The organism is Hyphomicrobium sulfonivorans (genome assembly GCF_013306565.1).
GTDB classification, from domain to species: Bacteria; Pseudomonadota; Alphaproteobacteria; order Rhizobiales; family Hyphomicrobiaceae; genus Hyphomicrobium_A; species Hyphomicrobium_A sulfonivorans.
In genome coordinates, this window is record NZ_PZPO01000002.1 from 352,608 (window position 1) to 576,686 (window position 224,079).

Annotated in this window: 212 protein-coding genes, 1 tRNA gene and 2 other RNA genes (2 of these 215 running past the window's edge); 118 read left to right on the forward strand and 97 right to left on the reverse strand. The window is 61.1% G+C overall.

The window, feature by feature from the left end:
• The 3 genes from C6Y62_RS06725 to C6Y62_RS06735 form a co-directional block, all read right to left on the reverse strand.
• A protein-coding gene (locus tag C6Y62_RS06725; RefSeq protein ID WP_173953290.1) for a TonB-dependent receptor crosses the window boundary here: on the reverse strand, window positions 1-864 show its beginning. It extends 1,866 nt beyond the left edge of the window; the window shows 864 of its 2,730 coding nt (coding positions 1-864); its start codon is at window positions 862-864; its stop codon lies off the left edge, out of view.
• Between the two features lie 122 nt (window positions 865-986).
• Window positions 987-2,009 (reverse strand): FecR family protein, encoded by a 1,023-nt coding sequence (locus C6Y62_RS06730; RefSeq protein ID WP_246274436.1) that lies wholly within the window; start codon window positions 2,007-2,009, stop codon window positions 987-989.
• 86 nt (window positions 2,010-2,095) lie between these two features.
• Window positions 2,096-2,614: an RNA polymerase sigma factor gene (locus C6Y62_RS06735; RefSeq protein ID WP_173953291.1), complete on the reverse strand. Its 519-nt coding sequence runs from the start codon at window positions 2,612-2,614 to the stop codon at window positions 2,096-2,098.
• A 261-nt stretch (window positions 2,615-2,875) separates the two neighbouring features.
• Here C6Y62_RS06735 and C6Y62_RS06740 point away from each other — a divergent pair, with 261 nt between their 5' ends.
• Window positions 2,876-4,042 carry a THUMP domain-containing class I SAM-dependent RNA methyltransferase gene (locus tag C6Y62_RS06740; protein ID WP_246274438.1) on the forward strand — a complete coding sequence of 389 codons (1,167 nt, stop codon included), beginning with the start codon at window positions 2,876-2,878 and terminating at the stop codon, window positions 4,040-4,042.
• A 49-nt stretch (window positions 4,043-4,091) separates the two neighbouring features.
• Here C6Y62_RS06740 and C6Y62_RS06745 read toward each other — a convergent pair whose 3' ends face one another.
• The 3 genes from C6Y62_RS06745 to wecB form a co-directional block, all read right to left on the reverse strand.
• Window positions 4,092-5,042 (reverse strand): NAD-dependent epimerase/dehydratase family protein, encoded by a 951-nt coding sequence (locus tag C6Y62_RS06745; protein WP_173953292.1) that lies wholly within the window; start codon window positions 5,040-5,042, stop codon window positions 4,092-4,094.
• Complete coding sequence (locus tag C6Y62_RS06750; RefSeq protein ID WP_173953293.1) at window positions 5,039-6,253, reverse strand: glycosyltransferase family 4 protein; 1,215 nt, start codon at window positions 6,251-6,253, stop codon at window positions 5,039-5,041. The genes C6Y62_RS06745 and C6Y62_RS06750 overlap by 4 nt, the downstream gene beginning before the upstream one ends.
• A gap of 148 nt (window positions 6,254-6,401) precedes the next feature.
• A complete protein-coding gene (wecB, locus tag C6Y62_RS06755; protein ID WP_210258010.1) occupies window positions 6,402-7,499 on the reverse strand; it encodes a non-hydrolyzing UDP-N-acetylglucosamine 2-epimerase in 1,098 nt (365 codons plus the stop codon).
• Window positions 7,500-7,704: 205 nt separating this feature from the next.
• Here wecB and C6Y62_RS06760 point away from each other — a divergent pair, with 205 nt between their 5' ends.
• Window positions 7,705-9,063, forward strand: a complete 1,359-nt coding sequence (locus tag C6Y62_RS06760; RefSeq protein ID WP_173953294.1) for a DUF2793 domain-containing protein — start codon at window positions 7,705-7,707, stop codon at window positions 9,061-9,063.
• Here the strand turns inward: C6Y62_RS06760 and C6Y62_RS06765 are convergent.
• Genes C6Y62_RS06765 through C6Y62_RS06780 form a run of 4 tightly spaced genes read right to left on the reverse strand, consistent with a single transcriptional unit; the run spans window position 8,990 to window position 13,840 of the window.
• Entirely contained in the window at window positions 8,990-10,195 is a 1,206-nt protein-coding gene (locus tag C6Y62_RS06765) for a glycosyltransferase family 4 protein (RefSeq protein ID WP_173953295.1), read from the reverse strand. The two genes, C6Y62_RS06760 and C6Y62_RS06765, sit on opposite strands and share 74 nt — an antisense overlap.
• Complete coding sequence (locus C6Y62_RS06770; protein ID WP_173953296.1) at window positions 10,192-11,424, reverse strand: polysaccharide biosynthesis protein; 1,233 nt, start codon at window positions 11,422-11,424, stop codon at window positions 10,192-10,194. The genes C6Y62_RS06765 and C6Y62_RS06770 overlap by 4 nt, the downstream gene beginning before the upstream one ends.
• Window positions 11,421-12,470 (reverse strand): glycosyltransferase family 4 protein, encoded by a 1,050-nt coding sequence (locus C6Y62_RS06775; RefSeq protein ID WP_173953297.1) that lies wholly within the window; start codon window positions 12,468-12,470, stop codon window positions 11,421-11,423. Before C6Y62_RS06775 ends, C6Y62_RS06770 begins: the two co-directional genes overlap by 4 nt.
• Complete coding sequence (locus C6Y62_RS06780) at window positions 12,467-13,840, reverse strand: hypothetical protein (protein ID WP_173953298.1); 1,374 nt, start codon at window positions 13,838-13,840, stop codon at window positions 12,467-12,469. Before C6Y62_RS06780 ends, C6Y62_RS06775 begins: the two co-directional genes overlap by 4 nt.
• A gap of 5 nt (window positions 13,841-13,845) precedes the next feature.
• Here C6Y62_RS06780 and C6Y62_RS06785 point away from each other — a divergent pair, with 5 nt between their 5' ends.
• The 4 genes from C6Y62_RS06785 to C6Y62_RS06800 all read left to right on the forward strand — a co-directional run bounded on the left by C6Y62_RS06785 (window position 13,846) and on the right by C6Y62_RS06800 (window position 19,497).
• Complete coding sequence (locus C6Y62_RS06785) at window positions 13,846-14,151, forward strand: hypothetical protein (protein WP_173953299.1); 306 nt, start codon at window positions 13,846-13,848, stop codon at window positions 14,149-14,151.
• 573 nt (window positions 14,152-14,724) lie between these two features.
• Entirely contained in the window at window positions 14,725-17,013 is a 2,289-nt protein-coding gene (locus tag C6Y62_RS06790; RefSeq protein WP_173953300.1) for a GumC family protein, read from the forward strand.
• Window positions 17,014-17,074: 61 nt separating this feature from the next.
• Window positions 17,075-18,415, forward strand: a complete 1,341-nt coding sequence (locus tag C6Y62_RS06795) for a tetratricopeptide repeat protein (RefSeq protein WP_173953301.1) — start codon at window positions 17,075-17,077, stop codon at window positions 18,413-18,415.
• Between the two features lie 344 nt (window positions 18,416-18,759).
• On the forward strand, window positions 18,760-19,497 hold the full coding sequence (locus C6Y62_RS06800; protein ID WP_246274439.1) for a polysaccharide biosynthesis/export family protein: 738 nt from the start codon (window positions 18,760-18,762) through the stop codon (window positions 19,495-19,497).
• A gap of 327 nt (window positions 19,498-19,824) precedes the next feature.
• Here the strand turns inward: C6Y62_RS06800 and C6Y62_RS06805 are convergent, their stop codons facing one another.
• Complete coding sequence (locus C6Y62_RS06805; RefSeq protein ID WP_173953303.1) at window positions 19,825-21,528, reverse strand: O-antigen ligase family protein; 1,704 nt, start codon at window positions 21,526-21,528, stop codon at window positions 19,825-19,827.
• A 405-nt stretch (window positions 21,529-21,933) separates the two neighbouring features.
• Between C6Y62_RS06805 and C6Y62_RS06810 the strand changes: the two genes are divergently transcribed.
• Complete coding sequence (locus tag C6Y62_RS06810; RefSeq protein WP_173953304.1) at window positions 21,934-23,028, forward strand: acyltransferase family protein; 1,095 nt, start codon at window positions 21,934-21,936, stop codon at window positions 23,026-23,028.
• Between the two features lie 146 nt (window positions 23,029-23,174).
• Here C6Y62_RS06810 and C6Y62_RS06815 read toward each other — a convergent pair whose 3' ends face one another.
• On the reverse strand, window positions 23,175-25,280 hold the full coding sequence (locus C6Y62_RS06815) for an alpha/beta hydrolase (RefSeq protein WP_173953305.1): 2,106 nt from the start codon (window positions 25,278-25,280) through the stop codon (window positions 23,175-23,177).
• A gap of 252 nt (window positions 25,281-25,532) precedes the next feature.
• Here C6Y62_RS06815 and ffs point away from each other — a divergent pair.
• From ffs to C6Y62_RS06845, 6 genes are all read left to right on the forward strand, one after another.
• Window positions 25,533-25,628: signal recognition particle sRNA small type (gene ffs / locus C6Y62_RS06820), an RNA gene on the forward strand.
• 159 nt (window positions 25,629-25,787) lie between these two features.
• Window positions 25,788-27,704 carry a DNA polymerase III subunit gamma/tau gene (locus tag C6Y62_RS06825; protein ID WP_173953306.1) on the forward strand — a complete coding sequence of 639 codons (1,917 nt, stop codon included), beginning with the start codon at window positions 25,788-25,790 and terminating at the stop codon, window positions 27,702-27,704.
• A gap of 27 nt (window positions 27,705-27,731) precedes the next feature.
• A complete protein-coding gene (locus C6Y62_RS06830; RefSeq protein ID WP_173953307.1) occupies window positions 27,732-28,052 on the forward strand; it encodes a YbaB/EbfC family nucleoid-associated protein in 321 nt (106 codons plus the stop codon).
• A gap of 51 nt (window positions 28,053-28,103) precedes the next feature.
• Window positions 28,104-28,574: a YbhB/YbcL family Raf kinase inhibitor-like protein gene (locus tag C6Y62_RS06835; protein ID WP_173953308.1), complete on the forward strand. Its 471-nt coding sequence runs from the start codon at window positions 28,104-28,106 to the stop codon at window positions 28,572-28,574.
• Window positions 28,574-29,368 (forward strand): M15 family metallopeptidase, encoded by a 795-nt coding sequence (locus C6Y62_RS06840; protein WP_173953309.1) that lies wholly within the window; start codon window positions 28,574-28,576, stop codon window positions 29,366-29,368. Before C6Y62_RS06835 ends, C6Y62_RS06840 begins: the two co-directional genes overlap by 1 nt.
• A gap of 64 nt (window positions 29,369-29,432) precedes the next feature.
• Window positions 29,433-29,639, forward strand: coding sequence for a hypothetical protein (locus C6Y62_RS06845; RefSeq protein WP_068463449.1), 207 nt, complete (start codon window positions 29,433-29,435; stop codon window positions 29,637-29,639).
• A gap of 133 nt (window positions 29,640-29,772) precedes the next feature.
• On the opposite strand, the gene C6Y62_RS06850 is transcribed toward C6Y62_RS06845, so the two are convergent.
• The 3 genes from C6Y62_RS06850 to C6Y62_RS06860 form a co-directional block, all read right to left on the reverse strand.
• Entirely contained in the window at window positions 29,773-30,864 is a 1,092-nt protein-coding gene (locus tag C6Y62_RS06850; RefSeq protein ID WP_173953310.1) for a glycosyltransferase family 4 protein, read from the reverse strand.
• Entirely contained in the window at window positions 30,864-31,655 is a 792-nt protein-coding gene (locus tag C6Y62_RS06855) for a UDP-2,3-diacylglucosamine diphosphatase (RefSeq protein ID WP_173953311.1), read from the reverse strand. Before C6Y62_RS06855 ends, C6Y62_RS06850 begins: the two co-directional genes overlap by 1 nt.
• Window positions 31,656-31,892: 237 nt before the next feature.
• The gene (locus C6Y62_RS06860; RefSeq protein ID WP_246274440.1) at window positions 31,893-32,771 is read right to left on the reverse strand and encodes a transporter substrate-binding domain-containing protein; all 879 of its coding nucleotides are present in this window, start codon (window positions 32,769-32,771) and stop codon (window positions 31,893-31,895) included.
• A 91-nt stretch (window positions 32,772-32,862) separates the two neighbouring features.
• On the opposite strand from C6Y62_RS06860, the gene C6Y62_RS06865 reads away from it, so the two are divergent.
• The gene (locus C6Y62_RS06865; RefSeq protein ID WP_173953312.1) at window positions 32,863-34,539 is read left to right on the forward strand and encodes a glycosyltransferase; all 1,677 of its coding nucleotides are present in this window, start codon (window positions 32,863-32,865) and stop codon (window positions 34,537-34,539) included.
• Here C6Y62_RS06865 and ligD read toward each other — a convergent pair.
• Entirely contained in the window at window positions 34,510-36,603 is a 2,094-nt protein-coding gene (ligD, locus tag C6Y62_RS06870) for a DNA ligase D (protein ID WP_173953313.1), read from the reverse strand. The genes C6Y62_RS06865 and ligD overlap by 30 nt on opposite strands.
• Window positions 36,604-36,789: 186 nt before the next feature.
• Here ligD and C6Y62_RS06875 point away from each other — a divergent pair, with 186 nt between their 5' ends.
• Entirely contained in the window at window positions 36,790-38,136 is a 1,347-nt protein-coding gene (locus C6Y62_RS06875; protein ID WP_173953314.1) for a histidine kinase, read from the forward strand.
• Window positions 38,133-38,795: a response regulator gene (locus C6Y62_RS06880; RefSeq protein WP_068463417.1), complete on the forward strand. Its 663-nt coding sequence runs from the start codon at window positions 38,133-38,135 to the stop codon at window positions 38,793-38,795. Before C6Y62_RS06875 ends, C6Y62_RS06880 begins: the two co-directional genes overlap by 4 nt.
• 182 nt (window positions 38,796-38,977) lie before the next feature.
• Here C6Y62_RS06880 and rnk read toward each other — a convergent pair whose 3' ends face one another.
• Both rnk and C6Y62_RS06890 read right to left on the reverse strand, forming a co-directional pair.
• Window positions 38,978-39,397 (reverse strand): nucleoside diphosphate kinase regulator, encoded by a 420-nt coding sequence (gene rnk, locus C6Y62_RS06885; RefSeq protein ID WP_173953315.1) that lies wholly within the window; start codon window positions 39,395-39,397, stop codon window positions 38,978-38,980.
• Window positions 39,398-40,095: 698 nt separating this feature from the next.
• Window positions 40,096-40,518, reverse strand: a complete 423-nt coding sequence (locus tag C6Y62_RS06890; RefSeq protein ID WP_068463412.1) for a MarR family winged helix-turn-helix transcriptional regulator — start codon at window positions 40,516-40,518, stop codon at window positions 40,096-40,098.
• A gap of 230 nt (window positions 40,519-40,748) precedes the next feature.
• Here C6Y62_RS06890 and C6Y62_RS16615 point away from each other — a divergent pair, with 230 nt between their 5' ends.
• Window positions 40,749-40,874, forward strand: a complete 126-nt coding sequence (locus tag C6Y62_RS16615; RefSeq protein WP_276509967.1) for a hypothetical protein — start codon at window positions 40,749-40,751, stop codon at window positions 40,872-40,874.
• Window position 40,875: 1 nt separating this feature from the next.
• On the opposite strand, the gene C6Y62_RS06895 is transcribed toward C6Y62_RS16615, so the two are convergent.
• Complete coding sequence (locus C6Y62_RS06895; RefSeq protein WP_173953316.1) at window positions 40,876-41,289, reverse strand: DUF488 domain-containing protein; 414 nt, start codon at window positions 41,287-41,289, stop codon at window positions 40,876-40,878.
• Window positions 41,290-41,567: 278 nt separating this feature from the next.
• Between C6Y62_RS06895 and C6Y62_RS06900 the strand changes: the two genes are divergently transcribed.
• Window positions 41,568-42,032, forward strand: a complete 465-nt coding sequence (locus C6Y62_RS06900) for a group III truncated hemoglobin (RefSeq protein ID WP_173953317.1) — start codon at window positions 41,568-41,570, stop codon at window positions 42,030-42,032.
• A gap of 42 nt (window positions 42,033-42,074) precedes the next feature.
• A complete protein-coding gene (gene fdxA / locus C6Y62_RS06905) occupies window positions 42,075-42,419 on the forward strand; it encodes a ferredoxin FdxA (protein ID WP_068463407.1) in 345 nt (114 codons plus the stop codon).
• A 128-nt stretch (window positions 42,420-42,547) separates the two neighbouring features.
• Here the strand turns inward: fdxA and C6Y62_RS06910 are convergent, their stop codons facing one another.
• On the reverse strand, window positions 42,548-43,024 hold the full coding sequence (locus tag C6Y62_RS06910) for a cupin domain-containing protein (RefSeq protein WP_173953318.1): 477 nt from the start codon (window positions 43,022-43,024) through the stop codon (window positions 42,548-42,550).
• A gap of 25 nt (window positions 43,025-43,049) precedes the next feature.
• Window positions 43,050-43,322, reverse strand: coding sequence for a hypothetical protein (locus tag C6Y62_RS06915; protein WP_173953319.1), 273 nt, complete (start codon window positions 43,320-43,322; stop codon window positions 43,050-43,052).
• Between the two features lie 218 nt (window positions 43,323-43,540).
• On the opposite strand from C6Y62_RS06915, the gene C6Y62_RS06920 reads away from it, so the two are divergent.
• Together C6Y62_RS06920 and C6Y62_RS06925 are read left to right on the forward strand one after the other, a co-directional pair.
• Window positions 43,541-44,950: a sensor histidine kinase gene (locus tag C6Y62_RS06920; RefSeq protein WP_173953320.1), complete on the forward strand. Its 1,410-nt coding sequence runs from the start codon at window positions 43,541-43,543 to the stop codon at window positions 44,948-44,950.
• Entirely contained in the window at window positions 44,950-45,606 is a 657-nt protein-coding gene (locus C6Y62_RS06925; RefSeq protein ID WP_068463398.1) for a response regulator, read from the forward strand. Before C6Y62_RS06920 ends, C6Y62_RS06925 begins: the two co-directional genes overlap by 1 nt.
• 55 nt (window positions 45,607-45,661) lie before the next feature.
• On the opposite strand, the gene C6Y62_RS06930 is transcribed toward C6Y62_RS06925, so the two are convergent.
• The 14 genes from C6Y62_RS06930 to C6Y62_RS06990 form a co-directional block, all read right to left on the reverse strand.
• Complete coding sequence (locus C6Y62_RS06930) at window positions 45,662-46,666, reverse strand: zinc-dependent alcohol dehydrogenase family protein (protein WP_173953321.1); 1,005 nt, start codon at window positions 46,664-46,666, stop codon at window positions 45,662-45,664.
• Between the two features lie 563 nt (window positions 46,667-47,229).
• Window positions 47,230-47,616: an STN domain-containing protein gene (locus C6Y62_RS16805; RefSeq protein ID WP_420844147.1), complete on the reverse strand. Its 387-nt coding sequence runs from the start codon at window positions 47,614-47,616 to the stop codon at window positions 47,230-47,232.
• Window positions 47,617-47,976: 360 nt separating this feature from the next.
• Window positions 47,977-49,530, reverse strand: coding sequence for a threonine ammonia-lyase, biosynthetic (ilvA, locus tag C6Y62_RS06935; protein WP_173953322.1), 1,554 nt, complete (start codon window positions 49,528-49,530; stop codon window positions 47,977-47,979).
• A gap of 356 nt (window positions 49,531-49,886) precedes the next feature.
• Complete coding sequence (locus C6Y62_RS06940; RefSeq protein WP_173953323.1) at window positions 49,887-50,669, reverse strand: TorF family putative porin; 783 nt, start codon at window positions 50,667-50,669, stop codon at window positions 49,887-49,889.
• A 163-nt stretch (window positions 50,670-50,832) separates the two neighbouring features.
• On the reverse strand, window positions 50,833-51,129 hold the full coding sequence (locus C6Y62_RS06945) for a hypothetical protein (protein WP_068463393.1): 297 nt from the start codon (window positions 51,127-51,129) through the stop codon (window positions 50,833-50,835).
• 12 nt (window positions 51,130-51,141) lie between these two features.
• Complete coding sequence (locus tag C6Y62_RS06950; protein WP_173953324.1) at window positions 51,142-51,834, reverse strand: tetratricopeptide repeat protein; 693 nt, start codon at window positions 51,832-51,834, stop codon at window positions 51,142-51,144.
• A gap of 5 nt (window positions 51,835-51,839) precedes the next feature.
• A complete protein-coding gene (locus C6Y62_RS06955; protein WP_173953325.1) occupies window positions 51,840-52,964 on the reverse strand; it encodes a Rieske (2Fe-2S) protein in 1,125 nt (374 codons plus the stop codon).
• An 86-nt stretch (window positions 52,965-53,050) separates the two neighbouring features.
• Window positions 53,051-55,495, reverse strand: coding sequence for a N,N-dimethylformamidase beta subunit family domain-containing protein (locus tag C6Y62_RS06960; protein WP_246274441.1), 2,445 nt, complete (start codon window positions 55,493-55,495; stop codon window positions 53,051-53,053).
• A 90-nt stretch (window positions 55,496-55,585) separates the two neighbouring features.
• Window positions 55,586-56,026 (reverse strand): N,N-dimethylformamidase alpha subunit family protein, encoded by a 441-nt coding sequence (locus C6Y62_RS06965; RefSeq protein WP_173953327.1) that lies wholly within the window; start codon window positions 56,024-56,026, stop codon window positions 55,586-55,588.
• Between the two features lie 70 nt (window positions 56,027-56,096).
• Complete coding sequence (gene urtE / locus C6Y62_RS06970; protein ID WP_068463382.1) at window positions 56,097-56,795, reverse strand: urea ABC transporter ATP-binding subunit UrtE; 699 nt, start codon at window positions 56,793-56,795, stop codon at window positions 56,097-56,099.
• Window positions 56,795-57,541 (reverse strand): urea ABC transporter ATP-binding protein UrtD, encoded by a 747-nt coding sequence (gene urtD / locus C6Y62_RS06975; RefSeq protein WP_173953328.1) that lies wholly within the window; start codon window positions 57,539-57,541, stop codon window positions 56,795-56,797. Before urtD ends, urtE begins: the two co-directional genes overlap by 1 nt.
• A gap of 3 nt (window positions 57,542-57,544) precedes the next feature.
• Window positions 57,545-58,699 carry an urea ABC transporter permease subunit UrtC gene (urtC, locus tag C6Y62_RS06980; RefSeq protein WP_246274442.1) on the reverse strand — a complete coding sequence of 385 codons (1,155 nt, stop codon included), beginning with the start codon at window positions 58,697-58,699 and terminating at the stop codon, window positions 57,545-57,547.
• Window positions 58,696-59,571, reverse strand: a complete 876-nt coding sequence (urtB, locus tag C6Y62_RS06985; RefSeq protein WP_173953329.1) for an urea ABC transporter permease subunit UrtB — start codon at window positions 59,569-59,571, stop codon at window positions 58,696-58,698. Before urtB ends, urtC begins: the two co-directional genes overlap by 4 nt.
• Before the next feature lie 92 nt (window positions 59,572-59,663).
• Window positions 59,664-60,971 (reverse strand): transporter substrate-binding domain-containing protein, encoded by a 1,308-nt coding sequence (locus C6Y62_RS06990; protein WP_173953330.1) that lies wholly within the window; start codon window positions 60,969-60,971, stop codon window positions 59,664-59,666.
• A 379-nt stretch (window positions 60,972-61,350) separates the two neighbouring features.
• On the opposite strand from C6Y62_RS06990, the gene C6Y62_RS06995 reads away from it, so the two are divergent.
• The 3 genes from C6Y62_RS06995 to C6Y62_RS07005 are packed head-to-tail and all read left to right on the forward strand — an operon-like array spanning window position 61,351 to window position 64,826.
• On the forward strand, window positions 61,351-62,004 hold the full coding sequence (locus tag C6Y62_RS06995; protein ID WP_173953331.1) for a LuxR C-terminal-related transcriptional regulator: 654 nt from the start codon (window positions 61,351-61,353) through the stop codon (window positions 62,002-62,004).
• Window positions 62,005-62,007: 3 nt separating this feature from the next.
• Window positions 62,008-63,564, forward strand: a complete 1,557-nt coding sequence (locus tag C6Y62_RS07000) for a hybrid sensor histidine kinase/response regulator (RefSeq protein WP_173953332.1) — start codon at window positions 62,008-62,010, stop codon at window positions 63,562-63,564.
• A 26-nt stretch (window positions 63,565-63,590) separates the two neighbouring features.
• The gene (locus tag C6Y62_RS07005) at window positions 63,591-64,826 is read left to right on the forward strand and encodes an ABC transporter substrate-binding protein (protein ID WP_173953333.1); all 1,236 of its coding nucleotides are present in this window, start codon (window positions 63,591-63,593) and stop codon (window positions 64,824-64,826) included.
• Window positions 64,827-64,891: 65 nt separating this feature from the next.
• On the opposite strand, the gene glnT is transcribed toward C6Y62_RS07005, so the two are convergent.
• The 4 genes from glnT to C6Y62_RS07025 form a co-directional block, all read right to left on the reverse strand.
• On the reverse strand, window positions 64,892-66,199 hold the full coding sequence (gene glnT, locus C6Y62_RS07010) for a type III glutamate--ammonia ligase (protein WP_068463373.1): 1,308 nt from the start codon (window positions 66,197-66,199) through the stop codon (window positions 64,892-64,894).
• Window positions 66,200-66,270: 71 nt separating this feature from the next.
• The gene (locus tag C6Y62_RS07015; protein WP_068463371.1) at window positions 66,271-67,596 is read right to left on the reverse strand and encodes an FMN-binding glutamate synthase family protein; all 1,326 of its coding nucleotides are present in this window, start codon (window positions 67,594-67,596) and stop codon (window positions 66,271-66,273) included.
• Window positions 67,596-68,282 (reverse strand): GltB/FmdC/FwdC-like GXGXG domain-containing protein, encoded by a 687-nt coding sequence (locus tag C6Y62_RS07020; protein ID WP_173953334.1) that lies wholly within the window; start codon window positions 68,280-68,282, stop codon window positions 67,596-67,598. Before C6Y62_RS07020 ends, C6Y62_RS07015 begins: the two co-directional genes overlap by 1 nt.
• A gap of 1 nt (window position 68,283) precedes the next feature.
• Complete coding sequence (locus C6Y62_RS07025) at window positions 68,284-69,180, reverse strand: class II glutamine amidotransferase (protein ID WP_173953335.1); 897 nt, start codon at window positions 69,178-69,180, stop codon at window positions 68,284-68,286.
• Window positions 69,181-69,427: 247 nt separating this feature from the next.
• On the opposite strand from C6Y62_RS07025, the gene C6Y62_RS07030 reads away from it, so the two are divergent.
• Genes C6Y62_RS07030 through C6Y62_RS07050 form a run of 5 tightly spaced genes read left to right on the forward strand, consistent with a single transcriptional unit; the run spans window position 69,428 to window position 75,366 of the window.
• Complete coding sequence (locus tag C6Y62_RS07030; protein ID WP_068463365.1) at window positions 69,428-70,681, forward strand: FAD-dependent oxidoreductase; 1,254 nt, start codon at window positions 69,428-69,430, stop codon at window positions 70,679-70,681.
• 14 nt (window positions 70,682-70,695) lie between these two features.
• A complete protein-coding gene (locus tag C6Y62_RS07035; RefSeq protein ID WP_173953336.1) occupies window positions 70,696-70,977 on the forward strand; it encodes a sarcosine oxidase subunit delta in 282 nt (93 codons plus the stop codon).
• Entirely contained in the window at window positions 70,974-73,904 is a 2,931-nt protein-coding gene (locus tag C6Y62_RS07040; RefSeq protein ID WP_173953337.1) for a glycine cleavage T C-terminal barrel domain-containing protein, read from the forward strand. The genes C6Y62_RS07035 and C6Y62_RS07040 overlap by 4 nt, the downstream gene beginning before the upstream one ends.
• 2 nt (window positions 73,905-73,906) lie before the next feature.
• Complete coding sequence (locus C6Y62_RS07045; protein ID WP_173953338.1) at window positions 73,907-74,599, forward strand: sarcosine oxidase; 693 nt, start codon at window positions 73,907-73,909, stop codon at window positions 74,597-74,599.
• The gene (locus tag C6Y62_RS07050; protein WP_173953339.1) at window positions 74,596-75,366 is read left to right on the forward strand and encodes a helix-turn-helix domain-containing protein; all 771 of its coding nucleotides are present in this window, start codon (window positions 74,596-74,598) and stop codon (window positions 75,364-75,366) included. Before C6Y62_RS07045 ends, C6Y62_RS07050 begins: the two co-directional genes overlap by 4 nt.
• Window positions 75,367-75,516: 150 nt before the next feature.
• Here C6Y62_RS07050 and C6Y62_RS07055 read toward each other — a convergent pair.
• Window positions 75,517-75,591: transfer RNA gene (locus tag C6Y62_RS07055), tRNA-Gly, on the reverse strand.
• Between the two features lie 215 nt (window positions 75,592-75,806).
• A complete protein-coding gene (gene mscL / locus C6Y62_RS07060) occupies window positions 75,807-76,199 on the reverse strand; it encodes a large conductance mechanosensitive channel protein MscL (protein WP_338074336.1) in 393 nt (130 codons plus the stop codon).
• Window positions 76,200-76,396: 197 nt separating this feature from the next.
• Between mscL and C6Y62_RS07065 the strand changes: the two genes are divergently transcribed.
• Window positions 76,397-76,657: a DUF4212 domain-containing protein gene (locus C6Y62_RS07065; protein ID WP_068463356.1), complete on the forward strand. Its 261-nt coding sequence runs from the start codon at window positions 76,397-76,399 to the stop codon at window positions 76,655-76,657.
• A gap of 19 nt (window positions 76,658-76,676) precedes the next feature.
• On the forward strand, window positions 76,677-78,506 hold the full coding sequence (locus C6Y62_RS07070) for a solute symporter family protein (RefSeq protein WP_173953340.1): 1,830 nt from the start codon (window positions 76,677-76,679) through the stop codon (window positions 78,504-78,506).
• Window positions 78,507-78,589: 83 nt separating this feature from the next.
• Here C6Y62_RS07070 and C6Y62_RS07075 read toward each other — a convergent pair whose 3' ends face one another.
• A complete protein-coding gene (locus tag C6Y62_RS07075; RefSeq protein WP_173953341.1) occupies window positions 78,590-79,015 on the reverse strand; it encodes a secondary thiamine-phosphate synthase enzyme YjbQ in 426 nt (141 codons plus the stop codon).
• Window positions 79,016-79,281: 266 nt separating this feature from the next.
• On the opposite strand from C6Y62_RS07075, the gene C6Y62_RS07080 reads away from it, so the two are divergent.
• The 3 genes from C6Y62_RS07080 to C6Y62_RS07090 all read left to right on the forward strand — a co-directional run bounded on the left by C6Y62_RS07080 (window position 79,282) and on the right by C6Y62_RS07090 (window position 84,710).
• On the forward strand, window positions 79,282-82,623 hold the full coding sequence (locus C6Y62_RS07080; RefSeq protein WP_173953342.1) for a tetratricopeptide repeat protein: 3,342 nt from the start codon (window positions 79,282-79,284) through the stop codon (window positions 82,621-82,623).
• A gap of 294 nt (window positions 82,624-82,917) precedes the next feature.
• Complete coding sequence (locus C6Y62_RS07085; RefSeq protein ID WP_068463348.1) at window positions 82,918-83,847, forward strand: sulfite exporter TauE/SafE family protein; 930 nt, start codon at window positions 82,918-82,920, stop codon at window positions 83,845-83,847.
• Complete coding sequence (locus tag C6Y62_RS07090; RefSeq protein WP_246274444.1) at window positions 83,844-84,710, forward strand: TIGR02186 family protein; 867 nt, start codon at window positions 83,844-83,846, stop codon at window positions 84,708-84,710. The genes C6Y62_RS07085 and C6Y62_RS07090 overlap by 4 nt, the downstream gene beginning before the upstream one ends.
• A gap of 53 nt (window positions 84,711-84,763) precedes the next feature.
• On the opposite strand, the gene pdeM is transcribed toward C6Y62_RS07090, so the two are convergent.
• Window positions 84,764-85,486: a ligase-associated DNA damage response endonuclease PdeM gene (pdeM, locus tag C6Y62_RS07095; RefSeq protein ID WP_173953343.1), complete on the reverse strand. Its 723-nt coding sequence runs from the start codon at window positions 85,484-85,486 to the stop codon at window positions 84,764-84,766.
• 57 nt (window positions 85,487-85,543) lie between these two features.
• Window positions 85,544-88,183 carry a ligase-associated DNA damage response DEXH box helicase gene (locus C6Y62_RS07100; RefSeq protein WP_173953344.1) on the reverse strand — a complete coding sequence of 880 codons (2,640 nt, stop codon included), beginning with the start codon at window positions 88,181-88,183 and terminating at the stop codon, window positions 85,544-85,546.
• Between the two features lie 317 nt (window positions 88,184-88,500).
• Here C6Y62_RS07100 and C6Y62_RS07105 point away from each other — a divergent pair, with 317 nt between their 5' ends.
• Window positions 88,501-88,797, forward strand: coding sequence for a DUF6460 domain-containing protein (locus C6Y62_RS07105; RefSeq protein WP_068463344.1), 297 nt, complete (start codon window positions 88,501-88,503; stop codon window positions 88,795-88,797).
• 203 nt (window positions 88,798-89,000) lie between these two features.
• Here the strand turns inward: C6Y62_RS07105 and C6Y62_RS07110 are convergent, their stop codons facing one another.
• The gene (locus C6Y62_RS07110; RefSeq protein WP_173953345.1) at window positions 89,001-90,092 is read right to left on the reverse strand and encodes a quinone-dependent dihydroorotate dehydrogenase; all 1,092 of its coding nucleotides are present in this window, start codon (window positions 90,090-90,092) and stop codon (window positions 89,001-89,003) included.
• Window positions 90,092-90,445 (reverse strand): DUF952 domain-containing protein, encoded by a 354-nt coding sequence (locus C6Y62_RS07115; protein WP_173953346.1) that lies wholly within the window; start codon window positions 90,443-90,445, stop codon window positions 90,092-90,094. The genes C6Y62_RS07110 and C6Y62_RS07115 overlap by 1 nt, the downstream gene beginning before the upstream one ends.
• Before the next feature lie 301 nt (window positions 90,446-90,746).
• Between C6Y62_RS07115 and C6Y62_RS07120 the strand changes: the two genes are divergently transcribed.
• Window positions 90,747-92,504 carry a DUF262 domain-containing protein gene (locus C6Y62_RS07120; protein ID WP_246274445.1) on the forward strand — a complete coding sequence of 586 codons (1,758 nt, stop codon included), beginning with the start codon at window positions 90,747-90,749 and terminating at the stop codon, window positions 92,502-92,504.
• Window positions 92,505-92,623: 119 nt separating this feature from the next.
• On the opposite strand, the gene C6Y62_RS07125 is transcribed toward C6Y62_RS07120, so the two are convergent.
• Complete coding sequence (locus C6Y62_RS07125; RefSeq protein WP_173953348.1) at window positions 92,624-94,270, reverse strand: lysine--tRNA ligase; 1,647 nt, start codon at window positions 94,268-94,270, stop codon at window positions 92,624-92,626.
• A 145-nt stretch (window positions 94,271-94,415) separates the two neighbouring features.
• On the opposite strand from C6Y62_RS07125, the gene C6Y62_RS07130 reads away from it, so the two are divergent.
• Entirely contained in the window at window positions 94,416-94,856 is a 441-nt protein-coding gene (locus C6Y62_RS07130) for a tellurite resistance TerB family protein (protein WP_173953349.1), read from the forward strand.
• Here the strand turns inward: C6Y62_RS07130 and C6Y62_RS07135 are convergent.
• Window positions 94,853-95,275 carry a hypothetical protein gene (locus C6Y62_RS07135; protein ID WP_173953350.1) on the reverse strand — a complete coding sequence of 141 codons (423 nt, stop codon included), beginning with the start codon at window positions 95,273-95,275 and terminating at the stop codon, window positions 94,853-94,855. The genes C6Y62_RS07130 and C6Y62_RS07135 overlap by 4 nt on opposite strands.
• A 48-nt stretch (window positions 95,276-95,323) precedes the next feature.
• On the opposite strand from C6Y62_RS07135, the gene C6Y62_RS07140 reads away from it, so the two are divergent.
• Together C6Y62_RS07140 and C6Y62_RS07145 are read left to right on the forward strand one after the other, a co-directional pair.
• On the forward strand, window positions 95,324-97,216 hold the full coding sequence (locus tag C6Y62_RS07140) for a putative bifunctional diguanylate cyclase/phosphodiesterase (RefSeq protein ID WP_173953351.1): 1,893 nt from the start codon (window positions 95,324-95,326) through the stop codon (window positions 97,214-97,216).
• A 73-nt stretch (window positions 97,217-97,289) separates the two neighbouring features.
• Complete coding sequence (locus tag C6Y62_RS07145; RefSeq protein WP_246274447.1) at window positions 97,290-97,814, forward strand: SRPBCC family protein; 525 nt, start codon at window positions 97,290-97,292, stop codon at window positions 97,812-97,814.
• 165 nt (window positions 97,815-97,979) lie between these two features.
• On the opposite strand, the gene C6Y62_RS07150 is transcribed toward C6Y62_RS07145, so the two are convergent.
• Entirely contained in the window at window positions 97,980-98,651 is a 672-nt protein-coding gene (locus C6Y62_RS07150) for an alpha/beta family hydrolase (RefSeq protein ID WP_246274448.1), read from the reverse strand.
• A gap of 120 nt (window positions 98,652-98,771) precedes the next feature.
• On the opposite strand from C6Y62_RS07150, the gene mepA reads away from it, so the two are divergent.
• On the forward strand, window positions 98,772-99,860 hold the full coding sequence (mepA, locus tag C6Y62_RS07155) for a penicillin-insensitive murein endopeptidase (RefSeq protein WP_173953353.1): 1,089 nt from the start codon (window positions 98,772-98,774) through the stop codon (window positions 99,858-99,860).
• A gap of 154 nt (window positions 99,861-100,014) precedes the next feature.
• On the opposite strand, the gene msrA is transcribed toward mepA, so the two are convergent.
• Complete coding sequence (gene msrA / locus C6Y62_RS07160; RefSeq protein ID WP_173953354.1) at window positions 100,015-100,677, reverse strand: peptide-methionine (S)-S-oxide reductase MsrA; 663 nt, start codon at window positions 100,675-100,677, stop codon at window positions 100,015-100,017.
• A 158-nt stretch (window positions 100,678-100,835) separates the two neighbouring features.
• Here msrA and C6Y62_RS07165 point away from each other — a divergent pair, with 158 nt between their 5' ends.
• Window positions 100,836-101,675, forward strand: a complete 840-nt coding sequence (locus tag C6Y62_RS07165) for a hypothetical protein (protein WP_173953355.1) — start codon at window positions 100,836-100,838, stop codon at window positions 101,673-101,675.
• Window positions 101,676-101,752: 77 nt separating this feature from the next.
• On the opposite strand, the gene C6Y62_RS07170 is transcribed toward C6Y62_RS07165, so the two are convergent.
• Together C6Y62_RS07170 and C6Y62_RS07175 are read right to left on the reverse strand one after the other, a co-directional pair.
• Window positions 101,753-102,067 (reverse strand): hypothetical protein, encoded by a 315-nt coding sequence (locus C6Y62_RS07170; protein WP_068460520.1) that lies wholly within the window; start codon window positions 102,065-102,067, stop codon window positions 101,753-101,755.
• 82 nt (window positions 102,068-102,149) lie between these two features.
• Window positions 102,150-104,045, reverse strand: coding sequence for a methylmalonyl-CoA mutase family protein (locus C6Y62_RS07175; RefSeq protein WP_173953356.1), 1,896 nt, complete (start codon window positions 104,043-104,045; stop codon window positions 102,150-102,152).
• A 283-nt stretch (window positions 104,046-104,328) separates the two neighbouring features.
• Between C6Y62_RS07175 and C6Y62_RS07180 the strand changes: the two genes are divergently transcribed.
• Window positions 104,329-105,825, forward strand: coding sequence for a helicase HerA-like domain-containing protein (locus C6Y62_RS07180; RefSeq protein ID WP_173953357.1), 1,497 nt, complete (start codon window positions 104,329-104,331; stop codon window positions 105,823-105,825).
• A gap of 50 nt (window positions 105,826-105,875) precedes the next feature.
• The gene (locus C6Y62_RS07185) at window positions 105,876-106,304 is read left to right on the forward strand and encodes a c-type cytochrome (RefSeq protein WP_246274449.1); all 429 of its coding nucleotides are present in this window, start codon (window positions 105,876-105,878) and stop codon (window positions 106,302-106,304) included.
• A 124-nt stretch (window positions 106,305-106,428) separates the two neighbouring features.
• Here C6Y62_RS07185 and C6Y62_RS07190 read toward each other — a convergent pair whose 3' ends face one another.
• Both C6Y62_RS07190 and C6Y62_RS16180 read right to left on the reverse strand, forming a co-directional pair.
• Complete coding sequence (locus C6Y62_RS07190; RefSeq protein WP_068460524.1) at window positions 106,429-107,028, reverse strand: superoxide dismutase; 600 nt, start codon at window positions 107,026-107,028, stop codon at window positions 106,429-106,431.
• 233 nt (window positions 107,029-107,261) lie between these two features.
• The gene (locus tag C6Y62_RS16180) at window positions 107,262-107,540 is read right to left on the reverse strand and encodes a hypothetical protein (protein WP_198491337.1); all 279 of its coding nucleotides are present in this window, start codon (window positions 107,538-107,540) and stop codon (window positions 107,262-107,264) included.
• 142 nt (window positions 107,541-107,682) lie between these two features.
• On the opposite strand from C6Y62_RS16180, the gene C6Y62_RS07195 reads away from it, so the two are divergent.
• The 5 genes from C6Y62_RS07195 to C6Y62_RS07215 all read left to right on the forward strand — a co-directional run bounded on the left by C6Y62_RS07195 (window position 107,683) and on the right by C6Y62_RS07215 (window position 114,026).
• Window positions 107,683-107,994, forward strand: a complete 312-nt coding sequence (locus C6Y62_RS07195) for an H-NS histone family protein (protein WP_068460526.1) — start codon at window positions 107,683-107,685, stop codon at window positions 107,992-107,994.
• Window positions 107,995-108,143: 149 nt separating this feature from the next.
• Window positions 108,144-108,701 (forward strand): type 1 glutamine amidotransferase domain-containing protein, encoded by a 558-nt coding sequence (locus tag C6Y62_RS07200; protein ID WP_173953358.1) that lies wholly within the window; start codon window positions 108,144-108,146, stop codon window positions 108,699-108,701.
• A 430-nt stretch (window positions 108,702-109,131) separates the two neighbouring features.
• Window positions 109,132-109,446: a co-chaperone GroES gene (gene groES / locus C6Y62_RS07205; protein WP_068460530.1), complete on the forward strand. Its 315-nt coding sequence runs from the start codon at window positions 109,132-109,134 to the stop codon at window positions 109,444-109,446.
• Between the two features lie 75 nt (window positions 109,447-109,521).
• A complete protein-coding gene (gene groL / locus C6Y62_RS07210; protein WP_173953359.1) occupies window positions 109,522-111,165 on the forward strand; it encodes a chaperonin GroEL in 1,644 nt (547 codons plus the stop codon).
• A gap of 332 nt (window positions 111,166-111,497) precedes the next feature.
• Window positions 111,498-114,026: a L,D-transpeptidase family protein gene (locus tag C6Y62_RS07215; RefSeq protein ID WP_173953360.1), complete on the forward strand. Its 2,529-nt coding sequence runs from the start codon at window positions 111,498-111,500 to the stop codon at window positions 114,024-114,026.
• 90 nt (window positions 114,027-114,116) lie between these two features.
• Here the strand turns inward: C6Y62_RS07215 and C6Y62_RS07220 are convergent, their stop codons facing one another.
• The 3 genes from C6Y62_RS07220 to C6Y62_RS07230 are packed head-to-tail and all read right to left on the reverse strand — an operon-like array spanning window position 114,117 to window position 116,368.
• Window positions 114,117-115,403: a CCA tRNA nucleotidyltransferase gene (locus tag C6Y62_RS07220; RefSeq protein ID WP_173953361.1), complete on the reverse strand. Its 1,287-nt coding sequence runs from the start codon at window positions 115,401-115,403 to the stop codon at window positions 114,117-114,119.
• Between the two features lie 39 nt (window positions 115,404-115,442).
• Window positions 115,443-115,709: a DUF6111 family protein gene (locus C6Y62_RS07225; RefSeq protein ID WP_068460273.1), complete on the reverse strand. Its 267-nt coding sequence runs from the start codon at window positions 115,707-115,709 to the stop codon at window positions 115,443-115,445.
• Window positions 115,706-116,368: a CoA pyrophosphatase gene (locus C6Y62_RS07230; protein ID WP_246274450.1), complete on the reverse strand. Its 663-nt coding sequence runs from the start codon at window positions 116,366-116,368 to the stop codon at window positions 115,706-115,708. The genes C6Y62_RS07225 and C6Y62_RS07230 overlap by 4 nt, the downstream gene beginning before the upstream one ends.
• A 248-nt stretch (window positions 116,369-116,616) precedes the next feature.
• Between C6Y62_RS07230 and C6Y62_RS07235 the strand changes: the two genes are divergently transcribed.
• Together C6Y62_RS07235 and C6Y62_RS07240 are read left to right on the forward strand one after the other, a co-directional pair.
• Window positions 116,617-117,753, forward strand: coding sequence for a hypothetical protein (locus C6Y62_RS07235; RefSeq protein ID WP_173953362.1), 1,137 nt, complete (start codon window positions 116,617-116,619; stop codon window positions 117,751-117,753).
• A 166-nt stretch (window positions 117,754-117,919) separates the two neighbouring features.
• The gene (locus tag C6Y62_RS07240; protein ID WP_173953363.1) at window positions 117,920-118,618 is read left to right on the forward strand and encodes an outer membrane protein; all 699 of its coding nucleotides are present in this window, start codon (window positions 117,920-117,922) and stop codon (window positions 118,616-118,618) included.
• Between the two features lie 552 nt (window positions 118,619-119,170).
• Here the strand turns inward: C6Y62_RS07240 and hemF are convergent.
• The gene (gene hemF / locus C6Y62_RS07245; RefSeq protein ID WP_068460280.1) at window positions 119,171-120,112 is read right to left on the reverse strand and encodes an oxygen-dependent coproporphyrinogen oxidase; all 942 of its coding nucleotides are present in this window, start codon (window positions 120,110-120,112) and stop codon (window positions 119,171-119,173) included.
• A gap of 191 nt (window positions 120,113-120,303) precedes the next feature.
• Here hemF and C6Y62_RS07250 point away from each other — a divergent pair, with 191 nt between their 5' ends.
• From C6Y62_RS07250 to C6Y62_RS07285, 8 genes are all read left to right on the forward strand, one after another.
• Window positions 120,304-122,169, forward strand: coding sequence for an ABC transporter ATP-binding protein (locus C6Y62_RS07250; RefSeq protein WP_173953364.1), 1,866 nt, complete (start codon window positions 120,304-120,306; stop codon window positions 122,167-122,169).
• Between the two features lie 281 nt (window positions 122,170-122,450).
• Complete coding sequence (gene petA / locus C6Y62_RS07255; RefSeq protein ID WP_173953365.1) at window positions 122,451-123,023, forward strand: ubiquinol-cytochrome c reductase iron-sulfur subunit; 573 nt, start codon at window positions 122,451-122,453, stop codon at window positions 123,021-123,023.
• Between the two features lie 16 nt (window positions 123,024-123,039).
• A complete protein-coding gene (locus C6Y62_RS07260; RefSeq protein WP_068460284.1) occupies window positions 123,040-124,317 on the forward strand; it encodes a cytochrome b in 1,278 nt (425 codons plus the stop codon).
• 29 nt (window positions 124,318-124,346) lie between these two features.
• Entirely contained in the window at window positions 124,347-125,237 is an 891-nt protein-coding gene (locus tag C6Y62_RS07265; protein WP_173953366.1) for a cytochrome c1, read from the forward strand.
• A 317-nt stretch (window positions 125,238-125,554) separates the two neighbouring features.
• Window positions 125,555-126,433 (forward strand): S-methyl-5'-thioadenosine phosphorylase, encoded by an 879-nt coding sequence (locus C6Y62_RS07270; RefSeq protein WP_173953367.1) that lies wholly within the window; start codon window positions 125,555-125,557, stop codon window positions 126,431-126,433.
• 140 nt (window positions 126,434-126,573) lie between these two features.
• On the forward strand, window positions 126,574-128,031 hold the full coding sequence (locus C6Y62_RS07275; protein WP_173953368.1) for an OprD family outer membrane porin: 1,458 nt from the start codon (window positions 126,574-126,576) through the stop codon (window positions 128,029-128,031).
• A gap of 20 nt (window positions 128,032-128,051) precedes the next feature.
• Window positions 128,052-129,008 carry a prolyl aminopeptidase gene (pip, locus tag C6Y62_RS07280; RefSeq protein WP_173953369.1) on the forward strand — a complete coding sequence of 319 codons (957 nt, stop codon included), beginning with the start codon at window positions 128,052-128,054 and terminating at the stop codon, window positions 129,006-129,008.
• Window positions 129,009-129,076: 68 nt separating this feature from the next.
• Complete coding sequence (locus tag C6Y62_RS07285) at window positions 129,077-129,904, forward strand: c-type cytochrome (protein ID WP_173953370.1); 828 nt, start codon at window positions 129,077-129,079, stop codon at window positions 129,902-129,904.
• Between the two features lie 4 nt (window positions 129,905-129,908).
• Here C6Y62_RS07285 and C6Y62_RS07290 read toward each other — a convergent pair whose 3' ends face one another.
• Window positions 129,909-130,559, reverse strand: a complete 651-nt coding sequence (locus C6Y62_RS07290) for a hypothetical protein (protein WP_246274451.1) — start codon at window positions 130,557-130,559, stop codon at window positions 129,909-129,911.
• Window positions 130,560-130,622: 63 nt separating this feature from the next.
• Here C6Y62_RS07290 and C6Y62_RS07295 point away from each other — a divergent pair, with 63 nt between their 5' ends.
• The 4 genes from C6Y62_RS07295 to C6Y62_RS07310 all read left to right on the forward strand — a co-directional run bounded on the left by C6Y62_RS07295 (window position 130,623) and on the right by C6Y62_RS07310 (window position 133,305).
• Window positions 130,623-131,153, forward strand: coding sequence for an adenine phosphoribosyltransferase (locus C6Y62_RS07295; protein WP_173953371.1), 531 nt, complete (start codon window positions 130,623-130,625; stop codon window positions 131,151-131,153).
• A gap of 52 nt (window positions 131,154-131,205) precedes the next feature.
• A complete protein-coding gene (locus C6Y62_RS07300) occupies window positions 131,206-131,400 on the forward strand; it encodes a hypothetical protein (RefSeq protein WP_173953372.1) in 195 nt (64 codons plus the stop codon).
• 12 nt (window positions 131,401-131,412) lie between these two features.
• A complete protein-coding gene (mtnA, locus tag C6Y62_RS07305; RefSeq protein ID WP_173953373.1) occupies window positions 131,413-132,507 on the forward strand; it encodes an S-methyl-5-thioribose-1-phosphate isomerase in 1,095 nt (364 codons plus the stop codon).
• Between the two features lie 126 nt (window positions 132,508-132,633).
• Window positions 132,634-133,305: a class II aldolase/adducin family protein gene (locus C6Y62_RS07310; RefSeq protein ID WP_173953374.1), complete on the forward strand. Its 672-nt coding sequence runs from the start codon at window positions 132,634-132,636 to the stop codon at window positions 133,303-133,305.
• A 163-nt stretch (window positions 133,306-133,468) separates the two neighbouring features.
• Here the strand turns inward: C6Y62_RS07310 and ppk2 are convergent, their stop codons facing one another.
• Window positions 133,469-134,389, reverse strand: coding sequence for a polyphosphate kinase 2 (gene ppk2 / locus C6Y62_RS07315; RefSeq protein WP_338074337.1), 921 nt, complete (start codon window positions 134,387-134,389; stop codon window positions 133,469-133,471).
• Between the two features lie 244 nt (window positions 134,390-134,633).
• Here ppk2 and C6Y62_RS07320 point away from each other — a divergent pair, with 244 nt between their 5' ends.
• On the forward strand, window positions 134,634-135,614 hold the full coding sequence (locus tag C6Y62_RS07320) for an NAD-dependent epimerase/dehydratase family protein (protein WP_173953375.1): 981 nt from the start codon (window positions 134,634-134,636) through the stop codon (window positions 135,612-135,614).
• Window positions 135,615-135,635: 21 nt separating this feature from the next.
• A complete protein-coding gene (locus tag C6Y62_RS07325) occupies window positions 135,636-136,880 on the forward strand; it encodes an aminotransferase class I/II-fold pyridoxal phosphate-dependent enzyme (RefSeq protein WP_173953376.1) in 1,245 nt (414 codons plus the stop codon).
• A gap of 303 nt (window positions 136,881-137,183) precedes the next feature.
• Here the strand turns inward: C6Y62_RS07325 and C6Y62_RS07330 are convergent, their stop codons facing one another.
• Window positions 137,184-137,342, reverse strand: coding sequence for a peptide ABC transporter permease (locus C6Y62_RS07330; RefSeq protein ID WP_173953377.1), 159 nt, complete (start codon window positions 137,340-137,342; stop codon window positions 137,184-137,186).
• 323 nt (window positions 137,343-137,665) lie between these two features.
• Between C6Y62_RS07330 and C6Y62_RS07335 the strand changes: the two genes are divergently transcribed.
• On the forward strand, window positions 137,666-138,700 hold the full coding sequence (locus C6Y62_RS07335; protein WP_173953378.1) for a class I fructose-bisphosphate aldolase: 1,035 nt from the start codon (window positions 137,666-137,668) through the stop codon (window positions 138,698-138,700).
• Window positions 138,701-138,989: 289 nt separating this feature from the next.
• Window positions 138,990-139,424, forward strand: a complete 435-nt coding sequence (locus C6Y62_RS07340) for a GlcG/HbpS family heme-binding protein (protein WP_068460310.1) — start codon at window positions 138,990-138,992, stop codon at window positions 139,422-139,424.
• A gap of 200 nt (window positions 139,425-139,624) precedes the next feature.
• Here C6Y62_RS07340 and C6Y62_RS07345 read toward each other — a convergent pair whose 3' ends face one another.
• Together C6Y62_RS07345 and C6Y62_RS07350 are read right to left on the reverse strand one after the other, a co-directional pair.
• Complete coding sequence (locus C6Y62_RS07345; protein ID WP_245281827.1) at window positions 139,625-139,948, reverse strand: hypothetical protein; 324 nt, start codon at window positions 139,946-139,948, stop codon at window positions 139,625-139,627.
• 51 nt (window positions 139,949-139,999) lie between these two features.
• On the reverse strand, window positions 140,000-140,599 hold the full coding sequence (locus C6Y62_RS07350) for an HdeD family acid-resistance protein (protein WP_083509492.1): 600 nt from the start codon (window positions 140,597-140,599) through the stop codon (window positions 140,000-140,002).
• 373 nt (window positions 140,600-140,972) lie between these two features.
• On the opposite strand from C6Y62_RS07350, the gene C6Y62_RS07355 reads away from it, so the two are divergent.
• The 6 genes from C6Y62_RS07355 (at window position 140,973) to C6Y62_RS07380 (ending at window position 146,983) form a co-directional block, all read left to right on the forward strand.
• The gene (locus tag C6Y62_RS07355; protein WP_173953379.1) at window positions 140,973-141,635 is read left to right on the forward strand and encodes a thiamine phosphate synthase; all 663 of its coding nucleotides are present in this window, start codon (window positions 140,973-140,975) and stop codon (window positions 141,633-141,635) included.
• On the forward strand, window positions 141,632-142,801 hold the full coding sequence (locus C6Y62_RS07360) for a tetratricopeptide repeat protein (protein WP_246274452.1): 1,170 nt from the start codon (window positions 141,632-141,634) through the stop codon (window positions 142,799-142,801). The genes C6Y62_RS07355 and C6Y62_RS07360 overlap by 4 nt, the downstream gene beginning before the upstream one ends.
• 294 nt (window positions 142,802-143,095) lie before the next feature.
• Window positions 143,096-143,887, forward strand: a complete 792-nt coding sequence (locus C6Y62_RS07365) for an inositol monophosphatase family protein (protein ID WP_083509493.1) — start codon at window positions 143,096-143,098, stop codon at window positions 143,885-143,887.
• Window positions 143,888-144,027: 140 nt separating this feature from the next.
• Complete coding sequence (locus C6Y62_RS07370; protein ID WP_173953380.1) at window positions 144,028-145,083, forward strand: flagellar motor protein MotA; 1,056 nt, start codon at window positions 144,028-144,030, stop codon at window positions 145,081-145,083.
• 3 nt (window positions 145,084-145,086) lie between these two features.
• Window positions 145,087-146,115, forward strand: coding sequence for a peptidoglycan -binding protein (locus tag C6Y62_RS07375; RefSeq protein WP_173953381.1), 1,029 nt, complete (start codon window positions 145,087-145,089; stop codon window positions 146,113-146,115).
• Window positions 146,116-146,413: 298 nt separating this feature from the next.
• Window positions 146,414-146,983: an imm11 family protein gene (locus C6Y62_RS07380; protein WP_173953382.1), complete on the forward strand. Its 570-nt coding sequence runs from the start codon at window positions 146,414-146,416 to the stop codon at window positions 146,981-146,983.
• A gap of 238 nt (window positions 146,984-147,221) precedes the next feature.
• Here C6Y62_RS07380 and C6Y62_RS07385 read toward each other — a convergent pair whose 3' ends face one another.
• Window positions 147,222-147,866 (reverse strand): hypothetical protein, encoded by a 645-nt coding sequence (locus C6Y62_RS07385; protein ID WP_173953383.1) that lies wholly within the window; start codon window positions 147,864-147,866, stop codon window positions 147,222-147,224.
• Window positions 147,867-147,971: 105 nt separating this feature from the next.
• Window positions 147,972-149,765: an ABC transporter transmembrane domain-containing protein gene (locus tag C6Y62_RS07390; RefSeq protein ID WP_173953518.1), complete on the reverse strand. Its 1,794-nt coding sequence runs from the start codon at window positions 149,763-149,765 to the stop codon at window positions 147,972-147,974.
• 271 nt (window positions 149,766-150,036) lie between these two features.
• Here C6Y62_RS07390 and rpmE point away from each other — a divergent pair, with 271 nt between their 5' ends.
• Window positions 150,037-150,261: a 50S ribosomal protein L31 gene (gene rpmE, locus C6Y62_RS07395; RefSeq protein ID WP_068460362.1), complete on the forward strand. Its 225-nt coding sequence runs from the start codon at window positions 150,037-150,039 to the stop codon at window positions 150,259-150,261.
• Window positions 150,262-150,408: 147 nt separating this feature from the next.
• On the opposite strand, the gene C6Y62_RS07400 is transcribed toward rpmE, so the two are convergent.
• From C6Y62_RS07400 to C6Y62_RS07410, 3 genes are all read right to left on the reverse strand, one after another.
• Complete coding sequence (locus C6Y62_RS07400) at window positions 150,409-150,867, reverse strand: NUDIX hydrolase (protein WP_173953384.1); 459 nt, start codon at window positions 150,865-150,867, stop codon at window positions 150,409-150,411.
• 271 nt (window positions 150,868-151,138) lie between these two features.
• Entirely contained in the window at window positions 151,139-151,687 is a 549-nt protein-coding gene (locus tag C6Y62_RS07405) for a DUF1465 family protein (protein WP_173953385.1), read from the reverse strand.
• 469 nt (window positions 151,688-152,156) lie between these two features.
• Window positions 152,157-152,351 (reverse strand): DUF1192 domain-containing protein, encoded by a 195-nt coding sequence (locus C6Y62_RS07410; protein ID WP_068460329.1) that lies wholly within the window; start codon window positions 152,349-152,351, stop codon window positions 152,157-152,159.
• Window positions 152,352-152,564: 213 nt separating this feature from the next.
• Here C6Y62_RS07410 and C6Y62_RS07415 point away from each other — a divergent pair, with 213 nt between their 5' ends.
• The 3 genes from C6Y62_RS07415 (at window position 152,565) to C6Y62_RS07425 (ending at window position 156,084) form a co-directional block, all read left to right on the forward strand.
• Window positions 152,565-153,557, forward strand: a complete 993-nt coding sequence (locus C6Y62_RS07415) for an NAD(P)H-quinone oxidoreductase (RefSeq protein ID WP_173953386.1) — start codon at window positions 152,565-152,567, stop codon at window positions 153,555-153,557.
• A 234-nt stretch (window positions 153,558-153,791) separates the two neighbouring features.
• Window positions 153,792-154,775 (forward strand): hypothetical protein, encoded by a 984-nt coding sequence (locus C6Y62_RS07420; protein WP_173953387.1) that lies wholly within the window; start codon window positions 153,792-153,794, stop codon window positions 154,773-154,775.
• A 160-nt stretch (window positions 154,776-154,935) separates the two neighbouring features.
• On the forward strand, window positions 154,936-156,084 hold the full coding sequence (locus C6Y62_RS07425; RefSeq protein WP_173953388.1) for a ceramide glucosyltransferase: 1,149 nt from the start codon (window positions 154,936-154,938) through the stop codon (window positions 156,082-156,084).
• A gap of 40 nt (window positions 156,085-156,124) precedes the next feature.
• Here C6Y62_RS07425 and C6Y62_RS07430 read toward each other — a convergent pair whose 3' ends face one another.
• The 3 genes from C6Y62_RS07430 to C6Y62_RS07440 all read right to left on the reverse strand — a co-directional run bounded on the left by C6Y62_RS07430 (window position 156,125) and on the right by C6Y62_RS07440 (window position 160,030).
• Window positions 156,125-157,606, reverse strand: coding sequence for a glucosaminidase domain-containing protein (locus C6Y62_RS07430; protein ID WP_173953389.1), 1,482 nt, complete (start codon window positions 157,604-157,606; stop codon window positions 156,125-156,127).
• Between the two features lie 95 nt (window positions 157,607-157,701).
• Window positions 157,702-158,859 carry a glucosaminidase domain-containing protein gene (locus tag C6Y62_RS07435; RefSeq protein ID WP_246274453.1) on the reverse strand — a complete coding sequence of 386 codons (1,158 nt, stop codon included), beginning with the start codon at window positions 158,857-158,859 and terminating at the stop codon, window positions 157,702-157,704.
• 436 nt (window positions 158,860-159,295) lie between these two features.
• Complete coding sequence (locus tag C6Y62_RS07440) at window positions 159,296-160,030, reverse strand: SDR family oxidoreductase (RefSeq protein WP_068460340.1); 735 nt, start codon at window positions 160,028-160,030, stop codon at window positions 159,296-159,298.
• Between the two features lie 484 nt (window positions 160,031-160,514).
• On the opposite strand from C6Y62_RS07440, the gene C6Y62_RS07445 reads away from it, so the two are divergent.
• Window positions 160,515-161,222, forward strand: a complete 708-nt coding sequence (locus C6Y62_RS07445) for a TorF family putative porin (protein ID WP_246274454.1) — start codon at window positions 160,515-160,517, stop codon at window positions 161,220-161,222.
• A gap of 449 nt (window positions 161,223-161,671) precedes the next feature.
• Here C6Y62_RS07445 and C6Y62_RS16185 read toward each other — a convergent pair whose 3' ends face one another.
• Window positions 161,672-161,983, reverse strand: coding sequence for a hypothetical protein (locus C6Y62_RS16185; protein WP_198491338.1), 312 nt, complete (start codon window positions 161,981-161,983; stop codon window positions 161,672-161,674).
• Here C6Y62_RS16185 and C6Y62_RS16190 point away from each other — a divergent pair.
• Together C6Y62_RS16190 and C6Y62_RS07460 are read left to right on the forward strand one after the other, a co-directional pair.
• Complete coding sequence (locus C6Y62_RS16190; protein WP_198491339.1) at window positions 161,972-162,712, forward strand: hypothetical protein; 741 nt, start codon at window positions 161,972-161,974, stop codon at window positions 162,710-162,712. The genes C6Y62_RS16185 and C6Y62_RS16190 overlap by 12 nt on opposite strands.
• A 13-nt stretch (window positions 162,713-162,725) precedes the next feature.
• Window positions 162,726-163,310 (forward strand): cytochrome b/b6 domain-containing protein, encoded by a 585-nt coding sequence (locus C6Y62_RS07460; protein ID WP_173953394.1) that lies wholly within the window; start codon window positions 162,726-162,728, stop codon window positions 163,308-163,310.
• A gap of 48 nt (window positions 163,311-163,358) precedes the next feature.
• Here C6Y62_RS07460 and napH read toward each other — a convergent pair whose 3' ends face one another.
• Window positions 163,359-164,324 (reverse strand): quinol dehydrogenase ferredoxin subunit NapH, encoded by a 966-nt coding sequence (napH, locus tag C6Y62_RS07465; RefSeq protein ID WP_246274455.1) that lies wholly within the window; start codon window positions 164,322-164,324, stop codon window positions 163,359-163,361.
• Window positions 164,324-165,136, reverse strand: coding sequence for a ferredoxin-type protein NapG (gene napG, locus C6Y62_RS07470; RefSeq protein ID WP_173953395.1), 813 nt, complete (start codon window positions 165,134-165,136; stop codon window positions 164,324-164,326). The genes napH and napG overlap by 1 nt, the downstream gene beginning before the upstream one ends.
• A gap of 440 nt (window positions 165,137-165,576) precedes the next feature.
• On the opposite strand from napG, the gene C6Y62_RS07475 reads away from it, so the two are divergent.
• The 18 genes from C6Y62_RS07475 to C6Y62_RS07555 all read left to right on the forward strand — a co-directional run bounded on the left by C6Y62_RS07475 (window position 165,577) and on the right by C6Y62_RS07555 (window position 180,567).
• Window positions 165,577-166,251 carry a winged helix-turn-helix domain-containing protein gene (locus C6Y62_RS07475; RefSeq protein ID WP_068464442.1) on the forward strand — a complete coding sequence of 225 codons (675 nt, stop codon included), beginning with the start codon at window positions 165,577-165,579 and terminating at the stop codon, window positions 166,249-166,251.
• The gene (locus C6Y62_RS07480; RefSeq protein WP_173953396.1) at window positions 166,241-167,689 is read left to right on the forward strand and encodes a sensor histidine kinase; all 1,449 of its coding nucleotides are present in this window, start codon (window positions 166,241-166,243) and stop codon (window positions 167,687-167,689) included. Before C6Y62_RS07475 ends, C6Y62_RS07480 begins: the two co-directional genes overlap by 11 nt.
• Window positions 167,690-168,318: 629 nt before the next feature.
• The gene (locus C6Y62_RS07485) at window positions 168,319-169,170 is read left to right on the forward strand and encodes a cytochrome c biogenesis protein CcdA (protein ID WP_276509968.1); all 852 of its coding nucleotides are present in this window, start codon (window positions 168,319-168,321) and stop codon (window positions 169,168-169,170) included.
• A gap of 52 nt (window positions 169,171-169,222) precedes the next feature.
• Window positions 169,223-170,458 carry a methylamine dehydrogenase (amicyanin) large subunit gene (gene mauB / locus C6Y62_RS07490; protein WP_173953397.1) on the forward strand — a complete coding sequence of 412 codons (1,236 nt, stop codon included), beginning with the start codon at window positions 169,223-169,225 and terminating at the stop codon, window positions 170,456-170,458.
• Between the two features lie 11 nt (window positions 170,459-170,469).
• Window positions 170,470-171,021, forward strand: coding sequence for a MauE/DoxX family redox-associated membrane protein (locus C6Y62_RS07495; protein WP_173953398.1), 552 nt, complete (start codon window positions 170,470-170,472; stop codon window positions 171,019-171,021).
• A gap of 15 nt (window positions 171,022-171,036) precedes the next feature.
• Window positions 171,037-171,666, forward strand: coding sequence for a methylamine dehydrogenase accessory protein MauD (gene mauD, locus C6Y62_RS07500; RefSeq protein WP_068464347.1), 630 nt, complete (start codon window positions 171,037-171,039; stop codon window positions 171,664-171,666).
• 39 nt (window positions 171,667-171,705) lie between these two features.
• Window positions 171,706-172,260, forward strand: a complete 555-nt coding sequence (gene mauA, locus C6Y62_RS07505; RefSeq protein WP_068464349.1) for a methylamine dehydrogenase (amicyanin) small subunit — start codon at window positions 171,706-171,708, stop codon at window positions 172,258-172,260.
• Window positions 172,261-172,391: 131 nt separating this feature from the next.
• On the forward strand, window positions 172,392-172,712 hold the full coding sequence (locus C6Y62_RS07510) for a cupredoxin domain-containing protein (protein ID WP_173953399.1): 321 nt from the start codon (window positions 172,392-172,394) through the stop codon (window positions 172,710-172,712).
• Window positions 172,713-172,751: 39 nt separating this feature from the next.
• Window positions 172,752-173,672 carry a methylamine utilization protein MauJ gene (locus C6Y62_RS07515; protein ID WP_173953400.1) on the forward strand — a complete coding sequence of 307 codons (921 nt, stop codon included), beginning with the start codon at window positions 172,752-172,754 and terminating at the stop codon, window positions 173,670-173,672.
• Window positions 173,673-173,680: 8 nt separating this feature from the next.
• A complete protein-coding gene (locus C6Y62_RS16725; RefSeq protein WP_173953401.1) occupies window positions 173,681-173,905 on the forward strand; it encodes a twin-arginine translocase TatA/TatE family subunit in 225 nt (74 codons plus the stop codon).
• Window positions 173,906-174,358: 453 nt separating this feature from the next.
• Complete coding sequence (locus tag C6Y62_RS07525) at window positions 174,359-174,652, forward strand: hypothetical protein (RefSeq protein ID WP_246274456.1); 294 nt, start codon at window positions 174,359-174,361, stop codon at window positions 174,650-174,652.
• An 8-nt stretch (window positions 174,653-174,660) separates the two neighbouring features.
• Window positions 174,661-175,071 (forward strand): hypothetical protein, encoded by a 411-nt coding sequence (locus C6Y62_RS07530; RefSeq protein ID WP_068464358.1) that lies wholly within the window; start codon window positions 174,661-174,663, stop codon window positions 175,069-175,071.
• 16 nt (window positions 175,072-175,087) lie between these two features.
• Window positions 175,088-175,273 carry a hypothetical protein gene (locus C6Y62_RS07535; RefSeq protein WP_068464359.1) on the forward strand — a complete coding sequence of 62 codons (186 nt, stop codon included), beginning with the start codon at window positions 175,088-175,090 and terminating at the stop codon, window positions 175,271-175,273.
• The gene (locus C6Y62_RS07540; protein ID WP_173953402.1) at window positions 175,270-176,658 is read left to right on the forward strand and encodes an amino acid permease; all 1,389 of its coding nucleotides are present in this window, start codon (window positions 175,270-175,272) and stop codon (window positions 176,656-176,658) included. Before C6Y62_RS07535 ends, C6Y62_RS07540 begins: the two co-directional genes overlap by 4 nt.
• A 32-nt stretch (window positions 176,659-176,690) precedes the next feature.
• A complete protein-coding gene (locus C6Y62_RS07545; RefSeq protein WP_173953403.1) occupies window positions 176,691-178,076 on the forward strand; it encodes an amino acid permease in 1,386 nt (461 codons plus the stop codon).
• 93 nt (window positions 178,077-178,169) lie between these two features.
• On the forward strand, window positions 178,170-178,829 hold the full coding sequence (locus tag C6Y62_RS07550) for a hypothetical protein (protein ID WP_210258012.1): 660 nt from the start codon (window positions 178,170-178,172) through the stop codon (window positions 178,827-178,829).
• A gap of 84 nt (window positions 178,830-178,913) precedes the next feature.
• Complete coding sequence (locus C6Y62_RS16370) at window positions 178,914-179,201, forward strand: hypothetical protein (protein ID WP_246274457.1); 288 nt, start codon at window positions 178,914-178,916, stop codon at window positions 179,199-179,201.
• Window positions 179,202-179,727: 526 nt separating this feature from the next.
• Window positions 179,728-180,567 carry a TorF family putative porin gene (locus C6Y62_RS07555; protein WP_173953405.1) on the forward strand — a complete coding sequence of 280 codons (840 nt, stop codon included), beginning with the start codon at window positions 179,728-179,730 and terminating at the stop codon, window positions 180,565-180,567.
• A 598-nt stretch (window positions 180,568-181,165) separates the two neighbouring features.
• Here C6Y62_RS07555 and C6Y62_RS07560 read toward each other — a convergent pair.
• The 3 genes from C6Y62_RS07560 to C6Y62_RS07570 form a co-directional block, all read right to left on the reverse strand.
• Window positions 181,166-181,609 carry a hypothetical protein gene (locus tag C6Y62_RS07560; RefSeq protein ID WP_173953406.1) on the reverse strand — a complete coding sequence of 148 codons (444 nt, stop codon included), beginning with the start codon at window positions 181,607-181,609 and terminating at the stop codon, window positions 181,166-181,168.
• Window positions 181,610-181,950: 341 nt separating this feature from the next.
• The gene (locus C6Y62_RS07565; protein WP_173953407.1) at window positions 181,951-182,820 is read right to left on the reverse strand and encodes a ribonuclease T2 family protein; all 870 of its coding nucleotides are present in this window, start codon (window positions 182,818-182,820) and stop codon (window positions 181,951-181,953) included.
• A gap of 116 nt (window positions 182,821-182,936) precedes the next feature.
• The gene (locus C6Y62_RS07570; protein ID WP_173953408.1) at window positions 182,937-184,364 is read right to left on the reverse strand and encodes a dipeptidase; all 1,428 of its coding nucleotides are present in this window, start codon (window positions 184,362-184,364) and stop codon (window positions 182,937-182,939) included.
• Between the two features lie 198 nt (window positions 184,365-184,562).
• On the opposite strand from C6Y62_RS07570, the gene ppdK reads away from it, so the two are divergent.
• A complete protein-coding gene (ppdK, locus tag C6Y62_RS07575; RefSeq protein ID WP_173953409.1) occupies window positions 184,563-187,286 on the forward strand; it encodes a pyruvate, phosphate dikinase in 2,724 nt (907 codons plus the stop codon).
• 45 nt (window positions 187,287-187,331) lie between these two features.
• Here ppdK and C6Y62_RS07580 read toward each other — a convergent pair whose 3' ends face one another.
• From C6Y62_RS07580 to ygfZ, 8 genes are all read right to left on the reverse strand, one after another.
• A complete protein-coding gene (locus tag C6Y62_RS07580) occupies window positions 187,332-187,553 on the reverse strand; it encodes a hypothetical protein (RefSeq protein ID WP_173953410.1) in 222 nt (73 codons plus the stop codon).
• Between the two features lie 96 nt (window positions 187,554-187,649).
• Complete coding sequence (gene nadC, locus C6Y62_RS07585) at window positions 187,650-188,534, reverse strand: carboxylating nicotinate-nucleotide diphosphorylase (RefSeq protein WP_173953411.1); 885 nt, start codon at window positions 188,532-188,534, stop codon at window positions 187,650-187,652.
• Window positions 188,531-190,210: an L-aspartate oxidase gene (locus tag C6Y62_RS07590; protein ID WP_173953412.1), complete on the reverse strand. Its 1,680-nt coding sequence runs from the start codon at window positions 190,208-190,210 to the stop codon at window positions 188,531-188,533. The genes nadC and C6Y62_RS07590 overlap by 4 nt, the downstream gene beginning before the upstream one ends.
• A 69-nt stretch (window positions 190,211-190,279) precedes the next feature.
• Window positions 190,280-191,335 (reverse strand): quinolinate synthase NadA, encoded by a 1,056-nt coding sequence (gene nadA / locus C6Y62_RS07595; protein ID WP_173953413.1) that lies wholly within the window; start codon window positions 191,333-191,335, stop codon window positions 190,280-190,282.
• A gap of 252 nt (window positions 191,336-191,587) precedes the next feature.
• Window positions 191,588-192,598 (reverse strand): NUDIX hydrolase, encoded by a 1,011-nt coding sequence (locus C6Y62_RS07600; RefSeq protein WP_198491340.1) that lies wholly within the window; start codon window positions 192,596-192,598, stop codon window positions 191,588-191,590.
• 161 nt (window positions 192,599-192,759) lie between these two features.
• The gene (locus C6Y62_RS07605; protein ID WP_173953522.1) at window positions 192,760-193,347 is read right to left on the reverse strand and encodes an HD domain-containing protein; all 588 of its coding nucleotides are present in this window, start codon (window positions 193,345-193,347) and stop codon (window positions 192,760-192,762) included.
• A 98-nt stretch (window positions 193,348-193,445) separates the two neighbouring features.
• Window positions 193,446-194,048 carry a DNA-3-methyladenine glycosylase I gene (locus C6Y62_RS07610; protein ID WP_173953415.1) on the reverse strand — a complete coding sequence of 201 codons (603 nt, stop codon included), beginning with the start codon at window positions 194,046-194,048 and terminating at the stop codon, window positions 193,446-193,448.
• Window positions 194,045-194,950 (reverse strand): CAF17-like 4Fe-4S cluster assembly/insertion protein YgfZ, encoded by a 906-nt coding sequence (ygfZ, locus tag C6Y62_RS07615; RefSeq protein ID WP_173953416.1) that lies wholly within the window; start codon window positions 194,948-194,950, stop codon window positions 194,045-194,047. Before ygfZ ends, C6Y62_RS07610 begins: the two co-directional genes overlap by 4 nt.
• Window positions 194,951-194,988: 38 nt before the next feature.
• Here ygfZ and C6Y62_RS07620 point away from each other — a divergent pair, with 38 nt between their 5' ends.
• Window positions 194,989-196,359, forward strand: a complete 1,371-nt coding sequence (locus C6Y62_RS07620; RefSeq protein ID WP_173953417.1) for a dihydroorotase — start codon at window positions 194,989-194,991, stop codon at window positions 196,357-196,359.
• A gap of 148 nt (window positions 196,360-196,507) precedes the next feature.
• Here C6Y62_RS07620 and C6Y62_RS07625 read toward each other — a convergent pair whose 3' ends face one another.
• Complete coding sequence (locus C6Y62_RS07625) at window positions 196,508-197,536, reverse strand: L,D-transpeptidase (protein WP_198491341.1); 1,029 nt, start codon at window positions 197,534-197,536, stop codon at window positions 196,508-196,510.
• Window positions 197,537-197,692: 156 nt separating this feature from the next.
• Entirely contained in the window at window positions 197,693-198,445 is a 753-nt protein-coding gene (locus C6Y62_RS07630) for a hypothetical protein (protein ID WP_173953418.1), read from the reverse strand.
• On the opposite strand from C6Y62_RS07630, the gene C6Y62_RS07635 reads away from it, so the two are divergent.
• A complete protein-coding gene (locus tag C6Y62_RS07635; protein WP_068464410.1) occupies window positions 198,420-199,088 on the forward strand; it encodes a LysE family translocator in 669 nt (222 codons plus the stop codon). The genes C6Y62_RS07630 and C6Y62_RS07635 overlap by 26 nt on opposite strands.
• A 64-nt stretch (window positions 199,089-199,152) precedes the next feature.
• Here the strand turns inward: C6Y62_RS07635 and C6Y62_RS07640 are convergent, their stop codons facing one another.
• The 3 genes from C6Y62_RS07640 to C6Y62_RS07650 all read right to left on the reverse strand — a co-directional run bounded on the left by C6Y62_RS07640 (window position 199,153) and on the right by C6Y62_RS07650 (window position 200,606).
• Complete coding sequence (locus C6Y62_RS07640; protein WP_068464412.1) at window positions 199,153-199,398, reverse strand: hypothetical protein; 246 nt, start codon at window positions 199,396-199,398, stop codon at window positions 199,153-199,155.
• A 218-nt stretch (window positions 199,399-199,616) separates the two neighbouring features.
• A complete protein-coding gene (locus C6Y62_RS07645) occupies window positions 199,617-200,027 on the reverse strand; it encodes a TIGR02301 family protein (protein ID WP_068464415.1) in 411 nt (136 codons plus the stop codon).
• A 63-nt stretch (window positions 200,028-200,090) separates the two neighbouring features.
• A complete protein-coding gene (locus C6Y62_RS07650; protein ID WP_173953419.1) occupies window positions 200,091-200,606 on the reverse strand; it encodes an NUDIX hydrolase in 516 nt (171 codons plus the stop codon).
• Here C6Y62_RS07650 and C6Y62_RS07655 point away from each other — a divergent pair.
• Together C6Y62_RS07655 and C6Y62_RS07660 are read left to right on the forward strand one after the other, a co-directional pair.
• Window positions 200,605-201,336, forward strand: coding sequence for an SOS response-associated peptidase (locus C6Y62_RS07655; RefSeq protein ID WP_246274459.1), 732 nt, complete (start codon window positions 200,605-200,607; stop codon window positions 201,334-201,336). The two genes, C6Y62_RS07650 and C6Y62_RS07655, sit on opposite strands and share 2 nt — an antisense overlap.
• A gap of 139 nt (window positions 201,337-201,475) precedes the next feature.
• Complete coding sequence (locus tag C6Y62_RS07660) at window positions 201,476-203,485, forward strand: Clp protease N-terminal domain-containing protein (RefSeq protein ID WP_173953420.1); 2,010 nt, start codon at window positions 201,476-201,478, stop codon at window positions 203,483-203,485.
• 157 nt (window positions 203,486-203,642) lie between these two features.
• Here C6Y62_RS07660 and C6Y62_RS07665 read toward each other — a convergent pair whose 3' ends face one another.
• Both C6Y62_RS07665 and C6Y62_RS07670 read right to left on the reverse strand, forming a co-directional pair.
• Window positions 203,643-205,103 carry an FAD-binding oxidoreductase gene (locus C6Y62_RS07665; protein ID WP_338074338.1) on the reverse strand — a complete coding sequence of 487 codons (1,461 nt, stop codon included), beginning with the start codon at window positions 205,101-205,103 and terminating at the stop codon, window positions 203,643-203,645.
• 128 nt (window positions 205,104-205,231) lie between these two features.
• Window positions 205,232-206,212 (reverse strand): L-threonylcarbamoyladenylate synthase, encoded by a 981-nt coding sequence (locus tag C6Y62_RS07670; RefSeq protein ID WP_173953421.1) that lies wholly within the window; start codon window positions 206,210-206,212, stop codon window positions 205,232-205,234.
• 89 nt (window positions 206,213-206,301) lie between these two features.
• Between C6Y62_RS07670 and C6Y62_RS07675 the strand changes: the two genes are divergently transcribed.
• The 5 genes from C6Y62_RS07675 to dxs all read left to right on the forward strand — a co-directional run bounded on the left by C6Y62_RS07675 (window position 206,302) and on the right by dxs (window position 211,858).
• On the forward strand, window positions 206,302-207,921 hold the full coding sequence (locus C6Y62_RS07675) for a hypothetical protein (RefSeq protein ID WP_173953422.1): 1,620 nt from the start codon (window positions 206,302-206,304) through the stop codon (window positions 207,919-207,921).
• 112 nt (window positions 207,922-208,033) lie between these two features.
• Window positions 208,034-208,984, forward strand: coding sequence for a histone deacetylase family protein (locus C6Y62_RS07680; RefSeq protein WP_173953423.1), 951 nt, complete (start codon window positions 208,034-208,036; stop codon window positions 208,982-208,984).
• 29 nt (window positions 208,985-209,013) lie between these two features.
• Window positions 209,014-209,292, forward strand: a complete 279-nt coding sequence (locus tag C6Y62_RS07685) for an exodeoxyribonuclease VII small subunit (RefSeq protein ID WP_068464427.1) — start codon at window positions 209,014-209,016, stop codon at window positions 209,290-209,292.
• Between the two features lie 276 nt (window positions 209,293-209,568).
• Complete coding sequence (locus C6Y62_RS07690) at window positions 209,569-209,775, forward strand: hypothetical protein (RefSeq protein WP_068464430.1); 207 nt, start codon at window positions 209,569-209,571, stop codon at window positions 209,773-209,775.
• Between the two features lie 169 nt (window positions 209,776-209,944).
• Window positions 209,945-211,858 (forward strand): 1-deoxy-D-xylulose-5-phosphate synthase, encoded by a 1,914-nt coding sequence (gene dxs / locus C6Y62_RS07695; RefSeq protein WP_420844150.1) that lies wholly within the window; start codon window positions 209,945-209,947, stop codon window positions 211,856-211,858.
• Window positions 211,859-211,972: 114 nt separating this feature from the next.
• Here dxs and C6Y62_RS07700 read toward each other — a convergent pair whose 3' ends face one another.
• The gene (locus C6Y62_RS07700; protein ID WP_173953425.1) at window positions 211,973-212,467 is read right to left on the reverse strand and encodes a DUF4399 domain-containing protein; all 495 of its coding nucleotides are present in this window, start codon (window positions 212,465-212,467) and stop codon (window positions 211,973-211,975) included.
• 163 nt (window positions 212,468-212,630) lie between these two features.
• On the opposite strand from C6Y62_RS07700, the gene C6Y62_RS07705 reads away from it, so the two are divergent.
• Both C6Y62_RS07705 and C6Y62_RS07710 read left to right on the forward strand, forming a co-directional pair.
• A complete protein-coding gene (locus C6Y62_RS07705; protein WP_210258013.1) occupies window positions 212,631-213,371 on the forward strand; it encodes a TlyA family RNA methyltransferase in 741 nt (246 codons plus the stop codon).
• On the forward strand, window positions 213,361-214,602 hold the full coding sequence (locus C6Y62_RS07710; protein WP_246274460.1) for a class I SAM-dependent RNA methyltransferase: 1,242 nt from the start codon (window positions 213,361-213,363) through the stop codon (window positions 214,600-214,602). Before C6Y62_RS07705 ends, C6Y62_RS07710 begins: the two co-directional genes overlap by 11 nt.
• Window positions 214,603-214,854: 252 nt before the next feature.
• Here C6Y62_RS07710 and gap read toward each other — a convergent pair whose 3' ends face one another.
• Both gap and C6Y62_RS07720 read right to left on the reverse strand, forming a co-directional pair.
• Window positions 214,855-215,865 (reverse strand): type I glyceraldehyde-3-phosphate dehydrogenase, encoded by a 1,011-nt coding sequence (gap, locus tag C6Y62_RS07715; RefSeq protein ID WP_068461447.1) that lies wholly within the window; start codon window positions 215,863-215,865, stop codon window positions 214,855-214,857.
• Window positions 215,866-216,086: 221 nt separating this feature from the next.
• Window positions 216,087-216,521, reverse strand: coding sequence for a hypothetical protein (locus C6Y62_RS07720; protein WP_173953427.1), 435 nt, complete (start codon window positions 216,519-216,521; stop codon window positions 216,087-216,089).
• Between C6Y62_RS07720 and C6Y62_RS07725 the strand changes: the two genes are divergently transcribed.
• From C6Y62_RS07725 to C6Y62_RS07750, 6 genes are all read left to right on the forward strand, one after another.
• Window positions 216,505-216,747, forward strand: coding sequence for a hypothetical protein (locus C6Y62_RS07725; protein ID WP_173953428.1), 243 nt, complete (start codon window positions 216,505-216,507; stop codon window positions 216,745-216,747). The two genes, C6Y62_RS07720 and C6Y62_RS07725, sit on opposite strands and share 17 nt — an antisense overlap.
• Before the next feature lie 35 nt (window positions 216,748-216,782).
• Entirely contained in the window at window positions 216,783-217,073 is a 291-nt protein-coding gene (locus C6Y62_RS07730) for a cell division protein ZapA (protein ID WP_173953429.1), read from the forward strand.
• 182 nt (window positions 217,074-217,255) lie between these two features.
• Window positions 217,256-217,420: non-coding RNA, 6S RNA (ssrS, locus tag C6Y62_RS07735), on the forward strand.
• A 9-nt stretch (window positions 217,421-217,429) separates the two neighbouring features.
• Complete coding sequence (locus C6Y62_RS07740) at window positions 217,430-218,011, forward strand: 5-formyltetrahydrofolate cyclo-ligase (protein ID WP_068461380.1); 582 nt, start codon at window positions 217,430-217,432, stop codon at window positions 218,009-218,011.
• Window positions 218,012-218,836, forward strand: a complete 825-nt coding sequence (locus C6Y62_RS07745) for a TIGR00282 family metallophosphoesterase (RefSeq protein ID WP_068461382.1) — start codon at window positions 218,012-218,014, stop codon at window positions 218,834-218,836.
• Window positions 218,837-219,104: 268 nt separating this feature from the next.
• A complete protein-coding gene (locus tag C6Y62_RS07750) occupies window positions 219,105-219,854 on the forward strand; it encodes a YebC/PmpR family DNA-binding transcriptional regulator (RefSeq protein ID WP_068461384.1) in 750 nt (249 codons plus the stop codon).
• 48 nt (window positions 219,855-219,902) lie between these two features.
• Here C6Y62_RS07750 and C6Y62_RS07755 read toward each other — a convergent pair whose 3' ends face one another.
• Together C6Y62_RS07755 and C6Y62_RS07760 are read right to left on the reverse strand one after the other, a co-directional pair.
• On the reverse strand, window positions 219,903-220,055 hold the full coding sequence (locus C6Y62_RS07755) for a hypothetical protein (protein WP_173953430.1): 153 nt from the start codon (window positions 220,053-220,055) through the stop codon (window positions 219,903-219,905).
• An 898-nt stretch (window positions 220,056-220,953) separates the two neighbouring features.
• A complete protein-coding gene (locus tag C6Y62_RS07760) occupies window positions 220,954-221,934 on the reverse strand; it encodes an alpha/beta fold hydrolase (RefSeq protein ID WP_246274461.1) in 981 nt (326 codons plus the stop codon).
• Between the two features lie 338 nt (window positions 221,935-222,272).
• Here C6Y62_RS07760 and ruvC point away from each other — a divergent pair, with 338 nt between their 5' ends.
• The 3 genes from ruvC to C6Y62_RS07775 form a co-directional block, all read left to right on the forward strand.
• Complete coding sequence (ruvC, locus tag C6Y62_RS07765; protein ID WP_068461390.1) at window positions 222,273-222,794, forward strand: crossover junction endodeoxyribonuclease RuvC; 522 nt, start codon at window positions 222,273-222,275, stop codon at window positions 222,792-222,794.
• A 3-nt stretch (window positions 222,795-222,797) separates the two neighbouring features.
• Window positions 222,798-223,412: a Holliday junction branch migration protein RuvA gene (ruvA, locus tag C6Y62_RS07770; RefSeq protein ID WP_173953431.1), complete on the forward strand. Its 615-nt coding sequence runs from the start codon at window positions 222,798-222,800 to the stop codon at window positions 223,410-223,412.
• Window positions 223,413-223,731: 319 nt separating this feature from the next.
• On the forward strand, window positions 223,732-224,079 hold the 5' portion of the coding sequence (locus C6Y62_RS07775; protein ID WP_173953432.1) for a hypothetical protein. 81 nt of this gene lie beyond the right edge of the window; 348 of the gene's 429 nt are visible here — the first part of the coding sequence; it begins with the start codon at window positions 223,732-223,734; its stop codon lies beyond the right edge, outside the window.

The window sequence follows — 224,079 nt, forward strand, 5'->3', positions numbered from 1 at the left end:
GCCTTTGTCGTTGCCAGGCAGAATGATGTCGTCGGCCGACAACGTTGTCATGTTGACGACGCCGCCGGTTACGCCAGAACCGTACGGTCCCGCGACGGAGCCTTTCTCGACTGAAATACCTGAGACAAAGTCAGGATCGACATACGAGCGATTGTCCGGACCGGCATAGCCGCGATAGCTGTTCACCTGCTGCTGTGTGCCGTCCACCATGACTTTGACGCGGTTCATGCCGCTTTGGCCGCGGATGTTGACGTCGATCGAAGTGCCGTTGTGATTGCCGACAGATATAACGCCGGGTGCCGATTTGAACATATCGCCAGCCGATATCGGCGCGACGCGGTTGATCTGCTCGGCGGAAATGAAGTTGGTCGAGCCGGGTGTTTCATAGGGCAGGTCTGTGGCTGCAGCCGAAGAGCCGCCGCCGCTCACGTCGATCGTGTCGAGCGCAATCGCGCCGTCAACCATTGCGCCATCTGCGCCAGCGCTTTCCTGCACCAGCGTTGCGGTGTTGGCGCCGGTCATGCGGACGGAAATGCCGGTGCCAGACAGCAGCGTGCGCAGTGCCTGCTCCGCCGTCATTGTGCCCGATACGCCTTGCGAGGTGACGCCGCTGGCGATGCTGGAGGAATAGCCCACCTGCCAGCCGCTGGCCGTGATGAAGGCGCTGAGCGCCGAAGATAGCGGCTGCGCTGGAATGGCAAAGCTACGCGCCTGGGCCTGTCCCGCGCCCTGGGCGAAAGCGGGCTGAAATGGCACCGCTACAGGTGTCAGCATCGTCGTGCTGAGCAGCACGAAGGTGAAAACGGATCGCGTGACGCACGTGTCACGGCTGGTGGCGATACGCGCCAACTTACTCAACGCCATTTACTCAATTCCCTCATACGCTGGGGCTGGTTTGCACCGGCCTCAACGTTAAGGACGCAGGACCACCGACGATCTCTTAAAAAAAGTTTCCAGCATCTGTCGCAGCCGTCGCGTCAGCGATGTCAGCGCAGGATGATGACGCCCGGCAGTGTCGTAACTTTCGCGCCTGCCGCTTCCGCCAGTGAGCGGATGGCCAGCGCGGGATCGTCGAGTTTGTAGCTGCCGCTGACAGCGGTGCCTTGCAGCGCGCTGTTCCACACGACGACGCGACCGCCGTAGTAGCGCTGAAGCTGCTCCAGCACTTGGCCGAAAGGCTGCTGGTCGAATGTGATGCGGCCTTCGGTCCATGCGAATGTCGATGCGGTGTCGATGGCGCGCACGGAAGCCATTGCCGCCGGGCCGACGTTTACAGCTTCACCGGGCGTCAGATCGGTGTGATCGGACGGTTGTGCGAGGCTGCTGACGGCAACCTTGCCGCGGGCGAGGGCAACGTCATCAAGGTCGCCTTCAAGGTGGATATCGAACGCGGTGCCGGTGACGCTGACGCGGCTGTAATTGCCATCGACCACAAACGGGCGCGCAGTGTCGCGTGCGACGTCGAAGAATACCTGGCCTTCAAGCACGTGAACGGCGCGGCTGCTGTCGGTGAAGTTGATGGCAACGGCGGAAGCGGTGTTGAGGATCATGCGCGATCCGTCCGGCAGGCTGACGGTGCGCTGTTCGCCCGTCGCGGTCATGTAGTCGGCGCGCGCCCACAGCATGAAATCGGACGCATGGGTCGCGCCCCACAGCAGAAAGATTGCAGTTGCGGCCACTGTAACGTTGCGGCGGCGCTTGCGCGTAGCGTTGGCGGGCCGGGTGGCTCCGGCGACGTTTTCAGCAGCTTTCAGGAATTCCGGCTCGCCCCACATTGCGGCAACTTCAGCGAAGGCTGCTGCGCGGCGCGGGTCGCTTTCGCTCCAGGCGCGGAAATTGCGGCGGACTGCGGGATCGTTGGTGGCGGCCTGCAACCGGACAAACCAGTCCAGCGCCTCGTCCCGGAACCGCGTGTCGTCGCCAGGACTGGCAGCCTGCGCGTGCGCGTTGCTCTGGTCGTCCTGCGTCACCGCTGCCCCCGGATGCGCCGCGACCATCGCCGCGGCCATGCGTGTATCGCCTTATGCGTAACGGCAGGAGGTAGCAGCATTCGCATTGGGTGCAAACCGGGCTGGCACGTTGGCGGGATCGTCGCTCAGCCCCTGTCCAGCCGCGCCATAGCGTCCATGCAGTGGCCCATTGCCATCCGCAGTTCATTATAGACCGTGCTGGTGGAGACGCCGAGGTGATCGGCGATGGCGGCAAAGGTCCAGCCTTCCTTGCGGCTGAGAAGCAGAACCGCGCGCGCCCTTGGAGGCAGCGCCATCAGGGCGGCTTCGAACTTTGCCAGCCGCTCGCGGTCGATAACTTCTTTTTCCGGCGTGGGTGCGTCGGACGCGATGTTCAGGATCGCGCGTTCGTCGGTGATCGGGCATTCAACGCGCGAACGGCTGATGGCGCGGCGGCTCTGATCGATGGCAACGCTCTGTGCGGTCCGATAGAGGTAATGGTTGGGCTGTTCGATCGGCGTTGTTGGCGATGCCGCCAGCAGGCGCAGAAACGTTTCCTGCGTAGCGTCGGCCGCGTCAGCGGCGTTGCGCAGCCTCCGCATGAAGAACGAGCGCAGGCGGCCTTCCTCGCGTCGGTGAAGTTCATAAACTAGCGTGCCGCTCATGCGATCCCCGATTACGCGAACCTGTGGGTTGCCCCTCATCGGGGCGCCGGGCCATTGCCACGGCAGTAACAACGATGGCTGGCGTTTCACTTCAATCCCAATGATTTAGATCGGGTCCAGATAGGTCTGGGGTCGTCATGTGATAGTTTACTTGAGTGGTATAGTTTTATGTTTCTATTCCATGGCTTAAGGGCAGTCGTCACCGGCAGTGAGTAGCATTTAGCTGCGCGCGATTTTGGCGAGGCGTGGCGGCGTTGCAACATGTGGGCTTCTCGCCCATGGCATTTCTACGGAAGGTTTCACCCGCACGGCATGAAGCAGGATCAGCAGTTCGAGATATTTCTGGTTGCGACGCCGGGTCTTGAGGGACCGTTGTGCGCCGAAGCGCGCGCCTGCGGTTTCAAGGCCAAGACTGTGCCGGGTGGCGTTGAGATGAAGGGCGGCTGGCCGGATGTGTGGCGCGCCAATCTTGAGCTGCGCGGCGCAGGCAAGGTCTATGCGCGGATCGACAGCTTCCACGTCAAGAACCTCGGGCAGCTTGAGCGCCGCGCAAAAACGGTGCCGTGGCGGCAGGTGCTGCGCAAGGCGATGCCGTTCCGTGTTGAGGCCACATGCAAAAGCTCGAAGGTGTATCACTCGGGCGCCGCCGAGGAGCGCATCGCGCAGGCGATAACGGAGCAGGTTGACGTTGTCCCGGACGAGAACGCCGATGTTTGCATCAAGGTTCGCATTGAGAACAACATCTGCACGGTGGCGGTCGATACGTCGGGCGAGTTGTTGCACAAGCGCGGACACAAGCAGGCCGTTGCCAAGGCGCCTATGCGTGAAACGATGGCGTCGCTGTTTCTGCGCCAGTGCGGTTTCGACGGCACGCAGACGGTTCTGGACCCGATGTGCGGATCGGGCACTTTCGTGATTGAAGCAGCGGAGACAGCGTCGGCTCTGATGCCGGGGCGTGCGCGCCGGTTCGCGTTTGAGAAGCTGAAGGGCTTCGATGACGTCGCGTGGCGGGCGATGCGCGAAGCACATGTTGCTTCGAAGCCGGCGGTGAGGTTCTACGGCAGCGATATCGATGCCGGCGCCATCCGCATGAGCCGGGAGAATGCCGAGCGCGCCGGCGTTGCGGATATCACGTCATTCCAGGAAATGGACGTCGCCGACATCACGCCGCCGGAAGGCGCGGCGCCCGGCATTGTCATCATTAATCCGCCGTACGGCGATCGCATCGGCAACCGGGCCAATCTGAAGCTGCTTTATCGCACCATGGGCGATGCGCTGCTGAAGCGCTTCAGCGGTTGGCGCGTCGGGCTGGTTACAAATGAGGAGCAGCTGGCTCAGGCAACCGGCCTGCCGTTTTCGCTGACGGCAGAACCGGTGCTGCATGGCGGCATGCGCATTGTGCTCTATCGCACCGGCCCGCTGCCGTGAGTACTGCTAAGCGATTGTGACGCGCTGGCTGGCGCCCGTTTTGTGCCGCCTATGTGAAGTCGTGCTGGACCATACGTTGCAGGCCATCCGCTATCGAGAACCGAGGCTGGAAGCCTGTTTGCACGGCTCTATCGGCTGAGATCTGCGTGTCGGAATTGAACTTGCGAATGCGAATGGCGCTGATGGGAAACCGGCGTCCAGTGATGGCTGCCACCGCATCCAGCAGGTAGCCGGCACCGAGGCCGAGAGGTAACGGAATGCGCATGGTACTTGGCGGCAATCCAAGCTCGCGCTGGACAACCTCTACCAGCTGCGCCGTCGTAAGGTCCGGAGTATCGGCATAGTTAAAAATCTCGTTGCCGGAACCCGTTGCAAGGCGGCTGGCGATGAAGCTGGCAACGTTCTCGACATAGGCCATCGATTTTCGACTGGTACCGCGCCCCACCATCATGAAGCGGCCGCCATGGATCGCGCGAATGAGATTGTAGACGTTGCCGCGATTGCCCTCACCGAACACAACGGAAGGTCTTATCGTTGTGAGGCGCCGTGCCGTATCCGCCGATTGCCATTCAGCAAAGATCTGCTCCGCCTGCCATTTGCTGCGGCCGTAGTCATTGAATGGCGCGATGGCATTGGTCTCGCGCGCCACGCCCGCGTTGAGGCCATAAACCGCCACCGTGCTGGTGAATATGATGTGCGGCACCTGGGCATCATCGCAGACCCGGGCCAGATTTTCAGCGCCGCCGACGTTGACGTCGTAATAAAGAGATACGGGCTGAACATCATCGGCGTGCTCGGCCGCCAGATGAATAACAGCATCCACGCCCCGACATGCGTCGGCGAGGCCGGCAGCATTGCGGACGTCATTCACAATGGTCAGTTCTGGGTACGCAGTCGAACGCACCTTGTCGTAGATAATGACATCGTGCCCCTCGGCCAGAAGTTGGCGCACGAGCACCGTACCGATGAAGCCGCTGCCGCCGGGGATCAAAATTTTCAAGCGCTCCTCCCATCGACCACGCGCTGGAACACCTGCTCAAGCGTCACTACGGATTGCTCGCGCGAGTATCGATCCGTTGCGACCTGTCGATTGGCGATAGAACGGCTTGCGAGGCGTTCCCACGCGACCATGCCATCTAGCAACGCGGCAGCCATCGCAGTCTGATCGGAAGGGGCAAAGACGATGTTGCCGCCGGTCTCGCGCAGTATCGCAGCACCTTCACCGGCGACGCCTGCGATAATCGGGCGGCCCACCAGCATGTAGTCGAAAACTTTTGAAGGGATGGTCTTCTCGAATACGGGATCGGCATCAAGATTGATAAACAGCAGCCCGCCCTGACTCATGTGCCGCATGACATCCTGCTTCAGCATCGGCGGAGTGAAAATAATGCGGTCTGCATGCGCGGTTTCGGACGCAAGTTGTTTGAGCTGGCCTTCGAGCACGCCCGCTCCGACAAATTCCAGCTTCCACCCGGCTGATTCCGGCCGCTGTGCAATTTCGGCGAAGGCGGCAACAAGGGTTTCAAGCCCCTGCGCCCGGCCCAGGTTGCCTGCATATATAATCGTGCGATTGGGGCTGTGATCTTTCGCAGAGTCCGCCGACGGAAGGCTGCCAACCAGGCTGCGACGTACGCCATTGTAGACAACATCAACCGGCGTCGATGTCAGTCCGCGGATGTATTCGGCCATTGGATTGGAAACGCAGGTGATGGCATCGGCGCGGCGGTAAGCCCACTGCTCCAGCCGTTTGCCAATGCGGAACGCAGCGCCGCCGTTTGAAATCTGTTTGGCTGCGACGGCTGATTCCGGCCACACGTCGCGAATGTCTAGCACGAGTGGCGCGCGCGCCAGTTTGGCCAGGGCCACCCCGGCGATGGCGACGAACAGCGGCGGAGACGATACCCAGACAACTTCCGGCCTGAGCTTTCGCACCACAGCGCGCCCGAGCACAATCGCGCCGTAAACAAACGAAAAATAATGCCGCAGATAATTGATGACGCCGCTGCCACGAAGAGCGGCGATGTCCACACGCTCGACTGAATATGTTGCCGACGTCGTATCGGAACCGGCTGCCGTGGCCTTGTGCGGGATGGCGCACACGACTGCAACGTCATGGCCGGAGGCGGCGAGAATGTCGGCGGTGTCGCCAATTCGAAAAGCGGCTGCGGTTATGTCGGGTGGAAAAAATTGTGACACAATAAGTATACGCAAAAATGCCTCCCTGATCGGCGCGCGCTATGCGCCGTTCCAATAAAAAATGACTACGGCGTCGCCGCCAAAAATGTGTGCTTCGCGTCGGTCGAACGTGTCCGTCGGGGCAGCGCTTCTAAATTGCGGAGCAGCTTTTGAGACGAGGGCGTCATGGTGTCAGCAGCCGTGCAAGGGTGCTGACGATGCGTTCGCCGGTGTTTCCGTCCCACAGGTCCGGTGTGCGCCCGCGTTTCCAATCGCCGTCGAACAGGCGATTTAATGCCGGTTCGAGCGCGGCGGGGTCAGTTCCCAGCAGCTCGTTGGTTCCCAGCTCAACCGTTTCCGGGCGCTCGGTGCTGTCACGCAGCGTCATGCACGGCACGCCCATCACCGTGGTTTCTTCGGTGATGCCGCCCGAGTCAGTGATGACGGCCTTTGCATGGCGGGTGAGGTAGTTGAACTCCAGATACGGTTGCGGCTCGACGAAATGGATTGATTGCGGCAGGCCGGGAATGGCTTGCAACGTTTTCGCCGTGCGTGGATGGACAGGGAAAATGACCGGCAGCCCACGTGTTCCGCGTCCGATTGCGCGCAGAAGGTTATCGAATGCGGCGACGCCGTCGACGTTGGAGGGACGATGCAACGTGACAACGAAGTAGCTGCTGGATTGCAGGCCAAGCTCATCCCAGAAAGGCGGCGGCCGTAGCCGGTCGAGATTTGCAAGCAGCGTATCGATCATCGTGTTGCCGACAAAGAAGATGCGATCTTCTGGAATGCCGGAGCGCTTGAGATTGTCGCCAGCCCAGTCGCTGGTGGTGAAAAACCAGTTGGTGATGGCGTCCGTCACCATGCGGTTGATCTCTTCCGGCATGCTCCAGTCGCCCGAACGGATGCCGGCTTCAACATGCGCGACTGGAACGCGCAATTTCTGCGCGGCGATCGCGCATGCCATTGTCGAAGTTACGTCGCCGACGACAAGACAAAGCTGGCTCGGCGCGTCGAGAAGCAGCTGTTCATAGCGCACCATGATCGCTGCGGTTTGCTCTGCCTGCGTACCTGAGCCGGATTCCAGATTGACGTCGGGTTCGGGTATGCCGAGCTGGGTGAAGAAATCGCCCGACATGCGTGCGTCGTAATGCTGGCCGGTATGCACCAGACGGTAGCGGAGATCGCCACCGTCAGCTCTATGCTTTTCAAGCGCCTTTATGATCGGCGCAATCTTCATGAAGTTCGGGCGTGCGCCCGCAATAATATCTACTCGTATCACGATAATGATCTCAACTGACTAAAAATGGATGGTTTGCATATGAATGACGAAAAATGGATCGTGGGCGGGGCAGGTATCGACAACTGAGGAGGCCGGTCAAGTCGCGCTCGCCTAAGGCGCGTCTTGGCAGAACTGATGACTTATTCCCGATGGATTTGCGCGTGGGATAACGGAAGCCCGGTGATGAGTTGTCAGGATCGCAGCAATGGTTACGACTACCAATCTTGGCCTGCCATATATCATGGCGGCGCAGGCGCAAAAGCACGTGACGCATAATGAGGCGCTGCGCGCTCTCGACGCGATCGTCCATCTGGCTGTGCTGGATCGCGATCTGGCTACGCCGCCGTCTATGCCTGCCGAGGGTGAACGTCATATCGTTGCGGCTGGCGCCATCGCGGCATGGAGCGGCCACGAGGGAGAGGTCGCTGCGTTCCAGGATGGAGCCTGGGCTTTTTATGCGCCGCATGACGGCTGGCTGGCCTGGATAACGGCCGAAAGCAAAGCGGTGATCTTCGACAGCGGAAGCTGGGTCGAATTTTCCGGCTCCATGGATGTTAATCCGGCAGCGCTCGTCGGCGTCAACGCAACCGCCGATGCGACCAACAAGTTGGCGGTGAAGTCGGATGCGGTTCTGCTCAGCCACGATGATGTCACGCCCGGCACCGGCAGCGTTCAGCTCAAGCTGAACAAGAATGCGGCGAGCGCTACCGCTTCGGTGCTGTATCAGACCGGTTGGTCGGGGCGCGCGGAATTCGGCACCACCGGCGATGACGATTTTCACGTCAAGGTGAGTTCTAACGGTGCGACATGGCGCGAAGCAATTGTCATCAACAGAGGCACGGGTGTGGTTTCGCTGCCGGGAACACCGCCCGTCGCCTCGCCCTTCAATCTCCTGAAGGATGCGGGTCGCTTTTCGGGAAGCCCTGAGCCGCAGTCGGCAACGTCGCCTTCGTTCACCGCCCCGACCTATTTCAAGACCGTCAACGGATCGTCCTTCGCCCAAGGCCCGAAGTTCATTTTCAACAACTCGACCTACGGCGGCGCTGCCGGTGCACTGGACGCCGACGTCGATGCGCTGATTGTTCGGATGAAAGACGCCAGCAATGCCTCGTGGCGGCGTTACAGCGTCGAGTTTTATTTGTTGGAGGTGACAGCAGGCAACGGCACTGGGACCGCCGTTACCGTGGGCGCCACCACCTATTATCTGTGCATGGAAAATGCCAACGGGCCGGTGCCCACGCAGATGACCATCAACTTCCATCTGCGCGTGAAGTCGGGTGAGGTGGCGCTGATCCATAACAGTGACGAAGGCGCCCTCTTCGTCGACGGCGTTCCGTACACCAGCCATCAGGTGCGGACTGCGGCGGACGGCTGGCAGCAGGTCACGCGTCTGACCAACCGCAACCCGCGGCAGTTCGTTGGCTACAACAACGTCCTGAAGCGTCTCTATGCGACGCCGGGAACGGTGTTCTATATCGCGGCGCCATTCTTTACACCGGGCCATGTGCCGATCTCTCCAAATCTCTTTTATGGCGTGGTGCCAAGCCTTGAGGTGTGGCGATAGGTGCATCTCCGGTCAGCACGGCGCGGTATGCCGCAATGGTTTTCTCCGCGATCAATCCGGGGGCGTAAGTCTGCCAGGCGTCATGCGCGATAGCAGCGCGACGCCAGTCGTGGTCAAGCGCGCGCTGCAGCACCGCGGCCTGCGCGTGCAGGTCTCTCGCGGGCAGGAAGAAGCCGTTTCTGCCCGGCGCGATCATGTATTTGATGCCGAAAGCCTCCGGCGCGACCACAGCGACGCCGCGCGCGTGTGCTTCCGCGATGGTCATCGGCGCGTTTTCCTGCGGAGATGCCATGATCAGGCAGCAGGACTGATCCAATGCACGTGCGAGTTCATTCGAAGCGACGTTGCCTGCAAACGCGATGCGATCGTCCAAGCGTTCCTGGCGGATAAAATCTCGGCATGCCTGGCTATATTCGGCATTCGCGCTGCTGCCATAAATAGACATACGCGCGGATGTATTCGCCTGCATCGCAGCGGCGACGATGCGAAGAATGCCAAGCGTGTTCTTGTGCGGACTTATATGCCCGATGGAAATGATGTGAGGCTCACGCGGCTGCGTTTCATTCCGCAGCGGTTCCATGAACGCGGCGTCAAGTGGATTTGGGATCGCAAAGTGGTGACCGTTGACGATATCGGGAAACGCCTCGTGCACGTAGGGATTGATAACGATCACATTGCCAATCTGGCGGCGTGCCCGCGCTTCAACCGTGCGCATGACATGCGCCATGCCATGCCGTGCCAAAGGCCCCCATCTATCGCCGCGTGAAGTGAGTAGAAGGTCCCGATGCGCAATGCCATGCACGGTCAGGATGCGTGGCAGCGATATCAATCGGCCAAGGCCGGCCAAGCCCTGTAAATGGACAAGATCGGGGCGGATGCTTTCCACAGCGCGGGCAACGCGGCGCGCGTCGAACGTCCAGTAGCGGGCGGCGCCTGGCCCCGGTCCGCGTTTCAGATAGATAGTTCTGACGCCGTGATTGACGGTTTCGGCATCGCGCTGCGCGCCGGGCACGATCAACGTCAGATCCACCTGCCGGCCCAGTTCGGGCAGCAAGGTGTCAATGACGCGCTCGACGCCGCCGCTGACCTGCTTTCCGGGCTCGGGATATGGCCCCACCATAACGATTTTCATGGGCGCGCCTTCCCGCGCAGCAGCAACGCAAGCACAACTTCGAAGCCCACCATGATGGCTGCAACGGCCGATACGATGCCGACAAGGCTGGTCCCGAATAAAATCACTGCGGGGATCAGTGCGATCAGTTTGGCTAGACCTATCGCTGCGGCAAGGCCAGGCACGCCGCGCGTGTGAACGCTGAGGCTATAGAGGCCGATTGCGGCCGTGCCGGAAAAGCCGGCGAAGAAGATCAGGAACACAGTTTCGATTTGCGGGAACCGTGCGCCATAGGCCATGCCGATACCGCACGCAACTGCGACGCCGCCTGCCATCATAACCGCCCAGAAAGCACCAATCAGGGCGAGGCCGCGTTTGCTCCACAGCAAGCTCTCAAACGCAGAGGGTGAGCCCAGCATTTTCGGCAGCAGCACGCTGCGCAGCGAATAGATCAACAGCGAAACCGGACCAACAAACGTCAGGATGAGACCGTAAGTGCCGACGGCCGTCGCATCGAGGCGCGAGGCGATGAAAAATTGCGGCACGTACGGAATGGCGATGAACGTGACCGCGTTGACATATACATATCCGCCATAGCGCAAGGCATCGCGGAGTGGCGGCCAGGGCCATGCGAAGGCCCGCAGTGCAAGGCGCGCCGATGACGACAGCACTGAGGCAACAACCGGAAGCCCATAGATAGCGATCGCGATCAGCAGCGGATCGGCAAACATCAGCAGCGCTATCATTCCTGCGCCTGCGCGCAACACCGCGAATGCGACGCTGGATCGGGTGAAGCTGCTGTAATCCTGCCGCGCCTGGTCGGTGGCGCGCATGCCGTTCCACACATTCAGCAGGGCGCCGAGCAGGATGCCTGTGCCAACGTCTGTTGCGCCCGCGAGGGCCAGGCCAACGCCGGCCACGCCGCCCACGAGGACCATCAGCAACCGCATCGCGAATGCCGCGCGCAGATAGCCTTCGTCGCGCGTGTCGCCATACATCTTGGTGGCAGTGATGTTGAGACCGAATTCGAACAATGCGCTGGCGAGCATCACCGAGGCGACGATCAGACTGAGACGGGCAAATTCCGTTACCGGCAGCGTCAAGGCAGCCAGCGCAAGAATGGCGAACGTGGTCGTCTGAATTGCGAGGGTCGAAAGGAACGTGATGGTCGTATGCGCCGCAATCTCGCGCAGAGACGGCGCAGATGGTTGCGGAGCGGTGGCGCCAGAAGCGGATGCCGGAACTGTCATGTGGCGGCACCGACTGCGCTATAGACACGGATGACATCATCGCTGAAGTCGCGCTGCGTCTCACGCGGGATCGCCGTCGTATCGGCGTTGATAATTCTATCGATAAACTGGCCTGTGTCGCGCGACGGAAACAGTGTCACGCCGTCGGGGCGGACCGCAGCATCGGAAGCGATTGTTGGCACGCCGTACCACAGCGCTTCGCGCAGCGAGATGGCATCGCCATCGCGACGTGATGGCCTGACGAACAGGTGCGAATGCCGCAGCACGCCGGGGAAGTTGGTCTCGCCGCGAACGAACTTGATCCGGTCGGCAGCCGGCCCTTTCGCAGCCTGAGCCTGCAGGCTGGCATAATATTCTTCGTCACTGGGAACATTGCCGACGCATACGATCGCAGCGAAGCGCCTGTTCACGTCATCGCACGCAAAAGCGCTAATGATCATGTCGACGCCGTAAAGATCGACACCGTCCTCTTGCAGGATCTTCGAAGCGTTCAACGCGATGATGCGCCGCCCGTCGGCCGTCTGTTCGGCAAGCCATTGAGTAATGTCATCCGGCAGCGTTTCCTCGTTGGGCAGGGGCGGAATGAAAGCGGGAATGACATGTGCGGCGCGGCCCATTTGCAAGGAGAGCGCTTCGCTGACAGCTATTCTTTCATGGGCGATTGCGCCGGCGAGCCGGAGAAGGAATTTGCCAAATCGGCCGGAGTGATCGGCGTGCAGAGTTTGCACGACCTTGCACCCGAGCATGCGTGCCGCGATTGTGTGGCCCAGGCGTACTAACGGGTTCATGGAATGGACGTGGACGATATCGGAGCGACGTAGCAGGCGCAGATATTGGGCTAGTCCCATGCTGCGCAGATGCCCGATGTCGGGCGATTTCTGCCGGGACTCATCCAGAATGCTGTGCTCGATGGATCGCGCGCTCAGCTGTTGTGACAGTCGATCGATATGGACAGACATGCCGCCCTTCGGCGGCGGAAACGGCCCGACCAGCAGAAGGCGGTACTTGTTCAGACGTGAGTTTTTCGACGTCAATGTCAGGGTCATGGGAACTTCAATATCATCCACATAAAGTGTGCGATTATCATCACGAGAAAAATCATCTTGAGGTAATTGGCTCTCTTACTATCTAGGGCCGCACTGTCGCAAAAAGCCAGCGATGCCACGATTGCCAACGGTACGAACGGACCTATGTGCCTGGATTCGATAGATGTGGCGCCAATCGCCATGAGGAAAATCAGGAAAACGCCAAAGAGAAATAGCACTGAAGCTCTACGGGCTTGAGGATATGACACCAATACGAAAGCGGTGACGGCAAGCCTCGAAACCAGGAAATAGAAAAATACAGCGCCGATGGCTTTAGCCAGCGCATATGTAGCGCCGCTTTCTAAGCTGCTCCCCCAGAGTGGAATTGGCATAAACAGAACGTAGATTGGCCCGATAATCAGGCGAAGGAGAAATGGCTGATTGACGACTAGTGCCATTCCCAAGCTGTCGGCTTGGGCTCCACTACCGGCCATGGCGACATATGCGCCGGTCCCTCGCTCGAATCGTTGCGCTAGATCAGCTCCCACGGTGGCGGCTGCGAAACCAACAGCCGTAAGCCCCAGCACAAGTAACGTGTTGATCCAGAGGCGCTCGCCGCCTCGTCTGACATCTTTCGCAGCTACCAGGGCCGCAAGGCCGACGCCGGCAAAAGCAATTGGTACCGAGTTGAGATCATAGCGCAGATAATGCAGTGCGAACGTGAATAGAGGCGTAGCTGCTATGATCAGCAGCATAGAAAACAGATCCTTCCTCACAAGGAAGGCGCACCAAAGTGCAGCCAGAGCCGCTATTATCAGGCAGATGAACGAGTCCCGCACATGAAGCGTGGCGAATAATATGAAGAGCCCGCATCCTGTAAACAGGGCAAACAAAATAAAGAGCCGGCGTCGGTCATAGCCGTATAAAATGATGGCCATGAAGGCTGAAATGACGCCCGTTGCTGCCATGTTGAAGATGTTGATTGATACGCCAATGTGGGGAAGGTGAGTTCCGCCCATGTTGACGGTCCACTCGTAGAAATAGTTCCACACCAATATGGCCAGTGGGCCTTCGAGAACTTTTCTCAGATCATCGAGGCTGGTCGGTGTGAACTGCAAGTACAGCTGCGTGTAGAATTTCTCTGCATCGATCAAGCTCCCTGGCGTGACTTGGGTTGGCCCGTCGAGCAGCAACGAAATTCCAGCGCACAGCCAGTACCAGCTCACAAGCCAGCTGTAACCCCACCGGATCTCGGGCGCGCGACTTGCGAGGATGGTGAGGAGCAGCCACATAGGTCCGGCGATCAGCAACATTACAAACAGCGGCTGAACGCTGTCGTAAGTGTCGAAGTGCAGAAGAGAGCCGCCGGCAAAAGCAACCGGGGTCAACACGCGGAGTGTCGACCAAGGGCCTATTCTGGCGCCTGATAATTGGTGCTGCTGCAGTCGACGCATTATCTAATTCTGGATCTAGTGCTGGCGGCCAGCTCCATGCGAGCCACGGCTACGACAGCGGCCAGGCGCTCTGGATTGGTTGGCTGGGAAGCCTCAAATGCGGGATCGGCCTGCGGATCAACCTGCGCAACAACATGGAATGCACTCTCAAACTAATTTCGCAGCTTATGAAATACGGCCCCGACTACGGTCGCCAACAAAATAGTTCGCGCCCCAACGACATCGAGACGGTCAACGATATACCGTAGCTGGTGCACGGCGCCAGCCGATTTTGCTACCTCAGGTTAATTGCTGTGCAGACTCAGCGCAGAGAGCGTTGCAGGCCATAGGGTTGCGCCGATCCCAGCTGGCGCGCGCAGTCGCGTACGGAATTTAAAATCTGTCTAAGGTCGGCGCTGTGTTCGTGTCGCGTGCGCAGCGACGCGACAGGCTGATGCTGGCGTTGGTTTTCTGCCGGCGGCCGCGACGAGTGACAACCATACAGCTACGAACCGCTGGATCTCAGGCGGAGGTCTTTTGTAATTGTTGCCAGCGTCAACGGCGTGCTATCGGAAACGGGTATGTGGGCTAGCGACGGTCATCTCCGTCGCTGCATTGTCGATAAGTTTTGGTCCGAGCCTGGTAAATTTAAGTCGTGAACGCCGCCTTATTCCGGTGGCGTTATTGCCATCGGCACCGGTAAGATGACGGAGTTATTTTGGTGTGATTACACCGGCATGCAGGTGGCGTTTGCCACGCAGTTCAAGTTTGCAAAGTAAGGCCGATTTTGTTGAGTGCCGCACTGTTGCTTTTAAAATCGATTTAGTTTTTCAGCCGTCGACATGACACATAACGAGAATGTTCCTGCGGGCGATGATCGTCGTCCGTCCAATATTGCACCGATCCAGCAGACGCAGCGACCGGCGTTCGTCGGGTATGCGGATGCAGGCTATCCGAATTATTCCGACGCGGCGATCCTGCAGGCTGAGCCGGCAACGAACCTGCGCGAATACTGGCGGATTGCCAACAAGCGCAAATGGCTGATCCTGGGCGTCACCGGTGCGTTTTTTGTCATGGGCGTCATCATATCGCTGATGATGACGCCGCTCTATACCGCAACCGTGCGGCTGCAAATCGATCGCAACGTTGCCAAGGTGGTGGACGGCGGAAACGTAACGCCGCTGGAAGGCACCGACATCGAATTTCTGAAGACGCAGTACGAGCTGCTGCAAAGCCGTGGCCTTGCCGAGCGCGTGGTCGTGGCGCTGAAGCTGGGCGATAGCGAAGCCTTCCAGGGCTCCCGCGGACCGTCGTTGCTGGGCAGTCTGCTTGGCATGCTGAGTTCCTCCGGCGATACGCCGACGAAAGGCAATCAAAGGGCTGAGCGCGAGCGCAGGTCGATCGATCTTGTGCTCCAAAGTCGTTCGGTGCGTCCCATCGCCGGTTCGCGTCTGGTAGACGTCAGCTTTACGGATCCAGATCCCGTGATGGCGCAGCGGATCGCAACCGCGTTGGCCAGCGCGTACAGCGACTCCAATCTCGACAAGCGTTTTCAGGCCAACGTCTACGCGAAGACATTCCTTGAAGATCAGGTGAAGCAGCTGAAGCTGCGGCTTGAGGAATCGGAAAAGCAGCTGCTGGACTTCGCGCAGAAGGAACAGATCGTCGCCGTTTCCGAGAAAGCGTCGATTGCGGAGAACAATCTCGCCAGCGCCAACGCCGCACTGGGTGTTCTGGTGTCGGAGCGCATCAAGAGCGAGCAGCTTTGGCGGCAGGTTGAGAACGCGAGCCAAATCAACATGCCGCAGCTTCTCAGCAACAAGGTGATCGAGGGGCTGCGCGATCAGCGTAATCTTCTGGCGACCGAGTATCAGGAGAAGCTGGAGACGTTCAAGCCGGGCTATCCGGCGATGGTGCAGATCCAGAACAAGGTCGACGAGATCGACCGTCAGCTGTCTGTTGAAATTCAGACGATCAAGGATTCTCTGAAGGCCGGTTTCGCCAGCGCGGCGGCTCAGGAAGAAGAGATGAAAAAGCAGATCGAGCAGCTGCGCGTCGAAGCGCTCGATCTGCAAAAGCGCAGCATCCGCTACAACATTCTCAAGCGTGAAGTGGATACCAACCGCGGCCTTTATGAGGGACTCCTGCAGCGCCACAAGGAGGTGGACGTTGCGGGCGGCGTCGGGGCCAACAACATTTTCATCGTTGATCGGGCTGAAGTTCCAATTGCGCCGTCGTCACCAAAGCTGGTGCGTTCCATTCTGCTGTCGCTGCTGCTGGGGCTGGGCGTCGGTGTTGGTGCTGCGGTGCTGCAGGAAATGATGGATGACTCGGTTCGCAATATCGACGATCTGGAACGGGTGACCGGACTGCCGTCGCTGGGTGTTATCCCGAAGGTTTCGCGAGAACCGGTGGAGGCCGAATTCGCCGATCCCCGCTCGCCGGTGATGGAAGCCTATCGGTCGCTTTGCACCTCATTGCAGCTGACCACCGCCAGCGGCCTGCCGAAGTCTTTAGCGGTAACGAGCGCCGGTCCGGCCGAGGGCAAGAGCATCACCGCGATGGCGATTGCCCGGCACTTCGCCAACATGGGCCTCAAGGTGCTGCTGGTGGACGGCGATATGCGCAATCCTTCGCTGCACAAGAAGATGGCTATTCCCAACGGCGCGGGCCTCAGCAGCTATCTGGCCGGTGCGTGTGCGCCGCCGGATACGTTCCAGGCCACCGACATCGCTACGCTTGCATTCATGTCATCGGGTCCGCTGCCGCCGAGCGCTGCTGACCTGCTTGCGGGGCCGCGCCTGCATTCGTTGTTGCGCGTGGGGCTGGAGGTCTTCGACCTCATTGTTATCGACGCGCCGCCCGTCATGGGCATGGCGGATGCCAGCATCCTCGCCAACACAGTGGAAGCAACAGTGTTCGTTGTTGGCGCCGGTCAATCGACGTCAGGCCAGATTGGCGCTGTGCTGAAACGCCTGCGGCTGGGCCATCCCAGTCTGATCGGCGCAGTGTTGACCAAATTTGACGCCGTGGCGGAAGGCTATGGTTATGGCTACGGCTATGACTACAATTACGGAGTAGATCAGAAGCTGAGCGCAGGCGATCATTCTGTTCCGCGCCTGGGCGGCTGACGGTATGGCCCGTGTTTCCGCATCCGCGCCTCAGCCAACCAGACTTTTAACCGGTCGCAGTGTGGCCGACATCCTGCTTGCGGGGTTCGCGTTCTACATCTGGTTTGCGCACCAACTGCCCGCTTATCTGGCGACCGTTGCGCCCGAGACGGCGTTGACGTTCAACGCTTCCGATGCAACGGCGCTGATCGCGCTGTCAGATGAAAAGCTGCGTCGCAGCGATGGCGATGGCGCCGAGCCGGGTCAGGTCGAGAAACCGGAGCTTTTGAAATGGTCCGAGATCGGTCGGCTGGCGATTAGTCCAAAATTGGAGCGCCCTTTAACGGCTGACGATCGCGAGCAGATGACGGCCGACCTGAAGCGTGCGCTGCAAACTAAGCCATTAAGCGCACGTGCCTTTGAAATTATCGGGCGTTTGGCCGAGCTTGATGGCGACAGCAAGCTCGCCGACATTTACATGCGCGCCGCCGTCAATCGGTCAGCCGGATCGACAGACGCGCTCGTCTGGCTGATCCGTGACGCAATGATGCGGGAGGATGCCGACGCGGCGCTGCGGTATACAGACGTTCTGCTGCGCAAACGGCCGCAAACGGGCAATCAGTTGTTTCCGGTGCTGGCATACGTTGCCGAGCGATCATCGGGGGAACCGTTCCCGGCTACTGAAGCGCAGAAACGGCTCATCGAGCTGCTGGCGGGCGAGCCGCGCTGGCGCGCAAATTTTTTCCGTGGTGTCGTCCGGCATATCCATGATGCGCGCACGCCGCTGGTGTTAATGACCGTGCTCAGGGAAACTGAAGCTCCGGCGACGCCGCAGGAGATCAACGGCTATCTGCGTTTTCTCATAGAAAAGCGGCTCTATAGCTTCGCCTACTATGTGTGGCTACAGTTCATCGACAAGGAACAACTTGCCGAGGTTGGGTTTCTGACCAACGGCAGTTTCGATATCGAACCGAGCGGTGCACCGTTTGACTGGACGATTGCAGGCGGGAGCGGGGTCAGCATCGACACGGTCGAGCGTATTGATGCCGACGGCAATCGGGCGCTCTATCTTGAGTTTGGCGCCGGGCGCGCCAAGTTTCCCGGCGTGAGCCAGATCACTGTTCTATCGGGTGGGCGATATAAGCTTTCCGGCCGCCTGCAAGGCGAGCTTTCAGGGCGCAGGGGAATGGTCTGGCGGATGCGGTGTCTGCCAACGAACCAGGTTATCGCGGAAAGCCCGATGTTCCTCGCGCGCGAGCCTGGCTGGGCTCCGTTTGAAGCCGAATTCGAAGTGCCGGCAGAAGGCTGTGCCGCGCAGGAGATCCGGCTCGTGCTGGATGCCCGTTCGGCGTCTGAGGAGCTGATCTCCGGTCACGTTTGGTATGACGCATTGAAGATCCGCCGCCAGGAGGACGAAGACTAATAGCTGAGGCCGGCGTGAGCTGTAACGGCGTGGCCGAGCGTGTGCTGGCTGGCTTTTTTGTTCCGCCTTATGACGGTTAGGGGTGTGATTGTCCGTCCGTGTGGCCGCCGGGCAATCGGGTGTCGACAATACTGCCGGGGCGAGCACCTGCGGAACTTTTCGCCGTTGACGGGTAGTCGTCTTGTGTTGTTTCCTGCCGGATAATTGTTGCCGGGACTCATTTTGTTCCGGTCTGGGAGTATTAGATTATGCCATTTCGTTGGCTCCGCATATTGCCTACCAATTTGTTTTGTCTAATGTTTCTCCTGCTGGCTAGTGTGCTCGCCGCAGGCTGTGGCGCATCTATGGGCGACGGGGCTACGGCAAGCCTTGGCGGGGATGTGTCCCCGCAATCGGTATCGGCCTCATTCGCAGATCCGGCCGGCGCCGCCGCGGCCGGTGGCTCAACGGTGGGCTCCCCCGCGCTGAGCGATTCGCCTGTGCGCGTTGAAGGGGTCGATCGGCTGATGGCCTCGGCAACACCGGGCAGCAGTGGCTACAAGGTTGGCCCGCAGGACGTGCTCGAAATTTCAGTATTCAAGGTTCCTGAGCTGTCGCGCAGCGTGCAGGTGGCCGATGCCGGCAGCATCAACCTGCCGCTGGTCGGTGAGGTGGATGCCGCTGGCAAGACAGCGCGCGATCTTGAGCAGGAACTGACGCGGAAACTGGGTGACAAATATCTGCAATCACCGCAGGTGACGGTGTTCGTGAAGGAATACAACAGCCGTCGCGTTACGATCGAAGGCGCCGTCAAGAAGCCGGGCGTGTATCCGATCCGCGATCGCGCATCGCTGCTGCAGTTCATCTCGATTGCTGAAGGCCTCACCGAGTTGGCGGACACCGAGATCGTTGTGTTCCGGCAGGGCGGCGGTCAGAAGTCGGTGGCGCGCTTCGATCTCGATGACATCCGCGGCGGCAAGACAGCCGACCCCGATATTCGTGATGGCGATCTGATCGTGGTGAACACGTCGAGCACAAAAACCGTATATCAGAATTTGCTGCGCATTCTGCCGAGCACGGCGAGCTTCCTGCTGCTGCTGTAAAGGCTTTTGCGCGGCTGCTTGTTTGCTGGGCCAGCTGGGTGGCTTAGGCGTCGTCGTCGTCCGCCGTGGCAGTGTCGAGATCGACCGCGCCCGGATGGATTGCTCTGGCGAAGCTCCGGAACGGCGGCTGTGCAGCTGACCTTGTCAGGCTGCGTTGCCATTGGCGCGTCGGAGCAGGAAATCCGCATGCGGATGGAGCACCGACGAGGAGCATCGCGCCGATCTGGGGCAGCGACAGCCGCGCGGGCAGATCATCGCCAACTCACCAATTCACTAACTCACCAACCGCCAGCCAGCGGCCATCAAGCACGACCACGGCGCCGCCCGTCAGCTGTCGCGGTCGCGCTTTTTCCACTCGTCCGGCCAGCCTTCCGGCGATTGCCAGGTGCGCGCGCCGGTGCCGCTGGATTTGGTGTCTTTGGGCATCTCGGCGCGCGGTGACAGCGCTTCAGCGGAGACTTTGGCGCGGTGTTCCGGCGCCAACGGGAAAGGCCGCTTTGCAGCCGTCTCGACAGAGCGTTGATGCCGCGTCGCCGGAGCCCGCACATCGGCCGTTCTGGCAGGTACCGCTAGGTCGCCTGACGATCGCGGGGGCGGCATCAGCAGGCCGCAGGCCAACGCGAAAACGGCAGCCATCGCTCCGGTGCGAAGCGGGTAATCGACCAGCGAATGCAGCATGAGCAGGCCGACAATAAGAACCGCCGCGCGCATCAAGGATGTATCGAGAGAATATTCATCTGCAGGCCGCCACACCGCAACCGCGCGCATACCGAGCCAGATGCCGAACGCCGCCAGAATGATCACGGCAAACAGCCCCAGTTCCAGCCAGAATTCGAGCAGATCGTTGTGAGCCCTGTTCGCGAAGGTATTGGGCAGCAGGTTTTCAACCTTCTCGTAAACGCCGTAGAGCGCTTCGAATGAACCCAATCCGGCGCCGAACGGCATGAGTGTGTAGCCCACGTCAGCCGTCGTCTGGGCAAAATGCACGCGCGCATCCTGCAATGGATCGGAGTCGAAACGCTGAATAATGCGATAGAGCGCGAACTGTGCGCCCAGCACGCTGGCGACAGCAAAGACGGTAGCGAGAATTTTGGTGATGGAAACGCGGCTTTGTGCCTGACGCGGGGCCATGAACGCCAACGCCAGCACACCGATCATGGCGACAATTGCGAGCAGCAGCCCCGCGCGGGAGCGGGCCATCGACTGGGCGGCCAGCAGAGCCAGCATGAGCACCAGCGCGCCAGCCAGCATCGCGACATAAAACGGGCGCTTGCGGCCGAAGGCAATGAAGCGCTGGTGCGCTTCGCCCGCCCACACGGCACTCAGCAGAAAAGCGCAGTACAGCAGCGCGGCGTAGTGGTTGCGGTTGGCGAAGAAGCCGGTCGCTTCGTTCTCGTTGCTGAAGGCGTAAAAGCGGATGGCGCCGCCGCTGCCAAATGCGATCTGCGTCAGCCCCAGCACAACGGATACCGCCGCCACGGCAAGCACAATGAGCGTCAATGTCCTGCGCTGCGGCGCATCGAGTTGGCAAACGGCCAGAAAGATCGACGCCGGAACCGCCAGCGACAGCAGGCTGGCATAGGTGTCCGATGGCGCAACACTGAGCGGCCGCCAGGGGAGTTCGACGCCGAGCGTCCGATAGGTCTCGGCGATTGTTTCTCGGCCCGGCAATGCCTGCCATACTTCCGGCGGCAGCGGGATCAGTTGTGCGGCTGTAACAGCGGCCAGCAGTGTCAGCGCAAGCATCGGAACGAAGTTGATCCAGCGCTGCGAATTTACTGCCGGCGCAGGCGACCACTGCCACGGCGCCAACGCCAGCAGGGGAATCGATATCAGCTGCAGGATCAGGTCGGAGGCCAGGCCCGGCCGTGACGCGCCACCAATGAGAAGCGCGGCCAGCAGGACAAAACTGCATCCCCAGAACAGGAGATTTCGGGGCGGAGAAAAAGACAGCACTATTCGATTGCCGTTCTGCTGCCGCGGTGACACGCGGCCAACGTAGGTGTGCCAGTGATGCAGCGGGGGGCGCATGCCTCAACAAGCTGCCGGGCGGAGCGCGACGAGCGGCAGCCGATGCGGGCCTGCCTTGGCAAGGCTGCCAGGAATAGGGGCGCGTTGACGACTGGGTCAAAGCCGAGGGCGACAATAAAAATAGGCATGTATCTCGACGCTAAAAAAATAGATCAGTAAAATTGGCAGCGATAAACAACAACCAAAAGGATATGAGCTTCAAGATCGTCGGAATGCAACCGAAACTAGGCATTGGTTGGGCGCCGCGGCTGGTGTCCGGTCAGGGCTGGGCGCAGCGTCGACGGCAACGCCATACAGGACCATCGAAATCCCGGCGAGCGGCGCGGTTAATTAATCCGCACACTATTTTCATCAGGCGCTTGTGCTGTTGCTAGGCTCCCCGCCCGTAAGATCGGGGGAAGTTACGTGTCTGCCAGCGTTAATGGGTTTGGCGCCTTCCGGCTTGTTCTGGCCGCGTCAGTACTGTGGATGCATTTTGAGAAACTGCGCGTCGAGCAAGCAACGCTCGAAGCTTTCGAAATCGGCACCATTGCCGTGTGCGTGTTCTTCGCGATTTCGGGGTATGTGATCTCAAATGCGATAGATGTGCACTATGCGCGCCGGCCGGGTGCATTCATGCTTAATCGCATCAATCGGATCGCGCCGACATATCTGGCGGTGGTGATCATTGCGCTGCTGATCCTGCCCGTGCTGCTGTCAAGCTACAGCCTCGTCGATCACAATGGCAATCAGGCGTCGTCAGTGGCGGCGCTGTCTCTCGCCAACGCGGCCAAGAATTTTATCGCCGTTGTTCCGCTGACCAACAAAATCGCCCCGCCGGAATTCATCTTTGTGCCGTTTGTGTGGGCGGTTCGTACCGAGGTTATGTTTTACGTTGTCGCCTGCCTGATCTGTCTGCTGGCGATGTTGATTAGGTCCAGCTACGGGCGTGTAGGTTTTGTCTTCGGTGTTCTTGCGCTGGTCGCTGCGTACGTCGAAATCACCACCGGTCTGTTCGGTTTTCCAACGTTTCGTGTTGCACCCTTCTTTGTGCTTGGTGCCGCGCTTTATTACATCGTGAAGACGCCGAACCTGGGCAATGTCGGCCTCGCGATTGCGGCAGTTGTCGGCGTCGTGCTGGAAACCTTGACGCGGTCACCGCAGCATGAAGTTCTCGGTTTCGATCGCAATTTATCCGGGCAGGCGATGCTGCTGATTGCGACGTTGATCGTGTTCTTCCTGTTGGCGAAGCGCCGGCCGATGCGCTCGCGCTGGGACACACTAGGCGGACAGCTTTCGTATCCGGTGTATTTGGCTCACTCCATTCCGCTGTTCGTCTGCCTGACGATGGGCGCAAACGTTGCGCCTTCGATATGGTGGTGGCTTGCGGCGGTGTTCGCAACAGCGGTTCTGTCGTTCACGTTAGTCTGGACAATTGAGCGTCCGTTCGCGCGATTGCGAGCCACAATTCGAAGTTCTTCGAACGGCGACAAAACCATCGTTGGCGCTCCCGCTTTTTGAAGATCTCCATTGCGCTTGCAAAAGTTGTTTGCCGGCGTTTGCCGATACGCACGTCGGCCACTTGAAAATAAAAAGCCCGGGCCGATCGCAGTCGGTCCGGGCTTTTTCAGATCAGTGCATCGCGCCGACTGGCGATGTGTCGTCGATTACGGCACAGTGCCTGTTGCGGTCGGAGCAGCGGCCGGTGTTTCGGCTGCGGGCGCGGGTGGGCGGAAGCGCGGCGGCGGCAGCTTGCGGTCGAAACCTTCCTTCACCTTTTCCTTCGCGTCGGCCAGCAAGCCTTCCGGGTTGGCTTCCCAGTACTTCTTGTTTGAAACGCCGACGTAAGGCTTGGCGGTAAACAGCTTGCCTTCCGGATCGCGCTTGCTCGGATCGCCCGAAGGCTTGCCGGTGATGACGGCCTGGATGTCATTCAGGATGACCTTGTCGTCCACGTAATCGGAGTGGGTGTAGGTGAAGAACTTCCAGAAGTCATACTTCGGCGGTGTCTTGTCGATGACATAGACGTTGCTGGCGTTCACATACAGCGGCTCTCCCCACGGCACGTGGCCACCTGCGCGGTCGTTCAGGCCGCGCAGTAGCGATGACAGCCACAGCACCCAGTCGCCGCCGGATGTGTAGATCGTCACCCGCTCGGCCAGCTTGGCCCAGGTGTTGATCTTGGTGTTGAACACGGACGCTGAGACGTCAGGCGCGGCGAACACAACCTGACCGAGCCGCAGGGTGCCTTCATCCTGACGGCGGCCGTCGAGGATCGAGCGGATCGAGCCCATCACACGCATCAGCTTCTGTGAGCCCATGGAATGGGCGACAATATCGAGCGTGCGGATGTTGTTGTCGCGCAGGATGGCGGCGATGAACGCCTGCAGTGAGCCCTCGGCTTCCTCGGCGTTGTCAGCATCCTGCAGATAGCGCAGCGGGCTGCGGACGCTGGGCCACGAGAACATATAAACGCGGCCCTTGTAGTCGGCGCCGCCCGCGATCTGCGCTGTGGCCTGCAACGCCTCGTAGAACGAGTTATTGTAGCCGTGGATGACCAGCAGCGCGTGCGTTGCATCTTCCGCTGCGGCGGTATCGACCAGACGCACATAATTTTCCGTGCTGCGGTCAATCGGATCGGTCAGCAGTTTGATGCGTGCGTTGGCCGCCCGCGCGCCGCCCTGCCATGCGCCGCGGTAGGTGTTATTGCCGCTCGACAGCGACATGCGCGGGTTCACCTGGATGCAGCCGATGGTGAGCTTGTCGCTCGGCGCGTTGGCAAACATGGTCGTCATGTCGCCCTTGGGGTCGGCGATGGCGCGCGTCGTTGCGAACACCACGCGCACACCACCACGCCGGGCGCGACGCTGCGGGCCGAACACGCACTCTCGCGTCGTCAGCTCCTGCCAGCCGTTCTGATCGTAGAAATCCGACGCGACGATGTTGAACACGGCCCGCGCGATCAGTGACCATGCAACTTCGGTCTCCGTTGGCGCGCGTGCGCCAGCCAGTCCGGCGGTGAACAGTTTGGCGATCTGCTTCTGGATCTTCTCAAGCTTCGCGGCGGCCAGAATTTCCGGCGGCGGCACAAAATTCGCCGGCGGGCGCATGTCGAAGCGGATGTAAATGCCGCGCTGGCCGCCCTGATATTCGAAGTTCATGTTGTGGAAGTAATAGCGGTTGCCCCAGCGGTTGCCGGCGCCCTCCGCAATCACCTCGGAGCCGGAGTTGTGCAGATAGGTCAGCGTCAGCGCGTTGTAGGCCTGGAACCCGCGCGTAAATGAGCTGGTGGAAGATTCGCGGCTGGAGACGCGGAACACATCGATGGCGACGCGGCTTTGGCCGGGGTGATCGTATTCCTGCCAGGTCGCGGTTGAGGGCTTGGGCTCCGGCGGCAGCAGTCCGGCCGGGAATGTCATCTTCAGGTTGTTGACCGGATTGATGACCTGCTTGAAGCCGATGAACTTATAGACCGCATCGTTGTTGTGCTTCAGGCTGGCGCATTCGCCCTCGGTCAGCACCGCGTCTTCGCCGCCGGGCAGCGCGTTGGCGGTGCGGAAATCGACGATGGCCTCGCGCAGCATCTTTTCGTTGGCGCGGCCGATTTCGGCGGCCAGGAAGCCTGACAGAATAAGATGGCGCTGAATCTCCTTGTCGCGGAGCTGGAGGTCCAGGTCGTCGCCATTGGGGCAGGCAGCCATAGCCATGGTCGGAAACGCGGCAGCCGTAATGGCCGCCACTACGCTGGCACAGAGCGACGCAAAGTACTTCATATGCAATTGGTCCCCCAACATAATCGCGTCCGCGAGCCTAATTGGCCTGCGGGCGGAGTCAATTCCGGTTGCCCGATCCGGTCCAGTCGCGCTCAGGCCGGTGTCAGTGGCGATCGCCACCGGTCTTTCTGCCGCAAGCCTAAGCCCGAAAAATGACGGCCCATGGCGGCCCATGGGGTGCGGCGTGGAAGAAGTTGGGGAGAGGAGCCTGAAGGCTTGTAAGCGGAGGCGGCAGCAGCCATAATCAGCGCGGGAGGTTGGCGGCGGGCGCATCCCTCGCCAACCGGGTCAGGTCCGGAAGGAAGCAGCCCTAACGATTAGGACGCGGGTCGTTCGTCAGCCTCCTCTATTATTTCTGCTCACGGGCCGATCGCTTGCCGCTGTGCGACGAGCTGCCCTCCGCGAGGGCGCGACCTGTCATCCGAGCTAGCTCGGCTGCGCCGGGACGGTCGCCTTGCTCCCATGGCTCATTCGCTGCAATGGCCCATGCGGACCAAAGGTAGAGACATGGCCGGCAATAATTCCCAAGGTTCGGATCAGGCGCAGGCGGCGGCGAAGCCCTATGTGGTGCTCGCCCGCAAGTATCGTCCGCAAAGCTTCGAGGATCTGATCGGCCAGGAGGCGATGGTGCGCACGTTGCGCAACGCCTTCGCATCGGGCCGCATCGCCCAGGCCTACATGCTCACCGGCGTGCGCGGCGTCGGCAAGACAACCACCGCGCGCATCGTCGCTCGCGCCCTCAACTATGAAACCGACACCGTCACTGCGCCCACCTTCGACATGCCGGTGCTGGGCAAGCATTGCGCCGAGATCATCGAGAGCCGCCACCCGGACGTGATCGAGATGGACGCCGCCTCCAACACTGGCGTCGACAACATCCGCGAGCTCATCGAAAGCGCGCGCTACAAGCCGATCATCGCCCGCACCAAGGTTTTCATCATCGACGAGGTTCACATGCTGTCGAAGGGCGCGTTCAACGCCCTTCTGAAGACGCTGGAAGAACCGCCCGAGCATGTGAAGTTCATCTTCGCCACCACCGAGATCCGCAAGGTTCCGGTCACGGTGCTGTCGCGCACGCAGCGCTTCGATCTGCGCCGCGTCGACGTGCCGGAGCTGGCCGCGCACTTCACCGGCATCGTCACCAAGGAAGGCGCCACCGCCGAGCCCGACGCGCTGGGGCTGATTTCCCGCGCCGCTGAAGGTTCGGTGCGCGATGGCCTGTCGCTGCTCGATCAGGCGATTGCCATGGGGCAGGGCAACGTCGGCGTTGAAGCCGTGCGCGCCATGCTGGGCTTAGCCGATCGCGGCCGCATCTTCGACCTGCTGGAGCATGTGTTCCGAGGCGACGCCAAAGCCGCGCTGCTGGCGCTGGATAACATGCACCGCGACGGTGCCGATCCGGTGCAGCTTGTCGCCGATCTGGCCGAGGCGGTGCACACCGCAACGCGCATCAAGGCCGTAGGCGCCGATGCCGGCAGCGACGGCCTGAGCGCCGAGGAGCGCCGCCGCGCTGCTGCTCTGGCTGAGCGCCTTTCGACGCCGCTGCTGTCGCGCGCCTGGCAGATGTTGCTGCAGGGCGGCGATGAGGTTGGCCGTGCCGCCAATCCGCGCGCCGCCGCTGAAATGCTGCTGATCCGCCTCGCCTACACCGCCGATCTGCCCTCCCCGGATGAACTCATCCGCATGCTGGGCGGCGAGGGCGCGTTGGCGCGTTCGTCACGGTCCGCAGCGCAAGCCGGTTCTGCGCCATCACGCGATGCGCCGCTCAACAGCGCCGCAATGCCGCCGCGCTCCGAACCGTTCACGCCAACGGCGCGCGAAATTCTGGAGCCGTCATCGGCCTCCAGTGCGCACGTTGATCATGCGCCCGCGCCTGCGCGCGCGCCGCTCTCGCCCGCCGACCGGCCGATCCCGTTCGAGGACGATGGCGGCTTCGGCGACGACGACGGTTTCGATGCCGAATATGACGCTTCGCTCAACGCGCTGATGGACGATCAGAACGCAGCGCCCGTAGCCGTGCCTGCCGCCGATCCGCGCTCGTTCGAGGACGTCATTGCTCTTGTCGGCGAACGCCGCGACATGATGCTGAAGATGAACCTTGAAGATCGCGTCAGTCTGGTGAAGTTCGATGCCAATTCCGGCGCGATTGATTTGTTCCTGTTGCCCGGCGCGCCGCCCCAGATCGCCAACGAACTGCGCGAAAAGCTGAACGCCTGGACGGGCCGCAAATGGGTTGTCGTACTGTCGCGCGAAAAGGGTGCGCGTCCCGTTGGCGAGGTCAATCGCGAGCGTGAGGCAGCCGAGATCGAAGCGCTTAAATCCCATCCGGCCGTGAAGGCGGTGTTTGGGCATTTCCCGGACGCAAAAATATCGAACATCCGGCCGTTGCCGCGCAGCGAGCAGAACAAGTCGCGCACCGGATAACAATTTTTCTCAGCGGAGCTAGGCGAGATGAAAGACCTGATGGGCATGATGAAGCAGGTGGGCCAGATGCAGGCTCGCGTGCAGAAAATGCAGGAAGAGCTGGCGTTGATGGAAATCGAAGGCCAGTCGGGTGGTGGCCTCGTCAAGATCACCTTGTCTGGCAAGGGCGACGTGCGCCGCGTGCAGATCGATCCAAGTCTGGCCAAGCCCGACGAGGTCGAAATCCTTGAAGATCTCATCGTCGCTGCATCGGCCGATGCCAAGGGTAAGCTCGACGCCGCGATGCAGGAGAAGATGCAGGAAGTCACCGGCGGCATTGCGCTGCCCCCCGGCTTGAACCTGTTTTAAGCCGCGCCGCATCGGCAGCGATTGACGTCACGCGCACAAGGGAGAGCGGCCATGGCACTCGGCATCTCAGCTCCGGCGTTTCAGGATGGCGGCGAAATTCCGGCCGCCTTCACCTGCGAGGGCCGCGATCTATCACCTGCGCTGACATTCTCCGGCGTACCCGGCGAGGCGAAGAGCCTGGCGTTGATCGTCGATGATCCCGATGCGCCCGATCCCGCTGCGCCGAAAATGACATACGTGCATTGGGTGCTGTTCGATCTGCCGCCCGATACGCCGGGGCTGCCCGAAGGCGTCACGTCGTTGCCGGCTGGCGCGAAAGATGGCCTCAACGACTGGAAGCGCACCGGGTATGGCGGCCCGTGTCCGCCGATCGGCCGCCACCGTTACTTCTTCAAGCTCTACGCTCTGGATACAACGCTTTCGCATCTCGATCGGCCAACCAAGGCGGAGCTGCTGGCGGCGATGCAGGGACATGTGCTGGCGGAAGCGCAGATCGTCGGCACCTATCAGAAAGCCGGCTGATGATGGCGCGTCAGCACAACGTGCTGGATGCTGCGCGCTGCGCATTGCTGCTGGCAATGTGCGTTGCTGGTCTGGTGTTCAGCACCGATTCCGCCGTTGCTGAATACAAATCGCCGCACAAGTCGTTCGTCGACGCTCAATCGCTCATCCCTGATCTCGTCGTCGAAATGCGTTATGTCACCGCGCAGAATTTTGTCGGCAGGCCGATCCCCGGCTACAACGGCGCGCGCTGTCTGCTTACGCACCGCGCCGCCAAGGCGCTGCAATGCGCGGCGGATGTGCTGCGCCCGCGCGGCTATGCCATCAAGGTCTATGATTGCTATCGTCCGCAGCGGGCGGTGAATGCCTTTGTCAACTGGGGGCGCAATCTGCGCGACCAGAAGATGAAACAGGCGTATTATCCAGAAGTCGATAAGCGCAACCTGTTCCGCGACAGTTTCATTTCATCGCGCTCCGGCCACAGCCGCGGCAGCACCGTCGATCTCTCCATCGTGCCGCTGGCAACGCATGATGTTCCGTTTGAGGCTGGCGACAGCGTCGTGCGCGCCTGCGATTCCAACAGCGGCAAACGCACCGATGACGGCAGCGTCGATATGGGAACGGGCTTCGATTGTTTTTCAACGCTGTCGCATACGCGATCGCAGAAGGTCAGCGACGTACAACGCCAGAACCGCACCATTCTGCGCGACGCCATGTCGGCGTGTGGCTTCCGCAACCTTTATAGCGAGTGGTGGCATTACACGCTGCGCAACGAGCCCTATCCGAACACTTATTTCGACTTCCCGGTGGAATAGTCAGTAACCGTTGCCATCTATGTTCGTGGATACCTGTTGAGGCTTGAACGGCGAGGAACCGTAAATGGCATTTGAAGCGTTGAAGGCGGAAGTCGGTTTGTTGTTCACGCAAATGCAGAACGAGCCGACCGATCGGCACGAGCTTTATCTGCAGCTGACGGAAAAGCTGAACGAGCTGAAGGCTTTCGGTATGCCGTTGCCGCAGGATCTGGTCGAGATGGAAAAGAATCTTGAGGCAGAGTTCGCGGCCGAGAAACGCGAAGCTCAATAGCGCACCGCTAGCTACCCCCCAATCATGCGCCAGCGGCCGGCTCCGCGCAGCGGAGTCGCTGGCGCGAGAAGACAATCATGCGCCAGCGGCCGGCTCCGCGCAGCGGAGTCGCTGGCGCTAAGAAAAGAAAAACTCAATGCGTCGCGCGTGGCTGCTGCCGGATCGGAGCTCGCGATGCCGCCATTGGCGACGGCAGATTGCGCCGTGCGCACGCCCGTGCTTCGCCGGTCAGGCACGCATCTGTGATGTTGGCCAGAAACAGCCGCGCTGCGTTCTCCCAACTGTAATGCGCCGCGCTGGCGCGCACGATATCGCGGTCCAGCCGCAGCGCGGCTAATGCCGCAGCACGCAGGTCTTCCGACAGAATACCGCTCACACCATCGATGACGATGTCGCGCGGTCCGCAAACCGGTAACGCCGCCACCGGCAGACCCGATGCCATCGCTTCCAGCAGAACGATGCCGAACGTGTCGGTACGGCTGGGGAACACGAACACATCCGCTGACGCGTAGCACTGCGCCAGCTCTTCGCCGGTGCGTTTGCCGGTGAATGTCGCGTCGGGATAACGCGCGCGCAGCTCATCAAGCTGCGGTCCCCCGCCCACAACCACCTTGCGGCCGGGCAGGTCGAGATTGAGAAACGCGCCGATGTTCTTCTCTGTCGAGACGCGCCCGACATAGAGAAACACCGGTCCATCGCCGAACAGCCGAATGTCGCGCGGATGAAACAGATCGGTATCGACGCCGCGCGTCCAGGGCATTACGTGCTCAAAGCCGCTGGCCTCAAGCTCGCGCGCTAAAGACGGCGTCGCCACCATCAATCCCGCTCCGGCATTGTGAAACCGACGCAGCAGCGACAGCGTCCAGTTTTCCGGAACGGCAAAGCGTTGACTGAGATACTGCGGAAAACGCGTGTGGAAGCTGGTTGTGAAGCGTATGCCGCGCTTCAGGCAGTAGCGCCGCGCCATCCAGCCGATCGGGCCTTCGGTAGCGATGTGCACCGCGTCGGGCTTCAACGCTTCGAAGCGCTGCGCGAACCGTTTCATGCCCGGCATTGCCAAGCGTATTTCGGGATAGGTAGGGCACGGCAGCGTGCGGAATTCCTCCGGCCCTACGACGGTCATCTCAACGCCGAGCGCGGCGAGCTCGATCGACAAACGCTCGTAGGTGCGCACTACGCCGTTCACCTGGGGGTGCCAAGCGTCCGACGCAGTGAGAATGCGCATCACGCCACCTGCAGGGCTTTGGTCAACTGCTTGGTGATGGATTGATCGCGGGCCTTCACAACGTCGTGCCAGCGGATCAGCTCCATGCGGCCGTCTTCGGTTTCGCCGATCGCCGTGCAGCTCTCAACCCAGTCGCCCGTGTTGAGATAGTGCACGCCGTCCATCTGACGCGAGGCAGCGTGGTGGATATGACCGCAGATCACGCCGTCAACACCGTGCCGCCGCGCTTCATCCGAAAGCGACTTCTCAAACTCGCCGATGAAGTTCACCGCCGTCTTAACGCGCAGCTTCAAATGCGCTGAGAGCGACCAATATCCCAGCCCGAAGCGGCGACGGATAAAGTTCAGCGGATGGTTGAGCCACAGCGCGAACTCGTAACCGCGGTCGCCCAGAAACGCCAGCCAGCGCGCGTAACGCACCACGACGTCGAACTCATCGCCGTGCAGCACCAGATAGCGCTTGCCATCGGCCGTCACGTGCACCGTCTGATGCTCGATCTCGATGCCGCCGAAGTGCTGACCGCAATACGGGCGCAAACCTTCGTCGTGATTGCCGGGAATGAAGATGACGCGCGTGCCCTTGCGCGCCTTGCGCAGCAGCTTCTGCAGCACGTCGTTGTGCGCCTGCGGCCAGATCGGACCGCGCCGGATGCGCCAGAAATCGACGATATCGCCGACCAGATAGATCGTGTCGGCTTCGGTCTCGCGGAGAAAGTCTAGGAGCAAATCCGCCTGAGACGCGCGCGTCCCGAGGTGGACGTCGGAAATGAACAGTGTGCGGTATTGGACCATTGTCCATCCTTTTCAGCAGCAAGGTTGCTTGCGCTTGGATGGCTCCAATGACCGGATTCAGTTTGCAGTATTGTGACAGTCGCGCCGATGCCGCAGGCAATGCGGTTAATCAGGGTTGAAATTAACCGCTGAGGCTCGCCGTTGCTTGGTTGGGGGGCGATCGCGGCACCCGCAGGGGACCGGGCTTGCACTACGCCGGCGCATCCCGCGGCGCCCGCCTGCGAGGCTCTCACGCCCTTAGAAAATCTTCACCGGGAAATAGCGCTCGGTGATCTCTTCCAGCCGTCCGTCGGCTCGCAGTCTGGCCAGTGCCCCGTTCAGCATCGCCTTGATCTGGGAGTCGGTCTTGGGAACCGCAATCGCCATGCCATCGCCGAAAAACTTCGGCTCCAGGTATGGCCCGCCCTTCAGCTCGCAGCAGCGCTTGGATGCGGTGCCGTGCAGCCAGAACACGAGGCTCACGGAGTCATCGAAGATGTAGTCCACCTGACCCTGCAGCAGCGCATCGCGCGCCAGATCGGGGTTTTCAAACGGCCGCACGGCGCTGGACCGGAAGAACGTGCGCACAAACGCTTCGTGCGGAGAATTGCGCGCCACGCCGATGCGCTTGCTCTCCAGCGTTTCCGGGCTGATCTCAGTTTGCTCCGCCGACTTCGGTCCTGCAAAGCGTCCCGGCATCTGGAAATAGCGGTCGCTGAAGTCCACCTCGGTCAGCGCCTGCGGTGTCACCGCATGCGAGGCGATCACCGCGTCGGCATCGCCACGCCGCAGCGCCAGCAGCAGCTCGCCCCACGGACGCACTTTGATATCGCAGGCCGTGTTCAGTTCCGAGCAGATCGCGCGCGCCAGATCCACATTGAAGCCGGCCAGCGACCCATCCTCATCGTAGAAATTGAATGGCGGGAAATCGCCTTCGGTAAGGAAACGCACGACGACACGGCGCGAGGTCCCGTCGCTCTCGCCGGCCACCGGCACATCCTTGGTGGCATCCGGCTCCTCCTGCGCCTGCGCGCCGGCAGGCAGCCACAGCAGCACAGCTATCAAAGCGAAGATGCCAGCCGCCACCGCACGCAGCATCGCTGCCAGATGAAGTGCCGGGGGGTTAACCATGAGCATAGGCCGGGGGCTCCACTTTGAGTCGCGCTCACTATGGTGAAACGCCATACTATGGCAAGATGGCGTCTGGCTCACCGGGGGGAGGGCCGTTGTGCTGAGTAATTCGACCAGAAAAAGCGGTGGATCAACCACCGGCGATAGCGCGCGTGTGGGGACCCGGGCTGAAGCGGATGCTGAAGCTTTGCAGGCGACCCGTCGTCGGCATCTGCGCACGGCCGTCGATGCACTGAAACAGAAAAATCCCGCATACTCGGCCTGTTATGGCCTCTGGCCGTGGCAAAGCTTGGCGCTGCTTGTCATGCTGGTGATCGCCTCGACAGGCGCGATTTTCGCGCCGGAAGCGACGCTTTATGCGCTGCTGGCAATCATGCTGGTGCCGTTTGTGTGCGTGGTCGCCGTCCGTGTCGCCGCGCTGGCGCATGTGTGCCTGCATCGGCCCGTCCAGGCGCTGCCGTTGCCTCCGGCGGATGGTGAGCTTCCGCTCTATACCATTCTGGTGCCGCTGTTCCGCGAGACGGCGGTCATTCCCGGCCTCGTCGCCGCCCTGCGCGCGCTCGACTATCCGGCCGATCGGCTGGAAATAATGCTGATCGCCGAAGAGGTCGATTTAGACACGCAGGTGGCGTTGCGGCGTGCCAAGCTTGATCCGCATATGCAGATCGTTGTCGTGCCGGGCGGTGAACCGCGCACCAAGCCGCGCGCGACGCAGTATGCGCTGCAGTTTGCCAAGGGCGCTTATGTCGTCGTCTACGATGCCGAGGACGAGCCCGAGCCTGATCAGCTGCGCCGCGCGTTGTCAGCGCTCCAGAACGGTGGCGAGCGTCTTGGATGCGTGCAGGCGCGTCTCAACATTCACAATTCAAACCTGAGCTGGTTCTCGCGCCAGTTCACCATCGAATACACCGCGCTGTTCGATGCCATCCTGCCGACGCTCGACCGCCTGCGTCTGCCCGTTCCATTGGGCGGCACGTCCAACCATTTCCCGCGCCATGTGCTCGACGATGTCGGCGGCTGGGATCCATACAACGTAACCGAAGATGCCGATCTCGGCATGCGTCTTGCCCGCCGTGGCTGGGATGTCGGCGTGATACCTTCGACCACCTGGGAGGAAGCACCGACCACGTTCCGCGTCTGGAAAGGGCAGCGCACGCGCTGGCTGAAAGGCTGGATGCAAACCTATGGCGTCCACATGCGCGAGCCTCGCGTGCTGTGGCGTGAGCTGGGTGCCCGTCGCTTCGCAGGCTTTCAGGTGCTGATGGGCGGCATGATCCTCTCCGCGCTGGTGCACCCGTGGTTCTATCTGCTGCTCGCGTTCGAGCTCTGGTCTGGACGCATGCTCACCTTGCCGCAAGGCGCAGTTGGGCAGACATTGCTCGGCGTTGGTTTGCTGAACCTGTGCGTTGGCTATGTCAGCGCCATTGCGCTTGGCACCGTGGCCGCGGCTCGGCGCTCCCGTCTCGATCTTGCAGCCCATGCGCTGATGATGCCGGCCTATTGGCTGCTGATCTCGTTCGCGGCGCATCGCGCGTTGCTGGAGCTGCTATGGGCACCGCACTACTGGGAGAAAACCGAGCACGTCGGCCGTGTTGCTCCGGGACAAAGCCAGCGCGTGCAGTCAGGCGCGGTGATGGTAAAAACTGCAGCGAATGTCACAAGTAGCGAGCGGCTTGCGTCGGGTGATGATCATGCAGCCCAGGCTGAAATTGCCGTGCCGGTTGCAGGCCAGCGTGAAGCGGTATCAGGCAAAGAAACTCAGCGCCTGCTCTGAAATGTGCTGCCGCGTGGTGGTATATTTCGCCCACGGATCGCTGTTCTTTTGCAGCCGCTGCAACATGGTCGGAATGCTGAAGGCATTCGCTGCATCGATTTTCAGCAGCTCGCTCCACGTCACCGGCGCCGCCACGCTGGCGGTGGCACGCGCACGGGGCGAGTAAGGCGCGATGGCGGTGGCACCGCGCTCGTTGCGCAGCCAATCGATGAAAATGCGCCCGCGCCGTTTCGCCTTCGACATCGTCGCCGTGAAGCGCTGCGGTTCGCTGTCGGCCAGTTTGGTCGCAAACCCGCGTGCAAAGCCCTTCACCGTTTCCCAGTCCTGGCTTTGATCCAACGGCGCGATGACGTGAACGCCTTTGCCGCCGGTCAGCAACGCAAAGCTCGTCAGCCCCGCGGTCTGTAACAGTTTGCGGATGTCGATAGCAGCTTCCGCCACAGCGCTGAACGGCACGCTCGGGTCCGGATCGAGATCGAATATCAGGCGTTCGGCGTGCTCAAGATCGTCGGCCGTGGCACCCCATGGATGAATTTCGATGCCGCCGATTTGCGCCACCGCAACCAGACCCGCCGCATCGTCAAGCATCAGATATTGCGCCGTGGTCCCGTCACTCTCCGTAACCGGAACGGATTTTAGCGCGCCGGGCAGGCCCTTTTTCGTGTGCTTCTGGAAGAAGCACTGATCGGCGACGCCTTCGGGGCAGCGTACGATGCTGAGCGGGCGCTCCTGCACAAAGGGCAGCATCCGTCCGCTGGCGGCAAAAAAGTACGCGGCGAGATCCAGCTTGGTGATGCCTTCATCTGGAAACAGCACGCGTTGGGGATGCGTAAGTTTCACACCGGCTATGCTGCCGTCAGTCGATTCCGGCGCGTCTTTCACGCTGGATTTGCGCGGCGCTTTGATGGGCGTGGTTTTCCGGCCCGGCGCCTTCTGCGGGGGTCGCTTCGTTGGCGGATCTTTTTTCGCTGGCGCCTTTGTGGCGGGAGTCTTTTTAACCGCAGCCTGTGTCGCTGATCGAGCCATTGGCGTTTGCACCTCTCTGGCGGGTTTGTCACCGCGCAGGCCAAGAAAAGCCGGATGGCGCAGAATGCCGTCGGCGGTTCTCTCAGTAAACGCAATCTGCGCCACAAGTTCCGGCTTCACCCAGCGAGCATCGCGCAGCACTTCCCGCGGAGCGTCTACGAACGGGCTGGTCTTGCGTTCCAGGCGGTGCAGCTTCGCGCCGAGCTGATCCAGCATCGCCGTGTCGAAGCCGGTGCCGACGCGGCCGCGATAATGCAATTCGCCATCGACAAACTCGCCCAGCAGCAGCGAAGCGAATGGACGGCCCTTCTTGTCGGAGACGCGATAGCCGCCGATCACGAACTCGTCGTTGCCGAGGCATTTTGATTTCAGCCATCCCATGGAGCGCGCCGAGACATAAGGCTTGTCGGCACGTTTGGAGATGATGCCTTCAAGTCCGAGCCGGCAGCATTCGCTCAGTACATCTTGGCCATGGCCGGCTATGTCGGCGCTGTAGCGGATCGCATCGGGTGCGCCCTTGAGCAGTTTGCGCAGAATCTCTTTGCGTTCGCGCAACGGTTCGGCGCGCAGATCCTTGCCGTCGAGTTCGAGCAGATCGAACACATAGTACGTCAGCGGAGCGTGGCTCTGGCGCAGGCCGTTCTGCAGCAGCTGAAAGCGCGAGCGACCCTCGGGGTCCAGCGCAACGATCTCGCCGTCCAGCAGCGCGCTGCTCACACGCAGGCTCAGCAGTGCCGTTGCGATCGACTGGAACTTGTGCGTCCAGTCCTGGCCTGAGCGTGTGTAGATGTGGCACGTCTCACCGCCGATGGCGGCCACGGCGCGATAGCCGTCGTATTTGATTTCGTGCACCCACTCTTCGCCCTCGGGCGGGGCGGTCACCAGCGTCGCCAGTTGCGGGGATATAAATTGCGGCGGTGCAGCGTGATTTTTTTTGACGGCAGTGCTGCGGCTGGGGCGCTCACTGGCCTTCGCGGCTGCATAAGCGGTTGCTACCCCCTTGGGGCCGTTGCCGGGCTGTAAACGTACCGTTGCCATACGCCGTTTACCCTAAAACCGCCCCGTCCTGATGGCGGGCCGCTGAACCAAGGAAATATCGGTTCAGGCTGACATAGGCCCGTAAAACATGTGTTGCGCTCAGGGCAAATTGCCCGCTGAAGCCGCCCTCGACTTCTAATCCAGCAGTGTTCTGTGGCAGCATCGCCCCCCAACTGGGAAAGAAATATGCGCCTTTTAACGCTTCTGTTGATACGTCTCGCGGCCATTGTGCTGCTGTGTCTGGCCTTCACGGTGGCCTGGATCACCCGCGATACCTATCGCGAGATTGAAGCGGATGTCGCCGCCACTTCGGAGCGTATGGGGCAGCATCTGCAGATGCTGCACTGGCAGCACATCATGTCTCGGATGGAGTGGGAGACGCTCTCGACACAAAGCCTGATTTCGCCCGGCGTGTGCGTCACGTATGGTCCGCCGCAGCGTGATGTGCGCACTGTGTGCAGTCAGCTTGAAGCGATTGGACCGCTGCCGCCCGATTGGTTCAGCAGTGTGTACATGGCGGTGTTCGGTGCGCATCAGCCTGTGCAGCAATACCTTTCGATACGCGAGAAAGACGCCGGACTCGTGATCACCTATGCGGATCCGAACGCGTCGTTGCGGCGTGCGTGGCATGAGATCTCAACTGTCGTGCGTGTGTCGGTGCTGATGGCGTCCGGCATCGCGCTGCTTGCGGCGTTTATGATAGGGCATGCATTGTTGCCCGCGAACGCCATCGTCGAAGCGCTTCACAAACTGGAAGATGGACGGCTGCGTCGCCCGATCGGGCGTTTCAAAAGCGCCGAATTCAATCACATCGCCGATGCTGTCAATCGGCTCGCGGACCGCTTGCAGCAGACGAACGCGGAGCGACTTGCGCTGACGGCGCAGCTGTTTCAGGTGCAGGAAGATGAGCGTCGGGCATTGGCCCGCGACCTGCACGATGAATTCGGACAGGCCTTTGCTGCAACTTCGGCGCTGGCGGCGTTGATCGAGACCAACGCTCCCAATGACCGCCCTGACATAGCCGAAGATGCGCGCTCGATCCTACGTACACAGCAGCAGATCATGGATACGCTGCGCACTACACTGGTGCGGTTGCGTTCGCAAAGTATTGAGGAAGTTGGCCTGGAAGCAAGCCTTCGGCAGCTCGTGAGCGACTTTAACCGACAGACGAAAGCCGGCACGGTATATCGTCTTCAGATTGTCAGCGACCTCGCAGCGTTGCCTAAGCGGGCGGCTATCGACGTCTATCGCATCGTGCAGGAATGCCTGACCAATGCATCCAAACACGGCAAGCCATCGGAGGTCACAGTGCGGCTTGAGATTGCCGGCAGTATCGCCTCAGAACTCGCGCTTACGATTGAGGACGATGGCGGTGGTGATGCAAGCCGCGTTCAAACCTCATTCGGCCACGGCATCGTCGGTATCCGCGAGCGCCTTGCTGCATTGGGCGGTGTAATGTCCATAGGTAACGCTCGGCAAGGCATCCGCATCACTGCGACCGTGCCGCTAGCTGCGTCGGAGCTTTGCGCATGAGCGGCATTTCAATTCTGCTCGTCGATGATCATCCGGTTGTGCGCGAAGGTTATCGTCGTCTGCTTGAGCAGCGCGGGCGTTTCAGCGTATCGGCAGAAGCGGAGGATGTTGCGCAGGCCTATCTAGCTTACAAAAAGCACACGCCTGATGTTGTGATCATGGATTTGACGTTGCTGGGTGGTGCCAGCGGTTTGGAGGCGCTGCGCCGCATCCGGGAATGGGACAAGAATGCACGCGTGCTGGTGTTCAGCATGCATCAGGGTGCAGCATATGCGCTGAAGGCATTTGATGCCGGCGCCTGTGGCTATATCACCAAGAGCAGCCCGCCCGACGAACTGATCCGGGCGGTTGAAATCGTGGCTCGCGGCGGCCGCGCGATGAGTGAAGATATTGCGCAAGCGCTAGCTGCTGATCGGCTCGGCGGTAGCAGTTCCGGTATCGGCGATCTTTCAGCGCGTGAGACCGAAATTCTGCGGATGCTAGCAACCGGCCTCAGCAGCGAGACAATCGCTGAGCTGCTCAATCTCAGCCACAAAACAGTTCGCAATCACCACTATGCCATCAAGGCAAAGATCGGCGCGGCGAACGATGCGCATCTCGTCTGGCTGGCAATCAGCGCAGGGATCGTGCCCTCAAGCCAGATCGAGCAGGGGCCGTAATCGCCTCCCACAGCCTCAGGACTACTGTAGGTTTCATGGTGTCACCTATGACATCTACATCTTTGCCATAAGCTGATACGCAAGCTGTTCGGATCGCCAAACACCTTCAAGGCGCACTAATAGAAAAGGCCGCTCCGCGTTGCTGCGGGCGGCCTTGAATTTTTGCTGCACCGGTGTGGATGCTAGCTGGCCAGCAGGGTGCTCGGCTGCTCAACACTGACGACCGTGAGCTCATGGCGCTGGCCGTCGCGCGTTGTCCACGCGATCGACTGGCCGGTCGACAGGCCGATCAGAGCCGATCCGATCGGCGTCATGATGGAAATACGGCCCTGGGCGATGTCAGCCTCAGCTGGATACACCAGGGTCACGCGGCGTTCTTCGCCCGCGTCCGAGCGATAGTTCACCGTCGACTGCATCTGTACAACATTGGCGGGGATGGTCGAGGCAGCGACCACTTCGGCGCGGTCCATTTCGGCCAGCAGCACCTCCGCCACGGCTGGCATGCGCTCCAGCGCGCCCACGGCGAGATCGCTCAATCGCTTATAGTCAACATCGCTGACCATGATGGCAGGCTTGTTCTGCGGATTCGAAACGTCAGCCATAGTCCGTCTGCTCCAGGTGAATGCGCAAATATTCTGGCGCCATGATACGCCAGTCGGCCGATGATTTTTTGAACGCGCCTGTGGGCTAGCTGGCGAAAACGCAAAGCCCGAAAAGCCCCTGGAACTCGGGGCGCACGCGACCGAGCCCCAGGGCTAAAATTCCGCGATCAACACGACCCGGTTTGTGCTCGTTTGCAGTCTTGCCATAGGAGAGAGTCTGTCCGGTTCTGCCGTTTTGTCAATGCCATGTTTCATGGCCAGCGACGCGGGTGCGGGCTTCGGGATGGGGGCCAGGCTGCCGTGGCTAACGCTGCGTGCCAGGATCGCCACATCCGGTCGCCAGATCGATGGCCCGAAGCGTTTTTCAATTCAAAGCATTCTAAATTGTGCTAACTAAGGCGTGCGGGAAGACGACCTGGGGAAATTATCCCGCTTGCGGCGCCCTCACGCCAAAGAGCGCCCCTTTGCGGGCCCGGCGAGCCATCCACGCCGGACCCGCCATAGGGGCTCAGCGGCGCGCCAGGAAAGCGGCAAGGCCGTACGCTGCCGACGCAGGCATCATCGCTTCCCATTTTCCACACGATACTTCGTTTCTGTCGGCGCCCATTTGCTATGGGAGCCGTTTGTTTGCGCGGGCGATCAGGCGCGCAGGTAGGGCTGGCCTTGATGTGGTGGTTTTCCGCCCGGCGTTCGAGACCTCAGTCGAACTGATCGAGCAGTTGGTCGAGAGCCGGCCGAATGCCCTTGAGCTCGCGCAGGTGGGCTGCGGCAAGCTTGTCCATCACACGCTCGGTTTTTGCGGTCAAACGAACCTGAACACGCCGCAGATCAGATTTATCTTTGATGCGAGTGACAAAGCCGTTGCGGACGAGACGATCCACCAGCTCAACAGCGGTGTGATGGCGAATGAGCAGCCGGTCAGCTATTTCCTGGATGCCGATATCGTTGCCCTTCGCCGAGCCCTTGATCGCCAGCAGAGCCTGATATTGCTGGGGGCTTAGTCCTGCGGAATTGGCTTCCTGCTCACTGAACGCGAAGAACTGTCGGAGGGCATGCCGGAAATCGGCGAGGGCTTCGTAGCTTTTCTTGGGAAACGTTTTGCGCGCAGGTGCTTTCGCCATATTGGATCTCTTGTGCGTATCGTTACACGATATAATATGAGAGTTTCGGCAGCCGAATGTCATGGGAGGCTACCTGCTATCATCGTATAGCCCAGAGCGATGTTAGTGCGACTGATTTTTTATAGAAATTTCGTGATCGTGACTATCGTAAGACGATGGCGCGTGAACAAAGTTGGGCAGGCCGCATTGTTTTTAAGCAGCGATGAGCTTTTCTAAGCGGAGCCGGAGCAATGTTTAACAGTAATAGAGAGGATCGCGATCATAAATACGTCGATCCGGGCAGACGGGCAGTTTTCCTTGCAATTCTGATTTTTGGCATCACGCTGATGCACTTCGGCGTCGTGCGTCTCTGGTAATTCAGCGCGCTTGAGCCGGAGAAGTTTGTGGCCGAGGCGCATGCCCGTGCTGCAGGAAATCGAGCAACACTACTGCATTGTTGTGTTCGGTATCGTGCGCAGCGAATAGCAATGTCATCGGTTTAGATTTCGCCAGCTCTCTCAGGTGCTCGACTGCGTCGACGTTTGCAGCCAGCTCCTGCCGGTAGCGGTGTTTGAATTCGTTCCAGCGCTCCGGTTCATGGTGAAACCATTTGCGAAGCTCCGCGCTTGGGGCGGCCTCCTTCATCCAGACGTCCACCTTCGCGGCGTCTTTGCTAAGGCCTCTCGGCCAGAGTCTGTCGACAAGGACGCGCATGCCGTCGTCTGCCGAGGGCGGATCGTAGACGCGCTTGAGGCCGATTGATGCTTGTCGCCGAACTGATCGGGTTGCCATGGGGTTCTGCCGATTGCGAAGCGCTTAAGGAGCCCAAATCCAAAATATTGCAGGCCTAAATCGATAATGCGCAGCGGTGAAGGATTGATCCAACCGGCGGAACGCTCACATGGATTTGATGGCTGGGGCATTTATGCAAATGGACCGTCAACGCCATATGATGCATTAAATATGCATGATATAATACCAACGGCTCCGGCCTTCGGGGCACGGCTCTTCTCTTAGGATAGCTCGTTGGCGCTCCGGATCACGTCGGCGCCGTAAACAAGGACTTGGTGATGGAACGCGCACCGGCCGGTCAAATACGTTGGACAGCTGATCCCCGATCGCCGGGTTTTCCCGTTGGCATCACGGAGGCGACCATACATGCCCTCGTGCACAGCTTTTACGGCCGTGTGCAGCAGGACCCAACGCTGGGGCCAATCTTTGCTGCGCGCGTCGATGACTGGCCTGAGCACCTGGAGAAAATGTGCGCTTTCTGGTCATCCGTGGTCTTGATGTCGGGTCGCTACAAGGGGCGGCCGATGCCGGTGCATGCCCGCATAACGGAGCTGAACGGCGCGCACTTCGAACATTGGCTGGCGTTGTTCCGTGCAACGGCGGCGGAGGTTTGCGAGCTGCCGGCTGCGGCTGTCTTCATCGACAGGGCGGAGCGGATTGCGCAGTCGCTACAGATGGGAATTGCGCTGCATCGGGACGCTGTTGAGAGTATGCGGCAGGTGGAAACAGAGGGCGGCCAGTGAGCGTGACGCCGTCAAACGGCCCGAAATAACTGGGATGCGGCTATGACATATGTCGTCACCGAAAATTGCATCAAATGCAAGTTTACCGACTGCGTGGAAGTGTGCCCGGTCGACTGTTTCTATGAAGGCGAGAACATGCTCGTCATTCATCCGGACGAGTGCATCGACTGCGGAGTGTGCGTGCCGGAGTGTCCGGCCGAGGCGATCTTTTCGGATAGCGAACCGCAGGCCACGGAGCAGTGGCTGGAAATCAATCGCAAATACTCTGAGCTATGGCCGAACATAACCGGCAAGATACCGCCGATGCCGGGAGCTGAAGAAGAAAACGGTCGACCGGGAAAGCTTGCGGAACTGTCGCCTGAGCCGGCGTCAGAAAAGGTTGGCTGACCGCACGCCGCTGCATGCACGCGGTCAGCCACAGTTTGCTTTCGAACAGGCGCGCCGCCAACGGGAGGTGTGCGCACCTCCCGCCGGGATCGGGGAAGCGCCCCCTGACCCGGCGGGATGCTATTTGGCTACTTCTTGATTGCCTTCTTGCGCGGATCGTCATCGGGATTGATGTAAATCAGATCAAACGGTCCGATGGCGGCGACCTGAATGATGGTCTCTTGATCGGTGGTCCAAACGTAGTGCGCATGGTTCGCCGGCAGGGCGAGAATGCCCCCGGCTTCAAGCATCTTGCCCTTGTTCAGATCGGTCTTCTCACCCATTCCGCTGCCCATAGCACCGGACAGGACGGTCACGGTTTCAAAGCCCGGGTGCGTGTGCGGCGGCACGATGTAGTTGGGCGGAAACTTGATGCGCAGAATGAAGAGCCCCGGCTTGTCCGGATCGCCATGGATGAGGGCGGTCTGGCCCCCATTCGGGAACGCGGGATCATCGCGGAAGACGATATCACTCGGGTTCAATTCCTTGGCGCCGTCGGCTGTGCCGTGGGCAAACACGGGGCATGTGATCGCCATGAAGGCGAGCGCAGCAAGCATGGGTTTCATCAGAATCTCCTGAATACGTTTTTTGCTAATGGTTGGCAGTCTGACCGTTAGTCTTGTGATGCGGCGACTGTGTCGAAACCGGTTGCTCAGCTTTTTCGATGCAGAGAGCCGTTTCGAGGCTGGCGAGAAGCGCTTTGAGATTGCTGTCAGAAGAACTCGCCTGCTTCAGTCCAAAACCCAGCAAGGCCAGCAACGCGGCGGTCAGGAGCAGCAACACCAGCGGGAAGGCGCTGCTGAGTTGAGGCTTGCGTCGCCGTAAGCTGCGATCCTCGGCACGGTATGCTTCAGCCTGTTCCATGCGCCCACCTTGCCCAACGCGCATTCTGCGTTGCCGACGGGCTGAACCTTGAAGCGTTCAAGACCCGGTGCGCGTAGGGTGTTATCGCGCCGCGTGAAGGGCAACGGCGATGCCCATGCTGACCGTTGGGCAAATTTCCTGACGTTGGCGCGGAACGCTTCACATGCTGGGAAGCAAGGCATACTTTGCCGGATAGCTGACGCCCGGGATCGCTCTGCATGGACTTGAAATGGCTGCTGATCAGAAGGATCGCATTGGTCGCCATGGCATGTCTGATCGTCGGCGCGCTCCTACTGATCTATCAGAGCGCACTGGCCACAAAGCGGCTGAACCTTGAGCTTGTGGAGGGCGTTGGTCGGCAGATGGATCACCGCCTTTCGATGTACAGCCGCGTCGAGGAAATCCCAGAGCGCTTTCCGGATTGGGATCTGGTGACGACACCGCTGCTGCAGTCCGGCCAGTGTGCTGAACTGCGCGCCAAGACCGGCGAAGTCCAGCATCTGAACTGCGCGGGGCTGGATCGCGCTGCAGTTTCGGCGCCAGCATGGTTTGCCTGGCTTTATCGTCGCGTTGCAGGCGACGGGCTATCGTCATCGGAGGCGCGCCAGATTTTTTATCGGGGCACCGTACACGGCAGCGTTGTCGCCCGTTATGAGCCGATCGCGAGCGCGAGCCTGGCGTGGCACAGCATCGTGCCGTTGCTGGGGTTTGCGGCCGGGCTGGTGGCAGTGCTGTGTCTCATGACATTCCTGGTGATAGATCGCGCGCTGCGGCCATCAAAGCAGATCGTGGATGGGCTTAACCGAATGGCCCGCGGCGACATGACTGTTCGTTTGCCCGCGTTTCGCCTGCTTCAGTTCGATCGCATCAGCGCGGTGTTCAATTTTGTTGCTGCAGAGCTGACAAAGGCAAACGCGGAGCGCGCCGGCTTGGCACGTAGACTGGTTGATGCGCAGGAACGCGAGCGCCGCCACATTGCGCGCGAACTGCACGATGAAATCGCGCAGACGCTAAGTGCGCTAAACGCACAAGCTGCGATATTGCGCACGAAGGCAGAGCGCCAGGAGAGCAGCCTAGCTACAGAAGCGGCAGAGTTGGAAGGCGTGGTTGCGAACCTGATGCAAACTGTGCGGCGTACGTTGACCAATCTGCGGCCGCAGGAGCTTGATGATCTCGGTCTTGTCACGAGCCTTGAGGCGCTCGTGGCGCAATATAATAGGAATGCGGCGGGGGCTACGCGCTTCACGCTGCAAATGGATGGGGCGTTGGACGGATTGAATGCCGAAACGAATGCGCATGTCTATCGCATCGTGCAAGAGGCGCTCACAAACGCCGCCAAGCACGCCAATGCCCGCAGTGTTCAGATCGTGCTGCGCCAGATGGAGAATGGCGTGAACGGATCGGATGCGATCCACCTGCGGATTGTTGATGACGGGATTGGCCGTAGCGAACGCCATGATGCCGGGATGACAGTGACGCCGTCCGTGGGTGGTGGCGCTGGGCTCGTCGGCATACGGGAGCGCGTGGCCGCATTGAGCGGAACATTTTCAGCAGCGCCGGTATCGGGTGGCGGCTTCGCGCTCGAAATCGAATTTCCATGCGCACAGCCGGGAGCATCGGGATCATAATGGTAGCGTCCATTCGCGTGCTTCTCGTCGATGACCACGCCGTGGTGCGTGAGGGCTATCGGCGCTTGATCGAGATGCACAGAGATATCGACGTGGTAGCCGAAGCGGAGGACGCGGCGAGCGGGTACAAGGCGTTCAAGGACGCCAACCCCGATGTCGTCGTGGTGGATATTTCGATGCCCGGGCGTGGCGGCATTGACCTAGTGCGCCAGATCAGGCAACTGAATTCAGAGGCGCGCATCCTGATTTTCACGATGCATGCCAGTGCAACCTATGCACAGCAGGCGTTCAATGCCGGCGCACGCGGGTATGTCACCAAGAGCAGTCCGCCGGACGTTCTGGTTAGCGCAATTCGCAGCGTGTATGCCGGCCGGCCAGCTTTATGTGCAGAAATAAACGAGGTGTTCGCCACCAGCAGGTTGTGCGGTGAAAGCACGGCGCTGGATGATTTATCGCCGCGCGAATTTGAAGTGCTGCGTATGATTTTGGACGCCAAGCCGACAGATGAAATCGCCTCGGCGTTCAATCTCAGTCCAAAAACGATTGCGAACTACCATTACGAGATCAAATCGAAGCTGGGCGTGCGTTCCGATATCGAGCTGGTTTATTTCTGCATGCGGCAGGGTCTGGTGAAGCCGGTTGAGGCCGGCTCCTGATTGCTGATCGACTGCAGCCCAGAGTGCGGGACCATGTGGGCCGTGTTCGATGCAGTTATGTCCGCGTGGGCAGCTCGACAGTCTGCCCCACAACATCGATCGCCACCTTGCCGCGAAGTCCGCGGGCGCTTCCGCCTTCGAGCAATTCGTGTGCGTCGCCGATGCGGGCCAGCGGCAACACCGCGCCGATCACCGGCTTGATCAGGCCGCGTTCGACAAGGTTTGTCAGCGCGTCCAGCTTGCCGCGGTTCTGACGGGTGAACACAAAATGGTAAGCGGCGTTCTTGCCCCAAGCCTCGATCAGGTTCTGTGGCTGCGCGATGTCGACGATGCTGATCACCCGTCCGGCATCTGCAAGTGCGAGCGGGCTTTTGGTCAGGGCATCGCCGCCGATGGTGTCGAACACGACATTCACCCCTTGACCTTTGGTCAGCTCGGCCACGGCTGAGACGTAGTCATCGGAGGTGTGATCGATAGCCTCGTCCGCGCCGAGCGAACGCACAAATTCATGATTGCTGGCGCGCGCCGTTGTGATGACCCGCGCGCCCATCGCCTTGGCAAGCTGGATCGCGATCGTACCAACACCGCCCGCGCCGCCGTGGATCAGAATGGTCTCGTGCACGGCGAGCTGCGCGCGCGTCACAAGAGCTTCCCAGACTGTACCTCCGACCAGCGTGAGGCTGGCGGCCTCAAGGTGGGTGATATTGTGCGGCTTGCGGGCGACCAGTTCGACATCGGCAATGTGCTGCTCCGCGTATGAACCGGGACCGCCGAAGATCTTCGGCGTGTAATAAACCTCGTCGCCGACGTCGACCTCGGTTACGTTCGCGCCCCTCTCCTCCACAACGCCGGAAATGTCGTGACCGGTGATTGCGGGCAGCGGCACGTAGTCGGCGTAGTCACCGCGCCGGATCTGATAGTCCAGAGGATTGATGGCCGTTGCGTGTACGCGCACCCGCACCTGCCGCGGCCCGACCGTTGGCACGGGCACATCCCGCAACTCGAAAGCGTCGTAGCCGCCGAACTTTTCGAGGACGATCGCCTTCATGGTGTCGTTCATGGCTTTACCCTTTCTCAGATCCTAGGTGATGGTAGCCCCCCATTAGCATGCAAATATTTGCGCTGAAACATCAGCGCCCGACATTCCGTAGAATGAAGCGCAACAAATTCTGTTGCACGATTGTCGTCAGACTGATGGGACGGCGATTTGCAGGCGTGGACTGCTGTGGTCCTGAAGCGAGGAAAGCATCGCCGGGGGGTATCGATCTTGTAGCAGGCAGGCATCGCGTGACCAAGTCCGCACGTGTGATCATCGGCGCGCTGATATCTGGAATCTTGACAAAATTATCGATTGGCGGCTTAGAGCAAACCTCCGCTGCTGAGGGCCTGGCAACAAATCATGGACGTTCAAGTTCAGGAAGAAGTCCATCGCATTTGCTCTTCATCGTGAACCGGTCGACACGCACACCGGGGATGAACTCGAAAATTCCAGACGTCAACGTTGCCTGCAGGAACGCACCGCCGACGCTGGAAATGCCATCCGGGTTGGCATCCGCCGTCGTGTTTCCGGAGAAATCGTCGCGATAATATTCCAGGCCGTAGTGCAGCTTCCAGCCCCGCCGCTCACATCAATCGTATCAAGAGATATTGCACCATCGACCGTCGCACCGGCTTCATTGCCCGCGCCCTCGCTGAATGAAATGATAACCGTGTCGTTACCGCTAACCTGAAGCTTGCACCCGTTCCGGAAAGCAGCTGCGAAAGCGCCTGATCAGCGGACAGCGTGCCTGAAACGCCCGGCGATGTACGACCCTTGGCAGTTGCCGAACTGACTGACACCTGCAAGCCCGACTGCTGGCCAAATTTCGTCAGCGCGCTGGCGAGTGGCTGGGCTGAAATTTGATACGTGCGAACCGCCGCCGTTTCCTGGTGCGCTGGTCGAAGCGATTTTCCGAGATGGCCACAGATGCACCGCTGACTACGCGATACGAAACAGCCCCCAGAACCCATTGAGTTGGATGCGGCATGGCTTGCGGTCAGGAAGTTGGAAGGCCACGCGATGTGCCACGATCCTCCCGATAAACCAGCACTTTTATGCTGGCAACAACGCGATGGCGCATCGCTCGCGACCCGTACTGGCGCCCTAGAATATAACTATACAAAAAAAAGTCATTCTTATCGATTGCGGTCAATGCATTGCCGGTCGGGGGCGAATGCCGTCGTGTCCACGTCCGGCATTTCAGTCCGTCCGGCGAAACGCACTTTAGATGCCGCGTGTCGCATTTCGCACAGATCCCTTCAGGCGCGGACGTGGCCATTGGAGAGTGTATGGCCAGTGCATATCGCGCCTCAAAGAAACGCGATCGCGCCTTAAGCCGATTGCGTCTTGGGCAGTCGGCCGTTGCCGTTGCGGTCTGACAGAAACGACGCGTAGGCCGGGTTGTCGCTTTCGTCCCAATAGGGATACGAAAGCTCGTCCAGGCTGCGTTTCAGGTCGGCGCGCTCGTGCGGTGGCACGTCGATGCCAGCCAGCACGCGGCCATAATCGGCGCCGTGATTGCGGTAATGGAACAGCGTGATGTTCCAGCGGTCGGACAGACTGTCGAGGAACTGCAGCAACGCGCCGGGCCGCTCCGGAAACTGGAAGCGGAACACCATCTCGTTGTCGAGCCCTTCGACACGGCCGCCGACCATGTAGCGCACATGCAGCTTGGCCATCTCGTTGTTGCTCATGTCAACGACGCCATAGCCGTTGTCAGCCAGTGTTGCGATGATCTGCTGCTTTTCCGTTTCGCCGTTGGAAAGCCGTACGCCGACAAAGATGTGCGCCGACTTCGGATCGGCAAAGCGATAGTTGAACTCGGTGATGGCGCGTCGGCCGAGAAGCTGGATGAAGCGGCGATAGCTGCCCGGCGTTTCCGGAATGGTCACAGACAGCAATGCTTCGCGGTGTTCGCCGATCTCGGCGCGCTCTGAGATGTGGCGCAGGCGGTCGAAGTCCATGTTGGCGCCGCTGTTGATGGCGACCAGCGTGCGATCCGACACGTCATGAGCTTCGGCGTATTGCTTCAGGCCAGCGAGAGACAGCGCGCCAGCGGGCTCGGGAACCGCGCGCGTATCCTCAAAGATATCCTTGATGGCGGAGCAGACCTCATCGGTGGTGACGGTGATGATGTCATCGAGATATTCGCGACAGATGCGGAATGTCTCTTCGCCGGCAAGGCGCACGGCGGCGCCGTCGGCGAAGAAGCCGACATGGTTCAGCAACACGCGCTCGCCGGCACGCACGGCGGCCTGCATGCACGCGGCATCATCCGGCTCAACGCCGATGATCTTGATCTCGGGGCGCAGGAACTTGGTGTAGATGGCAATACCTGCGGCCAGTCCGCCGCCACCGATCGGCACAAAAATGGCTTCGATCGGATCGGGGTGGTGACGCAGGATTTCCATGCCGATGGTGCCCTGCCCGGCGATCACATCGGGATCGTCGTAGGGATGAATGAAGACCAGCCCCTGCTCGGCTTCCAGCTTGCGCGCGTGGGCAGCGGCTTCGTCGAAATTTTCGCCATGGAGGACGACGTTGCCGCCGCGGCTGCGGACCGCCTGCACCTTGATGCCCGGCGTGGCGCACGGCATCACGATGGTGGCCTTGGTGCCCAACATGCGTGCGGACAGGGCGACACCCTGCGCATGGTTGCCTGCGGACGCGCAGATGACGCCTCGCTCCAGCGCCTCAGGCGACAGGCCGGCCATTTTGTTATACGCGCCGCGCAGCTTGAACGAGAACACCGGCTGCAGGTCCTCGCGCTTCAGAAGCACGCGGTTATGCAGCCGCTTGGAAAGGCGCGGCATGTCGTCGAGCGGGCTGTCGATGGCGACGTCATAGACGCGAGCGCCGAGGACTTTTCTGACGTAATCTTGCACGGTGGGACCTGAGGGTATGAATAATGCGGGATATGCCCCGCAACCGCAGCCGGATGCACGCTTGACTTCTCAGGCGCGGGGCTTGCCGTCAACCCGCCCGACGCAACGGCGTTCATGTTTTCTTGCAATTGGTGCCCATCCCGGGGGATGGGTGCGGCATTTGCGGCAGGAGAGTATGGGGCCAGGGTGCCGATGACGGCCTCCAGGCCTCGGGCGTAGGTACTCTGGCCAGCGGCCTGCCGATGCAACGCGTAAACAGACGCAGGCAAAAAAATGCAAGCGCCACTGGCCGGCTTGGCCAATGGCGCTCGTGTGATCGACGTTGCAGCGTTCGCGTTCGCTACCGCGCTCCGCGCTTACTTGATCTGGTTCAGCGACGTATCGAACGACAGGCTCAACAGGAAGCGGTTGCCGCACGAGTCGGCCTGGCCGATGAAAGCAACGCATTCGCTTTTCGAAAGGTCTGAGCCGGTGTAGCGCAGGTCGAGCGTCATGGCCTTGTGCGTGAAGCCCATGCCCGCATTCCAGAACGTGTAGCCCGGTGCGAAATTGCTGCCCACCCACTGATGGCCGATCTCGCCCGAAACATACGATGAGATATCGTGGGGCAGGCTTAGTTCCGGTAGTGCGCGACGGGCGAAGAACGACGAGTGGGTTCCGTCAACGCCATTGAAGCCGATGAACGAGTTCGACCAGTAAAGGTTGGCGCCGATGGTGAGATCGTCGGTGAGCGCATACTTGGCGATGCCGTAGATCTTCCAGAAATCGAGCTGATTGCCAGGGTTCTCGCCGATGTAGTCGATATAGACGTAACCGACGTCGAGCGAGAGAGCATCGAAGCTGTGGCGGATGCCGCCGTAGTAGTCGAACTCAGCGTACGGATCTGTCGCGTCGAAGTCGACATTCGATGCCCAGAAGCCAGCATAGAGACCGTTGGCGAAATTCAGCTCCATGTATCCTTGCGCGGCCGGACGACCCTGTGTCTGCGACACGCTACGCAAATTGTATTCGTTCGCAATCTTAGTTCCGAAAAGCACGTTGAACGGCAGCTGCGAAGACGAAGAATCTCCGGCAACGGCGGGCGAGACAGCGGCACACATGAGACCCGCAACCAAAAGCGAAGGCTTGTACGACGACATAGTTGGCATTCCCCTGGATCAAGAACTGACACTGAGAAAGTCTAGATGGAGTCTAGAAATAATATCTAGGAGAAATGCTGGAGTTTTTAGGATGTCGCTAGGGTAGTGGCGCGCAAATCGCAATGAGCTGAATATGTGCAGTTTTTCAAGGAAAACAGCCCATTTATGCGTCACGCTGGGGCGTGCGCTTGTAGAGGAATATATTAGCTCCGTCGCCGGGGGATGCCGCGTGGTTTACGCCGAGTTGTTCGGTCAGATAGCGATACACGATACGCGCTGCGGCGGGTGACAGCGCGGGCTTCCAAAGCCAGATGTCGTGTTCGGAATCGACCTTGGCCTGCTCGAACATCGCCTTTGGAGCATCGGGAGCGCAGCCGACATGCCACTCCGCCGGCTGTCCGCCGAATTCCTTTATGTAGCTAAGAAACTCGAACTTGATCTGCTGTGCACTGAAAACCATTGCGCGCGCCTTTCAAAAAAGACGCAGGCGCGCGTGGCGGGAAACATCGGCGGTGCGAGAACGCCAGGCTTCGACGCGAGCTGAGCCCTGACGCTTTTCATCCATCGACATTTGCGGCACGATTGCTTCGAGCGCATTAAGTGCGGTACCGACACCGTGCTGCGCGGCCAGCGTCAGCCACAGGTAGCCCTCGACGCGATCCTTCGTGACGCCGATGCCATTGACATAAAAGTATCCAAGCCGCGCCTGCGACGGATAGTGGCCGGCCTCGGCTGCAGCGCGATACCATTTGGCGGCCCGTTCATTGTCGAGCGGGATGTCCTCACCTTTGGAATACAGGGTTGCCAGATTGAACTGCGCGAACATGTCGTTCTGTTCGGCCGCTTTGGTCAGCCACGCGATGCCTTCGTTGACGTCGCGTTCAACGCCTTGCCCCATCGCCAGCATTGCGCCGAGGTTGGTCTGCGCCTGGACGTTTCCTGCTGCCGCGCTCTCACGATAGAAGCAAACCGCTGTAGGCATGGAGGCTGATACACCTTCGCCGTTGGCATACATCGCGGCAAGCCAGGCTTTGGCGTCGCCATCGCCCTGGACCGCAAGTTCGGTGAACAGCTCAAACGCTTCGGTGAATGCGCCACGCCCGTAGGCTGTCACGCCTTCTGCCAGCTTGTTGTTCTTGTCGACGGTAAGTTTGAGCGAAAGCATGGCTGTTATCCTCTCACTTGCTGAAATATCGGTTGCGCAAACGGTTTTCGCGGCGCGCGCACGGCGCGTTCCGCAAGCATCCGCTGCATCCAGTGACCTTGCTGGCTTGTTTGCAGAGGCATTGCTGCGCCGATCGTTTCCGACCTGAAGCTCGTGCCCCATCGCGACAGCTGCAGATGCTCTTCAACCGCGGCAGCGGCGCGGCGCTCTATCTCGCTGCGCCAGAACGCGGCGGCATCGTCGCGGCTGCTGTTGAAGACGAAGCAGCGACACATCGTTTGACCAAGAGCTGTTGGCTGCAGCACGATCGCGCATGTTTCAGCGCCCGCTTGGATCAGCACGAGGTTGGGGAACAGCCAGGCGAATGTTACCGGTTGCCCGTTGATTGCGCCGTGCACCAGCCGCCAGATGCCTGCATCGCTGTCAGCCTGGCTGTCGCTGCCAACCGTGCTGCTGGTGACTTCGCCGTCTGACAGATGCTTGCCAAGCAGTTTCCAGTTGGCATCGAATTCGCTCAGCCATGACGCGGACAGCGCTTGCTGCGGAGTGGTGAAGAAGCCGCCGGCTTGATCAAGAGCCTGCAATGTGTCGCCAATCGGTGACGGATAGACGTCGAGGTTGACAAGTATCATCGGCCCGAACGTAAACGTCCGCACATTGAGCAGCCGTTCAGGTCGTAGTCCGAGGTATTGTTCCATCTCCGGCGTCGCGTCACCCAGATCGCTGGCAGGAATAACGTCGCGGTCACGGCTGTAACCGCACGACGTAAATGAGCATTTGGTTTTCTTGCCGGTGCGGCATTGCAGAGGAATTGCGCGGCATCCGCCATGCTGGGCTTTGTTGAAGCGCCCGGTCAGTCCGCCGTCCTGGCGCTGCACATGGATGCCGTGATTGCCGACCGTGAATGGCAGCAGGTCGCCGTCGTTTGGAATTTGCTTTTCGCAGCCGATGACAACCCAGTCTCTGGTCCAGATCGTTTCGTCCTCAAGCATACTGAAGCGTAGCGAGCGAACGGAGATCGGCGATAGCACGCGCGCGGTGCCGAACGGAGCGCAGGCGTCGGCGTAGAACGTTGCGCTGGACAGATCGTGTCCTTCGTCGTGGAAGCCGAGGTCGGGGCGAAGCAACATGCGAAACAACCCTCCACGTTGTTATTATTCGATGGCAGAGAACCGGTGCCCGCGGACGGGGGCGCGGGCACCGGGCCGATGTGCCCTTACGTTGCCGGAGTGAGGGCAGGGCTCTCGTAGTCTGCGCGGCCGCGATGCTTCACCGCGTCAGCAGGTGGCGGCGGCAACGGGCCATCCATCATGAAGCGGTTGAGCACGTTGCCTACCAGCGTCGAGACGTTGTTTTTGCCGTTGTTCCACGGCAGCGAGCCGCAGAACGCGATCGACGAAAACGCGAAGCACGCGCCGCCGTTCGGTGTTTCGTGGAAGGCGATGTCGCCGCGCACGCGTGGATGCGTAGTGCCGTCGAGGCCCTGCTGGTTGAAGCCGAAGTCTTCCATGACGAGTAGGTAGGCTTCGGTGTGCCGGCCGGCGGACGTTGCAACCGCGAGCGTGTGTGGCGGTGAACCCAGCGTAACGTCGACGATGTCGAGTTCGAGGCCGGCGCAACCGCCGCCGACGAGGCCGAAGTTGCCGATCGGTTCGTCATAGCTGATGCCTTCGAAGGCCCACGCAACGCGCGGGTCCATGCTGTCCGGCGTGCGGCTGTAGTAGGTCGAGACGTCGAAGCCTTCGTTCGTCATGCCGACGCCGGCGACCGAGTACAGCGAGCGGCCGCGGAAGCGCCACATGCCGCCCAGTTCGCCGGTGCCCTGGTGGTAGTATTCGCCGGGTTCGGCGCGCCAGGTGCGGATGCCGGATTCGCAGCGCCGCATCTCCGTGACGACACCGCGGCCGATGCCTTCGTATGCCGGATGGAACGAATGCACCCAGTACCATGCGTCTGCGCCCATATACATCAGGCGGCCGCCGCGCTGGGTGTAGTTATGCAGCGCGTCGAGCTGCGTGCCGGAGTTGTGCTCCGGATGCGAACCGGTGATGACAACGTTGTAGTTCTCCAGACGCGCGACGCCATCGTAGGTGACATCTTCGTCGGTGATGACGTCGTATTCATATCCCATCGTCTCCAGCCAGTAGATGAGATGGAGGTCAGCGGGATACTGCCACGGCGCCTGTGCAAGGAAGTGATCGTATTTCGGCCGGATGCTGAGAATGGGCCGCAGACGCGAAGACAGGCAGATGCCCGAGCCATCGGTGTGCGTGTCGTAGATCGAACCGCCGTACTCGCGATGCTCGGCCAGGAACATGTTCTGGTGCTGCATGATCGGAACACGATATACAAACAGCTCGGCGCCGCCGGCGTTGCACGCAACGTGCTCGTTGGCATAGGCCATGTAGCTGATGGTCGGCACCATCACGGCGATCTTGGACTGCTCCTTGCCGATCTTCGGCACGACCCAGAATGGGATGTAATCTTCGTCGCCTTCGGCTGTGGTGACCTTCAGCGCATAGAAGCGGCTCTTGATGCCTTCGGCCGGAACATCCCATTCAACATCGACCTGCCAGCGCGCGTTGTCGACGTCATCGTCGTGGAAGTGGATCGCGCCATATTCCTTCTTGGCGTATTTCCAGTCGAAGTTCTGGCCGGACCAGTTGTAACCCGTCAGCGCGCGGGTCGGGCAGTTGACCAGCTTGGCGTCAAAGCGATAGGGGCCATTGTCCTTGGCGACGATGGTGTCGATGCCGTCCCAGAAATCCCAGGCTGCAACGATTGCTTCCGAGAGCGCGCCGGTTGGACCGGAGTTGCGTCGCTCCGTCAGGCCCGGCTGCGCGCCGGCTTTCATCTGTTCGATCTCGAACCGGTTTAGCGCCCTGTTGCAGATCCGCGGGCTGTCGATCTTGCCGTTGTACTTGCCGGAGAACCAAACGCCCGACGGCAACGCTGACTTCGCCAGCGGATCATCGTCGATGCGATCAACATAGGCGCCTAAGGCAACCGGCGCCGGGGTGTGAATGATCTTGGTCTTGATGTTCGCCTTCACCGGCTCAATAGCCGGATCGAGCGCATAGACAACCTGCGGCTCGTGATAGAGCACCACTTCGCCGGTTGCTGCGTCGTAGCTTGCGGCCACGAAGTGCCACGCGTGATCGCGGATCGGAACGTTGGTGGTGACCTTGTGCTCGTTGATGCGCAGCTCAAGGCAGCCCTGATCGTTGATGAACAGGCCATAGCCCTTGCCGTAACCCTGACCGCTCATCCATTTGGTGACGAGGCCCTGGGCGCCGTGCTTCCAGTAGCGCGGATGCGTCTTAGGTGTTGTCGGCCAGATCCAGCACTGCAGCGTGAAGCTGTCGACGTGGAGCTGCGGCTTGTCTTCCACATAGCCGTAAGAGCCGCCGTGGATGATCTGCTTGCGGCCTTTGTATGTGCCGGTTGCCTTGGTTTCGATCGGGCGTTCGATGAAGCCCGGGCCGCGCGGGTTGGTGTCGCCATGGATCATCTGCACGACTTCGGCCTTGAATTCCGAAGGCCCGTCGCAGTTGACGTAGAACTTGATGGTTTCGCCCGGATGAACACCGAATTTGTCAGCGTATCCGGTTAGCCTCATCGCACACATGCTCTTCTCCAGTCTGTCAGGATTTTCCCGCATGGCTTCGCCGTTCACGCACTCGGTGGAGTGCGCGGCAGGAACTTGTTTTGTCAGGTTGGGGCTGAGGCTTGCCTCAGCTCACGAAAGGCGTCAGGTCACGGGCCAATTGTCGTCGCGGCGCTTCCAGCCTTCGGCGAAGTGCTCAGGCATACCCGCCGTTTCCGGCAGTTCGTCGAGGCGCATCACGAAGATGTCGTGCTGGATTTCCTGCTCGTCGGTGTAAATCTTGTCGTTGACGAACACGGGTGGCACACCACGGATGCCCGACAGGCGGCCGATGCGCCACTCCTTGTCGATCTTCGTGCAGATGACGATCAGCTTGCCTTTGGGGGACTCGCCGCGCATACGCAGCAGTACGCGCTTCAGAACCGGATGGTCGTGCACGCCACCGGATACAACCGTAGTGTCGCCGGGGGTGCCGCACTTTAGCACCGAGAAACCTGCGACGCCCTTCATGGAGTCGACGCACTCCCTGTGCAGCCGGATCAGTTCTTCGCGCTCGGGCGTACCTTTCTTCGGGATTGAGATCATTCTTCGCTCCGTAGGTTTGGTTTTGATATTTGTCTCCGCAGAGACGAGCGGATTTAGTGTGCGGTGCGGCCTAGATCGTCATGTGCCGCTCCACCAGTTCGTCGGTCATTTCGTCAATCGGTCCCCGTGCAACGACGCGACCGTTGTCGACCATGAGGAAAGCATCACCCAGTTTGCGGGCGACCTTGATGTGCTGCTCGGTAAGGATGAGGCTGATGCCGAGTTCTTTGTTCAGCATCCGCAGAATTTCACCGATCTCATGCACGATGTTGGGCTGAATACCTTCGGTCGGCTCGTCGAGCAGCAACACCTGTGGACCGACAGCAAGTGCGCGCGCGATGGCGAGCTGCTGTTTCTGTCCACCGGATAACAGGCCCGCGCGACGATCGAGGTTTTCGCGCAGGTATGGGAAGATGCGCAGGCATAGTTCGGGTATTTCCGGTGCGCTGTCCTTGCGGGCGAACGTGCCCAGCAGGATGTTTTCGCGCACGGTGAAATCAGCAAGGATGCCGCGCCCCTGCGGGACATAGCCGATGCCGTAGCCGGCGCGCTGGTACGGTGGCTTGTTGGCGATGGCTTCGTCGCCCATGGTGATCGATCCGGTCGTGCGGTCGGTCAGCCCCATGATGGTGCGCATGATGGTTGTCTTGCCGACGCCATTGCGGCCCAGCACGCACAGGCATTGGCCCTGTTCCAGATCGAACGAGACATTGCGCAGGATCTGGGTGGCGCCGTAGTAGGATGAAACTTTGTCGAAGCTGAGCAGCATCAGGCAGCCTCCTGCTCGCCGAGATAAACAGAGCGCACGCGTGGATCGGCTTCGATCTCTTGCAGCGAGCCCTGCGCGAGAAGCGTTCCCATGTGCATGACGGTGACGACGTCGGCGATCTCGCGCACGAAGCCCATGTCGTGTTCCACCACGATTAGCGTCGTGCTCTTGCGCAGATCTTTGAAAATGCGCGCGGTCTTTTCGATCTCGCCTTCGGTCATGCCGGCAATGGGTTCATCCATCAGCATGAGACGCGGCTCCTGCATCAGCACCATGCTGATTTCCAGCCACTGCGTTTCGCCGTGCGAGAGAATGCCGGCCTTTTCGCCGAGCCGATGCGTGAGATCCGCAAGCGTTGAGATCTCGTCGATCTTCTGTTCGAGGCCCGGCACCTTGAAGCGGCACAGGTTCCAGAACGGATTGGTCTGACGGCTGTAGGCGACGGAAAGGTTTTCGCGCACGGTCAGGTCGCGTAGCACCGCCGGCACCTGGAATTTGCGACCGATGCCAGCGCGGGCGATGGCGTGTTCGTCGGCGCCGGTGATGTCTTCACCCGCGAAAGTGATCTTGCCGGAAGTCGGCTTGATGCGCCCGGTGATGAGATCCATCGTTGTCGTCTTGCCGGCGCCGTTTGGACCGACGAGGCAGCACAGTGTGCCTTCCGTAACCTCAAGGCTGAAGTCGTCGATGACCTTGATGGTGTCGAAGCTTTTGCAGAGGTGAGAGATTTCAAGCAATCCGGCCATGGCTCACTCCGAGGGAACAGGTTTGACGCCGCTGGGTTCGCGGAAGGACGTTTCTTTCGGCTTTCTGGCCAGCATGCCCAATCCGGCTTCGACCAGACTCGCAAGGCCGTTCGGCAGGAAGCGTACGACGATGATGAAGAAGCCGCCGAGGATGAGCAGCCAGGTGGAGAGGAACGCGTCGCCGAGATAGCTCTGGCCGCCCTGGATCAGGAACGCGCCGATGATGGCCCAGAGCAGTGACATGCGTCCGCCGATTGCGGCCCAGATCACCATCGAGATGCTCAAGCCGACATCGAGCTGCGCAGGCGACACATACTGCACCACCATGACCCAGAGGCAGCCGGCAACAGCGGCGATGAGGCCGGAGATTGTGTAGATGGTGGTTTCGTAGCTCGAGACGCTGTAGCCGAGGAAGCGCACGCGCTCTGCATCATCGCGGATGGCTTGCGTAACCAGGCCGAAAGAACTCTGCGTGATCAGTTTGGCGATGACGGTCGCAATCAGAAGTGCGAAGAAAACTGTCCAGTACGCAGCGGGGCTGTATGGATCGATCTGGAACGAGCCGAGCTGCAGCGGCGATGGCGGCGTGATGCCGTTGACGCCACCGGTGTAGGCCTGCTGATCCAGAATGATCGTGTAGAAGGCTGACAGCATCGCCAGTGTCATGATGGCGAAGAATGCTCCCGACACGCGGGCCTTGAACATGATTCGACCAAACACGGCGCAGAACAGCGTCGGAATGCCTACGGCGAAGATCAAGCCGCTGACCGTGTTCTGGAACGGCCACCAAAGAAACGGCAGATAGTCGAGGCCGTTGTTCAGCATGATCGGCGGGACCGGGTTTTCGGCCGTCTGCGTTTGCATCTGCATGGTCATCGCCATGCCGTATGCACCGAGACCGAATGCGATACCCTGACCGAGATTGAGAATGCCGCCGAAGCCCCAGCACAGGCTGATGGATAGCGCCAGCATTCCATATACGCCGTACGTCGCGAGCTGGTTGAGCAGGAAATCATCGTCGACGTTGAACGGGATGGCCGCCAGCGCGAGGAAGAAGAGCGTGTATGCGATCCATTGCGCGGTTTTGTTGTGATACGGGTTGCCCATCGTCGTCTTGCTGTTTGTTCCAACGCTTTTTGCTGATGTTTTCGCGTTCATCGGCGCACCCCGCCTTTTGCGAACAGGCCCTGGGGACGGAACCGCAGGAAGACAACGATCAGCAGGAAGATGACGAAGCGTGCGAAGGTGTCGTTGGTGATGAAGGCAAAGACGGACTGGAGCTCACCGGTAAAGCCACTGGCGATGACGGTGCCGGCCAATGTTCCACCGCCCGCGACAACCATGAGGAAGGCTTGCACGACGTAGCTGTCGCCCATGGTCGGGAGCACGATGTTCAGGACGCCGAACAGAGAACCGGCGACACCCGCAAGACCCGCACCGAGAGCGAACGTCATCATGTAGATGCGGCTTGAGTTGATGCCAAACGACGCGGCCATCTCTTTGTTTTGCATCACCGCGCGCACCTGGATGCCAAAGCGCGTTTTGTAGAACAGTATCCACAACGCGAGCACCAGCAGCGCGGTGACGGCAATCACGACGACGCGGAATGTCGAGATGTTTGCGAAGCCGAGCGAGATGTTTGACGAGAAGATCTCGGGCACCGCGAGATACTTCGGATCCGATCCGAAGATCAGGCGCACGCCCTGCACCAGCACGAGCGATACGCCGTAGGTTGCCAGCAGCGTGTCGAGCGGGCGATCGTACAAATATTGAATGAGCCCGCGCTCAAGTACCAGGCCGATGATCGCAACGATCACGAACGATGCGGGTATGCACAGCAGGTATGGCACACCGATGTAGTGCTGCAGCATGTAGGAGCTGTAGGCGCCGAGCATGATCAGCGCGCCGTGTGCCATGTTGATGACGCCGGCTGCGCCGTAGATGATCGTCAGGCCCAAGGCGGCTATCAGCCATATGCTTGCGATGCTGACGCCGAGAATGAGCGCGTTGAGAACTGAACCAAAATCCATCATCACCCCCTGCGACCGCAGCCGGTCGCGTATGCCGCGTCCGGATAAGGCCGCCCCGCCAGATCGGCAAGGCAGGGCGGCCTGCTCTCGCCTCAGATCACGCCCTTACGGATCTTGCCGTCCGGCGCCTTGAGGCCGTCCTTGGTGCACACGCCGGATTCGGGGTAGATGGAGAACGGATCGGGCGCGACGTGCGTGTCTGCGGACTTCAGCACCTTGAAGGTGCCGTCGCCCTGACACTGGGCAATTTTGGGCTTCAGCCAGGTGTTGAAGTTGTTTTCGTCGATCCAGACTTCGCCTTCTGGCGAGATATCATCGCCGATGCGAACGCCGCCCGAGTGATCGCGAATTGCGCGCGGAGTGACGTTCTCAAATCCGACCGCAGCAGCAGCTTTCTCAAAGCCTGCCTTGAACACGTAGGCGGAGAGATACGTCTCTTCCATGTTGTAATGGGTGACGCCGTTCTTGCCGTACTTGCTCTTCAGGAAGCCGTCGACGAACTTGTGGTTGGTCGGATTGTCGAGCGTCTGCACATAGGGTGCGGACAGGAAGTGGCCAGCACCGAATTCGGCACCCATGGCGCGCGTCTCGATCTCGCCGGTGGTCAGCGATGCGATCGGCATCTGATCGACCTTGAAGCCTTCCTGTTTGAACTGCTTGTGGAAGGCGACGTCGGAAGCACCGACGACGGTGGAAAAGATGAAGTTCGGTTTGGCGTCGCGGATCTTGTTAAGAACCGGTCCGAATTCGGAGCTGCCGAGCGGAATGTATTCCTCGCCGACCAGTTCGCCGCCAACCTGTTCAAGCCAGATCTTGGCGTTCTTGTTGGATTCCTTCGGCCAAACATAATTCGAGCCGACGAAGAAAACCCTCTTGCCGAAGTTCTCGACCATGTACGGGATCAAGTCCTTCGAATGCTGATTGGCGATCGGACCGGTGCAGATAGCGTTCTGCGTGCATTCGGCGCCTTCATAGCAGGTTGGGTAATAGAGCAGATGATCCCGCTGCATGATGGTAGGCAAAATGGCCTTGCGGCTCGCGGACGTGTAGCAGGCGAACAGCGCGATCACCTTTTCGCGCAGGATCAGCTCTTTGGTTTTTTCCGAGTAGACGCTGAAGTCGGACTTCGCGTCGACAATCACCGGTTCGACTGGAACGCCGCCGATGCCGCCGGCCTTGTTGATCTCGTCAAAGGCGTATTGAAGGACGAGCGTGGAATCTTCTTCAGGGACCGCAAGCGCGCCGGTGAGTGAAAACAGGACGCCAACCTTGAGCGGCTCTCCCTTCTTCAGCGTCGCGCCCCAGGCATCGCGTGAGCCCGGGATCCATACATGCGGCATTCCAACTGCCGCCGAAGCGGCCAAGGTGGTCGTTAGCAGTTTGCGCCGGGTAATCTTCATTTACGGGTACCCCCTGGGATCTGGCGGAGTGAGCGCGTCCCCACGACACGTTCGCTAGAATTATTTTTATAACCAGCTAGATCTAACGACTAGACAAAACGCATGAGTTGTTGCCCAAGGGGTATGCGTTTTTGCGTTTTTTCCGATGCATTCGCCGTATAAGTGTGCAGATGCGGATGGAGCGGCGATGGATGTTGCCGGGAGGGTGCAATGGGTGGAGAGCCGCCCGCAGGCCTTCAGAAATTGCGGGCGTTCGCTTGGAATCAGCGGCAAAGTGTGACCATTGTGGAATCTGGGCAGTGGTTAATCGAAGGTCAGCGCTGGGCGCCTCGCATCTAGAGGCTCTGGCTGATGCAACGAGCTAGCGAGCGATTAAACGATGAAGGTCATTATCGCGGACGACCACTGGGTGGTCAGGCAATCCCTCAAGCAGGTGATGCGTAGACTGAACCAGACGCTCGAAACCTACGAGGCGGAAACCTTCGGCGAATTGACCGCGCTTTTGGGCAAGCACCCGGATACGAGCCTGGTGTTGCTCGACCTGGTGATGCCAGGGTTTGAGGAGCTGGGCGGCCTGCGGGCGCTGCGAACCAAGTTTCGAGATGTCCCGGTTGTGATCGTTTCCGTGCATGAAGATGTTGAGTATGTTATCCGCTCGGTGGAGCAGGGCGCGATCGGCTACATTCCGAAATCATCCGATGGACCCGAGATCGAGCGCGCGTTGGAGCGTGTTCTGGCGGGCGAAGTTTCGTTTCCGCGACGCATCCTTGAGCGTTCCCGATCCTCGTCACCGCCGCCGCCAAAGACGCAGGCATCCAGCGCTCGCGATGTCGACACGCTGACGGAGCGCGAGCGCGATGTTCTCTCCCTGCTGGGCAGCGGTTCATCCGTGAAAAACATCGCCGAGAAGCTGGGGCTCAGCAGCCAGACCGTGCGCATCCATATCGGCAATGCAATGAAGAAGCTCAATCTCCCGGACCGGACGAGCGCCGTGCATTATGCCGTGACGCACTTCGGCCGCGCGTCAGTTTAATCGATGCGGGATGCCTCCGATCGCCACTCTGTCAATGATGCTCGGCTTGCTGCCATCTGGGCAGGGCTTGATGCGACCGACGATGGCATATTCGTTTGGTCGGCAGAGCGCGTGCTCGTTTTCATCAACGAGGGGTTTCGCCGCAACTGGGATCTGCCGGTTTGCGCCGGCATGAATTATGAAGAATACGCTTCGCTTATCGCGCATTCGCAGGAGTGGATGATCCCGGGCGGACCGGATGAGCGGCTTCAGAATACACTCAACAATTTCGGCGTCGCGACGGATGCCGATTATGAGTGCGCGTCAGGGCATATCGTGCATGTCCGGCAGCGGCCGTCGGCACAGGGCGGCATGGTCGTTACATTCACCGATGTGACCGCGATCAAGCGCAACGAACGGGAGTTGCGCGAGGCGAAGGAAGCTGCCGAAGCGATGGATGAGGCGAAGTCGCGCTTTCTGCGCGCCGCCAATCATGATCTGCGCCAGCCACTCGCATCCCTGAAAATCCTGATTTACAGCTGCGTGCGCGAGCAGGATGACGAAAAGCGCGCAGAGATGTTGCACGCGATGGGCGTGGCGACATCGATCATGGAAGATCTGCTCGGCGCTCTGCTGCAAATCGGTCAGCTCGATGCTGGACGCGTACAGCCGCGCATCACCTCGTTTCAGCTTTCCGAGCTGTTCGAGCGCCTGCACATTCAGTTCAATCATCAGGCGTCGGAGAAAGGGTTACGGCTTCGGTTCGTGGCACCTAGCAAGACCGTTGCAACCGATCGCGCGCTGCTGGAACGTATCCTCAGCAACTTCGTCGGCAATGCGATCCGCTTTACTGAGCTTGGCGGTGTTCTCGTGGGTTGCCGCAAAGAGGGGCACGGTCTGCGCATCAACGTTATCGATACCGGGCGCGGTATCCGTCAGGAGGATTTCGGCCGCATATTCGAAGAATTCTATCGCGTCACCGACAACAACCAGATCCAGAAAAAGGGGCTGGGGCTCGGGCTCAACATCGCGAAGCGACTGGCGGATCTGCTGGAACTCCCGATTGGATTGCGTTCCGAGGTCGGCAGCGGATCAACGTTTTCAGTATGGGTGCCGCTGGGTAACATCTGGCACAGCAATATCAGCGCCGAGGTGGACATCAGCGAGACCGTCGCGGGTGAGTTTGCCGGCATACCGATGTTGCTCATTGAGGACGACGATTTCCTGCGTGAGTCCATGACGCAGCTTCTGCGGCGCTGGGGCATCGATGTGCATGCCGCAGCCAATGAGGATGAAGCACTGGAACTGGTTGCGGATGGCGAGATCGTACCGCGCATGATCATTGCGGACTACAATCTCGAAGTACGCACCGGGCCGGATGTGATCGCAGCAATTCGCGCGGCGACCGGGGAAGAAACGCCGGCCATTATCGTGACGGCGGATGCCGAACCGCGGGTGATTGCCGGCATCCGCGAGGCCGGTATCCCGGTTCTGATCAAGCCGGTCAGCCCGCCGCGACTGCGCGTGATGATGCACAATCTGCTTTTTGAACCTGATCTTTTGAAATCGGCCGACATCTGAAACCGCCAGCGAAGGACAGCTCTTACGTGGATGATCGCTCCAAGCCCGTTCCGATCGGGAGCATGGTTCCGCTTACAGGCCCGTCCGCTGCGGATGGCGCCGAATTCCGCAATGGCATGATCTTGGCCTGCGAGGAGCTGAATGCGCGCGGCGGGCTTTTCGGGCGGCCGTTTCAGCCCATCTTTGCCGATACCTGTCGCCAGACCGCCAAGGAAGTCGTGACCGCCGCGCGCTGGCTGATCGAGAAGCATCAGGTTCATGCGATCATCAACGGCTATAATATCGGCGCGCAGAATTCCGAATACGAGCCGATAGCCGATGCCGGCATCATTTACGTGCATGCCAACACGCTGCTGCAACACCACGACACGGTGATGAGCGATCCGCAGCGGTATTTCGGCTGCTTCATGGCCGATCCGGCTGAATACTGGTATGGACCGGGCTTCATCAAGTTTCTGTCGTGGTTGCGCGATACCGGCCAGTGGATTCCAAAATCAGATCGTATTGCGATTATTTCGGGATCGACGCCGTATAGCATCGTCATCGCCAATGCGATGGCCAACTCAGCTGCAAGTTTTGGCTGGAAGGTGTGCTTCGGTCCGAAGATCGTACAGACGCCGACAAGCCAGTGGCGCGATGTCATTGAGGAGGTGCGGGCGAGCGACCCTGCCGTGCTCGCCAACACGCATTTCTATGCCGGCGACCTGGCGTACTTTCAGCGCCAGTTCGTGGAAAACCCGATCGATTGCCTGGTTTATCTGCAATACGGCGCGGTTCACCGCACCTTCACGGATATCGCGCAGGAAGCGAGCGTGGGCGTGATCGTATCGTCGATCGTTGGGCTGCTGCGCGACGAGATGGGCAAGCGGTTCGAGGAGCGTTACACGGCGCGCTTTGGTTCGGGCTCGACGGCTTCCATCGGATGCCAGTCCTACAGCAATATGCATCACTATGCGGTTGCGGCGGCGATGGCCGGGGGCTCCGGTGCGCCCGGCAATTTTGAGCAGAACAGGAAGGTGGCGTTCGCGTTGCGCGGCATGATCTATCGCACTGTGCATGGCACGATCCGCTATCATCCCGATTGGCAGGCGGTCGTGCCTTATCCCGTAGTTACGCGCGATCCGTCGCTTGGCATGCCGCACATTTTTTATCAGATCCAGGATCTGAAAGAGCGGCTGTCGATGATCGCGCCAGAGCCATACAACACGGAGCGCTTCGTCTATCCGCCGTGGATGAGCAAGGGTGCGCCGCGCCGTCTGTGATCGTGAGCGTACAAAAAAGGGAGCCGCCCCAAGAGACGACCCCCGATCAAAACGTTTTGACAAGCTCAAACGTCGAGCGTGTTTTCGCGCTCCCACTGGGTGAAGTGAGACGCATAGGCGTTCCACTCGGTATTCTTCAGCTTCACATAGGCGTTCGCAAACTCGTTGCCGAGCGCGCTTTTCAGTTCACTGTCCTTATCGAAGCTGCGCAGGGCATCGAGCAGGTTCAATGGCAGCTTCGGCGCGTCCGTCACCGTATGGCCGAGCTGATACATATCGATGTCGTAGCGTTTGCCTGGATGTGCCTTGCGCGCGATGCCGGAAAGGCCAGCCGCGATCACCGAAGCCTGTAGCAGATACGGGTTCGCCGCGCCGTCCGGCAGACGAAACTCGAAGCGGCCCTTGCCTGGCACGCGCACCATGTGTGTGCGGTTGTTACCGGTCCACGTGACCGAATTGGGTGACCACGTGGCGCCGGAGATGGTGCGCGGCGCATTGATGCGCTTGTAGGAGTTGACCGTCGGGTTGGTGATCGCTGCCAGCCCTTCGGCGTGGCGCATGATGCCGCCGAGGAAATTGTAGCCCTGCTGCGACATGCCAACTTCATCAGTATTGTCGAGGAACATGTTCTGCGTGCCGGTTTTATCCCAAACCGAAATGTGCACGTGGCAACCGTTTCCGGTGAGGCCGGAAAACGGCTTCGGCATGAACGTGGCGCGCAGGCCATGCTTCTCGGCGATCGACTTGACCATGAACTTGAAGAACGAATGCCGGTCTGCGGTGATGAGCGCATCATCGAAATTCCAGTTCATTTCGAACTGGCCGTTGGCATCTTCGTGATCGTTCTGATACGGCCCCCAGCCGAGTTCCTGCATGTAGTCGCAAATTTCGGCGATGACGTCGTAGCGGCGCATCAACGCCTGCTGATCGTAACAGGGCTTTGCGGCAACGTCCTTGCTGTCGGAGATGGCGGTTCCATCGACGTTGATCAGAAAGTATTCGCACTCAACGCCGGTTTTGATGCGCAGGCCCTGACTTTCGGCGTCCGCCAGCACCTTTTTGAGAACTACGCGTGGAGCTTGCGCGACGCGCTTGTCGTCCATCACGCAATCGGCCGCCAGCCACGCAACATCCTTCTTCCACGGCAGTTGGATGAGCGTTGAAGGATCCGGCACGCCGAACATGTCGGGATGCGCAGGCGTCATGTCCAGCCAGGTCGCAAAGCCCGCAAAGCCCGCGCCGTCTTTCTGCATGTCGGCAATGGCGGATGCCGGAACCAGCTTGGCGCGCTGACCGCCGAACAGATCGGTGTAGGAAATCATGAAGTAGCGGATGCCGCGCTCTTTCGCGACTTGTGCCAGGTCCTGTGACATGTCTTCTCTCAATTCCTCAGCTAACTGCGGCAGTTCCAGAGATTGTCTTTTCCAGAAATCGAAAGACATGCTCACAATCCCTGTCCCGGTATCCAACTCGTGCCTGCCAGTGGCACGCGAGCCATGGCGGCGGCTTCAATCGTGAGCGCGCACAGATCTTCAGGCTCAAGATTGTGTACGTGGTTGTGCCCGCAGGCGCGCGCGATGGTTTGCGCTTCCAGCGTCATGACCTTGAGGTAGTTTGCGAGGCGTCGCCCGGCGAGTTCTGCATCAAGGCGTGTTGCAAGTTTTGGGTCTTGCGTTGTTATGCCGGCCGGATCGCGGCCCTCGTGCCAATCGTCGTAGGCTCCCGCCGTTGTGCCGAGTGCCTGATATTCGCTTTCCAGCGCTGGATCGTTGTCACCGAGAGCAACGAGCGCCGCAGAGCCGATTGCAACGGCATCGGCCCCGAGTGCGAGTGCCTTTGCAACGTCCGCTCCATTGCGGATGCCGCCGGAGACGATGAGCTGCACCTTGCGATGCATGCCAAGATCCTGCAGCGCCTGCACGGCCGGACGGATGCATGCGAGTGTCGGCTGGCCGACATGCTCTATGAACACTTCCTGCGTTGCCGCCGTGCCGCCCTGCATGCCGTCGACGACGACAACATCGGCACCGGCCTTCACCGCCAGCGCAACATCATAATAGGGACGCGCACCGCCAACCTTGATGTAGATCGGCTTTTCCCAGTCGGTGATCTCGCGCAGCTCTAAGATCTTGATTTCAAGATCGTCCGGGCCGGTCCAGTCGGGATGACGGCATGCCGAGCGTTGATCGATGCCCTTGGGCAGCGTGCGCATCTCAGCGACTCGATCGGAGATCTTCTGGCCGAGCAGCATGCCGCCGCCGCCGGGCTTCGCACCCTGGCCGACGACAATCTCAATGGCGTCCGCCTTGCGCAGATCGTCTGGGTTCATGCCGTAGCGCGAGGGCAGATACTGGTACACCAGCGTTTTGGAATGGCCGCGCTCTTCCGGCGTCATGCCGCCGTCGCCGGTGGTGGTTGATGTGCCGGCGATGTTTGCGCCGCGTCCAAGCGCTTCCTTCGCGTTGCCGGAAAGCGCGCCGAAGCTCATGCCCGCAATGGTGATCGGGATCTTGAGATGGATCGGCTTCTTGGCGAAGCGTGTACCCAGCACGACCTCTGTGGAGCATTTCTCGCGATAGCCTTCGAGCGGATATCGCGACATCGATGCGCCGAGAAACAGCAGGTCGTCGAAGTGCGGAAGCTTGCGCTTCGCGCCCGCACCGCGAATGTCATAAATTCCGGTGGTGGCGGCGCGGCGGATTTCAGAAAGGGTGTAATCGTCGAACGTGGCCGACTTTCGCGGCGTGGTTGGCGGGTTGTGATAGCTCATCAGTAGGCGTCCGCGTTGTCGATGTTGAAGTTGTAAAGTTTGCGCGCTGATCCGTAGCGCCGGAATTCACTGGGCTTCACGCCAGTGATTCCGGAGCGCTGCAGCAGGTCTTCGAGCAGTTCGAGATGCTCATCGCGCATCTCTTTCTCGACGCAGTCGGCGCCCAGGCTCTGCACATTGCCGCGCACGAACAGGCGCGCTTCATAGATGGAATCGCCGAGCGCATCGCCCGCATCGCCGAGAACGACAAGGTTGCCTGTCTGCGCCATGAACGCCGACATGTGGCCGATGCTGCCCTTGACGACGATGTCGATGCCTTTCATCGATATGCCGCAGCGGGATGCTGCATTGCCTTCCACCACCAGCATGCCGCCGCGTCCGGTTGCGCCGGCGTACTGGCTGACGTCACCTTTGATGACGACCTTGCCGGACATCATATTTTCGGCGACGCCGGGGCCGGCAGAACCGTGAACTGTTACGGTCGCCTGCTTGTTCATGCCGCCGCAGTAGTATCCAACAGGGCCGCGGATATCGACGCTGACGGGTGCATCAATGCCGACCGCTACGGCGTGGCGCCCATCCGGGTTCAGCACTTCCCATTCGGTTTCGTTGTTGCCTTCGGCCAGGGCGTGCAGGGATTGGTTCAGTTCGCGCAGCGGCGTTGTAGAAAGATCTATCGCTGGCATATCAGCGCTCCCAGAAGTAGACGGTTGCAGGCTCGGGTTCCCAGACCTTGGCGGTGTCAATGCCCGGTAAGCCGACGAGAGCGCGGTATTCAGAACCGAACGCGACGTAGTCGTCGGTTTCAGCCAGCACGGCGGGCTTGCATGCGATGGGATCGCGAAGAACGCCGAAGCCGTTCTTGGTGCCGACGACGAAGGTGAAGAATCCGTCGAGATCGTCGAGGCTTTTCTCAAGCGCCTGCCCGAGATCCAGGCCCTGCTTCATGCGCCAAGTCAGATAAGCAGCAGCAACTTCGCTGTCGTTCTGCGTTTCCAGCTGAATGCCGTCGTGGGCAAGTGAACGGCGGAGGTTGTTGTGGTTCGACAGCGAGCCATTGTGCACGAGGCATTGATCGGGGCCGGTAGAAAACGGATGCGCACCGAGAGTGGTGACGGCTGACTCGGTTGCCATGCGCGTGTGGCCAATGGCGTGCGTACCCTTCATGCCCTTGAGTTCGAAGCGCTCCGAAACGGCTGTCGGGTAGCCCACTTCCTTGTAAATCTCGATCGCTTCACCGACACCCATAACGCGCACTGACGGCGCCAGCCGACGTACGGCGGCGCGGATGGTATCGAGTTCGTCACGCCGACATGTCAGCACGGCATGAGTGGCGCGCTGAGTAAGCTTCACAGCGCCAGCGATTTCATTTTCGAGAGCTTTGGCGAGGGCTGGGAAGTCGATCTCGGGAGAGGAAGACTGCAGCGTAATCTTTGCTTCGCCGTCTAGTGATTGTCCGTAGACGGCAAATCCTGCCGAGTCCGGTCCGCGCTCGCACATCGTGGCGAGCATCGCTGAAGTTAAAGCGCCGAGCTGAGGCTCGAGAGCTTCATTCTTCAGGAACAGTCCAACAATTCCGCACATCCGGTGCACCTGATGAGTTTGATCTTGATGCGATGGACGGTAACAGCGCGAATACATCAATTCAACTGTGATGAATAATATTTTCCTGACAGTATAGTGGGCAACTGCCCAAAATTATTGCAGCGAGAAGCCTACATCTTGGACTTGAATGACCGGAAACATTTTTGCATTTTAGGAATGGAAAGATCGCATCCCCAATGCTCGCTGCACGCGGGCAAGACATCTCAGCCAAAGGCATCCATCGTCCATGCCGTTTGCCCTTCTGAAATACGCCACGCGCTCCGCCTTCAAAGGTGATCACGCGGCAGAGCGCCACTTCCGCTTAAGTCCAGATCTGAAACCAACGTATGACGTCGTGATTATCGGTGCCGGTGGGCATGGCCTGGCGGCGGCCTACTATCTCGCGACACGACATGGCATCACCAACATCGCCGTGCTCGACAAAGGCTGGCTTGCAGGCGGCAACACCGCGCGCAACACAACGATCGTGCGCGCCAATTATCTGACGCCGGAAGGTGTCGCGTTCTACAAGGAATCGGTCGATCTGTTTCGCTCGCTTTCGAACGAACTTGACATCAACGTGATGTACACTGAGCGCGGGCATTTCACGCTTGCTCACACCGACGCAGCGATGAACACGGCGCGTTGGCGTGCGGAAGTGAACAAGCACATGGGCGTGTCGTCGGAGGTGATTGGGCCGGACGATGTCAAGCGTATCTGTCCCACGATCAATGTGTCGGATGATGTGCACTATCCCATCATGGGCGCGCTGTATCATCCGCCCGGCGCCATCGCGCGGCATGATGCCATGGCCTGGGGATACGCGAAGGAAGCGGCGCGCCACGGTGTAGAGATTCACACCCAGACCGGTGTCAATCGCATTCTGATCGAGAACGGTCGGGCGGTGGGCGTAGAAACAAATCGCGGCACGATACATGCCGGTCGCGTTTTGCAGGCGGTTGCTGGCTCATCTAGCGTTGTCGCCAACATGGCGGGGCTAAAGCTGCCCATCCGCACCATTCCGCTGCAGGCCTGCGTATCGGAGCCGGTAAAGCCGATCCTCGATCAGATCGTCGTGTCGGGGTCGCTGCACGTTTACATTTCGCAATCGGCGCGCGGCGAGATGGTAATGGGCGGTGCAACGGACGCCTACGGCCTTTACTCCACCCGCTCGACGCTGGACTTCAAGGAAAGTCTGATGGCGCACATGCTGGAGTTGTTTCCGTTCATGGGCGAACTCAAGGTGCTGCGGCAGTGGGCGGGCATGGCCGACATGACGCCGGATTTCTCGCCAGTCATGGGGCTCACGCCGATTGAGAACTTCTTCATCGATGCCGGTTGGGGCACGTGGGGCTTCAAGGCAACGCCGGTCTCCGGCTTGCGCATGGCCGAATGCGTAGCAACCGGCCGCCAACCTGATCTGCTCAAGCCATTCGCGCTCGACCGCTTCGGATCATTCGATCTGGTCGGCGAAAAGGGCGCGGCCTCGGTCGGGCATTGAGAGGAAAATCACGCATGAAGATCATGATTTGCCCGGTGAACGGGCCGCGCAACATTGCCGAGTTTGCGTGGGGCGGTGAAGTGAAGCCTGATGTCGATCCGGTGACATGCACCGATCAGGACTGGACCGACCATCTGTTCCTCGAAGCGAACATCGCCGGCATCGTCACCGAATGGTGGCTGCACACACCGACGAACACCTGGTTCATCGCCCGGCGCAACACGCTGACCGACGAAATCCTCGAGACCATGACGCTTGACGCATATTACACGCGCGAAGGGGCAATCTCCGCATGACAGGCTCTTCCAATAAAGTGAGTGCGCGTCTTGACGGTTCGGAGTGGGGGCTGCTCATCGACAAAAACGCGCCGCTGGCTTTCACGTTCGATGGCAAGCTGCATATGGGCTATGCGGGCGATGTGATTGCGTCGGCGTTATATGCCGGCGGGCAGCGCCTGCTGTCGCGTTCGTTCAAGTATCACCGCCCTCGCGGTGCGCTGACCATGAGCGGGCATGACGCCAACACGATCGTTCAGGTGGCGGATGAGCCGAATGTCCGTGCAGATCGATACAACCTGCGTGATGGAATATCGGTTGCCTCGGTCAACAGGCTCGGTTCGCTCAACTTCGACATGCTTGCCGTGATGGGCGCATTCAAGCGCTTCCTGCCCGTCGGCTTCTATTACAAAACGTTCTTCCGCCCAAAAGGCATTTGGCCCTGGTTTGAAAAGCCGATCCGGCACATGGCTGGGCTCGGCTATCTGGAGCCTGCAGCGAAGCCACGATCCTATGACAAGGCGTACAAGTTTGCTGACGTACTCGTGGTGGGTGGCGGTGCCGCCGGCATTGAAGCTGCGCTTGCGGCCGCCGAGAGCGGCGCGGAAACACTGCTGATTGACGAGTGGGCAGAGCTGGGCGGATCGCTGCTTTATGGTCGCGGCGAGTTTTCGCGTGGTCTCACCGATGAGGTGCGGCGCGAGCTGCTGGCGCGCGTGCAGCAAGCGGAAAATCTGCAGGTGATGACGGGAATGACAGTCAGCGGCGTGTTTGCCGACAACTGGGTTTCAGCGCTCGACGCCAAGCGGCTTTACAAGATCCGCGCCAAGCAGATCGTGCTTGCAACGGGTGCGTTTGAACAGCCGCTTGTGTTTCCCAACAACGACCGGCCGGGCATCATGTTTGCAAGCGCGGCGCAGCGTTTGATGCGTCTTTACGGCGTTTGTCCCGCTAATCGCGCGGTTATCGCAACCAGCAATCGCTTCGGATATGAGGCGGCGCTGGATCTGCTCGATGCGGGTGTGTCAGTGGCGGCGGTTGTAGATCTGCGCGCGAAACCTGAAGCCGGCATGGTGGAAGATGCCGTGCGCGCGAGTGGGGTGCGCGTTTTGACAGGAGCCATGCCGGTCAACTCGAAAGGACGTCGTGGCATCACGAGTGTCGCCATTGCGCGTATCGTAGACGACGGAAAAGCGACGGGCCCAGCTCATTGGATCGATTGCGATGCGCTGTTGATGGCGGTGGGATTCGCGCCCCAGCTTAATCTGGCGTGCCATGCCGGTGCGCGTGCGGTGTATGACGCTGAAACCAACATGCAGCGGGCCGAGGGTGTGCCGGACGGCATTACGCTTGCCGGTTGCGCGGCCGGACACTGGGACGCAACGGATGCCCGCGCTGGTGGCGCAGCGGCGGGAAAACGGGCCGCGGCCCGCGCGAAAGATGCAAGCGCCGTCGGCGATGATCCGCTACTGACATCGACGGCAAGCGCCAGCAACATCTCACATCCCTATCCGATTTTCAGCGCAGCAACCGGCAGCAACTTCGTCGACTTCGACGAAGATCTGACCGTCAAGGATATCGTCAACACGGTGAAGGACGGTTATGACGACATCCAGCTCGTAAAACGATATTCAACCGCCGGGCTCGGGCCGAGTCAGGGCCGACACGCCAACGTCAACACCATTCGTATTGTTGCGCGCGAGATCGGCAAGCCCGCTGCTGCAATCGGCACGACAACCTACCGGCCGCCGCTGGTGCCGGAGAAATTCGGTATGTTGGCGGGGCGCGCTTTTGAGTCCCGGCGTCTCACGGCGATGCATCATCGGCATGTCGAGCTCGGCGCTCAGATGATGAGTGCGGGGCTTTGGATGCGACCCCGCTATTACGGCGGCAAAACCGACGCTGAACGCTCAATCGCGCGTGAGGTGGAAGTGGTTCGGCGCGGCGTTGGCATGATCGACGTGTCGACACTCGGCAGCCTTGAAGTGCGCGGGCCGGATGCGGCTGCATTCATGGACCGCGTTTATACGTGGGCATATGAAAAGCAGCCCATCGGACGCGCACGTTATGCGCTGATGACCGATCAGACCGGCGTCATCATCGATGACGGCGTTGCCGCGCGTCTTGGTGAGCGCCACTACTACGTGACGGCGACGACAGGCGCGGTGGATCAGGTTTACCGCCAGATGTCGTGGTTCAACGCCCAATGGCGGATGGATGTCGATGTTGCCAACGTCACGGCGGCCTACGCGGGTATCAATCTCGCCGGACCGCAGGCGCGCGCCGTGATTGAGACGCTGGCAAGCGACATCGATTTTTCTGCGGCGGCTTTTCCATACATGGCGGTGCGTACGGGCACACTGGCGGGGATCCCCGTCCGCATCCTGCGTGTCGGTTTCGTGGGTGAGCTTGGCTACGAGATCCATTGTCCATCGGGGCAGGGCGAAGCGCTGTGGGACAAGCTCATGCAGGCTGGCAAGCCGTTCGGCATTCGCCCATTCGGTGTCGAAGCGCAGCGCATTCTGCGGCTTGAGAAAGGCCACATCATCGTCGGTCAGGACACGGACGGGCTTACGCATCCCGCTGAAGCCAACATGGAGTGGGCGCTCGGTAAGAAGAAGCCGTTTTACATCGGCAAGCGAGCGGTCGACATGCAGATGGCAAAGGGTGTCGCGCGCAAGCTCGCTGGCTTCGCTTTGGTGGATAGCGCTGCGCCGATGCCGAAGGAGTGTCATCTCATTATCCGCGATGGCGACATTGCAGGGCGCGTTACGTCCGTCACGCGGTCGCCGACGCTCGGCAAGGTCATCGGTCTGGCTTACGTGCCACCCGAACTTGCACAGCCGGGCAGTCGCTTTGAAATCCGTGTGGATGGCGGGCAAATGGTTATGGCGGAGACCGTTGTCACGCCATTTTACGATCCTGAAAACGCACGGCAGGAGCTGTGATTATGACTGATCCATTTGCATACTATCGCCGTTCGCCGTTGCAGCGCGGTCTGGATAGTCAAGGCGCAAACTGGGCCGCACTAGCTGACGAGGTGGCGTACGCCGAACGGTTCGCCGGCGATGATGCGCTGCCCGCAATCGCCATCGCGGATTTGTCGCCGTTGCCTCGGCTTGGCTTCAAGGGCAGAGGCACCATTGCAGCAATGCAGACGCGCGGCATTGTGTTGGACGCTACGCCAAATCGCTGCTTCCCTCAGCCCGATGGTAGTCTCTGTCTCGTTCTGGCGCCGAGTGAAGTGCTGCTGTTGTCGCCATTGGATGGATCGGGCGAGCGGCTGGAACAACTTAACGCCAGCTGGAACATTGACGACGGTGAACGTACCTACCCGCTTCCGCGCCGGGATAGTCACGCCTGGCTTGCTGTTGCGGGCACGGCGACACCGGAGATGTTTGCGAAGTTGTGCGCCATCGATATGCGGCTGCACAAGTTTCCAAACCTGTCTATCGCGCAAACGTCTGTCGCCAGAATGAACGCTATTCTGACGCGCGTTGACCTGGGTGCGACGCCTGTTTTTCACTTGCTAGTCGATAGCGCGGCGGCCCAATACTTCTGCGATTGCATTGTTGATGCCGCTGACGAGTTTGGCGGTGGTTTCGTTGGGCTTGGGGCATTTCAGAAGCTGGCAGACGGATGAAAAGACCTGCAACATCAAGAAAAGCTCCCGGGAAGCCGCCTCAGGCCAAGACCGCTGCGAAGGCCGTCGGCAAGCCGCTTCCAGAGGAGGCGGACAACGGCGAAATAGAAGCCGCTTTGCGTGATGTGCTTGCGCAGAACGTGGCTGTTGTGGGGGAGCAGGATCCGCATGCGCTCACCGGTGCGCGCGACAACCTGCTTGAAGTGGCGATTGGCCGTGAGGTGCGCGCGTTCCGTAACAAGCTCGGCATCACCGCTTCGGATCTGGCGCGCGCAGCGGATCTTTCGCTCGGCATGCTGTCCAAGATCGAGAACGGCGTAACATCGGCGTCACTCACTACGCTGCAACGACTTTCGAAGGCGCTGGGCGTGCCGGTGACGTCGCTGTTCCGGCGCTTCGAGGAGCGGCGCGACGCGGTTTTTGTTTCGGCTGGGAAGGGGCTGCAGATCGAGCGCCGGGGTACGCGGGCCGGGCATCAGTATCAATTGCTCGGGCATACCGGTGGCTTCTCTGGCAGCGTCATCGTTGAGCCATATCTTATTCAGCTCACCGAGAAGTCAGATGTGTTTCCGCTGTTCCAGCATAGCGGCCACGAGCTGATTTACATGCTGGAGGGTGAGGTCGTTTATCGCCACGGCGACCGGCTTTATCCGATGAAGAAAGGCGACAGCCTGTTCTTCGACGCCGACGCGCCGCATGGCCCGGAGGAACTGACCAGGCTACCGATCCGGTTTCTGTCGGTCATCAGCTACGCGCGCGAACAGTAGACGTGAGCGGCGTGCCTGCCGCCCGATGTTGAGGCTAAGGATCGAAAAAGCTCCGGGACAATTCCGGGACACAGATGTCCGCAATGTCCGTTTGTTCCGCGTCTGTCAGATTTTTGGAGAGCGCTAGGGCTTAAAAAAGCCCAATAAAACTGGAGCGGGCGATCGGGATCGAACCGACGACATTCAGCTTGGGAAGCTGACGTTCTACCACTGAACTACGCCCGCAATGCCATCACGGAACCGCCAAAGGGGAGGGCGGAAGGTGAGGCAGACCACTCCCGTTTGTAGCCTATTCGGTTGTTCCGGCAAATGGTCTTGATCGGCCAAACGGCCGCACGAACAGGCCATTCCACAGTCAGCGCCACGGCCGGATATGAGTCGGGAAGCCGCTGACCCTCGGCGACGGGCCTAAGGTCAGCGGCGTTCGGACCAGCGCAAGATCAGGACGTCTGCTTCACCAGCGCGTCACGGATTTCCTTGAGGTAGACCTCGGATGGCGGCGGCGGCGGCGGCGCGGCGTCTGCCGCTGTGGCCGGTTTGCGCATCATGTTGATGCCCTTGATCAGGAAGAACAGCGCCACGGCGGTGATCAGGAACTGCACGATGGCGTTGAGGAACAGGCCATATTTGATTTCGACGCTTTCGACCGGCGTGACAGCGAGCGAAGAAAAGTCAACGCCTGCCGTGATATAGCCGATGATGGGCATCATGACGTTCTCGACCAGGGTCGAGACGATCGGAGAAAAGGCCGCGCCGATAATGACGCCGATGGCGAGATCGAGGGCATTGCCCTTGACCGCGAAAGTCTTGAATTCTTCCCACATCTGCTTCATTTGCTTCTCCCTCACTGGATGCGGACACTAACTTTTGGCCCCCCGGCGGAACCTTATGCGAAGAACGGCATATGCAGCGCCTTCGGGCAAGCCAAGTCGGTCGCGTATCCCGCCTTATCTGCGTCGCAGTATTGACGTGACCTAAGGCACTGTGCTGGACCGGTTGCAGCACGCAAGGATGGGGGATCTGGCAGGCCATGATGGAACGCAAAGAGCGTAAGCCTTACTGGCGGCACACGAAATGGCAGATGATCGCCAGCGTGGTTCCGTTCCTTGTTCTTATTATTGTGCTGCCGCTTTACGCCGACAGCCTCAACTCCAGCCGGTTTCTCGGCTTTCCGCTTGGCTATTTCCTCAGCTTGCACGGGGTCTTCGTGCTTGCGGTGTTCACCGTCGCCAGCTTCGTCAATCGCCAGGATGCGATCGACCATTGGCACGGCGCGCACGAGGACGGTTGAGCTGGCGGGATAACAGCCCATGCCCACAACATCGCGCGCCCGCGTCGTCAATCCGCGGCTTGGCACCTATTTCGGCATCTTCGTCAGCCTGCTGGTCGGGCTGACGCTGCTGCTGCTCATCTTTGAAGAGCTGGGCACATCGGATGCACTGCTGCGCTGGGGCATGCTGCTTGGCCCGCTCGCGCTGTATATGGCGATTGCGCTTTGCGCGCCGACGCAGGACTCGCTGGAATTCTTCGCGGCTGGGCGGCGCGTTCCCGCCGGATATACCGGGCTCGGCATCGGTGTTGCAGCGTTGGGCGCGACGGGCATCGTCGCCTTGACGGGTGTGTTTTTTCTGATCGGTTTCGACGGTCTTTTTCTCTCCATCGGCGGGATCGCAGGCTTTGTGATCATGGCGGTGATGATCGCGCCGTTCTTCCGCAAGTTTGGAACCTTCACCGTGCCGAGCTATCTGGGCCGGCGCTTTGAAAACAAGATGGTGCGTCTGCTCGCCGCCGCGTTCATGGCGGTGCCCGCGCTGCTGATGATCGCGGCCGAACTGCGCATGGGAGCGATGGCGGCCGGCTGGCTTTCCGGACAGCCGCAAAGCCTGATGATCATTCTGCTGGCGTTCGTGTTTGTCATCACGGGTGCCGTTGGAGGCATGCGGTCGCTGAGTTGGTCGGGCAGCGCTGCGGCTATTGCGGCGGTGCTGGCGCTGCTGGTGCCGGTGGCCATTGTGGCGGTGATGGTAAGCAATTTCCCGTTGCCGCAGTTGACCAACGGTCCGCTGCTTCGGGCGCTGAGTTATCCGGAAATAGCGCAGGGCCTGCCGACGATTGAGACCACGCCGTTTGCGTTCGCGGTGCCGGGCGAAGGCATGACGCACCTTGCGAAGCGATACGCGATACCGTTCGGCGCGGTGGGTTCAGGTGCGTTCGTCGTGGCGATGCTGACGGTCATGGCCGGCATTGCCTCATCGCCCTGGTTGCTGCCCCGCGTGACGATGACACCCGGCGTTTATGAAACGCGCAAGTCGCTTGGCTGGGCCACCGTCTACTTCGGTGTGATCGCCATGACGGCTGCCGCCGTCGCGGTCTACATGCGCGATTATCTGATGGATCTGGTCCGGCAGGCGCCGACGACGCTACCGGAATGGATGCTGGAGCTGACTCGCCTGGGGTTTGCCGATCCCGGTACGAGCATGCCGCCGGCCTATACCGGTTTCGCTTTCATGCGCGACAGCGTGCTGCTGTCGCTTCCCGTTGTTGCCGAGCTGCCCTCGATTGCGCTGTTTGCAGTCGCTGCGGGTATCGTCGCGGCGGCTCTGGTGGGGATCGGCGCCGCTGCGAGCGCTCTGGGCAACGTGGTGGCCGAGGACGCGGTGAACGGCCTATCGTGGGAGCCGTTGCCCCGCGCCGCACGGGTTCATCTCGGTCGCCTGACAATTGCCGGCGTTGCGGGCCTCGGCGTGGTAGTGGCGCTGGCTGCGCCTACCGATCCACTGCGTCTGTTGCTGTGGTCATTGGCGTTGAGCGCATCGACGTTCTTTCCAGTTCTGGTGCTGTCGATCTGGTGGAAGCGGGCCAACGCCTTCGGCGCCATGGCCGGCATGGCTTGCGGCTTCGGTGTTGCGTTCCTGATGATTGTTGCTGGCACTTCCGGCGTTATCGGATTGGATGGCGCGCTTGCGGCCATGCTTGGCTTGCCCGCCGGAGCGCTCGCGGTGGTGGCTGCAAGTCTGGCGACGCCCGCGCCGAGCCGCAGCGAACTGGAGCTGGTGCGCGAAATTCGCATTCCCGGCGGCGAAGGCATCTATGACCGTGAGATGCGTCTGCTCAGGCTGAAAAATCGCGAACGGGCGTAGTTTGCTGCCTCGGGCGGGGCAGCGGCCTGCAGCACGCGTGCGCGCTGCAACTCGCGGTCGTTGCGGCTAGCGGTGGCGCCAGTTCAATCTGCGAAGGTGCCTAGATAGTGCATCGACACCTCGCGCCGGTGCGGGCGATCGCGGTGCTCTACAACATATATGCCCTGCCAGGTGCCCAAAGCCATTTGCCCTGACTGTACGGGGATCGAGAGCGATGTCTGCAACACGGCGGCCTTGATATGCGCCGGCATATCGTCCGGGCCTTCGATGCTGTGCACATAGGCATGGTGGCGGGGCGCCATCCGCTCAAAGGCCGCCAGCAGATCGACATGGACATCGGGGTCGGCGTTCTCCTGGATCAGCAGCGATGCCGACGTATGCCGGATGAAAAGCGTCAGCAGGCCGTCGCGCGCCGCGATCTGGTCCAGCCATTGCCGCACGGCGCCGGTTTGCTCCAGCAGCGCCGGGCCATGGGTTGCGACGCGCAGCGTTTCGAAGGCCTGAGACATCGGCTGATGCAACCTGTGACCACCCATTGGACGCTCCCCTGTTAATCTTTTGATAGCGGTTCACTTTCCCGCATTGCCGTTAAAGACTGTTTTTTCGCGCAAATTTTGCCCCTCAGTACGATTTTTGTCCGGCGCTTAACCTCGCGTTTACCGCGACTCGCAAAGCCTGAGGACGATCGGAATTTTGTATTCGCGTCCCGATTCGGCCAACGCAGCCCGCCGTACCGCCTCGGTAGGGCACAAGCCACAAGCGCCAAGGGATTGAGATGTCGAACCAAGCCTACAATGGAATTTATGGCGTGCGCGCGGACGCTGCTGCCATTGCTGCTCACGAGACTTCTCAGGCGGCCATGCTCGATCAGATGCGCGACCGGCTCGCTGCGCTGACCGAAGAAGCGCGCTCTATCCGCGCTCAGATGCCCAATGAATTCGGCCCCGATGTTGAGCGCATTCAGCAGCAGATGCACCGCCTGGGCGAGCGTTTGTCCGATCTGGGACGCGGCGCCCTGGTGCCCTACAATCTTGCCGATCCTGAGAAGCGCACGGCCTCGGCCCGCTTCAAGGCGATCCGCTATGTCACTGAAGACGATGTCCGGGTTGCCCGCGTGACGCCTGACGAGGTGATTGCGCTGGGTGATCGCTATGGCATGGCGCACAGGGTTCCGGCGCAGCCGATGCCGCGCCACCGCGCCAGCCCGGCCGACGCATCCGCCTACATCCGCGATTATGGCCAGCACCTCGATGAGGCTGCGGCCAGCGCGCTGATGCGGCTTTACGAATCCGGCGAGGCGTTCAACGAAGCGCGCCACGAAATGGCGGCGCCTGTCCGCGCGCGTGCACAGTCGTCGTCCGGCTCCAGACCTCCGCAGGAAATGCCACAATCGCGTGGCGGCGCGATGGGCATGCAGACCAGCGATGACGCCCGGGCGGCGCCGCGCGGCTGCGCGATCGACTCCGGCGTGCTCGATCAGCGCTTTGCGGAAATCGCAGCCCGCATCGAGGAATCGCTGGCGCAAATCCATCCCGACAAGGCGCTGGCATCGCTCAGCCGCCGTTTCGACGATCTGGAAGCGCAGATCACCGGCATGGCTGGCCAGATGGCCACGCGCGCCGACATCGAAGAAATTCGCGCGCTCGAAGGCCAGATCGAAGAGATCGCAGGCCATCTCGAGCAGTTCCGCCGCCAGCTCGCGCGCCTCGACATGATCGACGCGCACTTGGGCACGCTGACGTCGCAGCTTTCGGATGAACGCCTCACGCGCCTGATCAACGAGGGCGTGCAGGTGACCGACGTTGGTCGACTCGACGCGATCGATGCCCAGCTTCGCATCATTGCCGTACAGCTTTCCGACGAGCGCCTTTGCGGGCTCGTGAGCCGCAACGCCAATCGCGAACTCGACTATGATGATCTGGCTGACGCAACGGCGCGTCGCGTCATGACGAACTTCACAGAGATGACCAGCGGCAGCGATGCCGGTAATGCGCGCGACATCGGCGAGATGCGCGGCATGATCGAAAGCCTGATCGCCGAGCGCCGCAACAGCGACGAAAACAACGCCAGCATGCTGGATACGATGCAGCAGGCGATCATCCGCGTGCTGGACCGTATCGACGAGCTTGAAGAGACACACCGGCAGGCAGCACAGCAGGCAGCTGAAGCTGCGGCCACGGTATCGTCGTCGGTTGCAGCCATCACGGCGCCTGCGCAGTCTTCGTCAGCCTATGCCGTCGACCATTATGCTGACGTGGACGCGCAGCCTGCCCGCACGCCGCGCGCCGCCGGTTACGGCCGTTCGTTGCAGGAGGTCGTTGCAGCAGCCGAGCCGGTCGAGGAGGATTACGATCCGTTGGCGCAGGCCGCTCCGCCAGCGCCGCAGCCGATTGCCACCCCGGCTCAAGCCATGGACGAGGACGATCTGATCCCGGCCACCGCCCGCGTGTTTGCGCAGATGCCTTCGTCGTCGCGCCCGGCCGCCGCCGCGCCTGCAGCAACTATGGCAGAGCCAGTCGTCATTGCTTCACAATCGGCTGGCGATGAGTTCCGGGCAGAAGTTGCCGAGGAACAGGACGATACGGATTTCCTGCCGCTTGAAGATGTGGTGGAAGCCAACGTCCGCGCCTACCGCGAAGACGCTGCCGCAGAAAAGGCTCCGCGCGTGCCGGTTTACACCACGTCTGGCTTTGATCTCGACGCCGCTTTCTCGCGCACGGCTGAAGCCGAGACCGAGAACTTCGGCGACGCGAAGCGGTCGATGGAGGTGCTGCGCCACGACTTCATCGCCGATGCGCACCGTGCAAAGCTGAAGGCCGCTGCCCGTCCCGAAGCGGCAGACACTGATCTGCGTGCCGGCAAGCTTTCCGTCGCTGGCGATGAGGGCCCGTCAAAGCCACGTGCGCGCCGTTCGATTTTCAGCTTCCGTTCGCAGCGGGCTGCGATGGGTCTGCTGATCCTGCTGGCGGCAATTCCGGCGGCTATCTTCTTCATGCCGCGCACGACGACCTCTGCGGTCGTTGAGCATCCGACGGCGACGATTGCGCCGGCGCCTGCGGATTTTGATGACGGCAGCACCGCCACCATCCCCGCCGAGATCGAACCCGCGCCGCTCGGTGGCGTCGCGCCTGCCCCTGCGCAGCGCGAGAACCAGATTGTGCCGCCGATCGAGCAGGGTGCGAACGAGTTTGATGGCGCGCCGATGTCGAAGGACGGCCCGTTTGAGACGGCGGCGATCCCCAACGGTATCACAATGCAGGAAGGCGGCGTGTCGCCCGAGCAGCTTGCGCAGATGAGCGAGCAGGCACGGATGGCATATCTTTCCGGTCAGCTCGGCATTGCGGCTGCCCAGACCACTCCTGCGGCGCTGATGGAACAGAACATCCTGCAGCAGCATGGCGGCGCTGCGCCGTCGGCCGTGGCTGAGGAAGAAGAAATTGTTACCGCGCCGGGCGCTTCCAAGCTTCCGCCGGCAACTGTAGGGCCGTTCTCGATGCGCCTGGCTGCGGCTCAGGGCGATGCCTCGGCTCAGTTCGAGGTTGCTTCGCGCCTCGCCGAGGGCAAGGGCACCGATCAGGATCTGCGGGAAGCTGCGCAATGGTATCAGCGCTCCGCTGCCAATGGCTTCGCACTGGCCCAGTTCCGTCTGGCAACGCTTTATGAGCGCGGCCTGGGCGTGAAGGCTGACCGCCAGCGGGCTCAAATCTGGTATGAGCGCGCGGCGACGCAGGGCAACGTGAAGGCCATGCACAACCTGGCTGTGCTTGCCGCTTCCCGCAGCCCCAACGGCGACTATGAAACCGCAGCGCGCTGGTTCAAGGCAGCAAGCGAGCACGGTCTGGCCGACAGCCAGTACAATCTGGCGGTGCTGTACGAGAACGGCATGGGCGTGAAGCAGGATCTGGAAGAGTCCTACAAGTGGCTGATCCTTGCTGCAAAAGCCGGTGACACCGATGCTGCCGGCCGCCGCGATACCATCAAGAAAAAGCTGGACGCCAAGGCTGCCAGCGCCGTGGAGCAGGGTGCTGCTGCATGGCGGGCCAAGCCGATGCAGAATATGGTCAACGATGCACGGCTCGCCGGGCAGGCTTGGCAGGGCGGCGCCAAGCGCGGCTGATTTTTTCGGGCGCTCGGCGACTCCGCTTCCCCGCCGATGCATGCCCCACATCGGAAGGCATGAGCCACCTCGCGTTTCGAGGCAAAGTGCGGGTGCCGTGATTACAACAGATGCGCCGCGGACAACGTGGCGCATTTTTTGTTGGCGAAGCGCCTATTTTTACTTCCCTCGCGTATGCTGTAACGAACACCGTCGCTGCCTTGACATGCCAGTCGGGCAGAAGCATCAGGCAGCGACAACACCCCTCGGCGACCGATCCGGGCGCTGCAAAGGAAGAATGCGCAAGCGAAGCGGATGAACATCTACCTGCCCATTGCCGAGATGTCCGTCAATGCAGCGCTCCTGCTGGGCCTGGGTGGTGCCGTCGGGTTTCTTTCGGGGCTGTTCGGTGTCGGCGGCGGCTTTCTGCTTACGCCGCTGCTGATTTTCCTCGGTGTGCCGACGTCGGTTGCGGTCGGCACCGGCTCGATGCAGATCCTTGCATCTTCCGTTTCAGGCGCGATGGCCCAGTACCGGCGTAACAACGTCGACGTGAAGATGGGCATGGTGCTGGTTGCGGGCGGCGTCGTCGGATCGTTCATCGGCGTTTCGCTGATGAGAATTCTGCGCCAGATGGGCCAGTTCGAGCTGTTCGTGTCGCTATGCTACGTCACGTTCCTCGGTGCGGTGGGCGCGCTCATGCTGATTGAAAGCGTGGGCAGCATTCAGCGGCAGCGCTCGGGCCAACCGGTGCCGACGCGTCAGACCGGCCAGCATAGCTGGGTGCACGGCCTGCCGTTCAAGATGCGCTTCCATCGCTCAAAGCTTTACATCAGCGCGGTGCCGCCAGCGATGATCGGCGCGTTCGTCGGCTTCATGGCGGCGATCATGGGCGTCGGCGGCGGCTTCGTTATGGTGCCGGCGATGATCTATCTGCTGCGCGTTCCCACCAGCGTGGTGATCGGCACGTCGCTGTTCCAGATCGTGTTCGTCATGGCGGTGACAACGCTGCTGCAGGCGATAGAGAATAAATCCGTCGATGTGGTGCTGGCGTTGATCCTCATCGTGGGCGGAGTTGTCGGCGCGCAGTTCGGTGCTGCAGCGGGCGGCAAACTCAAGGGTGAGCAGCTACGCTTCATGCTGGCAGCGCTGGTGCTGCTGGTGTGTCTGCGCATCGCGTGGGATCTGATGGTGACACCAGCGGAAATATTCTCCATCGGCCCTCTGATCGGGGGCGGCCTATGATGCGCTCGGCGATCATTGGCGTGATGGCGTGCCTTTGGCTGGCGCTCAACATGGTGCAGGCATCAGCGCAGGAGGCGGAGGCTTCACCGCCGCCTAACCTGCCGCCGCCAACAGTCGTGACGCCTCCGTTGCCGCCAATGGAAACGGTTGAAGCCGACATCTCAACCCGCAGTCTTGAGGTGACGACCGGCTTCACCGGGCATGAGATCGTCGTGTTTGGCGCCATCGACAACAGTCAGGCGCCGAAGGATGATGCCGGAAGCTACTACGATGTTGTTGTGGTGGTTGAAGGTACGCCGTTCCCCATTGTTGCGCGCCGCAAAAGCGAAGTGGGCGGCGTATGGATGAACACGTCGTCGATCACCTTCAATTCGGTGCCAAGCTATTATGCCATCGCGTCATCGAAGCCGATTGAGGAGATCGCGGGGCCAGCCGTTCTGGAGCGCCACGCAATCGGCTTCCGGCACATCAAGATGATGCCTGCGGGCAATAGCGGCGCAGGGCTGAAAGATTCCCAACTGGCGGCGTTCCGTTCGGCTGTTATCCGGCTCAAGCAGCGTAAGGATCTCTACGTGCTGGAGCCCGAAGGCGTCGACTTTGTGGGGCGCAGTCTGTTCCGCAGCACGATTGCGCTGCCCGCCAATATTCCGGTGGGGCCGCTAGTGGCGCGCACGTATCTGTTCCGCGACGGCGAAGTGGTGAGTGCGCACATTGCGCGCGTAACGCTGCACCGCGCCGGTATCGAACGGCTGGTGCACAACTTCGCGTTCGTTTATCCGGCGAGCTATGGCCTGATCGCGGTGATCATTGCGGTGCTGTCAGGGCTGCTGGCTTCGGTGCTGTTCCGTCGCAAGACTGCGTGAGGCGTTGGCTGCCACGTGGCGCGATTTGGTCGTCGCATCGAGCCCGCGCTGGCTCAGTCCTCGCGCAGCAGGCGCGATGCAACCGGATATAGCCCTTCCTGACCCAGCAGCCAGGCCTGCATGCCTTCCAGCCCGAATAGCGGCGCGAACGGCTCGGCCAGAATATTGAGACCACCGGCGTAGCTGCCGAACGCGGGCAGCACCAGCCTGCGGCCATTGCCGACGAAACACGGCCGCCGCAGCGTGTAACCGTGCATCGATATTTTCGCGGCTGGATGCAGATGACCCGCTATCTCGTGCGTCATGTGTCCGACGTGAGGCTCATGCCGCAGCGTGATGCCTTCAACGACGATATCGCCGACAACGTGTCCGCCGAGACGCTCGGTGATGTGCGGATCGTGATTGCCCGTCACCCAGATCCACTCGCGGTCCTCCTGCATGATCTGCAGGATTTCCAGATCCTCAATGCCGATACGCGTCGCAGCGTCGACATCGTGCAGGCTGTCGCCCAGGGCGATGACTGTCGCGGCGTCATAGCGATCAATGGCGGCGGCCAGTTTGTTCAGCGTTTCGCGCGTGTCATAGGGCGGCAGCAGCTGGCCGCGCCGCGCGTAGGACGAGCCCTTTTCCAGATGCAGATCGGCTACGATGAGGGCGTTCTCGGCAGGCCAGTACAGCGCGCCCGACATGTCGGCGCGAAACAGCTTGCCGCAGATGGAGATTTCCTGAACCTGGTAATCGTCGAAGGCCAGCCGCTCGGGCTTCAGCTCCAGCATTCAGTTCCCTCTGCTTCCCCGTTGGCGCGCGCGCACAGCAATTGATTGGCCCGGCGATCATTCCTGTTCGCTGGCGTAAAGGGCTGCCGCTTCACGCAACAGTTCCTCACGGGCAAACCCAGCCACAGCCTCGCGGCCGATTTCCAGCAGGATGGGCACCGAAAGCGGCGACACCCGGTCGAGCGGCTGGTGCTGTATCCTACCCTCGATTCGTCGCAGAAAATCCCCCAGTCGCGCAATATCCAGAAGGCCGGTTGCGGCATCTGACCATGTAGCCTCCAGGAGCACATGGTGCGGGTCGTGCCGCCGCAGCACATCGTAAATGAGGTTGGTGGAAACCGCGATCTGTCGCCCGCTTTTTTCGCGGCCCGGATGCCGCCGCTCCACCAGCCCGGAGATAAGCGCGACATGGCGGAAGGTGCGCTTCATCAGATTGGATTCAGCCAGCCATGCATCGAGATCATCGCCCAGCATGTCCTGATCGAATAGTTCTTCCAGGCTAAGCTTGCCGTCCGCGATCAGGGATGAAAGGTCGCCGAGGGTCCACAGCGCCATGCCGTAGTCGTTAGCGACGAAGCCGAGCGGTGATGCGCCGATGCGGTCCAGCCGCCGCGTCAGCAGCATGCCGAGCGTCTGATGCGCCAGCCGCCCTTCGAATGGATAGGTGACGAGATAGTGCAGGTTGCGCCGCTGGAATGTCTCGATCAGCAGTTCGTCGCGACCGGGGATGGCCGAACGCTGTTGCTGCAGGCGGAGCCAGTCTTCCACCGATGAGGGCAGGCGCGACCATGCGGTTTCGTCGGCCAGCATTGCGCGCACCCGCTCCGCCAGATGGGTTGAGAGCGGAAACTTGCCGCTGTTGTAAGCGGGGATGATGGGGGAGCGCGCCGTCGCCCGCGTAACATAGGCTTCGTTCTCGCCCATGCCCTCGAAACGCAGCACCTCGCCCGCCAGCACGAACGCTTCGCCGGGGCGAAGTTGCTCGATGAAATATTCGTCCACCTCGCCCATCACGCGGCCGCCCATAAGCGTTGAGCGCGACGCGCTGCGCTTGCCGATCAGCCGAACTTTGATCAGCGGCTCGGCGACGATGGTGCCCGCGTTCATGCGATAGGCCTGCGCGAACCGCGGATGCGTCAGCCGCCATAATCCATCGGGTGTTGGCTTCAGCTTGGCAAAGCGCTCATAATTTTTAAGCGCATAGCCGCCGTCAGCAACAAAACCCAGCACGCGGTCGAATGTAGCGCGGGACAGCCCGGCATAGGGCGACGCCGAGGTGACTTCGGCATAAAGGTCGTTGGCGTTGAATGGCCCGGTGCAGGCGACACCTAAAATATGCTGCGCCAGAACATCGAGCGCGCCGGGCCGCGTGAAGGTTACATCCTGCGCACCGGCCTTTGCCGCCTCCACCGCTGCGCGGCACTCCAGCACCTCGAAGCGGTTAGATGGCACGAGAACAGCCTTTGAAGCTTCATCGAACCGATGGTTGGCGCGGCCGATGCGCTGGGCGAAGCGGCTTGCCCCCTTCGGCGCGCCAACGTGAATGACCAGATCGACGTCACCCCAGTCGATGCCCAGATCCAGCGTTGAGGTTGCCACGACGGCACGCAGTGCACCGGACGCCATCGCCGCTTCCACACGGCGCCGCTGTTCGGCATCCAGCGATCCATGGTGCAGCCCAATCGGCAGCGACTTTTCGTTGTTGCGCCACAGGTCCTGAAACAGCAGTTCCGCCTGCCGCCGCGTATTCACGAACAGCAGGCTGAGGCGGTGCGCTTCAATGGCCTTGTAGATTTCCTCGATGGCATAAAGGCTGGTGTGGCCAACGGTCGGAACCGTTTCGTCCAGCTCCAGAATTTCAATGTGCGGTTCGGCGCCGCCGCCAACGTGAATGAGATCCGCCAGCTCGATGTGAGATTGCGGCGACTTCTGCCCGACCAGAAAGGCCCGCAGTTCCGTGGGGCGGGCAACCGTGGCCGACAGCCCGACGGTGCGCAGATCCGGATTGATGGCGCGCAGGCGCGCGAGGTCCAGCGCCAGCAGATCGCCGCGCTTGGTTGCAGCCAGCGCGTGGATCTCATCCAGAATAACGGTATCGAGACCGGCGAACAGTTCGTCGCTGTCGGGATGGCTCAGCAGCAACGCGAGCTGCTCCGGCGTCGTCATCAGGATGTGTGGTGGAGCGCGGCGCTGGCGGGCCTTGCGGGCAACTGAGGTGTCGCCGGTGCGTGTTTCGGTGCGGATCGGCAGGCTCATTTCCGCAATCGGCTGGGTGAGGTTGCGCGCCACGTCCACCGCCAATGCCTTCAGCGGCGAGATATAAAGCGTGTGCAGGCCCGGGGCGCGGTTGCCGCGTCTGCGACCCTTGGCGGCCAGATCGATCAGGCTGGGCAGAAATCCGGCCAGGGTTTTGCCCGCGCCGGTCGGGGCGATCAGCAGGCTGGAGCGGCGGTCCCGCGCGGATTCCAGCAAAGCGAGCTGGTGAGGGCGCGGTGTCCAGCCACGGTTGGCGAACCAGCCCGCGAACGGCTCCGGCAGCTCCAGTGTTGGGGCGGCGGCCTTTGCAGTGCGCGCCGCCTCAGCCGCCTTCTTGGTCCGCGGTTTAGCGAGCTTGGGCGCGGACGCCGCCGCGCGCCCGCGCGTCAAAGGTTTGGCGCGGGATCGAGAGGCAGAGGCGGGCTTTGCGGCGGACGGCATCCAAACTCGGTACGTTGGGTTAAATGGCGCTGTCGAAATGGACCAGCAACTATGCTAGAGCCTTTCAGCGTTTCGTTGAATCGCGGATCGGCTCTAGCTGTTTGTTTTGACGTGCTTCTTGTCGGAAAACCGGTTCCCACTTTTCCGAAAACACTCTAGAGCCGTTTCGCTTCGCCTGAGGTATTCAGGTCTTGGGGTTTAGATGGTGCTTCGGTGCGCCAAGCGCCATCCCGCAAGGCCAACTGCGATCCCGCAAGGGAAGACACAATTAACGCGCCGGACGATGTGCCAGGCCGCGCAACGGGAGATTGACCAGAATGGATCGCGAGACATTCCTTGGCGGCAGCGTGGCCGGCGTAATTATCCGCCTGGTGCTGTTGTCCGTCGTGGTCGGCGTCATCCTCTCGGCACTGGGAATAACACCCGACAACATCTTTGAGCGTATCAATGTACTGCTGCAACGCATCTACGACCTTGGCTTCGGCGCGCTAGATTCGCTGCTGGGTTACTTCATCCTTGGCGCTATCGTGGTGGTGCCGATCTGGTTCATCTCACGCCTGCTTAAAACCGCAGGCAAGTCAGACGGTACCCCCCGGGATGGCGGTCAGGCCTGACGCCAGGCGCGCATTGCGCACTCCGGTCGCACGGTCGGGGTGAACGCCTGCGCGTACAGGCCGTCGCCCAATCCTTTGCACGATAGTGAGACTAGAGCCTTTCAGCGTTTCGTTGAATCGCGGAACGGCTCTAGCCGTTTGTTTTGTCGTGCTTCTTATCGGAAAACCGGTTCCCACTTTTCCGGAAGCACTCTAAGCGCCGCTCAGCCCTCCAGCGGCTTTGCGGCCCATTCGGCGGAACGGCGTCCGGTGAGTTGTGAGACGGACGCTGCGCCAGCACGTTTGGCGGCAGCGGTGAGCGTACGCTTGATGTCGCCGATCAGCGCCGGGCCTTCATAAATCATGCCGGTGTAGAGCTGCAGAAGCGTCGCGCCTGCTTCGATCTTGCCGAGCGCAGCTTCACCGCTGTCGATGCCGCCGATGCCGATCAGCGGAATGTTGCCGCCGGTGATCTGATGCACGCGGGCCAGCATCACCGTTGCGCGGTGAAACACCGGACGTCCCGATAGTCCACCGGCTTCGCGCGCATTGGCATCGCGCAGCCCGGCGCGAGATAGCGTTGTGTTCGAAACCGCGATGCCATCAACACCCAGCGTGACGAGCGGCGCGATGACCGCTTCAAGATCGCCTTCGGGAATATCCGGCGCCAGCTTTACGATCAGCGGACGCTTGGCTTTGCCAGCGCGCATCTGTTCAGCGCGTGCATCCATAACGCGTTGCACAAGATCGCTCAGCGCGGCCGGATCTTGCAGATCGCGCAGGCCCGGTGTGTTGGGCGATGAAATGTTGATCGTAAAATAGCTCGCGACATCATAGAATGTGCTGATGCCGCGCACGTAGTCGGCAATGCGATCGCTTGAATCCTTGTTGGCGCCGATGTTGACGCCGACAACGCCGCGATTTGGCCGGCGCTTCAGGCGCTCCAGCGCTGCCGCATGCCCACCGTTGTTGAACCCCAAGCGATTGATGACGCCGCGATCCTCAAGCAGACGAAACACGCGCGGCTTTGGATTGCCGGGCTGCGGCAGCGGCGTGACAGTGCCGATTTCCGAGAAGCCGCAGCCAAGGCGCAGCAGCGCATCCGGCACGCGCGCATCCTTGTCGAACCCCGCCGCGATGCCGATGGGATTAGGTACGCTAAGCCCCGCAAAGTCTGTCGTCAGCACAGGGTCATCCGGTGCGTGCGACGTCGGAAACGCACCAAATTCAAGCGCTTTCAGCGTCACTTCATGCGCTTCTTCCGGTGCAAGCAGCCGCAGCGCCTTGGGCGTCAGCTCGAACAGTTTTCTCAGCATTACAAAAAGCCTTCTGGAAGCGAGGGAATTTCTCCCTCAAGCTTCAGCTCGTCCGTAGATATGGCATGGCGGGTAGGAAGCGGCGCGTAAAGATGAGGAAACAGCGCGCCGCCGCGCGATGGCTCCCACTTTAGTGCATCGCCCAGGTCATCGACATCAAAGCGGACCAGCAGCAGATCGCTTTGCCCGCGATAATGTTTGGCCAATGTTCCGGGCAACTGTTCGCGCAACGAAAAATGTATGAAGCCGTCGCGCAGATCATCCGCTGATCCAGTATAGACGCCATCGTTGCAGGCCGCCTGCCATGCATCGCGCGGAACAACCTTGAAGATATATTTGGTGTCTGTGTGCATCTGCTGGTGCTGCTTTATCGTTGTCCGTGAATGTGTTTGCTCAAAGTGATGGCTGCACGTCTGACGCCGGCGTCGCAGCGTCGCTGTCTCCGGTCGTCAACACAGCGCAATGAAGCCAACACGCAACGACACATTTATTGCTTCTCATCTGTTGTGCGGCTCGCAGGCGTGATAGCCTCGAAGGTCTTGCGCTAAGGCTCCCCCGGCATCTGCGCGAGTAGGCAAACGACACCACAGTTTAACAGCTCCTGTCGCCTTTAGCGTCAGGTCAGTAGAACATCAAAAACAAAAAAGCGGCTCTATGTTCCCCGGTCTTCCAACAGCGTCCCTGACCCTAACGGATTTGTTTTCTTCGCCGTTTCATTTTTCGGTGCCCGCTTTCCAGCGCCCGTATTCATGGACGACCGGTGAAGCGGGGCAACTGCTGGAAGATATTCTCACGGCTGCAGGTCTGGCTGGCCGTGCAGGTTGGGAAGAGCCTGACTACTTCCTCGGCACCATCCTGCTGCTCGACAATGCCGATCGCGGTCTGCCGAAGGAGCGCGAGCGCGAGGCGCGGCTGTTCGAGATCATCGACGGTCAGCAGCGGCTGGTGACGCTTGCAATTCTTTTGGCCGTGCTGCGCGACCTTGGAACGGAGCGCTGGCGTTGGGGCGCGCGTAATAGGCTGGACCATCTGATCCTCGCCGATGGGCTCGTTTCGCCGTTGCATAGTGGGAAGTTCCGCATCGAGCTTAGTGCCCGCGACCAGGAATTTTTGGAAAATTACATTCAGGTGCGCGGTGCGTGCACGGTCGTCCCGCCCGAAGACACTCTCGCCGAAGCGGAGGAGCGCCTGCTCGCGGTCCGCGATTACTTCATGCGTGAGGTGTCATCCCTCAATGAAGCCGACCGCCGCAGCCTGGCGGACTACCTGTGCGGGCAGTGCCATTTCGTGGTGGTGCTCACCCGCGATATCGATCGCGCGCACCGCCTGTTCACGGTGTTGAACGAGCGCGGCCGTGCGTTGCAGCGCAACGACATCCTGAAGGTTGAGATACTGAAGGGTGTGCCGCAGCAAGGCATGGAGGCGGCCAACGAAAAATGGGAAACCGCCGCTGCATTGCTGGGGCCGCACTTCGAGACGCTGTTCAGCCACATCTTCACGATCTATGGCCGCGAGGACGCAAAGATTATCGCCGGCGTACGTCGTACGATCCGGGATGTAGGCGGCGCTGAAACGTTCTTGAATGACGTGCTGGCGCCGTTATCGAAAGCCTACGACACCGTTCTGCGCGCCAGCGACGTGAGCCTCAACATCGACCCTGAGGTGCGCCGCTATCTCGTTTATCTCGGACGCCTGCCGGAAGGTGACTGGGCGCCTGCCGCCATTCTCACGCTAAGCCAATACGCGGAAGATCCGAGGCGCGCGGCACAACTGCTGAAGGAAATTGACCGGCTGGTGCATCTGATGCGCGTGTTGTGTCTGGGCACAGGCAAGCGTATCCGCCGGATGAGCGCTGTGCTTCAGATTATAAAGTCTGGCGCGCCGATTGATCCTCAGCAAGGTCCGTTTGCCATCAGTCGCGACGAGATGCGCAACATCGGTTACCATCTGCGTTCGATGTATCGCCGTGACGCACAGATCTGCAAACAACTGCTGCTGCGCCTCAACGATGAACTGACACGCTCGGCCACGGTGCTCGATCCGCGCGACTACAGTGTCGAGCATGTGCTGCCGCAACGCCCAGGTGCGTCGAGCGAATGGCGGCGCTGGTTCGCCGATGCGGAAGAGCGCGAGGCATGCACGGACAGCCTCGGCAATCTCGTGGCCGTATCGCAGAAGCAGAACGACCGCGCCCGCAATCAGGAATTCGACCGTAAGCAGGAGATTTACCGCGGATCGGTCAACGATCCTCCGGTGTTGCCGATTACGCGCGACGTCGCCGAGGCCGCCACGTGGCGCGCGGAGGACATCCGCGCCCGTGAGGCCAAGCTGCTTGGCCTGATGCGTGACATGTGGGGCATCGATGTGCCGGGCATGTCGCAGCCGGTTCCCGTGCGCAGCGTTGTCGCCTGAGGCGAACATTAGCATTCGTCGTCAGGAAAGTCAGAGCCGTGCCCGCCACCAGGAAGGCACGGCCATTCAGGTCATGAACTGACCCCGTCTTGCAGGTCAGGTCTGGACGTGGCTCAGCGTCAGGCGAGCAGTTCGCCCTTCATCGCTCTGTCGATCAGCGCGCGCGTTTCACTGATGCCATAGACCTGCACAAAACTGCCGAAACGCGGGCCCTTCTCTTCGCCCAGCAGTACCTGATAGATCGCGCCGAACCATGCGTTCGAGACGCCCGGCCGCTCCGGCGTTGCATTCTTGGCGTTGAAATCCTGATAGCGCGGAATGGTGCGGCCAACATCATAGATGACCGCTTGCAGATCTTCCGCCGACGCTGACGGATCGGTGTTGGCCAGTGCTTCAGAAAGCGCGCGCAGGGCTTCAACTTCAACTTCATCGGCCGGGCGATACTTCTTCTGCGGCTTCACGAAGTCGGTGTAGTAGCGCACCGCGTATCCGGCCAGCTGATCGAGCAGCGGATGTGTCTCCGGGCTGACGCCTTCAACATGCCGGCGAATGAATCCCCACAGCACCGCCTTGTCGTCGGCATTGGAGGCCGCGACGAGGTTCAGCAACAGCGCGAATGTCAGCGGCACATCGCCCGTAGGCGGGGTGCCGGTGTGAATGTGCCAGACGGCGTTGTCGAGACGTGCCTTGTCATCCTGACGCGGATAGGCGGCCAGCAACTGCAGGTATTCGTCAACCGCGCGCGGGATCACATCGAAATACAGCCGCTTGGCCGACTTCGGCTTCTGATACATGAACAGCGACAGGCTTTCCGGGCTGGCATAGCTCAGCCATTCGTCGATCGTCAGTCCGTTGCCCTTGGACTTTGAAATCTTTTCGCCGCGATCGTCGAGGAACAGCTCGTAGTTGAAACCTTCCGGCGGCGTGCCGCCGAGCGCCTTGCAGATGCGCGATGAAAGCTGAACGCTTTCGATCAGATCCTTGCCGGCCATTTCATAGTCGACGCCAAGCGCGGTCCAGCGCAAAGCCCAGTCGGCCTTCCACTGGCACTTCACGGCGCCGCCGGTCACGGTAGTCTCAATCTTCTCGCCGCTGTCCGGATCGATGTAGACGATCGTGCCCTTCTTCGGATCGCGCTCGATCATCGGCACTTGCAGCACCTTGCCGGAGGTGGGCGATACGGGCAGGAACGGCGAATAGGTGGCGCGGCGCTCCGGCCCGAGCGTCGGCAGGATGATATCCATGACCTTGTCATAGACCTCCAGCATGCGCAGCAGCGTCTCGTCGAAGCGGCCCGACGTGTAAGCATCGGTCGCGGACATGAACTCGTAGGAAAACCCGAATTGGTCCAGGAACGCGCGCAGCATCGCGTTGTTGTGATGCGCAAAGCTCTCGAACTTGCCGAACGGATCGGGCACGCGCGTCAGCGGCCGTTCAAGCGCCGAGTGCAGCAACTCCTGATTGGGCACGTTGGTCGGCACTTTGCGCAGACCGTCCATATCGTCCGAGAAACAGATCAGGCGCGTCGGGCGCTTGCCCTCCGTCAGCATCTCGAAGGCATGACGAACCATGCTGGTGCGCGCCACTTCGCCGAACGTGCCGATGTGCGGCAACCCTGACGGGCCATACCCCGTCTCGAAAATGACCGTTTTCTCAGCGCCGCCATTGATCTTGTCGAGACGCGCGATCAGCCGGCGGGCCTCTTCGAAGGGCCAGGCGCGCGCGTTTGCCAGAGCTGACGACAGGTCGGGTGAGGAAGCGGACATTGAGCGGCTATCTATCTTTGGTTCGAGGGTTGGGGAGGTCGTGAATTTTTCGTGCCGGGAACCTATGTTCCACGCGGTGTCGGCGTCAATGTCCCTGAGGCAAAGGAGCCGCCCATTCTGTCTGCAGCATACGGCGGAGGATCATTTGAATAGCAATGGCACAAGTTCTGGGGTTCTGACGCCGCAGGAAGCACTGATATACGCGATGTTTGCCGCTGCCGCATCGGACAGGACGGTTTCCCAGCCGGAACTATTGCGCATCAATTCCATGGTCGCGGAACTGCCGGCCTTTCGTTCTCTGGGTGGCGATTGGATGAGCCGGGAAGCGCAGGATTGCGGCCGGTTGCTTTCCAAGCCTGACGGCATGGGCAAGGTCGTGCAAATGATCGTTGACGCGCTTTCGCCAGATCTTCGTGAAACAGCTTATGCGTTGGCTGCAGAAGTCGCGTCTAGCGATCTGGCAATCAAGGACGGCGAAAGAGAGTTTTTGAAGCTATTGGAGGAGGCGCTGCAACTTGATCCACTGCTTAAAGCGGCTTTGGAAAAGGCCGCTGTGGTTCGCCATCGCAGCATTCCCGAAAATTAAATAATGGCGTGATCGGATATAATTAATTGGCGTTTCATAAGGCAATTTGGCGCTAAAAATAACAGCTGTGCTTTTTTGTTGCAGCGCAAATAAGGTTTTTGCACGTATATCGGCGGAGTTTGTAACCTATTTTTATCGCGCATTGGGTTCGAATTGCTTTGGCGCGGCTGCGCGTCATACCAACTGCGGGGGCTTGGGCGATGGCCATGGGCCGATATGCTGCTGATATCCAACTTGCGCCCCACGCGCCGGTGGCATTGTTTGATGAAGCCGGAAGAATTCAAGGCTGGTCGCCAGCCTTCGCCGACCATTGCATCAGCATCCTCCAAGACCTGAACGACTGCAGAGCCGGCGATGTTTGGCCAGAGCTCGCCGATCGATGGGATGAGATCTGGGCCAACAGCAACCTCGATCGGCACGTCGCAGTTCTGGAGGTGGCGCCAAGAGCCGCTTCGGGATCAGGCGGCATGGCCGACGCCGTAAAGCTGGAAATCAGCCAGTTCATCGGTCCGGTCGGTCGGCTGGCGAAAGTGGAAGTGTGTAACTCTGCTGCTTCGCGGCTGCACGTGCTTCAGCAAGAAATGTTGCAGGCGATGGCCAACGGTACCCAACTTGCGCCGGTGCTGGAAACGATGTGCCGCAAGGTTGAGGCGCTCGCACCGGGAATCATCTGCAGCATTCTGGCAGTCGATGGTGGCAGTCAGCTCCGTCATCTGGCCAGCCCGGGACTTCCCTTCCACTATTCGAAAGCGGTCGACGGCGCGCTCATCGGTCCTAAAATGGGTTCCTGCGGCACCGCTGCGTTTCTTGGCGAACCCGTTGAGGTTGCCGACATTGCCAGCGATCCACTCTGGGATTCGTTCCGTCATCTGGCTTTGCCGCTAGGCTTGCGTGCGTGCTGGTCAAGTCCGATCAAGAACAGAGCAGGCCGGGTGATTGGCGTTTTTGCGCTGTACAGCGTCGAAGCACGTTCGCCAACACCGCTTGAGCGGCAGATCATTGCTTGCTGCCAGCAACTGGCACTGATTGCGCTGGAGCAGGACGAGACCCGCACCCGCGCGTATGAGCATGCATTCACCGACGCACTGACCAAGCTGCCTAACCTGGCGCGCTTTCAGCAGCGATTGGCTGAGACAATCTCAATCGTAGGCAACAGCGGCCAGTCGGTGGCGTTGCTTTATGTCGGCCTCGATCGCTTCCGGTCGATGAATGAGCAACTCGGATACGGCGGCGGCGACGAACTGCTCCGGCGCGTTGCCGAGCGCTTGCGTGAGCTTATACGCGATCAGGATGCTGTCGCGCGCGTTGGCGGCGATGAGTTTGCGGTCATTTTTGTCGGAGACATCAAACCGCTCGACGTTGCCCGGCGTGCCCGTGAGATCATAGATGCCGTAAGTGCACCGCTGCTGATAGACGGGCGCCGCATTCAACTGAAGGCCAGCGTCGGCATCGCAATCGGGCAGGATGCCATCAGCGCCGATGAAATGATCCGCGATGCTGCCAACGCTATGCAGCGCGTGAAGGCGACGGGCAGCGGCACGTACTTCTTCCACGAGAAGGAAATGAACGCGCAGATGCATGAGCGTCATCGCGCCGAAACGGATTTGCGTCTGGCGATTGAGAACGAGCAGCTCGAAGTCCATTACCAGCCGGTATTCTGCCTGGAGCGCGGCCATATCATCGGCGCCGAGGCACTGGTGCGCTGGAACCATCCGACGCGCGGGATGGTGTCGCCGGCCGAGTTTATTCCTCTGGCCGAGCAGAGCGGTCTGATTGACGATCTCGGGGACTGGGTTCTGCGCCGCGCGTGCAATCATGCGAAGTCGTGGCGGGAAGATCTGCGGGTCGCGGTCAACCTGTCGCCGGCTCAGTTCGAAAATCCTGCGCTCGCGCTAACGGTTGCTTCGATACTTGAACAGACCGGGCTCGAACCGTCGCGCCTGGAACTGGAAGTAACGGAGTCGGTGCTCCTGCGCGACAACGCGGTCAACATCGCGGTTCTGGATGAGTTGAGCGACCTGGGAGTTTCCATTGCCCTTGATGATTTTGGAACGGGCTACTCCTCGCTCAGCTATCTGCATCGCTTTTCATTCGATCGCATCAAGATAGATCATTCGTTCGTGCGGGATATCACCCGCAATGGTGGCTCGCTCAAGATTGTGCGGGCCATCATCATGTTGGCGCATAGCCTTGGTTTGCATGTTACCGCCGAGGGTGTCGAAACCGACGAGCAGTTTGCGATCATGCGCGGTGAAGGTGCCCAGCATATCCAGGGGTTCTACATCGGCGCTCCGATGCCGGTCTCAGACTTTTTAGCAAGAGTTCAAAATCCCGAAACGCCCTTCATCTCCGCTGCCTGAACGGTTAAAATGCTCCGTTCCGACGTGCGCGCCGGGGCGGGAAACGTGTGGGCTGATAGCCCGGGAGAACACCATGAAACTGCAAATTGCCGCTGCCCTTCTTTCCATCGCAATGCTGCCGTTTGCAGGTGGCGCGCAGGCGCATCACCTGTCTTCCAAGGAAGATGTGGAAGTTAAGGTCGACAAGAACAAAAGCGCAGAAGAGCTCAAGGCGCTCTGGGACCAGTTCGGCGGCTGGTGCGCGATTGCCGATTGGCATCCGGCGGTAAAGACATGTGAAGAGATCAAAGAAGGCGATGACGTTTTCCGCAAGCTCACTTTGCAGGATGGCGGCGTCATCAAGGAAAAGCTCATCGAGAAGGGTGACAGCACCTATACGTATGCCATCACCGAGAGCCCGCTGCCGGTGAAGAACTATCAGGCGCAGTTCTCGATCGTGCCCGACAACGACGACGCCGATGAGGTCAAGATCCTCTGGACAGCCAAGTACGACGCCGCCGACGGCAAGAAAGACGGTGACGCCACCGATACTATCGACGGCATCTTCAAGGATGGTCTGAAGAGCATCAAAGAAAAGCTCGGCAAGAAGGCTGACTGACCTGTTGGCATTGCCGTGCGTTCGCCGTGTTTAGCGGTCCGCATCATTGGCAATCTGCAGTAATGGCCGTTTTGAAGCGCCTCCGGCAGTGTTGCCGGGGGCGTTTTCGTTTCGAAGGTGGAGCAGGCTTCCGACCCCAGTGCGGTGGCGGCATTGCACCACGTGTCAGCCGGGCATGGCGAAAGCTGCAACAGCATCCGCGGCGAGCGCCAGATTGCCGGCGCGCGTAAACCCGCTGTCCCGGCGCGGGGCGAAGTCATGATCGCCGTCAGGTATCCAAACCATTTCGATTGCAGGTGACAGATCATAAGCCGCATGCCCATCGGTGCCCTGCACCTCGGCGCGGGTGCCGAAAGGATCGCGCTCCCCCTGCACAATCAACGTCGGGCAAGAGATGTCGCGCAAATGGGCTGTGCGCAGATTTTCCGGCTTTGCGGGCGGATGAAACGGATAGCCAAGGCAAACCAGCCCGAATATGCGCTGTGCTGCATACAGTTCCTGGGCAACCATGCTGGCAACGCGGCCACCCATTGATTTGCCGCCAATGATGAGACGCTGCTTGCCGCTTTTCAGTGCAGGCGTCTGTTCATGAAGCGCTTCGACAGCAAGCAGGTATTCAGTTGTCAATCTATCGGCACGGGGTGGCGGTTTGCGTTTGCCGCCATCGCGGCGCGCTGCCATATATTCGAACTCGAATCGCGATACCTGCAGACCGCGTTCGCAAAGCAGATCGCTCATGGCGTCCAGGTAGAGGCTTGTCATTGGCGCGCCAGCACCATGCGCTAGCAATATATGCGCGAGAGCTTTGTCAGAACCTGCGGTCAAAAAGTTGATCAAATTCGCTCGCCAATTGTTTTCCTGGGTTAACGAAGGCTTCCGGTCAGCGGTCGCTTTTTAACGATATGGAACTATTATGGCCTGAACCTTGCTAGGCCTGAACCTGTTAAAGGGGGAGCTATGCAACGCACCCGTGCCCTTTGCCTTATCGGATCGCTGTGTCTGATCCCTTATTCCGCCGCGGCGGAACCGCAAGCTGCCAAACCCGCAGCTGCGGCTAAGCTTGCGCCGGCCAAGGCAGCCATCAAGGCGCCCGTGCCAGTGGAGGCGCAGCGTGCGGCGGTTGCCGTGCCCGTGCCGGAAAAGAAAAACCCTCCGCCGCTGGCCAAGGAACTGTTCGGCAAGGCAAAAGTTGCCGCCGACCTCAGTCCGCGCGCCATTGGCTCGTATGCGAAGGGCTGTCTTTCCGGAGGTGTGCACCTGGCCGACACCGGCCCCAACTGGCAGGCAATGCGGCTGTCGCGCAACCGTGCCTGGGGGCACCCCAAGCTGGTCAAGCTGTTGCAGCGTTTCGCCAGTGAAGTGAAACAGGACGGCTGGAACGGACTGCTTGTCGGCGACATCTCGCAACCGCGCGGTGGCCCGATGCTGACCGGCCACGCGAGCCATCAGATCGGTCTTGATGCAGACATCTGGCTTACGCCGATGCCCAACCGCGTGCTGACCCGCAAAGAGCGCGAAGAAATTTCAGCGACGTCGATGCTGGATAACACCAAGCTGGCGGTAAATCCCAAGGTGTTCACCGCTTCCCATGCATCTGTGATCAAGCGAGCTGCGTCGTATCCATCGGTTGAGCGCGTGTTCGTGCATCCCGCAATCAAAAAGTCGCTGTGTGAGACAACCAAGGACGATCCCGATCGTGCGGCATGGCTGGGCAAGGTGCGGCCGATCTGGGGCCATCACTATCACTTCCACATCCGCATCGGCTGTCCGAATGGTGGCTGTGAACCGCAGGTGCCGGTGAAGGGTGATGATGGATGCGGCGCTGAAGTGACCGGCTGGCTCAAGAAGATCGAGGCTTCGCTGAAGCCGCCGCCGCCGCCAAAGCCGGGCGCTCCGAAATGGGTCCCGCCCAGCGAGCGTCGCCGCATCACTCTCGATCAGCTGCCGCAGGAATGCCGTGTGGTGATTGAAAGCCCGGGCGCTCCGGTTGTCACCGAGGCGATGGCCGGCACTACAACCGGCGCAACCCCGCCAAAAAAGAAATAGCGGCACGGTTGGCGGTCTCATCCCCACGTCTGACGAAAAAAAGCCAGGGCTTCCACCCTGGCTTTTGTTTTTGTCGGACTGGACGTTTCGGACGGCCGTGATAGCGGGCCGTTCCATCGCGGCGCGCAAAGCGGGCAGCCATCACTCCGAGCGTTTATCCTTCGAGGCTGACGCCGGTTGGCATTGGGCAGCTCACGCCCGTTCCGCCCAGACCGCAGTAGCCCTGCGGCACTTTCGAGAGGTACTGCTGATGGTAGTCCTCGGCGAAAAAAAACTCCGGCGCGGGCAGAATTTCGGTTGTGATCTGTCCCAGCCGGTGCTGCGTCAGCGCCTGCTGATAGGCTGCCTTTGAGGCTTCCGCGGCCTGCCGTTGCGCCTCGGTGAACCAGTAAATTCCCGAGCGGTACTGCGTGCCGATATCGTTGCCCTGCTGCATGCCCTGCGTGGGATTGTGGTTTTCCCAGAACGTCTTCAGCAGCATTTCGTAGCTGATGAGCTTGGGGTCGTAGACGACCAGTACAACCTCGTTGTGGCCGGTCTGGCCGGAGCAGACTTCAGGATAGGTCGGGTTGGGCGTGTAGCCGCCAGCGTAGCCAACGGCGGTGATCCATATGCCGGTGCCGAGCGACCAGAACTTGCGTTCGGCGCCCCAGAAGCAGCCGATGCCAAACATCGCCATCTCAAGCCCGGCCGGATACGGCCCTTTGAGCGGGCGTGAGAAAATGTCGTGCGCATCGGCGGTCGGGATCGGTGCCGCGCGGCCCTTCAAAGCGGTTTCCGGCGTCGGCATCATTGGTTTTGGCTTGCGAAAAAGCATGTCTCCAATCCGGATCTGGTGTGGCTGTGGCACTGATATAGTATCGCGCCTGACCAATCGTCAGTGGTGGGCGAGGTCATGTTGTCGTGAAAATTGTTGCGTAAGCGCTGCTACGGTTTGTTTGAAGCGTCGGTGGGACGAGTTTCGAGGGGATGACAATGGCAGATGTTGCGGTCGTCGATGGGGCGGCGCCCTCAGTGCCCGTTGGCAACGGGCAGGCGCATGAACGCACCGTTTATGAGGCGACGCGCGGGCGCAAGCTGGCGTTCTGCCTGGTGTTCATTCTGCTGCTGCCGTTTTACCTCAGCCTGGCGCCGATGCTGTTCTGGCGCCTCTCGCAGGGCGTATGGACGGGAACGTTCGGGCTTCTGGTGCTGGCGGCCGGCTTCAGCGCCATCATGTTTCTGCTGCTGATCGAGGTGATGCACTCGCTGCGCACGCGCATCGAACTGGGGCCGAAGTCGGTGAAGATGACGCTCCCCGCCGGTCGTGGTCCGACGCCGATCGTGCAGTATCGCAGCTTCGACATACCCTACGACGATATCGAGGCGGTTGAAACGCGGCGCGAGATTTATGGCGGCTCGGTTGCGCCGGTGTTGCTGCAGGGCGCGCGCATCATTCTGAAGGATCAGTCGGCGCTGCGTCTCGGCTATATCAACGAAGCCAACACAGATCCCTGCTTCCCCTATCCTGTGATCGCGGAACAGATCGCGCATCGCGCTGGGCTGGAGGTGCGCAATCGCGGCAACGTGCGCCGTTCAGTGCAGAAGAAGTTTCTGGGACTCAATCGCGACTTCATCAGTGAAAGCGAAGGCGAGGTGCCGGAAACGGAAATCGCCGCGCTCAATGCAACGCATCGGCGTTGGGTGATGCGCACCATCGCATTGCTGCTGGGGATGGTTGTTGTCGGCATTGTGCTGGACATTGTCTTCCCGCCCAGCAGCGGACTGCCGCCCGCATTGACCAGCGTAACGAAGGCCATCATGGGCGGTGGCTGAGCCAGATCGTTTTGTCCTTGGCGCAGGAGAAAGTCGCGCCCGGATGCATGGCTAGAATGTGTCCGCTACAGCGATGATCAGTTGATGTGAATGCGCAGCGCTTCGCGGCGGCGGCCGAAGTAGCCGCAGAGCACTGCAAGGCTCGCAAACAGCAGCGACATCGGGAAGTTGAGGATGCTGGTCAGCACCGGGTCCCACACCCATGGCCGCGTCATGGCCGTGATATTGGTTTGCGTCGCAGCCAGCGAGGCGGGCGCCAGTTCCGACCAGTAGCTCAGCACGCTGTGCGAGATAAACGGCGCATTGCCGTTAAGCGCCGGGGTCACGTCCGCTACGAACGCAACCACGGCGATAAGCGCAAACAGACTGGAAAGAAAGCGCAGGCTTGCCACGTATTTCCTCCGTGAGATGCGTATTCAGGGCGTGCGTCGAACGTATATCAGCTTCGCCCTGACTTCACCCGATAGTCCCACTTCACCCGATGGTTTTGTGCAGGCCGCCTAGCACTTCAACGGCATTCTGTCCGGCGAAGATGAAGTCATTGACGCCGGCCGTGCGCAACGCTGCTTCCAGCTCGCCCGGCTTGCCGGCCAGCAGAATTTGCTGTGCTCCTGCGGCCTTCAATGCCTTGGCGACAGCCTCGGCGTCGCGTGCGTAAACTTCGTCGGATGAGCAGATGCAGGCGACGGTTGCGCCGGATGCCTTGAAATCTGCGGCGGCCTCGTCGGCCGACTTGTAGCCTTCGCTGCTGGTGAGGCCTTCGATGCCACCGGCGGCGAGGAAGTTCCACATCCACTGCGAGCGGCGATTGTGTTCGGCAATCTCGCCCAGGTTGGCCATGAACACTGCCTTGCGCTTGCCGGTGCTGGCCTCGAACGCATCGCCGGCATCGCGCAGCGCCTCAAAGGCTTCGCTGGTGCGATGCGGGGTAAGCGGTCGGCTAACAGCAGCGCCCGTCGCATCAACCTGCGGATAAGGCGTGACCTTCACGCCATCGTTGCCGAGGAACGGGAACACCGACACGCCGGTCAGTTCCTGGCGGCCGGTTGCGACGGCCTTGGTGCGCGCCTCGACCATCTTCGCGATGTCGTCCTGCAGCGCGCCGGAGCTCAGCACCGCGATGAGGCCGCCCTTCGCCTCGATATCCTGGAACAGGCCCCACGCCTTCTGCGCGAGATCGTTCGTCAGCTTTTCGACGTACCACGAGCCGCCGAGCGGATCGACGACACGGCCGAGTTGAGACTCTTCCTGCAGCACAAGCTGCGTGTTGCGCGCGATGCGGCGGGCGAACCGATCCGGCAGGCCCAGCACCCAGGTGTAAGGCAGCACGGTGATCGCGTTGGCGCCGCCAAATGCAGCCGCCGCGCAGGCCGCTGTGGTGCGCAGCATGTTCGTCCACGGGTCGCGCTTGGCCATCATGCGCGATGACGTGATCGCGGTGATGTGCAGTTCGGCAGCCGAGGCGCCGCTTGCTTCCGCGATGCGGGCGATGATGGTGCGGGCAGCGCGTACCTTGGCGGCGTTCAGGAACAGGTCGGTATCGACAGAAAGGGCGAACGCGATCTGCGGGAAGGCGTCCTTGGCGGAAACACCGGCAGCCTCGAACGCGCGCAGATAGGTGACAAGTGCTGCGGCGAGGAAGGCCAGTTCCTGGGCTTCGCTGGCGCCGGCTTCATGCGGCACGGTGGCATCGACCAGCACCGAGCTGATCGGACGATCTGCCTGAGCTGCCTCCCTGGCGAACGCGACCGTTTCCGCCAGCGCAGTTTCAATCGGCGCCCACGTGGAGCCATAGCGCGCAAAGGTGCCGACGGGATCGACGTTGAGGCGCGAGACGGCGGTGCCGCCTTCTTCCTTTTTGATGGCAGCCAGTGCGCCGAGAAAATGCTTCGCGGCCTGTAGGCCACCTATGCCGCCGACGAGCTGGATCGGCGCGTAATCGACATAGACGCCAGGCAGACACGTTGCTGCATCCCCAACGCTGGTGATGCGAATGCCGTTCTGACCGGGGCCTGCAATCTGCAGCACCAGACCGTTGGCGCCGCCATCCAGCTCATCCATGATGACCTTGTTGGCCGCAGCCGGATCGGCTTCCACGACCCGCTGGTGGATCTGCCATCCCAGATCCTGCGCGGACTCCGAGGTGCCACGGGTGAACGGGGCTCCGCCCGGCGCGATGCCATCGACGCCGGCCAGGGCGTCGGCGCGGGTGTAGATCGGATCGATCCGCAGGCCGTCGGCGGTCTTGGCCACGAGGCGGCGCTCGTAATCGGCGCCCTTAAGCGCCTTGTCCACGAGTTGGCGCCACGTGTCGAACGATACCGGGTCGAATCCGGAAGCGAGGTCGATAGGGGCGGTCGTCTCGGTCATATCGGGGTGGTCTCAGTGCTGACGCTGGTGTTTCTGGCCGTTGCGGGGCATCGACCGGCGATTTTGTGAACCTTCTATAGGCTTTCCAGCTCCGGATCACCTGCGGAATTTAGAATGCCTGCGGTGTCGCGTCGCTTCGGCGCGCCGGAGCATGGTCCTCAACCCACATACTTTTCCACCAGTCCGCCATGCAACTGCTGTTTGCAAAGGGTACTATCCCATGCCAAGAGCGAAATGAGCCCGTTTCTTCCGAGTCGCGCCACTATGGAGGCCAGAACCCGCTATGAGCCAATCGGTGCTGCAGGACGGCAAGATCTTTATCGGTAAAAGCATCAAGTCGGAGTACCTCGATCTCAGCCTGGCAAACCGGCACGGTCTGGTTACCGGCGCGACCGGTACCGGCAAAACAGTGACGCTGCAGGTGCTGGCGGAAGGTTTTTCGCGTGCCGGTGTGCCGGTATTCGCGGCCGACATCAAAGGCGACCTATCCGGCATCGGCGAAGTGGGCGAGCCGAAAGACTTCCTGCTCAAGCGCGCTGCTGAAGTCGGCCTCGACGACTACAAGAACAGCGCCAGCCCGGTGGTGTTCTGGGACGTGTTCGGTGCCAGCGGACATCCGATCCGGGCGACGGTCGAGGATATGGGCCCACTGCTGGTTTCGCGCATGCTCGATCTCAACGACGTGCAGGAAGGCGTGCTCAATATCGCTTTCCGCGTTGCGTCCGAGGAAGGCCTGCCGCTCATCAATCTGGGTGACCTGCGCGCCATCGTCACCTACGTCGGCTCGCGCGCTAAGGAGCTTTCGGTCAAGTACGGCAACGTTGCCATCCAGTCCGCTGGCGCCATTCAGCGCCGTCTGCTGGTGCTTGAGGAGCAGGGCGCCGACCACTTCTTCGGTGAGCCGGAAATCGACATCTGGGATTTGATCCGCACCGGGCCGGACGGCAAGGGCGTTGTGAACATCCTGTCGGCCGACAAGCTGATGGAGCGGCCGCGCCTTTATGCAGTCTTCCTGTTGTGGCTGCTGACCAAGCTGTGGCAGACGCTGCCGGAAGTGGGCGATCAGCCCAAGCCGCGGCTGGTGTTCTTCTTCGACGAAGCGCATCTTTTGTTCGACGATGCGCCCAAAGCGCTGATGGAGCGCATCGAGCAGATTGCACGTCTCGTGCGCTCAAAAGGCGTGGGCGTCTATTTCATCACGCAGAACCCGATGGACGTGCCGAACTCCGTTTCAGCACAGCTCGGCAACCGCGTGCAGCACGCCCTGCGCGCATTCACGCCGCAGGAGCAGCGGGCCGTGCGCGCTGCCGCTGAAACCTTCCGCCGCAATCCGGAGCTCAACACTGAGCGCGTCATCCTGGAGCTGAAGGTGGGCGAGGCGCTCGTTTCCACGCTGGAAAACAAGGGTGAACCGTCAATCGTGCAGCGCACGCTCATTCGGCCGCCGGAGGGACGCATTGGCCCGGTGACGGATGCTGAGCGCCGCGCGCTGATGGCTGGCAGCCCGTTCAGCGGCAAGTATGACACGGTAAAGAATCGCGAAAGTGCTGAGGAAATGCTGGCCAAGCGCAACGCCGAGGCGGCTGCGGCAAAGGAAGCCGATGCTTCCGGTGGTGGCGGCTGGCTCGACAGCATCTTCGGTGGCGGACGCGGACCAACCGGCCGCAAACGGCAGGGCATGGGTGAGATGATCGGACGTGAAGTGCAGCGTTCGTTGGCGCGCACGGTCGCGTCGACGATCCGCAGCATCATCATGAAGAGCATCGGCATGCGGCGCTGACCGCGCAGGGCTCAGTCTGTTGCGGGAATGCCGAGCTTTAGGGGAGCGTCATGGCTGAAACATTCGCAGGCAGTGGAATTTCAGGCCGCACAGTGAAGGCTGGCGCGGTCTTGCCTGCGTTGTTGCTAGGGCTGACGCTGCTGGTTTCGTATCAGCCGGTTATGGCAGCGGACGCCGGCCCGGATGCCGCTGTGCCGTCCGCGCCGCTGTCGGTGGCTGATGCGATCGAGAAGGGCCGTGTTCTGCTGACCGACAACTGCTCGCGGTGCCATGCCATTGGCGCCGAGGGAGCAAGTCCGCACAAGGAAGCGCCGCCGTTCCGCGTGGTTGTTACGCGCTATCCGGCGGACAACCTCGCTGAGGCGCTGGCGGAAGGGCTGGTGTCCGGTCACCCGGACATGCCGGAGTTCGTTTTCGAAGTGGAAGAGGTTGGCGCCATTACCGCCTACCTCAATTCGCTGGAGCCGAAGACGGAGTAACTTCGGAGCGGTGGAACGGGGCTCAAAACGCCCGGATTTTTTCGCCGCAACAAACAATTGCATTTGAAAATAAAACGGCGCCGCTCCTGTGAGCGACGCCGTTTTTTGTCAGTCTGGCTTTGGATCAGAGCGCTTTCGCGGCCATTTCCTCAACGTGTTCCCAGTTTACGAGATTGTCGAACCAGGCTTCGAGATACTTCGGACGCGCGTTGCGATAGTCGATGTAATAGCTGTGCTCCCACACGTCGCAGCCGAGAATGGGCGATGCGCCGTGCATCAGCGGGTTTTCGCCGTTGGGCGTCTTCATCAGTTCCAGCTTGCCGTCGCGAACTGCAAGCCAGGTCCAGCCGGAACCGAACTGGGTCTTGCCGTTTTCGATGAAGTCGTTGCGAACCTTGTCGAAACCGCCGTACGCGTCGACCAGCTTCTGCACGTTGCCGGGCAGCTTGTTGCCGCCGCCGTCCTTCTTCATCCACTGCCAGAAGTGGATGTGATTGAAGTCCTGGCCGACGTTATTGATGATCGGCTGCGCCTTGTCGGCATAGGCTTCGCGGCAGATCTCCTCGATGCTCTTGCCCTCATACTTCGAGCCGGGGATCAGCTTGTTGGCCATGTCGACATAGGCCTGATGGTGCTTGTCGTGATGATATTCCAGCGTTTCGGCCGACATGTATGGCGTCAGCGAGTCATACGCATATGGAAGGGGCGGGAGCTTGAAGGTCATGGTGGCGAGCCTCTGGCGTGAGTGCGAGTTTTAATGCGCGGCAATGCTAGGGGCACGCCGCAGCGCGGAACCTATCGGCTGATATACGTCATGGCAACGCGCGAACAGCCGTTCCGGTTGTTGATGATTTTATCGGGATGATGATTGATAGGCTGCGCCTATGAAAACGCGCGGCTTGACGCGCATTGATTTGCAAATCATGCCAACAGCGCAGCGGTCTATGCGCGGCTCGATCACAGCCCGGATTTCAGATCCGGTGGAGTGGAGCGCAGGCAGAGAAGGCGGCGAGGAGTTGAGGCGCAGCCCCCTGAACCGAACTGCGCCTCGTGGGGATCACTCCGGGAGAAGATGGGCGTCCAGGGTTTGGAAACGATATTCGTGGGCGCCTGAACGCGGCCTGAACGGCAAAATAGTTTGCTAAAAAATGGAAATGGCTGGGCTTCAGTTTCGGCCAAAAAGAAAAAATGTTGATAACGGCCGCGGATATAAAAAGTCGCGCTAATCTTGAGCAACTGCTCCTATTCCATGCTTAACCGGCACGTATTTTGTGTAGGCTTCTTGACAAATGGAAGGCAAAAAGTAATTGAACCGGACTAGGTTCATTGCAGCGGCATTTGCCGGGCATATGTGTGTGTAAACGAGAAGGACCGCCGGATGGCCATTCCCAATATCGATAAGCTGACGCTGAAAGAACTGATCGAGCTTGAGGCAAAGGTCCAGAAGGCGATCAGTTCGGCGCGGGATCGCGAACGGGCAGAGGTCAAGCAGGCGCTGGCGCAGCTTGCTGAAAAGCGCGGCTTTTCCGTTTCTGAGCTGTTTGGCGGACGTGGTCGGGGCAAGTCTAGCGCGGCAAAATACGCAAATCCCGATAACAAGGCGGAAACCTGGACTGGCCGCGGGCGCAAGCCGAATTGGTTGGTTGCGAAACTGAACAAGGGCGCAAAGCTCACTGATTTCGCAATTTAACCCGGCCCTAATCCAATCATTGCAGCCCGCAGCCTCTCCCGCTGCGGGCTTTGTTGTTTTAACCAACAGCGCTCCGATTTGGCGGTTGTAGGAACATGCTGGGTTCGCGCTCCGTTTATTCGATCGTAATTGGATAATGGAGTACGGACATGCCTGCTATCAATGACAGCCGGATTTTGATCATGGCGACGGACGGTTTCGAATTGTCGGAGCTGACCGGGCCGCTGGAACAGTTGCGAAGCCACGGCGCGAAAGTTGAGGTTGCCGCGCCCCATTCAGGCAGCATTCGCGGGTGGCGCGGAAAGGATTGGGCGTCGTCGGTTGATGTCGATCTCGTTCTCGATAAGGTCGATGTCGACAATTACGATGCGCTGGTGCTGCCGGGCGGGCAGATCAATCCGGATCTGCTGCGGGTTGATGACAATGCCCTGGGGATCATCAGAGCGTTTCTCGGCAAGGGTAAAGTGGTTGCTGCGATCTGCCATGCGCCCTGGCTGCTGATCGAGACCGATGCCGTGAATGGCCGGGATGTGACGTCTTATATCTCGATCAAAACGGATATGAAGAATGCCGGCGGCAGATGGGTCGATCGTCCGGTGGTGGCTGACCAGGGCATCATAACCTCAAGAAATCCCAAGGATATTGACGCGTTTGTCGCCAAGATCGTCGAGGAGATCGAGGAGGGGACGCATCGCCGGGCGGCCTAGGTCTAGCAACTGCAGCGGCAGCTCGGACGCGACGGCAGGATTGTGGGGCGGGCGTGCTTTCCTGCGGTCGACGGCCGGCCCCAAGGTGCTGTGTCACGGCCCTGAACGCTCCCGACGACGAGTGCACTCGCGAGGACGGCAAGCTCGGTTGGCCCGCTTAGGGGGCGAGCAGGTCGATGCAACTTGTGATTTAAATCAGATCGTAAGGCAGCAGTTTTTTAAGGCGCGGCAACGCAAGTTTGCGGCGCCTTGTTTTTATGTGGCGCCTGCTGGCACTCCCGCCTTGACAGTGCTAGCAGCCTTTCACATATACCCGGCGCGGGCCCAAGCGGCGGTCTGGCTAACCCAGCGATTTGGATGTCCGGATCGCGCGAGCTCGCAAAGCTTTCAAAAACTCTCGAATAGCAAACTGCATCATGAGGTTTGATCCATGAAGTTTCGTCCTCTTCATGACCGTGTCGTCGTTCGGCGCGTCGAAGAAGATACCAAGACGGCTGGCGGCATCATTATTCCCGATACCGCGAAGGAGAAGCCGCAGCAGGGCGAAGTCGTGGCGGTCGGCCCCGGCTCGCGCGATGAAACCGGCAAGGTCAACGCGCTCGATGTGAAGCCCGGCGACCGCGTGCTGTTCGGCAAGTGGAGCGGCACCGAAGTGAAGATCGACGGCGAAGACCTCCTCATCATGAAGGAGAGCGACATCTTCGGCGTGATCGACGGCAAGGCGAGCGTCAAGGCCGCCGCCTGAGCATTGCTTCTCGCAAACAATTCGCATTTCGGCCGCTTGTCGGCCTGAGCTGAAAAGCCAACTGGAGTTTTTTCTATGGCTGCAAAAGACGTAAAGTTTTCGCAGGAAGCGCGCGAGAAGATGCTGCGCGGCGTCGACATCCTCGCCAACGCGGTGAAGGTGACGCTGGGTCCGAAGGGCCGCAACGTCGTGATCGAGAAGTCCTTCGGCGCACCGCGCATCACCAAGGACGGCGTTTCGGTCGCCAAGGAAATCGAGCTTGAGGACAAGTTCGAGAATATGGGCGCGCAGATGGTGCGCGAAGTTGCTTCCAAGACCAACGATCTGGCTGGCGACGGTACCACCACCGCAACCGTTCTGGCTCAGGCGATTGTAAAGGAAGGCGCCAAGTCGGTTGCCGCCGGTGCTAACCCGATGGACCTGCGTCGCGGCATTGATCTGGCCGTGGCTGCTGTCGTTGAAGAGCTGAAGAGCAAGGCCCAGAAGATCAAGTCCAACGACGAGATCGCGCAGGTCGGCACCATCTCCGCCAACGGTGACACCGAAATCGGCAAGAAGCTCGCCGAAGCCATGAAGAAAGTTGGCAACGAGGGCGTCATCACGGTTGAGGAATCCAAGAGCCTCGAAACCGAGCTTGATGTTGTCGAAGGTATGCAGTTCGACCGTGGCTATCTCTCGCCGTACTTCGTCACCAACGCCGAGAAGATGACCGTCGAGCTTGAGAACCCTTACATTCTCATCCACGAGAAGAAGCTGTCCGGTCTGCAGGCCATGCTGCCGGTGCTCGAAGCCGTTGTGCAGTCGGGCCGTCCGCTGCTCATCATTGCTGAGGACGTGGAAGGCGAAGCGCTCGCAACCCTCGTCGTCAACAAGCTGCGCGGTGGTCTGAAGGTTGCTGCCGTGAAGGCTCCGGGCTTCGGCGATCGCCGCAAGGCCATGCTTGAGGACATCGCGATCCTCACCGGCGGCCAGACGATCTCGGAAGATCTCGGCATCAAGCTTGAGAACGTGACGCTGGAGATGCTGGGCCGCGCCAAGCGCGTGACCATCGACAAGGAAAACACCATCATTGTCGACGGCGCGGGCAAGAAGGATGACATCGAAGGCCGCGTAAAGCAGATCAAGGCTCAGATCGAAGAGACCTCGTCTGACTACGACCGTGAGAAGCTGCAGGAGCGCCTGGCCAAGCTGTCCGGCGGTGTTGCTGTGCTCAAGGTCGGCGGCGCCACCGAAGTGGAAGTGAAGGAGCGCAAGGATCGCGTCGACGACGCGCTGCACGCAACCCGCGCGGCCGTCGAAGAAGGCATCGTTCCAGGCGGTGGCGTTGCGCTGCTGCGTGCTTCCAAGGCGCTGGAGAAGATCAAGGGTGCAAACGACGATCAGAACGTCGGCGTCAACATCGTCCGCAAGGCTCTGCAGGCTCCGGCCCGTCAGATCTTCAACAACGCTGGCGAAGATGGCTCGGTGATCGTCGGCAAGATCCTGGACAAGAGTGACTACAACTTCGGCTACAACGCCCAGACGCTGAAGTATGGCGATCTCGTTTCCGAGGGCGTCATCGACCCGGCCAAGGTTGTGCGTTGCGCGCTGCAGGATGCCGCTTCGGTTGCGGGTCTGCTGATCACAACCGAAGCTATGGTCGCCGAGCTGCCCAAGAAGGAGCACAGCCACGCTCCGATGCCGGGCGGCATGGGCGGCATGGGCGATATGGGCTTCTAAGACCATGATCGCTTCGGACCCTAACAGTCCGAAGCGTCAATCATCGGTCCAAGAAAAGCTTAGAGCTGCGTCGCGTTTCGAAGAAAGGCGATCACGCTCTAAGCCCCCTCCCTCGCGTCATAGTTGTGCAGAACATGGAAGCCCCGGCGGTTCGTCGGGGCTTTTTCGCGACTCACAAAGTATTTATCGGCAGCTGTTGCGTTACAGACCCACGTTAGCCTTGACGTAAAATAGTATCGATAGCCACATGCTTTACGCAGCGTATGCGTCGATTCTGGCCCAGCCACGGCCATTTTCTCCACCTAGCCTTCAGGCGCTATGGAGACTGAGGGATGATCGAAAAAACGGGTGTATCGAAGCGCGTCGGGATGTTACCGGCGATCGCCGTGCTGTGGTTTGCTGGTTCGCTGGCTACCGTGAACGCACAAAATACAGTGTCGGCTCAAGCTGTTGCAGCTGCGACGGCACAGGTAGCCGAGCCAACGGTGGCTGCAGTTGCTGCGCAGACGGAGACGCCTTCAGGCCATCCGCTGAGCCCGCCGAACGTTGTGCCAGAACCACATCCTCAGTCGCAGCCGATAGATGCGGCAGCAACTCCGGCGGCATCGGATCAACAGCCGGCACCGGCTTCCGCCGCGGTGGTTCCTGCTGGCGCTTCACCGATCGAAACCGGCACGACCACGCCTTACGTGTCGGTCAATCCGGCACCGTCACAGCCGCCGGCAGCGATTGACGCCGCGCCCGGCCCTTCGGTTATCGAGCAGGCACCTGCTGCAGCGGCATTGGACGCGCAGCCTGAGCCGCAGGCACACCCTGCTGCTGTCGCCGCTCCGACGCCACCTGTGACCGCTTCTGAACTTCCCGCCGTGGCTGCACAACCGGTTGCTGCGCCGCCGGTTGCCAATGCCGCTGTTGATGCGGTTGCCCCGGCAGCACCGGCTGCTGCGCCCAGCACTTCTGCGGCGGTTGCTCCGGTCCCGGTTCCTGAACCTGACCATCAGCCAGCGGCCGCACCCGCCGATGGCGCTGCGCCAGCTGCGACCGCTGCTATCGCCGTGCCGACGCCGGGCGAAGCGCTGTCGGATTCCACCGCGCAGGTGCTGCCGCCAGCCGATTCCGTGGTGGCTGCAATTCGCACCAAGCTTTCGTCGCTCAGCCAGACGCTGACCAACGATGAGCGCGAGGCACTGAGCAACTACTATGGCCAGATGACCGGAACGGCTCTGTGGGCATCACCCACCGGCCTGACCGCGAAGGGCAAGGCCGTTGTGTCGGAGATCGGCCGCGCCGAGAATTGGGGGCTGCCGGGCGAGGCATTCAGTGTGCCTTCGATCGGTATTTCGGAGTTGACGCCGGAAGCGGCAGCGGATGCGGAACTTCAGGTTTCGACCGCAGTGCTGCTGTATGCGCGCTACGCCCGTGGCGGACGCATCAACCCGCGCAACATTTCACAGTTGATGGATCAGTCGCCGGATCTGGTGGCGCCCGCAACGGTGCTGAGCGAAGTGGCGGCTACGGGCAGCCCGGATGTGTATCTGACATCCATGCACCCGCCGCATCCTCAGTTTGAGGCGCTGCGCAAGAAGCTGCTTGAGCTGCGCGGCGTGGACGGCAAGGAACATGATGAGCCGGAAGTTGATCCTGCTCTGACGGTGAAGCTGCCTCCGGGGCGTCTGCTGCGTCTTGGTGTGACCGATGATCAGGTTTCGCTTGTGCGCCAGCGGCTCAAGGTTCCCGCTGACGATCCCGCGGACGAAAACGTTTTCGACGAGAGCGTGCGCAACGCCGTGCTGGAGTTCCAGCGCAGCAACAATCTTGCGGCTGACGGTCTGGTCGGTAACGGCACGCGTCAGGTGCTGAATGGCGGCACCGCTCCGCCGCGGGCGAGCGCGGAGTCCACCATCCAGCGCATCCTCATCAATATGGAGCGCTGGCGCTGGGTGCCGCGCGACATGGGCGAGTTCCATGTGTGGGACAACGTGCCTGAATATCTCACACGCGTGGTGAAGAACGGTCAAGTTGTGCTGCGCGACGAGATCGTCGTGGGGCAGCCCTCATGGCCGACGCCGGTTTTCTCGGCCGACATGAAGACGATTGTGTTCCGTCCGAGCTGGGGCGTGCCCAACGGCATCAAGACCAAGGAGCTGGGGCCGCTTCTGCGTAAGAGCAACAGCGGTGGTGGCGGTCTGTTCGGCCTGTTCGGCGGCGGCGGTTACAGCGCCCAGGCGGTGCTGGATGCACATGATCTGCAGGCCTATCAGAACGGTCGCCGGATCGATCCAAACTCCGTGAACTGGGCGTCGGTTGATATTCGCGCCTATCACTTCACCCAGCCGCCCGGCCCGAAGAACGTGCTGGGCGAGGTGAAGTTCATGTTCCCGAACAAACACGACGTCTACATGCACGACACGCCGCAACGGAATCTGTTCGCGAAGTCATACCGCGCGCTGAGCCACGGCTGTCTGCGCGTGCATCATCCGCGCCGGTTCGCCGAGGTTCTGCTGGAGCAGGACAAGGGTTGGTCGTCATCGCAGGTGGGCAACATGTTCTCGCGCGGCGGTGAGATTGCCCTGTCGACGCACATTCCTGTGCACATCACCTATATGACCGCGCGGGTTGACGATAACGGCAAGCTGCACACGTTCGGCGATTTCTATGGTCTGGATAGCCGCACGGCTGCTGCGCTGACCGGAAGATCGATCCGCTTCGAGCAGCAGCCGGCTGATCTGGAGGCGATTGCTGAGGCTGAGGGACGTCCGCAGCCACAGCAGCAGCAGCGCAAGCAGCAACGTAAGCAGCAGTATTCGAACTCAAGCCCGAATTCGCTGTCGGACGTTATCCAGGGGCTGTTCTCGCCCTGATGTGAAGCGGGAAGCATTGGCTTCGACTGCAACATTGCGACGCCCCGGACTGATGTTCGGGGCGTTTTGCTTTTCCGGTGCTTTTGCGGGTCAGGACTTGCCGGCGGCATTCCTGCTGCGGCTCGCTGCTATCAGCGCGTCGAGCTTGCTATCCAGCATGCCTGCATCATCGGGAAAGCCGGCGGCGATCCACCAGTTCTCGAATGCGGTGACAATGCTGCCGACTTCGGGGCCCGGCTCGATGCCGCGCTTCAGGACATCGGCGCCGCGCAACGGCAATTGCGGCGCCTGCCACTCGCGAGCGTCATCGAGATGCGCTGAGCGCGTTGCGTCGTTGGCCGCTGCGCCTGAGCGAGCCCATGCGAGCAGCGCGCCATCCTGATACGCTTGCGGACCATGGCGGTAGATGAAGGCGCGCACTGCGGATTGATCCGCTGTTGGATCGAAGGCCGCGTCTGTGCATCGGGCAGCATTGGTGAGGTGTGTCGTTTCCGCTGAGGACAGACGCAGCTTGCGCTGCAGTTCATCCGGCGGCACCGCGCCCGAGAGCGCTGCAAGGCGCAATATCGGATCTGGTTTCAAACGTTGGGCGTGTTCGATCGCGGCGAGATGGGCAACGGCGTCAACATCGCCTGCGGTGCCGATCAGTGGGGCGATGAGATCGTTCTGCGCCATGGCGGCGAGCGCAGGGACTGCGCCAGGCGCCGCAAGCAGCTTCAGCAACTCGGCGCGGATGCGTTCGCCAGAGAGCGTGGTCAGCCCTTCGCGTTCGGCGCCCGTTGCGGCCATGCCCTCGGCGTCGGGTGAATAAGGATCGCCGTACTCGGCCATGAAGCGGAAGAAGCGCAGGATGCGCAGATAATCTTCACGGATACGCGCGCGCGCATCGCCAATGAAGCGGACGCGCCGTTGGGTGAGATCGCCATATCCGCCGAGCGGATCGTGGACATTGCCGCCGGCGTCGGCATAGAGCGCATTCATGGTGAAGTCGCGCCGCATCGCATCTTCGCGCCAGTCGGTCGAGAAGTTGACGCGCGCCTTGCGTCCGAAGGTTTCGACGTCGCGTCGCAGCGTCGTAACCTCGAACGGAATACCATCCGAGACAACGGTGACCGTGCCGTGGTCGATGCCGGTCGGGATGCACTGCAAGCCCGCCTGCTTTGCCAGCCGCATCACATCCTGAGGCAGCACGGTCGTCGCGAGATCGACGTCGCGCACCGGCAGACCCATCAGTTCATTGCGCACCGCGCCGCCGACCGCGCGCACCTCACCGCCATCGACCGCCAGCGCGTTAAACACAGCCTGTGCCGCCGGGTGCTGGAGCCAGTCGGCGCTGCCTATGGATGGCGGCAGGGAACTGGTGTTGCTGGACGCCATCACGCGATCCTGTGATGCGGGCGAAAAAGCGGAAACCCGTTATTCGAAGTGGCCGGGGATGACCTTGCCGTCCTTATAAACCGGTGGCTTGTAGACCTGTCCGGGTTTGCCACCTTCCATTTTTCCGAAGCTGGCCAGAACGATCACGACAAGAACGACGCCGGCCAGAAACAGCCAGAGCAGCGGCGCATCGTTGAGCACGCGCTTTGCCTCCGGCTTTTCTTCGCGCGTCATGTAAACGTAAGCTACGTAAATTATGGTCGGCAGAAGAAAGAAAAAAATGTTTTCGGCGACGATGCGGATCATTCTGCAAAGAGCCTTCTATGCATGTTCTTCACGATGCCAGCGGTAACACCCCATATATACCGTTGTTCGAATGGCATGGCGTGAAATCGGCGCTCTGCGCCCAGCCATTGCCGTGATGCCGTCTGGTGATTTGCGACATCCATCAGAAATGCGAGCGGAACTTCGAATGCTTCGTCAACTTCGCGCGGATCGAGCGTGAGCTTGAAGCCAGGGCTGACGAGAGCGACCACCGGATAGATGCGAAAGCCGGTCTGGGTTCGATAGACGTCCAGATAACCCAGCGGCTCTATAAACGAGGGATCGAGGCCGATTTCTTCCTGCGACTCGCGCAGGGCGGCGGCAATCGGATCTTTGTCCGTGGTTTCGATACGGCCGCCGGGAAATGCGATTTGCCCTGCGTGGCGCTTCAGATGGGCTGTGCGTTGGGTCAGCAATATGGTCAGCGCATTGTCATGCGTAACGATCGGCACCAGAACCGCAGCAGGGGCCAGCGGTGTGCGCGCCAGTGTCGGGATGAGTTCGGGCGTCAGATCGTAATCGCTGGGTGTTTCGGAATCCGGATCGAACTGCGGCTGCATCAGGCTGAGAGCGCCGGAGACGAGATCGCGGAAGCCGGTTTCGGAAAAGGGCGACGGGCTGACAAGTTTAGGCTGTTGCATAGCGATACATTAGCCAGAGCCAGCGCAGGCTGGAAGTATTGCCTGCAGCGCACATCCATTTGAACCCGCGTGACCGGAACGGCTCGCATTTTTCGAACAAATCACGATAACGTCCAAGTTGAACGTAAATTTGCACGATGTGAATGCAGCAAATCGGAAAGGAGGCGCGCTTGCCTAGCGGGCATGGCCGGACATTGAGATCTGCCTTAGTCGCAACATTGCTGCTTTGGCTTGCGGGGCTGTCCAATGTGGCACTGGCTGATGCCGTGCAGGACTTCCTGGCGACGCTGCCATCAGCACAGAAGGCAGAGTTCAGCGCCTGGCGCGCGGCCAACGCAAGGCATGATCGCGCGGTGGATGCCTATTGGGCGCAGGTGGAGAGCAAGCGCAAGGGCCGCAACGCCAAGCGCAATAAAACCAAGTTCTTCAACTCGGACGATTACGTCTGGACTTTCCCGCCGACCTACAAGGGGCCGACACTAAACCCCGAGCTGCGGCAGCGTTGGAGCCGCTTCCTTGAGACGCGCAAGGCGCCTGAGCCGGGCAAGAAGGAACCGGAGCCCATCCCGGGCCTCGACGATTTCCTCAGCGCCGCAAGACAGCACTACGCATTCACGCCGACGCGTATTTCTGAGCGCGAGTTCAAGCGCCGCTATGCCCATGAAGCACTTTCGCTGGGCCTGACGAAAAGCCAGGTCGTGCGCGTCTATGCGCTGGAGACGGGCGGCAATGGCACCGCCGACATGCAGGCCGGCATCAACCCTCTCACCAAAAAGGGGCGGCCGATTTCATCGGCGCTCGGGTATGCGCAACTTCTGCATGCCAATACGGTCGGCGAGCTGGTGAAGCATGGCGATGACTTCATCAAACGGCTGCAGCGCATGAGGGCCAATGCTCCGACGCAGGCGCGGGCGGATGAGCTGCATCGTAAAATCCATTCGCTGCAACTGATGTTGAAGAGCGCCAAGTCGGTGCCGAACGATTGGTATCGCCATGTGGACTTTGCCAAGACATCGCGCGGCTATGGCATGCATGCGATCAATCTCGATGGCGATATCGGCCCGTGGTTGCAGGCGCTGAAATTGCGCGGCCTGAAGGATTTCGCGCAGCGCAAGGGCGTGACCAACCTCTCCGGCGAGGAAATCGAGCTGATGAACCTTTCGGGGCCAGGGACGGGCCTGGAAATGATGCAGCCGGTTGGGCTGACGGCACCCACGACGAATTTCTTTGCCCGCCGCGCCTACTATGTGAACAAGATGGTCAACGATAAGACATCGGCGGAGCTGCTGGCCGAGTTCACGCGCCGGATGGATGCCAGCTCGCGCAAGCCGGGGGCGGTGGAATTTGCCGAGGCGTTCGATGAGGTGATCGCCTCGCGCCGTTAGAGTGTCGGGTCGGGGCACGTCATGAAGAGAGTGCGGGGGCACGGCGCCCCGGCGCCCCGGCGCACCACCGTTCATCGGCGGATTTTTCTGTAGACGATGCAAATCTGCATCAGACAAGAACGCGGCACAGGCGTAGGATTCTCAGTCGGGATAACCGGGGGCATCCATGTCTGCTGTCTTACAGACGCGCATTGGCGCGAGTATTGCGTTGAGCATCTTAGCGCTGGCCGTCAGCCTGCCAAACGCAGCCCATGCCTATGATCCCTTTCGGATTCCAAGCCTCGCCTGGGCCACGGACGGAGAGCTGGTCGACATCGATGGCTCTCGCAACGGCTTCATCCTGTCGCCGGACTGGGCCATCAACGATCAGGTGAATCTCAAGGGTGCCGGTGGCAAGCTGCTGAAGGACACAGCGGGCATCTCCATTGGCGGTAAGATTGGCTACGACTACTACGCCAATAACATCCTGCTGGGTTTCATCACCGACGCGTTCTACTCGTTCGCTGACGGCAAAGGCCGCGGTGCCGGCGCCGGTCTCTACAAGTCAGAGCTGAACTATTACGGCACGGTGCGCGGCAAGCTGGGCGTCGGTCTTGGACGTTGGCTGCCTTATGCCACGGGCGGCTATGCCTACGGCGGGCTTGAGGTGAAGGACATCACCACCGGGGCCAAGAGCAGCCAGGGTCTGTCGGGCTGGACGTACGGCGGCGGCCTTGAATACATCTGGAACAACGATCTGACGGTGCACGCGGGCTACCGCCGCATCGATTTCGACAGCGAAACGTTTTCCGTTCTGCCGCTTGGGCAGCGCACGATCACACCGCAGATGGACGTGATCGACTTCGGTTTTGTGCACCGCTTCTGATCGCTCGCAGCACTGCTCAGAAGACACTGATGTTGCGCTCCGCGGCGTAGCGATTTAGCGCTGCGTGCGCTGGCGTTTCCGTGCGGTCTGATGTGATGTCCGATGCCGGTGCGCTGGCATTTGCTAATCCAGTGCTAACTCCAGCAGCGCTCTGCGCCTGACGCATGGCTACCCGGCTTCCGTGGCCTGCCTGCTGCGACGAATTGTTCCTATAATGCCAGCCACGCTTCTCAACCGTTTGCGGATGGGGACGAGGGCTATCCAATTCGCAGGCCCGGCATCATCCTCACCGGGTCTGGTCCATGTCGTCTCCACATATACTGCTGCACGCTTCCACGCTGTCCGGCGATCCAGTGACGGTTCCCCATGTCAGTCATTTCAGGCGGTGCGCCAGCGTTGTCCGTTGTCGAGATCTATCTGACCGCGTGCTAAAATGACGAGCGCGGCGGCAGGGAAAATCAGTCGGCGCCGCTATGCCAGCAGGGAGTAGCGAGCCGCTCGCGGTAGCGGCTGCGTGACTATTGGAGATCAGCGCGTGCGCGTGATCGCGCGTTACGGCCACTTCACGACGGGTGGCATCGACGACAGGATTGAATCGACGTTGCCGCCGGTCTTGAGGCCGAACACCGTGCCGCGATCATAAAGCAGGTTGAATTCGACGTAGCGGCCGCGGCGCACGAGCTGTTCCTCGCGGTCGGCGTCAGTCCACTTCTGGGTGTAGTTGCCGCGCACGAGCATAGGATAAACGCGCTCGAAGGCGCGGCCGACATCCTGCGTGAAGGCGAACGCGGCGTCCCATCCGCCATCGGCCTCGGGCGGCGTCAGGTAATCGTAGAAGATGCCGCCAATGCCGCGCTTTTCCTTGCGGTGCGGCAGGTAGAAATACTCATCGCACCATTCGCGGTAGCGCGTGTAATCGGCGATCGGGTGACCGGCGCAGGCGCCATACATCGCGGCATGGAACGCCAGCGAGTCGGCGTCACCTTCAACGCGGCGGCGGTCGAGCACCGGTGTCAGGTCCGCGCCACCGCCGAACCACCACTTCGAGGTGACGACCATGCGCGTGTTCATGTGCACGGCGGGCACGTTGGGGTTCTGCGGATGCGCGATCAGCGAAATGCCGGAGGCCCAGAAGTTCGGGTTTTCCTCGGCGCCGGGGATCTGCTTGCGGAATTCAGGTGCAAATTCGCCGTATACGGATGAGGTGTGGACGCCGACCTTCTCGAATACGCGGCCGCCCATCATGCTCATGACGCCACCGCCGCCGGGGGCTCCGGTATGGTCGGTGCGGTTCCAGGGCGTGCGGACAAAGCGGCCCGGAGCCATGTCGGACAGGGGAGCGCCAGCGGGCAGGTCATCCTCCAGCCGCTCGAACGCGGAGCAGATGCTGTCGCGGAGCTGCTGGAACCAGGCCTCGGCCTTCTGCTTATGCTCAGCAAGGTTGCTATCCAGCGGGCCGTTCTGTGCGTTATTGCCCGTTTCGCTTGCCTGCATGTCGCGTCTGTCCCTCAAACCCTTTTGTTGGCGCAATTCCCCCTATATATCCCGGGCGACAATGTCTAGGGGCGCATCGTTTCGAGCGGGGCTCCAAGGCCAGGAAAAGCCTTGCATTTTTAGGCCGATGTAAAGATGCAGCGATGCCGTCGCCGCTGCCCAGGATCGGTTTGGCAAGGGTGGAGCTCTCAATGATCGCCCGAATTTTTGGTTGGCTCGAGCAGCGTATCGATGCCTTCCCCGCTAACCAGCCCACCAAGCCGCCGGCGACGTTCTGGGCGTTCGTCTACCATTACACGCGCCCGTTCCTGCCGATGCTTGCTGCTTCGGCGGCGCTGTCGGCGACGATCGCGTTGATCGAGGTGTCGCTGTTCGGCTTCCTGGGCCGACTGGTGGACTGGCTGGCGCAGGCCGATCAGGCGACGTTCTGGTCAACCCACGGCTGGTTCCTGGCCGGCATGGCGCTGCTGGTGCTGCTGATCCTGCCGACGCTCAAGTTCCTGTATGAAGCCATCGTCCATCAGGGACTGGTCGGCAACTTCACCATGGCGACGCGCTGGCAGGCGCACCGTTACGTGCTGCGTCAGTCGATGGAGTTCTTTAACGACGACTTTGCCGGGCGCGTCTCCACCAAGGTGATGCAGACCGCGATGTCGGTGCGCGAGGTGGTGACGAAGGTCACCGAAGTGATGCTCTACGTGTGCATCTACTTCACCGGCGCGGTGGTGCTGTTTGCTTCGACCGATCTGCGTTTGTCGGGGCCGCTGCTGATCTGGCTGGTCGGCTACCTGCTGGCGATGCGCTATTTCATTCCGCGTCTCGGCAAGATTTCCCATGCCCAGTCCGACGCTCGCTCGGTGATGACCGGGCGCGTGGTGGACAGCTACACCAACATCGCCACCGTCAAGATGTTCGCCCATGCCGAGCGCGAGGACCGCTACGCATACGAAAGCATGCGTGCGTTTCTGGATACGGTGCACACGCAGATGCGGCTGGTGACGCTGCTGACGGTGGTGCTGAACTGGCTCAACGGTGCGCTGCTGTTCATGGTGGCGGCGACGGCGCTGTGGCTGTGGTCGATCGATGCCGTAACAACCGGTGCCATCGCGCTGTCGGTTGGCTTGGTGCTGCGTCTACAGGGTATGTCCCACTGGATCATGTGGGAGATGGCGGGCCTGTTTGAAAACGTTGGCATCGTGCAGGACGGCCTGGAAACCATCGCGCGTGACCGCACCGTGGTCGACGTGCCGGACGCCAAGGCGCTGACCGTCGACAAGGGCGAGATCGTTTTCGACCACATCAGCTTCAATTACGGGCGCGATGCGGAAGCAAACCGGGGCAGCGTGATCGAGGATCTGTCGTTGCGCGTAGCACCGGGCGAAAAGGTGGGGCTGGTAGGCCGTTCAGGCGCTGGCAAATCGACACTCGTCGGCCTGCTGATGCGTTTTTACGATCTCGACAGTGGCCGCATTCTGATCGACGGGCAGGATATCTCGCAGGTGCAGCAAGACAGCCTGCGCGCGCAGATCGGCATGGTCACGCAGGATACATCGCTGCTGCATCGCTCGGTGCTGGATAACATCCTCTATGGCCGCCCCGATGCGGGCGAAGTGGAAGCCATCGCCGCCGCCAAGAAGGCGGAAGCCCATGAGTTCATTGCCAATCTGCACGATGCGCACGGCCGCAGCGGTTATGAAGCCCATGTCGGCGAGCGCGGCGTGAAACTCTCCGGCGGACAGCGTCAGCGGGTGGCGATTGCGCGCGTGCTGCTGAAGGATGCGCCGATCCTGGTGCTGGACGAGGCCACCAGTGCGCTGGATAGCGAAGTGGAAGCGGCGATTCAGGAGCAGCTGGTCAACCTGATGGAAGGCAAAACGGTGATCGCCATCGCGCATCGGCTTTCCACCATTGCCGCCATGGATCGCCTTGTCATCATGGATAAGGGCCGGATCGTTGAAGAAGGCTCGCACGCCGAGCTTCTGCGGCGGGGTGGACTTTATGCCGAGCTGTGGGCGCGCCAGTCCGGCGGGTTTCTTGCGCAAGACGCGGCAGAATGACTTGAATCTGTTTTTTTCCGTTGGATCGCACTGCGGTAAGGCCGCTGTGCGCCAAATTGCCTATGCCTATCTCGCGCCGCAGGCTTGAGCGCCGTTTAGAACAATGTCAATAAACCGCATAGCGGCAGGCTCCGTTTTGTAGGCCTATCGCAACTCACCGTGCCCGATTTTGACGGCAGACGTCCTCAGATGCGGGTGCTGCCCGTCGGTGCCAGCCGGCGGATAAAAAAACAAAGTTAAGTGCGGCACGACATCTGTCCAGCGCCCTAGCGGAGGCTCCCGTGGCAATTGAAGCCGAAGAACCGGATCGCCGGGACTTTCTCGTTCTCGCGGCCAGCGCCTTCGCAGCTGTTGGCGGCGCGATGACGCTTTGGCCCTTCATCCAGCAGATGAACCCCGACGCGGGCGCACAGGCGCTGGCATCGATCGAGGTGGATCTGTCACCGGTGAAGGTGGGCCAGGCCATCACTGTGCTGTGGCGCGGCAAGCCCGTGTTCATTCGCCACCGTACCGAAGAGGAAATCGCGGTCGCCAAAGCGGTGCCGATGAAAGACCTCATCGACGAATACGCGCGCAACGCTGCGCTGCCCGAAGATGCTCTCGCAACAGACCCCAACCGCACCAAGGACGGCCACGAGAACTGGCTGATCATGGTCGGCATCTGCACCCATCTCGGCTGCGTGCCGAAGGGGCAGGCGCAGGGTGACAGCAGGGGTGACTTCGGCGGTTGGCTGTGCCCGTGCCATGGCTCGCACTACGATACCGCGGGCCGAATTCGTAAAGGTCCAGCACCCCGCAATCTTGAGGTGCCGGTCTATAATTTCGTATCCGGTTCCTTGATCAAGATCGGCTGACGGGCGGGCGGACTCCATGTCTGGAATTTCTTACAGCAGCTATAAGCCGACGACTAAAGTCGGCAAGTGGATGGACGAGCGTCTGCCTGTCGGGCGGATGTTTCATGCGCAGTTCGTCGACTTTCCGACGCCGCGCAATCTGAACTACTGGTGGACCTTCGGCGGCATTCTCTCGTTCTGCCTGATGGCCCAGATCGTTACCGGCATTGTGCTGGCGATGCACTACCAGCCGAGCGGCGAAATGGCGTTCGACTCGGTTGAGCGCATCCGGCGCGACGTGAATTTCGGCTGGCTGATCCGCAACCTGCACGCGGTCGGCGCCTCGATGTTCTTCATCGCCGCCTACGTTCACATCTTCCGCGGTCTCTACTACGGCTCGTACAAGGCACCGCGCGAAATCCTCTGGATCATCGGCGTCATCATCTTCATCGTCATGATGGCCACGGCGTTCATGGGCTACTCGCTGCCGTGGGGCCAGATGAGCTTCTGGGGCGTCACGGTTATCACCAACCTGTTCTCGTCGATCGACAGCATCGTGCCGGGCCTCGGCACCACGGTTGTTGAATGGCTGTGGGGCGGCTACTCGGTGACCGGCGTTACGCTCAACCGCTTCTTCAGCCTTCACTATCTGCTGCCGTTCGTGCTGGCGGGCCTCGTTGTCCTGCACGTCTGGGCGCTGCACGTGGTGGGCCAGAACAGCCCGATGGGCCTGGACGTGAAGACGCCTTCCGATGGCGTGCCGTTCACGCCGTATGCAACCTCGAAGGATGCGGTCGGCATGTTCGCCTTCCTGCTGTTCTTCTGCTGGTTCGCATTCTTCCTGCCCGATTACCTCGGCCACGCCGACAACTACGTCGAAGCCAACCCGCTGGTGACGCCGCCGCACATCGTTCCTGAATGGTACTTCCTGCCGTTCTACGCGATCCTGCGCGCAATCCCCTCCAAGCTGGGTGGCGTGATCGCGATGTTCGGTGCCATCGCCATCCTGGTGCTGGTGCCGTGGCTGGATACCAGCAAGGTGCGCTCGACCAAGTATCGTCCGCTGTACCGCTGGTTCTTCTGGCTGTTCGTGTTCTCCTGCGTGGCGCTGGGTTGGCTTGGCTCCAAGCCTGCCGAGGCAGAGTACGTATTCTGGGCGCGGGTGTTCACGTTCTACTACTTTGCGCACTTCATCGTCGTCATGCCGCTGGTGGGGTGGTTCGAAAAGCCACTGAAGGTGCCGGGGTCAATAACCGAGGCGGTGCTGGCGAAAAACAAAGGTGCTGCCGCGGCGGCGCCGGCCGCGAAGAGCTGAGGGGCGCCATGGGACCGATGCAACGTTCAATGAAGCGCTCGTGGCTTAACGGCTGGGTCGTCGCCATCGCAGTCGCGGGCGCCATGGCAGCAGTGCTGCCGTTCTCGGCCGCAAACGCAGCGGGCGATTCAGCAGGCCACGCCATCGAGCGCCAGGAATGGTCGTTCGGCGGCTTCACCGGCCAGTACGATCAGGCGCAGCTGCAGCGCGGTTTTCAGGTTTATCAGCAGGTGTGCACCGCCTGTCACGGCCTGAAGCGTGTACGCTTCCGCAACCTGGCGGAGCCGGGCGGCCCGATGTTCCCGGAAGCGGCGATCAAGGCGCTGGCCGCTTCATGGCCGTATCAGATCTCGGGCGAGCTGGACGATCAGGGTAACCCGATTGACCGTCTGCCTGGTCCAGCCGATCAGATGGTTGGCCCTTACAAGAACGACGTGCAGGCCCGCGCGGCGCAGGGCGGCGCGCTGCCGCCGGATCTGTCGCTGATCGTCAAGGCGCGCACGATCGAAACCCATGCACCCTGGTATAGCCACTGGTTCCACATGCTGGTGGACGTTGTGACTGGCTATCAGGAAGCCGGCGCTGACTATCTCTATGCGCTGCTGACCGGCTATCACGACGCTCCGGCCGGCGTGACCGTGGGCGACGGCATGTATTACAACACCGCGTTCCACGGCAATCAGCTGGCGATGCCGCCACCGCTGATCAAGGACGCCCCGGTTGAGTATCAGCCCGAAGCTGGCGTGAAGGCGACGCTGGAGCAGAACGCACGCGACGTGACCGCATTCCTGGCCTGGGCATCCGACCCGACGCTGGATACGCGCAAGCGCCTCGGCTGGCAGGTGATGCTATATCTGCTGATCACCACGGTGCTGCTGTATCTGGTGAAGCGCAAGATCTGGTCGCGCATCGAGCACTGATATAGGCGCGTCACAGATTTGCATCAGTTTCAAACGCCGTCGGAGAATCTCCGGCGGCGTTTTTGCGTGCGGGTTGGGGATGCTAAAGGCAGTTCGATCGGCGCTTGACCCGGCGCCATGCAGGTTCAACAACAGAGCACGCAACAGCGGCTTCGAGCCTTTCAGCGTCCCGCTAAGGGCTCTAGCTGTTCGTTTTATCGTGCTTCTCTTGGGAACCGTTTCACACTTTTCCGGAAGCACTCGCTTTCCTATCGTGCTTCTTGCCGGAAAACCGGTTTCCACTTTTCCGGAAGCACTTCACCTGACGGGGGAAGACCGTGGCGAAATCCGTTCTGGGCATCATCGGCGGCAGCGGTTTCTACAACCTGCCGGGCATCGAAAATCCTCACTGGGAGAAGGTGTCGACGCCGTGGGGCGATCCTTCCGATGAGATCCTGTTCGCTGAGGTTGACGGTCTGCCGTTCCGCTTTCTGCCCCGGCACGGGCGCGGGCATCGCGTCTCGCCGACGCACATCAACTACCGGGCCAACATCGATGCGATGAAGCGTGCGGGCGTGACGGACCTGGTTTCAATTTCCGCCTGCGGGTCGCTGAAGGATCAATACGCGCCGGGGCATTTCGTGCTGGTCGATCAGTTCATCGACCGTACGTTCGCGCGTGAGAAAAGCTTCTTCGGCGATGGCTGCGTGGCGCATGTTTCGATGGCGCATCCGGTCAGTCCGCTGCTGGTTGATGCAATCGAGCAGGCGGCGAAAGCCGAAGACATCGACTACACCAAGGGCGGCACTTATCTGGTGATGGAAGGTCCGCAGTTTTCGACGCGCGCGGAATCGTTCCTCTATCGCAACTGGGGCTGCGATGTAATCGGCATGACCAATATGCCAGAAGCCAAGCTCGCCCGCGAAGCCGAGATCTGCTACGCGACCGTCGCCATGGTGACCGATTACGACTGCTGGCACGAGGAAGTTGCGCACGTCGATGTGGCGGCCGTCATTGCGGTGATGAAGGACAACACCCTGAAGGCGCAACGGCTGGTGCACAGGCTGGCGGCGCAGTTCCCGCGCGAGCATCAGCCCTGTCCGCTTGGCTCCGATACGGCGCTGGATGTTGCGATCATCACGGCGCCAGAGGCGCGCGCGCCCGCGTTGATGGCCAAGCTGGATGCCGTTGCGGGCCGCGTGCTCGGCAAGGTGTGAGCGAAGTGCCGGCCAGCGAACAGCGGCGCTAAATCTCGCTGGCTTTATGCTGCCGGTACCCGGCCCGTTGCCGGCTGTCCGCCGTTTGGATTGTGATATGCAATGCGAAGGTTGGGGCAGGGTTGATTCGCCGGCTATCCATGGTCACCGCTCGACGTCAGGCCAGTGTCGCACGCGCATTCGCCACGCTGTTGCGCGGCGCTATCATGCTGGGGTTGCTCGGTGTGATGGTGACTGCGCGCGCCGGGCAGGACGACGCTGCGGTGCGGATTCCATCCTCCGCCAGAGAAGTTTACAGCCCGATCGATCGCACCTTCGATCACCAGCCTGCGCTGCCGGGCGGTCCGTATCACCCTGCCAGGCCCGATGACGGCGTTGAAACTGAAGCCGATGGCGAGCCGGTGCTGCTGCAGGATCTGAAGCAGCGGCTGCGCACGGCCGATCCGTTCCTCCGCGATATGAAGGCGTCGCTGTATCTGCGCACGCAGCCGCTCGATCGCAACAACGCAACCGGTCCGCCGTCGCGCGCATGGGCGGCGGGCACGGCATTGGCGGTCCAGACCGGTTTTTATGATGACTGGCTGCAATTGCAGGCAGCCGTTGCAACATCGCAGCCGCTGTGGGCGCCCGCCGGCGAAGGCGGCACGCTGCTGCTGACGGAAAATCAGGCCGAGGTGAGCTCGATTGCCATCGCCAACGCGAAGCTGCGCGGATTGGGGCAGGAGGTCGTGATCGGCCGACAGCTGATCAAGACGCCCTACATCAACCCGCAGGACAATCGCATCATCCCCAATTCGTTCGAAGGCATCACGCTGTTGCGCCGTCGCGACGAGGCGCAAACTTTTGATTACGGCTTCGCTTACCTATGGGGCTTCAAGGCGCGTGACAGCAGCCATTTCTATTCCTTTTCCGAGGCACTTGGTGTGGCGGAGGAACGCGGCGCTTTTCTTGGCGGCGCCAAATACAGGCCTGCCAGCGGACTTACGGTCGGTGTGATCAACTATCTGATCCCCGACGTCGTCAACACGGCGTATGGCGCGGTGGATTGGTTCGTTGACCTGAAGCCGATCGAATTGCGTTTCAATGTCGGCTTCACCGATCAACGCACGGTCGGATCCAATCTGCTTCCGGGGGCGCCCTATAACACCCATCAGGTAACTGAGCGATTTGCTGCCAGTTACGCCAATGCAACCATTTTTGTTTCAGGGTCGCATAATAGCAGCGCCGCGGCTTTGAAAAGCCCTTTCGGCAGCTTTCCAACCTACACAACGCTCGATCAGCTCAACTTCAACGATGCAGGGCAGCAAGCGATTGTCATTGGCGCCGCCTATGACTTCTCGAAAATTCTATTCGACGGTATCAAGGCTCAGACGTTCTACGGCTGGTCGTGGGGTGCAATCGAACCGCAAACCGGCAATTCGCTCGGCCGTCAGAATGAATTCAACATCGAGCTGGAATATGCTCCATCGCAGGGACCGTTGCGGAATTTGAGCGTGCAGGTGTTCCACTCGGCGGTTGCGTTTCCCGACAATCCGCCCGGCGAGACGCAGCAGCCGCAGACGCGCGCGCTCGTGACCTATCGCATTCCGCTGCTGTGAGCGCATCGAGGTAAATCAGCATGTCGTCATCCAGTGAAGCCCAACCGTTGCGCCCGTTCGATGCGCGCATGCTGGATGTTGGCGATGGCCACTGGATCTATGTCGAGGAGGTGGGCCGCCGTGACGGTGTGCCGGCGCTGTTTCTGCATGGCGGTCCGGGCAGCGGATCGCAGCATCTGCATCGGCGGCTGTTCGACCCCGAGCGGCATCACGCGTTGCTGTTCGATCAGCGCGGCGCCGGGCGTAGTCATCCGTATCTTTCGCTGCATGAGAACACGACGCAGAAACTGATCGCTGACATCGAAGCGATCCGCACGCACTTCGGCATCGAGCGCTGGATCGTGGTCGGCGGTTCATGGGGCTCGACGCTGGCGGTAGCCTACGCTGAAGCGCATCCCGAACGCGTTGCAGCGCTGGCATTGCGCGCGGCATTTCTGGGCACGCGACGCGAGGTCGAGTGGGCTTTCGTCGAAGGGCCGAAGCTGTTCCGGCCGGAACTGTATGCGGATTTTGTCGGTGCGCTTCCCGAGTCTCAGCGCGCCGATCCGCTGGCTGCATATCTGGAGCGTTTGGCCGACCCAGACCCGAAAGTTCATCGTCCGGCGGCGGAAATCTGGGCGAGCTATGAGCGTGCGCTGTCTGAGCTGGCGCCAGGGCAATCGCGGATTGCGCCATCGACGGGACGCAGTGAACGCCTGCCGCCGACGCCGTTCGTCGAAGGGCACTACATCCGCAATGACTTCTTCCTGCAGTCGGATCAGCTTGTGCGCGAGGCGTCGAAACTGCGCGGCATTCCGGGTGTGATCGTGCAGGGGCGCTACGATCTGCTGTGCCCGCCGCACACGGCCTATGCGCTGAGCGAGGCATGGGGCAATTGCAGGCTGGAGATGTTGGATCGCGCCGGTCATGCCATCAGTGAGCAGGGTGTGATGGAAGCGCTGACGCGCGCCATCCGTGAGCTGACGGATGCCGCGTAACGTCGATAGCGTTCGCTTAAGGCTGCGTGGTTAGACTTCTCGCCGCCTGCAGAAACCCGAGTGCCACCATGCGCCACGTGTTGACCGTCTGGACACTGTTGCTGCTGCTGAGCGTGGCCTCATTCGCCGCCGAGCGCGCACCTGCAACGCTGAATGTCGCCATCGGCAATAGCGTGCAGCGTTACACAGCGGATGAATTGTTGGCCCGGCGCGACGCAACGGCCATCACCGTGCCGGATGACGTTTCCTATGGGCGCAAGATGCACTATCGCGCGGTGCCGTTGCTTGCACTTGTGGGCGATAGCGCCGCGGGCAAGTTCGATACGCTGGAAGTCAAAGCATCCGATGGCTTTGCGTCGCAGCTGCCGCTGGAGCTCGTTCGGAAGGGTGCTGCGGGCGGCAGCGTTGCGTGGCTGGCCGTGGAAGATCCGAAAGCGCCGTGGCCGGATCTGCCGGGTAAGAAAACTTCCGCCGGACCGTTCTATCTCATCTGGCAGTATCCGGAACGCTCTGGCATCGGTTCCGAACAATGGCCCTATGCCGCCGCATCAATCACGGCTGTTGCATCGCCGGCGTTGCGCTGGCCGCAAATGACGGTGGCGGAAACTTTGCCGGCTGACGCATTGGCGCGGCACGGGCAACAGGTTTTCACGGTGCAATGCATGCCGTGTCATCGCATGAATGACGCGGGCGTCAGCGATGTCGGGCCCGATCTCGGCACGCCTATGAATCCGACGCAGTATCTGACGCCATCGGGTTTGCGCGCACTGATCCGCGATCCCAAAGCGGTGCGCACGTGGCCCGCTCAGCAGATGCCCGCGTTCGATGAAGGCAAACTCAGCGAAGCCGATCTCGATGCGCTGATTGCGTATCTAGACCATATGGCTGAGCGCTAGTTGATCACACCGGTTTGGGCGGAGCACTGCCATCCGGGAAGGTAATCAGGATCTGCATGTGAATGAGCTCGGGGAAAAACGCCTTGAGCAGGGCGCCGCCGACCCAAAGAATGGCCGTCAGGAGAACCAGCGCGGGGATGGCGGCGACAACGGCCTTGATGGAGAAGGCCATGAGGTGTGCGAACGGCACATCGAAACGCGACACGGCCGTTGCATCGCTGGGGCTGTGCTGGCCGCGAAAGATGGATGGCGCAGTGTAGTCGGCTCGATCGTAATCGGCGCTTTCAGCCTGCGGCGCTACTGAAGCAAAATCATGTGACAAGGAAGTGTCACGATCTCGGTTGCGTACATGATCGCGCCCGTGATCGGTTTTGCGGGCGACGCGTTCGGGCGATTTGGCTTCCCGTTCGCGCCTGTCGCGTGCCGCGATTTCCTGCTCCCGCGCCGCGCGTTCGGCTGCTTCACGCTCGCGGGCTGCACGTTCACGCGCCTCGCGTTCGCGCCGGATCGTGCGCGGAAGATCCTCGATGCCCTCGCCGGCCATAAGGGGGAAATCGACACTCGCCACGCTAAAAGCCTCCTCGAAAAAAACTGATCGCCCGCCGCTCGCGAAGGCGAAACCAGTGCCAAAGATTGGCACTTGCGGCAGCGTCAAACGCCTACCGCCCGAGGATCGATATTGCTATTTTGCGCCGGCAATTTGGCGGGAGGAAACCCTTTGAGTGATTTGCGCAGCTTGATCCGCAGTATTCCGGACTACCCAAAACCTGGCATCATGTTCCGCGATGTCACCACGTTGATGGGCGACGCACGGGGGTTCAAGGCCGCTGTCGAGGGTATGGCTGCGCCCTACGCCAACGAGAAAATCGATGCGGTTGCGGGCATTGAAGCGCGCGGCTTCATTTTAGGTGGAGCTGTCGCCGATCGGCTTTCGTGCGGTTTCATTCCCATCCGCAAGAAGGGCAAGCTACCGTGGAAGACCATCGGCCAGCAGTATGCGCTCGAATACGGCGTCGACATTATTGAAATTCACGAAGACGCGATCACGCCGGGTCAGCGCATTCTGATCGTCGATGATCTCATCGCCACCGGCGGTACGGCGGAAGCGGCGGCCAAGCTCATCAGCCGCACGGGCGGACTGGTGGCTGGCGCTTCGTTTCTGGTCGACCTGCCTGAACTCGGCGGCCTCGATCTGTTGCGCAGCCACGGTGTGCGCACCCATACGCTGATCGCATTCGAGGGGCATTGATGTGGCTGGCGCTGGCGCAAGATCACTGCCATCGGATCGTGTGGGGCTGGCTATGCAACGCATCGCGGCGTGGCATGCGGCGCCGGACAGCGCCGTCGCCTGCCCGGTTTGCGACGCGCAGGGGCTGACGGTTCTGGATCGTTCCGCGCGTCCCTACGCTGAATGGTATGTGCTTGTCTGCAATGCGTGCGGACTTGAGCATACCCTGCAAATTCCCATGGCGCCCCTGACGCCGCCCATTGAGTGAGAGTTGTTGCGGATGAAGATTGAAGGCAAACCCTACCGCACTATCTGGCTGGCGCGGGACGGATGGTCGGTTGAAATCATCGATCAGACAAAGCTGCCGCATGCACTTGCCATCGTGCGTCTTGCAACGGTGGAAGCGGCCGCGCAGGCCATTCTCACCATGCAGGTGCGCGGCGCTCCACTCATTGGCGCGACGGCGGCCTATGGCATGGCGCTGGCGATCCGCGACGATGCGTCGGATGACGCCATAGAACGCGCGAGTGCGTTTCTCGCCGCGCAACGGCCGACAGCCATCAATTTGCGTTGGGCGCTGGATGAGATGCGCCGCGCGGTGCTGCCGTTGCCGGTAAATGCGCGGGCCGAAGCTGCTTATGCGCGCGCGGCGGCGATCTGCGATGAGGATGTCGAAACCTGCCGTCTTATTGGTGTGCACGGCCGCAAGCTGATCGAGCAAATTGCCGCGCGCAAGAACGGTGCGCCGGTCAATGTGCTGACGCACTGCAACGCAGGCTGGCTTGCGTGTGTTGACTGGGGAACGGCGACGTCACCGGTTTATCAGGCGCACGACGCCGGTGTGCCGCTGCATGTGTGGGTGGATGAAACGCGTCCGCGCAATCAGGGCGCCTCGCTCACCGCGTTCGAACTGGGCAGCCATGGCATCGCGCATACGATTGTGGTCGACAACGCGGGCGGGCATCTGATGCAGCACGGCGATGTCGACATCGTCATCGTCGGCACGGATCGCGTGGCTGCGAATGGTGATGTGGCCAACAAGATCGGGACCTATCTGAAGGCGCTTGCGGCCCAGGACAACGCGGTGCCGTTTTATGTGGCGCTGCCGCACTCGACGATCGACTGGACCGTGCAGGACGGCGCCGAGATACCGATTGAAGAACGTCACGGCGATGAAGTGTTGAAGATGCCGGGGCGATTGCCGGATGGCAGCGTTGTGACGGTGGAAATTGCGGCTCCGGGATCGCCTGCGGGCAATCCGGCGTTCGACGTTACGCCTGCGCGCCTCGTCACCGGCTTCATCACCGAGCGTGGCGTTTGTGCGGCCAGTCGCGAAGGATTGCTCTCGCTCTATCCCGAGCGCAGGGTGGGTTAAATTCGTTCGCCGGCGGCCGGTTCCAACTTGCGTTCGCTGGCACTTTGTTGGTTCGCTGGCGACTCCCCTGCGGGGAGCCCGCCGCCAGCGAACGAAGGGGCCAGCGAACCAACGAAAGAGCCTTTTATGGGTGACAGTGCTGAGAGACTTGAGCGGGATGCGCGCCGCGAGGTGATCGCGACGGCGCTGGCGATGAGCCGCTCCGGTCTGTCGCCTGGCCGCTCCGGCAATGTGTCGTGCCGCTGGAATGACGGCATGCTGATAACGCCCAGCGGCATGGCCTATGAAGAAACCAAACCGCGCGACATCGTTTTCGTTGATGGCGACGGTAACGTGCCTGACGCCAAGGCGCGGAAACCTTCCAGCGAATGGCGCTTTCATCTGGCCGCGTATCGTGGGCGCGCCGACATTGGTGCTGTGGTGCACACCCATTCCCTGCACGCAACGGTGCTTGCATGCGCGCACAAATCCATTCCGCCGTTTCACTATATGATTGCCGTCGCGGGCGGAAAGGACATCCCGCTGGTGCCGTATGACACCTTCGGCACCGATCAGCTGGCCGATTATGTGCAAGCTGGGCTGGCCGAGCGCGACGCATGCCTGATGGCAAATCACGGCCAGATCGCAGTGGGTCGGGATCTTCCAACAGCGCTTGAACTGGCGCACGAGGTGGAGGTGCTGAGCACGCAGTATGCAAAGCTGCTCACCATCGGCGAGCCGCATTTGCTGACCGATGATGAAATGGAGCGCGTGCTGGAGCGCTTCAAAACCTATCGGCAGAACGCGCAGAACACTTAGAGCGCGTCAGCTTTTTTGATGGCGCTCAGCGACTCCTCTGCGAGGAGCCGGCCGTGGTTATTTGTTGCGCTCGGCGACTCCCCTGCGGAGAGCCGGCCGCCGAGCGCGTAGCCGGCTCAGGTGACGCTGAACCGGCTGTCGTTGTTCGTTCAGGCGCGCAAAATCAGTATTTCGCGGGCACGTACATTTCGCGCGGCACGGGATGGCGCTGATAATCCGGATGATGCGTGCGGGCGGGCAGAACCACCGGCTCGTGCTGTACTTCCTGATATGGAATTTGAGCAAGCAGATGCGCGATGCAGTTCAGGCGCGCGCGCTTCTTGTCGTCGGCCTCAACCACCCACCAGCGCGCTTCCGGGATGTTGGTGTGTTCCAGCATCTGCTCCTTGACGCGCGTGTAGTCTTCCCAGCGGATGCGCGATTGCAGATCCATCGGGCTTAGCTTCCACTGCTTCAACGGATCGTCGATGCGACGCGTGAAGCGGAAATGCTGCTCTTCGTCGGAGATCGAGAACCAGTATTTGATGACGGTAATGCCCGAGCGCACGAGCATCTTTTCAAATTCGGGCACCGAGCGGAAAAATTCCTCGACCTCGTCTTCAGTGCAGAAGCCCATCACGCGTTCGACGCCGGCGCGATTGTACCAGCTGCGGTCGAACAGCACGATTTCGCCGCCGGCAGGCAGGTGCGAGACGTAACGCTGGAAATACCACTGCGTACGTTCGCGCTCGCTGGGGGCAGGCAAAGCGGCGACCCGGCATACACGCGGATTGAGGCGCTGGGTGATGCGCTTGATGGCGCCGCCTTTGCCGGCTGCGTCGCGGCCTTCAAACAAGACAACAACTTTAAGCTTATTGGCGACAACGTGATCCTGCAGTTTCACCAGTTCGCCCTGCAGGCGGAACAGCTCTTTGAAATAGAACGCTCGCTCGATGCCTTCCGACAGGGAGCCAGCGCCTTCAGTGACGCCTTCCGACAGGCGCTCCATGCGGATGTCGTCCAGTTCCATCTCCAGCTCTTCATCCAGGCTGTCGATCAGATCCGCGCGGGCACGTGCGTCGTAGTTCTGCGATGTGCTGGTCACGGGTTTGGAGTTCCCCAGGTCAGGTTGCGAGCAAAGCCGGTTTTATGCAGGCGCCTATATAGGCTGCGCTCCATGACAGATTTGCGAAGGCGGCATGCGGCGCTCCTTCGCGGGGGTGGTGCACCACCCCCATAACGGCCAGGAGCGGAACTTTGTTCGCCGGCAATGAACACGCACGCAAAGTGAACGCTGTGTCTATCGAGATATTTATAGTTTTCGCGTTCAATGCGGGCAGGAGGCTCGTATGGGGAACATCCTCGTCACCGGGGCGCTCGGCCAGATCGGATCGGAACTGGTGCCTGCGCTGCGCGCTGAGTATGGCCGCGATCGCGTCATCGCGACCGATCTGAAAGTGTTGCCGCCTACGGGAGCGGAAGCGCTGGCGCCTTACGATCATCTCGATTGCACCGATCCGCACCAGTTGCACGAGGCGGTGCGCCGCCACGACGTTTCTACCATCTATCATCTCGCGGCATTGCTTTCAGCTTCGGCGGAAGCCGCGCCGCAGTTTGCATGGACGGTTAACATGAGCAGCCTTTACAACGTGCTGGAAGTGGCACGCGGCTATGGCTGTCAGGTATTCTTTCCCAGTTCGATTGGCGCGTTCGGCCCGGATACGCCGCGCGATATGACACCGCAGGTTACGGTGCAGCGGCCGACAACGATTTACGGTGTGACGAAAGTTTCCGGCGAACTGCTGTGCGATTATTACGCTTCGCGTTTCGGCGTCGATACGCGGGGCTTGCGTCTGCCAGGGCTGGTGTCATATGCGGCGGCGCCCGGTGGCGGCACCACAGATTACGCGGTGGAGATGTTCTGCCACGCGGTTCGCTATGGCCAGTACACCTGTTTCCTTGCGCCCGATACGCGGCTCGACATGGCGTACATGCCCGATGCCATCGACGGGATGATGCGGCTGATGGCAACGGATGCAGGCAAGCTGCGCTATCGCAACGCCTACAACATCACCGCGATGAGCGTGACGCCGGAGGAGATTGCCGCCGCGATATGCGCGCACATGCCCGGTTTCGAGATCGACTATGAGATCGATCCGGTGCGGCAGGCGATTGCCGATAGCTGGCCGCGTTCGCTGGATGACAGTGCAGCGCGCGCAGACTGGGGATGGTCGCCGAAATTCGATCTTCACGCCATGGCGCGCGATATGCTGCTGCGCCTCGGCGAAAAAATGAAGCCGGCGCGCCAGCGCGTTGAAGCCCGCCGTTGAGTTCTGCTGATTGAGGTTGCCATGCCGATCGATAAACTGACGCCTTTGCTGGACAAAAAACTGCATGAGCTTGCAGCGTCAGGCCGCTTGAAGGGCGATGAAACCGTCACCGTTGGCATGGTTGAGCCGGCTGACGGCAAAGGCCCGCGCTATCTCATTGAAGGCCACGGCAACCGTCCGTTTCTGCGCATGAACTCGAACAGCTATCTGGGGCTGTCGTTCGCAACGCGTGTGCTGGAAGCTGAGGAGGAAGCGGTGCGCCGCTACGGGTCCGGGCCGGGCGCTGTGCGCTTTATCTCGGGCACGTGGGCGCCGCATGTGAAGCTGGAGAAGCGTCTTGCCGATTTTCACGGGCGCGATGCAGCGATGCTGTTCTCGTCCGCATATGCCACGGTGATGGGGGTGCTGCCGCAGCTCATCACCGACAGCACGCTGGTGCTCAGCGATGCGCTCAATCACAACTCGATCATCAACGCGATTGCGCTGTCACGTCCGGCTGAGAAGCGCGTCTACGACCATCTCGACTACAACGAGATCATGCGCCAGCTTGGCGCCTTCACCAAGAAGTGCAAGCGCGCGGTCATCGTGTCGGATGGAGTGTTCAGTATGCGCGGCGATCACGCGCGTCTTGATGAACTGATGCGGTTGGCGAAGCTGTTCCACCCGCTTTACGCCGAGGGCGTGATTGTCGTCGCGGACGATTCCCACGGTGTCGGCGCGTTCGGCAAAACCGGGCGCGGCACTGAGGAAGTATGCGGCGGGGCGCATGTCGATGTGCTGATCGGCACGCTGGGCAAGGCGTTTGGTGTCAACGGTGGTTATGTCACCGCAGCAACATCCATCATCGACTATCTGCGCGAGACGTCGCCATTCTATATCTACTCCAACCCCATCACGCCGGGTGAGGCTGAGGCTGCGCGCGTTGCCGTCGACCGCGTGGACAGCGCCGAGGGCGAAGGCTTGCTCGCGCATCTCAGTGCGATGGGCGTGCGCTTCCGCAATGGGCTTGCAAAGCTTGGGCTGGAAACAATCCCCGGCGAGCATCCAGTTGTGCCGCTGATGGTGCGCGATACCGAACGCACGAAACAGCTCGTCGCTCACCTGCGCGACAGCGGCATTCTGGCGACGGGGCTGGCCTATCCGGTGGTGCCCAAGGGCGAGGACGAAATCCGCTTTCAGATTTCGGCCGACCATACCGGCGATGACATCGATGCGGCACTTGCCGCATTGGCAGCTTTTGCCGAGGCGCATGCGGCCACGGCATAACCCCCGCACCTTGGCCGTCACGCGGACACAGTCAGCGCCGATTACATGCGATCCTTGAAACCGATTACGTTATTTTGCGCTGCGCAATGCGCACAGCAAAAGATCTTGCCGTCCGCGGACTCGACGCCGTGGCCGATGACGCGGCAGTTGCAATGCTCGCAGCGCGGCGCCATTGCCGATATTGCGCATTCGAAGCTGTCGAATGTCATGGTCTTGCCGGCCCGCGTGATCTGAAAGGTCCTGTCGTAATCGTTGCCGCATGTATCGCAGACAGCCATGGCGTCCTCCGTATTAGCTTCCGTATTAGCTAAAGATCAGCGCGCCAATAAATGGCAGCGCAATCATGCCGATCAGACCGGCGATGAAAACGATGCGCTGGGTGCGGGTTTTCAGGATCATCTCGCCCTGCCGCGCCTTTTGCGCCGGATAGTTCTGCAGATCATCCGTGGTCGGGCGAGCCATGGCGCGCTCCTTTTCTCAGGGTTGATCGCTATTGATGGCCAACGTTTGCGGGGGCGGACGGTTCCGGATCGGGCCAATACTGGACGTTGGCCATCGCCGGCTATGGCGGGGCGTAACCGCCGGGTTCTCACTGAACTTGACCGGGATCAGGTTTCTGCGGCCTGTCCGGGGCCGGTTGCCGGCCGGATCGGGGAAACCCTACCCCGTCGATGCGGTTATGCACGCTGCAGGTACTATTGACGGACCTGCCGGGGCTGGCCCTCTGGGCGTTTTGGCGCTAAGTCCAGCCGGTAGAATTATGCCTTCCTATGCGAGGAATGTTCATGACTGAAGAGCTTGCAAAGATCGCCCAGGCCATGGTTGCTCCCGGAAAGGGCATCCTCGCCGCCGACGAGAGCTCTGGAACTATCAAAAAGCGCTTTGATTCCATCGGTGTAACATCAACCGAGGACTCGCGCCGCGACTACCGCGAGATGCTGTTCCGCGCCGACGACGCCATGAAGAACTATGTGTCCGGCGTCATCCTGTATGACGAGACCATCCGCCAGAAGGCCAAGGACGGCACGACGCTGGTTGATGTCATGAAGGCCGCGGGCTCCATTCCGGGTATCAAGGTTGACACCGGCGCCAAGGCGCTGGCTGGCCGCAATGCCAGCATCGAAACCGTCACCGAAGGCCTCGACGGCCTGCGCGAGCGGCTGGCTGAGTATCACCAGCTTGGCGCCCGTTTCGCCAAGTGGCGTGCGGTCATCACCATCACCGACAGTCTGCCGTCGTGGAACAGTGTGAAGGCTAACGCCCATGCGCTGGCCCGTTATGCGGCGCTGTGCCAGGAAGCCGGCATCGTTCCGATTGTTGAGCCGGAAGTGCTGATGGATGGCGCCCACGCCGGTCACACGATCGAGCGCTGCTATGACGTCACCGAGTGGACGCAGCGTGTCGTGTTCCAGGAACTGTATGACGCTGGCGTCGCGCTGGAAGGCATGGTGCTGAAGCCGAACATGGTCATCGCCGGTCAGAAGTGCGCCAAGCAGGCATCGCCCGAGCAGGTGGCCGAGCTGACGGTGAAGTGTCTGAAGTCGACCGTGCCTTCAGCCGTGCCGGGCATCGCGTTCCTCTCCGGTGGCCAGAGTGATGAGCAGGCGACGCAGAACCTGTCGCTGATCAACGAGATCGGCGATCTGCCGTGGAAGGTCACGTTCTCCTATGGCCGCGCGCTGCAGGCCGCCGCGCTGAAGGCCTGGGGCGGCAAGGCTGAGAATGTCGCTGCCGGTCAGAGCGCATTTACGCACCGCGCCAAGATGAACTCGCTGGCTGCTCTGGGGCAGTGGAAGCAGAATCTGGAAAAGGCAGCGTAACGGTTTTCGCTGCAACATTCCGCAGGTTTGACCATCGAAGACGTTTCGCGCTCCAACGCGCGGAACGTCTTTTTTGTTAGAGCGTTTTTAATGCCGGGAGCACTCCGGCGCCGCGCCCGGCCTGATGGGATGGTCGGTTGCCTGAGGGCTGCGTGGCCGATCCTGTACCCGTGCGCTCAATCGGAATGCATTTGATTTGGTATTGCGCGGGCTTTGTTGTCCCCCCATTTACGCGCGTCTGTAATTTTTGCTCCGGCAGAATCCCTGCCGATACTCCCTGGAGATACTCATGCACGTTACGATGAAGAGTGCCTTGGCCGCCATCGAGGCTGCCCGCAAGGAAGCCGTGAAGCTGAAGACGCAGATGTGCATCGCGGTCGTCGATTCCGGCGCCAACCTGAAGGCGTTCGTGCGCATGGACGATGCGTGGGTCGGCTCCATCGACATCGCGATCAAGAAGGCCAAGACGGCGGTCTATTTCGGCATGCCCACGGGCGAGATCGGCAAGCTTTCGCAGCCGGGCGGTTCGCTGTTCGGCATCGAGCATTCCAATGACGGGCTCATCACCTTCCCCGGCGGTCTGCCGATCGTCGATGAGGAAGGCGTGCTTGTCGGCGCCATCGGCGTTTCGGGCAGCTCGGTCGAGAACGATCACAAGGTTGCCGCCGCCGGCCTCAAGGTTGTCGGTATCTGCGATCTGCCGCAGCATCCGTGGCGGACTTGATTGGCTGGCGCGGGCGACTCCGCTGTACGGAGCCGGCCGCCAGCGCATTTTAAGTTAGCGCTGGCGACTGCCCTCCGGTTAGCCGGCCGCCAGCGCTGGTTGGTATGACAAACAAAAAGGCGGGGCTGCAAAGCCCCGCCTTTTTTTATGTGATGACGCGAAATGGTGAGTGCGTGGAGGCAGGCGAATGCTGCCTCGTCTCACAGCTTCTCGACGCTGTCGGCCATGTTACCGACGACGCGAACGCGATACTCGGCGTTCTCGCAGGTCAGAATCCAGACCGGCTCGTCAGCCCGCGAAGCAGCAGGATCGCGCTTTGCCCCCGAAGGGTTCTTGCACTCATAGCCCTGCTTGCGGATCTGTACCGCGAGGATGTCGGCGGGGATCTCTTCGTTGGCGACGGTGGTGGTCGAAAGTTCGGCCACCTGCTGTGCCTGGGCGCTGTCCATACCGCCGGACGTGGCGGCGTTGAGAAACAAACCTGCACCCAAAGCTAACACTGGAAACAAAGCCAGCTTTTCCATCGGCAACCCAACTCCCCGCCATGTTACGCGTCTAAATCGCTTGCAATCCGATCAGCGGGCAGCAGGCACAGCCTTGTCGTGCTCGCTCTTCCCCGCCAGAGCGAGGAAAATATAGCTCCAACCGGAGAACAGAAGGTTGATGCCGACCAGAAGACCGAGCGCCCACGTTGCCGAACCCGGCAGGCCGAGTGCGATCAGTACACCGACGGCGATGGCGGCGATGCCCGACAGCAGCAGCCAGAACCAGCCTTCATGCGGGCTGACGCGATAGGCCATCACGATCTCGAAGATGCCTTCCGCGATGAAGAGCGCGGCAAGCACGACGGCGAGAGTGAGCAGGCCGGTGAGCGGGAAGAAGGCGAGATAGCCGCCGACGATCAGATACAACGCGCCGATAATCAGCTCCCACAGGAAGCCCGACCACTGCGGAGCCTGGAAGGCATGGAATACCAGCAGCGCGCCGCCGATGAGGAACAGCCAGCCCAGCATGATCTTGGCGGCGATGGTGGAAACCAGCGGGAACGCGATGGCGGCGATGCCGGCGATGATGAGGCCGATGCCGAGTGCGAGGAACCAACCCCACTTTTCAGAGATCAGTGCCTTCGTTTCGGCGACGCGCATTTCCATTTCCGGAACTGTAAGTGAAGCCATGAGGATGTCCTCCCGTTGCGACAGATGTCGAATAGAGCCAGGCCGAGGAACCCGAGCGGACGGCAAATTTGGCGTGCGCCATCGCGATCGCTTCCGGGGCCGATCGGGGACAGCATGCCACTTGCGGGTTGAGTTTTTGGCGCTGCGGAGGTGCTAAATGGCTTCGAATGTCCCGCGATTTTTTTACCCGCGCTTAGGATGCGAGAAGGCTCTGAGCGCTTCTGGATGCGCAGGCAACCTGTGGTAGAGTGGCGTTGTGTCCCTGCCCAAAAATCCGCGATGGGTGTGGCCGCGATGGATTGCCATTTGGAGGGGTCGCTTTTCCGCCTTATTGAGCCCTATTAGGCTTCAGCTGGCGGGATTGGAAAAGGCGATGGCACGGCAGGATCAGGAACAGGATCAAAAGGATGGGCCGGCGCTGTGCGTGGTCGTGACGGCCGGGTCGAGCCACGATGCGCTGGCCGACGTGCTGAAGCGCGCGCATCCGGCGAGCGTCATCATCGCTCCTTCAGATAGCGAGCCGCTCACGGCTGCAAACGCGCGGCCGCTGGTGGAGCTGGTGCAGTCGCAGGAAATCGCCGCGCTGATTTATGGCGATGCGCAGCTGGCCCGCACGTTGCGTGCTGATGGTGTTCATCTGCCCTGGCATCAGGACGTTGTGGCGCAGTATGGCGAGGCGCGCGATATTCTCGGCACGCGCTACATCGTCGGCATCGATGTCGGTCGCTCGCGCCATGATGCGATGACGCTGGCCGAGGAAGGCGCCGATTATATTGGCTTCGGTATTCCCCCCCATGTCGAGGATCGCGAAGCAGCAGGCAACCGCCGCCGCGAACTGGTGGCCTGGTGGAGCGAGATCTTCGAAGTGCCGTGCATCGCGCTGGATGTTGAGACGCCGGAGGAAGCGGAAACGCTGTCTGCAGCGGGTGCCGATTTCATCGCGCTGGTGCCGTCATGTGCGTTGACGGCGGATGAGTTTGCGACGCTTCGCGACGCCATTGTTGCGGCGGCTCCGGTGCGCGAGGAAGTGGCATGAAGCAGCGGCGGCGTCATCGCATCGTCAGGCAGGTGTGTGCATGGCCGCCGCAAGGTGTGCGTGCACGCCGCTTGGTGCGTATGACTGCGCGGGCGCCGCTTTGCAGCCTGTTGGCGATGACGGCAGTTCTGTTTGGAGCCGCACCGCCGCTGAGTGCTGACACCAGCTCGTGGATCATGAAGTCCACCGAGGTGCCAAAGCCAAATAGCGGCAAGCCGGTGAAGGTGGCGCCGAACGAAAAGTTCGCCAAGCCCGCGCAATCTGCCCAGCCAATTCCGCAGGCGCAGGGCAAAGGCTTTGGTGAAAAGCTGCTGGCGGAGCCAAGCGGCGATGAGGCGCCCTATATCGCTTTCGATCAGGGGCAATATCTCACCGCTGCGAAGCTGGCGCGCGAGGCCGCAACGAAGGGCGATCCGCAGGCCCATACGCTGATGGGCCGGCTTTATGCTGAAGGCCTCGGCGTCAGCAAGGATCTTTCGACCGCCATCAAATGGTATGCCCATGGCGATGAGTTGGGAGACGTGCAATCCACGTTCGCGCTTGCGGTGCTGCTGGCCGAAGGGCGCGGCGTGAAGAAAGACCGCAAGCTATCCGCCGAACTGTTCGAGAAAGCGGCGCGGCAGGGCCATCCGCAAGCCAACTACAATCTTGGGCTGCTGTTCATGAAGGGCGACGGCAAGCCGCAGAATCCATATCGTGCTGCGATGCATATTCGTTACGCGGCCGAGAAGGGCGTTGCTGTTGCGCAGTACGATCTCGCCAGCATGTATCAGAACGCAACCGGCGTTGAGCCGAGCGCGCTGGAGGCTGCTCGCTGGCTGAGCAAGGCGGCGGAGCAGGGCATGCCGGAGGCGCAGTTCGACTATGCGGTGGTGCTGCTGCGTGGGCTGGGGCTGACCAAGGACGAACCGAAGGCCATTCCTTATCTGCACACGGCGGCCCAGAAGGGGCTGGTGGCGGCGCAGAACCGGCTGGCGCACGTTTACGCGCAGGGCGTGGGCGTGAAAAAGGACCCGAAGGAAGCAGCGAAGTGGCGCTTCATCGCCCAGGCGGGCGGGCTGAAGGACGAGGAGCTCGACGCCTTCGTTGAAAAGCTGCCCAAGGCGCAGCGGTTGGCTGCGCAACAGGCCGCGATGGAATGGCGCGAAGACGCCGGCATGTTCTAGATTTGCTTTTTCGCACCGACGACTCCCCGGTGGGAGCCGGCCGCCGTGTTTTTAGGTCGCGCTGGCGACTCTCCTCCGGAGAGCCGGCCGCCAGCGCTGATTGGTGCGCGCTCCTCCTTCTCCGAACGGTATTTCGCCAACCGTTCTTAATCCTGTACTGACGCCTGAAGTTTAGACTTCCTTTTGCATTTCTCGCCCGCAGCGGCCGTTCGCGCCCTTGCCACAGCAGTCTGCAAGGGTTACTCGGGCCGTCCGTGCCGGAGGGTCGGCCCGCTCGCCAAGGATTTTCGCACCATGCCCGCTTCAGCGCTTATGAACGTGATGATCGGCGCCGCCCGCAAGGCCGGGCGCAGCCTCAGCCGCGATTTCGGCGAGGTGGAGCAGTTGCAGGTGTCGGTGAAGGGGCCGGGCAACTTCGTTACCGCTGCCGATCTGCGCGCTGAAGAAATCATCTATCGCGAGCTGGCCAAGGCGCGGCCGGGCTATTCGTTCCTGATGGAAGAGCGTGGCGAGGTTGTCGGCGATGATCGCACGCACCGCTGGATCGTCGATCCGCTGGATGGCACCACCAACTTTCTGCATGGCGTGCCGATGTTCGCCATCTCGATCGGACTGGAGCGCGAAGGCCAGCTTGTTGCGGGCCTCATATACAATCCGATTTCGGACGAAATGTTCACGGCCGAGAAGGGCAAAGGCACCTTCCTGAACGATCGCCGCCGTCTGCGTGTTGCGGCCCGCAAGCGGCTGTCGGATGCGTTGGTAACGACGGGCATTCCGCACATCGGCCGTCAGGGCCACGCGGTGTTCAAGCGCGAAGCCCATGCTGTATTTCCGCAGGTTGCCGGGGTGCGGCGCACGGGCTCGGCTGCGCTCGATCTCGCCTGGGTCGCTGCCGGGCGCTTCGATCTGTACTGGGAGCGCGGCATCAAGCCGTGGGACATGGCGGCCGGCATCCTGATGGTGCGTGAGGCGGGCGGTACTGTCACAGATCTTTCCGGCGCTAGCGATATGCTGGTCCATGGCGAAGTGGTGGCCTCCAACAGCGCCCTGCATAAAGAATTCCTGCCGCTCATCGCCGCCGGTTGAGGCACGAATAACGCTGCCCGGTGTGGCTGAGATGCGCTTTATGTAGCGCCGGGCACGATGTTGCCCGGTTTGTGCTGTCATTGGCTTCGGGTATTGTCGCGGGCTGGTAAAATTTTGAAGCGGCGGGTCGGAGCTCGGGGATGGCAAGACGACGCAAGAATGAAGCGAGCGGATCGGCGCTGGGGCATCGGCCATTGACGCCGCCGGGTGTGTTTCTCATCCGCATGCTCATCTTTTTGACGCTGGTGGCGTTCCTCGTTGCCATTCTGCACAAGCAACTCATCGAGAGCTTCCTGCACAACCCTGGCCTCAACGGTCTGATCGTTGGCGTGCTGGCGCTGGGCATCATCTATGCGTTCCGGCAGGTCATCCGGCTTTATCCCGAAATCCGCTGGGTGAATGCGTTCCGCATCGCTGATCCGGGGCTCGCCATTGCGCATCAGCCGGTGCTGCTGGCGCCGATGGCGGCGATGCTGCGCGATCGCACCGGCGCGCTGTCGCTCTCCACCGCATCGCTGCGGTCGATTATGGATTCCATCGGCTCGCGCCTCGATGAAGCGCGCGACACGGGGCGGTATCTCGTTGGCCTCTTGGTGTTCCTCGGTCTGCTCGGCACCTTCTGGGGTCTGCTTGAAACCCTTGAATCGGTTGGCGGTGCCATCGATTCCATCGACACCAACGCCGCCGACAACGTCACCATGTTCTCCGACCTCAAGGCCAGCCTGTCCGCGCCGCTGAAGGGCATGGGCACGGCGTTTTCGTCATCGCTGTTCGGTCTCGCCGGTTCGCTCGTGCTTGGCTTTCTGGAACTGCAGGCCAGCCACGCGCATAACCGCTTTTACAACGAGCTGGAGGAATGGCTGTCTGGCATCACCGAGCTGACACCGGGATCGACCGGCTCGTCGGATCAGGTGAACCGCCAACTCTCCACCGCCATCCTGCACATGCAGCGCGCGGTTGAGGACCTCTCCAACCGGCTATCCGATCAGGCTATGGCGGGTGCGTTGGGTGGTGGCGGCAGTGCGGGCAGCGAAGAGCAGCTGCGCGAGCTTGCCCGTGGCGTTAATCAGCTCGTGGCCCAGATGCGCGCCGAACAGAAGGTGGTGCGTGAGTGGGTCGATGAGCAGGCCGGTCAACAGACCGAGCTGTCGAAGACGCTGAAAGAGCTTTCCCTCAACCTGCAACGCCGGAGCTAGCCGATGGCGGGCGGGCGATCGCGGCGGCGCGCGGAGTACAACGATTTCTGGCCCGGCTATGTCGACGTTCTGTCGACGCTGCTGCTCGTCGTCACGTTCCTGATGTCGATCTTCATGCTGGCGCAGTATTTCGCCGGCCAGGAAGCCAGCGGCAAGGACAGCGCGCTGCGCCAGTTGACGCTGCAGATCACCGAACTCACCAACCTGCTGTCGCTGGAGAAGGGCAAGAGCAAGGAGGCGCTGGATGAGATGGCGGCGCTTCAGGCCACGCTGTCCAGCCTGCGCGCCGATAACAGCCGCCTGTCCGGTTCTGCGCTGTCGGGTGATGAAGCCGCCAAGTCAGCCGATGCGCGCATCTCCGGGCTCACCATCGAACTCGAAAACCAGAAGAAGGTTTCCGATGAAGCACTGGCTAAGGTTGACCTGCTGAACCAGCAGCTTTTGTCGCTGCGCCGGCAGATCGCGGCGCTCAACGAGGCGCTGGAGGCATCTGAAAAGAAGGATGCCGAAAGCCAGACGCGCATCAAGGATCTGGGCGCCCGCCTCAACGCAGCCCTCGCGCGGCAGGTGCAGGAGCTGCAACGCTATCGCTCCGACTTCTTTGGCCGCCTGCGCGAGCTGCTGCGCAACCGCAAGGACATTCGCGTTGTCGGTGACCGCTTCGTGTTTGAATCCGAAGTGCTGTTCCCCTCCGGCTCCAACCAGCTGACGCCCGAGGGCCTGGCCGCCATGGACCAGCTCGCCTCGGCGATCATCGAGCTGGAAAAGGAGATCCCGAAGGAGATCGACTGGGCGTTGCAGGTGGATGGCCATACCGACATCCGGCCGATCAACAGCCCGACGTTCCCATCCAACTGGGAGCTATCGACGTCGCGCGCGATCGCTGTGGTGCGTTATCTCGCCAGCCGTGGCGTGCCGCCCGAGCGGCTGGTGGCGGCGGGCTTCGGCGAGTTCCGACCGCTGGAAGCTGGCACCGACGAGCTGAGCCTCCAACGCAACCGCCGTATCGAGCTGAAGCTCACCAATCGCTAGCGCGATCTCTTTTGTTTTTGCACCGGCGACACCCCTGCGGGGCGCCGGCCGCCGGTGCATGATTGGCGCGGGCTGGCCCGCGGTGCTCCGCTGCGCGGAGCCGGCCCTGGTTGTTTGTTGCGCTCGGCGACTCTCCTTCGGAGAGCCGGCCGCCGAGCGCGTAACGGCTTGTGCGGAGGCAAGCCTCCGCGCAACGTCATCCCGACAACGGTCGAGATTCATGCCAGTTTGCGCGTTTGACCGGTTGCAGAAGAATGCAAGCACTGTCGTCGCGTCAGGCAATAAACGAAGCAGCGCAATGCCATATCTTATCGAAACAACGGGAAACGACTCCAGGTCGGTCAGCAAGGAGTTCGTCCCGGAAATAACGCCGCGCCAGAAGGTGTTCATCGATGGCATGAGTCCACGTCCGCCGGACGTGAGCGCCGAACTCCCGACCGGTCTGCGCGTCGGCAAGCCTCGCAAGGGCGCAACGCCGCATATCTTGGGCTGGTCCCTTGGACCCTGGATCGTTTCGCCGCGAGTCAAAGAGATCATCGACGAACTCGAGCCGGGCTTGCACGCGTCCGTTCCTATCACGCTGATCGCGGAAAAGACGGGCGAGCCTTTCGACACCTACCATCTTCTCCTGGCAACGCCGATCGTAGATGCCCTTGACTCAGGCAATAGCGATACTAACCGCGCGGGAGGGCTCGCGCGGACTGGCCGGATCGGTCTTAAGCGCAAGACTATTTCAGACCGACACTTATGGAAGCTGCCCCTGCCATTTACGCAGACGTATTTCTGCTCGGATGAACTACGCGCCCGGCTCCAGCGAGAAGGTCTCGATGGGTGGCGCATGGACAGAAAATGCCTTGTGACGGAGTGAACGCACACTTGAAAGAATAGCGCCGCTATCAATATGCGCTCTGCCTCGGCGTGGCCTAACCCAGCGAGCTTTGCGTGTCGCTCGACACTGAAGCCGGGACGCCTATGCGCTTCAATCCCGGAAAACGAAAAGGCGCCCGATTGCTCGGACGCCCTTTTTATTTTCAAGCGCTGTGATCCCGCGGCTTAGCTGAAACGCGGATCGACCCGCTCCAAAGCTGCGGCTCACAGCTCGCCGATCACGGTGCTGCGGGTGCAGCGTCCTGCGAAGGCGGCGGCATCGGCACCGGGCTCACCTGCTCGCGTTCCTTCTTCAGGTCCGCCTGAGCCTGGCTGAGCCGCTTCTGCGCGGCTGCAAGCTGACCCTTGAGATCAGCCTCCAGAGCGTCCTTGGCGGCGTTGGCGGCCTTCAGCGCATCCTCAGCGGCGGCGCGGGCCTTTTCCAGCACGCCGGTCTGCTGTTCCAGATCGGCTGCCTTCTTCTTCAGGCCCTCAAGCTGGCTCTGGGCATCATCGACCTTCTGGCGGGCGGCGTTCTGCAACTCGGCCACCTGCTTCTGCAAATCGGTGATCTGAGCCTGCGCGGCTTCAGTGTCGGCGCGCGATTGCTTCAGCGCGTTCTCGACCTCCTGCCGCGAAGCGTTGGCCTGCTCCATCTGACGGGTCAGGTCGGTCGCGTTGGCCTTCAGCCGGTCACGCTGGGACGTGAGATCCGCGCGCGCCTTTTCCGATTCAAGGTGCTGCTGATGCTTTGAAAGCGCCGTGTACCCCGAATAGGCAGCGACGGCGCCAAGGCCGATCAGCAGCAGCAAGATCCACAGCGGTGCAGGGTTGCCCTGCGTGGTTTCCTCGGGCTGCGTGCCCGGGTCGAGTTCAGTTGACATGGTGTTCCCCCCTAGTCCCGATAGTTTCGTTTGGGCGTCACATTACGCCGCTTTTCGTGACCCTGTCACCGGGCACTGGCGGCATGATGCGCGGGAATGGGGCGGCTATTCGGCGGCTTCGGCTGAGAACTGCATTTCTGCCAACCGAGCATACAGACCACCCCGGGCGATCAGCTCGCCATGGGTGCCCTGTTCGACGATCTCGCCCTTGTCCATGACGATGATGCGGTCGGCCTTCTGCACGGTCGAAAGGCGGTGGGCGATCACCAGTGTGGTGCGGCCGGTCATCAGGCGTTCCAGCCCCCGCTGCACCAGGGCTTCGCTTTCGGTGTCGAGCGCGCTGGTGGCTTCATCGAGCAGCAGGATCGGCGCGTCCTTCAGGATGGCGCGGGCAATAGCGATGCGCTGGCGCTGGCCACCCGATAGCGTGATGCCGCGCTCGCCCAGCCGGGTGTCGTAACCGTCCGGCAGCGCGCGGATGAAGCCAGCGGCCTGCGCTGCTTCTGCGGCCCGCTCCACCGCCTCGCGGGAGGCATCGGGGCTGCCGTAGCGGATATTGTCGGCGATGGTGTCTGCAAACAGCGCCACGTCCTGGGGCACCAGCGCCATGCGGGCGCGCAGGGCATCAAGGTCTACCCGGCGCACGTCGATGTCATCCACCAGCACAGCGCCCTGCTGCGGATCGAAGAAGCGCAGCAACAGATTGAAGATGGTGCTCTTGCCGGCGCCGGAAGGACCGACGATGGCGATGTTCTCACCGTGGCGGGCGCGCAGCGAAACGTTATCCAGCGCAGGAAGATCAGGGCGGCCCGGATAAGCAAAGCTCACCCCGTCGAGCGCCACTTCGCCTAGCGGCGGGACGGGCAACGGCGCCGGATCGGCGGGCGAGGTGATCTCCGGCTGCAGCGCCAGCAGTTCGGTCAGGCGCTCGGCGGCGCCAGCCGACTGGTTGATCTCGCCCCAGATTTCCGAGACCTGCGCGAACGAGGCGCCGGCAAACACCGCGTACAGCACAAACTGGCTGAGGCGGCCCACCGACATGCTGCCATCGACGACGGCCGCAGCACCGAACCACAGGATGCCGACGATGCAGGCGATGACGAGGAACATCGCCAGCGCTGTCAGCGCCGCGCGGGCACGCATGCGTTCGCGTGCGGCTTCGAATGAAACCTCAACGGCGCTGCGATACTGGTTGGCCGCTTCCTTCTCGTGCGCGAAGGCCTGCATCGTGCGCGAGGCGGCGAGGTTTTCCGAGGCATAGGCCGAAGCTTCCGCCAGCGTATCCTGTGCCCGGCGGCTCAGACGGCGCACCATGCGGCCCACCGCGATCAGCGGCAGTACGGTCAGCGGGATTGCCAGCAGCACCAGCAACGACAGATGCACGCTGGTGACGAACATCATGACCAGCGCGCCAACCATCATGATGAGGCTGCGCAGCGCCTGCGAAAGCGAGGTGCTGGCCATCGCCTTGATCTGCGTGGTGTCGGCGGTCAGGCGGCTCATCAGCTCGCCCGAATGGTTGCGCTCGAAGAAGGCGGGGCCAAGCTCGGCAACGTGGCGGAACACGTCGCTGCGCAGATCCGCAACCACCCGCTCGCCCAGCCAGTTGACGTAGTAAAACCGTGCCGCGCTGGCGACGGCCAGCACAAAGCCGATCAGCACCAGCACAGCGAAATAACGGTCGATCAGCACGCCGTCGTGGCTGCCGAAGCCCATGTCGATGACGCGTCGCACCGCCAGCGGAATGGCAAGCATGGCGAGTGCAGAAACAACCAGAGAGATTGCGGCGAGGGTCAGCTTGCCCCGGTGGCGGGCTACATAGGGCCATAGCGCCGCGAGAGGTCGCAGGCGGGGCCGCCGTGAGGCATTGTCCACTTCATTCGCGGCCACGGAGGGCAGTTCGGTATTTTTTGTTTTTTTGTCTTTTTTCAAGACGTTAACTCTTTGGTCGGCCCCGTCGGACAGGTGCGTCAATTTTGACGGACCATGCCCCACGGGCTTATGTCACTCAAGTGCCATCAGGACGCGGGCATAGTGATCGCTTCGCGTGAGGCGGTCTGGCTTGTTTCTGGCGGCCATCTCGACTATAGAGGCCGCTTCCGAACACACAAATCTGCCCGGACAGACAGGCTACTGGCCAGCGGGCGAGGCATTCAGTCAGGGCGCACCTATGAAGAACGATCCCGATCTGCATCCGGATTACCATCAGATCAAGGTCAAGATGACCGATGGTACGGAATTCATCACCTATTCGACCTACGGCGCCGAGGGCGACGAGCTGGTGCTCGACATCGATCCGTCCTCGCACCCGGCCTGGACCGGCGGCGATCAGCGCCTGATGGACCGTGGTGGCCGCCTGTCGCGCTTCAAGAAGAAGTTCGAAGGCATGTTCTAAGCGCTTTGCGCGTCGGGGCACTGCCTCGGCAGCGCAAACGTCGATCAAACGAGAAAGCCCGGCCGCTGCACAGCGCCGGGCTTTTTTGTTGTGGCATCGATCAAGGGCGCGTGCCTGATCTGGCAGACGGAGCGAGGCTCCTAAGCGTCAGGCCTGCTGCAAACGGGCTTTCAGACCTGTCGGATATAGTGCTGGGCCGTCGGCCAGATCCAATTCGTCCAGGTTGAACCAGCGCGCAATCGAGGTCGCGCCGTTGTCTTCAGCAAAGGGGATGTGTGTCAGCTCCGCGAAGGCGCCAGCGGGAAACTCGACGTTGAACAGGATCACGAGTTCGTGGCCGGGCGCGCCTTCGTGCACATAAATGTTTTCAAGGAAAAACGGGTCGCCGCTGATCGTGGCCTCGATCCCTAGTTCCTCCCGGAATTCGCGGACGACGGCCGTGCGCGCGGTTTCCCCGAATTCGACGCTGCCGCCGAGCGGGCGAACGCCCTTTATGCGTCCGCTGTCGTCATAGACCTCGGCCGCCAGCAGTCGCCCGTCGCGCCAATGTAGCCCTAAGGCTTTGACGCGGATGCGGATTTGCGCGGGCGGTCGCCAGATGGTCATGATGTGCGTGCGGGCAATTTTGTTTGAAGGGAATTGGCGGCTGGCACTTGGCGCGGGGCCGCGGCGCGATCGCTACGGGCGGTGGATCGAAATCCAGAGGGGCGATGCCGTCGCGGTGCACCGGATTAGATGAACAGTCGGCCCGGTTTGTAGCGCTGTAAATCCCGCGGAGATTTCCGCGGGATTTTGCGTCTGTGTGAGATGATTTGCGTAGTAGGCCGGCGCAGAACTGCGCCAGCGTGTCGGTGTAAGTCCGGTCGCTCGCCAGCCGTCAGTTGCCGAAAGCGACGCGTAAACGGTCGAGTTGGTGGCCGACAGGGTTCGCCATGCCGAGGCCGGCATTGAGCCCAACGGTGTCCGGCTTGACGCTCATGGCGCGGTCAAGCTGCACGATGCGATCCTGGAGACCATAGCTTTCTTCGACCAGCCCACGCAGCGTTTCAGGCAGTTCGCTGAAACCACCGACGTGCGAGGAACGCGACGGCGCCTGCAGCAGCACGCCTTTGCGTTTGCGCTGGGCTTCAGCCTCGCTGATGTCGCCTTCCTTCACCGCGCGGCGGATCAGAAGCCAGGAAGCCATATCGAGCAGGCGCGTCGTCAGGCGCATGCTTTCTGAGGCGTAAAGAACGTTGACGGAGGGTGGCAGCCGCTTGGCTTCAACCCGGCCCGGCCCTTCAAGATAAGCGGCAGTGCGCTCAACAAGCGCCATGCCTTCCTTGAAGACGGCATCAAATTGACCGGAGGCTTGGAAGCGTTCACCGAACGATACAGTGACGGCTCCGCCAGCTAGGGACGCTTCGGCACGCGATACGTTGCTCATGACTAGATTTGACACACTCACTCACCTGCAGATCATCTTTAACACGGTCACATCCTGCCAAGCCATAGTTAACAACATGACCAAAAGCGGGACGATCTTGAGAGGTTCAGAACCTAGTTGGGGAATATGCAAAAAAAGAGCCGCCCGTGAGGCGGCTCTGAAGTCAACAGGGAGGCGTCAAACAAGAGCGGCCGGGCCGCTCGGATCCAGGTGACTGGATGTGATCGTAAGGTGACTGAGTAAGCCTAACAAAGCCTTAAGGGTGAATTTTCCGTTGGCGCGCATATGTGTGCGCTGCAAAACGGCGTTCAGCTCTGTTGATTGAACATTTAGCGGCGTCCCGCACGGTCGGCCCCGCGTTGAAGGCCGAAATGCCGGCCCTCTACACAATTTGTTGAGCATGATTTTTTGCACAGCGGATTGGCGGCGGGTGCGCCGCCTGATCCATGCGGTCCGGCCATCAGCAGGCTCAACTTTTGAACAGCGCGCTGGCAGCGGCCTCGTGGCGGCGCTTCTTTTCCAGCTCATCGCGCACGCGTGCAATTTCAGTTTCAAACACCAGGATGCGCTGCTCAAGCTCGGCTACGGATAACGTTTCAAGGTTGTCGCCCACTACAACCTGCAGGCCCCTCGCCGTTTTCGGCACGATGTCGTCCCAATCCATGGCAATCACTCCTCTGCGCGCATGTTCTGTTCATTCGCGCGCTTTAGCTGACACATCGGACTGTCGGCCATTCACGTATCGCAGGCAATCGGCGGCACGCGCTTCGTTCTGATTCCAAAGGTCGCGCAATTCCATAGGTCGCGCCTCGACTGGCTTGTCTCGAAGCGTGGCGTCAGGCATCAGGTGCCAGTTGCACCCTGAAAGGAACCCACCATGACCGTACCGCAGAGCATGACCGCAATCGCTATCGTCGGCAAAGGCGGGCCGGAGGTTTTGCAGCCGGCGACGGTGCCGGTTCCGGTGCCTGAGGGCAGCGACGTGCTCATCAAGGTGGCGGCCGCTGGCGTCAATCGCCCGGATGTGATGCAGCGTCTCGGGCTTTACCCCGCGCCCAAGGGGCACTCTGAGATTCCGGGGCTCGAAGTTGCGGGCGAAATCGTTGCGCTGGGGCCGGACGCGCATCGCTTCAAGGTTGGCGATCGCGTTATGGCGCTGGTGAACGGGGGCGGCTACGCGGAATATTGTCTGGCCGACGCGGGCTCGTGCATCCCGGTGCCCGATGGCATCTCGATGTTTGAAGCGGCGGCGCTGCCTGAAGGGTTTTTCACCGTCTGGCACAATGTGTTTGAGCGCGGCGGCCTGGAGCCGGGCAACTGGTTCCTTGTTCATGGTGGCACCAGCGGCATCGGCACCGCGGCGATACAACTTGCAACGGCGTTCGGCGCCAAGGTCATCGCCACCGCCGGATCGCAGGAAAAATGCGCCGTATGCCGCGAACTGGGTGCGGTGCATGCAGTCGATTACAAAACGGAAGACTTCGCCGAGGTTGTGAAGGCGGAGACGGGAGGCCGCGGCGTCAATGTCATCCTGGATATGATCGGTGGCGATTATGTTGAGCGCAACATCCGCTCGCTGGCCGACGATGGTCGCCTCGTCAATATCGCGTTCCAGGGCGGCTCGAAGGTGACCATCGACATGATGCGCATCATGCTAAAGCGCCTCACTGTCACCGGATCGACGCTGCGCATCCGCCCGGCCGACGTCAAAGCTGGCATCGCGCGGCAGGTTGAGGAAAAGGCCGTGCCGCTGGTGGTCGATGGCCGTGTGAAGGTCATTATCGATCACACGTTCCCGCTCGCCGATGCTGCCGCCGCGCACGCGCGCATGGATGAAGCGCACATCGGCAAGATTGTATTAACCGTTTAGCCGTTTCGATACCGGGAGAACGGATTGGCGCGGCGCGGGGGATCGTCGCTGCGCTGATCCGCTGTTTGGGGACGGGCCAACGGCTTGGGGGCGCGCACGCCGCACCTGCCGTTCATGGCGCTGCCATCAAATTGACAATACGCGGTTTTCTTCTGGACCTCCGGCGCGGGGTGAGTGCTGGAAAACCGCAAATCCCGGAAGGATGCGTACGTGAGGGTGCGGATGGGTTGTTTTATGCGTCGTTATTGGCTGCGAGCCGTTGCGCCCGTTCTGGCGCTTCTCATCGCGCTGGCGATGCCGTTTGCCGCCGATGCGGCAAAAAAGAAAAAGCAGCCTGAGCCGCAGCAGTTCTCGCGCACCGAAACCATTCTCGGCTGGATCAACGACTATCGCCTGAAGCCAACGCCTGAGCGTCTGCCGGCTGCTTTTACCGCGATGCGCGAGCAGGGCCAGTTCAAGGAAATTGAGCAGGCCGGCATTTATGTCGGCTTCATCGCCGGCGTCCTCGGCGCCAATCCCGATATGGCCGAAAAGCTCATCACCGAAATGTTTCCCATGCCGCCGCACGATCAGGTCGTGGTGGTGAAGGCGATTGCCTATTCCGGTCTTGCGGACTGGAAAGAGCTCATGGGCAAGTTCGTTGAGCGCATGCCGGCGCGCAAGGTCATCATCGAGCGCTATCTTTACGGCAAGATGCAGGTGCTGCGCGATCTTCCGCTTGAAAGCCCGATCGCGGTCGATGCCAACTGGGGCTATTATTTCGCGACCGGTTCCGCCGAGCCAATCCAGCGGCTGGTGCGCGCGCTTGAATGGTCGCGCGAGAAGAACGACGTCGAAAAGCTAACCATCGGATCGATGGTGAAGTGGACTTTAGCGCAGAACGCATCGAAGGATAACGATCTGCTGCGTTACCTGAAGCTTTCGCTGCCGCGACAGCCGGACAATATATCGGTGCCGCTGACGGAAGTGATTGAAGGCGCTGAGACGTTCGAGCTGGCGCAGATCCGCAAGGATGCTCTGACTGCAATCGAGGATCTGAAGACCAAGGGCCCGCAAAATTCGCGCAACTTCGCGTGGTGGGGGCAGGCGGGCCAGACCGTATTCGCGCTGGGTTGTGTCGCTGCTGGCGTAATGGGTCAGGTTTACATGGGCGTGCCCTGTGTGGTCGGCGGTGCGCTGTCCAACGTCGCGCTCAAGTATCTGGCACCGGCGCAGTAACCGGATCAGCGCTGTGCAGGGCCTGACATCCGTGCACTGATTGTGGCAGTGATGACGGATCGATGACGCCACTGTGCGTGCCGGGCCGTTGCTGTGTCATCAACGTGTCATCGATTCCGGGGCAAGACTGTGTGCAACAATTCGTTGCGCAAGGTCGATCATGGATCACATCGCCTTAGGCTGCCTTCTGTTTGCCGGTTTGGCCACGCTGCTGCACTTCGCCAGCGCCGCAATTGCAGCTTTCAGGGCCCGCCGCGGCGCAGCACCCCCGGCATTCGCAGCCGATATTCCTGTCGACGCACTGCCGCCCGTCACCATCCTGCGCCCCGTCTGCGGCCGTGATCCCTACGACGAGCTGACGCTGCGCTCCGGCTTCATGCTGAGCTACGCCAACTACGAGCTTATCTTCTGCTGCGATGACGCGAACGATTCTATCGTGCCGCTCATCCGCCGTCTGATGGACGAACACAGCCACGTAAATGCGAAGCTGCTCATCGGTCGCGATACGCTGACGTCAAACCCCAAGCTGAACAATCTCATCAAGGGCTGGCGTGCGGCGGGGCATGATTGGGTTGTGATGGCGGACAGCAACGTGCTGATGCCTGCCGACTACTTGCAACGGTTGCTCGGCGGCTGGCGCGCGGACACCGGACTGCTGTGCGCGCCGCCTATCGGCTGCATGCCAACCGGTTTCTGGGCCGAAGTGGAATGCGCGTTCCTCAACACCTATCAGGCGCGCTGGCAGTACGCGGCCGATACGCTCGGCCTTGGTTTCGCTCAGGGCAAGACGATGTTGTGGCGCCGCGCCGATCTGGAGCGTGCGGGTGGCATTCGTGCGCTCGGGCTTGAGATTGCAGAGGACGCCGCGGCGACCAAGGTTGTGCGCAGTGCCGGCAAGCGCGTGCGTCTGGTTGATCGCGCTTTCGGTCAACCGCTTGGCTTGCGCAGCGCTGCGCAGATCTGGTCGCGCCAGGTGCGCTGGGCTCGTCTGCGTCGGGCGACGTTCCCCGTGTTCTTTCTGCCGGAAGTTCTGTCCGGCAGCGTAGCGCCGCTGGCCGCTGCAGGTTTTGCGGCGTTTGCGCTTGATGTTCCGGTTATCGCTGCTGTCGGCGGTCTCGCCGTCGCCTGGTATGGCGCGGAAGCACTGCTGGCGCGCGCTGCGGGGTGGCATTTGTCGGCGCTCTCGCCGCTGGCATGGATGGCGCGCGATGCGATGCTGCCGGTTCTGTGGGTGCAGGCGTGGCTGGGCAATTCGTTCAGCTGGCGCGGCAACGACATGCATCTCGCCGATGCGGTTGCGGGCAACTGAATAGCCGAACTAGATGTCAACCCCGCGCGGCCGGGCGACGTCAGCCCGTGCGTGTGGCGGATCGTACCGGCGCGGCCGGTGCACCGGGGCAAAGCTCCCGCGCCTTGGCCATCGCGTCGTTGCGGTTGGCAAACTCACCGATGCTTTCGCCGCCTGGCGCGCTGGCCTTGAGGTAGTTCTCCAGCATCGACTTTTCGAATCCGGCCAGCACGTTCAACACCGTGTAACGCACATCCATGCCGCTGCCGGAGCGGATGAGAAATGCCTTCTGGCCGCCGTAGCTGGCGTTGGCGATCTGGCAACCGGCCGAAGCAGACGCAGACGGTTGCGCAGCCGGCTGCTGGCGCTGTGCGCTGCTGCCGAGCATGCTCCCCATCGCGCCAGCGTAGGCAAATGCAAGCGGGCGGCTGCGATCGGGCTGTGGCTGTGGCGTGGTGCGCGTGTGCTGCGACGTGTTGCTGGCGATGTCGATGTTCGACGCCGGTGCAGTGTCGAGATCAGCCAATGCAAGCTGAACCGGCTGTTCTGCACCGGTCTGGATCATCTGTTCGGCGACGGTGCTGTAGGCCGACGGCGTTTCAGCGCGCGCGCTATCGGCAATGCGCGCCGGTTTGCGTTCGGGAGCTGGTGCTGGCGCGGATGGAGCAGCGCCAGCGCGTGCAAAGCTGACCGCTGCTGGCGGAGTATTTACGTTTGCCCGCGCGGCAACGGGGCCGGGCCGCGGACTCGCCTGCCAGACCGTGCGCACGGGGGAAGCCGGGGGCGCAGTCGGTCGGCTCTCGAGCGGCGGTCCGCCGAGATTTGCCCGTGCAACTTCCATCGTCTTACGATCCGCCGGCTCGGCGTCGGCTGCGTTATTGCGGCCGGTGCAATACTGTTCGCGGAAGCTGTTAGCGACCCATTCGATGGAACGCCCGTAGTTGCGGTCGGCGGCCCAGCGGCGGGCGAGATCAGCAAACGTCATGCGCCCGTTCTTCGGTGCGCTGGCGGCCAGAATGTGATCCTGCTTCAGGCGCGTGCGTTCACCCACCGGGGATGCGATGCGCTCGCCGGAATAGACAACGAGATGCTGAATCTGTGCCAGCACGCCGGTGTTCACATCCGGGTAGCTGTCACCGGGAACGCCACCGCCTGTGGTGCCCAGTCCGGCGAAGTTGTTCTGCCTGGGATTGACGTCGCCCCATTTGCCATTGCCCTGGCGATAGGTCAGGAAGTTGGTTTCCAGTGCCATCTGGAAGAAGGCGTAGTCCCAGCGAACGTTCCAGGCTTGCCCGTGCCGCTTATAGAACTCGGCGATGTTGCCGAAGCGCGGATTGAGATTGGTGTTGCGCGTCTTGAGGAACGCCATCAATCGCTGGGGCGTGACGCAGCGGGGCACGACGTTACCGGCGTCGGTGCGGATGCGCGGCGGTGCAGCTTCGGCCGTTGCGATAGAGCCTGCCAACAGCAACACCGCCAGCGCCGGACGGAGCGCTCGCTTGCGTGCGCTTCTGCGCGTCGTCGCCATCAAGTGAGGTGCCATGGCGTTGCTACGCTTCTTCAACGGAATGCTCTGGGCGGGGCGTGCAGTCAGTCTGATTTGTCACCGATGATTGTTGCATCGGTGACAGCGCGAACTCAGCCTTCAGGGCAAAGCTCGAAAGCCTTGTTGAGCGCTTTGGACTGATTGGAGAACGATGCAACCTTCTCGCCACCCTTTGCATACGCCGCGATGTAGGCGTCAATTTCGCGCTTCTCGTTGGCCTCGGTCACGTCCAGCACGGTGTAGTTCACCATGTCCTTGCCCTTGGCCTTGATGATGACCGCGCGCGAGCCGCCATAGCTGGCCGTCCACACCTTGCACTTGGAGGCCGATGCTTTCGGTGCGGTTGGCTTGAGCTGGGTTGCGACTCCGCCAAGCGCTGCGGTCTGGATCTCACCGGATTTTTCCGACGGCTTGATCGCTGCTGTCTTGGCGTTTGTCTTCGCGGTCGCTGAAGCAGCCGGTGCAGCTGTGTCGTCAGAATTCAGCACGGTAATTGCGGGTGCAGACTCAGCGTCGGAGGCGTCGCCAGCATTGCTGTATTGCGACGCCAGCATGGAGGCGCCGAGCGATTTGATCGGACCGCCTTCGTTGCGCTCGGCTTCGATGTTCCGCTGCGCAATCTCCTGGCCTTTCGACTTCAGTGCAGCAGATGCGCCAGCGGCACCGGCGGCCGCGAACTTCGGTTCATTGACGCTGGCGGCGGGCTGGCCACCACCGTTTGAACTGGTACCTGCGCGTGCTTCCTGCAGGCGCTCAGGATAGGGATCGGCGCTGGTGCAATAGCTGGAGTAGAATTCGTCGCTGATCGCTGCGATGTCGCGCACGTAATTGCGCGATGACGGCGCCCACTTGGTTGCAACGAGCGAATAGGTCATCGGGCCTTTGATGGAACGCTGCCACTTGGTCAGCACGCCCCATTCCTGAACCTTGCGTGTGCGGTCGGCCACCGGGTCGTCGATGTGTTCGCCGGCGTACATCATCAGGTGCTGCAGATGCGCTTTCACGCCGCTGGAAACGGATGAGAAGCTTTCACCGCGCACGCCGCGTCCGGATGCGCCGAGGCCGGCGAAGTTGTTCTGGCTTGGGCGAACGTCGCCGGTGTAACGCAGCGCGCCCGTTTCAAGGATCATCTGGAAGAAGGCGATATCCCAGCGGATGCCGAGCGCTTCGCCGTGGCGCATGTAATGCGTGGCGAGGTCTTCGTAGCGCTGATCCAACTTCGGATTACGAGCTTTCAGGTAGGCGGTCATCCGTCCTGGCGTAGCGCACTGAGGGACGGGATTGCTGGCGGTGGCTCTGACTTCAGGAAGACTGGCCGCGTGGGCTGCGGGAATGAATGCTGCAAGAGCAAACGTGAGCGATGCTCCGAGGAGGCACTTCATGTGAACACCCGTCTAAACGCGGCGCCTGAGACAAGGGCGCCCGACGAAACCATCAAACGTTCTTAAAGGCTTAACGTTAATGGATGGTTTACGAATCATGGACGATCCCGATTTATCGCGAGAAGGCCGCAGTAATGGGGCGCCAGTGAGGGCCAGCTAGAGCAAAATTGTGGCGCAGCGTGCTTATGCCAAGCGCGGTAAACGCGATTTTCGAAAGCGGCGTTGGTTAAATGATGGGCGGGAAACGGGCGCCGCTGCAACCTCGGTCTTCGCGATCGCCGCCCGCCGCACAGCAATCGGCGCGCTATGAAAGGTGCTGACCACCATCGAGGGTGATCATCTGGCCGGTCATTGACGGGCTATCGAGGATGAAGCGCACCGCCGCCGCGATCTCCGGCAGGGAAGGACCGTGCCCGAGCAGAGTAGACTGACGCTCGTTGGCGAAATCGGTCTCGGTCTGATGGATGCTTTGCAGCACAGGGCCCGGTCCGATTGCGTTAACCCGCACGCGTGGCGCCATTGCCTGCGCCAGCGTCTGCGTTGCGGTCCACAGCCCGGATTTTGAGATCGTATACGAGAAGAAATCCGGCGTTGGTCGCCACACCCGCTGGTCGATGATGTTGACCACATTGCCGTCGGCGCCCTTCGGCAGGCTGACATAGAGCTCCTGCGCGAGAAAGATCGGCGCCTTGAGGTTGATGTCGAGGTGCGTGTCCCAGCCCTCGCAGGTGACGGAGCCGATCGTGTCGAGAAAGAACTCCGAAGCGTTGTTGACGAGGCAGGTCGGCTGACCCAGCACGTCGGCGCAGCGGGCAATCAGCGTCTGCACCTCGCGGAAATCGGCCAGATTGGCCGCAAGCGCCGCTGCGGTGCCGCCGCTGGCGTTGATCTCGGCGGCCAGCGCCTCGGCTTCGTCACGGGAATTGCGGTAGTGCACGCCGACCCGCCAGCCGTGCGCAGCAAGATCAAGGGCGATGGCCCGACCGATCCGGCGAGCGGCGCCAGTGATGAGGGCGGTGCGTGGCGCTGTCTGTGGCATTCAAAATCCGATGGTCTGTTGTGCGGTCGGACAGGAAGCGGTTCGCCCCCGACGAACTGCAGCCATTGCTAGCCGTGCGAGCTTGGGATTGAAAGGCGGCCTCTACCCGCAGACGCGGCGAAGCTTGGATTGTGGAAGTATTGCTGCCCACTATTTGCGCAAATGCTCAGGTCGCGGGAGTCGTACCTGATTTTCGATGCCTAAATTACGGGCTGCCATTCCCTAATAAGTAGCCAAAGTCAGCGCCGCGTTGCATCCGGGATACGGGTGTCGGGCAGAGGCCACGCTTGTCGTCGTTTTGACTTGAGACAGGCTGCCTTTGTGACGTTTCCTAGCCTTGGAAGCGTTCGAGATAGCCAGGCCCAGTTGGCCGGCCGGAGTGAGTTCAGCGCTTTGTTGTTGTGGGTAGCGTACGGGGGTAGCTCTGGTTATGGGCAAGTATCGTAGAGTTAGTAAGCTTGCCGGCATTGCCGGCGCATCGTTGATGGCCTTGTCGGGCGCCGCGCTCGCCGATGGCTATTATGGCAGCGTCAAGGACGCACCGCCGCCGAAGCCTGAGCGGGAGCTCAGTTTTTCCGCAACACTGACGGGCACGTCTGATTATGTGTTCCGCGGTGTTTCTCAGACCAACCAGGAGCCGACCGTTCAGGGCTCGTTCGATCTGAGCTACGGCATCTTCTATGCTGGCGTCTGGGGCTCTGGCGTAGACTTTGGCGATGACGCGACGACCGAACTCGACTGGTATGCCGGTTTCAAGCCGGTCTGGAACGACTTCGAGTTCGACTTCGGTGTCATTCTCTATACCTATCCGGGTGCTTCCGGATACGATCTCATTCAGGTTACGGAGCTGAAGGCTGGCGTCAGCAAGTCCTTCGACAAGCTGGGTGTTGGCGGTGTTGTCTACTATTCGCCGGACATCAACGGCTACGAGCATGTCGTGGTTGAAGGTACGCTCAGCTATGAGCTGCCGAAGCTGGCCATGTTCACGCCGACCGTCAGCGGCCTTGTAGGCTATCAGGACGACATCAGCGGCGGCACGGGTCTGGGCGACTACACTTATTGGAACGCCGGACTTTCGCTAGCTGTCGAGAAGCTTACGTTCGACTTCCGCTATTGGGATACGGACCTGTCGAACCCGGCGCCGCTTGCCGATGAGCGTTTCGTTTTCTCGGTTGGCGTTTCGCTGCCATAAGGCAGGCGGCCTCAGCCAAGACAAAGTTAGAACAGGGTCGCGCATGCGGCCCTGTTTTTTTGTTTGAGCATAGCGGCCGATGGCGATCGGCGGCGCCAAATGCCTCAATATTGCAAAAGCCTGTGCGCTCCGGCAGCACCCTGGCGAAATTGTAAGGCAGCGACGAGGCTGCTGAAAGAAAGGCACGCCATGGTTCAGACCATGACCGCTTCAGGCCCTGTTTGCCTGCAGTGTGAATGTCGGTCTCAAAATATGGCCGGAGCTGCGTCGCAATTTGAAGAGCGCGACCGAGTTCCAGCGAACCAGAAAAACAACGCGGCCTTCCTCCCAAGAGCCCGCGGGATGTGGCGAGGAAAGCCATGCAGCCTCTCCTTTCAGGGCGGCGCGCGCGCAATTCGTTCAGCTTGGGCAACCTGGCAAACTGTTCGCTTGCCCTTCGTTCAACGCTCTCATCGGGTTGCGTTCTGAGGCTCGCCGCTTTTGCGCTGCTGCTGATTGCTGCTGCGCTTATGCCAAGCGATCAGGCCGAGGCTGCCGGTCAGGCCGATTTCATGAAACGCATGCGGTGCCTTGCGTGCCATGTCGGCGAAAGCCAGCATCGACTGGATGGCAAGGAGCACATTTCGAAGAGCTCCACTATCGACATGCCGCAATTCGAAAATGCCGATCACGGCAAGATGCTGTGCGCCGATTGCCATTCGAAAGGCTTCACGAACTTTCCGCACCGGAACATGAAGACCGAGACCTGCATGGATTGCCATCCACGCAAGGAAGCCAAGGACGCCGAAGCCGACAAGGATTACGATTTTGAGCGGATAAACCGCGAATTCGAAGCGACGGTCCATTTCACGGAATATCAGCACGCCAAGGAGCGGTGCTGCGGTACGGCAGTCGGCAAGGTTGGCGCTGAAGCGGGCGCAGGAGCGGCTGCAAACCGCAAAATGCGCGAGACCGGGGCCAATCAGCGCTTCACCTGCGAACACTGCCATGAGCCGCACTACTTCAAGGCGACGGCGCATATCAAGGATCCCAAGCTGATCCTGAAGAACGACAATGGTCCTTGCCTGCATTGCCATATGGATGGCTCCAGCGTTGCGCTGAAGGACCCGGCAAAACCCAATCTGCTCGCTGCGCACGCCTATCTTCCCTACGCCGACATGCATCTCAAGGGCACGCGCTGCATCGACTGCCATACCAGTGTCACGCCAACAGTGGCGCACGATCTGCCCAAGGGGATGAAGGCGGATCAGGGCTGCAACACCTGTCACAGCATCGACAGCATCGTGGTGCGCCGCCTCTATCGCTACGTCGACAACGCGAGCGCGACGGAGGCAGGCTTTCACAACGCGGCACTGATGAAGGACGGCTACGTGATGGGCGCCAACCGGCAGCGGTGGACCGACATCGCCGCATACCTGCTGTTGAGCATGGGGCTGGTGTTGGTGGTGGCCCATGGCGGCTGGCGCGTGTTCGCGCGCAAGCGGAAGTAGGGGAGACGAACCCATGACGCCGCTTTGGCTCCGCCTTTGGCACTGGACGATGGCCGTGCTGTTCACGGTGCTGGTTGTGACCGGCGTCGTGCTGACCTATTCGACATCGACATTTGCGCTGATGAACTACGCCCTTGCCGATACGCTGCATCAGGTTCTCGGCATTGCATTTTCAGCGCTGTTCGTTGTGTTCCTGCTGGCGTCCGGTGTGACCGGACATTGGCGCCGATATCAGCGCCTGTGGAAGGGTTTGCTGTCGCGGATCGTGAAGTTCGGCGGCTATGTGCTCTATGGCGTGCCGAAGAAAGGCAACGGCGGTGAAACGCCACCGCGCATCGAGCTGTCCCGCGGTCTGTTGATTTTGGTCCAGCATTTCCTGTCGATTTTCAGCATCGCCGTTTTGTCGCCGCTGCTGGCGATCACGGGACTGGTGCTGCTGTTTCCCGAGTATGCACCCGATCAGATCGCGGGCCTCGGAGGCGTCTGGCCGTTTGCAATTGCGCACTATTGGGTGGGTTTGCTGGGCGCGCTGTTCCTGCTGTTTCATGCCTATATCGCGACCATTGCCGGCTTCCGGCGCATGATAAAAGGCCGATAGTCGCGAACCCTCCTACGTCGCCAGCCGATCGCAGCACGATGTATTGATTTATTCCGCAGCGGCTGCTGCTGCCGGTATTCTCGAAGGCGTCGCGGGCGCGTTGATGTAGGCTTCAGGCGCGGCATGCTTGGGCGATAGTCTGCTGCCGTATTGAAATACATCGACGTAGCAGGAATCGATGCAGGCGCCGCAGTTGGTGCAATCACCCGACAGAATGAGGTGCGTGCCCTTGCCTTTCAGCGCCGGCATGATGACGTGCGGTTCCGGGCACGCCTTGAAGCAGGCGCCGCAATCGGTGCATGCGGTGCGTTGCAGGGCGCTGACACGCACAAGGCTTTGGGCACCGATCAGGCCATAAAATGCGCCAACCGGACACAGATGACTGCACCAGCCGCGGCGAGTGACGAACAGATCCAGCATGAACACGGCGGCGATGATGCCCCAACCTGCGCCGATGCCGAAAATGATGCCACGCTGCAGAAGGCTGACCGGATTCAGGAACTCCCACGCGATAGTGCCGGTCATGAATGAGGCCAGCAGTGCGCCGACAAGAACCCAGATGCGCGTGCGCCGATCGAGTTTGCGATCGCGCGTCAGGCCGAGCTTGTCGCGCAGCCAGTAGGCGCTGTCGGTGACGACGTTGACCGGACATACCCAGCTGCAATAGACGCGCCCGCCGACGAGCAGATACAGCGCGACGATGGTGGCGACGCCAATCACGGCGAGCAGAATGGGCTTGTGTAATGCAAATAGTGACTGAGCGAAGATGAACGGATCGGCGAGCGGCAGAACCCCGAGAATTTCGCTCGATGCGAAGTTACCTTTCGCCAGCCAGATGCCGTACCACGGGCCGACAAGAAACAGCGCCAGCACCAGCGTCTGCGACAGGCGCCGCAGCAACCAGATGCGATGTGCAAACAGCCAGCCGCGACGCGTGGCGGCGTAGCTGCGCGGTTCTGACGTGCTCCACTCTGCGAATGCGTGGATGTTTGCTCTGGTGAATGGCATGCGCATTAGAGGTCACGCTTCAACTGGCCATGGCCGGTTAGCGGCCTGCCGGCAGCGTTGCGACCGGCTTTGCCCTGACCGAGAGAGCGTGGCAGCACGCGGATGGCCGCTTCCTCCAGCACGCAGTGTTTTTCGCACGTTCCACAACCGGTGCATTTGGTGGAATGCACCGTCGGGATGATCATCGCGCGGCCGTTGATGGTCTGCTTTTCAAGGGTGATCGCTTCGTTGCGGATCGGGCAGACGCGGTGGCAGATGCTGCAATGCATGCCCTTGTAGTTGAGGCAGGTCTCGTGATCGACCAGCACCGATACGCCCATGTCGGCATCGCGAATGTCGGCGATGTCGCGATCGAGTGCGCCGGTTGGGCAGGCCTTGGCGCACGGAACGTCGGCGCACATGAAGCACGGAGATTCGCGCGCAATGAAAAATGGTGTGCCGAGCGCTGCGGGATCACCGAGTGTCGCAAGCTTCAGGGTGTCGTAGGGGCAAGCGCGGACGCATAAGCCGCATCGTACGCACGCGGAGAGAAACTCTTCTTCGTTGATCGCGCCGGGTGGGCGCAGGGCTTTGGCATCGGTTGCGCGCGCGGTGCGGATGTATTGATCGAGTGCAACGGCGGCGATGCAGGCAACGCCGGCGGATTTGGCAACCGTGCCAATGAAATCGCGGCGGCTGTAGCCGGTGGCCTTACCAGCATTACCCTTTGGAGCAGGCGCCGGTTTTGCGTTGCGTTGATCGGCGCGGTTTTCAGTTTGCGCTGCATTTCCCGAAGTGGGAGGCAGCGCGTGCTTCACCGGGTCGTTGTTGTCCTGCATGGCACCCTGCGTCGGCTTGCACTAAGGCATCACCCCTTGATCAGAAGAGGAGCCACCGTCGCGATGCAGTGATCCATTTCATGCCGCTGCAGCCGCAGCGTGCATTGCGGATTTGACACCGACAGCGGCATCTCAGGTTGAGCCTTTTTGCGTGTGCCTAACCCCAGAAGCGGCACGCAACACTCAGCTCAAACTCCATAAGACAGTGTGCCACATGCGGCCTTGTCGCAATCGCAGAAGTGAACCTTACAGAACATGTAAGGTTCGAAGATGTTTCGGAATGGATTGATCAGGAATCGGCAATTAAACCGCGTATACTACAGTGGTTTTGACGTAATTATTGCAACTCGGAACATGTGCGCTTATTGCGCAGTGGCGTTCTTTCAAGCTATGAAAAATGTGCGGCTGTGGAAGATCTGCAGCAACAAGGCGTGTCGGTTATGCGAATATTAATGATCGAGGACGACGCCGAAACCGCGTCGTTCGTCAGCAACGGCTTGCGACAGGCAGGTCATACCGTGGATGTCGTTGCGGACGGCAAGGACGGAGTGTTGCTTGGCATCCAGGAGGATTTCGATCTCGTCATTCTGGATCGCATGGTGCCGGGCCTCGATGGTCTTTCGGTAGCGCGCACACTTCGCAGCAGCGGCCGTCCAATGGCGATTCTTTTCCTCACCGCGCTGGGCAGTATCAACGAGCGTGTGCAAGGACTGGACGTTGGTGGTGACGATTACGTGGTGAAGCCATTTGCGTTTTCCGAACTGCTGGCGCGGGTCAACGCTCTGGGCCGCCGCTCACCGATACGCGATGAGCATGAGAAGCTTTCAGTAGCCGATCTTGAGATGGACGTCGCGCACCGCATTGTCACGCGTGACAATCAGCCAATCAATCTGTTGCCGCGCGAGTGTCTGCTTCTGGAGATCCTGTTGCGCAACAAGGGACGCGTGGTGTTGCGCACAATGCTGCTGGAGCGCGTGTGGGGCTTTCGCTTCGAACCTAAGACCAGCGTAGTGGAAACGCATATTTCCAGATTGCGGGCGAAGGTAGACAAGCCGTTCAAAACTGCTTTGATCCATACGGTCAGAGGATGCGGCTACTCAATCTATGAAGGCTGATTTCCCGCTTACCCGCTTCCATGTGCAGATTATCGCTGCTTCGGGCCTCCTCATGGTGGCGGCCTTCAGCCTGCTGTTTTCGTTTTTCTTCATCGAGACGCACGATGAGCTGGCGTCTCGGGCGCAAGCGCGTGTTACGCGCGTCCTGAGTGGTCTGGTGGAGTACGAAAAGCGCAATGGCTTCGATGAATTGTTGCGCTTCGTCCGCTCCGAGCAGATCTGGGATGATCCCGATCCTCCGTTCGTGTCGATCCGTCTGCCGAACGGCGAGACCATTCTGCATACTTCCGCTGAGGTCAGTCCGGTTGCAGCGTGGGGTGCATCAAAGCTGTCCATTCGCTCGCTGACAGTCGGCTGGGGGCTGTCGAGCAGGCTCGTGCATGTCGCCTCCGCGCCGTTGAACGGAGGCGAGATTCTGGTGGGCATGAGCGAGGTGAAGTCGGCGCGGGCCCGCGACTGGGCGATTGCCGGCTTTGCGTTGCTGACGCTTGCCTCGCTGGCAACGGTGTTCGCTATCGGACTGATGTTGTCCGGCCGCTCGCGCCAGCGCGTGAACGAGATGACGTCGACGCTGTTCGACTTTGTATCCGGCAATACCGATCGGCGCGTGCCAATGTCAGGCCACGCGGACAGGCTGTCCGACCTCGCGCTGGCGATCAATGGCACGCTGGATTATGCGCAGCGGCTGCTGTGGAATCTGAACTATATGACGGCGGACATCGCGCATAACCTGAAGAAGCCGCTTACACGGCTGCGCCAGCGGCTTGAGCTTGTCAGCAAGTGCGAGTTCGGAAACGCGGATCTGTCGCGCAAGATCGACGAGGGCATCGAAGATATCGACTCGCTGGTCGTTATTTTCGAGGCGCTTCTGAACATCGGGCAATTGCAGTCGGGCGATCGCCGTTCGCGGTTTGTCGATGTCGATCTGTGCAGTCTGTTGCATCACATCGCTGACATTTACGAGCCGATCATCACCGATCATGGCCATCATCTGGAAGTTTCGCTGACCAGTCAGCAGGTGCGTCCGGTAAGCGGTGACCGGGAATTGCTGCTGGAAATGATCGTGAACTTTGTCGAGAACGCGATTCAGTATTGTCCGGAAGGCACGACGATACGGTTGGCACTGCGACAGTTGCGGACCGGATTGGAAGTTGTCGTCAGCGATAACGGTCCGGGCGTGCCTGCATCTGAGATCGAGCATCTGTTTGAACGCTTCTATCGCCTGGGTGGGGCCAATGAAGCGAAGCAGAAGCCGGGCGGACATGGCCTCGGCATTCCGTTTGCGGTGGCGATCGCGGAACTGCATGGCGCCTACGTCGAGATCGAGGACAATCGGCCAGGCTTGCGTGTGGTGATCCATTTCCCGAACGATCCGTTCACCCGCTCGCAGCTTGGGTTGAGGCTGCGTTCAGGCTACGGCGTGACGCCGTCTTCGTAACCCGCTCCCAAAACGCGGCCGTCTGACATGGACATCGATGTGTCCGGGATCGATAGCGACAAAGCTCGCGATGCACTTTGTCGGTCGCGCTTCCGGAGCAATCTCTCAGCTGTGGTCCTCAACCGCCTCCCGCCTCGGGGAACGCGGGCGCATGCGCTGTTGTCAGCGTAATCAGCGATTGGGCACGCGCCGAGGCGCGAATTAACTGTGCTGGAACGGCTTCGGTCCCCGAATTTGCGGATGCGGAGGGTGCAAAACGGCCCTGTTCAAGGGCCCTCCAGAGATTTTTTGCTTCTTGTCAAAAATGTAAGGGAGCTTCGAGGCGGGTGACAGATTGACCCGTCATGGTGCCATCAGTGTCGCATTGACTGGTGGTCAACGGCTGATCCCGAAGCGGTTCTTCCCGTCGATGTGCGCACCCGTTGAGCGGTGTGCCGTGCAACGGGAAGACGGTGGGAACGCAGTGCAGCCTCCTCGGGCTGCGGTTGAGGATCTCGCCGGGTGCACGGGCCGAACGAGCATGACCTTAGGGGACGCTCACGGCTTGGGCATTGTCACAAGTCAATCCGGCGCACGACGTCGGCAAAAAAATGTCGACTAGGGAAACGCACCGAGAGGAGAGGCTGTAAATGGCCGAAACTTGGCAACAAAACGGGCACTCATTCCATGAGAGTGCCGTCGAGGGCGTCGAAGACGTGATGCTCTTCGCGCGGCCGTGGTCCGGCACTGCGCGGTTCGCTGTCTTGGCGCTCAGCGCCATTGCCGGCGCTGCTGCCGCACTTCATTTTGCTTCGGGCGTTGCGCTCGAAACCGCGATGCTGTGGCTGCTGGTTCCGGCTGCGTTTGCCGGTGGCCTGCTGTCTACGTGGTCGCCCTGCGGTTACTCCAGCGTGTGCCTGCTACGTCCGAACGGCAGCTATTCGCTGCGCTCGGTGGCAGCCTGGACGCCTACACTCATCGCGCACTTCGTTGGCTACGGACTTGGCGCGCTGGTTCTGGGTGGCGCGCTTGGATATGCCGGCTATGCCATGGGGCTTGGATCCTACATGGCCTACACGATTCCGGTGTTTGCGGTTCTGCTTGCCGCCTATGGCGCGCATCAGCTCGGGTTCCTCCGGGTGCCCTATCCGCAGCGCCGTTGTCAGGTTCCCCACGACGCGCGTCAGCGCTTCCCCAAGTGGGTGATCGGTCTGCTCTATGGCTTCTCGCTGGGTCTAAATTACCTGACCTACGTGCAGACGCCGCTGCTTTACGCGGTCACGGGCGCTGCCCTGTTCTCGGGCAACGTTGCTTTCGCCGTCGGTATCTTCCTGGTGTTCAACCTCGGCCGCTTCCTGCCGCTGATGCTGAACGCGCTGCCGATGTCCGATCGCTCCATCACGGCGTGGCTGGCGAAGCGTCAAGAGCAGGCTGCAATGCTTGATGGCGCCATTCTCGTCGCCGCAGGCACTGCCGTTATGGCGATGTACCTGACCGCCTGATTTCCACGTCGTCTCTCAGCATCAGAATAAACGCTGCCTCAAGGAGGAAACAATGACGCATAACTCAACGACTTCGGAAACGCTGAAAAAGTACCGGAACGCGCTGCTCGGCGGCGTGGCTAGCCTGGTGCTCATCGGCGCTGCCGGTGTGGCCAATGCTCAGCAGGGCCCGTCGGGAGCTGAAGTTCCCAAGCAGCTCGGCGCGCAAGCCACGTCGGAGCTGGAAGATACGCCGGTGATCCTGTCGGCACCTGCTCCGGATGCACGCCGTCTGTACATCACCGACCCGGCTCACTTCGCTACCACGACCCGCACCTTCACCGTTGACGGAAACGACGGCAAGGTGCTGGGCATGATCGACGGCGGCTTCCTGACGAACCCGTTTGCAGCCACCGACGGCAGCTACTTCGGCCAGGCCAGCACGGTCTATTCGCGTGTCGCTCGCGGCAAGCGCGACGACTACATCGAAGTTTACGATCCGAAGTCGCACGAAGTTATCGCTGACATCGACATCCCGGAGAGCCGCTTCCTCGTCGGCACCTATCCCTGGATGACGACCGTCACGCCGGACAACAAGTCGCTGCTCTTCTATCAGTTCACGCCGTCGCCGCAGGTTGGCCTCGTCGACATCGAGAACAAGAAGTTCGTATCGATGATCGACGTGCCGGATTGCTATCACATCTTCCCGTCGGCCAACGACGCGTTCTTCATGCATTGCCGCGACGGCAGCATGGCGAAGGTGACGTACGGCAAGGATGGCAAGGCTGAAATCACCCAGTCGAAGCCGTTCCATGGCGAGGAAGAGTACCTCATCAACACGCCGGCTTACTCGATGAAGGCTGGCCAGCTGGTCTGGCCGACCTACGACGGCAAGATCTTCCCGGTCGACCTGTCTTCGGGTGAAGCCAAGTTCGGTACGCCGTTCGACGTCTTCACCGAGGAAGAGCGCAAGGACAACTGGCGCGTCGGTGGCTGGCAGCCGGTTGCCTATCACCGCGACAGCGGCGAGGTCTATCTGCTCGGCGATCAGCGCGCAAAGTGGACGCACAAGTATCCGAGCCGCTTCGTGTTCGTTCACGACGTGAAGACCGGCAAGCGTCTGCGCAAGATCGACCTTGGCCATGACATCGACTCGATTGCGGTGAGCCAGGACAAGAACCCTGCGCTCTATGCTCTCTCAACCGGTGAGAAGAAGCTCTACATCCTCGACTCGCAGTCGGGCAAAGAGGTCTCCTCCACGGACGAGCTGGGCCATGGTCCGCAAGTCATGATCGCTCACGATAACTGATCGAGGAAGCCATGTGGTTTTTAACAGATCCACTGGTGACGATCTTCCTGCGAGCGTTCCTCGCTCTCCTGTTCGCCGGCGCAGCTTATTCAAAGCTGCGCCACCAGGAAGAGTTCTTCGGTGTGGTTCGTAATTTCCGGCTGATGCCGGAATGGCTGGCCGCTCCGTTTGCCGCGGTGCTCCCGTGGGTGGAACTTGCTGTTGCGGTGGGACTGCTGGTCAATCCGGCAATTCCCTACGCGGCCGCGGCGGCGGGCGGACTGCTTCTGCTGTTCGCTCTCGCCATCGGCATCAACGTTGCGCGTGGCCGGAAGGCAATCGACTGTGGTTGCTTCCGTAACGGCTATCGCCAGCACCTTAGCTGGATGCTGGTTCTGCGTAACGTGGTGTTGGGCGGCGGTGCTCTGGTGCTGGCCGGTGTTGCAGACATTACGCGTGCTGCAACGCTGTTCGACATCACCACTGGCGTAATGGCCGCAGGAGTCGCCATGACGTTGTACCTCACGGCTGGATTGCTCGGCGGTGTCGCGAACATCGCAAAGAGCAACGGTCATCTCTATTAGGAAAGGCAGTGCACAATGGCGATCGAGTTCCTGATTGCATCAAACGTTCTGCTCTGGCTCACGGTTATCGCTGGTGCGGTCGTGCTGCTGGGGATCACACGGCAGGTCGGCATCCTTCACGAGCGTTCTGCTCCGCTCGGCGCAATGATTACCGATCATGGTCCTGACATCGGCGATAAGGCGCCGACGTTCGAAGTTGTCGACTACTACGGCAAGCCGGCTCGTATCGGCGGCGGTGGACGTGAGACGCTTATCATGTTCACGGCTCCGACCTGTCCGATTTGCGACAAGCTGCTGCCGATCATCAAGTCGGTTGCGAAAGACGAAAACGTCGCCGTGTTCCTGGTGAGCGATGGCCAGCCTGAAGATCACGCGCTCTTCCTCAAGAAGCATGATCTGGCCGGCATCCCGTACATCGTTTCACCTGAAGTCGGCATGCGCTTCCAGGTCGGCAAGATTCCCTACGGTGTCGTTATCGACAGCCACGGGAAGATCCGCGCGAAGGGCCTGACGAACACCCGCGAGCATCTTGAAAGCCTTCTGGAAGGTGCTCGTACCGGTCATGCGTCCTTGCAGGACTACATGAAGAAGACCGGCATCAACGGGATCCACGCCAACGGTAGCGGCGTACACGCCGAGCATTGAGCCGCAAGAACATAGCGACATCTGGAGGAGGAATACCCCATGCTAGAGAAATCAAAGTTTGACGACATTCTGGAAATGGTAACGCGCCGCGTCGCCAGCCGCACCAGCCGCCGTGGCTTCATCGGTCGCGTCGGAACGGCACTCGCCGGTGCCGCGCTTGTTCCGCTGCTGCCGGTTGATCGTCGCGGTCGCACAAGCCGTCCCGCACATGCCGCTTCCGGTGGTCGTGAAGGCTGGATCCCGCAGGATCAGGACACCAAGCAGTGCGACTACTGGCGTCACTGCTCCATCGACGGCAACATCTGCGATTGCTGCGGTGGCTCGCTCACCAACTGTCCTCCGGGCACCCGTCTGTCGCCGTCTTCGTGGGTGGCAAGCTGCTACAATCCTGGCGACAAGCAGAGCTATCTGATCGCCTATCGCGATTGCTGCGGTAAGAACGTTTGCGGCCGCTGCGGCTGTCTCAACACCGAAGGCGAACTGCCGGTCTACCGTCCTGAGTTCGCTAACGACATCATCTGGTGCTTCGGCGCCGAGGATGATGCAATGACCTATCACTGCACGATCTCGCCGATCGTTGGCAAGGCGAGCTAATCTACTCCCTAGACTCTGACTTTGGGCAGCGATGAAGCACGCTTCATTGCTGCCCTTTTTCCCTCCAACGTATGAGACGTGTCATGTCAAAACTCAGGAATCTGCTCTTACTTGTAGCCTTGGCGGCGCCTATGAACGTTGCTGTCGCCGCCGATGCGATGGAGGTCATTGCAGCTGATGCGGTGCCCGCCGACGCGGTTCACGTTGATATCGCCAAGATGAAGTACGCACCGGCGAAGATCGAAGTCGAAGAAGGTCAGACCGTGTTGTGGACCAACAACGACGCGATGCCTCACAATGTGCAGGTCGCCAATCCGTTCAAGATCGCGGGCAACATGCTGCGCGCCGGTCAGACGTTCGCGATCAAGTTCAATCAGCCAGGCGAGTACGCTTATACTTGCACGCCGCACCCCTTCATGAAGGGCGGCATCACGGTGAAGTCTAAAGGCTGATCCGGGCTGATATAGAGAGATTTTACAGGAGATCCCGCAATGTGGATTCCTCACAACCAGCTCGGTCCGCTTCGTGCGGAGTCGTCCGGGGAAGTCATCGAGGCTTCGCAGGCGGCCACTGAAGAGCGCATGTTCGTGGTGGGGTTCATTCTTTGCAACACGCTGACCAAGGCGTGGGAGACCGATCTCCTTGTTGTTCCCGATGAAGCCAAGCGGGAAATTGAAATTGACGGCCGGCCGGCGACGTTGCACGCATCGGCCAACGTCGCCGGCAAGCTGCACGAATTGATTTACACGTTTAAGGCAACGAGTGCCGCGGATGCGCTGGCGCCTGCCTATCGTCATGTGAACGACGAGCTGGACAAGCTGGCCCTGCAGTACGGACGCAGCTTTGAGCTGGTCGGCTGGCGCCTTGCCGACGTTGAATATGAGGCGCGCTGGCGGTTTGTGCCCTTCCGGCCTAGTGCGCTGTTGCCGGAGTTGAAAACCGGGACATTACCGGAAGCATACGCTGAGGCGCTGCAGCTTTATCGGCAAGCACGCAACGCGGTCAGCCCGGCATGGCGACTGATCGCGGCGGGCGCCATTGTCGATGCAGCGGTTTCGCGACGGGCGCCGTTTGACAGCGGTGAAATCGACTATGCAACCCTTCCGGTTGCCGTCGATGTGCTGGTGCGAAGCGGCACGCTGATGACGCATCCAGAATTGAAAGACGCGAACATGACGGCGGTGCGCGATGTGGTGCAAGCCGCTCGCAAAGCTCAGCTCGAACAACTTGCTACGTTCAGAGCATCGCCGGCCGTCCATGAGCGGCGCGACTTTGCATCGATGACCGCGCTCGTCGCATTGGCAAATCTGGCCGATCTGGCGGCGCATAATCTGCTGACCGCGAGCCTGCGCGAAAAGAGCTTTTTCATTGCTCTGCAGCCGGCGGACCAGCCTGAAATGACCGAAGCATGAGGGACACGATGGGACTTAGCATGACGCATCTGGTGCTGCTGTTGGCGGTGGCGGTCCTGTTGTTCGGGCGTGGCAGAATTGCGGGCCTGATGGGTGACTTTGGCAAAGGCTGGCGCGAGTTCAAGCGGGGCATGTCGCAGCGGCCACAACCGCAGCCGGTTCTGCGCCCCGTTGCCATCACGCAGCAGCGCGCTCCGCGTGCGATCGCCGACTTGCGCGACGAGCGTTACTAAGAGCCGTTCCGTTTCCGATCGGGGCAATGCCGTGCCAACCGGCGCGCCATAGCGCATCGGTATGCCGCCGCGTTGCGGCCACCGCCAACGAGTGGCGGCGTTAACGCACAACTACATCCTAGCGTATGTCTGAACCGGCCCAGTTTCGCCAGTTTGAAATAGCGCTAAATCCGGATTGCCGGTTGCGCCGCGCGTTCTTCAGCAACGTTTGATGGTATGCGATCGGGCGCCGATTGCAGCTGGCGCGCGCTACAATCTTAGCGCGGGCTTGCGCATACCCTCGGCTGTAAAGATTTACCAAGCCACGCCACTCAAGACGTGCCGCGACGTCGCATCATGCGGCTTGCCAAGCGGTGGCTGGAAGCGCAAATTTGTCCCGAAAAAACGATTGCCAGAACGGCAACTTGAGGAAACGCAATTAAAGCCTGTAAAGGGCCGCAAGGGGATGAGTGTATGCAGCAGAAACCTTCTGACGCGCGTGTCAAAAGGATGTTTGCGCGCGACCGTATATGGGCATTCGGTGCCGTGCTGGCATTGTGGTGCGTTTATGCATTTGCATTCTGGCAGCTTTATGTGAGCCAGAGTGAGCCGGGCGTGCTTTGGGCGCTTGCGATTGGTGGCAGTCTTGTCCTGCTTTTCAACACCGCGTCCATTGTCGCGATGATCCTGCATTATGCGCAGGACAAAGATCATATCTATCGTCTCGACATCTATTATCTGGATGAGATGAAACGGGCAAAGGGATAGGTGCCGTCATGGCGAAGGCACCTTATCGACCTCCCGTTCAATCCCAGATCGGTCAGATATTCGACACGCTGTTTCTGCTGGCGCTTGTGTTGGCTTCGCTGTTCGCGCCGCTCTATCTCGGGCTGGCGGGCAGCGGCAAGACCACCGTGGAGCTGAGCGACACATCCTGGGCCGGCATGAAGCAGAACGCCACCATGCAGGCGCAGTGGGAGAAGCTCGGCTACACCGATGGAACTGAAGCGAAGGACGGCAGACAGCCGGCGTCGAAACTGATCGCGACGCGCTTCGACTATGACTTCAGCTTCGTCGAGCTTGCCGCGAGCGCGCTTGTTGTCATCGCGTATTTCTTCATCGTCTTCTACTGGTCGAAGAAGGAATATCGCGAAGTGATCGACGAGCGTTTCGGCAACAGCGAATAGACCGCGCGAGGATCGCATGAACACATTCGCGTTGCTTGAATATTCTGCGTGGGGCCTTTCGATCCTGCTTGGCCTCTGGATGCTGGTCGACATGTTCCGCACGGACCGCAGCTATTCGGAAGATCTTCTCACCTCCTCCAGAGAAGGCGAAATCGAAGATGCTTCGGCGGTTGATCCGCCGCAAAAGCGGGGCGCTCGGTGACTGCTGAGACTTCACCGGCCAACGGCGAGCGCATATCGCTGCTGCGCGTCTTGGGGCCGGGCCACGTATGGGCCCTCGGCGTCGGCATCGTGCTTGTCGGCGAATACATGGGCTGGAATTTCGCCGTCGGCAAGGGCGGCGCGATTGCCGCGCTCATTGCATGCTGGTTTGCCGGTTTGCTTTATACCTGCGTGGCGATGATCGACTCCGAAGTTACGTCGACGGTCGCAGCGGCGGGCGGTCAGTATGCGCAGGCGAAGCACATCGTCGGCCCGCTGATGGCGTTCAACGTCGGGCTCTACCTTGTGTTTGCCTACACGATGCTGGAGGCTGCCAACGCCATCACGCTGGGCCATCTGGTGCAGACAGTCGGCGCGATGGCCGGGTTTGAGAATACGAACGACAAGCCGTTCATTGTGCTGACGATCATGTTTCTGGCCTGGCTGAACTACCGGGGCGTCTACACAACGCTGACCTTCAGTCTCGTCATCACGGCGTTCGCATTCGTATCGATCTGTGTGCTGTTCTTTGCGGTGCAGCCGTGGAGCGATGTCTATATCAAGCACGACCAGCTGCTGACTGGACTGCCGTACGGTTGGCTGGGTGTGCTGGCGGCCCTGCATTTCGGCATGTGGTTTTATCTCGGCATCGAAGGCACCACGCAGGCGGCGGAGGAAGTGCGCTCGCCCGCGCGCGCACTGCCGCTCGGTACCATGACCGGCATCATCACGTTGCTGATCGCGGCGACCATGACCTGGTACATCTGCTCCGGTCTGATGCCGTGGGAATACCTCGGGCAGTCGGTGACGCCGCTGTTCGACGCCGCGCGGCTGACAAACTCGACGCTGCTGATGGTGCTGCTGTTCATCGGCACGATATTTTCGGCGCTTGCTTCAGCCAACTGCTGCATCAACGATGCGTCACGCGCCTGGTTCTCGATGGGGCGCGATCATTATCTGCCGCAGGTTTTCGGCGCTGTGCATCCGAAGTATCGCACACCGTACCGCTCGATTGTGTTCCTGGTGCCGGTGGCGCTGGTGTTCGCCTATTTCGCGCCGCTGGATCGCGTGATCACGTTCTCCATCCTGTCCGGCCTGCTCGAATATACCTTCATGGCCTTCAGCGTAATTCTGTTCCGGCGCAAGTGGCCGCTGGGCACCATCAAGCGCGGCTACGTGCATCCGTTCCACCCACTGCCTGCAGTCATGCTGCTGGTGCTGTGCGCGGCAACCTATTTTGCGGTTTTCCTGGGCTATGGAACGCAGCTGATCGCGATGATGGTTTTCTACATCGTGGCGTCGCTGTGGTTTGCGCTGCACCGCTACAAGTATGTCCGCCGAGGCGAGCAGTTTGCGATGCCGTGGCCGAAGCCGGTGGGCTACTGATCGGCAAGGCCAGCTAAAAGGCGGGGCATTAGGTGAAAGTCGATGCATCTTCCAGTGGCGAGCGCATATCGCTGCTGCGCGTCTTGGGGCCGGGCCACGTATGGGCCCTCGGCGTCGGCATCGTGCTCGTCGGCGAATACATGGGCTGGAATTTCGCCGTCGGCAAAGGCGGCGCGATTGCTGCGTTGATCGCATGCTGGTTCGCCGGTTTGCTTTACACCTGCGTGGCGATGATCGACTCCGAGGTGACGTCCAGCGTTGCAGCCGCGGGTGGCCAATACGCGCACGCCAAGCACATCGTCGGGCCGCTGATGGCCTTCAACGTGGGGCTCTACCTTGTGTTTGCCTACACGATGGTGGAAGCCGCCAATGCAATCACGCTGGGCCATCTGGTGCAGATTGTTGGCGTGATGGCGGGGTTCGAGGACGCCAGCGATAAACCGTTCATCGTGCTGACGATCGTGTTTCTGGCCTGGCTGAACTACCGGGGCGTCTACACAACCCTGACTTTCAGTCTCGTAATCACGGCGTTCGCTTTTGTATTTATATGTGTGCTGTTCGTTGCGGTGCAGCCGTGGAGTGACGCGTACATCAAGCACGACCAGCTGTTGACGGGGCTGCCGTATGGCTGGCTGGGTGTGCTCGCGGCGCTGCATTTCGGTATGTGGTTTTATCTCGGCATCGAAGGCACCACGCAGGCGGCCGAGGAAGTACGCTCGCCCGCGCGCGCACTGCCGCTCGGCACCATGACCGGCATTGTAACGCTGCTGATAGCGTCCACTATGACTTGGTACATCTGCTCCGGCTTGATGCCGTGGGAGTATCTCGGGCAGTCGGTGACGCCGCTGTTCGACGCCGCCCGACTGACGAACTCGACGCTGCTGATGGTGTTGCTGTTTATCGGTACGATATTTTCAGCGCTTGCTTCGGCCAACTGCTGCATCAACGATGCTTCACGCGCCTGGTTCTCGATGGGACGCGATCGCTATCTGCCGCAGGTGTTCGGTGCCGTGCATCCGAAGTATCGCACGCCATATCGTGCGATTGCATTTCTGGTGCCGGTGGCGCTGGTGTTCGCCTACTTCGCGCCGCTGGATCGCGTGATCACGTTCTCCATTCTGTCCGGCCTGCTCGAATATACCTTCATGGCCCTCAACGTCATTCTGTTCCGGCGCAAGTGGCCGCTGGGATCGATCAAGCGTAGCTATGTGCACCCATTTCACCCATGGCCGGCGGTGATACTTCTGGTCTTGTGTTCTGCGACGTACGTTGCGGTTTTCCTGGGCTATGGAACTCAGCTCATCGCGATGATGGTTTTCTATATCGTGGCTTCGCTGTGGTTTGCGCTGCACCGCTACAAGTATGTCCGCCGAGGCGAGCAGTTTGCGATGCCGTGGCCAAGGCCGGTAGGATACTGACTATCGCGCGCGATAGCCTTCGGCGCAGCAGCGGCTCGCTGGCATCACGTTGAACACGATTGAAAAAAGGGTAGCTCGTTGCTTGGCGCGTTCTTGATCGCAGGTATCGCGGGCGCGGTGGTGGTGTGGGGCTATCGCGATCATCGCCGTATGGTTGCGCAGAGGCGGCGGTTGCTGGATGCGTGTGCGGAACTGTTCGAAAACGTTCAGGTCACGCACAGTGGTGACGGCTTCCCGACGCTTACAGGCGAACGCGGTGGGCGGGCGTTCCAGGTGCGGCTGTTCAATGATGGCATGACAATCCGGCGGCTGCCGCAGCTCTGGCTGCAGGTCACAGAGCTGCGCCCGTTGGACATTGGCGCAGGCGGCTTTGCTGTTCTGGTGCGCCCATCGGGTTACGAGTTTTTCAGCCTCACGGCCGATTTTCATCACTTCATCGATGTGCCGACAGGCTTTCCGCGCGAGTGCATCGTGCGAGGGGAAAGTCCTTTATCGGAGCACATGTTGCAAAGGGTTGGGGCAACGGTGGGCGGCATACTTGCCGATCCGGTCATCAAGGAAGTGGCTGCGACCCGCAAAGGTTTGCGCCTTATCCGTCAGGTCGACGAGGGGCGGCGCGGCGACTATCTTCTTCTTCGACAGGCGGCGTTTGACCGTGGCCCGGTTGCCGTCAGTACCTTGATCGGGGCGATTGCGAGCCTTCGGGCGCTTGCTGACGGTGTGGAAGGTTGTGCTGCCGACGACGCTAGTTGAGGGAAGTGACGGTGGCGGCGTTGATACACGCAATGGCGAAATGGCTTCAATTATTGATAGAAGATCATCTCAAATCACACGCCGATGACGAATAAACACAAGCGGCCAATCAATCCTTACATAGTTCTTGCATTGGCTATTGTTTTGCCGGGCGCGGGCCATGTTGCATTGGGATTGCCACAACGCGGTTTTGGATTTGCATTCTTTTCATTGCTGCTTGCGCTGGCAACCTGGCATACGGCCGGGCCGGAGATTTCGTTTATAGGGCGTTCGGCCGGCGGGCTGTTCGTATGGGCGCTATCGATTCCAGACGCTTATCGGATCGCCCGGCTGCGCTATGAAAAGTGGATGTGCGACAATCGCACGGCTTAGGCCTCGCGCCATTTGCGCGCCGATTATGCAAATGGCGATCAATTCAGCAGATATCGCCATGCGGGCCTGAAGAATTGAGGCCTGACCGCTGCGTGCGGCAAACCTGTATCCAAAGCCCGTCAAACGTTACAGTTCTGCCAAGTAAACAGGCGGCATCCGCACAAAAAACAGGCGTGAGTGGCGTGCGTGCAACGGATGTAAATGCGATCAATTGGATAACTCCATTTATCCTTGTGAACTCCCGTGAATTAGTTCGTTCTTTCAACAGCTCAATGTGGATTCTTGTACGGCGTTCCGCAGATGCATTTCCAAAGCTGGCTTCGTCGGCTTGGGGAGAGGGAACACTGATCGGCTGATGCAACGTCAGGGTGATCGGAGAGTACGGAGCGGAGAGCGTGGTTGTCTTGCGTCACAGCGCTCATGTCCCGCTGTCGGGGAAACATGAAGTCGGGTGAGCACCATCTGAGCGCAGTGTCTCAGTACGCCGATGGGTGACGGCCGGGAACGCAAGAGGAATTAGATCGGCATGACGAAAATCTCAAAATTAGCGGGCGCTTGCGGGGCAGCTGGACTGGCGCTGGTAGCGCTCTCCGGTAGCGCGTTCGCTGATGGATATGAGGGCTACCAGGTGGCGGCTCCCGCTGCATCACCGGCGCGCGAGTTCACGTACTCCTTCAACCTCGCTGCAACCTCGGACTACATCTTCCGTGGTTTCTCGCAGTCGAGCCGCGATCCCGTCCTGCAGGGCGGCGCTGACATCGGCTACGGCATCTTCTACGCTGGCTACTGGGTTTCCGGCGTTGATTTCGATAACGGCGTTCGCCCCTACACCACGGGCGGCAACGCTAACGCCGAAATGAACCTCTACGGCGGTTTCAAGCCGACCTGGAACGGCGCTGAGTTCGATTTCGGCGTGATCTACTACTTCTATCCGGGCGCATCTGATCGCGGCGCTGAGCTTGACATGGTCGAGTTCAAGGCTGGCGTCAGCGGCAACCTGATCCCGAACCTCGCCACGGGCCTGACGATCTTCTGGTCGCCGGAATACACCGGTGAGACCGGCAGCGTCTGGACCTTCCAGGGTAACGCTGGCTACGAGTTCCGCAAGATCGGCATCTTCACGCCGACCATCAACGGTACGCTCGGCTATCAGATCGGCGACAACACGAACTATCGTGCTGCCTTCGGTAACGGCCGCGACAACTACCTCTATTGGAATGCCGGTCTGGATCTCGCTGTTGAGAACATCAACTTCGACTTCCGTTACTGGGATACCAACGTGAGCAACTCGGCCGCGTTCTGCGATGGCCCAGTGTTCCAGTGCGGTTCGGCTTTCGTGTTCTCCATCAAGGTCACCGTCCCTTGATCCATCTAAGCTGATGGCTACGGAGTCGAGCGTTCGCGCTCGACTCCGGCGCTTTCTCCAAGTTCTGAATTTTTGTGCTCGCACGGAATTTCCGTGGCGGGCATTTTGTGTTTTCTGATGCGGCGCATACAGAGATCGACACAGCGCTGTCATACAACGGAGCTATTGCTTCCGGCATAATTCACAGTTTGGCGGTGGTAGTCCGTTGGCTTTTCAGCGGTGAACTGCTCGCCAATGCGCCGGGCATGCCTCCGCCCTCAGCGGTGTGCCCGCGAGGCTAGAGCGTGATCGCTTTTCTTTGAATCGCGATGCCGCTCTATGCCTTTTAACTGACCGATGATTCACGCTTCGCCCTGAAAAGGGCCGAAGCGATCATGGTCCTGGGGCCAGCTCTGCGGTTCTCGCCGGAAACCCGCTGCCGGCAAGATGCGCAAGCTGGCCTCGTAAGCCTTTCCGAGCGGCCGATCGCGAGCCGCTTATTTCACCGGACGAACATTTGCTATGTGCGCGCCGACGCGGGCGCGCAAAAGCAGGCATCCGCATTGCCAATGGCGGGCCGTGCGCTGCACACTGATAATTGATCGCGGGGCTTTGACGGCTATTCGCCGGTGTTCAGGATCGTGTAGCCGGATGCCAGCACGGCATCTTCGCGCTGCCGATCAGCTTCAAGGCGCAGGGCAAGGCCGTCCGGCGGGCAAGGACGCCGTAGCGTGCGGTTGGTGGCGCGATCGAGTTCAAGGCTCGTGCAGGCGTTGGGGCTGACCTGATGGATTGTTGGCAGGCTACCTGTCATCAAGGCTTCATCGGCGGGCAGCACCATCTCGGCGAAGGCTGATTCGTCCTCAGCGGTGGCGACAGCGCTCGGCGAATGCTTCGCGCCTTGCCAGATCAAGGATCCGCCGACGACGCTTACCAGTGCAGCGGCCGTGACCTTCCAGAGTGAAGGGCGCCGCGGCTCGGCGGGCAGTGGGTGAAACACCCAAGAGACCGTTGGAACGGGCAACGCCTCGTCCCGCTGATCCTCTGATGTCGTCTCCCGCATCGTGCATCCGCCTGCCTGTGAATCACTTGTGCAAGTCTGCGGAGCAACGTGTTGCCGGGCAACCCCATAGGTGTGGCTCCGGTGCTTCGAAACGGCGAATTTCCACAGAGGGTGGCCGAAAAGCTCGCGGCGTGCGCAGCGCGTCGCTGCGATGCAGCAATGGCGTATGCCGCGTGGAGCACAGTCTATCGTAGGCCGATATGCGAACGAATCACGGGCTGTGTCGTGGTGCCGATGGCAATCCGATTAGGCGCGCCGCCGTATTATGCGCGGTGAGCGACGCTGCATTCCGCTGCGGATGCGAACAGTTGGCGGGATCCCCGGCGATCCAGCGATCAGGCTCAGTCGCGCCAGTCCAGAATCTTGGGACGCGGCAAACCGCGATCGCGTTCCGGTTTCATATTGGGCGTGCTGTCGGTGTTGGCGCGCCGTGGGGATGAACGCACTGGCGGGACGTTGACCTGACGGGCGCGACACATCTTGTTTTGCGCTTCGTTGTCACCGCACGCACGGCCCTGGCCGTTACGGGTAAAGCAGATGCGTACGTCGCGTAGGCGGTTGCCAAAGCCGGAGCAGCCGACGGATATCATTTCAGGACGCAGCCAGTTATTTGCCCGAACGAACTCGGCCTCGACATCTTCCGGTGACATGAACTGTGCTTCAAACGGATTGCGGAAGCGGTCTGGAATTTTCACGACATTGAACAGGCGGCGCGAGAGCGCATAGTAGGCCGCCGGATCTAGCCCCGAGCATGTGCCGTGGGTGCGGTATTCGTGAATGACGAGCCCGCGCGAAGGCATGATGTCCAGCATATCGTTGATGACTTCATTGGGCACGAAGGGGCGCCGGCGTCCGGGCAAACGACACGCTTCGGGGTAGCCACGCTCATACTGCGGCCACACGCCGTGCAGCACGAAGCCGTGGCGGTGTCCGTCGATACGCGCGCACTGCTCGTCGTCGCGGCCTTCCTGCGCATTGGAGCAGTGCGTGGGGCTCCACGACATCACCATGGTGTAATAGTCGAACGCGCCGGCCGTGTTTGGAGGCGCCATGCCGCCAGGGCCCTTTGGCTTGGAGGCATTGCTTGGCCATGAGGACGAACTTCGCCCGTGCTGTTCCTGAGCGTTGGGCGCATCGATGTTACGCAGCACGAGTACGGCCAGCGCACAGAGCACGATGACGATGATCGACGGTATGGATTTGTTTTTCATCGGCAGCGCTGCGTGTCCGTGCGTTGATGTCGAGTTGCGTTATTGTCGAATATGGCCAGAGGGGCAGGATTTTGTGGCGGTCTGATGCCTTTTGCGCCTGCCGTTTGCTCCCTGCCTTAGCCAGCCGCCGCTGGTGCGTCGGGTGAAGCTGTCTGCGCCAGCCTGTGCAGAATCCGCGCCCAGCTCCGGGCGCCCTTCTTGAAGCTGGTGAGATTGTATTTCTCGTTCGGGCTGTGGATGCGGTCGTCATCGAGGCCGAAGCCGATCATCAGGCTGTCCGACCCCAGAACTTCCTTGAACGACGTGACGATGGGGATGGAAGCGCCCGATCCCATCAGAACGGTGGCGCGCCCCCATTCATCGGCGAGAGCGGCAGCCGAAGCCTGCATGGCTGGCGTGTCGGTTGCAAAGGAGATTGCGGTTCCGGTCTGCCGCGATGAAAACTCGGCGCTGCAGTCGGCGGGCAGGCGGGCGCGCACGAACTGCTCGATTGCGTTCAGCAGCCGGTCGGGGTCTTGTCCCGCTACCAGCCGACAGGTGATCTTCACCGAAGCCTTGGCCGGAATGACCGTCTTGGTTCCGACGCCCTGATAGCCGCCGGTGATGCCGTTGAACTCCAGCGTCGGGCGCGACCACAACTGCTCCAGCACCGAGCGGTCGTTTTCGCCCGCGGCGTGCTTCAGACCAACAGCGCCGAGAAAATCTTCGCCGCGGAAGCCAAGCGTACTCCACTGTTCGATCTGTGCGGACGATGGCTCGGAAACGCCGTCATAGAAGCCGGGGATGGTGATGCGGCCGTTGTCGTCGTGCATGGCCGCCACGATACGCGTCAGCACGCGGATCGGGTTGGCTGCGGGCCCGCCGTAAATGCCCGAATGCAGATCGCGCGCGGGGCCGTTTACGGTCACCTCGATGGCGGCGAGACCGCGCAGCATGGTGGTGATGGCGGGCGTGTCCTTGTCCCATTGGCCGGTATCGCAGACCAGCACGACGTCGGTTTTCAGTTCGTCGCCGTATTCGGCCAGGAATGCGGGCAGCGATGGCGAGCCGCACTCTTCCTCGCCCTCCAACATCACGGACACACGTACCGGCAGGTTGCCCGCAACGCTTTTCCAGGCGCGCACGGCTTCCAGGAAGGTCATCAGCTGACCCTTGTTGTCCTCAGCGCCGCGGGCAACAATCACCTGCCCATTGACCGGATCGGATGCGATGATCGGCTCGAACGGCGGCGAATTCCACAGATCGATCGGATCGGCAGGTTGGACGTCATAATGGCCATAGAACAGCACGTGTGGGACATCGCCGTCCGGCGGCGTGGTGTCGTGCGCCACCACCATCGGATGGCCGGATGTAGCCACCACCCGGGAATCGAAGCCAAGGTCGCGCAATTCTTCGGCGCACCAGTTTGCGGCTTCCTGACACCTCGCCCGATAGGCGGGATCTGTTGATATGCTTTCAATCCGCAGTAACTGGAACAGCCGCGCCAGCGCCGCATCACTCGTGTCATCCAAGGTCGTCAGGACTTGGTTTAGCTGTTCGCTCATAAGCTCGTCTCCGCCTTCGTGCGCGCCACAGTGAAATATCATTGCCGCCGCGTCAAAGGCAGCCGGGAACGGACGGGGCAAACCCACAGTTTCACACAAGGGTGCCCCTTCACCTTTCGGCCAGGCAAAGAGGCTGGTATGCCACCATATGATAACGGCGCGGGACCGCACCGGACAGCGCTGCAAGGATAGATACGGATGGCAGACAGGTCGGCCAAGGCCGAACCAAAGTGGGTCTATGCATTCGCTGCCGGATACGTCGACGGCCGGGCGAACATGGCCGAGCTTCTGGGTGGCAAGGGGGCGAATCTCGCCGAAATGGCAAGCCTTGGGCTGCCGGTGCCGCCGGGCTTCACCATCACCACGAAGGTTTGTGACGCCTATTATGCTGCGGGCCGCAAACTGCCTGAGGGCCTGAAGCCGCAAGCCGAGAAGGCTGTGCAACTTATCGGCGATGAGGTGGGCGCGACGTTCGGCGATGTCGATCGGCCGCTGCTGCTCTCCGTCCGGTCGGGCGCCCGTGCCTCGATGCCGGGCATGATGGACACCATCCTCAACCTCGGCCTCAACGACGAAACGGTGGAAGGCCTCGCCAATCGTTCCGGTGATCGCCGGTTCGCTTACGACAGCTATCGCCGCTTCATCCAGATGTATGCCGATGTTGTGCTGGGCGTCGATCACGGCGTGTTTGAGGATTTGCTTGAGGACTTTAAAAACCTCAATGCGCTTTCGTCCGATACCGACCTCACCGCCGACAACTGGGCCGAGATCATCGAGTCCTACAAGCAGGCTGTGGTGGACACGCTGGGCCGACCGTTTCCGCAGGACACCAGCGAGCAGCTTTATGGCGCCATCGCCGCCGTGTTCGGCTCATGGCAGAACGCGCGCGCGCAAACCTATCGGCGCCTGCACGACATTCCCGACAGCTGGGGCACGGCCGTAACCGTGCAGGCGATGGTATTCGGTAACCTCGGCGAGCGCAGCGCTACCGGCGTCGCGTTCACGCGCAATCCGTCCACGGGCGCGAACGAGATCTATGGCGAGTTTCTCGTCAATGCGCAGGGCGAAGACGTCGTTGCCGGTATCCGCACGCCGCAGTCATTGACGGAGCGGGCGCGCATCGAAGCCGGTGAGGAAGCGCCTTCGCTCGAAACGCTGATGCCGGCGCTATACGCGCATCTGGTGCAGGTCTTCCAGCGGCTGGAAACGCACTATCGCGACATGCAGGATGTCGAGTTCACGATCGAGAACGACAAGCTGTGGCTACTGCAGACGCGGTCCGGCAAGCGCACGGCAGAGGCGGCGCTGCGCATCGCGGTCGATTTTGCCGACGAAGGCATCATCTCACAGTCGGAAGCGGTGATGCGCGTCAATCCATCGGCGCTCGACCAGCTGCTGCATCCAACGCTCGATCCGGAAGCTGCGAAAGATCTTCTGGCGACGGGATTGCCCGCTTCGCCCGGTGCTGCATCCGGCGAAATTGTGTTTACCGCTGACGACGCTGAATCAGAACGTGCGCAGGGCCGCGAAGTTATTCTGGTGCGTCTGGAGACGAGCCCGGAAGATATTCACGGCATGCACGCGGCGGTCGGCATCCTCACGGCGCGCGGTGGCATGACCAGCCACGCGGCGGTGGTGGCGCGCGGCATGGGGCGTCCGTGCGTTTCCGGCGCGGGCGCGCTGCGCATCGATACGAAAGCCGGCACGCTGAAAGTTGGCAAGCGTGTCCTGCACAAGGGCGACGTCATCACCATCGACGGCGGCACCGGCCAGGTGCTGTTCGGCCGCGCGAAGATGCGTGAGCCGGAGCTTTCAGGCGCGTTCGCAACCCTTATGACGTGGGCCGATGGCGAGCGCCGCATGGCCGTGCGTGCGAACGCCGATACGCCGCGCGACGCCCGCCAGGCACGCGAGTTCGGCGCTGAAGGCATCGGACTTGCGCGTACCGAGCACATGTTCTTCGACACCGAGCGCATCCTTGCGATGCGCCAGATGATCCTTGCCGACGACGCAGAGGGGCGCCGCGAGGCGCTGGACAAAATTCTTCCGATGCAGCGCGGCGATTTTGAAGCGCTGTTTGAAATCATGGCGGGGCTGCCGGTTACGGTGCGGCTGCTCGATCCGCCGCTGCACGAATTTCTGCCTAACAACCCGGACGAATGGCCTGCGATCGCCGCCGATCTTGGCGTTGCAGTCGAGCGGCTGCGTCAGCGCATGACGCAACTTGCCGAATTCAATCCGATGTTGGGTTTCCGCGGTTGCCGTCTTGCAATCCTTTACCCGGAAGTGCCGGAGATGCAGGCGCGCGCAGCGTTTGAAGCCGCCATCGCGGTCGAGAAGCGTCTGGGCAAAAGCGTTGCGCTGGAAATCATGGTGCCGCTGGTCGCTTTCCGCGCCGAGTTCACCGCTGTGCGCGATATGATCGTGCGCACGGCCGCCGCCGTTGAAAAGGAAACCGGTGGCAAGCTGGATTATACCATCGGCACCATGGTGGAGCTGCCGCGTGCAGCCTTGCGTGCGGGTGAAATCGCCGAGGGCGAAGAGGGCGCCGAGTTCTTTTCGTTCGGCACCAACGACCTGACGCAAACGGCGCTGGGTCTCAGCCGCGATGACGCCGCGCCGATCCTGGAAGCCTACACCCAGAAGCATATCTTCGCGGTCGATCCGTTCGTGACGATCGACATCGGCGGCGTTGGCGAGCTGGTGCGTTATGGCGTTGAGCGGGGTCGCGAGGCAAAGCCGGGATTAAAGGTTGGCATTTGCGGCGAGCATGGCGGTGATCCGAAGTCGATCGACTTCTTCGAAAAGACCGGGCTCGATTATGTTTCGTGTTCGCCTTACCGCGTGCCTATCGCGCGGCTGGCAGCAGCACAGGCCGCAATTCGCGCCCGTGGCGGCTGGGATGATAGCGCCGACAATTGATGCAGCGCCGCGACGGTGTTTTAATTCAACGCCGTCGACTAAGGCTCACCAGCTGCCGCGCTCGCTTTCGTCAAGCCGAGGCTGACGTGGACGCGGACCTTCAAGACGGGGCAGCAGCAGCAACACCAGGGCAATGGGTGGCAGCAGGAACGACCATGCGATCCACGAGGAATAATCGCGGTTCTTGATGCCGGCGAGCACGCCGCCAAGAACGGCTGCAGCAACGGCAACGCCGGCCCAAATAACAATTCCGCCAAGAAAATCCATTGCGTCCTCCCGCAGGGACTACACACCCTGACGCTGCTGATTTGCTCAGCAACTGTGGCGAAATAAAGCGCAAACGCCGCTGATCGCCAATGTGCGTTAAAAGTCGAGCCCGATATCCAGCACCGGAGCCGAATGGGTCAGCGCTCCGACCGAAATGAGATCGACACCGGATTCGGCAATGGCGCGCACGGTTTCCAGCGTGACGCCGCCCGACGCTTCGGTGATCACGCGGCCTGCAACCTGTTCAACCGCTTCCTTCAGCATCTCGGGCGGCATGTTGTCGAGCAGCACGGCATCGGGATTAAGTTCCAGCGCGTCGATCAGCTCGGCGATCGACGTCACCTCGATTTCAACCTTCACCATGTGGCCGGCGTGCTCGCGTGCGCGTTCCAGTGCTGGGCCGATACCGCCCGCCGCTTCGATGTGATTGTCTTTGATCAGCACCGCGTCGAACAGCCCGAAGCGATGATTGACGCCGCCGCCGCAGCGAACCGCAAACTTCTCCAGTGCGCGCAGGCCCGGTGTCGTCTTGCGCGTGTCGATGATGCGCGCCTTGGTGCCCTTCACTGCATCGACATATCGGGCGGTGAGTGTCGCGATGCCGCTCATGTGGCCGAGAAAATTCAGCGCGGTGCGCTCGGCCGTCAGCAGAGCACGCGCGTCGCCGCTGACCCGTGCAATCACGCCGCCGGCTTCTACCGTGCCGCCATCGTCAATCACGGTTTCAAACTCGGTCAGCGGATCGAGCGTTTTGAATGCGGACTTTGCCAGTTGAATGCCGGCAACCGTTCCGGCCTTGCGCGCGGCGATAACGGCCTTTGCGCGCGTGCCGGCCGGAATGGTGGCTTCGGTGGTGATGTCGCCGCCAAGGCCGAGATCCTCAGCCAGGGACATGGCCACGGCCTTGTCGACAATGCCTTCGGGCAGGCGCAATTCGCGGCGGCCTGCATGGGCCGATGGGATCGATGTGTCGTTGTTCATCGTGCAGCCCCTGCTTGCCACTGCCATGCGCTGAGCGCTGCATCCGCGACTGCTGCCGGGCGATTGCCGATAGCGTCAACGTCCGAAAGCTTCAGGAACGCGCGGTGGCCAAACTGCGGATTGGCGTCGGTGAAGTCGCTGCGCAATTGAGCGCCGCGGCTTTCCTCGCGCAGCAGCGCGCCGACGGCAATGAAGCGTCCAGCAAGAGCCATGTTCGCCAGCACCCGATCGCTGCCTGCTGCGCGTTCGATGTCGCGCAGCGTGGCGATGGCTTTTCGCAAACCTGCCGCGCTCCGCACTACGCCGACGTCGTCGCTCATCGTTTTACGCAGGCGCGCGACAGCGGCGGAACGCGAAAGCGAATGATCCGGCACGATGTCGCCAACGCGCTGCAGGTCGGTGCGTGTGTGTCGGGTGCCACGGCCGAGTGCGGCGATGTCGGTGGCGGCGCGCGCACCGAACACCATGGCTTCCAGCAGCGAATTGGAAGCCAGGCGATTGGCGCCGTGCAGGCCGGTTGAAGCAACCTCGCCCACTGCCCACAGGCCGGGCACGCTGGAGCGTCCACGCGCGTCGGTGGCGATACCGCCCATGTGATAATGGGCGGCAGGGGCAACCGGAATGGGCTGGCTCACGGGGTCGATGCCAGCGTTACGGCAGAGCGCATAGACAGTGGGAAACGCTGCGGGAAAGTGCGCGCCAACGGCTGTGCGGCAGTCCAGGAAGACGCCGCGGCCTTCGGCAATTTCCTTGAAAACTGCGCGCGCCACGACATCGCGGGGCCCTAGCTCCGCGCGCGGATCAAGCGGCAGCATGAAGCGCTCGCCAAGCGAATTAATAAGCGTGGCGCCTTCGCCGCGCAGGGCTTCCGTCGCCAGCGGAGCAGGATCAAGTCCGGCGTCAATCGCAGTGGGATGGAACTGCACAAATTCGGCGTCGGCGATCACGGCCCCGGCACGCGCTGCCATGGCGATGGATTCGCCGCGCGCGTACGCCGGATTGGTAGTGACTGCGTAAAGCGCACCAACACCGCCCGTCGCCAGCACCACGGCGCAGGCGGGGACGTATTCATAGACTTCGTGGCCGTGTTCCGCCGCCCGGACAAGGCGAACGCCTTCGACGCGGTCGTCGGCCATCAGCAGTTCGTCGGCTTCATAGCCTTCGAGCACGCGGATTGAAGGCGTGGCGCGGACACGGGCGACAAGCGTTTCGAGAATGGACGCGCCGGTGCGATCGCCCGACACATGGGCGACGCGGCGGTGCGAATGGGCAGCTTCCCGGCTGAGTGCGAAGGTGCCATCGGGCTCGCGGTCGAACGGAACACCGTAACCGATCAGATCGGCGATGCGATCGGGCCCCTCTTCGGCGACGAAGCGCGCGACGTCTTCGTCGACGGTGCCCGCGCCGGCTGCGATCGTGTCGGCGGCATGAAACTCAGGCCGATCGGTGCTGCCCATGGCGGATGCAACGCCGCCCTGTGCCCACCCCGTCGATGCACCCTGGCCGAGCGGCGCTGCGGCCACGACCGTCACCGGCATCGGCGACAGCTTCAGCGCAGTGAACAGCCCCGCAAGACCGGCACCGATAATCACCACATCGCCATCGGCGGCGAGGGGTTCGTCGTGCGCTGGCTGGAAAACGTGGCTGGCTGGGCGCGAAGAGTGGTTGTCAGTCATCGGCAGAATCCCCTTTAGGGGTGAAGCCGCACTAGCCGGCAGCGACGAGCGCCGCCGGCATAGGCAATGTCAGTTGGTGAGGTTGATCATGCGTTCAACTGCGCGACGGGCCTTGGCCGCCACCACCGGATCAACGGTCACCTCGTATTTCATGTCACGCAGCGCCTCGTAGATGTTCTCAAGGCTGATGCGTTTCATGTGCGGGCACAGATTGCACGGCCGGATGAACTCGACATCGGGTGCCTCGACGGCAACGTTTGACGCCATCGAGCATTCGGTGATGAGCGCAACCTTGCGCGGCCGCTTGTCGATCACGTAGCTGATCATCGCAGCGGTGGAGCCGGTGAAGTCCGCAGCGGCGATCACATCCGGCGGGCATTCCGGATGCGCGATCACCTTCATGCCGGGATCAGCGGCGCGCATGGCCTCGATGTCCTCAGCGGTGAACAGTTCGTGCACCTCGCAGTGGCCCTTCCAGGCGATGATCTCGACGCTGGTCTGCGTCTGCACATAGCGCGCGAGATATTCATCCGGAATGAGCAGTACGCGCGGAGCGTTGAGGCTCTCGACCACCTTCACCGCGTTGGACGACGTGCAGGTGATATCGCACTCGGCCTTCACGGCGGCAGACGTGTTGACATAGGTGACGATCGGCACGCCCGGATAGGCGTCACGCAGCATGCGCACATCCTCGGCCGTGATCGAAGCTGCGAGCGAGCAACCGGCCAGCGGGTCGGGAATGAGCACAGTCTTTTCCGGGCTGAGCAGCTTTGACGTTTCCGCCATGAAGTGCACGCCGGCCTGCACGATCACATCGGCTTCAACGCGCGCTGCTTCACGGGCAAGCTGCAGGCTGTCGCCGCGGAAATCGCCAACGCAGTTGAAGATCTCCGGCGTCATGTAATTGTGCGCCAGCACGACAGCGTTGAGCTCTTTTTTGAGCTCGTTGATGCCTTTGATCAGCGGCGCGTAGGCCGGCCACTCCATCGGCGTCACGACATGCTGCACGCGCGCATAAAGGGGAGCCATCTCGGCGGCCAGTTCCGGAGTAAACTCCGGCAGCTCATGCCGACCCGCATACGCAAGCGGGCGGCGATTTGGGGCAGGGCAGACGAGGGTGTCCATCTTCGTATTCCTCCGCGGGCTCAGCTATGCTCAACTTGAGCATTAATGGGCCGTCAGAATATCCGGCTCTTCGCCGGTTGTTAGTTAGATAATGCTCTGTTTGAGCATTCCAAGGGTCGTGAGAAGATTACTTCATCCACGTTGCTGGCACCAGCTAAGATTGGACCGGCAGGTACGATTTCGCTGCCGAAAAGAGCAGTGAAATCCGTGATATACCTTTGACGCATAACTGCCGGTCCGCTGAAGCTCAGCTCAGACTTTGCCGGGCTTAACCCGCACACCTGGAGCGGGCCTTTCCAGCAGGACTTCGCGGCGGAACCGATACAGTTTTGCCGGTCGACCGCCGGTGCGCATTTTCACTTCGCCGGTAGGCTCGACGAGGCCGGCGCCTTCGACCAGTCGCCGGAAGTTCTGCTTGTGCAGGTGCGGACCCAGGATCGCCTCGACGGTCCGCTGCAATTCGAACAGCGTGAAATCGTCGGGCATCAGCTCGAAAATCACCGGACGATATTTGATCTTCGCGCGCACACGCCCGATGGCGGTGGCAAGGATGCGGCGATGATCGTAGTGCATCGGCTGCCCCAGGCGCGGACGGTCCTGCCATTCGTCGGCAGCTTTGCGTCCATCGCGGGCCGCTTCATCGACCAGTCCGGCCTCATACAGAAGCTCATACCGGTCGAGCACTTTCTCTTCGTCCCAACCCGCGCCTTCAAGACCGAAACAGATCCGCACACGTTCCTGGCGTGTGATCGGCTGGCCAGTCGTCGCGGGCTGCGAAGCAATCCAGTCGCGCAGTCGCGGTTCGATCGTGCTGCCCAGTATTTCAGGGCGTCCACGGCGCCAGTCTTCCCATGGAAAATACTGATACCAGCTTCGCCAGGTGCCGTGGGTCAGATCTGATCCGGGGTGGGCATCGGTGAGCGCGAGATAGCCAATCGAAACGACGTGCGGTCCGACATCGCCCTGTTGCGCGTGTCGTCCGCGATCGCCGAACGTGTAGAGCTGCTCGACATAACCGAGTTCGACTCCGGTCTGATGCTTGACCCACGTGCGCAGGCCACCTTCGAAAGTGCGGTGATGTAATGGCGAGAACGGTCCGAACGGCAATCCATCGGTGGCGCCGGCCTTGTCGGTTTCACCACGGATGACCAGCACCTGCGGCTCGTTATCGGCAACCGCCACGATGGCTGCGTTCAATCCTATTTCAACACCGGCGTTGGCGTTTTTTTCGCCTACGGCCTGCGGGTCGGCTGGGCTGTCCATGCGCGTCGCTCTTTCCCTGACCTCGCCGTATGACATCGGTTGTTCCTCCAGATAGGAGAGCCCGCGCAACGGCAGGGCTTTGACTGCAACGGCAACAATGGCGGAATCTCGGCATTCGGCCGGGAATTCCGCATCGTCGCGTCAGTCACAACGCTCAATGCTCACAAATGTTCAATCAGATTGCCAAAACGAGCCAAAAAAGTTTCTTCGGCGACATTTGCCGCAACTGGCTCAAGCTGACTGAGGGTGTTGGCGAGGTTTGGGTCGAGGCCTTCGGGGGTGCCGAAGTACAGCCGCGCCTCGTCCTCGCTGAAACCGGCGAGGCGTGTGGCTTCGTAATAGGCGGCAACGCGATCCGCGTGCTTGATGTGCAACTGAACAGTGCTCGGCAATTCGTCGCCGAGGCCGAAACGGGCATGAATTGCATCGAGTAGCCGCAACTCGAAAGCTTTGTAGTCGAGCCCGATGGCTGTCTTGAACGGGCTGATCAGGTCGCCGACCACATATTCTGCCGCATCGTGCAGCAGCGCCGCCAGCCGCCAGCGAGAAGCCCAGATCATGCCGTCGGGAGCGGGTAGCGCGCAGGCAATGTCTTCCACAATCAACGCGTGCTGGGCGACGGAGAACGCGTGCGCGCCCACCGTTTGCCCGTTCCACCGCGCAACGCGCGCAAGGCCATGCGCGATGTCTTCTATCTCGATGTCGGCGGGTGATGGATTGAGCAGGTCGAGGCGACGACCGGAAAGCATGCGTTGCCACGCGCGGGATGGACGAGCTTCCGTCGCCTGTTGAGGATCGACAACTGCGGCGGTCGCACCTTGCTTGGACGCATCTTTCTGCGGGTGGGTCATGCGCGCCAGGCATCCTTTTGCAGGCGTGCGCATTCCCCATGGCGGAAGCATCCGACGAGGTGATCGTTGACCATTCCAGACGACTGCATGAATGCGTAAACCGTTGTTGGCCCCACGAAACGGAAGCCTTCTTTCTTCAGCGCTTTCGAGATGCGTGTCGATAGCTCCGTCGAAGCCGGAACATCGGTCAGCGCTTGCGCCTGGTTCTGCACCGAGCCCTGCAGTAAGTGACCGGCCAGAAATTTTTTCAACGTTGTGCGTTCGCGCAGCTTCAGGAATGCCTTTGCGTTCTCGATCGTGGCTTCGATCTTGGCGCGATTGCGCACGATACCTGCATCGTTCATCAGCCCTGCGATATCATTTGCCGTATAACGTGCAATTGTTTCGGCGTCGAAGTTGTCAAACGCACGTCTGAAGTTTTCACGCTTGCGCAGAATGGTGATCCACGACAGTCCGGCCTGAAATCCTTCCAGCACCAGCTTTTCGAAAATGGCGCGGTCGTTTTTCAGCGGCACGCCCCATTCGGTGTCGTGGTAATGCCGATAGTCGGCATCATCTCCCACCCAGCCGCAGCGCACGAGGTTGTCGGTTTTTGTCATCGCGGTGTGCCTGATGGATCCTGCAGCGTGAATGTCGCCCATGCGGGCAGCGCGATGTGCACAGTGGTGCCACCGATGCTCAATGCCTCGCCCTTGTCCTGAAACTCTGCGGCACGGTCGAGGCGTATTTCCGCCAGCGCGCGTTGCCCCGCCTTCGAGCCAAGCTTGCCGATTTCAACGCCAGCGGCGACAACCGCTGCGCCGCTCTCTGGCAGGGGACCATCGGCAGTTATAGGCACAATGCGGCGACGGGCCGTGCCGCGGTTATGCATGCGCGATACAACTTCCTGCCCCACATAGCAGCCCTTGTTGAACGAGACGCCATGGACCTGGTCGAACAGGGCTTCGTGCGGAAACGCCTCGCCATAGCCAAAGTCGCGTCCACCTTCGGGCACGCCGAGCGCGATACGATGGGCGTGATAATCGTCCTGCGTCGCGCTTTCAGCCTCGCCGCCACCGAGCGCCCAGTCCGTGCGCAGGGTGGTGAGTTCGCGATAGCCCAGTTCCGGCAGCCTTGGATCGGCGAACCATATCGGCGCCGGGCCTTCACCCGTTGCCGTCTTCGGCGAATAGGCGCCGCCCCAGATGGCTGCAACCGTATAGTCGGCCGACGCATCGGTGACTTCGACATCAGCGCGGAGTTTGTACATCTTGAGCCGCTGCGCCAGTTCGGCCGTCTTGGTCCGCGCTGTCTCCAGGCAGAACCCTTCCGCCGTGGGGGCAATGAGAAAATCGAACAGGATTTTGCCCTGCGGACTGAGCAGACCAGCATACAGCGCCTGCTGTGTGTCGATCAGCGCCATATCGTTAGTGATGACGCCCTGTAGAAATTTACGGGCATCCGGTCCATTTACAGTGACGACGCCCCGGTCGGGCAGCAGTGCGATTTTCGTTTCGGCCATGTTCCCCGCTCCGGTTGCAACCGGCTTCCGTTTTACGTATGCGGGGCGCGGGCCAGAGGCAAGCCGCAGGTAAAGCTATTATGCGCACCACATTCGATCTTGTGTTGAAGGGCGGCACTGTCGTCAACCATGAGGGTATCGGCCAGCGGGATATCGGCATCACGGAAGGCCGCATCGCCGCCATCGGGCAAATCGATGAAGCCAAGGCCGATGAGGTTATCGACGCGCGCGGGCTGCACATCCTGCCTGGCGTTATCGACACGCAGGTGCATTTCCGCGAGCCCGGCCTTGAGCACAAGGAAGATCTGGAGACAGGATCGCGCAGTGCCGTCCTCGGCGGTGTCACCGCCGTCTTCGAGATGCCGAACACCAGGCCGCTGACCACCACCGCCGAAACGCTGGCGCACAAGGTGTCATTGGCGCGCGATCGCATGTTCTGCGACTTCGCGTTCTATGTCGGCGGCACGCGCGAAAACATCGACGATATTCCCAGGCTGGAGAAGCTTGAAGGTTCGGCGGGCATCAAGGTGTTCATGGGCTCGTCCACCGGCGATCTGCTGGTCGATGACGAAGCTTCGCTCGATCACATCATTTCGCGGATCAGCCGCCGCGCCGCGTTCCATTCGGAAGATGAGGCACGGTTGCTGGCCCGCATGGACGTGCGCCGCCCTGGCGATCCGTCATCGCATCCCGAATGGCGCGATGAGGAAGCCGCCATCATCTCGACTCGCCGGCTTGTACGGCTGGCCGAAAAGCACAAACGCCGCGTGCACGTGCTGCACGTATCGACCGCAGCGGAAATGAAGTTTCTGGGCGAGCACAAGGATTGGGCAAGCGTCGAGGTGACGCCGCACCATCTGACGCTTGTTGCGCCCGAGTGTTACGAGCGCCTTGGCACCTATGCGCAGATGAACCCGCCGGTGCGCGATGCGCGCCACCGCGATGCCATCTGGACCGGCCTTGAGGCTGGCATCGTCGATGTGCTCGGCTCCGATCATGCGCCGCATACGCGTGAGGAAAAGGATCACGCCTATCCCGCTTCGCACTCCGGCATGACCGGCGTGCAGACGCTGGTGCCGATCATGCTGGACCATGTAAACGCCGGGCGGCTGTCGCTCGAACGTTTTGTCGATCTCACCAGTCATGGGCCGCAGCGGCTGTTCGGCATCCGTGGCAAGGGGCGCATCGCGGTTGGCTATGATGCCGACCTGACGGTCGTTGACATGAAGCGCGAAGAAACAATCACCAACGCGCAGGTCGCCAGCCGCGCTGGCTGGACGCCCTATGACGGCACGCGCGTGCGCGGATGGCCTATCGGCACATTCGTGCGGGGTAATCGTGTGGTGTGGGAAGGCGCAATTGAAGAGCCCGCACACGGCCAGCCGGTGCATTTCTTCGAAGGCGCGTGACAGGGGAAGCGGGTCAGCGCGCAGGCGCGTGATCACACGTTCATCCATCGCAATGCGACAGAAATAAAAAGGCGCCGCCAGCTTTTGCTCGCAGCGCCTTTTTTGTCCGGCCGATACTCAGGCCATACATTTTGTCGGCTGATCGTCGTTACATGCGGCCGTAGCGGTCATAGCGCCAGTTGCGCTCGTAACGGTCATCATATCCACGCGAGGAATAACGCGTATCGTCGTCGTTCCAGTCGTCGGCATCGGCGCGGTCATCATCGTCGCGTGCGTCGTCGTCGTCAGCCACCGCATCCCGTTCAGCAGCGTCGGCCGCGAACACGTCAGCGTCGCTTTCGGGTTCGCGCTCCGGTGCGACGGCCGCATCTTCCTGCAGCGCTTCCTCGCTACGCGTCGTTTCACGCTGAGGCGTCGCGCTCTGCGACGGCTTCGCGTCGTGGGTTGGTTTCGCCGTTGCGATGAACGTCTCCTTCGGCAGACGCTTCACCACCGTCACCTTGGAGCCGATCTCAGTGATCGAAGCCAGATGCATCACGTGCTCGTTCATCATGCGGAAGCAGCCTGATGATGCTGCGCGGCCAATGCTCTTGGGGTCATTGGTGCCGTGGATGCGATACAGCGTATCGCCGAGATAAAGCGCCTTCGCGCCAAGCGGATTGCGAAGCCCGCCGGTCATCTTGTCGGGCAGGCGCGGATCGCGCTTGATCATTTCCTTTGGCGGATGCCAGTCCGGCCAGGCCTGCATGCGGCTGACCGTTTCTGTGCCGAGCCAGGTGAAGCCATCGCGGCCGACCGAGATCGGATACTGATAGGCCTCGTTCGATGACAGCACATAATAGAGCATGCGCTTGTCGCTATCGATGACGATGGAGTTCGGCTCGTACTCGCTGACGAACGCCACCTTTGCGGGCGGGCGCGGCGTGATGTTTGGCCGGGCGCCACCACTGCGCACGATGGGCGAGCGGCGATAGTCGTCGCCATAGCCCCATTCATAGCCATAGTCGCCATAAGCGCCGCGCGCGTTGCGGTTCTGCTGCTGCTTGCGCTGGCGTGGTTTCTGTTCCCAGAACGGCGTCTGGCCGTGAGGCTGCCAGCCATAGAGCTGCGCCGAAGCGGGTGCGAAGTCGCCAAACGCCACTACCGCTATGGTTGCAAGGGCTACGCGCCACAACATTTCTGCAAATCCCTTAAGTGCTTGGACCCTACATTTGGGGCCATGACGGCAGGTGACAAGTGACGATGGCAAAATTGCAGTTGTGCCCGCTACCTATCGTCTCACAACAACGGTGCACGATGCGATTTCCGTCGCTTGCAAGCGCTGCCTGTCTCTTCAGTGCGTTTTTTTGAACGAATGCCAAGTGCCATCCGCGCCGATGGTTAGCCGCCACCACGACCATTTTTTGTCCGTGCGCATTGCTTGCGCTTTTTCAGCGCCGACAAGTCGCTCCAGGTCTGAGGCTTGGGTTGCGGTGAGATTGGCGAGGTCAGCTTCGGCCAAGTAGGGCCAGACATAGATGATATTGTTCTCGATGTCCTTCCCCAGCGGCAATTCGGCCGGCGGCAGCTCCAGGATGCTGGCCAGTACGCGCAAAATTTCGTGACCGCTGCCGTCGGCGGATGTTTTGCGCCAATGGTCGATCGGATGCTCGTCGGCGCCGGCGGTTGTCTCCGGCATCATCTCGTTCCATTCCAGCGGCTCGCGCAGATCTTCCAGATTGCCGGCCTGGGCTGCAGCCAGCAGAGCAGCGTGCATTTCATCGACCGGATGAGGCAACGGGCGCATGCTTGTGCCGAAGCTTTGCGCAGGAGCTCGCGAATCGGTTGAGATAACAGGCAAAGGCTTGGCCAGCTGGCGTTCCTGTGCAGCGGACGCATGGACAACACCCATCGCCGTCAGTACCAATACGGTTACGCTTACCCACCGTCCTTGGCGCCGTCGTCCCTGGATGGTCGCCATATTGGTCGTCCCGATGGTCGGCATGATCAGCGGTCCCTTGCGCAGCGCATCCGATAGGTCGGACTGTTTGGGCGCGATGCGGGCCGGTAAAGGAAGGTGCATGGATTTTCTGCCCAACCCGCTCATTATTCCGGTCGGTATTGTCATCGGTATTCTTGTTGCTGCCCCCGTTGGTCCCGTCAACGTACTCTGTATCCAGCGCGCCATTGAGCGCGGATTTTGGGGTGGTTTGGCGGCCGGCATCGGCGCGATGCTGGGCGATGGCCTGATTGCGTTGTTCGCGGCGCTGGGCGTTGGGGCCATTTCGGGCGCCGTTCAATATCACCGCATGGCAATCCAGTTGCTCGGCGGGCTGGTGCTCGTGCTGTTCGGCCTCAAGCTCTATTTCGCCAAGCCGCGCTTTTCACCCATCACGCCGGAATCTGAGCAGCCCGAGACGCTGCGCGATTTCGTCTGGGACATCCCGCAGACGTTCCTGCTGACGATCACCAATCCGGGCGCGGTGCTGGGGCTGTTTGCAATATTCGGCGGTGTGTCGACGTTCGTTGAGGTCGACAGCTACGTCGATGCTCTGACCATCGTTGCGGCGGTTATGGCGGGCAGCTTGGCCTGGTGGCTGGGCCTGTCTCACCTAATTGCGCGTTTCCGCCATCGCTTCAGCGTATCGCGGCTGCAGCTCATCAATAAGGTCGCCGGACTGCTGCTGATCGGCTTTGGCGTGCTTCTCTTCGGCGAAGTGATCGCGAAGCGGCTGGGGCTGCTTCTGTAACGCCAAAGCCGCCCCATCTCGCTGCCATCGCCAGAAATTGCAGTGCTTGGTTGGATGCTGCCTATTACTGCCGCGTGGCGTGCAGCGTGAATTCACCGATACGAATACGGCGCTCAAGCCCGTTGGCCAGCTTGACGACCGCGTCCTCGCCGAACTGCGCGACGAGATCCGTCAAGGCGGTGAACAGCGCCGCGTAGGCCATCTGCTCATTCGGCACACCACTTTCGGTGCCTTCGTCCCATGCTTCAAGAATGAGTGACAGTGCGCGATGGGTCGAGTCGTCCGAGTCGAGCTTGTCGAAGAGCTCCATCGTTCCCCCTTGAGACTTTTAAACACCCGCAGGCCACACCCCCGTGAGGGCCACAGGTCTAACTGACTAACCGTCGGCAACCGCAGACAGCGGAAACCGATGCAGGTGCAATATCATGCACAGCGGCGACGGAAAGTGTGGGCCGCGTTCACAGTAAATTGGCATCGGTGAGAAACGTGCGCGCATCGTGGCACAAAGGCATCAACGCACTGCACCGCTTAGGGAACTGAGCGCACCAGCGTATCGGCAATCGTTGCGCCTTCGGTGATGAAACGGTTGATCGCACTCTGAGCCGAAGGGCTGCAGGTGTTATAAGTGCGACTGTAGCTTTGATAACCTTTATTGAAGCTGCGCGTCAGGCGTGCTTTGCGCAGCGCGGATGTGCCTTCTGATTGCAACAGCTCCGACATCCGGTCGCGCCACTGCTGGCCTTCCTCGGCGCCGCATAGTTCACGCAGATAGTGAATGGCGCCGAGAATCTCCGATAAACGGAACAGGCGCTCATCATAGGGTTTGCTGTCGGGAGCGGCGGCGGCAGGAAGTGCCAGCGCTGTTATCAGCACAAGGCCAACGCCCAATCGGCGCAGCGCATGCCTGCGCGCTCCCGCGTTTGTCCGTGCGTATGTCATCGTGCGCTCTATCACGGATGTAATCCTAGCACCGATTCTGGATGTTTCGTGGCGTGCGCCAACCTATTCACGCTCACTGGCCTTGGCGACTGCCTGCGCCACATCGGCGGCCAGCAGCTGCCACGCCTTTTCGATCACGCAGCGCGTGCCGTTCGTCAAGCGCAGATCCCGCAGCTTATCCAAGGCAACAAACTCTGCCTGACGGACGTCGCTGGCTGGCCGAGGCTGGCCGTCGACCGCCGAGCCGAAATAGCAGGCGATCACATAATGCAGCACCACGTTGCCGTTGTCGTCGCGATCGATGACGTCATAGACGCCGGCCAGCCCTTCCATGTGGCCGTACAGCCCTGTTTCCTCATGGGCCTCGCGGCGGGCTGCTTCCTCCGCGGTTTCGCCAGCTTCGATGGTTCCGCCGGGCAGGCTCCAGTGGCCCGCATCTGGATCGCTGCCGCGTTCGACCAGCAGCACCGATTCGCCACGGAACAGCACAGCGCTGGCAGCAGCGCGCGGCCAGGGGCCGGTGCGGTTCGCGGTGTCGTGCAGGATCGGGCAGGCTTCATCATGGGCATCGCGGGGCATGGCGCTTCTCCTTAGGCTGGCCAGCGACTACCTTAGCGCCATGTGTTCTCGATATTCTCTTACATCGCCGCCCGAAGCCGTCCGCGCCATGTTCGGCTATCACAACGATGCGATCTTCCCGCCGCGCTACAATATTGCGCCGTCGCAGCCGGTTGCGATTGTTCGCTATAATTTCAAAGGCGAACGAGAGATGGCGCTGGTGCAGTGGGGGCTGCTGCCGTCGTGGGTGAAAGACCCGCGCGAATTCAAGCCGCTCATCAATGCGCGGGCCGAAAGCGCGGCGGCAAAGCCTTCGTTTCGCGCTGGCCTCCGGCATAAGCGCTGTCTGGTGCCGGCCGATGGCTATTACGAATGGACCGGCGCCGTCGGCGACAAGCAGCCCCACCTGATCCGTCCGCACCGCGCCACAGGTCCGATTGCTCTGGCCGCAATCTACGAGGAATGGCTGGGCGCTGACGGCAGCGAGATCGAAACCATGGCCGTCCTTACCGTGCCCGCCAAAGGCCCGGTGGCAGCGCTGCATAACCGGATGCCGGTAATCATTCCGCCCGAGCATTTTGAGCTCTGGCTCAACTGCCGATCCGGTACAACCACGGAAATTCAGCCGCTACTCAGCCCTGAACCCCGTCGCGATCTCGAAATTATCGACGTCAGCCGCAAATTGAACAATCCGGCGAATGAAGGTCCGCAGGTGCAGGAACCGATTGTTGCGCCGGGGCGGCTTCTTTAACCATAAGCGACGGTAATCATTATGTTATTTAACCATATTTCGGGCGCATCGCGTTCCGGAGTGTGCCCTCAGTGCCCTCGCCCCCGCGCCAGATCGGCGGTATGCTTACCAAGCGCTTAAGTGTGAGGAGTTCGCGCGAATGGATTACCGGGGGCCAGATCTCGATCTGAGAACAACCCGTTGGAGCACCGCTTCGGTCGAAGGCGCTGCATCCAGCCGCAGGGATACGGGGCAGCACGCAGCCGGGGGCCATCGCCTCTCAACGGCGCGTTCGGGCCCGATCTGGGTTGACGAAACGCTGCTCGCCTGCGCGAACCACGCCTATGACGTCGCCGAGGGCTATCGCGCTGCTGAGGTGAGCATATCCCACCTGCTGCTGGCAATGACGCGCGTTGAGGATGCCGCCGACATTCTGGAACAGCGCGGCATTCGTGTTGCCGCCCTGCGCCGCGAAAGCGCAATCACCGTGGCGGGCGATCCGCCAACCCTTGCCGCTGACGATGCCCCGCGCCGGGCTCCGGAGCTTGAGGATGTGCTGCGCCTTGCGGCCGCTCGCGCCTCCCATTTCGGCCGCGCCGCCAGCGTGGATGATATTGTGCTGGTGCTGGCCGATATTGGCGCCGACCTTCCCGGCAGCGAGCTTGTGGTCCGCTATGTACCGCGCACGCGCGAGCTTCGCGGCACCGTTCCGCCGCTGACGCTATCGCAACCCCAACCACAGCCTGCGCCACAGCCGCCACCCCCGCCGGTCGAAAAAGTTGTCGTGCAGCCGCAGATCGATCCCGCCCTTCTGAAGGGATTGCTGGATCGCGTGGGTGAGCTGGAGCGTAGCCTTGTTGAGCGCATCGGTTCGCTGGAAACGGTGATCGTGCGTCAGCCACTGCCGCCGCCAACCGATCTTTCGCCGCTGGCCAACCGACTGGCTGACTTGGAAACCGCGATCGCGGCGCAAGGCAAGCGCGAAGCTGAGCGCCCGCTGGATGCCGATCTGGCCGCACGCCTCAGCGCGATTGAGAATGTCATCACCGCCAAGCTGAGCGATGTCGCTGCCGGCCGCGGTCATTTTGTTCAGCTGGCAGAACAGCTTGCAGAACGACTGACCGCGATTGAAAGCGCGGTTGCTAGCGGAGCGAATGCGACCTCGGCGGTTTCTGCGGTACGTGCTTTCGATACGAGTCTGGCGCCGCGTTTTGCAGCGTTTGCATCGCGTCTCGATGGTATCGAAGTCGGTCTGAAATCGCTGACGGAAATTTCGTCGGAAACCAGCGGCGCACGCAGTCCGCTGGATGCAACGCTGATTGACCGTGTGGCGGCGCGGCTTGCTTCCATCGAGCAGGCACTGGCAACCGAAAGCGCTGAGCGCAGCAGCGGCATCACCGCGCTGGCCGATGAGATCACAGGCGTGCGCAGTGCAGTGCGTCTGGCCTCGCAGAACAGCGAGCAGGGGCGCGTTGCGCTGAATGCGGAGGTTAAGCAACTCGCCGAAACGTTCGAGCGACTGCGGGCTGATCTGGCGACGGCGGTCGAACGACGCCAGGCCGAGATCGCCGCCAGTCTTGAGCATCAGCGCGCAGCGCTTGCATCCGGCCTCGATCAGCATCGCGGCAGCCTCACCAACGGGCTCAACCAGTATCGCGTCGATTTTGCCACCAATCTTGAGCGCGTCGTCGATGGCCTGACGCATCACCGCGCCGAGCTGACATCCGGATTCAAGGGCCGCTTCGGCGATCTGGAACGCAGGATCGAAGCCAACGGCGTTCGGCTGTCAGAAGCGCAGGCCGCCTATAATTTCGAGCTGCGCGAAGTACACGATGCGCTCGTCAATATCGGCACATCGCAGAAGACCATCGCGAGCGCCCTCGATACCTGGCACGACGAGGGCAGCACCGAGATCCAGCTCATAAACGGCCGCATCAGTGCTCTGCATGAAGGTGGAATGCGCGTTCAGGCCGGCCTTGAAACGCTCGCCGGGCATGTCGATGCGCTGACGCAGCTTCTGCTGGAGGATCGCAAGCGGCGCGGCAGTTTCCGACGCTGGCTGTACGGCACCGACGACTGGATCCGGGCGAGCTGGCGCCGCGTCACGCATCCGCTATTGCATTGGCCGCGCCTGTCGGCGTGGTGGCGCCGCCAGTGGTACGAGGACTGAGACCGCTCCCGTCCGCGCGATGTGCGGAGGAGGGCCGGTTCTGCACAAGCCATTACACGCTCGGCGGCCGGCTGTGCGGAGCACAGTCGCCGAGCGCAACAAACAACCACGGCCGGCTCCTCCAGGGGAGTCGCCGGTGCGAAAAAACAATCACGCTTTAAAGCACCTTGCCCGGATTGAGGATGCCGTTCGGATCGAGCGCATCCTTGATCCGCTGCATCAGCTCGATTTCCAGCGGACCTTTGAAACGACGCAGGTCGTCGCGCTTCATCTGTCCGATGCCGTGCTCGGCTGAGATGGAGCCGTCGAGCGATGCGATGACGCCGTGCACCGCGCCCGTCATCGTGCTCCACAGTTCGAGAAACGTCTGTTTATCCATCGCGGCCGGTTGGGTGACGTTGTAGTGCACGTTGCCGTCGCCGAAGTGGCCGAACACCACCGGCCGCGCACCGGGGCAGATGCGCTCCACTGTTGCATTCGCCTTCGCTACAAATTCCGCGATGCGCGCCACAGGCACGGAAACATCATGCTTGATGCTGCCGCCTTCGCCGCGCTGGGCTTCGGAAGCACTTTCACGCAGACGCCACAGCGCTTTTTGTTGCGCCAGCGATGTCGCGACCGTTGCATCACGCACGATGCCGCGCGCGATTGCTTCGCTCAACAGCCGCTCCATGCAATCGTTTGCATGGTTGCCTGCTTCATGGCTGGAAAGTTCGATCAGAACATACCACGGCGCAGCTGATTTCATTGGCATGCTGTTGCCCGGCACGTGCCGCGTCACCAGATCGAGCGTGAACGCGCTAATGAATTCGAATGCGGTGAGGCCGGAATGGGCGCGCGCTTCGGCGAGGCTGAACAGCGCGCTAACCGATTGCAGATCCGGCAGCGCTGCGAATGCGACGGCGGTTTCCGCCGGCCGTGGGAAAAGCTTCAGCGCCGCTGCGGTGATGACGCCGAGCGTGCCTTCCGATCCGATGAACAGGTCGCGCAGATCATAGCCGGTGTTGTCTTTCTTCAGCGTGCGCAGTCCTTCCCACACGCGGCCGTCCGCCGTGACAACTTCCAGCCCAAGCGCCAGCGCCCGTGCATTGCCATATGCGAGCACGCCCACGCCGCCTGCGTTAGTCGCCAGCACGCCGCCGATCTGGCAGCTATCCTCGGACGCTAGGCTGAGCGGAAACAGGCGGCCGACGTTGTCGGCTGCGGTTTGCGCTTGGGCCAACGTCACGCCCGCTTCGACGATCATCGTCCCGCCATCGGCATCGACGCTGCGCACGCGGTTGAGGCGCGACAGGGACATCACCACCTGCGGGCGATCATCACCGCCAAGGCGTTTGGGAATTTGTCCGCCGACCAAACCGGTGTTGCCACCTTGCGGCACGACGCCGATGCCAGCGCCGTTGGCAAGGCTGAGCAGTGCGGAAACTTCTGCCGTCGATCTGGGCCGCAGCACCAGGGCCGCAGCACCGGTGTAAAGCCCACGCAGCTCATGCAGATAGGCAGTCTGCGCTGAGGGATCGGCAAGCGCATGTTCCGGCCCGACGACATCGACCATGCGCGCTAGCGCATCGGCCTGCGCGGCTGAAATCGTTGCGGTGTCGTCTTGGCTAGCGGACACGTCTGCACACCCTCAGTGTGTTAAAGGCTGTTGCGGGCATTGGACATTCATACACGGCTTGTCCGCTGATGTTGTGAAGCTGCGATGAAAAACAATCGCCGCTGCAACTTGAAAAGCGGCTCGTGTCCTCAACCCAATGTACTGTCAGCAGGGCGGGGCGCAGCCGCCCGCTGCAAGCGGTCGTTGATGGCTTCACCCAAGCCGGTTTCAGGCACAGGCATCACCGCGATGGTGCGCGCGCCACCGGCATCCAGCATCCGCAACGCCGCGAACAGATTGACCGCCGCTTCGGTGAGGTTTCCGCTCGGGCTCAGGTTGATCATGTCGTCGACGCCAGCGGGCACATCCGGCCCGAATGCGAGCAGCGCTTCGCCCGGTTGCACGTCGGTGGCGTTCAGGCGCACGGCGGCGCGCGGCGCATAATGGCTGGTGAGCTGGCCGGGTGCATTGGGGCGCTGCGCGTCGGCTTCGGTCCGCAGCACGCTGACGCCGAGCGCCGCTGCAATGGTTTCAACGGGCACCGCACCGGGACGCAGCAATATTGGCAGGTCGCCGCGCGCATCGACGATGGTCGATTCAAGTCCGTGCGCCGTTGGTCCGCCATCCAGAATCATTGCGGGCTCGTCGCCGGGAAAATCGGCCGCGACGTGTGCGGCCTGCGTCGGGCTGATGCGGCCCGAGCGGTTGGCCGACGGCGCTGCCAATGGCCGCGCGGTGGCGGCCAGCAGCGCTCGCGCGATCGGATGATCCGGTGCGCGCACCGCAACGCTTGTCAGTCCGCCGGTCACCAGATCGGAAAGCGAGGAGGGGCCGCGCTGATCCAGCACAAGAGTGAGTGGTCCGGGCCAGAAGGCGTCGGCAAGGCGATGGGCGAGCGGTGTGAAGCTGACATATTCGGCGGCTTGCGCAGCATCATGCACATGCACGATCAGCGGATTGAAGCGCGGTCGGCCCTTGGCGGCGAAGATCTGCGCCACAGCTTCGCTGTTGGTGGCGTCGGCGCCAAGCCCATAGACGGTTTCGGTCGGGAACGCGACCAGGCGCCCGCCGCGCAGATGGGCTGCGGCATCGGCAATGGCCTGGTCGGTGGCGGGGGTGGGCGCTGGCATCGGGCGTGAGGTCTCCTTCAGGCCCTCTCATAGCCCCTCGGGCTGAATTCTGTCCAAAGGGTGTGTAAACTTGCCTCGCAAAAGCGTGAATGAATGGATTTCCTGAGCGCTGGCTGCTGGGTGGCGGCCGATTTGCGGATGATGGTGGGGGCGAAACGAACTCAATGACGAATGCCCGACTTTGGCTGATGTCGCTCTGGCTGGCCGCAGCGCTGGTTGCCAGCTTGCCGCTGTTTGCAAGTTTGCCGATGTCTGAGGCGCAGGCCGGCTGGCTGTCGCGTCTGACGCGCGCGGCGGGCGAGGCTGGCGAAGCGGGCGGAAAGGCGGCGCGGCTGGGCATCGCCGATCTGGAACGCGCCGGCGCGCACATCCGCACGCTTCCGATTGAAGCGCGGGCCGGTGCATTGGCAGCACACGCCACGCCCGAGGGGCACTGGAAGTTCGTCAATCGCGATGGCGAGGTGTTCACCGCTGGAACGTCGGACGAGCTTGCCCGCGCCGTGCCAACGCTGTTGCCGCAAGCTCGCGGTAGTGCGCCGCTCAACATCTACCTCAGCGAAGACACCGTTTTCGCCAACCGGGCCGCGCTCAAGGATCTGCCATCGGGTTCGAAACTGCATCTTGTTACGCGCCATGAAAGCTATCCGCTGAAGGACGTTAAAACGGCAGCCGGTGGCAACGCGCTCGTCGCTGAATTGCGCCCGCATGTGTCCGTAGATCTGGCTGACCGCGCGCTGTTCTCCGAGGCCGTGGCCCAGCTTGAGCGCCCGCTCTCGCGCTCGGCCGTGCGCACACTGGCGCTGGAGCCCGGCGGCCCGGCTACGCTTTCATCTTACCCACGTCTTGAGACTGGTACGAAAAGCGCGCTGGTCGACGCGATCGATCCGGCATCCCTCTCCGGTGCGCTCGGATCTGTGCGCGGGCAAACGGTGCTCGTCACCGGCCGGGTTGAGAACAATCTGCTTTATTTCCGGCCCGCCAGCGGTGCAGAGCAAAGCCTGCGGCTGGCTGATCTGAAGCGCGCCGCGACCGATGCCGATGTCAATCTCGTCATCGTGCGCGCAGGCGTTCCACATCAGCCGGGCGGTCGAAACTGGCTTTGGCAAAAGATTTCTGTCGGCGGGCTGGACGATGCGTTGAAACGCGCGACGCTGGGCGATTTCATCGATGCGCTGGGTACGCAGCATGGCACCTTCCGGATCAGCGCCGAACGCGACGGCTATGGCCGGGTGGCGCTGCGGGCGATGCCTGAAGGTGGCGTGGCTGAACCGATTACGGATTTCGTCGGCGGCTTCTGGACCAGCACTATTTCCAACGTCACGGGTAGTCTCGTCGCCACCGGCGTTGATATCCACGCCCGCGACGAGGCGCGCCAGAGCGAACTCGACATGCGCATTGTTCCGTTTGTTCCGGCCTGGGTGCAATATCTCTATCTGGCTTCGCTGGCGGCGGGGGTGATCGGCTGGTCTGTCACCCGAAGCTGGTTCGATCGTATCTGGCGGCCTGAGCAGCGGGCGGATTATCGGGGTGCTTTCGGTTTCCGCGCTGCGCAGATTGCGCGATTTTTTGCGGGTCTGCTGGTGTTTACGCCTGTTGTGGGCGTTCCGGCCGTCATCGTATCGCTGTGGCTGCAGTTCTGGGCGGTGATTACGATGCCCGTTCGCGGGCTGCGCTGGCTGCTGTCGCGTTCACAGGTCCGTGCCAGTTAAGCGATCATCGTCTGCACCCTTTAAGTGCGCGCACAGATCAGGCTAACATGGCTGTTCTTCTGACGTAACGGCACCCTTCGGCACCCACGATCAGCAAAAAGCGCGACAAGCGATGGCAACAGCACTTTTTACACATCCGGTTTTTCTGCAGCACGATACGGGCGAGGTGCATCCGGAACGTCCAGACCGGATGCGCGCAATCGACAAAGTGCTGTCGCACGATATTTTTTCGGCGCTGGTGCGCGAGGAAGCGCCGCTGCGCGAGGATGTTGAGGAGCAGATCCGGCTTGCCCATCCCGCAACGCATCTGGAACTGATCCGGTCAATTTTCGAGCGTGCCCGTGAACGCGGCATCCCGATGCATGCCGATGGCGACACGCTTGTGTCTCCGCAGTCGTGGGAGGCGGCGCTGCGGGCCGTGGGGGCGGGGCTTGCCGCTGTTGACGCTGTCATAGAAAAGCGGGCGGCCAACGCGTTCTGTCAGGTGCGCCCGCCCGGACACCACGCCGAAGCCGACAAGGCGATGGGCTTCTGCCTGTTTTCCAACGCCGCGATCGCGGGGCTTTATGCGCGCGCCAAACACGGCGCGGAACGGGTTGCGGTGGTCGATTTCGACGTTCACCACGGCAACGGCACACAGAACATTTTCTGGTCCGACAAGGATTTGTTCTATGCGTCAACCCACGAGATGCCGCTGTTTCCGGGCAGTGGCGCGGCGAATGAAACCGGCGTCGGCAATATCCACAACGCCCCGCTGCGGGCTGGCGACAGCGGCGAACGGTTCCGCGAGGCGGTAGAATCGCGCATCCTGCCCGCACTGCATAACTTCGGTCCGGACATCATCATCATATCGGCCGGTTTCGATGCCCACCAAGCAGATCCGCTGGGGAACGTGCGGCTGGTTGAAGCCGATTTTCTCTGGGTGACGGAGCAGCTCACCGATATGGCGCGTAAACACAGTGGCGGCCGCATCGTATCGATGCTTGAAGGCGGTTATGATCTCAATGCGCTGGCACGGTCGGTTGCCGTGCATGTCAAAGCGCTGATGAATGCCGGCGCTTGACGCGATCGCCGCATAACCTGGGAATTAGGATGGAGCAGGTCACTTCTCAAACGCAGGCCGGGGCGCAATCCCCGATCGCGGATGTCAGTGCAATGAGCTTTGAGCGCGCGCTGAAAGAGCTTGAAACGATTGTCACGCGGCTGGAGCGGGGCGACGTCGAGCTTGAGGAATCTATTGCGATCTACGAGCGCGGCGAAGCGCTGAAGCAGCATTGCGATCGGTTGCTGCGTCAGGCCGAAGCGAAGGTCGAAAAACTGACATTTGGCGCCGACGGCGCTCCCAAGGGCGCCGAGCCGCTGGACCCCTGACCGATTTTCGCGCAGAAACCTGCTCGAAAATGAACGGCTGTTCATGCAGAAGTGCGGCCTTTGGTCATGCTAAACCTTTGCCGGAAATCGGATTTCCTTTGCAGGTTGGAGGTTTAGGGCGTGAACCCCGTGTTCGCGCCGCATTTGGCCACTTTTTACCCCCTAGTCGGCTGCGGCGACCGCCACTAGGGTGCGCGCGGCTCCGATGCCACTGCGCATTTTCGTGCGCAATGTCGGGCACTTTGGGCCTTATCTTCCAATAGGGGAAAAAGAACAATGAAAGCTCTTCTGGCAGTAGCCATCGCGCTCGGCACCGTTTCTTTCGCTGGCGTCGCCACCACCACTTCGGCTGACGCTCACTTCAAGCGTGATCGCGCCGCACACGTGAAGCACTACAAGGCAAAGCGCCTCAAGGCTAACAAGTGCGCCAAGTACAAGCGCGTCAGCCTGCGCAAGTATCGCGCCTGCGCCCACCGCCGTTGATTTCCGGCTGTGGCTGTGTGATCAAGCGCGGCTCCCTAGGGAGCCGCGCTTTTTTTGTTTATCCGTAATTCGCTCATTATATGCCACCGCGTCCATTGCTCCCTTGCGACGGTGGAGTAGTGTGACATAACTGACTTTTACCATGGAACGGGATGACTCGGTGGACAGTGTGCCCAAGACGCCGCTTCTCGATCGCATAATCGCGCCTGCGGACCTGAGAAAGCTAGACGCATCGGAACTGCCCCAGCTGGCAGACGAATTGCGCCAGGAAACGATCAACGCCGTTTCTGTAACCGGCGGCCATCTTGGCGCCGGGCTCGGCGTCGTCGAACTGACGGTGGCGCTGCACTGGGTGTTCAACACTCCGGATGATCGTCTGGTCTGGGACGTTGGCCATCAGACTTACCCGCACAAGATCCTTACGGGTCGACGCGATCGCATCCGTACGCTGCGCCAGCCCGGCGGTCTGTCGGGATTCACGCGCCGTGTGGAGAGCGAATACGATCCCTTTGGCGCGGCGCATTCATCGACCTCGATCTCCGCTGGTCTCGGCATGGCGGTGGCGCGCGACCTTGAAGCTCGCGACAACAATGTCGTGTGCGTGATCGGCGACGGCGCGATGAGCGCGGGCATGGCCTATGAGGCGATGAACAACGCCGGCGCGCGCGATGAACGCCTGATCGTGGTGCTGAACGACAACGACATGTCGATTGCGCCACCAACGGGCGCGCTCAGTTCCTATCTGGCGCGTATCAGCTCCAGCGGCACCTATCTCTATCTGCGCGACATCGCCAAGCAGCTTGCGCGGCAGTTGCCCAAGAGCTGGGAGCGTCGCGCGGCGCGCATGGAAGAGTACACGCGTAACCTTTGGCAGGGCGGTGCCTGGTTCGAAGAGCTCGGCTTCTATTATGTCGGGCCGATCGACGGCCACAACTTCGACCATCTGCTGCCGGTGCTGAAGAACGTGCGCGACGCGCGGCAGGGGCCAATTCTCGTTCACGTCGTGACCAAGAAGGGCAAGGGCTACGCACCTGCCGAAGCCTCGGACGACAAGTATCACGGCGTCTCCAAGTTCAATGTCGTCACCGGCGCGCAGGTCGTTGCGAAGCCCAAGGCGCCGACGTTCACGCGCGTGTTCGCCGACAGCCTTGTGGCCGAAGCGAGGAAGGACAGCCGCATCGTCGCCATCACCGCCGCGATGCCCGATGGCACCGGCCTTGATGTGTTCGGCAAGGCTTTCCCGGATCGCACGTTCGACGTCGGCATTGCCGAGCAGCACGCGGTCACGTTCGCGGCCGGTCTTGCGACTGAAGGTCTGAAGCCGTTCACGGCCATCTATTCCACCTTCCTGCAGCGAGCCTACGATCAGGTCGTGCATGACGTTGCAATCCAGAACCTGCCGGTGCGCTTTGCAATCGACCGCGCGGGCCTCGTCGGCGCTGATGGCGCAACGCACGCAGGCTCGTTCGACGTCGCTTATCTCGCGTGCCTGCCGGGCATGGTGGTGATGGCGGCTGCTGATGAGGCGGAACTGATGCACATGGTGGCGACCGCTGCCGCCATCGACGACCGTCCGTCCGCGTTCCGTTATCCGCGCGGCGAAGGCTTCGGTGTGCCGCTGCCGGAAGAGGGCGTGCCGCTGGAAATCGGCAAGGGCCGCGTCGTGCGTGAAGGCACGACGGTTGCGCTGCTGTCGCTCGGCACCCGGCTGCACGAGTGCCTGAAGGCTGCGGATCAACTCGCTGCGTTCGGCCTTTCGACAACCGTCGCCGATGCGCGCTTCGCCAAGCCTCTGGACGAGGATCTGATCCGCAGGCTGGCCCAGAATCATGAGGTTCTGGTCACGGTTGAGGAAGGCTCTGTTGGCGGCTTCGGCAGCCACGTGCTCCGCTTCCTGTCCGACAGCGGTCTGCTTGATCGCGGCTTGAAGGTGCGCACTTTGGTGCTGCCCGATACCTTCATAGATCACGGCAAGCCCGATCAGATGTATGAGGATGCGGGCCTCAATGCGTCCGGCATCGTCACGACAGTGCTGGGTGTTCTGGGGCGCGATGTGCTGACGAACTCGGCCAGCCGGGCCTGATCGGCCGCGTCGCGAGGGGCAGCAACAGGCGCCCTTCACCGCAAACGCAGATAACAAAAAAGCCGGTCATCGCCCTATGCGATGACCGGCTTTTTTTAATATGCAGCCGTCCGATTATTCCTCGACGGTGATCGTGATCACATCCGACTGTACTGGCGGATCGTGCGGAATGTGGTTCTTGTCACCCAGAACGCTGCGCAACGTGTGCTGGCCGGGCGCGAGCTCGATGGTGGCTTCCGTCTGCGCCTTGCCGAAATGGCGGTGCTGGTCGTCGGAAGGGATCGGCGCGTCGTAATCCTGCAGGTCGGCGTCGATCAGCAGGTGGTGGTGGCCGCTGTTGGGCGTCTCAGAGCCGGCAGGGGCAACGTCCATGCCCTCAATGCCGAACTTGACGGTCACCGGGCTTTTCACCGTCGCGCCGTTGGCGGGCTCGATCAGGAATACGCGGGCGCCGGCGGGCGAAGGCGTGCGTGCGCTTGCCTCCTCCAGTGGGGTGCCTTCCTGATGCACTTCCTCGTGGGCGGTCGGTGCTGGTGTGGTTGAGGTGCTGTTGTCGCCACAGGCGGCGAGACCCAACACCAAGAGAGTGGCGGCCAATGCGCTGCGCATGTAAGTCTCCCCCTGATGGTTTGTCGGTGCTCGATGGCGCCGCAGTGCCTACGCAACGGTGCGGTGTTGCTCCCCACCGGAAAGCGCAATCGAACAAGGCTAGAGCCGTTCCGCGAATTTAGCTCAAATGGAACGGCCGCACGATAGTTCAAAAAGCGGGATGATGCGAATGCGTTTGGATCTTGCCCTGGTGGAGCGTGGCCTGGCGCCAACGCGTTCGCGCGCGCGGGATCTGATTCGCTCCGGGCTGGTCCGTGTCGGTGAGGTGGTCTGCACGAAAGCAGCGGCTGAGATCAGGCCAGAAACGAAGCTCGTTCTAGATGATGCCGATGCCGCCCGTGCGGTCTCGCGCGGCGGGCAGAAACTCAGCGCCGGGCTGGATGCGTTCGGGTTTGATCCTGCGGGGCGCGTCGCGCTCGATGTCGGCGCGTCCACAGGCGGCTTCACGCAGGTGCTGCTTGAACGCGGCGCCAGCAAGGTTTACGCCGCTGATGTGGGGCATGGGCAACTCCATGCCAGCCTGCTGGCTGATAGCCGGGTGGTTTCGCTTGAAGGCGTTGATGCCCGCAAACTCACGCGTGAGCTGGTGCCGCAGCCGGTGGGCGCAATCGTCACCGATCTCAGCTTCATATCGCTGAGCAAGGCCTTGGGTGCGCCGTTACAGCTTGCTGAACCGGGTGCGTTTCTGGTGGCGCTCGTCAAGCCGCAGTTTGAAGTTGGCCCTGACCGCATTGGCAAAGGCGGCATCGTGCGCGATGAAGCGGCGCGGTTGGATGCGTTGCGGTCGGTGGTGGCGTGGGTTGCAGCACAGCCGGGCTGGCGTGTTGTTGGTGAAGAGGTTTCACCGATAACCGGCGGCTCGGGCAATATTGAATTTCTGATTGGTGCACTGAATGATGGCTGACGTCTGCGAACTTCAAATCGCGCGCTTGGGCGCCCAGGGTGATGGCGTCGCGGATGCGGCGGCGGGGCAGCAGGTGTTCGTGCCCTATGCGCTGCCCGGCGAGCTGGTGCAGGCGGATGTGCGCGGCGATCGCGCGCGGCTGATTGCCGTCAACCGGCCGAGCCCGGATCGCATCGCGCCGGTGTGCCGCCACTTCACCCATTGCGGCGGCTGCGCCGTGCAGCATCTGCGCACGCCAGCTTATCTCGCGTGGAAGCGTGAAATGGTGGCGAACGCCTTCGCCGCGCGCGGCATCGGCGCGCCGGTGGGGCACGTGGCGACAGTGGGTCTTGGTGCCCGCCGCCGCGCCACGTTTTCAGCCCGGCGCACCACGCGCGGCGTCATCATGGGCTTTCACGAGCAGAAGGGCGTCGAGATCGTCGACCTCGTGGAATGTCCGGTCACGGCGTCCACCATCGTGCGCGCGCTCCCAGGGCTGCGCAATCTGCTGATGCCGATCCTGTCGCGCCGCGCTGCCGGACGCATCGCTGTCACGCAGGCGATCAACGGTCTTGATGTGGCGGTCGAGGATGTGCCGGGCAGCCTTTCTCCGCAGGTGCGTGAGGAACTGGCGCGGGGCGCAGCGGCGATGAACATCGCGCGGCTGACGCTGGCCGGGGATGTGCTCTATCAGTCAACGGTGCCAGCGGTGCGCTTTGGCACCGCGAATGTCGTGCTGCCGCCGCGCTCATTTTTGCAGGCGTCGTCCGTTGCAGAAAACGAGATGGTGCGCATTGTCACGCAGGCGGTCGGCAAGGTGAAGCGTGTGGCGGATCTGTTCTGCGGCATGGGCACGTTCACATTTCCGCTGGCGCAGACCGCGTCGGTGCTGGCGGTCGATGGCGAACGTTCCGCTATCGACGCACTCAGCAATGCCGCCAAGCGCACGTCCGGGCTGAAGCCAATCGAGACACGCGTGCGTGACCTGTTCCGTGAACCGATGTCTGCGCGTGAGCTGAAGGGCTATGACGCTGCTGTGTTCGATCCGCCCCGTGCAGGCGCGGCGACGCAGGCGGCATCGCTGGCGCAATCGGACGTGAAAACCGTTGTTGCGGTTTCCTGCAATCCCGCGACGCTGGCGCGCGATGCCCGCATCCTCATCGATGCCGGCTTCACGCTGGAGCGCGTGACGCCGATCGATCAGTTTCTTTATTCGCCGCACATCGAGGCGGTGGCGGTTTTCCGGCGCTGACACGCCTGGATACCGACCTGTGTTGGGGGGTGCGGAGGCAACGCTGGGGCAGCGCGCACTAATCAGCGCTGGCGACTGCGCTCCGCAGCCGGCCGCCAGCGCCAACTCAAAATGCACCGGCGGCCGGCTCTCCGAAGGAGAGTCGCCGGTGCAAAAGAAGAGTCGCCAGCGCAAAAAAAACGACGCCGGACTCTGCAGCAGAGCCCGGCGTCGCAAACACGTTGTTCAATCAGCCGAAGCTGACCGTCTATCTCAGAGCAGCTTGCCCATGGTGACGGCGGTGTCGAGCATGCGGTTCGAGAAGCCCCACTCGTTGTCGTACCACGACAGCACGCGCACCAGTCGGCCGCCGATCACCTGCGTCTGCGTTGCGTCGAAGTTCGACGAGAACGCCGAGTGGTTGAAGTCGATGGAAACCAGTTCGTCGGTCACGTAGTCGAGCACGCCCTTGAGCTGCTGCTCGGCGGCATGCTTCATCGCCGCGTTGACTTCCTCGGCGGTGGTTTCACGGCCGGGGATGAACTTCAGGTCGACAACCGAGACGTTCGGCGTCGGCACGCGCATGGCGGTGCCGTCCAGCTTGCCCTTCAGTTCCGGCAGCACCAGCCCGACGGCGGCGGCAGCACCGGTTGACGTCGGGATCATCGACAGGGCAGCGGCACGGGCGCGGCGCATGTCCTTGTGTGCCTGATCCAGAATGCGCTGATCGTTGGTGTAGGCATGGATCGTGGTCATGTAACCGGATTCAATGCCGACCAGATCGTTCAGCACCTTGGCCACCGGCGCCAGGCAGTTCGTCGTGCACGAGGCATTCGACACCACCAGATGATCCGACGTGATCTTGTCGTGGTTCACACCATAAACAACGGTGATGTCGGCGCCCTTCGACGGCGCAGAAACGAGCACGCGCTTGGCGCCCGCATCCAGATGCACCTTGGCCTTGTCCTTGTCGGTGAAGATGCCGGTGCATTCCAGCACGATGTCAACGCCAAGCTCTTTCCACGGCAGCTTGGAGGGGTCCTTTTCGGCTAGTACCTTGATCGGTGCGCCAAGGCCGACGTCGATGCTGTCGCCGTCAACCTTCACTTCGCCGGGGAATCGGCCGTGCACGCTGTCGTATTGAAACAGATGCGCGTTGTCCTTGGTGGGCACGAGATCGTTGATGGCAACGAACTGCAGGTCGGTGCGCTTAGCTTCGGCAGCGGCGCGCAGTACGTTTCTCCCAATGCGGCCAAAACCCGAAATCGCAACCTTCACAGTCATAGCGTCGCCTCCCTGGCGTTCCATATCGCAGCAAGCGTTCTGCGCCTGTCCTAAAAGCGGCCTCATTAACTGGACGCAGGGCATAGGTGTCAATGCGGCTTTCCGAGGAGTGATGAACAACTCTCGCCCGTGGCGTTGCTGCGGCAGACGGGAAATTTCTGTTAAGTGCGCGTTGGTTCTGCGGCTGGCTTGTTGACCTCTCCGAGCTGCGGAACATAAGGTCATGGCACGGGAAGGCAGCCGTGGATCTCCAGGGCCTGTTTAGTTTGTGCGCATCTCGGAGGGTAATGCCATATGGCTGAGCGGGGCACGCGGAAATCCGCGGAGCAGGGCGCGCCTGCGGTCAAGCGGAAGGCGTCCGCAGCTCGTGCTAAAGCTACAACTAAAGCACCGGCGGCGGCAAAGACGAATGGCGCCAAGCCAGCCGCGACCGAAAAGGCAGAAGCGGCGGCAGTGAAGCCGGCGGCAGCTGCGAAGTCAGCGGAAAAGTCGCCCGTAAAAAAATCGGCCGCAAAACCGGTAAAGCGCGCGTTGAAGCCAGCGCCGGAGGCGACGGCAAAGGCGACACCGGCAACCAAGCCGGCCAGCAAAAAACCGGCCACGAAAAAGAAAGCGTCAGCAGCCGCTGGCACGAAGGCTGTGGCCAAGGCCGCCAACGGTCATGCTCCGGCGCACGATGAATTGATCGCTCAGCTCACGGGCGAGCGCGATCAGCTCAAATCTGAGTTGAGCACGCTGGCAGGCAAGTTAGCCGACGCCGAAGCGAAGCTGGCCGAAGCGACTGCAAAGCTCGCCGCACTGGAAGAGGCACGGGAGCAGGCGGTCAGCCGAATTGATTGGGCGTTGGACTCGCTGCATAACGTATTGGAAAGCAGCGCCTGATCGACGCGCAGGGCGCAGGCAGGATAGGTGGAGCGATGGCTGCGGTCACAATCGCTGTCAACGGCAGGAGCTATCGCTTCGAGTGCGGCGATGAGGACAAGGCGCGCTTTGCCGAAGTCGCCGCTTACGTGACCAGCCGCATGGATGGTCTGATCGCCGAGCATGGCAATGTCGGCTCCGAGCGCCTGCTGGTGATGACCGCCCTTATGATTGCCGATGATCTATGGGACGCAACTGCGGGCGAGAGCACCGCGCCGCCGACCGCTGATACCGCCCCTAACGCTGGCGCATTGACTGATGTCGCCAAGGCCATGCGTCGGGCCTGAGGCTTCGATTTTCGTGTCTACGCCGGTTCCTCAGGCCCACACATCTCTCACAGATACGCGCGTACCGGGGCATTGAGCTCTGCAACCGGCGTCCGCACGGTTCAGCTTCCAGATGACGCGCTGTCAGCGGTGGAAGGCTTCGGGCTGGCCGCTGGTAAAGCGCGCGCCGCTCCATTACATTCGCAGTGCTGCGGGGTGCGTTAGAAGCACATATGTTCCCCGGGGCCTATAAGATCCGCATGGGAGCTGTCCCTGACTGAGACCGTGGTCTCGGATACACGGCGCCCACCTACGTTCGTAGGGACCAACGCGGGTTCATTCGCTTCGACGGCCACCGCGGCACTTTGATTTTTATAATGCAGACGAGCGACGAAAAACGGGAAGAACGGACCCGGGCGCTGGCCCGCAGGGCTGATGCGTTCGCTGTCCACGGCCCAACGGCCGGGGAGCGACTGGCGGCCCATGGTCTGGACTTTCTGTCCCCCACCGAGGGGGCGATTGTCTCGGGCTTCGCTGCCATTCGTGACGAAATAGATCCGGCGCTACTGCTCGCTCGCCTGCAGGGTGAGGGCTATCAGCTGGCCCTGCCGGTGATGCAGGGCAAGGGTAAGGCACTGCTGTTTCGCGCTTGGGCTCCGGGCGATGAGATGGGTAAGGTCCAGTGGGGAATCGCTGAACCGCTGCCCGATAAGCCGCAGCTTGAACCCGATATCGTGCTGGTGCCGCTGCTGGCGTTCGACGAGGCCGGATACCGCCTCGGCTACGGCGGCGGGTTCTATGACCGCTCGCTGGAGCAGCTCCGGGCCGTTAAGCCTGTTATCGCCGTCGGCATTGCTTATGATGAGCTCAAGGTCGACGCGGTCCCCCATCTCCACTATGACCAACCGCTCGACTGGGTTTTAACCCCCTCCGGCCCGCTACGCTGTTCTGGAACCTGAATGCGCCTTCTCTTTCTCGGCGATATCGTTGGCCGCTGCGGCCGCAAAGCTGCTGTCGACGCGATACCTGTCCTGCGCCGCCGCTACAACCTCGACTGCCTCGTCATCAATGGCGAGAATGCAGCCGGTGGCTTCGGCATCACCGAATCGATCCTCGTTGAGTTGATCGAGGCCGGTGCCGACGCTGTGACGCTGGGCAATCACGCCTTCGACCAGAAGGACGCGCTGGTTTTCATCGAGCGCTATCCGCAGCTTGTCCGGCCAATCAACTATCCCAAGGGCACGCCGGGCCGGGGCGCTACGCTGATCCGCACCCAGTCGGGTGCTGAGGTTCTGGTCATCAACGTGATGGGCCGCATCTTCATGCCGGAGCTGGATGATCCGTTCCGCGCCATCGACGCCGAGCTGACCGCATGCCGGCTCAAGCGTGATGCCGACGCCATCCTGATCGACGTGCACGCCGAGGCAACCAGCGAAAAGCAGGCGATGGGCTATTTTGCCGATGGCCGCGCCAGCGTTGTCGTCGGCACCCATACTCACGTGCCTACCGCCGATAACCGCGTGCTGCCGGGCGGTACCGCTTATCTGTCTGATGCCGGAATGTGCGGTGATTACAACTCGGTGCTTGGTATGGACATCGAAGAGCCGATCAACCGCTTCATCACCAAGATACCGCGCCAGCGCTTTGAGCCGTCGCAGGGTCCGGCAGCGGTTTCGGGCTTTGCGGTCGATATCGACGACAAGACCGGCCTGGCCCGTGCCTGCGCGCCCCTGCGTATGGGGCCAAATCTGGCTCCAGCTACCCCGCATTTCTGGGAAGAATAAGCACGGGCTTGCGGAACGGGCCGCTCCCGCGCAATAAAACCCGCGAAATCATCTGCGTGCTTCCCGAGAAGCGGCACTGGATTAGTCTGGGCGCGATCCGATCGTTCGGCATCGTTGCCCCGCTGATGCCGGTGTGGCGTTTCCAACGGGAGCGCACGACGTGGACGGTGCTTTGGCGCTTTCCACGCAGGGTGCATCGTAAGCTAAAGCATAGCGCGCCGTTCTGCCTGCGATTGACCAGCGGAGCGGCTTCCCGCGGGGAGTTAAAATGGCCGGCCATTCAGCATTTAAAAACATCATGCACAAGAAGGGCCGCGCCGACGCGGCCCGTGCGAAAACGTTTTCCAAGCTCGGGCGCGAAATCACCGTTGCCGCCAAGATGGGCATCCCCGACCCGGCCATGAACCCGCGTCTGCGCCTTGCTGTGCAGGCCGCGCGGGCGGAAAATATGCCCAAGGACAACATCGAGCGCGCCATCAAGAAGGCAGCGGGCGGCGATGCAGATAACTACGAAGAGATCCGCTACGAGGGCTATGGCCCTGGCGGCGTTGCCGTAATTGCAGAGGCGCTGACCGACAATCGCAACCGCACTGGCGGTGCGGTGCGGGCGGTATTCACCAAATACGGCGGCAACCTCGGCGCAACCGGCTCGGTCTCGCACATGTTCTCGCATATCGGCGAGATCACTTTCCCGGCTGGCGCTGGCACGGCGGATGCGGTGCTTGAAGCGGCGATCGAAGCTGGCGCCGATGACGTCGTTTCCGATGCCGACGGGCATGTGATCGCCACCACATTTGAAAATCTGGGATCGGTGGCGGCGACGCTCGAAGAAGTGCTCGGCGCTCCGACGAGCGTGAAGTCGGTCTGGAAGCCGAGCCTGACGACCCAGCTCGACGAAGAAAAAGCGACCAGCATCATGAAGATGATTGCCGCGCTTGAAGATGATGACGACGTGCAAAGCGTCTATGCAAACTTCGAGGTTTCGGACGAAGTCTTGAAAAAGCTTACTGCGGCATGATCTTTCCGCGATCTGCGCAACAAGCTGTATGTATTCAAAAGGCGCTGCTCAGTAATGGGCGGCGCCTTTTCTGCTTTCGGCCATCCAGTCGAGGACAAGCTCCGCTCCCGAGATGATCGATAGCCAGCCGCCAAATTTCGATACGGCGTTCACAGCGTTGCAAATTTTCGCCAGCAAAATTTGACTCGGCGTAATATTCATTTTAGTTACTGAGCCACATCATCAAATACCGATTAGCACTCTTTGCCATAGCAACGGGCAGGGGAGCTGTATTGTGTCAATCGTGTTGCAAGATTGGACGGGGGATGAACGAGCAGAATAACTTTGATTTTGATGGCGATGGAAAAATAGATCTAAGTGATATCTACAATAAAACTGACCCAAGGCGATATTATTCTACGCTCGGCCGCCTCGATTACATCATTCCAGAGACTGCCAAGCCGGTTTTTCAGCAAGTCATCGATAGTTACCGTAACGTCCGAGAAAAAGAGCGGGTTCGCATCGTGGATGTCGGCTGTTCCTACGGCATCAACGCTGCGATCCTCAAAGGTGACCTCGAAATGGCGCAGCTCTATGAGCACTACGCGCCGGGCGTTGTGGCTGGGGTCGACCGGGATGCGCTGCTGGAGCGCGATCAGGCCATCGTCGAAGAGATCGTGAAGGATCCGGCGCTGGAAGTCGTCGGGCTGGACGCATCGCCCAACGCCATCCGCTATGCGGTCGAAGCCAATCTGCTGGATGACGGTGTTGTCGCCGACCTTGAGCACTCTGCTCCGACGCCCAATGCCGCTTCGGTCATCGACGGCGCCGACCTCATCATCTCCACCGGCTGCGTCGGCTATGTGGGCGAAAACACCTTCAAGAACATCGTCGAGGTGAATGCGCCCAACCGGCCGTGGATGGTCAACTTCGTGCTGCGGATGTTTCCGTTCGATGAAATCGCCGGCGCGCTCGGCGAATATGGCTACGCCACCGAGAAGATCGACGCCGGCACGTTCCTGCAGCGTCGCTTTGCCTCCCGAGAGGAGCAGGATCACGTGCTGGAGCGTCTATCGGAGCTGGGCGTAGATCCCTCGGGCCGGGAAAGCGCCGGCTGGTATCACGCCGAGGCCTTCATCTCCTGCCCGCAGGAAGAACTTGCCGGCATCGACCTCGACATCGCGTCGCTGGCGCGTGGTCCAAGCTCGCTCATCACCGCGCGGAACACGGGCGGCGCGAACAGCACGTTGCGGTGACCTAATTCATCGAATGGCAACAGGCGCGCTGAGGGGATCGCGGCGGCGATTTCCTCAGCGTTATGGAAGCCGACCTCGTCGTCCTTGCGGCCGTGGATGATCAGCGGCGACGCATCGGTTTCGATTCCGCGTAGCAGCGCGACCGAAGAAAACTCCGTTACCGGGCGATGGCCGACCCGCTCCAGGTGCTGTTCGTAGGCGCGCTGTGCGGCTTCGCCAAGACGCAGCGATTGGCCGAAGTTGGTGGTCACTTCGGACAGCGTGTTCGGACAGCCGATCAGCACAAAACGATCGATCGGATGGCGATGTGTCAGCGGTGCGCCACCTTCGGCCACCAGCAACGAAACAAAGCCGCCGAACGAGTGCGCAACGACGCCTTCAATCGGTCCGTAGAAATCGCACACGCTCAACATGGCGCGCGCGCAGTCGGCGAGATTAGTGCGCCGGCTCGGGCTCATACCATGGGCGGGGAAATCGAACGCGACAACGCGATAGCCTGAGCGACGCAGCGGCTCGATGAATGCGGTCATGAAAGCGGCTTCGCTGGTCCAGCCGTGCACCAGCATCATCGTGCCGCGCGCAGCGCCGTCCGGCTCGTACACATAGGTCTGCACATCGCCCACGGGCGTCGGCACGATCTGCCAGCGCGCATGGCGCAGGTGGAAGCGCGCCCGGGCGGTCAGCAGGTCGTGGTCGGCCGACCGGTGTTGTGAGAGCTCCGGCGTGCAAAAAATGCGGAATGCCAGATCGCCGGCCCGCTGGGGCGGCAATTGATCGAGATGCATTTCACGGCGCGGCATCGGGCAACGCGGTGCCGCCACGCGCTTGTCCTGCAAAATCTGCATTACAGCGTACTCGCAGCTTAGTGGCTCGGGAGCGCTGGGGCCGTACGATCGGGGCACCCTACGTTCGGGCCCACTGCGCTTAGTGCAATTGGCAAAATATTTTGAAACCATAAACGTCCCGTGAAAGTGGCGTATATGCATGTCGGCTGGCAACGCAAAGTCGCGGGCATGGTTCACGGCGCGGCCATGTGGCTTCGGTGGTTTGCGAGGCAAATGGCGCGGATCGCCGGATATCGAAAAGCAGCGGAGGCGCGCTAATTCGCGGGGTTAGCTTAAAAAAGTGCTGCCGATGCATAGCGGGCACGCTGTCGAATCACCTTCGTGATATGGCTCGGCGCATGGGGTCAAAAATTGTTCGCATCATAGGCATCGATCCAGGTCTGCGGCGCACCGGTTGGGGTGTCGTGGAAAGCGATGGCGTGCGCCTGGGCTACGTGGCCAGCGGCCTGATCAAGGCTTCGACCGACACGGATCTGGCCTATCGCCTGCGCGAGCTGTTCGAAGGCATTGCCAGTGTCATCGCCAGCTTCAAGCCGCAGGAAGCGGCGGTCGAGGAAACGTTCGTCAACGATAACGCCCGTTCGACGCTGAAGCTTGGACAGGCGCGCGGCATGGCGCTGCTGGCTCCGGCCATGGGCGGGCTGGTGGTGGCGGAGTATTCGCCGAACCTCATCAAAAAAACCGTGACCGGCACTGGCCATGCCGACAAGAAGCAGATCGAGGCCATGATCGGGTTTCTGCTGCCGCGCGCACGCGTTGAAAGTGCCGATGAGGCCGACGCGCTGGCCATCGCGATTTGCCATGCCAATCACCGCCAGGCGCGCGTGCGCCTCGCTCTTGCTACTGCGGGTGGACGCTAGAACATGATCGGAAAACTGCGCGGTAAGGTGGATGCTGTCGGCGAAAGCTTCCTCATCGTCGATGTCAATGGCGTCGGCTATGAGGTGCAGGCTTCGACGCGTACGTTGCGCAATCTGAAGTCTGGCGATGATGTTTCGCTGACCATCGACACGCACGTGCGCGAAGACGCAATCCGCCTGTTTGGTTTCGCCAGCGAGGTGGAGCGCTCGTGGTTCCGCGTGCTGCAGGCCGTGCAGGGTGTCGGCTCCAAGGTCGCTCTGGCGCTGTTGGGCACGCTGTCGCCGCAGGAGCTGGCCAACGCGATTGCGTTGGGCGATTGGGCCAGCGTTGAGCAGGCGCCGGGCATCGGCAAAAAGCTGGCGCTGCGCATCGTTGCCGAGCTGAAGGATAAGGCGTCGTCGCTCGCCGTAGCGGGCTTGCAATTGCCGGCCGGAGCAGGCGCCAGCGCAGTGCCGGAATACGGCAACGCTGCTGCGGAAGCCATTTCCGCGCTTGCCAATCTCGGTTATGCGCCCGCGCAGGCATCGGCTGCGGTTGCTGTCGCTGCGAAGGAGCTGGGCGAGGAAGCCGACACGGCGAAGCTTATCCGGCGCGGCCTGAAGGAGCTTGCGCGCTAGAGTGCTTCCGGAAAAGTGGGCACCGGTTTTCCGATAAGAAGCACGAAAGACAACGAAAGGCTGAAAGGCGCTGGCAATTGTGCGCAGCCGCAAACAGCCGGCGCCTTTGCTTCAGATCACATTTGCTTGAGTTCAGCGTCATCGCCCGGTTGCGGCGGTTGCACGCACGCGCGTGATGGTCTCTGTGATGCCGCGGGTTCTCGCTATGAAAAATTAGTGAGCGATACGCGGGGGCGATGCTATCAAGCTCCCTGCGGAAAAGCTCCGCAACACGCGATGTTTTTTCGGGCATGCCGCGACCTATGCGGCGCTATTTGCAATGGGGCGATCAACGATGGTGAGCAACGGTCAACGCGCCCTGTGGACGTTTCTGATCTATGCTCTCGTGAGCCCATTCTTTGCAGCGCTTGCGCTGGCAGCTATCATCGCGCTGACGGGCGCGTTCGGTATCTCCAGTGTGTTGCCGGTCGAGCCGCCAGCGCTGGGTGAAGCAGCGATCGGCTCCTATGTCTGGTCAACTTTGCCAGCGGTATTAACCGCCGCCATCCTCGCTGCGGTCGTATGGAGAACCGGCGGTCTAAGCTGGCTCGTTGCTGCTGCCGTTGCAGTGATTGCGTTTGCCCTCGCCGGTCTCATTCTGCCGATCGGACTGGATCAGGCTCGCACG

What these genes read in the sequence shown, in the direction of transcription:
- C6Y62_RS06730 (WP_246274436.1), bottom strand. Translation starts at nt 2,009, where the DNA reads ATGGCCGCGGCGATGGTCGCGGCGCATCCGGGGGCAGCGGTGACGCAG.
- C6Y62_RS06735 (WP_173953291.1), bottom strand. Translation starts at nt 2,614, where the DNA reads ATGAGCGGCACGCTAGTTTATGAACTTCACCGACGCGAGGAAGGCCGC.
- C6Y62_RS06740 (WP_246274438.1), top strand. Translation starts at nt 2,876, where the DNA reads ATGTGGGCTTCTCGCCCATGGCATTTCTACGGAAGGTTTCACCCGCAC.
- C6Y62_RS06760 (WP_173953294.1), top strand. Translation starts at nt 7,705, where the DNA reads ATGGTTACGACTACCAATCTTGGCCTGCCATATATCATGGCGGCGCAG.
- C6Y62_RS06765 (WP_173953295.1), bottom strand. Translation starts at nt 10,195, where the DNA reads ATGAAAATCGTTATGGTGGGGCCATATCCCGAGCCCGGAAAGCAGGTC.
- C6Y62_RS06770 (WP_173953296.1), bottom strand. Translation starts at nt 11,424, where the DNA reads ATGACAGTTCCGGCATCCGCTTCTGGCGCCACCGCTCCGCAACCATCT.
- C6Y62_RS06775 (WP_173953297.1), bottom strand. Translation starts at nt 12,470, where the DNA reads ATGACCCTGACATTGACGTCGAAAAACTCACGTCTGAACAAGTACCGC.
- C6Y62_RS06790 (WP_173953300.1), top strand. Translation starts at nt 14,725, where the DNA reads ATGACACATAACGAGAATGTTCCTGCGGGCGATGATCGTCGTCCGTCC.
- C6Y62_RS06800 (WP_246274439.1), top strand. Translation starts at nt 18,760, where the DNA reads ATGGGCGACGGGGCTACGGCAAGCCTTGGCGGGGATGTGTCCCCGCAA.
- C6Y62_RS06805 (WP_173953303.1), bottom strand. Translation starts at nt 21,528, where the DNA reads ATGCGCCCCCCGCTGCATCACTGGCACACCTACGTTGGCCGCGTGTCA.
- C6Y62_RS06815 (WP_173953305.1), bottom strand. Translation starts at nt 25,280, where the DNA reads ATGAAGTACTTTGCGTCGCTCTGTGCCAGCGTAGTGGCGGCCATTACG.
- C6Y62_RS06825 (WP_173953306.1), top strand. Translation starts at nt 25,788, where the DNA reads ATGGCCGGCAATAATTCCCAAGGTTCGGATCAGGCGCAGGCGGCGGCG.
- C6Y62_RS06830 (WP_173953307.1), top strand. Translation starts at nt 27,732, where the DNA reads ATGAAAGACCTGATGGGCATGATGAAGCAGGTGGGCCAGATGCAGGCT.
- C6Y62_RS06835 (WP_173953308.1), top strand. Translation starts at nt 28,104, where the DNA reads ATGGCACTCGGCATCTCAGCTCCGGCGTTTCAGGATGGCGGCGAAATT.
- C6Y62_RS06840 (WP_173953309.1), top strand. Translation starts at nt 28,574, where the DNA reads ATGATGGCGCGTCAGCACAACGTGCTGGATGCTGCGCGCTGCGCATTG.
- C6Y62_RS06845 (WP_068463449.1), top strand. Translation starts at nt 29,433, where the DNA reads ATGGCATTTGAAGCGTTGAAGGCGGAAGTCGGTTTGTTGTTCACGCAA.
- C6Y62_RS06850 (WP_173953310.1), bottom strand. Translation starts at nt 30,864, where the DNA reads ATGCGCATTCTCACTGCGTCGGACGCTTGGCACCCCCAGGTGAACGGC.
- C6Y62_RS06855 (WP_173953311.1), bottom strand. Translation starts at nt 31,655, where the DNA reads ATGGTCCAATACCGCACACTGTTCATTTCCGACGTCCACCTCGGGACG.
- C6Y62_RS06860 (WP_246274440.1), bottom strand. Translation starts at nt 32,771, where the DNA reads ATGCTCATGGTTAACCCCCCGGCACTTCATCTGGCAGCGATGCTGCGT.
- ligD (WP_173953313.1), bottom strand. Translation starts at nt 36,603, where the DNA reads ATGGCAACGGTACGTTTACAGCCCGGCAACGGCCCCAAGGGGGTAGCA.
- C6Y62_RS06875 (WP_173953314.1), top strand. Translation starts at nt 36,790, where the DNA reads ATGCGCCTTTTAACGCTTCTGTTGATACGTCTCGCGGCCATTGTGCTG.
- C6Y62_RS06880 (WP_068463417.1), top strand. Translation starts at nt 38,133, where the DNA reads ATGAGCGGCATTTCAATTCTGCTCGTCGATGATCATCCGGTTGTGCGC.
- rnk (WP_173953315.1), bottom strand. Translation starts at nt 39,397, where the DNA reads ATGGCTGACGTTTCGAATCCGCAGAACAAGCCTGCCATCATGGTCAGC.
- C6Y62_RS06890 (WP_068463412.1), bottom strand. Translation starts at nt 40,518, where the DNA reads ATGGCGAAAGCACCTGCGCGCAAAACGTTTCCCAAGAAAAGCTACGAA.
- C6Y62_RS16615 (WP_276509967.1), top strand. Translation starts at nt 40,749, where the DNA reads ATGTTTAACAGTAATAGAGAGGATCGCGATCATAAATACGTCGATCCG.
- C6Y62_RS06895 (WP_173953316.1), bottom strand. Translation starts at nt 41,289, where the DNA reads ATGGCAACCCGATCAGTTCGGCGACAAGCATCAATCGGCCTCAAGCGC.
- C6Y62_RS06900 (WP_173953317.1), top strand. Translation starts at nt 41,568, where the DNA reads ATGGAACGCGCACCGGCCGGTCAAATACGTTGGACAGCTGATCCCCGA.
- fdxA (WP_068463407.1), top strand. Translation starts at nt 42,075, where the DNA reads ATGACATATGTCGTCACCGAAAATTGCATCAAATGCAAGTTTACCGAC.
- C6Y62_RS06910 (WP_173953318.1), bottom strand. Translation starts at nt 43,024, where the DNA reads ATGAAACCCATGCTTGCTGCGCTCGCCTTCATGGCGATCACATGCCCC.
- C6Y62_RS06915 (WP_173953319.1), bottom strand. Translation starts at nt 43,322, where the DNA reads ATGGAACAGGCTGAAGCATACCGTGCCGAGGATCGCAGCTTACGGCGA.
- C6Y62_RS06920 (WP_173953320.1), top strand. Translation starts at nt 43,541, where the DNA reads ATGGACTTGAAATGGCTGCTGATCAGAAGGATCGCATTGGTCGCCATG.
- C6Y62_RS06925 (WP_068463398.1), top strand. Translation starts at nt 44,950, where the DNA reads ATGGTAGCGTCCATTCGCGTGCTTCTCGTCGATGACCACGCCGTGGTG.
- C6Y62_RS06930 (WP_173953321.1), bottom strand. Translation starts at nt 46,666, where the DNA reads ATGAACGACACCATGAAGGCGATCGTCCTCGAAAAGTTCGGCGGCTAC.
- C6Y62_RS16805 (WP_420844147.1), bottom strand. Translation starts at nt 47,616, where the DNA reads ATGGGTTCTGGGGGCTGTTTCGTATCGCGTAGTCAGCGGTGCATCTGT.
- C6Y62_RS06940 (WP_173953323.1), bottom strand. Translation starts at nt 50,669, where the DNA reads ATGTCGTCGTACAAGCCTTCGCTTTTGGTTGCGGGTCTCATGTGTGCC.
- C6Y62_RS06945 (WP_068463393.1), bottom strand. Translation starts at nt 51,129, where the DNA reads ATGGTTTTCAGTGCACAGCAGATCAAGTTCGAGTTTCTTAGCTACATA.
- C6Y62_RS06950 (WP_173953324.1), bottom strand. Translation starts at nt 51,834, where the DNA reads ATGCTTTCGCTCAAACTTACCGTCGACAAGAACAACAAGCTGGCAGAA.
- C6Y62_RS06955 (WP_173953325.1), bottom strand. Translation starts at nt 52,964, where the DNA reads ATGTTGCTTCGCCCCGACCTCGGCTTCCACGACGAAGGACACGATCTG.
- C6Y62_RS06960 (WP_246274441.1), bottom strand. Translation starts at nt 55,495, where the DNA reads ATGCGGGAAAATCCTGACAGACTGGAGAAGAGCATGTGTGCGATGAGG.
- C6Y62_RS06965 (WP_173953327.1), bottom strand. Translation starts at nt 56,026, where the DNA reads ATGATCTCAATCCCGAAGAAAGGTACGCCCGAGCGCGAAGAACTGATC.
- urtE (WP_068463382.1), bottom strand. Translation starts at nt 56,795, where the DNA reads ATGCTGCTCAGCTTCGACAAAGTTTCATCCTACTACGGCGCCACCCAG.
- urtD (WP_173953328.1), bottom strand. Translation starts at nt 57,541, where the DNA reads ATGGCCGGATTGCTTGAAATCTCTCACCTCTGCAAAAGCTTCGACACC.
- urtC (WP_246274442.1), bottom strand. Translation starts at nt 58,699, where the DNA reads ATGAACGCGAAAACATCAGCAAAAAGCGTTGGAACAAACAGCAAGACG.
- urtB (WP_173953329.1), bottom strand. Translation starts at nt 59,571, where the DNA reads ATGGATTTTGGTTCAGTTCTCAACGCGCTCATTCTCGGCGTCAGCATC.
- C6Y62_RS06990 (WP_173953330.1), bottom strand. Translation starts at nt 60,971, where the DNA reads ATGAAGATTACCCGGCGCAAACTGCTAACGACCACCTTGGCCGCTTCG.
- C6Y62_RS06995 (WP_173953331.1), top strand. Translation starts at nt 61,351, where the DNA reads ATGAAGGTCATTATCGCGGACGACCACTGGGTGGTCAGGCAATCCCTC.
- C6Y62_RS07000 (WP_173953332.1), top strand. Translation starts at nt 62,008, where the DNA reads ATGCGGGATGCCTCCGATCGCCACTCTGTCAATGATGCTCGGCTTGCT.
- glnT (WP_068463373.1), bottom strand. Translation starts at nt 66,199, where the DNA reads ATGTCACAGGACCTGGCACAAGTCGCGAAAGAGCGCGGCATCCGCTAC.
- C6Y62_RS07015 (WP_068463371.1), bottom strand. Translation starts at nt 67,596, where the DNA reads ATGAGCTATCACAACCCGCCAACCACGCCGCGAAAGTCGGCCACGTTC.
- C6Y62_RS07020 (WP_173953334.1), bottom strand. Translation starts at nt 68,282, where the DNA reads ATGCCAGCGATAGATCTTTCTACAACGCCGCTGCGCGAACTGAACCAA.
- C6Y62_RS07025 (WP_173953335.1), bottom strand. Translation starts at nt 69,180, where the DNA reads ATGTGCGGAATTGTTGGACTGTTCCTGAAGAATGAAGCTCTCGAGCCT.
- C6Y62_RS07030 (WP_068463365.1), top strand. Translation starts at nt 69,428, where the DNA reads ATGCCGTTTGCCCTTCTGAAATACGCCACGCGCTCCGCCTTCAAAGGT.
- C6Y62_RS07035 (WP_173953336.1), top strand. Translation starts at nt 70,696, where the DNA reads ATGAAGATCATGATTTGCCCGGTGAACGGGCCGCGCAACATTGCCGAG.
- C6Y62_RS07040 (WP_173953337.1), top strand. Translation starts at nt 70,974, where the DNA reads ATGACAGGCTCTTCCAATAAAGTGAGTGCGCGTCTTGACGGTTCGGAG.
- C6Y62_RS07045 (WP_173953338.1), top strand. Translation starts at nt 73,907, where the DNA reads ATGACTGATCCATTTGCATACTATCGCCGTTCGCCGTTGCAGCGCGGT.
- C6Y62_RS07050 (WP_173953339.1), top strand. Translation starts at nt 74,596, where the DNA reads ATGAAAAGACCTGCAACATCAAGAAAAGCTCCCGGGAAGCCGCCTCAG.
- mscL (WP_338074336.1), bottom strand. Translation starts at nt 76,199, where the DNA reads ATGAAGCAGATGTGGGAAGAATTCAAGACTTTCGCGGTCAAGGGCAAT.
- C6Y62_RS07065 (WP_068463356.1), top strand. Translation starts at nt 76,397, where the DNA reads ATGATGGAACGCAAAGAGCGTAAGCCTTACTGGCGGCACACGAAATGG.
- C6Y62_RS07070 (WP_173953340.1), top strand. Translation starts at nt 76,677, where the DNA reads ATGCCCACAACATCGCGCGCCCGCGTCGTCAATCCGCGGCTTGGCACC.
- C6Y62_RS07075 (WP_173953341.1), bottom strand. Translation starts at nt 79,015, where the DNA reads ATGTCTCAGGCCTTCGAAACGCTGCGCGTCGCAACCCATGGCCCGGCG.
- C6Y62_RS07080 (WP_173953342.1), top strand. Translation starts at nt 79,282, where the DNA reads ATGTCGAACCAAGCCTACAATGGAATTTATGGCGTGCGCGCGGACGCT.
- C6Y62_RS07085 (WP_068463348.1), top strand. Translation starts at nt 82,918, where the DNA reads ATGAACATCTACCTGCCCATTGCCGAGATGTCCGTCAATGCAGCGCTC.
- C6Y62_RS07090 (WP_246274444.1), top strand. Translation starts at nt 83,844, where the DNA reads ATGATGCGCTCGGCGATCATTGGCGTGATGGCGTGCCTTTGGCTGGCG.
- pdeM (WP_173953343.1), bottom strand. Translation starts at nt 85,486, where the DNA reads ATGCTGGAGCTGAAGCCCGAGCGGCTGGCCTTCGACGATTACCAGGTT.
- C6Y62_RS07100 (WP_173953344.1), bottom strand. Translation starts at nt 88,183, where the DNA reads ATGCCGTCCGCCGCAAAGCCCGCCTCTGCCTCTCGATCCCGCGCCAAA.
- C6Y62_RS07105 (WP_068463344.1), top strand. Translation starts at nt 88,501, where the DNA reads ATGGATCGCGAGACATTCCTTGGCGGCAGCGTGGCCGGCGTAATTATC.
- C6Y62_RS07110 (WP_173953345.1), bottom strand. Translation starts at nt 90,092, where the DNA reads ATGCTGAGAAAACTGTTCGAGCTGACGCCCAAGGCGCTGCGGCTGCTT.
- C6Y62_RS07115 (WP_173953346.1), bottom strand. Translation starts at nt 90,445, where the DNA reads ATGCACACAGACACCAAATATATCTTCAAGGTTGTTCCGCGCGATGCA.
- C6Y62_RS07120 (WP_246274445.1), top strand. Translation starts at nt 90,747, where the DNA reads ATGTTCCCCGGTCTTCCAACAGCGTCCCTGACCCTAACGGATTTGTTT.
- C6Y62_RS07125 (WP_173953348.1), bottom strand. Translation starts at nt 94,270, where the DNA reads ATGTCCGCTTCCTCACCCGACCTGTCGTCAGCTCTGGCAAACGCGCGC.
- C6Y62_RS07140 (WP_173953351.1), top strand. Translation starts at nt 95,324, where the DNA reads ATGGCCGACGCCGTAAAGCTGGAAATCAGCCAGTTCATCGGTCCGGTC.
- C6Y62_RS07145 (WP_246274447.1), top strand. Translation starts at nt 97,290, where the DNA reads ATGAAACTGCAAATTGCCGCTGCCCTTCTTTCCATCGCAATGCTGCCG.
- mepA (WP_173953353.1), top strand. Translation starts at nt 98,772, where the DNA reads ATGCAACGCACCCGTGCCCTTTGCCTTATCGGATCGCTGTGTCTGATC.
- msrA (WP_173953354.1), bottom strand. Translation starts at nt 100,677, where the DNA reads ATGCTTTTTCGCAAGCCAAAACCAATGATGCCGACGCCGGAAACCGCT.
- C6Y62_RS07165 (WP_173953355.1), top strand. Translation starts at nt 100,836, where the DNA reads ATGGCAGATGTTGCGGTCGTCGATGGGGCGGCGCCCTCAGTGCCCGTT.
- C6Y62_RS07175 (WP_173953356.1), bottom strand. Translation starts at nt 104,045, where the DNA reads ATGACCGAGACGACCGCCCCTATCGACCTCGCTTCCGGATTCGACCCG.
- C6Y62_RS07180 (WP_173953357.1), top strand. Translation starts at nt 104,329, where the DNA reads ATGAGCCAATCGGTGCTGCAGGACGGCAAGATCTTTATCGGTAAAAGC.
- C6Y62_RS07185 (WP_246274449.1), top strand. Translation starts at nt 105,876, where the DNA reads ATGGCTGAAACATTCGCAGGCAGTGGAATTTCAGGCCGCACAGTGAAG.
- C6Y62_RS07190 (WP_068460524.1), bottom strand. Translation starts at nt 107,028, where the DNA reads ATGACCTTCAAGCTCCCGCCCCTTCCATATGCGTATGACTCGCTGACG.
- C6Y62_RS07195 (WP_068460526.1), top strand. Translation starts at nt 107,683, where the DNA reads ATGGCCATTCCCAATATCGATAAGCTGACGCTGAAAGAACTGATCGAG.
- C6Y62_RS07200 (WP_173953358.1), top strand. Translation starts at nt 108,144, where the DNA reads ATGCCTGCTATCAATGACAGCCGGATTTTGATCATGGCGACGGACGGT.
- groES (WP_068460530.1), top strand. Translation starts at nt 109,132, where the DNA reads ATGAAGTTTCGTCCTCTTCATGACCGTGTCGTCGTTCGGCGCGTCGAA.
- groL (WP_173953359.1), top strand. Translation starts at nt 109,522, where the DNA reads ATGGCTGCAAAAGACGTAAAGTTTTCGCAGGAAGCGCGCGAGAAGATG.
- C6Y62_RS07215 (WP_173953360.1), top strand. Translation starts at nt 111,498, where the DNA reads ATGATCGAAAAAACGGGTGTATCGAAGCGCGTCGGGATGTTACCGGCG.
- C6Y62_RS07220 (WP_173953361.1), bottom strand. Translation starts at nt 115,403, where the DNA reads ATGGCGTCCAGCAACACCAGTTCCCTGCCGCCATCCATAGGCAGCGCC.
- C6Y62_RS07225 (WP_068460273.1), bottom strand. Translation starts at nt 115,709, where the DNA reads ATGATCCGCATCGTCGCCGAAAACATTTTTTTCTTTCTTCTGCCGACC.
- C6Y62_RS07230 (WP_246274450.1), bottom strand. Translation starts at nt 116,368, where the DNA reads ATGCAACAGCCTAAACTTGTCAGCCCGTCGCCCTTTTCCGAAACCGGC.
- C6Y62_RS07240 (WP_173953363.1), top strand. Translation starts at nt 117,920, where the DNA reads ATGTCTGCTGTCTTACAGACGCGCATTGGCGCGAGTATTGCGTTGAGC.
- hemF (WP_068460280.1), bottom strand. Translation starts at nt 120,112, where the DNA reads ATGCAGGCAAGCGAAACGGGCAATAACGCACAGAACGGCCCGCTGGAT.
- C6Y62_RS07250 (WP_173953364.1), top strand. Translation starts at nt 120,304, where the DNA reads ATGATCGCCCGAATTTTTGGTTGGCTCGAGCAGCGTATCGATGCCTTC.
- C6Y62_RS07260 (WP_068460284.1), top strand. Translation starts at nt 123,040, where the DNA reads ATGTCTGGAATTTCTTACAGCAGCTATAAGCCGACGACTAAAGTCGGC.
- C6Y62_RS07265 (WP_173953366.1), top strand. Translation starts at nt 124,347, where the DNA reads ATGAAGCGCTCGTGGCTTAACGGCTGGGTCGTCGCCATCGCAGTCGCG.
- C6Y62_RS07275 (WP_173953368.1), top strand. Translation starts at nt 126,574, where the DNA reads ATGGTCACCGCTCGACGTCAGGCCAGTGTCGCACGCGCATTCGCCACG.
- pip (WP_173953369.1), top strand. Translation starts at nt 128,052, where the DNA reads ATGTCGTCATCCAGTGAAGCCCAACCGTTGCGCCCGTTCGATGCGCGC.
- C6Y62_RS07285 (WP_173953370.1), top strand. Translation starts at nt 129,077, where the DNA reads ATGCGCCACGTGTTGACCGTCTGGACACTGTTGCTGCTGCTGAGCGTG.
- C6Y62_RS07300 (WP_173953372.1), top strand. Translation starts at nt 131,206, where the DNA reads ATGCAACGCATCGCGGCGTGGCATGCGGCGCCGGACAGCGCCGTCGCC.
- mtnA (WP_173953373.1), top strand. Translation starts at nt 131,413, where the DNA reads ATGAAGATTGAAGGCAAACCCTACCGCACTATCTGGCTGGCGCGGGAC.
- C6Y62_RS07310 (WP_173953374.1), top strand. Translation starts at nt 132,634, where the DNA reads ATGGGTGACAGTGCTGAGAGACTTGAGCGGGATGCGCGCCGCGAGGTG.
- C6Y62_RS07320 (WP_173953375.1), top strand. Translation starts at nt 134,634, where the DNA reads ATGGGGAACATCCTCGTCACCGGGGCGCTCGGCCAGATCGGATCGGAA.
- C6Y62_RS07325 (WP_173953376.1), top strand. Translation starts at nt 135,636, where the DNA reads ATGCCGATCGATAAACTGACGCCTTTGCTGGACAAAAAACTGCATGAG.
- C6Y62_RS07330 (WP_173953377.1), bottom strand. Translation starts at nt 137,342, where the DNA reads ATGGCTCGCCCGACCACGGATGATCTGCAGAACTATCCGGCGCAAAAG.
- C6Y62_RS07335 (WP_173953378.1), top strand. Translation starts at nt 137,666, where the DNA reads ATGACTGAAGAGCTTGCAAAGATCGCCCAGGCCATGGTTGCTCCCGGA.
- C6Y62_RS07340 (WP_068460310.1), top strand. Translation starts at nt 138,990, where the DNA reads ATGCACGTTACGATGAAGAGTGCCTTGGCCGCCATCGAGGCTGCCCGC.
- C6Y62_RS07345 (WP_245281827.1), bottom strand. Translation starts at nt 139,948, where the DNA reads ATGGAAAAGCTGGCTTTGTTTCCAGTGTTAGCTTTGGGTGCAGGTTTG.
- C6Y62_RS07350 (WP_083509492.1), bottom strand. Translation starts at nt 140,599, where the DNA reads ATGGCTTCACTTACAGTTCCGGAAATGGAAATGCGCGTCGCCGAAACG.
- C6Y62_RS07355 (WP_173953379.1), top strand. Translation starts at nt 140,973, where the DNA reads ATGGCACGGCAGGATCAGGAACAGGATCAAAAGGATGGGCCGGCGCTG.
- C6Y62_RS07360 (WP_246274452.1), top strand. Translation starts at nt 141,632, where the DNA reads ATGAAGCAGCGGCGGCGTCATCGCATCGTCAGGCAGGTGTGTGCATGG.
- C6Y62_RS07365 (WP_083509493.1), top strand. Translation starts at nt 143,096, where the DNA reads ATGCCCGCTTCAGCGCTTATGAACGTGATGATCGGCGCCGCCCGCAAG.
- C6Y62_RS07370 (WP_173953380.1), top strand. Translation starts at nt 144,028, where the DNA reads ATGGCAAGACGACGCAAGAATGAAGCGAGCGGATCGGCGCTGGGGCAT.
- C6Y62_RS07375 (WP_173953381.1), top strand. Translation starts at nt 145,087, where the DNA reads ATGGCGGGCGGGCGATCGCGGCGGCGCGCGGAGTACAACGATTTCTGG.
- C6Y62_RS07380 (WP_173953382.1), top strand. Translation starts at nt 146,414, where the DNA reads ATGCCATATCTTATCGAAACAACGGGAAACGACTCCAGGTCGGTCAGC.
- C6Y62_RS07385 (WP_173953383.1), bottom strand. Translation starts at nt 147,866, where the DNA reads ATGTCAACTGAACTCGACCCGGGCACGCAGCCCGAGGAAACCACGCAG.
- rpmE (WP_068460362.1), top strand. Translation starts at nt 150,037, where the DNA reads ATGAAGAACGATCCCGATCTGCATCCGGATTACCATCAGATCAAGGTC.
- C6Y62_RS07400 (WP_173953384.1), bottom strand. Translation starts at nt 150,867, where the DNA reads ATGACCATCTGGCGACCGCCCGCGCAAATCCGCATCCGCGTCAAAGCC.
- C6Y62_RS07405 (WP_173953385.1), bottom strand. Translation starts at nt 151,687, where the DNA reads ATGAGCAACGTATCGCGTGCCGAAGCGTCCCTAGCTGGCGGAGCCGTC.
- C6Y62_RS07410 (WP_068460329.1), bottom strand. Translation starts at nt 152,351, where the DNA reads ATGGATTGGGACGACATCGTGCCGAAAACGGCGAGGGGCCTGCAGGTT.
- C6Y62_RS07415 (WP_173953386.1), top strand. Translation starts at nt 152,565, where the DNA reads ATGACCGTACCGCAGAGCATGACCGCAATCGCTATCGTCGGCAAAGGC.
- C6Y62_RS07420 (WP_173953387.1), top strand. Translation starts at nt 153,792, where the DNA reads ATGCGTCGTTATTGGCTGCGAGCCGTTGCGCCCGTTCTGGCGCTTCTC.
- C6Y62_RS07425 (WP_173953388.1), top strand. Translation starts at nt 154,936, where the DNA reads ATGGATCACATCGCCTTAGGCTGCCTTCTGTTTGCCGGTTTGGCCACG.
- C6Y62_RS07430 (WP_173953389.1), bottom strand. Translation starts at nt 157,606, where the DNA reads ATGGCACCTCACTTGATGGCGACGACGCGCAGAAGCGCACGCAAGCGA.
- C6Y62_RS07435 (WP_246274453.1), bottom strand. Translation starts at nt 158,859, where the DNA reads ATGACCGCCTACCTGAAAGCTCGTAATCCGAAGTTGGATCAGCGCTAC.
- C6Y62_RS07440 (WP_068460340.1), bottom strand. Translation starts at nt 160,030, where the DNA reads ATGCCACAGACAGCGCCACGCACCGCCCTCATCACTGGCGCCGCTCGC.
- C6Y62_RS07445 (WP_246274454.1), top strand. Translation starts at nt 160,515, where the DNA reads ATGGCCTTGTCGGGCGCCGCGCTCGCCGATGGCTATTATGGCAGCGTC.
- C6Y62_RS16190 (WP_198491339.1), top strand. Translation starts at nt 161,972, where the DNA reads ATGGATTGCCATCCACGCAAGGAAGCCAAGGACGCCGAAGCCGACAAG.
- C6Y62_RS16185 (WP_198491338.1), bottom strand. Translation starts at nt 161,983, where the DNA reads ATGGCAATCCATGCAGGTCTCGGTCTTCATGTTCCGGTGCGGAAAGTT.
- C6Y62_RS07460 (WP_173953394.1), top strand. Translation starts at nt 162,726, where the DNA reads ATGACGCCGCTTTGGCTCCGCCTTTGGCACTGGACGATGGCCGTGCTG.
- napH (WP_246274455.1), bottom strand. Translation starts at nt 164,324, where the DNA reads ATGCGCATGCCATTCACCAGAGCAAACATCCACGCATTCGCAGAGTGG.
- napG (WP_173953395.1), bottom strand. Translation starts at nt 165,136, where the DNA reads ATGCAGGACAACAACGACCCGGTGAAGCACGCGCTGCCTCCCACTTCG.
- C6Y62_RS07475 (WP_068464442.1), top strand. Translation starts at nt 165,577, where the DNA reads ATGCGAATATTAATGATCGAGGACGACGCCGAAACCGCGTCGTTCGTC.
- C6Y62_RS07480 (WP_173953396.1), top strand. Translation starts at nt 166,241, where the DNA reads ATGAAGGCTGATTTCCCGCTTACCCGCTTCCATGTGCAGATTATCGCT.
- C6Y62_RS07485 (WP_276509968.1), top strand. Translation starts at nt 168,319, where the DNA reads ATGGCCGAAACTTGGCAACAAAACGGGCACTCATTCCATGAGAGTGCC.
- mauB (WP_173953397.1), top strand. Translation starts at nt 169,223, where the DNA reads ATGACGCATAACTCAACGACTTCGGAAACGCTGAAAAAGTACCGGAAC.
- C6Y62_RS07495 (WP_173953398.1), top strand. Translation starts at nt 170,470, where the DNA reads ATGTGGTTTTTAACAGATCCACTGGTGACGATCTTCCTGCGAGCGTTC.
- mauD (WP_068464347.1), top strand. Translation starts at nt 171,037, where the DNA reads ATGGCGATCGAGTTCCTGATTGCATCAAACGTTCTGCTCTGGCTCACG.
- mauA (WP_068464349.1), top strand. Translation starts at nt 171,706, where the DNA reads ATGCTAGAGAAATCAAAGTTTGACGACATTCTGGAAATGGTAACGCGC.
- C6Y62_RS07510 (WP_173953399.1), top strand. Translation starts at nt 172,392, where the DNA reads ATGAACGTTGCTGTCGCCGCCGATGCGATGGAGGTCATTGCAGCTGAT.
- C6Y62_RS07515 (WP_173953400.1), top strand. Translation starts at nt 172,752, where the DNA reads ATGTGGATTCCTCACAACCAGCTCGGTCCGCTTCGTGCGGAGTCGTCC.
- C6Y62_RS16725 (WP_173953401.1), top strand. Translation starts at nt 173,681, where the DNA reads ATGGGACTTAGCATGACGCATCTGGTGCTGCTGTTGGCGGTGGCGGTC.
- C6Y62_RS07525 (WP_246274456.1), top strand. Translation starts at nt 174,359, where the DNA reads ATGCAGCAGAAACCTTCTGACGCGCGTGTCAAAAGGATGTTTGCGCGC.
- C6Y62_RS07530 (WP_068464358.1), top strand. Translation starts at nt 174,661, where the DNA reads ATGGCGAAGGCACCTTATCGACCTCCCGTTCAATCCCAGATCGGTCAG.
- C6Y62_RS07535 (WP_068464359.1), top strand. Translation starts at nt 175,088, where the DNA reads ATGAACACATTCGCGTTGCTTGAATATTCTGCGTGGGGCCTTTCGATC.
- C6Y62_RS16370 (WP_246274457.1), top strand. Translation starts at nt 178,914, where the DNA reads ATGACGAATAAACACAAGCGGCCAATCAATCCTTACATAGTTCTTGCA.
- C6Y62_RS07555 (WP_173953405.1), top strand. Translation starts at nt 179,728, where the DNA reads ATGACGAAAATCTCAAAATTAGCGGGCGCTTGCGGGGCAGCTGGACTG.
- C6Y62_RS07560 (WP_173953406.1), bottom strand. Translation starts at nt 181,609, where the DNA reads ATGCGGGAGACGACATCAGAGGATCAGCGGGACGAGGCGTTGCCCGTT.
- C6Y62_RS07565 (WP_173953407.1), bottom strand. Translation starts at nt 182,820, where the DNA reads ATGAAAAACAAATCCATACCGTCGATCATCGTCATCGTGCTCTGTGCG.
- C6Y62_RS07570 (WP_173953408.1), bottom strand. Translation starts at nt 184,364, where the DNA reads ATGAGCGAACAGCTAAACCAAGTCCTGACGACCTTGGATGACACGAGT.
- ppdK (WP_173953409.1), top strand. Translation starts at nt 184,563, where the DNA reads ATGGCAGACAGGTCGGCCAAGGCCGAACCAAAGTGGGTCTATGCATTC.
- C6Y62_RS07580 (WP_173953410.1), bottom strand. Translation starts at nt 187,553, where the DNA reads ATGGATTTTCTTGGCGGAATTGTTATTTGGGCCGGCGTTGCCGTTGCT.
- nadC (WP_173953411.1), bottom strand. Translation starts at nt 188,534, where the DNA reads ATGAACAACGACACATCGATCCCATCGGCCCATGCAGGCCGCCGCGAA.
- C6Y62_RS07590 (WP_173953412.1), bottom strand. Translation starts at nt 190,210, where the DNA reads ATGACTGACAACCACTCTTCGCGCCCAGCCAGCCACGTTTTCCAGCCA.
- nadA (WP_173953413.1), bottom strand. Translation starts at nt 191,335, where the DNA reads ATGGACACCCTCGTCTGCCCTGCCCCAAATCGCCGCCCGCTTGCGTAT.
- C6Y62_RS07600 (WP_198491340.1), bottom strand. Translation starts at nt 192,598, where the DNA reads ATGGACAGCCCAGCCGACCCGCAGGCCGTAGGCGAAAAAAACGCCAAC.
- C6Y62_RS07605 (WP_173953522.1), bottom strand. Translation starts at nt 193,347, where the DNA reads ATGCTTTCCGGTCGTCGCCTCGACCTGCTCAATCCATCACCCGCCGAC.
- C6Y62_RS07610 (WP_173953415.1), bottom strand. Translation starts at nt 194,048, where the DNA reads ATGACAAAAACCGACAACCTCGTGCGCTGCGGCTGGGTGGGAGATGAT.
- ygfZ (WP_173953416.1), bottom strand. Translation starts at nt 194,950, where the DNA reads ATGGCCGAAACGAAAATCGCACTGCTGCCCGACCGGGGCGTCGTCACT.
- C6Y62_RS07620 (WP_173953417.1), top strand. Translation starts at nt 194,989, where the DNA reads ATGCGGGGCGCGGGCCAGAGGCAAGCCGCAGGTAAAGCTATTATGCGC.
- C6Y62_RS07625 (WP_198491341.1), bottom strand. Translation starts at nt 197,536, where the DNA reads ATGTTGTGGCGCGTAGCCCTTGCAACCATAGCGGTAGTGGCGTTTGGC.
- C6Y62_RS07635 (WP_068464410.1), top strand. Translation starts at nt 198,420, where the DNA reads ATGGATTTTCTGCCCAACCCGCTCATTATTCCGGTCGGTATTGTCATC.
- C6Y62_RS07630 (WP_173953418.1), bottom strand. Translation starts at nt 198,445, where the DNA reads ATGAGCGGGTTGGGCAGAAAATCCATGCACCTTCCTTTACCGGCCCGC.
- C6Y62_RS07640 (WP_068464412.1), bottom strand. Translation starts at nt 199,398, where the DNA reads ATGGAGCTCTTCGACAAGCTCGACTCGGACGACTCGACCCATCGCGCA.
- C6Y62_RS07645 (WP_068464415.1), bottom strand. Translation starts at nt 200,027, where the DNA reads ATGACATACGCACGGACAAACGCGGGAGCGCGCAGGCATGCGCTGCGC.
- C6Y62_RS07655 (WP_246274459.1), top strand. Translation starts at nt 200,605, where the DNA reads ATGGCGCTTCTCCTTAGGCTGGCCAGCGACTACCTTAGCGCCATGTGT.
- C6Y62_RS07650 (WP_173953419.1), bottom strand. Translation starts at nt 200,606, where the DNA reads ATGCCCCGCGATGCCCATGATGAAGCCTGCCCGATCCTGCACGACACC.
- C6Y62_RS07660 (WP_173953420.1), top strand. Translation starts at nt 201,476, where the DNA reads ATGGATTACCGGGGGCCAGATCTCGATCTGAGAACAACCCGTTGGAGC.
- C6Y62_RS07670 (WP_173953421.1), bottom strand. Translation starts at nt 206,212, where the DNA reads ATGCCAGCGCCCACCCCCGCCACCGACCAGGCCATTGCCGATGCCGCA.
- C6Y62_RS07675 (WP_173953422.1), top strand. Translation starts at nt 206,302, where the DNA reads ATGAATGGATTTCCTGAGCGCTGGCTGCTGGGTGGCGGCCGATTTGCG.
- C6Y62_RS07680 (WP_173953423.1), top strand. Translation starts at nt 208,034, where the DNA reads ATGGCAACAGCACTTTTTACACATCCGGTTTTTCTGCAGCACGATACG.
- C6Y62_RS07685 (WP_068464427.1), top strand. Translation starts at nt 209,014, where the DNA reads ATGGAGCAGGTCACTTCTCAAACGCAGGCCGGGGCGCAATCCCCGATC.
- C6Y62_RS07690 (WP_068464430.1), top strand. Translation starts at nt 209,569, where the DNA reads ATGAAAGCTCTTCTGGCAGTAGCCATCGCGCTCGGCACCGTTTCTTTC.
- C6Y62_RS07700 (WP_173953425.1), bottom strand. Translation starts at nt 212,467, where the DNA reads ATGCGCAGCGCATTGGCCGCCACTCTCTTGGTGTTGGGTCTCGCCGCC.
- C6Y62_RS07705 (WP_210258013.1), top strand. Translation starts at nt 212,631, where the DNA reads ATGCGAATGCGTTTGGATCTTGCCCTGGTGGAGCGTGGCCTGGCGCCA.
- C6Y62_RS07710 (WP_246274460.1), top strand. Translation starts at nt 213,361, where the DNA reads ATGATGGCTGACGTCTGCGAACTTCAAATCGCGCGCTTGGGCGCCCAG.
- gap (WP_068461447.1), bottom strand. Translation starts at nt 215,865, where the DNA reads ATGACTGTGAAGGTTGCGATTTCGGGTTTTGGCCGCATTGGGAGAAAC.
- C6Y62_RS07730 (WP_173953429.1), top strand. Translation starts at nt 216,783, where the DNA reads ATGGCTGCGGTCACAATCGCTGTCAACGGCAGGAGCTATCGCTTCGAG.
- C6Y62_RS07740 (WP_068461380.1), top strand. Translation starts at nt 217,430, where the DNA reads ATGCAGACGAGCGACGAAAAACGGGAAGAACGGACCCGGGCGCTGGCC.
- C6Y62_RS07745 (WP_068461382.1), top strand. Translation starts at nt 218,012, where the DNA reads ATGCGCCTTCTCTTTCTCGGCGATATCGTTGGCCGCTGCGGCCGCAAA.
- C6Y62_RS07750 (WP_068461384.1), top strand. Translation starts at nt 219,105, where the DNA reads ATGGCCGGCCATTCAGCATTTAAAAACATCATGCACAAGAAGGGCCGC.
- C6Y62_RS07755 (WP_173953430.1), bottom strand. Translation starts at nt 220,055, where the DNA reads ATGAATATTACGCCGAGTCAAATTTTGCTGGCGAAAATTTGCAACGCT.
- C6Y62_RS07760 (WP_246274461.1), bottom strand. Translation starts at nt 221,934, where the DNA reads ATGCAGATTTTGCAGGACAAGCGCGTGGCGGCACCGCGTTGCCCGATG.
- ruvC (WP_068461390.1), top strand. Translation starts at nt 222,273, where the DNA reads ATGGGGTCAAAAATTGTTCGCATCATAGGCATCGATCCAGGTCTGCGG.
- ruvA (WP_173953431.1), top strand. Translation starts at nt 222,798, where the DNA reads ATGATCGGAAAACTGCGCGGTAAGGTGGATGCTGTCGGCGAAAGCTTC.